218 protein-coding genes, 6 pseudogenes and 1 other annotated feature (2 of these 225 running past the window's edge) are annotated in these 230686 nt (G+C 43.6%); of the genes and pseudogenes, 193 read left to right on the top strand and 31 right to left on the bottom strand.

All coding sequences use genetic code 11. The features are described 5' to 3' along the window. The 22 genes and pseudogenes from MKY75_RS17520 to MKY75_RS17415 form a co-directional block, all read left to right on the top strand. Positions 1–2744, top strand: the 3' portion of a protein-coding gene (locus MKY75_RS17520) for a nitrate reductase subunit alpha (protein ID WP_340886114.1). It extends 931 nt beyond the left edge of the window; the window shows 2744 of its 3675 coding nt (coding positions 932–3675); its start codon lies off the left edge, out of view; the stop codon is at positions 2742–2744. Then, positions 2734–4311 (top strand): nitrate reductase subunit beta, encoded by a 1578-nt coding sequence (gene narH, locus MKY75_RS17515; protein WP_028542275.1) that lies wholly within the window; start codon positions 2734–2736, stop codon positions 4309–4311. Before MKY75_RS17520 ends, narH begins: the two co-directional genes overlap by 11 nt. Beyond that, positions 4304–4870, top strand: a complete 567-nt coding sequence (gene narJ / locus MKY75_RS17510; protein WP_029515514.1) for a nitrate reductase molybdenum cofactor assembly chaperone — start codon at positions 4304–4306, stop codon at positions 4868–4870. Before narH ends, narJ begins: the two co-directional genes overlap by 8 nt. Further along, positions 4870–5553 (top strand): respiratory nitrate reductase subunit gamma, encoded by a 684-nt coding sequence (gene narI, locus MKY75_RS17505; RefSeq protein WP_029515513.1) that lies wholly within the window; start codon positions 4870–4872, stop codon positions 5551–5553. The genes narJ and narI overlap by 1 nt, the downstream gene beginning before the upstream one ends. 45 nt (positions 5554–5598) lie before the next feature. Then, entirely contained in the window at positions 5599–6051 is a 453-nt protein-coding gene (locus tag MKY75_RS17500; RefSeq protein WP_029515512.1) for a GAF domain-containing protein, read from the top strand. Then, complete coding sequence (locus tag MKY75_RS17495; protein WP_029515511.1) at positions 6052–7116, top strand: PAS domain-containing sensor histidine kinase; 1065 nt, start codon at positions 6052–6054, stop codon at positions 7114–7116. 7 nt (positions 7117–7123) lie between these two features. Then, entirely contained in the window at positions 7124–7771 is a 648-nt protein-coding gene (locus MKY75_RS17490) for a response regulator transcription factor (RefSeq protein WP_023989699.1), read from the top strand. Between the two features lie 22 nt (positions 7772–7793). Then, entirely contained in the window at positions 7794–8324 is a 531-nt protein-coding gene (locus tag MKY75_RS17485; RefSeq protein WP_029515510.1) for a hemerythrin domain-containing protein, read from the top strand. A 166-nt stretch (positions 8325–8490) separates the two neighbouring features. After that, positions 8491–9645 (top strand): nitrate/nitrite transporter, encoded by a 1155-nt coding sequence (locus tag MKY75_RS17480; protein WP_029515509.1) that lies wholly within the window; start codon positions 8491–8493, stop codon positions 9643–9645. Further along, the gene (locus tag MKY75_RS17475) at positions 9638–10657 is read left to right on the top strand and encodes a ThiF family adenylyltransferase (protein ID WP_029515508.1); all 1020 of its coding nucleotides are present in this window, start codon (positions 9638–9640) and stop codon (positions 10655–10657) included. Before MKY75_RS17480 ends, MKY75_RS17475 begins: the two co-directional genes overlap by 8 nt. 84 nt (positions 10658–10741) lie before the next feature. Then, positions 10742–11185: a molybdenum cofactor biosynthesis protein MoaE gene (locus tag MKY75_RS17470; RefSeq protein ID WP_029515507.1), complete on the top strand. Its 444-nt coding sequence runs from the start codon at positions 10742–10744 to the stop codon at positions 11183–11185. After that, positions 11178–11411 carry a MoaD/ThiS family protein gene (locus MKY75_RS17465; protein ID WP_029515506.1) on the top strand — a complete coding sequence of 78 codons (234 nt, stop codon included), beginning with the start codon at positions 11178–11180 and terminating at the stop codon, positions 11409–11411. Before MKY75_RS17470 ends, MKY75_RS17465 begins: the two co-directional genes overlap by 8 nt. Positions 11412–11448: 37 nt before the next feature. Next, entirely contained in the window at positions 11449–12465 is a 1017-nt protein-coding gene (moaA, locus tag MKY75_RS17460) for a GTP 3',8-cyclase MoaA (RefSeq protein WP_029515505.1), read from the top strand. 585 nt (positions 12466–13050) lie between these two features. Continuing rightward, on the top strand, positions 13051–13884 hold the full coding sequence (gene licT, locus MKY75_RS17455; RefSeq protein ID WP_029515504.1) for a BglG family transcription antiterminator LicT: 834 nt from the start codon (positions 13051–13053) through the stop codon (positions 13882–13884). A 107-nt stretch (positions 13885–13991) separates the two neighbouring features. After that, positions 13992–15905, top strand: a complete 1914-nt coding sequence (locus tag MKY75_RS17450; RefSeq protein ID WP_029515503.1) for a beta-glucoside-specific PTS transporter subunit IIABC — start codon at positions 13992–13994, stop codon at positions 15903–15905. Between the two features lie 30 nt (positions 15906–15935). Then, positions 15936–17393 (top strand): glycoside hydrolase family 1 protein, encoded by a 1458-nt coding sequence (locus MKY75_RS17445; RefSeq protein ID WP_340886112.1) that lies wholly within the window; start codon positions 15936–15938, stop codon positions 17391–17393. Positions 17394–17539: 146 nt separating this feature from the next. Then, a pseudogene (locus tag MKY75_RS17440) lies at positions 17540–17703 on the top strand (methyl-accepting chemotaxis protein); the annotation flags it as partial. A gap of 13 nt (positions 17704–17716) precedes the next feature. Next, positions 17717–18067 (top strand): hypothetical protein, encoded by a 351-nt coding sequence (locus MKY75_RS17435; protein ID WP_340886111.1) that lies wholly within the window; start codon positions 17717–17719, stop codon positions 18065–18067. An 89-nt stretch (positions 18068–18156) separates the two neighbouring features. Beyond that, positions 18157–18963 (top strand): alpha/beta fold hydrolase, encoded by an 807-nt coding sequence (locus MKY75_RS17430; protein ID WP_340886110.1) that lies wholly within the window; start codon positions 18157–18159, stop codon positions 18961–18963. A 24-nt stretch (positions 18964–18987) separates the two neighbouring features. Further along, positions 18988–19971 (top strand): sensor domain-containing diguanylate cyclase, encoded by a 984-nt coding sequence (locus MKY75_RS17425; RefSeq protein WP_340886109.1) that lies wholly within the window; start codon positions 18988–18990, stop codon positions 19969–19971. A 43-nt stretch (positions 19972–20014) separates the two neighbouring features. Then, the gene (locus MKY75_RS17420) at positions 20015–20410 is read left to right on the top strand and encodes a hypothetical protein (protein WP_340886107.1); all 396 of its coding nucleotides are present in this window, start codon (positions 20015–20017) and stop codon (positions 20408–20410) included. A gap of 130 nt (positions 20411–20540) precedes the next feature. Then, the gene (locus MKY75_RS17415; RefSeq protein WP_165149763.1) at positions 20541–21503 is read left to right on the top strand and encodes a helix-turn-helix domain-containing protein; all 963 of its coding nucleotides are present in this window, start codon (positions 20541–20543) and stop codon (positions 21501–21503) included. A gap of 90 nt (positions 21504–21593) precedes the next feature. On the opposite strand, the gene MKY75_RS17410 is transcribed toward MKY75_RS17415, so the two are convergent. Continuing rightward, entirely contained in the window at positions 21594–23162 is a 1569-nt protein-coding gene (locus MKY75_RS17410) for an S-layer homology domain-containing protein (protein WP_340886106.1), read from the bottom strand. Between the two features lie 301 nt (positions 23163–23463). Further along, positions 23464–25224, bottom strand: coding sequence for a methyl-accepting chemotaxis protein (locus MKY75_RS17405; protein ID WP_081317524.1), 1761 nt, complete (start codon positions 25222–25224; stop codon positions 23464–23466). A 360-nt stretch (positions 25225–25584) separates the two neighbouring features. Here MKY75_RS17405 and MKY75_RS17400 point away from each other — a divergent pair, with 360 nt between their 5' ends. The 4 genes and pseudogenes from MKY75_RS17400 (at position 25585) to MKY75_RS17385 (ending at position 28602) form a co-directional block, all read left to right on the top strand. Next, positions 25585–26787, top strand: coding sequence for an MFS transporter (locus MKY75_RS17400; RefSeq protein WP_029515494.1), 1203 nt, complete (start codon positions 25585–25587; stop codon positions 26785–26787). 115 nt (positions 26788–26902) lie between these two features. After that, a pseudogene (locus MKY75_RS17395) lies at positions 26903–27757 on the top strand (CbrC family protein). Between the two features lie 94 nt (positions 27758–27851). Next, positions 27852–28178, top strand: a complete 327-nt coding sequence (locus MKY75_RS17390) for a hypothetical protein (RefSeq protein WP_069010513.1) — start codon at positions 27852–27854, stop codon at positions 28176–28178. A gap of 22 nt (positions 28179–28200) precedes the next feature. After that, the gene (locus MKY75_RS17385) at positions 28201–28602 is read left to right on the top strand and encodes a hypothetical protein (RefSeq protein WP_318627431.1); all 402 of its coding nucleotides are present in this window, start codon (positions 28201–28203) and stop codon (positions 28600–28602) included. Positions 28603–28730: 128 nt separating this feature from the next. Here MKY75_RS17385 and MKY75_RS17380 read toward each other — a convergent pair whose 3' ends face one another. After that, positions 28731–29735 (bottom strand): hypothetical protein, encoded by a 1005-nt coding sequence (locus MKY75_RS17380; RefSeq protein ID WP_340886105.1) that lies wholly within the window; start codon positions 29733–29735, stop codon positions 28731–28733. Between the two features lie 260 nt (positions 29736–29995). Between MKY75_RS17380 and MKY75_RS17375 the strand changes: the two genes are divergently transcribed. The 9 genes from MKY75_RS17375 to MKY75_RS17335 all read left to right on the top strand — a co-directional run bounded on the left by MKY75_RS17375 (position 29996) and on the right by MKY75_RS17335 (position 39634). After that, complete coding sequence (locus tag MKY75_RS17375) at positions 29996–32758, top strand: family 78 glycoside hydrolase catalytic domain (protein ID WP_340886104.1); 2763 nt, start codon at positions 29996–29998, stop codon at positions 32756–32758. Between the two features lie 14 nt (positions 32759–32772). Further along, positions 32773–33966 carry an MFS transporter gene (locus MKY75_RS17370; protein ID WP_029515488.1) on the top strand — a complete coding sequence of 398 codons (1194 nt, stop codon included), beginning with the start codon at positions 32773–32775 and terminating at the stop codon, positions 33964–33966. 28 nt (positions 33967–33994) lie between these two features. Further along, positions 33995–34993: an AraC family transcriptional regulator gene (locus tag MKY75_RS17365; protein ID WP_340887099.1), complete on the top strand. Its 999-nt coding sequence runs from the start codon at positions 33995–33997 to the stop codon at positions 34991–34993. Between the two features lie 93 nt (positions 34994–35086). Continuing rightward, positions 35087–36094 carry a phosphotransferase gene (locus MKY75_RS17360; RefSeq protein WP_340886103.1) on the top strand — a complete coding sequence of 336 codons (1008 nt, stop codon included), beginning with the start codon at positions 35087–35089 and terminating at the stop codon, positions 36092–36094. Positions 36095–36178: 84 nt separating this feature from the next. After that, complete coding sequence (locus MKY75_RS17355; protein WP_165149773.1) at positions 36179–37339, top strand: immunity 26/phosphotriesterase HocA family protein; 1161 nt, start codon at positions 36179–36181, stop codon at positions 37337–37339. A 30-nt stretch (positions 37340–37369) separates the two neighbouring features. Continuing rightward, the gene (locus MKY75_RS17350) at positions 37370–37888 is read left to right on the top strand and encodes a hypothetical protein (RefSeq protein ID WP_029515484.1); all 519 of its coding nucleotides are present in this window, start codon (positions 37370–37372) and stop codon (positions 37886–37888) included. Between the two features lie 34 nt (positions 37889–37922). Further along, positions 37923–38582: a DUF2625 domain-containing protein gene (locus tag MKY75_RS17345; RefSeq protein ID WP_029515483.1), complete on the top strand. Its 660-nt coding sequence runs from the start codon at positions 37923–37925 to the stop codon at positions 38580–38582. 28 nt (positions 38583–38610) lie between these two features. Further along, positions 38611–39045 carry a hypothetical protein gene (locus MKY75_RS17340; RefSeq protein ID WP_165149777.1) on the top strand — a complete coding sequence of 145 codons (435 nt, stop codon included), beginning with the start codon at positions 38611–38613 and terminating at the stop codon, positions 39043–39045. Positions 39046–39097: 52 nt separating this feature from the next. Next, a complete protein-coding gene (locus MKY75_RS17335) occupies positions 39098–39634 on the top strand; it encodes an SMI1/KNR4 family protein (protein WP_340886102.1) in 537 nt (178 codons plus the stop codon). A gap of 106 nt (positions 39635–39740) precedes the next feature. Here MKY75_RS17335 and MKY75_RS17330 read toward each other — a convergent pair whose 3' ends face one another. Genes MKY75_RS17330 through MKY75_RS17320 form a run of 3 tightly spaced genes read right to left on the bottom strand, consistent with a single transcriptional unit; the run spans position 39741 to position 41575 of the window. Next, positions 39741–40325: an RBBP9/YdeN family alpha/beta hydrolase gene (locus MKY75_RS17330; protein ID WP_165149781.1), complete on the bottom strand. Its 585-nt coding sequence runs from the start codon at positions 40323–40325 to the stop codon at positions 39741–39743. Between the two features lie 16 nt (positions 40326–40341). Then, the gene (locus tag MKY75_RS17325) at positions 40342–40890 is read right to left on the bottom strand and encodes a DUF1697 domain-containing protein (protein ID WP_340886101.1); all 549 of its coding nucleotides are present in this window, start codon (positions 40888–40890) and stop codon (positions 40342–40344) included. A gap of 34 nt (positions 40891–40924) precedes the next feature. Next, positions 40925–41575: a hypothetical protein gene (locus tag MKY75_RS17320; protein ID WP_340886100.1), complete on the bottom strand. Its 651-nt coding sequence runs from the start codon at positions 41573–41575 to the stop codon at positions 40925–40927. Between the two features lie 182 nt (positions 41576–41757). Between MKY75_RS17320 and MKY75_RS17315 the strand changes: the two genes are divergently transcribed. From MKY75_RS17315 to MKY75_RS17300, 4 genes are all read left to right on the top strand, one after another. Beyond that, positions 41758–42753 carry a hypothetical protein gene (locus MKY75_RS17315; RefSeq protein WP_340886099.1) on the top strand — a complete coding sequence of 332 codons (996 nt, stop codon included), beginning with the start codon at positions 41758–41760 and terminating at the stop codon, positions 42751–42753. Then, the gene (locus MKY75_RS17310; RefSeq protein WP_029515477.1) at positions 42753–43838 is read left to right on the top strand and encodes a hypothetical protein; all 1086 of its coding nucleotides are present in this window, start codon (positions 42753–42755) and stop codon (positions 43836–43838) included. The genes MKY75_RS17315 and MKY75_RS17310 overlap by 1 nt, the downstream gene beginning before the upstream one ends. An 84-nt stretch (positions 43839–43922) precedes the next feature. Continuing rightward, positions 43923–44864 carry an ADP-ribosylglycohydrolase family protein gene (locus MKY75_RS17305; protein ID WP_340886098.1) on the top strand — a complete coding sequence of 314 codons (942 nt, stop codon included), beginning with the start codon at positions 43923–43925 and terminating at the stop codon, positions 44862–44864. A 212-nt stretch (positions 44865–45076) separates the two neighbouring features. Beyond that, positions 45077–45997, top strand: coding sequence for a hypothetical protein (locus tag MKY75_RS17300; RefSeq protein WP_340886097.1), 921 nt, complete (start codon positions 45077–45079; stop codon positions 45995–45997). 43 nt (positions 45998–46040) lie between these two features. Here the strand turns inward: MKY75_RS17300 and MKY75_RS17295 are convergent, their stop codons facing one another. After that, positions 46041–46610: a TerD family protein gene (locus MKY75_RS17295; protein WP_069010531.1), complete on the bottom strand. Its 570-nt coding sequence runs from the start codon at positions 46608–46610 to the stop codon at positions 46041–46043. A gap of 177 nt (positions 46611–46787) precedes the next feature. Between MKY75_RS17295 and MKY75_RS17290 the strand changes: the two genes are divergently transcribed. The 7 genes and pseudogenes from MKY75_RS17290 to MKY75_RS25615 all read left to right on the top strand — a co-directional run. Beyond that, positions 46788–49175, top strand: a complete 2388-nt coding sequence (locus MKY75_RS17290; RefSeq protein ID WP_340886095.1) for a polyprenyl synthetase family protein — start codon at positions 46788–46790, stop codon at positions 49173–49175. A gap of 229 nt (positions 49176–49404) precedes the next feature. Continuing rightward, positions 49405–49944 carry a CueP family metal-binding protein gene (locus tag MKY75_RS17285; RefSeq protein ID WP_340886093.1) on the top strand — a complete coding sequence of 180 codons (540 nt, stop codon included), beginning with the start codon at positions 49405–49407 and terminating at the stop codon, positions 49942–49944. A gap of 284 nt (positions 49945–50228) precedes the next feature. After that, positions 50229–52292, top strand: coding sequence for a methyl-accepting chemotaxis protein (locus tag MKY75_RS17280; RefSeq protein ID WP_340886091.1), 2064 nt, complete (start codon positions 50229–50231; stop codon positions 52290–52292). Positions 52293–52715: 423 nt separating this feature from the next. Beyond that, positions 52716–53069 carry a phage integrase N-terminal SAM-like domain-containing protein gene (locus MKY75_RS17275; RefSeq protein WP_340886089.1) on the top strand — a complete coding sequence of 118 codons (354 nt, stop codon included), beginning with the start codon at positions 52716–52718 and terminating at the stop codon, positions 53067–53069. Continuing rightward, positions 53069–53536: a tyrosine-type recombinase/integrase gene (locus MKY75_RS17270; RefSeq protein WP_340886087.1), complete on the top strand. Its 468-nt coding sequence runs from the start codon at positions 53069–53071 to the stop codon at positions 53534–53536. The genes MKY75_RS17275 and MKY75_RS17270 overlap by 1 nt, the downstream gene beginning before the upstream one ends. A 196-nt stretch (positions 53537–53732) precedes the next feature. Further along, positions 53733–55151, top strand: a complete 1419-nt coding sequence (locus tag MKY75_RS17265; RefSeq protein ID WP_340886085.1) for a hypothetical protein — start codon at positions 53733–53735, stop codon at positions 55149–55151. A 12-nt stretch (positions 55152–55163) separates the two neighbouring features. Then, positions 55164–55241 (top strand): annotated as a pseudogene (locus MKY75_RS25615) (helix-turn-helix domain-containing protein); the annotation flags it as partial. Between the two features lie 396 nt (positions 55242–55637). Here MKY75_RS25615 and MKY75_RS17260 read toward each other — a convergent pair. Beyond that, the gene (locus MKY75_RS17260; protein ID WP_340886082.1) at positions 55638–55925 is read right to left on the bottom strand and encodes a hypothetical protein; all 288 of its coding nucleotides are present in this window, start codon (positions 55923–55925) and stop codon (positions 55638–55640) included. Between the two features lie 171 nt (positions 55926–56096). Between MKY75_RS17260 and MKY75_RS17255 the strand changes: the two genes are divergently transcribed. The 12 genes from MKY75_RS17255 to MKY75_RS17200 all read left to right on the top strand — a co-directional run bounded on the left by MKY75_RS17255 (position 56097) and on the right by MKY75_RS17200 (position 66363). Continuing rightward, positions 56097–56300, top strand: a complete 204-nt coding sequence (locus MKY75_RS17255; protein ID WP_010345194.1) for a helix-turn-helix domain-containing protein — start codon at positions 56097–56099, stop codon at positions 56298–56300. 199 nt (positions 56301–56499) lie between these two features. Beyond that, on the top strand, positions 56500–57330 hold the full coding sequence (locus tag MKY75_RS17250; RefSeq protein ID WP_340886080.1) for a toll/interleukin-1 receptor domain-containing protein: 831 nt from the start codon (positions 56500–56502) through the stop codon (positions 57328–57330). A gap of 279 nt (positions 57331–57609) precedes the next feature. Beyond that, positions 57610–58293, top strand: coding sequence for a hypothetical protein (locus MKY75_RS17245; RefSeq protein ID WP_340886078.1), 684 nt, complete (start codon positions 57610–57612; stop codon positions 58291–58293). A 400-nt stretch (positions 58294–58693) separates the two neighbouring features. Then, on the top strand, positions 58694–58942 hold the full coding sequence (locus tag MKY75_RS17240) for a contact-dependent growth inhibition system immunity protein (RefSeq protein ID WP_340886076.1): 249 nt from the start codon (positions 58694–58696) through the stop codon (positions 58940–58942). Between the two features lie 154 nt (positions 58943–59096). Next, positions 59097–59468 (top strand): hypothetical protein, encoded by a 372-nt coding sequence (locus tag MKY75_RS17235; protein ID WP_340886075.1) that lies wholly within the window; start codon positions 59097–59099, stop codon positions 59466–59468. A gap of 183 nt (positions 59469–59651) precedes the next feature. After that, the gene (locus tag MKY75_RS17230) at positions 59652–60170 is read left to right on the top strand and encodes a hypothetical protein (protein WP_340886072.1); all 519 of its coding nucleotides are present in this window, start codon (positions 59652–59654) and stop codon (positions 60168–60170) included. Between the two features lie 230 nt (positions 60171–60400). Next, positions 60401–61264, top strand: a complete 864-nt coding sequence (locus tag MKY75_RS17225; protein WP_340886070.1) for a hypothetical protein — start codon at positions 60401–60403, stop codon at positions 61262–61264. A gap of 597 nt (positions 61265–61861) precedes the next feature. After that, positions 61862–62095: a hypothetical protein gene (locus MKY75_RS17220; RefSeq protein WP_340886067.1), complete on the top strand. Its 234-nt coding sequence runs from the start codon at positions 61862–61864 to the stop codon at positions 62093–62095. Positions 62096–62407: 312 nt separating this feature from the next. Continuing rightward, a complete protein-coding gene (locus tag MKY75_RS17215; RefSeq protein WP_340886065.1) occupies positions 62408–62878 on the top strand; it encodes a hypothetical protein in 471 nt (156 codons plus the stop codon). A 194-nt stretch (positions 62879–63072) separates the two neighbouring features. Then, entirely contained in the window at positions 63073–63948 is an 876-nt protein-coding gene (locus MKY75_RS17210; RefSeq protein ID WP_340886062.1) for a hypothetical protein, read from the top strand. Positions 63949–64475: 527 nt separating this feature from the next. Next, entirely contained in the window at positions 64476–65114 is a 639-nt protein-coding gene (locus MKY75_RS17205; RefSeq protein WP_340886059.1) for a hypothetical protein, read from the top strand. Positions 65115–65289: 175 nt separating this feature from the next. Further along, a complete protein-coding gene (locus MKY75_RS17200) occupies positions 65290–66363 on the top strand; it encodes a hypothetical protein (protein WP_340886058.1) in 1074 nt (357 codons plus the stop codon). 112 nt (positions 66364–66475) lie between these two features. On the opposite strand, the gene MKY75_RS17195 is transcribed toward MKY75_RS17200, so the two are convergent. Continuing rightward, entirely contained in the window at positions 66476–66790 is a 315-nt protein-coding gene (locus MKY75_RS17195) for a hypothetical protein (protein ID WP_340886057.1), read from the bottom strand. A 171-nt stretch (positions 66791–66961) separates the two neighbouring features. Here MKY75_RS17195 and MKY75_RS17190 point away from each other — a divergent pair, with 171 nt between their 5' ends. From MKY75_RS17190 to MKY75_RS17050, 29 genes are all read left to right on the top strand, one after another. Next, positions 66962–67165 carry a helix-turn-helix domain-containing protein gene (locus tag MKY75_RS17190; protein ID WP_340886056.1) on the top strand — a complete coding sequence of 68 codons (204 nt, stop codon included), beginning with the start codon at positions 66962–66964 and terminating at the stop codon, positions 67163–67165. Between the two features lie 145 nt (positions 67166–67310). Continuing rightward, a complete protein-coding gene (locus tag MKY75_RS17185) occupies positions 67311–68225 on the top strand; it encodes a hypothetical protein (RefSeq protein WP_340886055.1) in 915 nt (304 codons plus the stop codon). Between the two features lie 186 nt (positions 68226–68411). Beyond that, positions 68412–69221: a hypothetical protein gene (locus MKY75_RS17180; protein ID WP_340886054.1), complete on the top strand. Its 810-nt coding sequence runs from the start codon at positions 68412–68414 to the stop codon at positions 69219–69221. A gap of 147 nt (positions 69222–69368) precedes the next feature. Continuing rightward, positions 69369–70070, top strand: a complete 702-nt coding sequence (locus MKY75_RS17175; RefSeq protein WP_340886052.1) for a hypothetical protein — start codon at positions 69369–69371, stop codon at positions 70068–70070. 104 nt (positions 70071–70174) lie between these two features. Next, positions 70175–71389, top strand: coding sequence for a hypothetical protein (locus MKY75_RS17170; protein ID WP_340886050.1), 1215 nt, complete (start codon positions 70175–70177; stop codon positions 71387–71389). Between the two features lie 241 nt (positions 71390–71630). Next, on the top strand, positions 71631–71948 hold the full coding sequence (locus MKY75_RS17165) for a hypothetical protein (RefSeq protein ID WP_340886048.1): 318 nt from the start codon (positions 71631–71633) through the stop codon (positions 71946–71948). Continuing rightward, complete coding sequence (locus MKY75_RS17160; protein WP_340886046.1) at positions 71945–72142, top strand: hypothetical protein; 198 nt, start codon at positions 71945–71947, stop codon at positions 72140–72142. The genes MKY75_RS17165 and MKY75_RS17160 overlap by 4 nt, the downstream gene beginning before the upstream one ends. 89 nt (positions 72143–72231) lie before the next feature. Continuing rightward, on the top strand, positions 72232–72837 hold the full coding sequence (locus MKY75_RS17155) for a class I SAM-dependent methyltransferase (RefSeq protein ID WP_340886044.1): 606 nt from the start codon (positions 72232–72234) through the stop codon (positions 72835–72837). A 247-nt stretch (positions 72838–73084) separates the two neighbouring features. Further along, the gene (locus MKY75_RS17150; RefSeq protein WP_340886043.1) at positions 73085–73579 is read left to right on the top strand and encodes a hypothetical protein; all 495 of its coding nucleotides are present in this window, start codon (positions 73085–73087) and stop codon (positions 73577–73579) included. 187 nt (positions 73580–73766) lie between these two features. After that, positions 73767–74210, top strand: a complete 444-nt coding sequence (locus MKY75_RS17145; protein WP_340886040.1) for a hypothetical protein — start codon at positions 73767–73769, stop codon at positions 74208–74210. Then, a complete protein-coding gene (locus MKY75_RS17140) occupies positions 74207–74674 on the top strand; it encodes a DUF2691 family protein (RefSeq protein WP_340886038.1) in 468 nt (155 codons plus the stop codon). Before MKY75_RS17145 ends, MKY75_RS17140 begins: the two co-directional genes overlap by 4 nt. A 197-nt stretch (positions 74675–74871) precedes the next feature. Further along, a complete protein-coding gene (locus tag MKY75_RS17135; protein ID WP_340886036.1) occupies positions 74872–75867 on the top strand; it encodes a hypothetical protein in 996 nt (331 codons plus the stop codon). A 180-nt stretch (positions 75868–76047) separates the two neighbouring features. Next, positions 76048–76860 carry a class I SAM-dependent methyltransferase gene (locus MKY75_RS17130; protein ID WP_013372320.1) on the top strand — a complete coding sequence of 271 codons (813 nt, stop codon included), beginning with the start codon at positions 76048–76050 and terminating at the stop codon, positions 76858–76860. Positions 76861–77126: 266 nt separating this feature from the next. Further along, on the top strand, positions 77127–77516 hold the full coding sequence (locus MKY75_RS17125; RefSeq protein ID WP_340886034.1) for a hypothetical protein: 390 nt from the start codon (positions 77127–77129) through the stop codon (positions 77514–77516). 268 nt (positions 77517–77784) lie between these two features. Next, complete coding sequence (locus MKY75_RS17120; RefSeq protein ID WP_016324600.1) at positions 77785–78219, top strand: hypothetical protein; 435 nt, start codon at positions 77785–77787, stop codon at positions 78217–78219. 268 nt (positions 78220–78487) lie between these two features. Next, positions 78488–78883: a DUF2569 family protein gene (locus MKY75_RS17115; protein WP_340886032.1), complete on the top strand. Its 396-nt coding sequence runs from the start codon at positions 78488–78490 to the stop codon at positions 78881–78883. A gap of 270 nt (positions 78884–79153) precedes the next feature. Next, entirely contained in the window at positions 79154–80515 is a 1362-nt protein-coding gene (locus MKY75_RS17110) for a caspase family protein (protein WP_209950159.1), read from the top strand. Between the two features lie 293 nt (positions 80516–80808). Then, positions 80809–81447 (top strand): hypothetical protein, encoded by a 639-nt coding sequence (locus MKY75_RS17105; protein ID WP_013372315.1) that lies wholly within the window; start codon positions 80809–80811, stop codon positions 81445–81447. A gap of 179 nt (positions 81448–81626) precedes the next feature. Next, a complete protein-coding gene (locus MKY75_RS17100) occupies positions 81627–81869 on the top strand; it encodes a hypothetical protein (RefSeq protein ID WP_013372314.1) in 243 nt (80 codons plus the stop codon). Further along, the gene (locus tag MKY75_RS17095) at positions 81870–82247 is read left to right on the top strand and encodes a retropepsin-like aspartic protease (protein WP_013372313.1); all 378 of its coding nucleotides are present in this window, start codon (positions 81870–81872) and stop codon (positions 82245–82247) included. A gap of 251 nt (positions 82248–82498) precedes the next feature. Next, complete coding sequence (locus MKY75_RS17090; RefSeq protein ID WP_340886031.1) at positions 82499–82684, top strand: hypothetical protein; 186 nt, start codon at positions 82499–82501, stop codon at positions 82682–82684. Positions 82685–82956: 272 nt separating this feature from the next. Continuing rightward, positions 82957–83997, top strand: a complete 1041-nt coding sequence (locus tag MKY75_RS17085) for an ABC transporter substrate-binding protein (RefSeq protein ID WP_340886028.1) — start codon at positions 82957–82959, stop codon at positions 83995–83997. Position 83998: 1 nt separating this feature from the next. Next, positions 83999–84775: a (2Fe-2S)-binding protein gene (locus MKY75_RS17080; protein ID WP_340886025.1), complete on the top strand. Its 777-nt coding sequence runs from the start codon at positions 83999–84001 to the stop codon at positions 84773–84775. A gap of 108 nt (positions 84776–84883) precedes the next feature. After that, entirely contained in the window at positions 84884–86605 is a 1722-nt protein-coding gene (locus tag MKY75_RS17075) for a helix-turn-helix domain-containing protein (RefSeq protein WP_340886023.1), read from the top strand. A gap of 775 nt (positions 86606–87380) precedes the next feature. Next, positions 87381–87728, top strand: coding sequence for a hypothetical protein (locus MKY75_RS17070; RefSeq protein WP_340886021.1), 348 nt, complete (start codon positions 87381–87383; stop codon positions 87726–87728). A gap of 223 nt (positions 87729–87951) precedes the next feature. Beyond that, positions 87952–88320, top strand: coding sequence for a hypothetical protein (locus MKY75_RS17065; protein WP_029515456.1), 369 nt, complete (start codon positions 87952–87954; stop codon positions 88318–88320). A gap of 515 nt (positions 88321–88835) precedes the next feature. After that, positions 88836–89522, top strand: coding sequence for a hypothetical protein (locus tag MKY75_RS17060; RefSeq protein ID WP_069010401.1), 687 nt, complete (start codon positions 88836–88838; stop codon positions 89520–89522). A gap of 194 nt (positions 89523–89716) precedes the next feature. After that, positions 89717–90106: a hypothetical protein gene (locus MKY75_RS17055; RefSeq protein WP_340886018.1), complete on the top strand. Its 390-nt coding sequence runs from the start codon at positions 89717–89719 to the stop codon at positions 90104–90106. 276 nt (positions 90107–90382) lie between these two features. Next, a complete protein-coding gene (locus MKY75_RS17050) occupies positions 90383–90838 on the top strand; it encodes an NUDIX hydrolase (RefSeq protein WP_029515453.1) in 456 nt (151 codons plus the stop codon). A 242-nt stretch (positions 90839–91080) separates the two neighbouring features. Here MKY75_RS17050 and MKY75_RS17045 read toward each other — a convergent pair whose 3' ends face one another. Next, the gene (locus MKY75_RS17045) at positions 91081–91830 is read right to left on the bottom strand and encodes an SDR family oxidoreductase (protein WP_340886016.1); all 750 of its coding nucleotides are present in this window, start codon (positions 91828–91830) and stop codon (positions 91081–91083) included. 240 nt (positions 91831–92070) lie between these two features. Here MKY75_RS17045 and MKY75_RS17040 point away from each other — a divergent pair, with 240 nt between their 5' ends. From MKY75_RS17040 to MKY75_RS16990, 11 genes and pseudogenes are all read left to right on the top strand, one after another. Next, positions 92071–92628, top strand: coding sequence for a TetR/AcrR family transcriptional regulator (locus MKY75_RS17040; protein ID WP_029515451.1), 558 nt, complete (start codon positions 92071–92073; stop codon positions 92626–92628). A 302-nt stretch (positions 92629–92930) separates the two neighbouring features. Next, a complete protein-coding gene (locus MKY75_RS17035; protein WP_340886014.1) occupies positions 92931–93380 on the top strand; it encodes a GNAT family N-acetyltransferase in 450 nt (149 codons plus the stop codon). Between the two features lie 89 nt (positions 93381–93469). After that, positions 93470–93882: pseudogene (locus MKY75_RS17030) on the top strand (GNAT family N-acetyltransferase). A 1340-nt stretch (positions 93883–95222) separates the two neighbouring features. After that, complete coding sequence (locus MKY75_RS17025) at positions 95223–95366, top strand: hypothetical protein (protein ID WP_340886010.1); 144 nt, start codon at positions 95223–95225, stop codon at positions 95364–95366. A 2-nt stretch (positions 95367–95368) separates the two neighbouring features. Next, complete coding sequence (locus tag MKY75_RS17020; RefSeq protein WP_340886009.1) at positions 95369–95647, top strand: hypothetical protein; 279 nt, start codon at positions 95369–95371, stop codon at positions 95645–95647. A gap of 110 nt (positions 95648–95757) precedes the next feature. After that, a complete protein-coding gene (locus MKY75_RS17015) occupies positions 95758–96255 on the top strand; it encodes a GNAT family N-acetyltransferase (protein WP_340886006.1) in 498 nt (165 codons plus the stop codon). A 205-nt stretch (positions 96256–96460) separates the two neighbouring features. Next, a complete protein-coding gene (locus tag MKY75_RS17010) occupies positions 96461–97078 on the top strand; it encodes a hypothetical protein (RefSeq protein WP_141695435.1) in 618 nt (205 codons plus the stop codon). A 243-nt stretch (positions 97079–97321) separates the two neighbouring features. Further along, a complete protein-coding gene (locus MKY75_RS17005; RefSeq protein ID WP_238794848.1) occupies positions 97322–97534 on the top strand; it encodes a GNAT family N-acetyltransferase in 213 nt (70 codons plus the stop codon). A 128-nt stretch (positions 97535–97662) separates the two neighbouring features. Next, positions 97663–98118, top strand: coding sequence for a DinB family protein (locus MKY75_RS17000; protein WP_165149855.1), 456 nt, complete (start codon positions 97663–97665; stop codon positions 98116–98118). Positions 98119–98139: 21 nt separating this feature from the next. Then, a complete protein-coding gene (locus MKY75_RS16995; protein ID WP_029515441.1) occupies positions 98140–98766 on the top strand; it encodes a class I SAM-dependent methyltransferase in 627 nt (208 codons plus the stop codon). A 138-nt stretch (positions 98767–98904) separates the two neighbouring features. Next, on the top strand, positions 98905–99270 hold the full coding sequence (locus tag MKY75_RS16990) for a hypothetical protein (protein WP_165149857.1): 366 nt from the start codon (positions 98905–98907) through the stop codon (positions 99268–99270). Between the two features lie 299 nt (positions 99271–99569). Here the strand turns inward: MKY75_RS16990 and MKY75_RS16985 are convergent, their stop codons facing one another. Together MKY75_RS16985 and MKY75_RS16980 are read right to left on the bottom strand one after the other, a co-directional pair. Then, a complete protein-coding gene (locus MKY75_RS16985) occupies positions 99570–100433 on the bottom strand; it encodes a sulfurtransferase (protein ID WP_165149859.1) in 864 nt (287 codons plus the stop codon). Positions 100434–100508: 75 nt separating this feature from the next. Then, positions 100509–101453: a DMT family transporter gene (locus MKY75_RS16980; RefSeq protein ID WP_165149861.1), complete on the bottom strand. Its 945-nt coding sequence runs from the start codon at positions 101451–101453 to the stop codon at positions 100509–100511. Between the two features lie 239 nt (positions 101454–101692). On the opposite strand from MKY75_RS16980, the gene MKY75_RS16975 reads away from it, so the two are divergent. The 7 genes from MKY75_RS16975 to MKY75_RS16945 all read left to right on the top strand — a co-directional run bounded on the left by MKY75_RS16975 (position 101693) and on the right by MKY75_RS16945 (position 108704). Next, positions 101693–102601, top strand: a complete 909-nt coding sequence (locus MKY75_RS16975; RefSeq protein WP_340886005.1) for a hypothetical protein — start codon at positions 101693–101695, stop codon at positions 102599–102601. A gap of 212 nt (positions 102602–102813) precedes the next feature. Further along, on the top strand, positions 102814–103527 hold the full coding sequence (dapD, locus tag MKY75_RS16970; protein ID WP_029515436.1) for a 2,3,4,5-tetrahydropyridine-2,6-dicarboxylate N-acetyltransferase: 714 nt from the start codon (positions 102814–102816) through the stop codon (positions 103525–103527). Between the two features lie 181 nt (positions 103528–103708). Further along, positions 103709–104845: an N-acetyldiaminopimelate deacetylase gene (locus MKY75_RS16965; protein ID WP_029515435.1), complete on the top strand. Its 1137-nt coding sequence runs from the start codon at positions 103709–103711 to the stop codon at positions 104843–104845. A 66-nt stretch (positions 104846–104911) separates the two neighbouring features. Next, entirely contained in the window at positions 104912–106021 is a 1110-nt protein-coding gene (locus MKY75_RS16960) for an ABC transporter ATP-binding protein (protein WP_029515434.1), read from the top strand. Beyond that, on the top strand, positions 106011–106823 hold the full coding sequence (locus MKY75_RS16955) for an ABC transporter permease (protein ID WP_023989586.1): 813 nt from the start codon (positions 106011–106013) through the stop codon (positions 106821–106823). Before MKY75_RS16960 ends, MKY75_RS16955 begins: the two co-directional genes overlap by 11 nt. Further along, on the top strand, positions 106813–107634 hold the full coding sequence (locus tag MKY75_RS16950; protein ID WP_013372269.1) for an ABC transporter permease: 822 nt from the start codon (positions 106813–106815) through the stop codon (positions 107632–107634). The genes MKY75_RS16955 and MKY75_RS16950 overlap by 11 nt, the downstream gene beginning before the upstream one ends. Continuing rightward, the gene (locus MKY75_RS16945; RefSeq protein ID WP_340886003.1) at positions 107631–108704 is read left to right on the top strand and encodes an ABC transporter substrate-binding protein; all 1074 of its coding nucleotides are present in this window, start codon (positions 107631–107633) and stop codon (positions 108702–108704) included. The genes MKY75_RS16950 and MKY75_RS16945 overlap by 4 nt, the downstream gene beginning before the upstream one ends. 512 nt (positions 108705–109216) lie before the next feature. Here MKY75_RS16945 and MKY75_RS16940 read toward each other — a convergent pair. Beyond that, entirely contained in the window at positions 109217–110380 is a 1164-nt protein-coding gene (locus MKY75_RS16940) for an aminotransferase A (RefSeq protein ID WP_165149867.1), read from the bottom strand. A 396-nt stretch (positions 110381–110776) separates the two neighbouring features. Between MKY75_RS16940 and MKY75_RS16935 the strand changes: the two genes are divergently transcribed. From MKY75_RS16935 to MKY75_RS16920, 4 genes are all read left to right on the top strand, one after another. Then, positions 110777–111178 (top strand): VOC family protein, encoded by a 402-nt coding sequence (locus MKY75_RS16935; protein ID WP_029515431.1) that lies wholly within the window; start codon positions 110777–110779, stop codon positions 111176–111178. 112 nt (positions 111179–111290) lie between these two features. Beyond that, entirely contained in the window at positions 111291–111821 is a 531-nt protein-coding gene (locus tag MKY75_RS16930) for a GNAT family N-acetyltransferase (RefSeq protein WP_165149868.1), read from the top strand. Between the two features lie 200 nt (positions 111822–112021). Next, positions 112022–113431: an aspartate ammonia-lyase gene (gene aspA, locus MKY75_RS16925; protein ID WP_165149870.1), complete on the top strand. Its 1410-nt coding sequence runs from the start codon at positions 112022–112024 to the stop codon at positions 113429–113431. 175 nt (positions 113432–113606) lie between these two features. Beyond that, positions 113607–114194, top strand: coding sequence for a restriction endonuclease (locus MKY75_RS16920; protein ID WP_165149872.1), 588 nt, complete (start codon positions 113607–113609; stop codon positions 114192–114194). Between the two features lie 95 nt (positions 114195–114289). Here MKY75_RS16920 and MKY75_RS16915 read toward each other — a convergent pair whose 3' ends face one another. Then, positions 114290–117466 (bottom strand): bifunctional cytochrome P450/NADPH--P450 reductase, encoded by a 3177-nt coding sequence (locus MKY75_RS16915; protein ID WP_165149886.1) that lies wholly within the window; start codon positions 117464–117466, stop codon positions 114290–114292. Between the two features lie 284 nt (positions 117467–117750). On the opposite strand from MKY75_RS16915, the gene MKY75_RS16910 reads away from it, so the two are divergent. The 6 genes and pseudogenes from MKY75_RS16910 (at position 117751) to MKY75_RS16885 (ending at position 125813) form a co-directional block, all read left to right on the top strand. Continuing rightward, positions 117751–118755, top strand: coding sequence for a BMP family lipoprotein (locus MKY75_RS16910; RefSeq protein WP_029515426.1), 1005 nt, complete (start codon positions 117751–117753; stop codon positions 118753–118755). Positions 118756–118782: 27 nt separating this feature from the next. After that, entirely contained in the window at positions 118783–120447 is a 1665-nt protein-coding gene (locus tag MKY75_RS16905; RefSeq protein ID WP_029515425.1) for a methyl-accepting chemotaxis protein, read from the top strand. Between the two features lie 215 nt (positions 120448–120662). Then, positions 120663–123109, top strand: a pseudogene (locus MKY75_RS16900) (AraC family transcriptional regulator). A gap of 128 nt (positions 123110–123237) precedes the next feature. Next, the gene (locus tag MKY75_RS16895) at positions 123238–124245 is read left to right on the top strand and encodes a tripartite tricarboxylate transporter substrate binding protein (RefSeq protein ID WP_165149890.1); all 1008 of its coding nucleotides are present in this window, start codon (positions 123238–123240) and stop codon (positions 124243–124245) included. Positions 124246–124293: 48 nt separating this feature from the next. Further along, complete coding sequence (kdgT, locus tag MKY75_RS16890) at positions 124294–125295, top strand: 2-keto-3-deoxygluconate transporter (protein WP_039274496.1); 1002 nt, start codon at positions 124294–124296, stop codon at positions 125293–125295. Positions 125296–125459: 164 nt separating this feature from the next. Further along, positions 125460–125813, top strand: coding sequence for a hypothetical protein (locus MKY75_RS16885; protein ID WP_069010419.1), 354 nt, complete (start codon positions 125460–125462; stop codon positions 125811–125813). Positions 125814–125895: 82 nt separating this feature from the next. On the opposite strand, the gene MKY75_RS16880 is transcribed toward MKY75_RS16885, so the two are convergent. Next, positions 125896–126378 carry a DUF1641 domain-containing protein gene (locus tag MKY75_RS16880; protein ID WP_318627373.1) on the bottom strand — a complete coding sequence of 161 codons (483 nt, stop codon included), beginning with the start codon at positions 126376–126378 and terminating at the stop codon, positions 125896–125898. Between the two features lie 12 nt (positions 126379–126390). Further along, entirely contained in the window at positions 126391–129333 is a 2943-nt protein-coding gene (gene fdhF, locus MKY75_RS16875; protein ID WP_340886002.1) for a formate dehydrogenase subunit alpha, read from the bottom strand. A 640-nt stretch (positions 129334–129973) separates the two neighbouring features. Between fdhF and moaA (MKY75_RS16870) the strand changes: the two genes are divergently transcribed. The 8 genes from moaA (MKY75_RS16870) (at position 129974) to MKY75_RS16835 (ending at position 137654) form a co-directional block, all read left to right on the top strand. Then, on the top strand, positions 129974–130987 hold the full coding sequence (moaA, locus tag MKY75_RS16870; RefSeq protein ID WP_049816885.1) for a GTP 3',8-cyclase MoaA: 1014 nt from the start codon (positions 129974–129976) through the stop codon (positions 130985–130987). Positions 130988–131027: 40 nt separating this feature from the next. Continuing rightward, positions 131028–131840 (top strand): formate dehydrogenase accessory sulfurtransferase FdhD, encoded by an 813-nt coding sequence (gene fdhD, locus MKY75_RS16865; protein ID WP_318627371.1) that lies wholly within the window; start codon positions 131028–131030, stop codon positions 131838–131840. Between the two features lie 133 nt (positions 131841–131973). Then, positions 131974–132222: a MoaD/ThiS family protein gene (locus MKY75_RS16860; RefSeq protein ID WP_340885999.1), complete on the top strand. Its 249-nt coding sequence runs from the start codon at positions 131974–131976 to the stop codon at positions 132220–132222. A gap of 178 nt (positions 132223–132400) precedes the next feature. Further along, the gene (locus MKY75_RS16855; RefSeq protein ID WP_029515415.1) at positions 132401–133132 is read left to right on the top strand and encodes a molybdenum cofactor biosynthesis protein; all 732 of its coding nucleotides are present in this window, start codon (positions 132401–132403) and stop codon (positions 133130–133132) included. A gap of 64 nt (positions 133133–133196) precedes the next feature. Further along, complete coding sequence (locus MKY75_RS16850; protein ID WP_029515414.1) at positions 133197–134270, top strand: thiazole biosynthesis adenylyltransferase ThiF; 1074 nt, start codon at positions 133197–133199, stop codon at positions 134268–134270. Between the two features lie 89 nt (positions 134271–134359). Beyond that, positions 134360–135181 (top strand): molybdate ABC transporter substrate-binding protein, encoded by an 822-nt coding sequence (gene modA, locus MKY75_RS16845; protein WP_039274513.1) that lies wholly within the window; start codon positions 134360–134362, stop codon positions 135179–135181. Positions 135182–135208: 27 nt separating this feature from the next. Continuing rightward, entirely contained in the window at positions 135209–135874 is a 666-nt protein-coding gene (gene modB / locus MKY75_RS16840; RefSeq protein WP_069010423.1) for a molybdate ABC transporter permease subunit, read from the top strand. 244 nt (positions 135875–136118) lie between these two features. Further along, entirely contained in the window at positions 136119–137654 is a 1536-nt protein-coding gene (locus MKY75_RS16835) for a right-handed parallel beta-helix repeat-containing protein (protein ID WP_340885997.1), read from the top strand. 235 nt (positions 137655–137889) lie between these two features. Here MKY75_RS16835 and MKY75_RS16830 read toward each other — a convergent pair whose 3' ends face one another. Continuing rightward, positions 137890–139200 carry an amidohydrolase family protein gene (locus tag MKY75_RS16830; protein WP_340885995.1) on the bottom strand — a complete coding sequence of 437 codons (1311 nt, stop codon included), beginning with the start codon at positions 139198–139200 and terminating at the stop codon, positions 137890–137892. Positions 139201–139356: 156 nt separating this feature from the next. Here MKY75_RS16830 and MKY75_RS16825 point away from each other — a divergent pair, with 156 nt between their 5' ends. The 6 genes from MKY75_RS16825 (at position 139357) to MKY75_RS16800 (ending at position 144099) form a co-directional block, all read left to right on the top strand. Beyond that, the gene (locus tag MKY75_RS16825) at positions 139357–139785 is read left to right on the top strand and encodes a MarR family winged helix-turn-helix transcriptional regulator (protein ID WP_209950173.1); all 429 of its coding nucleotides are present in this window, start codon (positions 139357–139359) and stop codon (positions 139783–139785) included. Positions 139786–139902: 117 nt separating this feature from the next. Continuing rightward, the gene (locus MKY75_RS16820) at positions 139903–140250 is read left to right on the top strand and encodes a DUF2294 domain-containing protein (RefSeq protein ID WP_013311231.1); all 348 of its coding nucleotides are present in this window, start codon (positions 139903–139905) and stop codon (positions 140248–140250) included. A gap of 254 nt (positions 140251–140504) precedes the next feature. Then, entirely contained in the window at positions 140505–141242 is a 738-nt protein-coding gene (locus MKY75_RS16815; RefSeq protein ID WP_340885993.1) for a tRNA(His) guanylyltransferase Thg1 family protein, read from the top strand. 2 nt (positions 141243–141244) lie between these two features. Further along, positions 141245–141697 carry an AAA family ATPase gene (locus tag MKY75_RS16810; protein ID WP_340885992.1) on the top strand — a complete coding sequence of 151 codons (453 nt, stop codon included), beginning with the start codon at positions 141245–141247 and terminating at the stop codon, positions 141695–141697. Between the two features lie 10 nt (positions 141698–141707). Further along, positions 141708–142538, top strand: a complete 831-nt coding sequence (locus MKY75_RS16805) for a siderophore biosynthesis protein (protein WP_209950175.1) — start codon at positions 141708–141710, stop codon at positions 142536–142538. Positions 142539–142699: 161 nt separating this feature from the next. Then, positions 142700–144099 (top strand): IS1182 family transposase gene (locus MKY75_RS16800; protein WP_340885990.1). Its coding sequence is split into 2 segments (ribosomal slippage): positions 142700–143267 and positions 143267–144099, totalling 1401 coding nucleotides; the frame shifts between segments, so codons are not numbered across the junction. Positions 144100–144171: 72 nt separating this feature from the next. Here the strand turns inward: MKY75_RS16800 and MKY75_RS16795 are convergent. After that, positions 144172–144660 (bottom strand): hypothetical protein, encoded by a 489-nt coding sequence (locus tag MKY75_RS16795; protein WP_340885988.1) that lies wholly within the window; start codon positions 144658–144660, stop codon positions 144172–144174. 176 nt (positions 144661–144836) lie between these two features. On the opposite strand from MKY75_RS16795, the gene MKY75_RS16790 reads away from it, so the two are divergent. The 4 genes from MKY75_RS16790 to MKY75_RS16775 all read left to right on the top strand — a co-directional run bounded on the left by MKY75_RS16790 (position 144837) and on the right by MKY75_RS16775 (position 153923). Then, entirely contained in the window at positions 144837–146309 is a 1473-nt protein-coding gene (locus MKY75_RS16790) for a hypothetical protein (protein WP_318627829.1), read from the top strand. Between the two features lie 272 nt (positions 146310–146581). Then, complete coding sequence (locus MKY75_RS16785; protein WP_209949455.1) at positions 146582–148051, top strand: hypothetical protein; 1470 nt, start codon at positions 146582–146584, stop codon at positions 148049–148051. Between the two features lie 213 nt (positions 148052–148264). Further along, complete coding sequence (locus MKY75_RS16780) at positions 148265–149143, top strand: hypothetical protein (RefSeq protein ID WP_340885985.1); 879 nt, start codon at positions 148265–148267, stop codon at positions 149141–149143. 193 nt (positions 149144–149336) lie between these two features. Then, positions 149337–153923: a fibronectin type III domain-containing protein gene (locus MKY75_RS16775; protein WP_340885982.1), complete on the top strand. Its 4587-nt coding sequence runs from the start codon at positions 149337–149339 to the stop codon at positions 153921–153923. A gap of 49 nt (positions 153924–153972) precedes the next feature. On the opposite strand, the gene MKY75_RS16770 is transcribed toward MKY75_RS16775, so the two are convergent. Beyond that, the gene (locus MKY75_RS16770; RefSeq protein WP_165148903.1) at positions 153973–154482 is read right to left on the bottom strand and encodes a discoidin domain-containing protein; all 510 of its coding nucleotides are present in this window, start codon (positions 154480–154482) and stop codon (positions 153973–153975) included. A 238-nt stretch (positions 154483–154720) separates the two neighbouring features. On the opposite strand from MKY75_RS16770, the gene MKY75_RS16765 reads away from it, so the two are divergent. Then, entirely contained in the window at positions 154721–155071 is a 351-nt protein-coding gene (locus tag MKY75_RS16765; RefSeq protein ID WP_318627832.1) for a hypothetical protein, read from the top strand. 279 nt (positions 155072–155350) lie between these two features. Further along, a complete protein-coding gene (sigK, locus tag MKY75_RS16760; protein ID WP_013311218.1) occupies positions 155351–156052 on the top strand; it encodes an RNA polymerase sporulation sigma factor SigK in 702 nt (233 codons plus the stop codon). Between the two features lie 158 nt (positions 156053–156210). Here sigK and MKY75_RS16755 read toward each other — a convergent pair whose 3' ends face one another. Then, the gene (locus MKY75_RS16755) at positions 156211–157185 is read right to left on the bottom strand and encodes an alpha/beta hydrolase (RefSeq protein WP_340885979.1); all 975 of its coding nucleotides are present in this window, start codon (positions 157183–157185) and stop codon (positions 156211–156213) included. Continuing rightward, complete coding sequence (locus tag MKY75_RS16750; protein ID WP_340885977.1) at positions 157182–157811, bottom strand: TetR/AcrR family transcriptional regulator; 630 nt, start codon at positions 157809–157811, stop codon at positions 157182–157184. The genes MKY75_RS16755 and MKY75_RS16750 overlap by 4 nt, the downstream gene beginning before the upstream one ends. A 235-nt stretch (positions 157812–158046) precedes the next feature. Here MKY75_RS16750 and MKY75_RS16745 point away from each other — a divergent pair. Both MKY75_RS16745 and MKY75_RS16740 read left to right on the top strand, forming a co-directional pair. After that, a pseudogene (locus tag MKY75_RS16745) lies at positions 158047–158205 on the top strand (sigma factor); the annotation flags it as partial. Between the two features lie 124 nt (positions 158206–158329). Continuing rightward, complete coding sequence (locus MKY75_RS16740) at positions 158330–158791, top strand: DUF523 domain-containing protein (RefSeq protein WP_049816884.1); 462 nt, start codon at positions 158330–158332, stop codon at positions 158789–158791. A gap of 105 nt (positions 158792–158896) precedes the next feature. Here the strand turns inward: MKY75_RS16740 and MKY75_RS16735 are convergent, their stop codons facing one another. Next, positions 158897–159646, bottom strand: coding sequence for a YdcF family protein (locus MKY75_RS16735; protein WP_318627835.1), 750 nt, complete (start codon positions 159644–159646; stop codon positions 158897–158899). A 217-nt stretch (positions 159647–159863) separates the two neighbouring features. On the opposite strand from MKY75_RS16735, the gene MKY75_RS16730 reads away from it, so the two are divergent. The 5 genes from MKY75_RS16730 (at position 159864) to MKY75_RS16710 (ending at position 165853) form a co-directional block, all read left to right on the top strand. Continuing rightward, positions 159864–160751, top strand: coding sequence for a DMT family transporter (locus MKY75_RS16730; RefSeq protein WP_318627836.1), 888 nt, complete (start codon positions 159864–159866; stop codon positions 160749–160751). A gap of 143 nt (positions 160752–160894) precedes the next feature. Continuing rightward, on the top strand, positions 160895–162085 hold the full coding sequence (locus MKY75_RS16725) for a copper amine oxidase N-terminal domain-containing protein (protein WP_069010439.1): 1191 nt from the start codon (positions 160895–160897) through the stop codon (positions 162083–162085). A 207-nt stretch (positions 162086–162292) separates the two neighbouring features. Next, positions 162293–163288: an ABC transporter permease gene (locus tag MKY75_RS16720; protein ID WP_029515393.1), complete on the top strand. Its 996-nt coding sequence runs from the start codon at positions 162293–162295 to the stop codon at positions 163286–163288. A gap of 18 nt (positions 163289–163306) precedes the next feature. Beyond that, positions 163307–164200, top strand: a complete 894-nt coding sequence (locus MKY75_RS16715; protein ID WP_165148921.1) for a carbohydrate ABC transporter permease — start codon at positions 163307–163309, stop codon at positions 164198–164200. Between the two features lie 111 nt (positions 164201–164311). After that, positions 164312–165853, top strand: a complete 1542-nt coding sequence (locus tag MKY75_RS16710) for an extracellular solute-binding protein (RefSeq protein WP_165148924.1) — start codon at positions 164312–164314, stop codon at positions 165851–165853. 76 nt (positions 165854–165929) lie between these two features. On the opposite strand, the gene MKY75_RS16705 is transcribed toward MKY75_RS16710, so the two are convergent. After that, the gene (locus MKY75_RS16705; RefSeq protein ID WP_340885974.1) at positions 165930–168191 is read right to left on the bottom strand and encodes an AraC family transcriptional regulator; all 2262 of its coding nucleotides are present in this window, start codon (positions 168189–168191) and stop codon (positions 165930–165932) included. 266 nt (positions 168192–168457) lie between these two features. Here MKY75_RS16705 and MKY75_RS16700 point away from each other — a divergent pair, with 266 nt between their 5' ends. Together MKY75_RS16700 and map are read left to right on the top strand one after the other, a co-directional pair. Beyond that, positions 168458–169177, top strand: coding sequence for a TetR/AcrR family transcriptional regulator (locus tag MKY75_RS16700; protein ID WP_340885971.1), 720 nt, complete (start codon positions 168458–168460; stop codon positions 169175–169177). A gap of 26 nt (positions 169178–169203) precedes the next feature. Continuing rightward, positions 169204–169950 carry a type I methionyl aminopeptidase gene (gene map / locus MKY75_RS16695; protein ID WP_029515388.1) on the top strand — a complete coding sequence of 249 codons (747 nt, stop codon included), beginning with the start codon at positions 169204–169206 and terminating at the stop codon, positions 169948–169950. A 262-nt stretch (positions 169951–170212) separates the two neighbouring features. On the opposite strand, the gene MKY75_RS16690 is transcribed toward map, so the two are convergent. After that, positions 170213–170926 (bottom strand): expansin EXLX1 family cellulose-binding protein, encoded by a 714-nt coding sequence (locus MKY75_RS16690; protein ID WP_069010443.1) that lies wholly within the window; start codon positions 170924–170926, stop codon positions 170213–170215. A gap of 479 nt (positions 170927–171405) precedes the next feature. On the opposite strand from MKY75_RS16690, the gene MKY75_RS16685 reads away from it, so the two are divergent. Then, the gene (locus MKY75_RS16685) at positions 171406–172122 is read left to right on the top strand and encodes a metal-dependent hydrolase (RefSeq protein ID WP_069010445.1); all 717 of its coding nucleotides are present in this window, start codon (positions 171406–171408) and stop codon (positions 172120–172122) included. 98 nt (positions 172123–172220) lie between these two features. On the opposite strand, the gene MKY75_RS16680 is transcribed toward MKY75_RS16685, so the two are convergent. After that, positions 172221–173300 (bottom strand): M42 family metallopeptidase, encoded by a 1080-nt coding sequence (locus tag MKY75_RS16680; protein ID WP_165148939.1) that lies wholly within the window; start codon positions 173298–173300, stop codon positions 172221–172223. A gap of 185 nt (positions 173301–173485) precedes the next feature. On the opposite strand from MKY75_RS16680, the gene spoVAC reads away from it, so the two are divergent. From spoVAC to MKY75_RS16605, 15 genes are all read left to right on the top strand, one after another. Then, positions 173486–173992 (top strand): stage V sporulation protein AC, encoded by a 507-nt coding sequence (spoVAC, locus tag MKY75_RS16675; RefSeq protein ID WP_165148942.1) that lies wholly within the window; start codon positions 173486–173488, stop codon positions 173990–173992. Continuing rightward, entirely contained in the window at positions 173989–175011 is a 1023-nt protein-coding gene (gene spoVAD, locus MKY75_RS16670) for a stage V sporulation protein AD (RefSeq protein ID WP_165148945.1), read from the top strand. The genes spoVAC and spoVAD overlap by 4 nt, the downstream gene beginning before the upstream one ends. Continuing rightward, complete coding sequence (gene spoVAE, locus MKY75_RS16665; protein ID WP_340885969.1) at positions 175008–175364, top strand: stage V sporulation protein AE; 357 nt, start codon at positions 175008–175010, stop codon at positions 175362–175364. Before spoVAD ends, spoVAE begins: the two co-directional genes overlap by 4 nt. A gap of 214 nt (positions 175365–175578) precedes the next feature. Further along, positions 175579–176538: an AAA family ATPase gene (locus MKY75_RS16660; RefSeq protein ID WP_039272322.1), complete on the top strand. Its 960-nt coding sequence runs from the start codon at positions 175579–175581 to the stop codon at positions 176536–176538. 3 nt (positions 176539–176541) lie between these two features. Further along, positions 176542–177789: a DUF58 domain-containing protein gene (locus tag MKY75_RS16655; protein WP_318627844.1), complete on the top strand. Its 1248-nt coding sequence runs from the start codon at positions 176542–176544 to the stop codon at positions 177787–177789. Then, complete coding sequence (locus MKY75_RS16650; RefSeq protein WP_029515380.1) at positions 177786–179996, top strand: transglutaminase TgpA family protein; 2211 nt, start codon at positions 177786–177788, stop codon at positions 179994–179996. Before MKY75_RS16655 ends, MKY75_RS16650 begins: the two co-directional genes overlap by 4 nt. Positions 179997–180104: 108 nt before the next feature. Continuing rightward, entirely contained in the window at positions 180105–180635 is a 531-nt protein-coding gene (locus MKY75_RS16645) for a YqeG family HAD IIIA-type phosphatase (protein WP_013311200.1), read from the top strand. Next, the gene (gene yqeH / locus MKY75_RS16640) at positions 180628–181755 is read left to right on the top strand and encodes a ribosome biogenesis GTPase YqeH (RefSeq protein WP_069010449.1); all 1128 of its coding nucleotides are present in this window, start codon (positions 180628–180630) and stop codon (positions 181753–181755) included. The genes MKY75_RS16645 and yqeH overlap by 8 nt, the downstream gene beginning before the upstream one ends. A gap of 110 nt (positions 181756–181865) precedes the next feature. After that, positions 181866–182735, top strand: coding sequence for a shikimate dehydrogenase (gene aroE / locus MKY75_RS16635; RefSeq protein ID WP_029515378.1), 870 nt, complete (start codon positions 181866–181868; stop codon positions 182733–182735). Positions 182736–182803: 68 nt separating this feature from the next. After that, positions 182804–183100: a ribosome assembly RNA-binding protein YhbY gene (yhbY, locus tag MKY75_RS16630; RefSeq protein WP_013311197.1), complete on the top strand. Its 297-nt coding sequence runs from the start codon at positions 182804–182806 to the stop codon at positions 183098–183100. Positions 183101–183117: 17 nt separating this feature from the next. Beyond that, entirely contained in the window at positions 183118–183708 is a 591-nt protein-coding gene (nadD, locus tag MKY75_RS16625; RefSeq protein WP_029515377.1) for a nicotinate-nucleotide adenylyltransferase, read from the top strand. Continuing rightward, complete coding sequence (yqeK, locus tag MKY75_RS16620) at positions 183692–184288, top strand: bis(5'-nucleosyl)-tetraphosphatase (symmetrical) YqeK (protein ID WP_029515376.1); 597 nt, start codon at positions 183692–183694, stop codon at positions 184286–184288. The genes nadD and yqeK overlap by 17 nt, the downstream gene beginning before the upstream one ends. Next, positions 184285–184632, top strand: coding sequence for a ribosome silencing factor (gene rsfS / locus MKY75_RS16615; protein WP_013311194.1), 348 nt, complete (start codon positions 184285–184287; stop codon positions 184630–184632). The genes yqeK and rsfS overlap by 4 nt, the downstream gene beginning before the upstream one ends. After that, positions 184629–185537 (top strand): CvfB family protein, encoded by a 909-nt coding sequence (locus MKY75_RS16610; protein WP_029515375.1) that lies wholly within the window; start codon positions 184629–184631, stop codon positions 185535–185537. Before rsfS ends, MKY75_RS16610 begins: the two co-directional genes overlap by 4 nt. Positions 185538–185540: 3 nt before the next feature. Next, positions 185541–186314 (top strand): class I SAM-dependent DNA methyltransferase, encoded by a 774-nt coding sequence (locus MKY75_RS16605; RefSeq protein ID WP_029515374.1) that lies wholly within the window; start codon positions 185541–185543, stop codon positions 186312–186314. Positions 186315–186385: 71 nt separating this feature from the next. Here the strand turns inward: MKY75_RS16605 and MKY75_RS16600 are convergent, their stop codons facing one another. Further along, a complete protein-coding gene (locus MKY75_RS16600; protein WP_165148965.1) occupies positions 186386–186775 on the bottom strand; it encodes a tautomerase family protein in 390 nt (129 codons plus the stop codon). Positions 186776–186959: 184 nt separating this feature from the next. Then, positions 186960–187217 (top strand) — a binding site (T-box leader). A gap of 61 nt (positions 187218–187278) precedes the next feature. Between MKY75_RS16600 and leuS the strand changes: the two genes are divergently transcribed. Further along, the gene (gene leuS / locus MKY75_RS16595) at positions 187279–189717 is read left to right on the top strand and encodes a leucine--tRNA ligase (RefSeq protein ID WP_165148967.1); all 2439 of its coding nucleotides are present in this window, start codon (positions 187279–187281) and stop codon (positions 189715–189717) included. On the opposite strand, the gene comER is transcribed toward leuS, so the two are convergent. Next, entirely contained in the window at positions 189698–190543 is an 846-nt protein-coding gene (gene comER, locus MKY75_RS16590; protein ID WP_165148970.1) for a late competence protein ComER, read from the bottom strand. The two genes, leuS and comER, sit on opposite strands and share 20 nt — an antisense overlap. 294 nt (positions 190544–190837) lie before the next feature. Between comER and MKY75_RS16585 the strand changes: the two genes are divergently transcribed. From MKY75_RS16585 to holA, 8 genes are all read left to right on the top strand, one after another. Then, positions 190838–191485: a ComEA family DNA-binding protein gene (locus MKY75_RS16585; protein ID WP_165148973.1), complete on the top strand. Its 648-nt coding sequence runs from the start codon at positions 190838–190840 to the stop codon at positions 191483–191485. Positions 191486–191574: 89 nt separating this feature from the next. Beyond that, positions 191575–192093 carry a deoxycytidylate deaminase gene (locus MKY75_RS16580; RefSeq protein ID WP_069010453.1) on the top strand — a complete coding sequence of 173 codons (519 nt, stop codon included), beginning with the start codon at positions 191575–191577 and terminating at the stop codon, positions 192091–192093. Between the two features lie 178 nt (positions 192094–192271). Next, positions 192272–192424: a hypothetical protein gene (locus tag MKY75_RS16575; protein ID WP_238794850.1), complete on the top strand. Its 153-nt coding sequence runs from the start codon at positions 192272–192274 to the stop codon at positions 192422–192424. Further along, complete coding sequence (locus MKY75_RS16570; RefSeq protein WP_340887098.1) at positions 192354–194927, top strand: ComEC/Rec2 family competence protein; 2574 nt, start codon at positions 192354–192356, stop codon at positions 194925–194927. Before MKY75_RS16575 ends, MKY75_RS16570 begins: the two co-directional genes overlap by 71 nt. 126 nt (positions 194928–195053) lie before the next feature. Next, entirely contained in the window at positions 195054–195266 is a 213-nt protein-coding gene (locus MKY75_RS16565; protein ID WP_069010454.1) for a hypothetical protein, read from the top strand. A gap of 403 nt (positions 195267–195669) precedes the next feature. Next, positions 195670–196218 (top strand): RNA polymerase sigma factor, encoded by a 549-nt coding sequence (locus MKY75_RS16560; RefSeq protein ID WP_013311184.1) that lies wholly within the window; start codon positions 195670–195672, stop codon positions 196216–196218. After that, a complete protein-coding gene (locus MKY75_RS16555; RefSeq protein WP_165148979.1) occupies positions 196215–197672 on the top strand; it encodes a zf-HC2 domain-containing protein in 1458 nt (485 codons plus the stop codon). The genes MKY75_RS16560 and MKY75_RS16555 overlap by 4 nt, the downstream gene beginning before the upstream one ends. Before the next feature lie 213 nt (positions 197673–197885). Beyond that, complete coding sequence (gene holA / locus MKY75_RS16550; protein ID WP_029515366.1) at positions 197886–198917, top strand: DNA polymerase III subunit delta; 1032 nt, start codon at positions 197886–197888, stop codon at positions 198915–198917. A gap of 143 nt (positions 198918–199060) precedes the next feature. On the opposite strand, the gene rpsT is transcribed toward holA, so the two are convergent. Next, complete coding sequence (gene rpsT, locus MKY75_RS16545; RefSeq protein WP_013311181.1) at positions 199061–199333, bottom strand: 30S ribosomal protein S20; 273 nt, start codon at positions 199331–199333, stop codon at positions 199061–199063. A 198-nt stretch (positions 199334–199531) separates the two neighbouring features. On the opposite strand from rpsT, the gene gpr reads away from it, so the two are divergent. The 6 genes from gpr (at position 199532) to MKY75_RS16515 (ending at position 206601) form a co-directional block, all read left to right on the top strand. Continuing rightward, entirely contained in the window at positions 199532–200533 is a 1002-nt protein-coding gene (gene gpr / locus MKY75_RS16540) for a GPR endopeptidase (protein ID WP_029515365.1), read from the top strand. Positions 200534–200755: 222 nt separating this feature from the next. Next, positions 200756–202015: a stage II sporulation protein P gene (locus MKY75_RS16535; RefSeq protein WP_069010456.1), complete on the top strand. Its 1260-nt coding sequence runs from the start codon at positions 200756–200758 to the stop codon at positions 202013–202015. A gap of 28 nt (positions 202016–202043) precedes the next feature. Continuing rightward, a complete protein-coding gene (locus MKY75_RS16530; RefSeq protein WP_029515363.1) occupies positions 202044–202559 on the top strand; it encodes a hypothetical protein in 516 nt (171 codons plus the stop codon). Positions 202560–202630: 71 nt separating this feature from the next. Next, positions 202631–204445, top strand: coding sequence for a translation elongation factor 4 (lepA, locus tag MKY75_RS16525; protein ID WP_029515362.1), 1815 nt, complete (start codon positions 202631–202633; stop codon positions 204443–204445). Between the two features lie 335 nt (positions 204446–204780). After that, positions 204781–205968, top strand: a complete 1188-nt coding sequence (hemW, locus tag MKY75_RS16520; RefSeq protein WP_029515361.1) for a radical SAM family heme chaperone HemW — start codon at positions 204781–204783, stop codon at positions 205966–205968. Positions 205969–206124: 156 nt separating this feature from the next. Further along, complete coding sequence (locus MKY75_RS16515) at positions 206125–206601, top strand: N-acetyltransferase (protein WP_029515360.1); 477 nt, start codon at positions 206125–206127, stop codon at positions 206599–206601. 82 nt (positions 206602–206683) lie between these two features. On the opposite strand, the gene MKY75_RS16510 is transcribed toward MKY75_RS16515, so the two are convergent. Beyond that, positions 206684–206878, bottom strand: a complete 195-nt coding sequence (locus MKY75_RS16510; protein WP_340844200.1) for a hypothetical protein — start codon at positions 206876–206878, stop codon at positions 206684–206686. A 327-nt stretch (positions 206879–207205) separates the two neighbouring features. On the opposite strand from MKY75_RS16510, the gene hrcA reads away from it, so the two are divergent. The 10 genes from hrcA to MKY75_RS16460 all read left to right on the top strand — a co-directional run bounded on the left by hrcA (position 207206) and on the right by MKY75_RS16460 (position 218260). Next, on the top strand, positions 207206–208237 hold the full coding sequence (gene hrcA, locus MKY75_RS16505) for a heat-inducible transcriptional repressor HrcA (protein ID WP_029515358.1): 1032 nt from the start codon (positions 207206–207208) through the stop codon (positions 208235–208237). A 121-nt stretch (positions 208238–208358) separates the two neighbouring features. Further along, on the top strand, positions 208359–208931 hold the full coding sequence (gene grpE / locus MKY75_RS16500) for a nucleotide exchange factor GrpE (RefSeq protein ID WP_029515357.1): 573 nt from the start codon (positions 208359–208361) through the stop codon (positions 208929–208931). A gap of 111 nt (positions 208932–209042) precedes the next feature. After that, positions 209043–210887: a molecular chaperone DnaK gene (gene dnaK, locus MKY75_RS16495; protein WP_340885966.1), complete on the top strand. Its 1845-nt coding sequence runs from the start codon at positions 209043–209045 to the stop codon at positions 210885–210887. Between the two features lie 247 nt (positions 210888–211134). Beyond that, positions 211135–212265, top strand: coding sequence for a molecular chaperone DnaJ (dnaJ, locus tag MKY75_RS16490; RefSeq protein WP_029515355.1), 1131 nt, complete (start codon positions 211135–211137; stop codon positions 212263–212265). A gap of 155 nt (positions 212266–212420) precedes the next feature. Further along, positions 212421–214076 (top strand): DcuS/MalK family sensor histidine kinase, encoded by a 1656-nt coding sequence (gene dcuS, locus MKY75_RS16485; protein WP_340885965.1) that lies wholly within the window; start codon positions 212421–212423, stop codon positions 214074–214076. Then, entirely contained in the window at positions 214069–214779 is a 711-nt protein-coding gene (dcuR, locus tag MKY75_RS16480) for a two-component system response regulator DcuR (protein ID WP_340885962.1), read from the top strand. The genes dcuS and dcuR overlap by 8 nt, the downstream gene beginning before the upstream one ends. 121 nt (positions 214780–214900) lie before the next feature. Further along, positions 214901–216247, top strand: coding sequence for a 2-hydroxycarboxylate transporter family protein (locus MKY75_RS16475; protein WP_340885960.1), 1347 nt, complete (start codon positions 214901–214903; stop codon positions 216245–216247). A 63-nt stretch (positions 216248–216310) separates the two neighbouring features. Further along, on the top strand, positions 216311–217507 hold the full coding sequence (locus tag MKY75_RS16470; protein WP_029515351.1) for an NAD(P)-dependent malic enzyme: 1197 nt from the start codon (positions 216311–216313) through the stop codon (positions 217505–217507). Positions 217508–217675: 168 nt separating this feature from the next. Next, entirely contained in the window at positions 217676–218050 is a 375-nt protein-coding gene (locus tag MKY75_RS16465; protein WP_069012560.1) for a hypothetical protein, read from the top strand. Positions 218051–218074: 24 nt separating this feature from the next. Beyond that, positions 218075–218260, top strand: coding sequence for a YfhD family protein (locus tag MKY75_RS16460; RefSeq protein WP_029515349.1), 186 nt, complete (start codon positions 218075–218077; stop codon positions 218258–218260). Positions 218261–218344: 84 nt separating this feature from the next. Here MKY75_RS16460 and MKY75_RS16455 read toward each other — a convergent pair whose 3' ends face one another. After that, a complete protein-coding gene (locus MKY75_RS16455) occupies positions 218345–218743 on the bottom strand; it encodes a hypothetical protein (RefSeq protein WP_141695525.1) in 399 nt (132 codons plus the stop codon). A gap of 39 nt (positions 218744–218782) precedes the next feature. On the opposite strand from MKY75_RS16455, the gene prmA reads away from it, so the two are divergent. From prmA to MKY75_RS16430, 5 genes are all read left to right on the top strand, one after another. Beyond that, the gene (prmA, locus tag MKY75_RS16450) at positions 218783–219748 is read left to right on the top strand and encodes a 50S ribosomal protein L11 methyltransferase (protein WP_165148997.1); all 966 of its coding nucleotides are present in this window, start codon (positions 218783–218785) and stop codon (positions 219746–219748) included. A 2-nt stretch (positions 219749–219750) separates the two neighbouring features. Then, positions 219751–220443, top strand: a complete 693-nt coding sequence (locus MKY75_RS16445) for a site-2 protease family protein (RefSeq protein WP_029515346.1) — start codon at positions 219751–219753, stop codon at positions 220441–220443. A gap of 188 nt (positions 220444–220631) precedes the next feature. Further along, positions 220632–221396, top strand: coding sequence for a 16S rRNA (uracil(1498)-N(3))-methyltransferase (locus MKY75_RS16440; RefSeq protein WP_029515345.1), 765 nt, complete (start codon positions 220632–220634; stop codon positions 221394–221396). Between the two features lies 1 nt (position 221397). Continuing rightward, positions 221398–222741 (top strand): tRNA (N(6)-L-threonylcarbamoyladenosine(37)-C(2))-methylthiotransferase MtaB, encoded by a 1344-nt coding sequence (mtaB, locus tag MKY75_RS16435; protein ID WP_103049601.1) that lies wholly within the window; start codon positions 221398–221400, stop codon positions 222739–222741. 104 nt (positions 222742–222845) lie between these two features. Then, the gene (locus MKY75_RS16430; RefSeq protein ID WP_165149003.1) at positions 222846–223280 is read left to right on the top strand and encodes an NUDIX hydrolase; all 435 of its coding nucleotides are present in this window, start codon (positions 222846–222848) and stop codon (positions 223278–223280) included. On the opposite strand, the gene MKY75_RS16425 is transcribed toward MKY75_RS16430, so the two are convergent. Continuing rightward, a complete protein-coding gene (locus MKY75_RS16425) occupies positions 223270–224292 on the bottom strand; it encodes a Na/Pi cotransporter family protein (RefSeq protein WP_340887097.1) in 1023 nt (340 codons plus the stop codon). The two genes, MKY75_RS16430 and MKY75_RS16425, sit on opposite strands and share 11 nt — an antisense overlap. Before the next feature lie 397 nt (positions 224293–224689). On the opposite strand from MKY75_RS16425, the gene MKY75_RS16420 reads away from it, so the two are divergent. The 3 genes from MKY75_RS16420 to addA form a co-directional block, all read left to right on the top strand. Continuing rightward, complete coding sequence (locus MKY75_RS16420; RefSeq protein WP_165149006.1) at positions 224690–226069, top strand: class I SAM-dependent rRNA methyltransferase; 1380 nt, start codon at positions 224690–224692, stop codon at positions 226067–226069. Positions 226070–226305: 236 nt separating this feature from the next. Beyond that, positions 226306–229872 carry a helicase-exonuclease AddAB subunit AddB gene (addB, locus tag MKY75_RS16415; RefSeq protein WP_340885958.1) on the top strand — a complete coding sequence of 1189 codons (3567 nt, stop codon included), beginning with the start codon at positions 226306–226308 and terminating at the stop codon, positions 229870–229872. Continuing rightward, on the top strand, positions 229869–230686 hold the beginning of the coding sequence (addA, locus tag MKY75_RS16410; RefSeq protein WP_340885956.1) for a helicase-exonuclease AddAB subunit AddA. The gene runs 3202 nt beyond the window's last position; only the first 818 of its 4020 coding nucleotides appear in the window; its start codon is at positions 229869–229871; the stop codon falls past the right edge of the window. The genes addB and addA overlap by 4 nt, the downstream gene beginning before the upstream one ends.

Here is a 230686-nt window from a genome sequence, read left to right as displayed (position 1 = left end):
TTATTCTGGATGAGTTTTACAAAGAGCGCCAAGAACCGATGTTTATTAACTATGCCAAACAATATACAGATATGCCGTTTATGATTCTGCTTGATCCGCACGAGGGAGCCTGGAAAGGTGGACGTTTCCTACGGGCGAGTGACCTTGGAGATGCTTCGCAGCATGCGGACTGGAAGCCAGTCATATATGACGAAGCAGCGGGGGAAATGCTGGTTCCGAACGGTACGATGGGACAGCGCTGGGAGCAGGATAAGAAATGGAACCTGATTCTGGAGCGGGAAGACGGAACAAAGGTTGAGCCCGCACTCACTGTGGAAGGTCATGGCGAGCAATGGGAAGAAATCGTATTCCCTTATTTTGATAACGCAGGTAATGGAACGTTCAAACGTGTAATTCCAGTCAAAAAAGTACGCTTGGCAGATGGCTCGGAACGTTACGTAGCAACCGTGTACGATTTGATGATGAGCCAGTACGGTGTCGCACGCAATGACAGCTCTCATAACGCCAAGAATTATTACGACGAAGCTTCGCATTATACCCCTGCCTGGCAGGAGAAGATCACAGGTGTGAAGGCGTCTGTTGTGGTACAGATTGCTCGGGAATTTGCCCAAAATGCTATCGATACCAAAGGGCGCTCCATGATTATTATGGGTGCGGGTATCAACCACTGGTTCAATAGTGACACCATCTATCGGTCCATCTTGAACCTTGTCGTGTTGACGGCTTCCCAAGGTGTAAACGGGGGAGGCTGGGCGCATTATGTGGGTCAAGAAAAGCTCCGCCCAATCGAAGGCTGGTCAACGATTGCCTTTGCAAAAGACTGGCAAGGGGCGGCTCGACAGCAAAATGCTACATCGTTTTTCTACTTTGCAACAGAGCAGTGGCGTTACGAAGAAAGTGGAACAGACACCTTGAAGTCACCGACTGGCGGGGATGTCAGTTACAGACATCCAGCAGACTACAACGTGCTCGCAGCGCGTCTGGGTTGGCTGCCTTCTTATCCACAGTTTAATAAAAATAGTCTGTTGTTCGCCGAAGAGGCAGCGCAATTAGGCAAAAAGTCCAACGAGGAAATCATTAATCATTCTGTGGAAGAGATTAAATCACGTAAGACACGCTTCGCTGTAGAAGATCCTGGGGCAGCCGAGAACTTCCCGCGTTCACTCTTTGTTTGGCGATCCAATCTGATTTCCAGTTCGGCGAAGGGGCAAGAGTATTTCATGAAGCATTTACTCGGAGCATCTGATGCCCTGCTTGCCCGGCCGAACGAGGAGCAGAAACCGGAGGAAATCGTCTGGAGAGAAGATGTAGAAGGAAAGCTTGATCTGATGGTTGCACTTGATTTCCGGATGACGACAACCCCATTGTATGCGGATATCGTGCTTCCGGCGGCAACCTGGTACGAGAAAACGGATTTGTCGTCCACCGATATGCATCCTTTCGTACACCCGTTTAATCCGGCCGTTAATCCACTGTGGGAATCCCGTGCGGACTGGGATATTTACCGCCAGCTTTCCGAAGTCTTTTCTGATATGGCGAAAGAGTACCTGCCAGGTATATATAAAGACCTTGTGACCGTGCCGCTTGCACACGACAGTGTGGGTGAAATTTCACAGCCGATGGGTCTTGTAAAGGATTGGACGAAGGGTGAGATTGAAGCGACCCCGGGTAAAACCATGCCGAATTTCAGCATCATCGAACGTGACTATACTAAAATTCACGATAAATTTATCTCACTCGGTCCGAATTTGACTACTGGGAAAGCAGGTGCGCATGGCGTCAGCTTCTCCGTAGCAGAAGAATATGAGGAAATGAAAAAGTTGAACGGAGTTTATTACGATGAGTCCATTAAAGACGGACTGCCAAAAATCCAGACAGCTCGCCAAGTGGCCAATGCAATTCTTCATCTTTCATCCGCGACTAATGGACGGGTATCGCAAAAGGCTTATGAGCAGGCAGAAGAGCTTCACGGTGTTGAACTTAAAGACATCTCGGCTGATCGGGCAGCGGAAAGAATCACTTTCCAAAGTATCACGGCACAGCCTCGGGAAGTTATACCGACACCAGTATTCACTGGATCGAACAAGAAGGGACGCCGCTATTCACCATTTACAACGAATATTGAACGTCTCGTTCCGTTTCGTACTTTGACGGGAAGACAGCATTTCTATATTGATCATGAGATTTTCCAACAATTTGGAGAATCATTGCCGATCTACAAACCGACGTTGCCACCGATGGTGTTCGGTCCTCGGGATCGGGAAATAAAAGGCGGACAAGATTCACTCGTGCTTCGCTATCTGACACCGCACGGTAAATGGAATATTCACTCCACCTACCAGGATAACCAGCACATGCTTACGCTGTTTCGTGGAGGTCCTACCGTATGGATCAACAATGAAGACGCAGAGGCGCACGATCTTGCTGACAATGACTGGGTAGAGGTATACAACCGTAATGGCGTCGTAACCGCCCGGGCCGTTGTCAGCCATCGGATGCCAAGAGGGACTATGTTCATGTACCATGCTCAGGATAAGCACATTCAAGTGCCAGGCTCTGAAATCACGGATACACGCGGCGGTAGTCATAACGCACCAACAAGAATTCATCTCAAACCAACCCAGATGGTCGGTGGATATGCTCAGCTTAGTTATGGATTCAACTATTATGGTCCAATCGGCAACCAGCGTGATGTGTACGTTGCGGTACGTAAAATGAAGGAGGTTAACTGGCTTGAAGATTAAAGCTCAAATTGCCATGGTCATGAACCTGGATAAATGTATTGGCTGCCATACGTGCAGCGTGACATGTAAAACAACCTGGACGAACCGCAAAGGTGCGGAATATATGTGGTTTAACAATGTGGAAACCAAACCCGGTATCGGTTATCCGAAGCGCTGGGAAGACCAGGAATTGTATAAAGGCGGCTGGCAGCTCCGCAAAGGGAAATTGGAACTGAAGTCAGGCAACAAGCTGTCCAAAATAGCACTGGGTAAGATTTTTTACAATCCAGATATGCCGGAAATGAAAGATTATTATGAGCCCTGGACTTACAATTACGAACAACTGACCAACGCTGGTGAACAGAAGCATTCACCTGTGGCACGCGCGCACTCTGCGGTAACGGGTGAAAAAATGGATTTGGAGTGGGGTCCAAACTGGGAAGATGACCTGGCGGGTGCGCATGTAACCGGTCCGCTTGATCCAAATATTCAGAAAATCGAAGAAGAGATTAAATTTAACTTTGAGAAGTCGTTCATGGTTTATCTCCCACGGCTTTGCGAACATTGTTTAAATCCGAGCTGTGTCGCGTCCTGTCCTTCAGGTGCTATGTACAAACGGGACGAGGACGGAATTGTGCTCGTGGATCAGGAAGCATGTCGCGGCTGGCGGTATTGCATGACGGGCTGTCCATACAAAAAAGTGTACTTTAACTGGCAGACGAACAAAGCGGAAAAATGTACCTTCTGTTTCCCACGTGTGGAAGCAGGCCTGCCGACAGTCTGCTCCGAGACATGTACAGGACGAATTCGCTACCTCGGTGTTATGCTGTATGACGCGGATCGGGTGCTTGAGGCCGCTTCTACGCAGGACGAGAAAGAGCTTTATAAGGCGCAGTGTGACCTGTTCATGGATCCTAGTGATCCGGCAGTGATCGCTCAAGCGAGAAAAGACGGCATCTCGGAGGACTGGATTGAAGCAGCGCAGAACTCGCCGGTCTACAAGCTTGCCATTGAGCACAAGCTGGCATTCCCGCTTCATCCGGAATATCGTACATTACCTATGGTCTGGTATGTTCCACCACTTAGCCCGATCATGAATTACTTTGAAGGGAAAGACTCGATTGAGAATCCCGATATGATTTTTCCGGCTATCGAAGAAATGCGTACCCCTATTCAGTACCTTGCCAATATGCTGACGGCGGGCGACACCCAAACCGTGAAGGAATCCTTGCAAAGAATGGCTATGATGCGCTCCTATATGCGTGCTCAATCCACAGGACAATCTTTTGATGAAAGCCGTCTTGAGCGCATTGGCATGACACCTCGGCAGACTGAGCAGATGTATCGGCTTCTGGCGATTGCCAAGTATGAGGATCGTTTCGTCATTCCAACGTCGCATAAAGAAGGATATTCGAATCCGTACCGGGCTCAAGGATCTGCGGGTTACGGCGATACCATGGGAAATATGGGTTCAGGATCTGGATGTGACGGCTGTAGTATGGCAAGTTCAATGGGGATGGAAGAGCCTTTGAAAACGGGAAAAGAAATGTATGAAGAAAACTTCTACGGGGGTATTTGGCGTGATTAATGTAGCGAAGCTGTATGAATGCAAGCCATCATTCGGGTTTTTCGCCCAACAACTCATGTACCCGGAAAAGCTGGATTTTCATCCGGCTTTTCTGGAAGCATCGTTTGATCCAAACCATCCGGCATATACGTATGCGAACACCTACTGGTCCCTTATGCAAGAGTTCAGTATGGAAGAGATTCAGGAAATGTATACAGAAACCTTTGATTTTCAAAAAAATTGTGCACTATATATGACTTACTTCAAATTCGAAGATGCAAAAGAACGGGGACAAATGTTGGTCAAGTTAAAGGTGCTATACGAGATGTATGGTCTTGAAATGCCAGATGGTGAGCTGCCAGATTACCTTCCGCTCATGTGTGAATTTCTGTATGCCGCCGAATGGTCGCAAGATCCGAAGACGACAGAAAACTTCCGTATGCCAATCGCGATCCTGGAAGACGGCACATATCATTTACTTAAAGCGCTGGAGAAAATGGAAAGCCCGTATTTTCATCTGGTCAAGGGACTGCGCGAAACGCTTAAAGCTTGCGTAGAACAGGAGGCAGCTGCGCAATGATGATGCTAGAGCAGTTTTTATGGGTTATTTTCCCTTATATGTGTGTGGTTGTCTTTATTGTAGGGCATATTTTCCGCTACAGAAATGATCAGTTCAATTGGACAGCGAAATCAAGTGAGTTTATTGAAAAGAAACAATTGATGATCGGAAGTCTCTTATTCCACCTGGGTATTATCCCGGTTATTATGGGTCATGTATCCGGTCTGGGCATACCCAAAACCTGGATGCATGCACTGGGTGTAAACGATCATCTATATCATATTGGAGCAGTTTATATTGGTGGAATATTTGGAGCGATGACGTTCCTCGGTATGTTGATTCTTACCTCTCGTCGATTTACAATACGCAATGTGCGCCATTTAAGTACGGCGTCTGATTTGATAGTAAACGTATTGCTTTTGGCCATTGTATGCATGGGGATGTTTGCGACTCTCGTAACGAATGCGGTACAGCCAGAATTCGATTATCGAGAGACGATCTCAATCTGGTTCCGCGGTTTATTCGTATTCCGTGTCGACCCGACACTGATGAGAGACGTACCGATGTCCTTCAAGCTTCATATTCTTATGGCCTTTGCGATTTTTGCATTCTGGCCGTTTACCCGGCTTGTACATGTGTGGAGTGTTCCGTTGAATTATGTGCGCAGAAGTTATATCCTTTACAGAAGACATAAATCGAATTAGGAAAGCGGGCTCTGCCTTCTTTCCTAATTCTATTAGGAGAGAGCGATGAATAATAGGATGGATTATCAAAGGGAGCTTGAGCGAATACGCGAACATTTCGGTTATGATTTCATGGCGCTTGCTCTGGTTGAACCGGCCGAATATCAATACGTAATTAAATGGAAAAATGCAGCCGGTAATTTAAATGATCGCTTTAAGCGAATTGTACTGCAATCCGGAAAGGGCATAGCAGGAGTCGTGTTCAAAACTGGGAAATCCGTTTTCATTCCATCTGTTCATCAATATGTGGGGGCAGACAACCTGTTTAACTACCCGATCGTTCAATCCGAGAAACTCAAGAGTCTCGGGGCTGTTCCCCTATGGAATGATGCTCGCGTCGCGGGCGTACTGCTTGGTGGATTTCGGGAAGAACTGCTGATGACCGCAGCCATGATGCGTGATTTGGAAGCTTTGGCGCATAGGGGATTTGGAGAGTTGAACGGGAAGGAAGTGATGTAATTGACATTATCTGTAGGGACTGGCTCTTTGAATGCGCTAATGGTGAAGTTGTTTGAGAACAGTACAGAAGCCATTTTCTTTTTTGATGGGCAAGGGAACACCCTAGCTATGAACCCGGCAGCGGAGGAGATTGTGAGCGATGACGTCCTCATTCAACTCTATGAAGGGAAGGAAAAAGCTTTGTGTGGAACATGCAGGGGCTATACAAGCGAAACGGAGCCCCGTACCTGCCTTGATTGTTATTTCAATATGCCAGAATCCAAGGATTTCGCTTCTTTTCAGGTATATCTGGAAACAAAGAGCAACGGAATGATCCCCTATGCCGCTTCTTTTCACACCATTGATTCTGAACATGGAACAAGGGTGTTGATGTTGAGGGACTTGACTCCGCAATTTCAGACGCAGGAAAAATTGTATCAAAACAAAATGATGAAGCATGTCATTGAAGCGCAGGAAAATGAGCGTAAACGGCTTTCCAGGGAACTGCACGACAGCGTCGCCCAGGAATTGATGAGTGCGGTTGTTGAGCTGCGGGTGTTAAAATACATGACGAATGATGAACAGCTCATCAAAAACATGAAGCAGACTGAAGCATCCATGACGCGATTGCTGGATGATATCCGCAACCTGTCTGTGGAACTACGCCCCGCCACACTTGATGATTTTGGGCTTGAAGCGGCATTTCGTTCCCACTTTAAGAGGGTTGAACAAAGCTTTGGTCTTGTCGTTGAATTTGTGTCGGATCTTCCCCAAAAGCGATACGGAAGTGAAAAGGAAACGGTCATTTACCGTGTCTGCCAAGAGGCTGTTCTCAATGCCTTAAAATATGCACAGGTAGACATGGTTAAAGTTTCTTTGACTGAGCACGATCATACGCTTCGTTTGACTGTAGAGGACGATGGAATTGGCTTTGAAAAGGGGAGCCAGCCTATTGGAACGGGATTAGGTTTATATGGCATGCAGGAGCGAGCAGAGCTGGTAGGCGGAAGTTTTGGCGTCCTATCAAATGTGGGTCAGGGAACCAAAGTCTTTTTGCAAATTCCGATTGGCCAAGAGGAGGAATAGAGACTTGATCAAAATTGTGTTAGCGGATGACCATGCTATTGTACGAAGCGGATTTTCCATGATTTTGAACTTCCAATCGGATATGGAGGTTGTCGGAACGGCTGCGGATGGCATTGAAGCGTATACGATGGTAGCTAAATATCGTCCGGATATTCTAATCATGGACCTCAGCATGCCCCCAGGCGAAAGTGGATTGATCGCCACAGGCAAGATTAAAGAAGACCACCCTGATACTAAAATTCTGATTTTGACCATGCATGACGATGAAGAATATCTTTTTCATATTTTAAAGAATGGTGCTTCAGGATACGTTTTGAAAAATGCTCCAGATGAGGAGCTATTACTTGCCATACGAACCATTCATGGGGGTGGGACTTATATCCATCCTAAAATGGCTACTTCTCTCGTTCGTGAGTTCATCAAAAAAGATACAACGTCACAATCAGAAGATCCTTATGAGATCCTGTCCAAGCGGGAACTGGAGATTCTGCCTCTGGTCGCAAAAGGTTACGGTAACAAGGAAGTTGCGGAAAAGCTGTTCATCTCTGTCAAGACGGTGGAAGCAAATAAAGCGAAGATCATGGAAAAATTGAATTTAAGAAGCCGGCCTGAACTGGTCCAATATGCATTAAAGAAAAAAATGCTGGATTTTTAGCCGATGAATGGAGGAAATCCGCGTGCTGGAAAATGAGAAACTGCGCTTTTCCAAACCTGCCATGCGTATTCTTGAAAATGAGCATCGATATCTAACATATCTGATGGATGAATGGCATGCCATTGTATTGTGGTTTGAGCAGCACAGAATACTAGATTTGGAAGAAGGCCGCAAGCAACTGGAAAAACTGAGAATGCAGATTCTCGACTTTAGGGTACCCCTCAAGAAACATACCGAAAAGGAAGAAGAACACTTCTTTTCTATGCTAGGAACCTACATTGGTTTTGAGCAGGGACCGCTCGTCGGTATACAGGAGGAGCACCGTGAAATAGAGGGCTATATCGATCATTTTCTTCATCAGACGGAGGGCGATTTGAGTTTGCTCACGCTTGATGACATTCAAGAGGCAGCCAAGAACGCGGGAGAGGCCTTTGAAGTGCTGACTGTACATTTTATAAAAGAAGAAACTGTACTTTTTCCTATGGCAGAGCAACAGATCAATCGGAATGATCTAACCAAGTTATGTGACAAATTAAATACACTTATCTCTTAAAAAGACCAAGCCGCTTCCTATAGAAGCGGCTTTTTTATATTTTCAGGGAGTCCCCTGTCGGGTAAAGGGGAGTCCCCTATATTCGAACAGATCGGCTAGCGGCTACAATGGGGACAGAAATTCAATTTAATAATTCGACAGAAAAAACGTTGAAAAGGTGAGTTAAATGATTAGAAAAATGCAGTTACCGTTACAAACATTGAACTTGATTCTTGGATTCATGGTATGGGTTATCATTTCTTCGCTTATGCCGTTCATTACGGAGGATATTGCTATTCCGCCCGGAAAATTGGCCATGGTCACGGCGATTCCGGTCGTGCTTGGTTCGATTCTGCGCATCCCGCTTGGTTATTATGCCAACATCTTCGGAGCAAGAATCGTTTTTCTCGTTAGCTTTATTTTGCTTTTGTTTCCCGTCTACTATATCAGTGAAGCTTCTACGATGACGGATTTAATTATTGGTGGCTTGTTCCTTGGGATTGGAGGAGCTGTGTTCTCGGTTGGGGTGACTTCGCTGCCGAAGTATTATCCAAAGGAAAAGCATGGGTTTGTAAATGGAATGTATGGTATAGGAAACTTGGGAACAGCCGTCACTACCTTCTCGGCCCCTATTGTGGCTACCCAAATCGGCTGGGCCCCTACAGTGAAGCTGTATCTCATTCTGCTGCTTGTTTTTATCGTTTTGAATTTCTTCTTTGGGGATCGTCATGAAGCTAAAGTGAAGACGCCCATTATGGAGCAGATCAAAGGGGTTTATAAAAATGAGAAGCTTTGGTTTTTCTCGCTCTTTTATTTTATTACATTTGGCTCATTTGTAGCGTTCACGGTGTACTTGCCGAATTTCCTGGTATCAAATTTTGAACTGACCAAAGTGGATGCAGGGATGCGTACAGCAGGCTTTATTGCGATTGCTACTTTCTTCCGCCCTATCGGTGGCTGGCTGGCGGATCGGTTTCAGCCTCTGTTCCTGCTGGTAGGCACGTTCTCTGTTTATACGGTCGCTGCGATTCTTTTGGCTTTTTCACCAGGGATCACCCTTTATACAGTAGGCTGCTTGGCGATCGCTGTATGTGCTGGAGTAGGGAATGGCGTCATCTTCAAGCTAGTTCCATTTTATTTTAATAAACAAGCAGGTATAGTTAACGGAATTGTATCCATGATGGGCGGTCTCGGTGGCTTTTTCCCTCCGATCTTGTTGTCGACGATTCATGCCGCTACTGGCCATTACTCCATTGGATTCATGCTGCTCTCCCAAGTGGCGCTGGCTAGCCTGATCCTCGTCATATGGCTGTATTATCAAGGGACACAATCTAATGAATGAGCGTTATTCCAGACAGATCTTATTTAGACCCATTGGTGGCGAAGGGCAGCGTAATCTATCCGCTGCTGTCGTCACCATTATCGGTTGCGGGGCACTGGGTTCTGCCATCGCCGAAACACTGGTAAGAGCGGGCGTTGGGGAGCTCCATCTTGTTGACAGGGATTACGTAGAGATGTCGAATCTGCAACGTCAGCAGCTGTTCACGGAGCAGGACGCCGCGGAAATGCAGCCCAAGGTTATGGCAGCCGAAAAAAGGCTGAAAGCCATACGAGAAGACGTGCGCTTGCACACATATCTCGATAATTTAGATGCTGAGCTTGTTCTAGAACTTGCCAGCAAGAGTATATTACTGATGGATGCTACGGACAATTTCGAAACTCGTCTGCTGATCAACGATGCTGCACTGAAGGCAGGAATTCCATGGATTTATGGAGCCTGTGTTGGAAGCACAGGCGTTGTTTTTCCATTCGTGCCGGGCGAGTCAGCTTGTTTACGCTGCCTTCTGCCATCGCTGCCTGCGATCAATCAGACCTGCGATACGGCTGGAATCATCTCACCCGCAGTCCAGGTGACAGCCGCCCTCCAATGTGCAGAAGCCATGAAGTGGCTGAGCGGCGGACGTGATAAGATGCGTCGCAAGGTTCATCTATTTGATTTATGGGAGAACACGCAGATGGACATAGGGATTTCCCGCATCCGTAACCAAGATTGTCCAACCTGTGGAGAACATCCTACGTTTCCTGCACTGACAGCATCACGTCGCTCGGCGTATGCTGCTCTGTGCGGACGGAACGTTGTACAGGTTCTTCCAGACCCACAACGTCCGATCACGCTCGATGATGCAGAAAAAATGGGCAGGCTTATAGCAGATCGTGTAAAAAGAACCCCTTATTTCGTTGAATTTTATGCTTTTAAGCATCGAATGATTTTATTCAAAAACGGAAGGCTTCTCATACACGGTGTACGGAGTGTTGCCAACGGTCAAAAACTATATCATCAGCTGTTCGGTTAAATGAGATATAGATACAAAAAGCAGAAATATTTAAAGAGTCTGTCACCGGAGAGTGGATTGTCCGGGGGCTGGAAGGTGGAAAAGATGAGTGTATTTGAAATCGTGACGGAGCCCATTATCCCGCAGGCTTATGCGGATTATGTCCTAAGGCCGGAAGCAGGAGCGGTGACTATTTTTACAGGGCACGTACGAGAATGGACTCAAGGCGTACGGACCTTATACCTTGCTTATGAGGCCTATGTCCCCATGGCCCAAAAAAAACTCACAGAGATTGGTCGCGAAATCGAACAGAAATGGGAAGGGACGCGAGTGGCAATCGCGCACCGCATTGGCGAGCTTCAAATCGGTGATATCGCCGTTGTCATTGCCGTTTCTTCACCTCACCGTTCGGATGCGTATAAGGCAAATGAATACGCGATCGAACGAATTAAAGAAATAGTTCCTATTTGGAAACGAGAGATTTGGGAAGATGGAACGCAGTGGGTCGGAGATCAAAAGAAAAAGCCGGGGGAGATCAGTCATGATTAAGCTGTACTACTTTGCGGGACTCCGTGAGGTGACGGGAAAAACAGAAGAATTGGCAGATTTGGCGGGCCAAACGGTAGGCGATTTATCCAATTGGATAACAGATCAATATCCAGATATGCCGATCGAGTCTGTGCGAATTGCGATAAACGAGGAGTATGCGTTGTCTACGGATGTATTACAGGATGGAGACATTGCAGCCTTCATTCCCCCAGTCAGCGGTGGCTAATAATAACGATGCTAAACAACTAGAAAGGAGAGGGCGTATGAATTTTTATCCACTGAAAGACACGTTGCAGCGGCCAATTCGTGACCTGCGTATATCGGTTACAGACCGCTGCAATTTCCGTTGTTCCTATTGCATGCCCAAAGAAATATTCGGTGACGATTACGCCTTTCTTCCTCAAAATGAATGTCTGTCGTTTGAAGAGATACACCGGCTAACGAAGCTCTTTGTATCCCTGGGTGTAAAAAAGATCCGACTCACGGGCGGCGAACCATTAATGCGCAGGAATCTATCCGACCTGGTCTCCCAAATCCTGTCCATTGACGGAGTGGAAGATATCGGCTTGACCACCAATGGTGTGCTGCTAGGACAGCAGGCTAAGCCTCTCTATGACGCGGGGCTACGACGGCTTAATGTCAGTCTGGACGCTCTGGACCCTGAGCTATTTGGGCGATTGAATGGGCGGGGGATTAAGCCTGATTTTATTTTGAAGCAGATCGAATATGCAAGAGAAATCGGCTTTGAAATCAAGGTCAATATGGTCGTTCAAAAAGGCGTTAATGACTCGGAGATTTTGCCGATGGCCGCTTATTTTAAGGAGCAGGGAATAACCCTTCGCTTTATCGAGTTTATGGATGTAGGGAATGACAACGGATGGAGCTTCAAAAAGGTACTAACCAAAAAACAAATTGTTGAACGACTTAAGAATGCGTACGAGCTGGAGCCGATGGATCGGGATTACTTTGGAGAAGTGGCAAAACGTTACCGTTATAAAGACAGCGACGCACAGATTGGTTTTATTACTTCGGTTTCTGAATCATTTTGTTCGTCTTGTACACGCGCCCGCTTATCGTGCGATGGCAAGTTTTATACATGTTTGTTTGCTTCAGGCGGATTCGATTTACGCCAGATGCTTCGTAATGAAGCGGATGACCAGGAACTACTCGATGTGATTACTTCAGTATGGGAACAACGTACAGACCGGTATTCCGATGAACGTACGGAGCAGACAGCTAACAACAAAAAAAAGATTAACATGTCCTACATTGGCGGATGACATTTTATACCATGATAGTGTGTTGTATTTGATGTGGTTGCTCCGAAAAAGAAAGCGCAAACATTTTTGTTGGCAAAACTTAAATTCGATGTTATTATGATTTTGGGATTGTTACTGAAAAGGCAAAACCCGAGGCATGGAATTCAATTTCCATGTGTTGGGTTTTGCCTTTTCTTTTTAGAATACATGCTTTGCGATATCCTGCATGATATGAAAATCTGCCCAGCCATAACGCAGAAAGGTGAGTGATATAAAGCCTTACAAGTGCTGAACAACAAAGATGATGACGTCGACCAACGAATCGACATCCCAAAAATGATGTCATGGGACGTGGTTAACCGACTATATCCATTTTCAGAACGGAATATCAGATCGGTTTGGGAGCACTCAAGATCAATGATGGAAAACGTAAGGCTTTGTCTCTTATTATGAATGCGTTTTCATAACACGGAATTGTAAATCAATACATTTGAATTTGATTTACGACGAAGATTTGATCGGCTATTACCGTCTTGTGACCTATCTGAAATTTCGCCCAGCATCTAAATCCTTTTTTAAATTTGATGGGATAAGGGGGGCAGTTAGATGATCATAACGAAGATCTTTAATAACAACGCCATAATAGCCAAAGATCAAAAAAGAGATGAATTTGTTGTTATGGGTCGTGGTATTGCATTCAAAAAGAATGCAGGCGAACAAGTAGAAGAGCATCTAATTGAAAAGGTCTTTGTGCTTAAACATAAAGATGCTTCAGAGAAATTTAAGTTATTGTTAGAGGATGTTCCATCAGAATATGTTTCGTTATGCTATGACATCATTGAATATGGAAAAAGCATATTAGAAGTACAATTGAGCGATTATATATATGTTTCGCTTACGGATCACATGAACAATGCATTTAAAATGTTTGATGAAGGGTTTAAAAATGCAAATCCGTTAATTTGGGAGATCAAAAAATTTTATCCTAAAGAATTTGCGGTTGGCTTAAAAGCACTGGAGTTTATTGAAGACGAAACAGGCAAACGATTGTCAGAAGATGAAGCAGGTAATATTGCTCTTCATTTAATCAATGCTCAAGTAAACAGCTCCTACAACAAGGTAGCAGATGTTGCTCAGCAAACTCAAAAAATACACGACATCTTGAATATTATTAAATACTCTTATAATACCACCATAGATGAACACTCGATCAGTTATGAGCGATTTATTACACATTTAAGATTCTTCTTTCAGCGATTAAATAAAAAAGAAAAAGTAGAACTGGAAGACGACTTTTTATGGAGGCAAGTGAAAGCAAAGTACAAAAAGGCTTATGGCTGCATGCTGAAGATTGAGAAATACTTGGATATGGTATTGTCAGATGAGGAAAAGCTGTATATCACGATTCATATTCAGCGTGTGACCCAAAGACAAAATTGAATAACTCTTGGATTGTTACTGGTAATGCAGGCGAAACCAACCTAGATCGAATTTGATCTATTTTGGTTTCGCCTTTTTTTATAAATACAATTAAAGGGGAAATTACAATGAAGTATGAGACATTAGCAAAAGACATCATCAGAAATGTCGGCGGCAAAGAAAATGTGAATAGTCTAACTCATTGTATTACACGCTTGCGCTTCAAACTAAAAGATGAAAGTAAAGCCAATACAGAGGTTTTGAAAAATATGGATGGTGTTGTCACTGTGGTAAAGAGTGGCGGGCAATACCAGGTTGTTATAGGTAACCATGTACCTGAGGTTTATGCTGATGTTACTGCTGTGGGTGGTTTTCAGACAGGAGATTCAGAAGAAGCATCTGGTGAAAAAATGAGTTTGTTCAATAGATTCATTGATACTATTTCAGGTGTATTTACACCCACGTTAGGTGTCTTAAGTGCCACAGGTATGATTAAGGGCTTCACTGCCCTATTTGTAGCTTTGGGCTGGCTGACCACTACATCGGGTACCTATCAAATTCTCAATGCTTTAGGTGATTGTTTATTTTACTTCTTTCCTATTTTCCTGGGGTATACGTCAGCTAAAAAGTTCAATGCCAACATTTTCATAGGTATGGCTATAGGTGCATCCCTTGTGTACCCCACATTTAGCACGATAACAGCCTCGGGCAAACCACTATACACTCTATTTAGCGGTACTATATTTGAGTCACCGGTATATATCACCTTCTTAGGCATTCCGGTCATTCTGATGAGTTATGCGTCAACAGTTCTTCCGATTATCATATCCACCTATGTAGGCTCAAAAATAGAAAATTTCTTTAAAAAGGTAATCCCTAGCGTAGTGAGAACATTTTTGGTTCCGTTTTTCACATTGTTAGTTATTGTACCCTTAGCATTGATTGTGATTGGACCTCTCTCGACTTGGGCAGGTCAACTGCTTGGGGCAGCAACCCTCTTTGTGTATAACTTAAGTCCAATGATTGAAGGCATAATCATGGGCGCTTTCTGGCAAGTGTTTGTTATCTTTGGATTACACTGGGGACTTGTTCCTATCGCTATGAACAACTTAGCCGTGCTTAAATTCGATCCGATTCTTGCGGCTACGCTGGGAGCTTCCTTTGCTCAGACGGGCGTCGTACTGGCAATTTTGTTTAAAACCAAAAATGTAAAACTGAGATCACTTTCCATTCCAGCTGTCATCTCCGGGATTTTTGGTGTGACAGAACCAGCGATTTACGGGATTACATTACCACGTAAGAAACCATTTATTTTAAGCTGCATAGCATCTGCAGTAGGCGGCGGTATTATAGGAATGATGGGAACGAAAGGTTATATCATTGGTGGATTGGGTATTTTTGCTATCCCGAGCTATATCAGTCCGGCAGGAATAGACAGCGGATTTTATGGGGCTGTTATCGGTATCCTGGTAAGCTTTGTATTAGGCTTCTTGCTTATGTTCTTTGGCGGATTTAAAGATGATGAAGTGAAAGAAGCTAAAAAGGAAGATAACACCTCGGGAGCAGCTAAAGGAGAAGTTTTAGTAAAACAAGAGACGGTGATGAGTCCATTAAAAGGTGAAGTGAAGTCTTTATCTGAAGTAACAGATGAAGCCTTTTCGACAGGTGCCTTGGGTAAAGGGATTGCCATTGAACCTTCTGAAGGTAAGGTCGTTTCACCTGTAGATGGTGTATTAACATCATTATTTTCGTCAGGTCATGCGATTGGCATTACAAGTGACCACGGGGTTGAGGTCCTCATCCATGTAGGCAAAGATACGGTCAAATTAAAAGGCAAACACTTTTATCCTAAAGTAAAACAGGGGGATGCTGTTAAAAAAGGCGAGCTGCTTATGGAGTTTGATATGGAAGCTATAAAAGAGGCTGGTTATGTTTTGACCACACCTGTTATCGTTGCCAATACTACGAATTACCTGGATGTCATTGAAACAGAGAAAAAGGCAATTGAGTATCAAGAGGACTTATTGACCGTCGTAGTCTAATCCTAATTAATGTTGAGGAGGAATTAAACAATGAAAAATACAACTACATTGGAATTTCCACAAGGATTTTTATGGGGAGGTGCAACGGCTGCCAACCAATTTGAAGGTGGATATAATGAAGAAGGTAAAGGCTTAAGCACTGCTGATGTGATTACGGCTGGAACGCATACGACTTCCCGAAGAATTACACCTATGCTGGAAGAAGGAGTGAACTACCCGAGTCACGAGGCTATTGACTTTTTCCACCGCTATCAAGAGGATATCCGCTTATTTGCAGAGATGGGATTCAAGGTCTTTAGGATGTCCATTGCGTGGTCAAGAATATTTCCTAACGGAGATGATGCAGAGCCGAATGAGCAAGGCTTGCAGTTCTATGATCGTGTATTCGCAGAATTGAAAAAGTACAATATTGAGCCTTTGGTTACAATCTCACATTATGAAGCACCGTTTCATTTGACCCAAAAATATAATGGTTGGTCAGATCGCAGAGTCGTAGATTTTTATGTGAGATATTGTGAAGTGCTTTTTAACAGATACAAAAATGTCGTAAAATACTGGTTAACCTTTAATGAAATCAATATTTTAACCTTGTCATTTGGAGCATTCATGGCTGGAGCTATGATGCCGGAGGGGAATGGAGAGCTAGCCCATGCTACAGTGAAGGATGAGCAGGTTCTGTATCAGGCGTTGCATCATCAATTTATTGCCAGTGCAAAGGCTGTAAAGCTGGGTCATGAAATCAACAAGGACTTTAAAATCGGTTGTATGATTGCTTATATGTGTTCCTACCCACTTACATGTCATCCTGATGATATTCTGCTGGCTCAACAAAAGGATAACTTAAGTAATTTCCTATGCTCAGATGTCCAAGTAAGAGGAGCTTATCCGGGATTTGCCAAACGCTATTTTAGAGATCATAACATTCAGATCACAATGCAAGAAGGAGATGAGGACATCTTAAAAGAAGGCTGCGTAGATTTCTATACTTTCAGCTATTATTCTTCTACTTGTGTCAGTGCCGATCCTAACCAGGAGAAAGTGGGAGGGAATTTATCTATGGGCTTAAAGAATCCTCATTTAAAAGCAAGTGCCTGGGATTGGCAGATCGATCCACAGGGATTGAGATGGTCCCTCAATAATATTTATAACCGATATGAAATCCCGTTAATGGTTGTTGAAAATGGTCTTGGCGCCGTAGATACAGTGGAAGAAGATGGCTCCATTCACGATGATTATCGAATTGATTATCTGAAGCAACACATTGAGCAAATGAAAGAAGCAATTGCTGATGGAGTGGACCTAATAGGGTATACGCCATGGGGATGTATTGATCTGGTCAGTGCGGGAACCGGAGAAATGAAAAAGCGTTATGGGTTTATATACGTCGATAAGGATAATGAAGGCAATGGGACACTTGCCAGATCTAGAAAGAAGAGCTTTTATTGGTATAAGAATGTGATCGAAACCAATGGAGAGCAGTTGGATTAGATCTTAATGCCTGTTTCATAAAAGTCATACCATCAGCGCGTGCCAATCTTAATCGGTACGCGCTGCTTCACTAAATACATGGGATGAAAATGACGAAATAGAGGGTAGGGCTGATATCAAAATTTGAGGAAGTGGATACATATTACCTGCTTGGATTAAATGCTGGATTGAAGCTGCTCGGGTGGGTGACGCAGGAGCAGGTTTTGGGGTTGTCGCTACAGAAATCTGCAAAATGTCTACGGGCACCAAGGAAGCAACAGGGCGTATTGAACAATCCTTGCAAGCCGTCAGACAACCAGTGTATAAGATGGGTGGTTACATGTATGAATTTGAATGAGTTGAATGAACAGAGTTACACAGAACTAGAGGATTATTGGGTGCGTGTATTTCTAAATGTAGTACAAGATCAGGATAAGGAGAACTGGGTGATTCCTTATTACAATACATCCTTTTCTAATGGTCAGAAAGTCATGGATATGAACCCCATTTTTTCGGCTAAATCAAAAATAAGTCATAAATCCATCAGAATCATTCAAGAAACGGTTAATGAAGAGGATGACGTTCACTATTGGTTAGATACGAATGGGAAAAACGAATTAGTTATTATTTGTTCCTTATCCCAGCAACATGTGCACAAGGTAAAGGGGATCATTGAAAGTTGGATTTATGAATGAGATCCATTATCCATAAGCAAATCTTTTCCGATATAATAGGGAAGAGAAGCGATAGAACAGAGACTACTACCTCAGAGAGGTGATTTACGTTGACCGTTGATATTCTCCTACGTAATAATATAAAAGTGCTGGGCACAGGCAGCCAGACGATTGTATTTGCTCACGGCTTTGGATGCGATCAGGATATGTGGCGTTATATCGTCCCTAGCTTTATCGACAACTACCAAATCGTCTTATTTGATTATGTTGGTTCGGGAGATTCTCAAATAAAGTACTATGATTCCCAAAAATACAGTGACTTGCAAGGGTATGCCCAGGATGTGCTGGATATTATGGAAGCGTTAGACTTAAGAAATACCATATTCGTCGGACACTCCGTTAGCAGCATGGTCGGAATGCTCGCCTCCATCCGCAGCCCTCAATATTTTGAACGCATTGTCATGCTCGGTCCTTCTCCACGCTATGTGAATGACCTGCCTTCTTATTATGGGGGCTTCGATAAGAGTGATATTGATGAATTACTGGATATGATGCAAATGAACTTTATTGGCTGGGCTAGTTACATGGCGCCCATTGCTATGCAGAATCCCGAGCGAGGGGACTTAACCGAAGAATTGGAAAAGGCATTTTGTTCAAGAGATCCTCATATTGCACGGCAATTCGCAGAGGTTACATTTTTTTCAGATTGCCGTGTTGATCTTCAGCATGCTTCGGTTCCTACACTTATTCTCCAGTGCTCAGATGATAGTATTGCTCCGATTGAGGTAGGGGATTATTTGCATACCCATCTTAGAAATAGCAGACTTCAGCAGATGAGAGCAAAGGGGCATTATCCTCATTTAAGCCAACCAGGAGAAACGAGCGATTTAATCAAAGAATATTTAGCTAGTGTGTAATATCGAAAGAAAGGCAGTCATTTAATGGATATTCAATTAGATAAAGCTCCCTGTGGATACTTTTCAATTTCGGACGCTGGGATCATTCAATCGGTAAACCAAACTTTATTGGACATGCTTCTTTATGAACGCGATCAATTGCTCGGATGGCCGATTGAAATAACAATGTCTGTTACCAACAAGCTATTTTTTCATACTTATTTTTATCCATACATCCAGTTGTACGGGCGTGTCGATGAGATGTACTTTTCGTTTCGCACAAGTGATCGACAGGATGTGCCTGTACTTCTAAACGGAATTCGCCAGGAACGAAATGGAGAAGCAGTGATTGACTGTGTAGTGCTTGTGATGCGTAAGCGTATTGAACACGAAAAAGATATACTACAGACCAAAACCAAGCTTCAGGAATTATATCAGGCGACGAATGAAGCCAACCAGAAGCTTGAACGGTTGCACGAAGAATATGAAATCAAGCAGCAGGAATTAGTGAGGATCAATCTCCAGCTAGAAACGATGGCATCAACCGACCCGTTAACTGGGCTAAAGAATAGAAGATATTTTCAAGATCAATTACTAATCATCCTAGCCTCTTTTCAAGAGACTGGAATACCTTTTTCGCTGCTGCTCATTGATATTGATCATTTCAAAAGCATTAACGACACTTATGGTCATCCGGTGGGCGACCTGGTGCTCACTCATCTGGCAGAATTACTACAATCCATTTCACGGAATGTTGATATTGTCGCTCGTTACGGTGGCGAGGAATTTGTAATTATCCTTCCCGGCAACGATCAACAGGAAGCCATTCGTACAGCAGAAAGATACCGCTCCATGACGGCTTCAAGGGATTGGGGAGAATACAGCATTACTGTGAGTATCGGTGTGGCAACGGTTACGCAAGCGGATACGGAACAATCGATAGTTCATCAAGCGGATTTGGCACTGTATGCTTCTAAGAGTGGCGGGAGAAACCAAGTCACGCATTCAGCAAGTCTCGTAAAGAAATAAATGAGGCTTCAATAACCGCATGAAGAGTTGGGGAGTGATAAACATGGGGGAAGCGTACAAGCTGGACTGTGATACCTGTGCTTATACTAAGAACATATTTGTAGGGTTTGGTTTTTCATATATGAGTTTGGAATCCATTGCTTCGTTTGTACAGGATACTGTCCTTAAACGACGTATTGGGGAATTCATAGGCAACCCTTCGACGAGATATGATGCTTATGACGCTATGTATGTGTGTCCTGCCTGTCAGGCCATCCGTAATGAATTGTTTATTGAGATGAAATCGGACTCATCACAGTATAAAATTTCTTATGCTTGTCCTAGATGCGCGAGTGTTATGGAGCAGGAACACATTGAAAACAATGTGCCTGTTCATTTGAGTTGCCCAGCATGTGAGAAGGGCAAATTGAAAGCAACGTTTTATATGGATTGGGATTAATAGATTCCCCGGATATCTTCACAGCATACTCCAATAAGTCTGGTCAAATCGTTCAAATTCAGCTAATATTAATGATAACGATTCTCATTTGAATCATCAAAATGAATGAAAACCTTTGAGGTGGACGCTTGTGAATTCAAATTCGTTATCATTAATATATCAGCATTATTTGGAAAAAACTCCGTTTAGAAAACAAAACGAGCATACGTATATGATGTTACCGGAAGCAGGTGACGGACATATCTACAGAGTTACGACTTACAGCGGTATCGAGATTGTGTATTCGCATATCCAATATCACGAGCCTTACCAGACGAACTTTGCTTCCAAAGGACAAATGATTGAACTTCAATTTGCACTTTCGGGTCAACGTCATGTGAATATAGCTGGTCTGGACTACACGCTCCCGATAGGGTGGGGTGCTCTTATTTTTTTACAGGATTTCAAAGCACGTTTTCATCCTCCGATTAACGAACAATACCAATCCTTTGCACTTGGCATTCCTGTTTCGTTGTTTAATTATGCGGCTTCACAGTTGGCGGCTCGTCGCCAGGTAGCTATTGAATTTAAACAAATTCTGAAGGGTGCTGCGTTCCATCACCTTAGTTTTGAGCTGGATCACAGAAGTATAGTGATGATTGAACATTTGATCAAAGATTTGAAAAGTGTGCATAGATCGCCTTTATTAATGGAAGCAGCGGCACTAGAGATTTTGAATAGGTTTATGATTCAATTATTTGATTTAACTCCCATGCCCGAAGGCTTATCTAAAGAAGATGTCAGAAAGTTGCATATGGCTCGGCAAATCCTTGAATCCAGCATGATTGATCCTCCTTCACTGATCGCATTATCCAAAAGAATTGGATTAAACGATTTTAAATTAAAAAAAGGATTCAAAGCATGTTTTGGAACGACTGTATTTGAATATTTGCGCCAAATTCGTCTTGATTATGCGATGAAGCTGCTTAGAAGCCAGGAAAGCAATGTAACAGAAGCTGCGATGGCTGTAGGATACAGTAATGTGAGTGCATTTTCAGAGCAATTTTTTCGGGAATACGGAGTGAAACCATCATCTTTGAAGAAAGTATTTTAAAAATTCTGTTTTGACCATTTTAAAAAAATATCAAGGTAACAAAAAGCTGGAACCCTGTATAGATAGGATTCCAGACTTTTTATTTGGTGCTTATTTCACGAAAGTTTCAATGCCATCTGTATTGATGGTTGAAGTATGGGTACGAGACGCTTCTTCAATATTTTTGAATGCCCAGTAATCTGTTGGTACATCCTTCCATGTAGCCTGAATGGTTCCTTCCAGGGGTCCTCGTTTTAAGATCGTGTTCAAAATGGTAACCGTTTCTACTCGTGTTATATATTTATTGGGTTGGAAGCTGTTATCGTTATAGCCGGTAATCCATCCTGCATTAGCTAACGCTACAATGGAATCCCTTGCCCAATGCTTTTCGATATCGGTATAAGGAGACGCTGTGGTTTGCGTTCCTTTAAGCTGCTTCCAGGATGCGAGTATTGCTGCCATTTCTGCACGGGTAATGGGTTGCTCTGGTCGAAATGTTCCATCTGCATATCCATTCATAAGGTGCTGTGTCGTAAGTGCTATAATCGAATCCTTTGCCCAATACGTGCTAGGTACATCTTTGTATGTCGTTGAGCCTTCTTTTGTCTCCAACTTCATAATCCTAGCCATCATCGCGGCGGTTTCAGCTCGTGTAATTGACTGGTCCGGTCGGAATGTACCATCCTGATAACCCGTTATATATTTTTCATGCGCAACCTCGGATTGCTCTACTGGCATGATTTCCGCAGTCGGTAAAACCGTTGAAGAAGCCGATGGTGATGAAGATGCGGTTGTTTCACTTGAAGAAGATGAGTCACTGCTATCCGCGTTATCCTTCTTATCTTTTTTATTGCTACTGCTGCTGTCGTTATTGCTAATATCACCCGTGCCTGCATTTCCATTTACATTTACAACCTGTATATAGGCATCAGAGGTGCTCGGCGCGAATCGAGCATCCCCACTGTATATAGCAGTAATTGCGTGACTTCCCACACTTAAGTTGCTTGTAGTGTAGTACGCATTGGCATAGCCATTCGAAATGCCCACTGGCTCCATCGTCAGCGTATCTAATATATTCGTGCCGTCCATAAGGATGACCGTTCCGGTTAAATCGCCCGAAGTTTGTGGGTTTGAGGTTGTCCTCAAGCTAAACCTTACTTCCTGACCTTGATTAGACGGATTCAGCGAACTCAATATTGTAGTTACTGTAGGTCTCAGTGAAGGTGTAGGCGCAGATGCATTTACGACCTGAATGTATGGCTCAGATGTACTGGGGGCAAATCGAGCATCCCCACTATATATAGCAGTAATTGGGTGACTTCCCACACTTAAATCGCTTGTGGTGTAGGTCGCAGTGGCATATCCATTCGCAATGCCATTTGGCCTCATCGTAAGCGTATCTAATATATCTGTACCGTCCATAAGGATAACCGAGCCGGTTAAATCTTTCGTAATTTGTGGGGTTGAGATGGTTTTGATGCTAAACGTTACGGATTGACCTTGTTTAGAAGGATTTGTCCAACTCGTTACCGTGGTTTCAGTAGCATACACAGCATCCGTTACACTTGGTACTGGTGAGGAGGTTGCATACACAGCACTCTCGGAAAAACTCCATGTCCAGGTCCCTAATAAGACGATAACAGCAAGATAAGATAAACAAAAAGACTTGATTTTACGCATAAACTTCCTCCATAAATTTCCGGTGTCACGATGAACTTACTAAGATCCTCCATGATGACTAACCTACTAATATAATTTTCTTTCTTACATTACTGATTTACTATACTAAATGCCTCTGAACCAATTCTGAACCAAATCGACAAAAACCGTGCCCAATTCACATCGCTAGAAGGGGATCACGATTTGCGAGCCTTTTCAGTAATTTCTCAGAACAAATGCAAAAAGGGTCAACCCAAAGGAACGGGTTGACCTCATAATATGAATGACAGTTTAGCGTAATATTTTGGAAAGATTTATTCCGTTAATATTTAAATTTGACCGTTAGATCCTGTAACTTTTGTGACATATCCGACAAGGTCGTGGCCAGACTGGTGATCTGCTGCATCGAAGCCAGTTGCTCTTCTGCAGACGCTGCAATATTCTGCGAGTTGTCCGCCGCTTGAAGCGCCAGACTTGATACGTTCTCTCCGCCCGCCGAAATTTCTTGGACACTTGCGGTTATTTGCTGCGTGATGCTTGCGAGCTCTTCTGTTTGCTGCGCGATATGATTGGTGGACGTCACAATTTTGTTAAACTGCTGCTCTGTCTCATTGGCAATTTTAATACCAGAGTCGACATCCTGTTTTACGCGTTCCATGGTCTTAAGCGAATGCTCCATATCTTTGCGCATATTCTGAATCAACCCGGAAATTTGCCCGGAAGACTGGTTCGATTGTTCGGCCAGCTTTCTCACCTCTGCAGCAACTACGGAGAAACCGCGGCCTTCCTCGCCTGCACGGGCAGCCTCAATCGAAGCATTTAAGGCAAGCAGATTGGTCTGCTGTGCGATATCCGTAATGGCATGCAGCATCGTGTCGATCTGTTGAGTACGTTCATCCAGCATCCTCATAACCGCATCGGTTTCATTGACGGAATGGTTAATCAAGTCCATTTGCTTCACCGTATGTTGTACAGCAGTACCGCCAAGGCTCGCCATTTCCATCGCGTCTGCAGACGATTCAGCAATAGTCAAGGAGCTATCCGTGATCCGCTGCATGCCTATTGAAATTTCTTCAAGCGAGCTGGTTGTCTTCTGGAGCATCAGTTGCTGCTCCTTCGCACCGGCCGCGGATTCTTGAATCGCGATGGTGATATGCTCGGTTGCCTGCCCAGTATGCTCTGCACCAAGGGTTAATTCTTTCGAGGAAGCTGCTACCTGCTTTGTGGACAGGTTTACTTCACCGATCAAATATCTAATATTTTTAATCATATGATTGAAATCCTGTGCCAGCTCGCCAACCTCATCTTTTGAATTCATTTTGACTTCTTCGACCGTTAAATCACCGTCCGCAACTGAGTTAAGCCGCTTTGCAATCATGATAATAGGCTTCGTAAAATGTCCCGAAACAAAGCTTACGATAATTGCTCCCAGAATAACTGCAATAGTCGTAATAATCAGGACAATATAAAGGACCTTGGTCGCCCCGCTGTTAAATTCGTTAAAATATGCTCCAGAACCGATGATCCATCCCCAATAAGGATCCCTTTCAACGTACGAAATTTTCGTCTCCACTTGATCTGTACCAGGTAAAGCCCATTTATAAGTGACGAATCCACCGCCGTTTGTACCGGCTTCTACAAACTCTTTTCCCACATGCACACCGTCTTCCGATACGGCATTTATTAAATCCTGGCCTTCATTTGAAGGGTTCATCACTGAAACGGCATCTTGGTTGACTGCCCACGGATAACCTGTTTTACCTACAGTATATTTAATCTTTACCGGTCTTTTGTTATTAGCATCTTTTACACCGAGCAGCTCGATGCGCAGTTTTTCCTGTGCTTCTTCCAATGTTAAATTACCGGCTTCGACTTGCCCATTGAGGAAACTAATCATACCAATTACCATTTGCACACTATTCTTAAGTGCTACTTTGCCTGATTCATTCATTTCATTCTTGGAAACAACATAAGAACTGATTCCAATCACGAATGTGGGTACAATTAAAATAATCAAGCACATTATGGTTAACTTCGTTCTTAACGATCTTACCTTCATGATTGATCCTATTTTTGTTTTCACTGAGATTTCCCCCTTAGACATCGATATACAGACTCAACCCACAGCTACGCTAATTACTAAAGGCAAAAGACTGTACATCATATATCGTAATAACATGCCAGGAAATGAAGCCCTTCCATCCAGTCAGCGATGAAGAGACCGATGTAGTTCATTTCACAACGAAAGAGCGACTCTATAATTAACGACGCCCATTGGGCCATAGAATGCAGGCCATTTTTTACTGTCTGAAGACTGGCTGCTGTTTTATACGCAAAATTAAATCCGTTTAACCGCAAATTTATCCGTCTATAGGCAGTAGCGTTTTGGTATGCTCCGTATACTTCTGCATAGAGAGAATCTTTAACAGAGGAGTGTGCGAGGATGAATAGAATAAAAGGGAGCATCTTTTTCAGTGTATTTGTGGCTATGCTAGGGCTCATGCTCATTGCTCCAATTATGCCGCCCCTTATTCGTGAATTAGGCTTAAGAGAAAGCCATTCCGGATTAATTATATCGCTTGGTTCTATAACGATGGCCTTAATGGCTCCAGTATGGGGAAATCTAAGTGATGCAAAGGGACGCAAGCCGGTGATTCTGCTTGGTTTCATAGGGATGTGTGTAAGCTGCCTGTTGTTTACACTTACTCTTTTTGCAGGATTAAATGGTTGGCTCAGTGGGGGGCTGCTGTTAGTCCTGCTGATTGTTACACGCGGCTTAATTGGTGGCTTTATCCCGGCGGTGTTGTCATCGTCCCAAGCTTATATGGGAGATGTAACGGAAGGAGAAGAGCGTGGAAGTGGTATGGCTATTATTAGTGCGGCGAATGGGCTTGGGCTGGTATTTGGTCCCGCGATTGCAGGTGCCTTTACTTTAATAGGGCTGTTATGGCCCTTATATTTTGGAATTGTCATTGCCGCTGTTGCATTCGTGGTGTCTCTGCTGGCGATTCCGGCGGCCCAGCCCGTTATTCAGCAAAAACCCGCTCGAATTAACCCCCTCCAGCCAGGTCTAAGAATGTATTTGTTTGCAGGCTTGGTTACGATGATAAGTATTGTGACTATTCAGGTTATAGGTGGTTTTTATTTTCAAGATCAGTTAGGTCTTACATCCGAAGAAACAGCAAGAGTCGTGTCCTTTGGACTTATGTTCTCCGGGGCAGCGATGCTGATTGTGCAGATCATCCAGATGAAATGGCTTAAATGGCAGCCTAAGCCGATGATTTTACTTGGTTCTCTATTCCTGATTGCTGGAATGGCATTATTTCTGATTTCAGCCAGCTTGGTCGTTTACTATGCAGCGTTCTTTATGTTTGGCATAGGCACAGGCTTACTGATGCCCGGTTTTATGGCAGGTGCTTCGCTTTCAGTCAGTCAAGAGCAGCAAGGGGGAGCAGCGGGGCTGGTAGCTGCGGTACAGGGAATTTCCGCGATCATTGCTCCTATTTTGACGACCACCTTGTATCGAGTGGACAAATATATTCCCTTTACGCTTATAGCAGTCTTGGTAGCTGTTATGGCTGTTATTATGTGGGTAGTGAGAAAAAGAAACGGGAATAGTGAGCCTGTTCCTCATAAGGCAAAATAAATAAAAGATTGGTTAGATGAATCCATAGGCTTCCGGGGTATACTCACCGGAAGCCTATATCTATTATAATAAGTTATAAGAAATTTCAGGAAAATCAGAAGGAAGTGGGGGGCTTATGGAAATCCAGCAAAAATGGGTGGCACTAAACAAAAGATATAGTTTGTACGCACCCAGTCCCGAGGCTGTACAAGCCTTGTACCAATTGAAGGAAGAGCTTGAGGGCTTAGAAAGCGAGCAGGCTGCCAGAATTTTGACAGAGTTGTATCTTCACCTGCATCAATACGAAGAGGCGCTAGAGGTTTTTATGTCCGTCATGAACCGGAAAAATAAAGCAGATTTGAAGAAACAGTGGAGTATTCAAGAGATGATTAATAGCCCGATTCGACTGCCGGTGATTAAGCCTTTAATCAAAGTAGCCAAGCGCAAGAAAACTTCCGATCTCCCTGTGTTTACTTATCATCAAGACCCTGTACGCACTCAGATCCTTAAATCAGGCTTTTTGAAAACGTGTTCCTGTTGTGGACGGCAGACCGATATCTGGTACGCGGGTCCCTTTTATACAGCATTATCTTATGAGGCGATCTGTCCTTGGTGTATTGCGAATGGTAGCGCTGCGAGCATGCTACAGGGAACATTTCATGACCCTGCTTGCTGTGCACAATTGGAGGAACCAAAGCTGGATGAGCTACTGCATCGGACTCCCGGTTATGAGGCATGGCAGACCGCCGCGTGGCTGGATCACTGTGATGACTACTGTGTTTTTATAGATTTTGTGGGCTGGTAGGAGCTTGTCAGTAGAGGGATAGAAAATGATGTCAACCTGATGTTTATGCCTATTCTGGCTTTGTATAATGAAGAAGAGGCTAAGAGTCGAATACGGGAAAGCATGAAACGTGACGGATCGTTCCGGGGTTATTTATTTCAGTGCAGGCATTGTAAGGAATACCTCTTATATGCGGACTATGACTGAATCCAAGTGAATTTCCTGAGGTGAATGAGAAGGTGAAACCCAATTTAGGGGTGGTTCTAATTAAGGAGGAGTTCATAAAATTGGAGGAATGCAGATGGGTTGGGAGTATGGGATTAAGGTCGCAGATGTTAAGGATATTAAAGCGCTAATGGAACGCTTAGCTGAAGCATTGCCTAGGATTGAGGGATATCGGATGCAAAGGGATGAGGATGGTTTTGTTCTGCTTCAGAATAATTCTGATTGGCCTGAAGCGCTTCAGATTTCAGTGGAAGAGGCAAGAAATATTGAAGGGTTAGAAGATGATGAACCTTATATCTATTGTCTATTTCATATCGGCGGCGGAGATGCGATGGGGTTGAGGGAAGGAATGTGTAGGGCACTGGAAGAAGAGAAATGCGCTGCGGATTGGTTCGAGTTGTAGCCGAAGAGAGGAGTAAGAGAGAGTGACTAAGAAAGGAAAAACAGAGATTCAGACACTAATCTATCGCTATAGTGGTCCAAGAGCCAATATTGGATATACTTTTGAACCGCTGCGCTATGGAGATACAGATGAGCCAAAGCTGGAGGAGATGATCTTCATCTACGCAGATGACTTTGATATCGTGCTGTCTGTGTTAAAGTCCAAATATCCACTTGTCGATCCTGACACGGGGGAAAGGTATGAGGCTTTTGATGCCTGCTGGGATAATCCGATTCAGGCGTCGGTATGGCATGAAATATTAACAGAATTGGATGCTTGGCCTGCCAAGGAGCCAGAATTACGCATATTTATCGATTCCTTTACAGCATGGGTCAGAGCGCATTTGAAGCAAGCAGATGGTATTATCGTGACCGGAAATCTGTAGAGGAAGGCAATGCACTGCAATCCGTATTTTCGCTGCCCCTCGCTTCGAGGGGCAACTGGAAAGCGAGCTGCTGGGTCAAATGCCTCGTTCTTTACATTGCATGCGACAGGCTCCTTATGGCAACTAGATTATTGACGTTGCTTCCGAATCCTGAGTAACTTTTGCTCCAATTCGGTATCTCCCATAAATTTGCTGGCAGATACAGCAAGCTGATATTGATTGGTCCCCATGTTGTTAGCGGCAGGTTGAAGAATCCCTTTTATTGTTTGCCATAACGAAGTAGCCTGTCGGCTTTCTGCCCCAAAATGCAAGATGATATGGATACAGGCCGTAATAATATTGCGACCAAGTCCATACAGGAACCATTCTTCTTCCTTCGTAATAAGCGGAATAATGGTTCCCATCGTTTCCCACGCTTCATTCAATCGTCCTGTTTCAATGAACTTCTCTGCCAAGTTAGATGCAGTAGAACAGTAATTATGATGATTTCCTTCTGTTTTCTCCATTTCAGCCAGCTTTTTGAGGGCTTCAATTTCACCTTCTGCTTGGTTGCGCCATCTCTCATGGTAAACGAGTGTCCGTAAATTTTCCTTGTTCCAATCCGTCTGCTCTCTGATCCACAAATCAATAAATAATGATAGGTATACATCTTCCCCGAGTTCACTCGCGATATTGATGCAATCTTCAAGATCAGCTGTATCTTTGCTGAATAAATATGTTTCCAAAATCAACGCAGGGTCAAACCCGGCATATGTATCAAAATTGGCCTTCTTGGCCTGCTGGAACAAAACTTGGTCCTGCTCACGCTCATATTTTTGCAGTAAAAAAACGGCGTAGTATAGAGCATCGCCAATCCCCTGAAAACTGTTCGTTTCCCTATCTATAATCTCATTAACGAGCAGCCTTCTCACAATCGGTTCGTAATGCGGGGAATCTCGATCCTCACGATTATACATAGCCAAAAGCACCTTCAAGCGATTGGTATAATTGGCATCACTTTTTCCATATTCCTCACTGTGTTGCTCCAAATAGTCAACCTTCGAAAAATCGACGTGATCACTTATTAGAATCTGCAGCATTTCATCATAGGGTGCGATCATCTGATCCAGCAGCTTTCTGTAGTTCGTTTCCATTACTGTAATTCTCCTTTCACTGATCGGCTTAATACTACAATCCATATGTACAAAAAACAAGAGTTTTCCTTTTGAGTACTGCGCTGTCACACGTACATATTTTTCTAATAGACCCATTTTAAGATTCGATATGAGGGATGGACATTCAATACCTGTAAATCAAGCATACAACATGCAGGGATACAACATTGCGCACAACTAATGGAAGCGTTTTAATTTGAGTATAGAAACACAAAAGAAGATCTCAGGGAGGACATAAGATGCTAAAAGTGAAAGCGCTTAGATGTGAACATGTAAACAATCCGATTGGACTGGGTTGTCTAAAGCCTCGATTAAGTTGGCAAATTGAATCTGACAACATATATGTTTTCCAAAAACGCTTCCAATTGCAGGTAGCCATAAATCCCGCTTTTGAACCGCTGCTCTGGAATCATTTTTCCTATTCGGAACAATCCATTTTGTTTCCCTATGAAGGTCCTCCACTCGAATCAGGACAAAGATATCATTACCGGGTAAAAGTATGGGCTCAGGGAGCGGGTGACACCGAACCCGAGGAATCGGAATGGAGTGAGATTGGCTTTTGGGAAATGGGGCTGCTCCATGAGCAGGACTGGAAGGCACAATGGATTACAGTGCAGGAGCGAAGCATCCATGAAAAGTTTCAGACGAGAGCCCCTTTTGCTGCTTCCAAGTGTTTTTCAGTTGAGGGAAAAGTGAAAAAAGCAGTCATTTATGCCACAAGCCTTGGTCTGTATGAGCTGGAGCTCAATGGACAAAGAGTAGGCGATGCCTACTTTACCCCGGGATGGACAGATTATAACGATCGTGTTCAGGTGCAAGCCTATGATGTGACTTCTACCGTTCGAGAACAACATAACCGCATCACAGCAACGGTGGGAGAAGGCTGGTACAGCGGCTATCTAGGCTGGCAAAAGCGCAAGGATACCTACGGGAACACGAATGCTTTGCTATTTCAAATGAAGATTAGCTATGAAGATGGCCGTTCAGAACTCATTTGCTCTGATTCTTCCTGGGAGGAAACGAGCTGTGCCATTTTGATGTCAGATATTTATAACGGCGAAATCTATGATGCTCGACTGGAGCAGCAGGCAGCCGAACATCGCTTCTTGAACGAACGGAAAATGATGCAGGTCGTCCCGTTTCCGTTAAGTCATCTGGTTGCTCAGGAGAACGAGCCTGTCCGTGTAATGAACCGATTAAAGCCTGTTGAACTGATTTGGACTCCTAAAGGCGAACTAGTACTTAACTTGGGTCAAAATATGGTAGGCTGGCTGGAATTTAAAGTGGAAGCCCCCGAAGGTACGGTTCTGAATCTGGTTCATGGTGAAGTACTGGATCAGCAAGGGAACTTTTACCGAGATAATATTCGTGATGCAGCGCAGCAGATTACGTACATTTGCAGCGGCAAGGGGACGGAGATATTTAGGCCGCATTTCACTTTTCAAGGCTTCCAGTATGTGAAGCTTGAGGGCTTTCCGGCTGGCGTAGCCATTGAAGATTTTACAGGCGTTGTTTTGCATTCAGACATGGCGACAATTGGCTTGTTCGAGACATCCGATCCAAAGCTGAACCAACTCCAGCACAATATTGTATGGGGACAAAAGGGGAACTTCCTGGATGTGCCGACCGATTGCCCGCAACGTGATGAGCGATTAGGCTGGACCGGCGATGCACAGATTTTTGCCAGAACGGCCAGCTTCAATATGAATAGTGCTTCCTTCTTTCGAAAGTGGCTGAAAGATTTGGCTTACAATCAGCTGGAGAATGGGGCTGTGCCTTTTGTCGTGCCGGATGTCCTCAAAGGAACCTTTGCAGACAATATGGACCAAACGACAGCCGCATGGGGAGATGCAGCAGTTATATGTCCGTGGACGATCTATCAATGTTACGGGGATAAGCAAATTCTAGCTCAGCAGTATGACAGTATGAAAGCATGGGTCGATTATATTCGTGCCCAGGGGACCGAGGAACATCTGTGGGATACTGGTTTGCAGCTGGGAGACTGGCTGGCGCTGGATAGCGAGGAAGGGAGCTATTTTGGAGCGACCGATGGAATGCTGGTAGCGACTGCATACTTTGCGTATTCGACTCATATCTTGGCGCAGACGGCCAAACTGCTGAATCGGTATACCGATTACAACACCTATCAAAGCTTGCATGAGGGGATTAGAAGCGCTTTTGCGAACCGTTATTTTGATGACGCTGGCAAACTGACTTCTAATACCCAGACTGCACAGGTTGTGGCTTTGTACTTCGGATTGGTACCAGAAAAATATAAAAAGCAAGTGGTTCAGGAGCTCGTACGGCTGATAGAAAAAAATGATATGCATTTGGATACTGGCTTTGTAGGCACACCCTATCTATGCCTGGTTTTATCCGACAATGGCTATACAGATATAGCTTATAAAATTTTATTTCAGAAAGATTATCCTTCTTGGCTCTATCAGGTTGAACGGGGAGCAACGACCATGTGGGAGCATTGGGACAGTATCAAAGTGGACGGCTCGTTCTGGAGCACCGATATGAACTCGTTCAATCACTATTCGTACGGTTCAGTTGGAGACTTTATGTACCAAAATATTGCCGGAATCGATGTGCTTGAAGCGGGCTACAAAAAGTCACGGTTAGCACCCAAACCGCCTGTTAATCTTACTTCGGCCCATGGCAAGCTGGAGACACCTTATGGTGAGGTTGCTGTCCATTGGGAAATCGTGAATGAAGAAATGCGGATGACGGTTCACGTACCACATAATACGACAGCTGAGATTACGCTTCCGGGCGTTCTAGAGCCAGATGCATTACAACAGACCATTACTAAGCAATACCCGTCGATTCAGTATCCGCCTGGTAATGTGCCACAAGAGCTGGCCGGGAAATCAGGTTCTCCCGGAGAACAGGCGATTTTCGAACTGAGTGGAGATCATGAATTGACGTTTACCGTCGGATCTGGACAGTATACGTTCCAGTACAAATACAACCAGAGGCTAAATAACATAGACTAGAGGTGAGAAGCTTGATGAATATTAAAAACAAAATATGGTTTAAAACAGCATTGTTGTCCATTTCCTTAGTCCTGACATCAGCGAGTGCTATTTCAGCTATCATCCCGATGATGCTGAACCAATTACCGGGAGTCTCCAGTTCACTGATTGAAAGCATAGTTACAATCCCATCTTTCTCGATGATGCTGTTTGTGCTGTTGAGTGGCCCGATCTCTTCCCGCTTGGGTAAAAAAAATACAGTCCTGCTAGGACTTTTGCTCGTGGTCATCGGCGGAATACTTCCTATGCTCACTACGAACATTACATGGATTCTCGCGTTGCGTTTGGTGCTAGGTGCAGGTCTGGGGATGTTCAATTCGCTGGCTGTCAGTTTAATTAGTGATTTTTTTGAAGGGGATGAACGTGCTCAATTGGTAGGTTTTCAAAGCGCTGTACAAGGGCTCGGAAGCAGCTTGGCTACCTTTGTGGCAGGACAGCTTGCCCTAATCGACTGGCCGTTTGCCTTTTTGTGCTATGCGATCACGATTCCTATCGCACTGTTGTTCTTTTTTATCATTCCTGAACCAGAGCGTGAGGAGCCTACAGTGAGCACGACAGGAACGGGCCAAAAGAGTGGGGGAATGTCCCTACCTGTACTTGGATTAGGGGCTGCACTTTTCCTGTTTATGACCTTTATCATGATTGTGTATACCAAAACAGGTATTATGATTGCTGAAAAGAGTATGCCTAACGCAGGGTTTTTAGGGACCGCTTTGACGCTGTTCTCCTTATCAACTATGATTGCAGGCTTCTTGTTCGGTAGAATATATAAATGGTTCAGAAATTACGCACCTTTTATCTCCAGTTTATTAACAGCGACAGGTTTTGTCCTGCTGTGGTTTGCTCAGAATGTGACCATGGTTACGGTTGCCATGCTGATCATTGGCTTTAGCTTTGCGCTGTTTATTCCTTATATTTTTACGATACTAACTAAAATCGTACCTAAAGGCAGTGAGACGATATCTATTTCGATTGCAATGGTAGGCTCCAATTTGGGAGCGTTTGCTTCGCCTTATGTTATCAAGTTAGTTGGGGTGTTGTCTGGGAATGAAACTGCCTCATTTTCCTTTCTCGTCTCTGCGATTGTATTTATGATTGCTGCGCTCCTCTGTCTGGGAATCGCTATTAGAGGAAAGGGAAGCAAAACACAGACGGCAGTTCACAGTTAATGGGAGTCTGAAGGAGGAGTCTGTGTTTATGAACCTTCATGAGTTGGATCAGTTGCTGAGAAGTAAAACTGAAATTGAACTTTTACAACTGCAAAACAATCAAGTGATTAATGATCTCTCCAAAGAATCGGAAAATGAGCGATTTTTTGATATAAATCAGAATATGTATCGAATGCCTGCTTTATTTTTCTTCGGAGAACATGATATTTATATTAGCAAGCACAACAGGTTTGCTCCGATGCTGGAGCACATGCATGAATTTATTGAGTTAAACTATGTTTACTCAGGTAAGTGCAACCAAATCATAGCGGGTAAAGAAATTGAGCTTTGTGAAGGCCAAGTGTGTGTCCTCGATAAGGATGTACCGCACAGCATCGCACCTTTGGGAGAAAACGATATACTGATTAATATCCTCCTGCAAAGAGAAACGATTTCATCCCTATTTCTACAGCGGCTATCTAAGAAAAAAAGTTTGATCGGCGAGTTTCTTGCCAATTCAGTCCTCCAGCATCAGCATCATAATCACTTTATTATTTTTGAGTCACAGCATAATGAAAACCTTCAATATATATTGCGTAGAATCTTGATCGAATATTTTTCCAGGCAAGAGGATTCAATGGAGCTGGTCAAGGCTTATTTGTCCATTGTATTTGGGGAATTGGTCCGTGTATTGGAAAGCGAGCATAATATTCACTTAAACCAGCAGGAAAGTAATATTACTTCTATTCTGAATTACATGGAAGAGCATTATCAGCATTTAAGCCTCCAGCAATTATCTACTCATTTTAATTACAATAGTACGTATTTAAGTAATAAGTTGAAAAAAGTAACCGGTCTTACTTACACGCAGCTTATTGCCAACATTAAACTTAATGCGGCCTATTCTTTGGTAGTCAATACCAACCTGCCATTCGAAATGATCTTTAAGCAGGTCGGATATAACAGCATGAGTTTTTTCTATAAAAAATTTAAAACAGCGTATGGTGCCACCCCGCAGAATATCCGAAACAAACAAATGAGGAAATGAAGGATACACAAGGACGTCCAATTCTAATGGGCGTCTATATTTGTTATAATATCGGCAAATTCATAAGCGGATGTTTAATAGGGAGGATACATTTTGGAAGCGGTATTAAGACGGCACTGGCCGGAGTGGGACGGGACACTACAGAGACGAACCGGAGGTTGGAATAATACGACGTATTTTGTTAAGAGCGGTGGGCGAAGTGGGGTACTGCGCATCTACGATACACACAGGGATCGGAACAAAATAGAATTTGAGCATGCGGTTTTGCAGGAACTGAGCAGGCATTCTCTATCATTCAGGGTTCCAATGCCAATCCGAACGATTACGGGAGAGACACTTGCACAGGTTGAGAAGGATAGTGGAAAATATGTGTGTCTGTTCGAATACATAGAAGGCACATCCCCATCGGAGCAGGATCCTAGCTTTGCCCATTCTTTTGGCGAGGCTGCTGGCGAATTATCTGCTGCACTTGAAACACTCAATCTTGATATGACTCCAGTCTATCGGCCGTATTATGCTTTGCAGCAATCCTATCCATTATGTAACCGGGAAGTAATCCAAGGCTTTTGTTTAAACCCGCCGGAGCCTCTAAAAGATTTACATGAGGAGCTGCGTTTGATAGGAAAAGTATATGAAGAGATTATAGATTCACTTCATGCATTGGAAGAGTTACCGCATCAGCTTGTACATGGAGATTTGAACGCTTCCAATTTGTTGGTAAAGGATTCTGACCCTAGTCAGGTGGCTGCACTGCTTGATTTTGAATTTTGTACGCTGGACGTTCGGGTCATGGATCCGGCGGTCATTTTATCAGGATTTTTGGGACAACCGGAGGAAACGACAGCTGTTCGTGATTTTTGCCGGGGCTTCAGCCGTCAGGTTCGTTTAAGCCAATCCGAGGTTGACGCTTTGCCTGTGTTAATGCTGCTTAGGAAGGTAGACGTTTTTCTTCATTTTATGAGTCGCTTTCTGGAAGGAACAGATCAGCCACACGTGCTGCAAGAACAGATCAAACAGATCACGGCCGACTTGCTCCAACTGTCTACTAGCAGTAGCTGGATTCAGGAGGAGTTAGTCCAAGCTAGAATAATGTATGAATAAACGAGCTACATGCCGTGTTATGTTATAATTTCTGGAATAACAGAAATGAAGTCTACTGAATTGTACTCGGAACAGGAGGAGCAGATGAATAGTTGGTTAACGAACGCGTTACGACCCTATTTTGGGCTGGAGACGCTGGAAGAACATTGGGACGTAGTAGAAATTAAAGAAGGATATTTTATTTGTATGGATGGAGATGTTATTCGCAAGCGAATTTCTTCCAAAGAGGATGCTTATGGAGAAGCTGATGTAGAGATTTTTACTCGTGATCGGGCATTTGTTCTGCCTAAAACGGCTCGTGGCAAAGAGAAAAAACTGAATTATACAAGTGTTTCGAGCATCACAGCAGAAGGTGTGTCCTTTTCAGCAGGCATTCGAAGAGATCGTAATATTAGTTATGTTACTGCTGTGAATAGCAAAACTGGCGTGAGATTGCCCATCACTGGATGTGAGCATTTACATAGTAAAGAAGAGATCATCGATTGGCTTCAACGTTACCCGTCGCTTGTGCCTAACGACTATGATCGTAAGGTGGAACGATTGAAGCATATGAAAAACCTGCGTTATAAAACCATTCCGGGAGACATCTTCCGCGTGGAAATAGACCTTTTTACAGATGGCTATGTACTGGTCGTCGGAGATTTGCGCCAAATGCAAAAGGATCAGTTGTTTGCAAAGGAGAGCATATGGAATAGTGTCATGACAATGCCTTTGTTCGTACGTCCGTATTTGTGTACAAGTCGTGACCGTTCAATAACTTTGGAATCCATCACGGCCGCCCCGTTATCTGATACAACCTGGATTGTCATGGATGATTCCTTTATGCGAGGGTCCTACGAGCGGATAGGGCATAAAGCGTTGGCGGAAGAGGATATTGTGTTTCCGATGGGTTACGGCAGTAGCATAGATAGCAGTAAAGAAAGAATATATAGACTGTCCTGGGGAACGGGCACAATTTCCAAACCGGAAGAAAAGACAGTGTTCAAGTCTTCGCGCGAATTGTTAAATAACGGTGTATATTCAGGTGTCATTGCAGACTGTTTTGGTCCTTGGGAAGAGCGGGAGTGGCACCACACGCTGGATAACCCGTTGTATCGGGAAGAGCGCCGAAAAGCACTGGCCGAATTCGGATTCCCGGAAGACATTTCGTACGATGAGTTCAATCGCCAAACAGGAGGACTGACGCGTTCGGAATATCTCGCATATTTGACAAGGACTTATAGCGGAAAAAGAAAGATGAAATGACACGGTTATACATCCTTTTAGGAGGTACGAATGAAATATCTTAAAGATTGTCCGGAACCAGGCATGGGAACCTGGTATTTTGAAATAGACTCAGACGGCGTAGCCTATCGGCAAATTGTGATCCAGGATGACGGTACTTTTATTGCTTCTAATCGTAAGCACGAGCAATATCATTTCTTGTTAGCAGAGAAAGCGATTGATGATACAGAGCCCTATTATACGAAAATTACAAAAAAAGAGTTTGAAGAAATCTGGTCCAGCAATCTTCACACCTCCAACAAGGAATGGCATCAAGTCAAAACCGCACTGCCGGTTGGGACTAAGGTAACTGGATATATTGAAGCCTTTTTTCCACACGGAACACTAATTCATATTTTCCAGCACAATGCAGTCGGATTGGCAGACACCCATTCATATGCGGAAAAGGCCCCATCCGAGTGGATGTATCCGAGGCATGAGATCACGGCGATTGTCCAAGGCTACGACGAGCTGAATCAGTGGGTGATTTTAGAGCAAACGCAGGTTTTCGAAAATCAGTTCACAGGTTGAAAGATAGATACGGAATACAGGAAGGAGAATGGATATGCATACGTTAACGGTTGATGAGCTAATGGATCAGGACAACCATGCATGGGAAGAGGTCAGAAACATTCTGCAAGAAGGGAATAATCCATATCGCATTGTACCGGCAGAATCGGAATCTGTTAGGGGAGATTCGCTCTACCGTTTGCAAGTGAGCACCAAATCGTACTTGGGAACGGTTGCCTATGAAACAGGAGGGATCATATTTGACCACGGATGGATCACCTTACTGGGTGCAGGTGGGCCTGAAATTTACGGCAGTTTGGCTTCGTGGAACGGGCTGCAAGAGCCAGCGAGCGTTGCTGCACTTGGGGGAATGCTGATTGTGGCCTATGATGCAGCAGGTGGCTTCTTTGGATTGGATACAGGGAAGTTTGGACGTAGCGGCCATATCCATTATTTTGCACCGGATGCATTGGAGTGGGAATCCACTGAGCTGGCCTATTCCGGTTTCTTGAGCTGGTTGGCTGAGGGGGATTTGGGCTTGTTCTACCAGACATTCCGTTGGAATGGTTGGCAGTCGGATATGGAGCAACTTCAGCCAGGAGAGGTATTTGCTTATTATCCGCCGCTATGGACTCAGGAAGGTGGCGGAGAGACCAGCCACAAATCACCTATAGCACTAACAGAAGCGTGGCAGGCGGTGACGGATCGGGAATAGCCGCGAGTGGGGAGGGGGACATAAGATCATGAATCATTCCATTCAATCCAAACTGATGCAGCTTAATGAAATACTTTCTCAAAATAACATTGACCATTACTACATTTATGATTATACAAGTCGCCCCAAGCTGGTACTAGCAGGGAGCTTTGACTTTAGCTATTATCACAACATAGAGATTACATTTTACGAGGTCTCGTTTCTTTCCTGTCCGGGTGGTGTATTTTCAATTGAATGCTTTAGACTGGCTAATGACAAGGAATCGGAAATGTTAAAAACTGTCTCTTACGGATTTCTTGAGGGGCCTGTGATTTGTATGGAGGATCAAACGTTTGGTACCCGATTTTTCATTGCTGCGGAAAGCTTGGATTACGAGCTTAAGACCGTTTTTTACTATAAACGTGAGAACCTTCAACCTCATGAAAGTGTGGCTGAATGGGTTGAAAAAGATGGAGAAGGTTGAAAAAGATAGCAACAACAACTTTTAGAGACGTCAAGGTAGGAGGGTGGTTATTATGTGGAGTATTCACTTTGAACATCAATTTATAAAATGTCCGGAAGCAACTGGTGAACAAATCGCAGATTTTTTGAGCACATGGAACATCAAGCTATCGGAGCAGGAAATTCACGAAATCAAGCAAAGACAAGTGAACCCTTTTCCAAAGTCGTCTCCATTCCATGATCAATATAAACCTTTAGATCCTGTGAGCTGGCATTTGCCCCAAGGGCAATTTCCTGATAGCTATATGGATTTTTTGAGATACTCTAACGGCGGGGAGTTTCAAAATGGAGAACGTTATTTCCAGTTTTTCAATACTGAAGATTTGAGAGAAATGAACCTCGCCTACGAGCTGCCAGAGTATATGCCGGGTGCCGTGTCGTTTGCGATGGATGGATGCGGTAACCACTATATGTTTGATATGAGAGAGGAAAAAAGAAACAATGAATATCCCATTCTTTTTGCTCATTCTGGTAGTTTGGGATATGACGAATGTGAACAGGTTGCCCATTCATTTATAGAGCTGTGTACGGAAAAATGGGCATTGTATTGATATCTTGACTAAACATACGCTTTATTCCCCCTAATTCATCCAGTAGAAAATGTAAAACCCGCAAGCTGGACCCTTTTTGCCAGGTCTATTTTGCGGGTTTTTAACGCTACTTATTTTCATTTATCATTTCCATTAAAACTTGAGAGACGATCGGTAAGGTGGTAAAGCCGTCACTTTGTAAAAAGTGTCCTCCATGATCTAATTCGTGAAAATCAGCCTGGATATCTTCCGCTAGTTTCTTACTAAGTGCAAAGGGGACAATCGCGTCGTCCTTTGAAGCTATAACTACACGCGCTTTTAGCGAATCCATGATCTGCTGATGATCCAAATGGTCATTTGTAAATTCATCTAATGACGGCAGGCTTGGCAATGGATCAGTAAAACCGGAAACGAAAACGGCACCACCTAGTGGTTCCGGGATATTGACTTGCTGCAGGTACCTTAATATGGATACACAACCCAAGCTATGACCAATAAAATAGGTGTCTTTATGTAAAGCTTTAATATTTTGCAATAGATGCTCAATCCACTCATTAAGTTTGGGGGCTTGCGAGTTGGGCATATCTAGTATATTTACCGAAACCCCGTCTTCCTGTAATTTATCTTGTAACCAAGGAAACCAATGATCTGTTGGCGAAGCTGTGTATCCGTGGATTATATATACTTGTTTTTGATTTTGTAGGTTTGTCACAGTGCTTTTTCTCCCATTATTCAGTGTTTAGTTCATGCATCAGCTTATAAATCTGACGGGTTGTGTTCACATTCCGCACCGTCATTTGCTGATACAGCTTGGTGCCGACTAATTTCGTTAACCCGCTTTTTGTGACTTGTTCTTTGCTGACAGAAAACAGAACGGCCCCGGTCGTATAGATGACATGTCCAATTCCCGGTTTTAAAGGAAGGTTGTCCAGAACGGAAATATCGTTAATTTCATCCCACAGAAACATTACATCACTTTTCATCTGTGTATCATTAGCCCATTCATTCGGCAGTGCCTCCATAATGCTCTGAATCTCCTTCATATTACGGACGATGACGCGGATGGGTAAGCTAAAATCCTCCAGAATCGCCTGTTCCAGTATAAGCGATAGCTCCTGGTTGGGCCGCTCCTGACTGGAAAAAATAATGTTTCCAGAATTAATGTAAGTCGTCACATGCCCCATACCTGCATGTTCAAACGTTTGCTTGAGCTTCTTCATCTCGATTTTGTTATTGCCGCCCACATTGATGCCCCGCAGTAATGCGATATAGATCATAAAAAGCCCCACCTCTCTTTAACAAATAGGATTTCTAACAAAAGGATAGGTAATTCAGCAAATACGTGGTTTGGTTTTCGCCCAACAAATGATGTAGCAATGGTTTTACGTGCTCGATATATTCTGCTTTGGTTTCGTATGTATCTTCATCTATCAATTCTCCCTTAAAGGTACAGGCACCTTCAATCAGGATGGAAAGAGCCGTAAAGAAGTTAGCTAAAGAGTCAGCAACTTGCTGCGCTGCGCCACCTTCAATTGCAGCATATACAGGGGAAGCAGGTGCGCTAGTATCGACAATGACTGGATCATCATTAAACGTGGCAATTACAACATGGTGGGAGGGCCACGAAGATGACTCATGAACAAGCTCTCCAGATGTAATGAAGCGATAGCCCAGCTGTTGGCGATATAAATGTTCTGGTGCGACAAAAAAGAGAACAGCAGCATCCCCGATTTCAACGGCTGCATTTTTTAATTTGTGTGTTCCCGCTGCCTTAGCATCGATCATTTCATAATGGCTATATAGGTACTCCAGCTCAGGGGATAGAGGAATCCGCTTGTCCCAGCAATCTGTTATACTCTCTGAACGGGGCTGGATATAGTGGTCTTGGAACAGCCCGTAGGCTGCATTATATAAGTTTTGCTGGTGTACAAACCGGGTTAGAGCTTCGCTTAGCTGTTTCATAGGTGTTCATTCCTTTCTAATCGTAGGCTATGACCTTCGTCATAACGTTTCATTCCTAGCATAAAGATATCATAATATAGAAATGAAGAACATATGTTTCTGTATTTATACCGCCTTGCCAGTCGATCCAGATTAATTTTACAATATAGGAGTTCGAAAATAATGTTGCAAGGAGGAGAGAAATGTCATTTTCTAAAATATACGATTACAAATTAAGGGCCTATTTTAATGAGCGTATTTCTGAATTAAGTCATGAATATCTATTTTATTCTTATCCTGATCAAGAGCAAAATCTAAGAATACTAACCCTGAATATAAACGAGCAGAATTATGTTTCTCTAGTGCGATGGCATGATTTATTTGACAGGTCGCTATTTACAAAAATGAATCATCCCATTCTAAGCGTAGCAGATGCTGAACGTCTGATTCGATTGCTTTCGCTCATTTTTAACGTTTTTGATATACATAAAGATGCTGTTTATAGCCGAAAAAACTTATGTTGTTTTTATTATCAATATCAAGTTTCACATCTAGCAGAGAGAGGGAATGAATTCTCGCTTACTCAGGACAGGCTATTTTTTCTTCACCATCTCTTATTTGAACTGGGTTTAGGGGATGACATTTATGATCGTCTAACGATTGAAAATAATAAGATACTGTACAGCATGGAAGACGGACAGCAGTATGATTTGCACATTCTAATTGACATGTTGCATGAGCATATTAACAAAAATAAGATGGATATGGATACCCGAGCAGCGCTGGGGAAAATAAAAATTTTGCAAGGACAGTTGGTCAACTTCATCTTGGGCAGTCATGATGTATATGATTTTCCGTATGATGATTTCAACAAGTCGTTTGCAGAAGCAACGATGTTTATACAAGCCTATAACTCTAATAAAAATAGGGTATTAGAGGTGCTGATCGACTCTATTAATGAGCATCAATCTCCAACAGAGCAGTTCATCTCCAATATGATTTTGATGAATTACTCCTATTTTGTTCTCAAAAGTAATCCTAGCGAAATTACATATCTTAAACTATTATGTAAGAAAAAACCGGGAGTTTTTATGAAAGTATTGACTGCATTGCTTGAACTCAGATTTTTTGTCGATAAATCCAGCTTCACAAATACGGGTATAAATTATTATTTATCCAGATTAAAAGGGGTTAAATGATGCCATTTCATCACGTTTCTTTACCCGATTTACCACAGACTATCGGACGTCTTACGGCCATTCATCCACTAAAGGGTGGCTCTCAGGGAAGCATAACCCTGCTAGCACTAAACACACAGGCAGAACTGTGGAGACTAGAACTTCGCTCTGGCAGCGCAGAATTATGCACACATATTTGTATTCCTGATTTTAATCCCCTGCAACCTGTCCAAATGGTGACCAGTCCTGACGGCAAGTACGTGGCGATCTCCAATCGATTTGGCCGACATGCGGCAGTGTATGATTTAGTCCATGCTCAAGAAAAAATGCAATTATCACGGGACGAATACCACTACGATAAAAGTATGTTCCCCCTGGCATTTGTACATCAAGACGGTGCATGTATCCTTGTTCATGGTACGGAATGGAATCGGCTGGATCTGACGGATGTAGAAACAGGGAGGCTTTTGACAGCAAGACCTACCCCAGTTTATAACAGCGAAAACAAAGATGAGCATTATCTAGATTATTTTCATGGGAGGCTCCTGACTTCTCCAGAGGGAAAGTGGATTGCGGATACGGGATGGGTATGGGCTCCATTAGGAGTAGTCCGAACTTGGTCCTTATCTAATTGGCTGCTGAACTCATGGGAATCGGAGAATGGTCCGTCAGTTCGCCATCTTTGGCAAACCATAGATTGGGATGGGCCAGTGTGCTGGACAGGACCTGATACATTGGCGGTTTGGGGACAGATGGATGCCGATTTACTGGAGGAGGAAGATTGGGGAGAGGAAGGAGTGGAACCGGCGGTTGTCCTATTCGACATGGCTCAGCCTGGGTATCGACGAGTGCTTGCTGCGATCCCGCCACTAAATTGTAAGCCTGAAGAAGACGGGATTTATCCATATCCCCAAGCGGATATGGTCGTTTCTGGCGACCGATTGTTCTTATGGGGGAAAGGAGTCCCGCTTCAGGTATGGCGGCTTTCAAGAGGTGTGCGTGAAGATGTAGATACGGAGCGATTTCCACTCATTTACCATCAAGAGGCAGGAGTTTTCATTGAATTAAAACCGGATAGCGGTTGTACAGCCTTAAGCTACGAATAAATGGCGTTACCGGATTTTCTTCCTTCCAGTGATATGGAAATATATGCATTAGCTATAACAATTATTAAAGGAGTGTACATCAAAATGGCACTGATCAAGGATCGTTTTTATGGAAGTCTCGCTGGACTGGCCGTGGGTGATGCTTTGGGAACCACTGTGGAATTCAGCAGTCCAGGTACATTTGAACCTGTAACGGATATCGTGGGCGGCGGTGTCTTTGGGTTAAAGCCGGGGCAGTGGACCGACGATACGTCTATGGCACTTTGTTTAGCCGAGAGTATGGTGCAAAAAGATAGCTTTGATCCAGCGGACCAAATGCGTCGCTACACCAATTGGTATCACCTGGGATATATGAGCAGCACGGGAACGTGCTTTGATATCGGCGGTGCGACGAGAGCAGCATTGCATCGCTTCGAGGCCACTGGAGAGCCGTACAGTGGGTCCGTTGACCCCATGACTGCTGGTAATGGCTCGATCATGAGGCTTGCACCTGTTGCCATGGCCTATGCGAACCGTCCGGAAGAGGCCGTGATGTACGCCGAGCTGAGCTCGCGAACCACCCATGGAGCAGTCGAAAGTGTGGAGGCCTGTGCTGTGCTTGCTTCAATCCTTGTGGCAGGTCTGCGTGGAGCGGACAAAGAATCCATGTTATCAGCCGACATCTGCTATAAGTGGCGGCGGCAGGAACAGCCAGCTTATTCGGCAGCCATTGAAGAAATCATTCAGGGATCTTACAAGGATAAGAAGCCGCCCGAAATACAGGGAACCGGCTATGTCATTCGTTCCCTTGAGGCTGCGCTGTGGGCATTTCACCATTCGACTTCGTTTGAAGAGGGGGCACTGCTGGCCGTAAATCTGGGGGATGACGCCGATACGACCGGGGCGGTGTATGGGCAAATTGCAGGAGCTTATTACGGGCTAAGCGGTATCCCGAATCACTGGCGTGAGAAGCTGGCGATGAAGGAGATGATCGATGAGCTGACTGAGGCTTTATGGCAGAAGGCCGACAAGGGCCAGACACTTTAAGAGGGACATCTATAAAGATCAAGCTGGGTTGCTTTTATTATGAGCAGAACCCGGCTTTTTTTGTTCCCAATATTTTTGCCGATGCCTCATCTCTTGGGATCACTATCCATATCGCCATACTTCCGCCCTCCTCAGTAGCATGTTGTTATGACAAAATGAAGTCCAGTACAAATCATACTTCACTTTACTGATCTTTCAGAGGAGGAACTACATTGTCGCATCTAAATAAACAGCTTCATTCATTTGTCGATATTTCCAACTATACTAAAGGGTTTGAGATCGTTTCGACCCAATTTGGCCCTGATGGGCGCGTGTATATTTTGCTAATTGATAAAGTCCCAGAACGAGTGCGGGGGATGTTCCCGCCTGCCTCTCTTAAAGAGAGACGTACTTACAAGATACTCATTCTAGACGATCATATTGAAGAAGTGTATGTGGAGGGACAGCAGTTTAACTATCATTATGTACAGCCTCTACATCATCATCTACTGCTCGTCGGAGCGCGATGTCATTATTATGAATCGGGCCAATATGATTTAAATGGTAAAATTATTGATTATGAAGGTCGTACTGTGAATGAACTGCTGCTTGGAGACGGTATCCAGAGTGTTCAGGTTACAGGGGAAGGTACGATCTGGACCAGTTATTTTGATGAAGGTATATTTGGGAATTATGGTTGGAATGAGCCTGTGGGATCCTCCGGCCTTGTCGCCTGGAATAAAGAAGGACACAAAATATATGAAAACCAAGCGGCAGACATTCATGATTGCTATGCTTTGAACGTGGTCAGCGAACAGGAAATCTGGTTTTATTACTATTCAGACTTTTCGTTAGGGCGTATTTCCGGTAGCGACCGTACGAATATTACGTTTATGAATCCGAGGATTTCCGGCTGCTCCGGGGTGGCTACAGATGGGTATCACTTTTTGTTCGATGGCGGGTATGGAAAGAACGGACAATATGTCTTGAAAAAGAATGTGAAGCCAGGCAACTTAAGCAAAGGACAACACATTCGATTTTTAAATGACGATCAAGAGTTCCTTCAGCCGCACGAACAGGATTTCAGAAAAGACCGCCTGCTGCTCCGTGAAGGTTCTCTGCTGTATCAGGTGACTATAGGAGAGTTAGCGTAAAAACCCACGTCAGACGTGGGTTTTTCCTTAACACCAAAAATGCTTATTCATACGTTTTTACAAGCTCATTCAGGGAGGTAATGGTGCTTCCTTCTCCAATAGCACCGAATTTCCACTCCCCTCCATAGCGGTATACTTCACCTACACGGATACTACACATCCCTTTATAGTCCTCTGTCAAGTTGTATCGGAGAATCTCTTCATCTTGGGACGCATCCAATACTCGAATATAAGCATTGTTCACCATACTGAAATCTTTACGTCTACCAAAGCTGAAAAAACGGAATATATTCACAATAAATACGACTCTATGCACTTCCGGTGGTAGTTGCTGGAGGGAGACGGTAATGACTTCATCATCACCGTCGCCATGTCCTGTCAAGTTGTCACCACTATGTACGACGGCCCCACAAGGGCTATTTTTGTTTCCGAAATATACTAGATTTTTCGTCTGGGTCAGCTTGCCGTTCTCATTAAGAAGCAGCGCTGACGCATCAATATCCATGCTTCTACCCTTCATAGGGTCCCATCCAAGGCCTACTTTTAGCACGGATAAGTATGGATTATTTTTGGTTAGGTCTACCTTCTGTCCTTTAACTAGACTAATACTCAACGTTATGCCTCCCTATCATTATTTTCGTTCTACTCTGAAATTGTAGCATATATATAGAAGGATATAATCTATTCGTAACTTCACAGACTTTATTCCGTATAAAGATAAAAACATGATCCAAATTCGTTCCCTCAGGGAGAAATGCAACCATGTTTAACAAAATGAGAAGTTGAGGTAATGCATCATATGAATGAAAAATTTCAAGTCGATACAGGATATCAGCTGGCTGAACAGAAGGCGCTTCAGTATTTTGCATCACTCTATAATCAGGTCAAGAATAAAACTTATGTGACCTCTCTTACAGAAGATATCCATATATGGAAAAGGAATCATATCCATTCTTCTTCATGGTTATCCTTCTTTTCGCGGAATAAGAGAAAGCCGGATACCCGGGATTACTACAGATATATTCAATGGCTGAGTTACACAGGGAAACTGGATGATTATCTGAAGCGGAGTGTCTCTTATATTTACATGAGGGATCTAGGCAAGGCTCTAGATTCTGTCGACACACAGACCCGGATTCAGCGCGTCATTGCTGACGTAAAAAGATATTTGCTTCAACCCACCCATGCTAACAGGAGAGATCAAGCGGAGTTTATGAATTTAGCCGGGGTGTATCGGTGGTCTCAAAAGGAAGGGATCGAAACCACTGTAATCTGGCTAATCAACAAGCTTAACTCTGTAGCTTCTCATATTCCTGAGGAAATGGATGCAGAGCATGCCCAGCGCAAACTGATTAAAATCATCATTGGGGTTATTCTGCATGTGATGGAAGAAATGGACGAAGCCGTGTCACCTGTTGAACGTTCGCGCAGACTGGATAAAGCCATCAGGCTTGGGTATTCCTATGGGTTGACTTATCCTTTTATTGATGATCTGCTCGATTCTCAGCTGTTGACCGTTCAAGAGAAAGAACAATATTCCCATATGATACGTACCGCGCTTCTTACCGGATCTGTGCCAGAACTGGGCGACTGGTCCGGCGATCATATGAAGTTCATTCGCTATATCCATTCGGAGCTCTCGGATGCTTATGAGTATATTAAGGCACATCAGCGGCCAGACACACAGCAAACCTTTTTCGAGCAGTCCTATGTTTTCTTTCATTCTCAAGATATCGACCGGGATAAGGATATAAAACAAGCTAATTACACCAATGAAGAGCTTTATATACCCGTTATTTTAAAATCTGCTTCTTCCCGCCTGATTGTCCGTTCCGTGATTAGCACTCCTGAGGATGAAGGGTTTGAGCAACGAACATTCTTTTATGGTATCTATAACCAGCTTGCTGATGATTTTGCAGATATGGCCGACGATATGAGGGACGGTGCGGTAACACCCTATACCTATTATTTAAAATATCATCATCAAAGATCGGATTTGATCAATCCCTTCGAACTATACTGGGCGGTCATTTCTCACTTGATTCATAACGTGTATGACTCGGATGCTATGGCTCGTGAAGTGATACTGGACCGTGCAATAAATGGACTCAAACGTTGTAAAGAACGGGTAGGTGCAGAAAAGTACAATGAAATAATGGAGATTTTTGCATCCGGAAATCCGGAATTTAATCGTCTCATCCAGAAGATGGTGGGTAAAGCGGAGGATGTAGATTTCTTCGATAAGCTGCTTCGGGATCAGATGATTACTCAACTGAAAAATGATTCGAAGGAAAAAGAAGACTTTATGAATACGATCAAAACCGTCCGTGATCAGATTAACAACCAATTGAAAATTACCAAGCCTTCTGGGATTGAGGCCATGAAAGAACAGCTTATTGATGCTGCCAATTATAGTCTTGAGGGGGATGGGAAAAGGATACGCCCTATATTGACCTGGGTCATGGGTGTGAACGAATGTGGCTTAGACGCATCGGCAATCGTGCCCCTTCTGAGATCATTGGAATATATGCATACAGCCTCCCTGATTTTTGATGATTTGCCTTCCCAGGATAACGCGTCTACCCGTAGAGGGCGTCAGACATTACATCAGGTGCACAATAGCGCTACTGCGGAATTAACCGGACTATATCTGATCCAGAAGGCTATCGGGGAACAATCGTCACTGAACCAATTCAATGCTGAGACTGTACTTGCCTTGATACAATATTCGGCTCGTAAGGCAGAGGATATGTGTATGGGGCAGGCGATGGATCTGGATTCCAAAGGAAAGGCTTTGACATTGGAACAGCTGAATATGATGTGCTTTTACAAAACAGGAGTGGCGTTCGAGGCTTGTCTCGTTATGCCAGCCATGCTCGCACAGGCCGAGGAGCTGGAGATTGCTGCTTTGCAGAAATTTGCCTATCATATGGGAATTGCTTTTCAGATTAAAGATGATTTGCTTGATGTGGAAGGAGATACGCTGTTACTTGGAAAACCTGTGGGTCAGGATTCAGATAACAATAACTCGAATTTCGTGTCCATCCTTGGTTACGAAGGTGCCAGTAAAGAAATGTGGGAGCACTACTGCCTTGCCATGGAAGCATTAAAAGAGGTACCCCGCAATATCGCTTTTCTGAAGCACTTAATGAATTATATTGTGAACCGGGATCGTTAAAAAGAATTGTGCCCCATAGCTCCATAGGAGTGGTGGGGTGTTTGTACGTTGAGACAGTAGAGTTGCTCATACTTCCTTGCCCCTCTTTGGTGATCATCTAATGTAACGCAGATACGTCTGGATAAACAAGCAAAGATGTGAATATCTGGTGACTTCAGTACCGTATTTTGTCCGTTACGGCGCGTTCTACATTATAATGTTTAAAAACGGACAAGGAGATGAACTCCAGATGAAAAAAGGAATCTTGGTCGCTTCAGGGTTGGTTGTTGCGGCATTGGGCACGTACCTGATTGCAGGAAATATGCAGAAAGAAGGAGCGGACAAGCTCGGGACAACAGATATCAAGCAATTGGTGCATGATTTCAGCGCAGGCAAGGCAACAGCTCAGTCCGCTTCCATTAATTCCAGTCAGTTAATTGTTAATGGAGACAATGCCCAACCCATAACTTATAATTTGCCTGACAACGAGTTTTTTGTTTCGATTGCGCCATATGTAGAAGAGACCCACCCTTGTGCAACTCATAGTCTAACCGGCTGCCAAGGCGAAATAAAAAACGGAGAATTCAATGTGACCGTTCACGACTCCGAAGGGAATGTCATCATGGAGAATGCTGCCATGAAATCACAACCCAATGGTTTTATTGATCTATGGCTGCCGAGGGATAAAACCTACCGCATTAGCGTCAATCATGAAGGTAAAACGGCTGAAACGGAATTCTCTACATATGAGAAAGACGATACGTGTATCACAACGATGCAGTTGGGTTAACGACGGAGGATGAGGGTTTTGAGCTTACGGATCGCTGAAACGCTCTAAATCCGCAAAACCCTGCGTTCATACATAGCTTTTAGTAAAGAGCCTACGTCTGACGGGGGCTCTTTGTGCTGCCCTAATTTTTTGCTGGAGTTACCAAACAGGTTGGGAGGGAATTGATGAGGAATCAGATAGCAAAACTTTAAATTGTGTATACTAAAAACCTATTAAAACAGCTGCAAACTTCCGACATATTATCTAAGAGCTTTTCGCTCAATATTCCTCGGGGAGATGGCAGCATGTCACAAAATATGAAGAAGCGCGTATTCAGATCATCCAGCATCGCCAACACGTTGGCCATGGTCTTGTTAGTTATTATCGTTGTCGTCTTTGCAACCTTGGGGACGTTCATGTATGCTAGCACGCAAAGCATGCTTGTCAAGCAGCAAGAGGCCATGCTCCAGACCAAGACGCAGGCCACCGTCAGTCAATTTGATGCGTTATTTAAGGAAAAGGGCTCACTTGTCAAACAAATGGCAACAAATAATCTTTTTCGGCAGTATATAGAGACCACCGAATCAGCTGAAACGGTAAAAACTTCCCCACACGCTGCGGAAACCGAAGCGACTCTGGCAGCGATTGTAAAGGCAGAGCCATCATTTGCTGATGCTTGGATTGCGGGAATAGCTGGTAAAGGCTTCTTTCTACAAAATGATGGTGCTGTTTCCAAGCCGGATTTCGATATCAATACACGCCCATACTTCAAGCCAGCTGTTGAAGCAGACGGTTTATACTACTCAGAACCCTATAAGGACGTCAATACGGGGAATGTGGTCATGGGCATTTTCTATCCGATCAAGGATAGCGGTAACCAATTAATCGGATTTGCTGCTGTCGATATTGCTTTCAAAGACATCCCTGCTGTTATGCAAAGCTATTCGCTTGGAAGCACAGGCTATTCAATTCTTGCGTCCAAAACAGGTGATATTTTGTATCACCCTGATCAAAATAAAGTGCTGAAAGAAAAGATTAACGAAAGTACAGGTGATCTTGGCGAGATCGGTAAGAAAATGATTGCTGGTGAGTCTGGAGTACAGTTGATTAATGATAATGGCGAGCGTCGTTACATTGGGTATGCAACCAGTAAAGATACGGGGTGGTCCGTAGGCTTAACCATCTCTGAACAAGAGGCACTCTCAGAACTAAGAACCTTTACCTGGATTACGATTGGCGGTTTTGCTGCAGCTACCATCCTGCTGGTTATAATTTGTTATATAACGCTCCGCTATCTGTTGAGATCAATCCCGAAATTGCTTGCCAAAATCAAGCTGATTGAAAATGGGGATTTGACCGTTCCGTTTGATACGAATTCCCATAACGAAATCGGGCAAATTTCTCAAGGGGTTCACAATATGGTTCAAAAAATTCAAGGCATGCTCCAAATGGTAGGCGGCTCAGCTCAAGTCTTGAATCAGTCTTCAAATGATTTGCAATCCATTTCTTCCAGAACCGCAATCACGATGAACGATACGGCGACAGCAATTAATGAAATTGCCAATGCGACGAACTACCAGTCCATCGAGACGGATAACATTTTACAAAAAACCGGAGCCTTATCCGGCCAAATTGACGAAATTGCCAATGATGCCAAAGCCATCGAATCGATGGTGCAAATCTCTGCTGAGCAAAGCGGACAAGGGCTTGCAGTAGTAGATCAGCTATCCAGATGGGCGGAAGAAAATCACAATTCAACCCAAGCGATGTCGGCCATCATTCAGGATATCGATATGAGCCGTCATGAGATTTCGAGCATTGTGGATACGGTCAACCAAATTGCAACGCAGACCAACCTGTTAGCGCTCAATGCTTCTATTGAAGCTGCACGTGCAGGAGAACAGGGCAAAGGGTTTGCTGTGGTTGCCGGGGAGGTTCGCAAATTGGCTGAGCAGACGGCACTGGCGACACAGGAAATCTACAAGAAGGTACGTGTCATTGAAGAAAAAACCAGTGTATCGGTTGAGCATACCGTTCATGGTCTGAAAATTGCAGAAGAAAATGCGAGATCGGTGGAGGACACCAAGCAAGTATTCTTTAGCATTAACAAGGATTTGGAAGATTTGAAATTGCGAATGATCCAGATCAGCACCAACACCTCCAAAGTCCACAAGCATAAAGATGAGATTTTGCAGGCGCTAGAGATCATCTCTTCTACCACCGAAGAGAATTCCGCTTCAACCGAAGAGGTTAGCGCCAGCACGCAGGAACAATTGGAGAGCTTCGAACAGGTTGCTGAACTATCCAAACAATTAAACCAATTGTCCACTAAGCTGCAAGACGAATTAAAGCAGTTTAAGGTTGAGTAACAAGTCTACTAGGCATGATTTTGACTTATATACAGCAAAGCCCGCGTTCAGCGCGGGCTTTTTAGCGGCTTATCTTATTTTCTTAATAAAATAATCAGGCTATTCTTTTGTTTTTTCGGTGATGTGACGGAGGAACTGGACAAAGTAAAGGCAAGACACTTTATGATGACGAAAATTGGACTTAATGGATCAATAATTCGATCTGAAAGAATCAGGGACTTAAGATGAATATCCATCTTAAGTCCCTTTTTTTGTGTAAAATTAGATATCCAATTTTTTGAACGGCTGATATACTAAGGAGGCAAGTGAGATGAAGATAAACCTACTTTATTGGGATGAAAAAACGATCGACGGGACACGCAGGCTAATGCGGTTCCCTCTTCTTCGGAGCGAGGTGAATGGAACCCGGATCAGCGGCTAGAAATGCGCGATGCATTGGTAGCAAGGGGCTACAGCAGCAAGACGATTAAAGCATACATATCGCAAACGGAACGTTTTTTTGCCGGATTGCAAGGGACCGAAGCAAGCATAAATGATGCGGCGGTGCAAAAATATGCGTTGGCGCTGCTCGCAAAAGGCCTTTCGCACGCTTATGTTAACCAAGCGATCAGTGCGTTGAAATTTTATTTTCACCATGTGCTAAAGCAGCCCAAATCATCCGCCTATGTTCGTCCGAAAAAGGAGAGTAAACTACCTGATGTGCTGTCCCTGGATGAGGTCATGCGTCTGTTGAAAGTAGTGAAAAATCCTAAGAGCATAAGGCTATTCTGTACCTGATGTATACATCCGGGCTGCGGGTATGCGAAGTGGCGAGGTTGCGTCCTGAAGACTGCGATCATGAATGGAAAGTGCTGAAAGTCCGTCAGCGAAAGGGCAGGAAGGATCGGCAAACGCTGCTCTCCGAAGCGGCTTTTGCGGTGGTCGAGCAGTATATAGGGGTGAAGCAGCCAGAAGACTGGCTGTTTCCAGGACAGAGGGAAGGCCGCCACCTTACGGAACGTTCAGCGCAGAAAGTATTTGAAAAGACGCTGGCTGAAGCTGGCATTCACAAACAGGTGAGTATCCATTCGCTAAGGCATTCCTTTGCGACCCATTTGCTGGAGAATGGGATAGATCTTCGCTATATTCAGGAACTGCTAGGGCATCAGAGTGTGCGAACGACGGAGCGGTATACACATGTGAGCAGGCGGGACATTGGGCGGATTCAAAGTCCGTTGGATCGGATGAGCGGGCTGGAGGATTGAAACGCAGAAAGTGCTGGAATAAGCAGAAAAGTGCAGGATTCACGAAGTTCGTGAATATGTCAAAGAGAGAATTCTTTCGGAAGTTCGTAAATAATACGTTATACGACAGAATCAATTAAGAAGAGATAAGAGGCATTTAATTAGTAAAAATTTTATATCAAACTACATTATAATACTGAATAGAAGGAGAATTAAAATGAGTGAATTGTTAATTCCATCAAGATACGAAGCTTTAGAAAAAATAAAGAATAAAGAATCATTTAGTCATTTTATTGAGGAAGTTAAAGACGCTATCGAGGGAATTAAAGAAATTTATAGCGATATGGCTACCTCAGGGCAAGGAGCATTTTTGATTATGCATGGCAAGTCGGGGGTAGGGAAAACAACTTTTTTACATACGCTACATCTATTTCTTGATAATATCGATATTGTGACAATTCAAAATGATGAGAGTATTGAAGAAGAATTGTTGGAGCTTAAAGAAACAGCTTATGCAATGAGAATAGTTGTAATTGAGGGAAGAGAGGCAATTAAAGATTCATCAAATGAAGAAATTGAATCGAGTTTACATAGGATCAATAATTTTATAAGAAGCAAGACAGGAAATAAAAATTTGGTAGTATGGTTATGTAATAAAAAGGAAATGAGAGAAACCCTAATTGAGATTGCCAATGACATCGGTGCAGAGTCTTTATTAGGACTGTATAAAGAGTATCTTGTGTATGAAGGGCCAGAAAAAAAGAAATTTTTAAAAATTGCTCAAAATACCGTTAGTACCATTAATGAAGGGAGTAGCTTGTTGAGCTTAGGTATAACTGAAGATCAAGCCAAGTCAATGATTGAAGATGATGACACTATTGGAAAGTATTTGACGAAGATAAGAAAGCTTTCTCAAAAAAATACAAAAAGCATTAAGAAGCTCGTCGGAAAAGAAAGATGTAGAATGTGGATTATTGTAATTGCAGGAAATGATCCAATAAAAGATGTTGCTGCTTTAACTAGTGGAAGTAACGCTTTAGCGGATATTGAAAGACTAATGGTTGCAACTGAATCTAACATTATTCAAGAGATAAAAGCTCATTCAGAAAAAATAGGTAAGCTTTCTTCTTTTTTTGAATGTAGAATTCTTCATCTCTCAACATTAGCAATAACTTCAATTATCAGAACTTACTCAGATGACACTTTAAAAGAAAAATTGAAACAAAGCAAATTCGAAACAAAAATTGATAAGAACGCAAAAGATAATTTATTAAAGTCTCAATTAGGCAAAGCGTTTGAGGATGAATCAATAGGCATGGGAAAAAAGGGGGCGAAAATTGGCAATAATACAATTGCTTCATTTGAGAAATTGGCTTATATAGCTAGAAGTAACGATACTATTCTCAATGGATCTTTGGCCAAAGCCTTAATTGATAGTGAGATGATTGATTCGTATGAGATAGAATCAAACTTCGGAAGTGGATTAAAGAGAAGGACTGACATCCTTTGTACTACAAGCGATTCTCCTATTAGGCTGGAAATAATGTGGCGTAAAAGTACTAGCCAAGCCGAGATTGCAAATTATACTTTATCAAAGCTATATAACTATGGTAAAGCAATTGGTCTACTAGATTGAGAATATGTTTTATTAGATGTAATTGATAAATTATGCACAGCTTTAAGCTGTCAGCTAGGAAATTTACTGGAGCATAAACTGAACGATTGAAGCATTGAGAATGATATGTATGTTGCTTAATCAAAGAAGAGATTCTGTCGAATAACATTAATATTCATGCAGAGGCTCCTCGCGGAGCTTGGTCTGCTGGATGGATTTCCAGGATGTATTTTCAGCAGACACATCCAAATACGTCGGACGTCATGAATGCAGGAACGTTATGAGACAAGAATCAAATGAAAAGAGAGCCGTTTGGCTCTCACAGAGTGTCGAGAAAGTCCAACGGACTTTCCGGCACTTTATTTTTTATTTGGGGAAACTCAACTTTTAAAACAAAAATCGATTTAAAACGATCTGAGGACCCATTTTTATTTGATCAAAGTGGCCATTTTAAACCTGATTAAAAAACAGGGGGTTTCTCGACAGCCTGAGAGAGCCGTTTGGCTCTCAATTAGAAGATATATTTAATTCATTATGTAATTGAAGAGCATCCTTAAACCCTTGTAAGTAGATTTCACGTTCTAGGATTGCTTGAACAGAAAGGTCTGCATCATCGTAAAGAAATAAAGTCTTATGCATATCCTGAGGTAAAAGTTCATGTAACTGTTTGAAGTAAAGATTCCGATCGGCTGAGAACTGGTTGTAGCTGGAGTTGTTTTTGATAAGCTCGCCATATAAAGATTCAATTCGAGTCTGAATCAGTGAATCAAGTAAGACTTCTAAAGAATTATGCATTTTGAACACCATCCAATGTGTTTGATTTTATGAATAAAAGTTCAACTTATTAAATATAATTTTATCATATCAAACAATTAAGTCAATACATGTTGAAGATGTTTTTGATAAAGAAAATATACTTTCATATAATTAAAGAAAAATTCACTTGATGTGTGAAAGGAATATCAGATGATTAGTTATAAACCTTTTCAAAAATTATTGATCGACAGGGAGATTAAGAAGCAGGATTTATTGAAAATGACAGGTATCTCGTCTGCTACAATGGCGAAACTCAATACGAACGAATATGTATCATTAGAAGTGATTGATAAATTATGTGCGGCTTTAGGTTGTCAGCCAGGAGATTTATTGGAACATATAGCAGAACAATGACAGATTAGAATTAAGAATGAATGTTGGTTAATCGGAGAAGTGATTCCGTCATATAACATAGTATTCAAGCAGCGGCTCCTTTCGGGGCCTTGGTTTGCGAGAAGGATTTCAGGGAAGCATTTCAGCAGACAGCCCTTCGGGGTTCATGAATACAGGAACGTTATGTGTAATTGCCTATAAACTCTTAAGGAGATTCAAGATGACAAAACAACTTGAAAGAAATTATGTATGGGAATGTGATTATGGTGAGAGATCACATCTAAAACCAGTAATTCAAAATTTGTTGGATGAGCAAGACGCATCATCACTTCAAATGGTTAATTTAATGGTTAATCACAATGTGTATGGTTTGGAGTTTTATATTGTATTTAGCTATGATAATCCAATTCAAGGTCATATAGATCGCATGAAAGAATTCATGACAAACGCAGGTGTGAGATATAGACCAGACATAACTTATGAGGAGCTATTTTCAGAATTAGCACATAAACGTTTTAACATCATGACATTAATTGATTCGGAACAAGTAAACCTTATGTATGATCATATTTTTGAATATAAAGAAAGAAGAGAGGTCTCAAAGATGATATCAATGAGACCACTAGGTAAAAAGCTACCAGTTTTTATTAGCCATACGTCTAAAAATAAGCCATTTGTCGAAGAGATAATAGCTTACTTGAACGCTGCCAACTTACCAGTGTGGTATGACGATATTAACATTGATTTTGGTGAATCTATTGTAAATAAAGTACAAGAAGGCATTAAAGATTCTGGTGCGGTAATCTTTTGGGTAACAACTGATTTTCTTAAATCGCACTGGTGCAAAATTGAAATGGAATCATTTTTAGCAAGATTAGCAGGGAAGAACGATGTATTGGTCTTAACTATTGTATTTGAAGATGTAAACGTTGATGAGTTGCCTTTGTTTATTGTTGGGAGGAAATTTTTAAAAGTCTCTCCAGTTGACTCAATCAATCAAATTGCCACTAAATTAATTCCAACATTACAAAAATACTTCAAAGATAAATAATTGTTAAGCAGATTCGAAGTAGAGGCAACTACACATAACACCGCATTCACAGATCGGGGCTTTCGCCCCTCGATCCGCAAGATGTATTACCTGAAGTAGATGAATCAGCGGACAACCCTGCACTGCCTAACCGCATCGCGGCCGTTTCTGTTGGTCACTAAAGGCAGTGAGGGTTCGTGAATGCAAGAACGTTAGATGAAACTGGCGAAAAGATACCACAATTCGCAATTCAACAAATCAATAATTTCGTTTGAATTAGGATTGAAAGGAGCATAGAATTTGACAAACGATATACCTTTCTATAAATATAATGAGCTTTATGAAGTTGCGATGCTCAAACATATTATTACAACAAGTCGTGATATCTTATTTGGTCAAATCGACCATTACAAAATTGAAATAAATAATGAAGCGGATCTTCAGCTCCACTTTTCGTATATATTAAAAAGCGTAGGAGAACTATTCAAATTTGGTATAAATCACAATCTGAAAATAAATCTCGAAACCCCATTCAGATCTGCAAATACTCTATCAAAAAGTGGTTCTAATAGATCAAAAATTGATATAACATTGGAATGGTATGGAAGCACTACCCAAGTTACAACGTGCGCAATTGAATTGAAGTTTTTCCTTAGGGATAAACTTCGTGAGCCCCATAACCGTTTTGATGTTTTTTGCGATCTGAAGAATTTAGAAGAGTATGCTCAGTTGTCCAGAGATTTTAAAATCGGATATTTTTTGATAGGTACAGACAATACTCATTATGTTAATCAAAAATCATATTCAAATGGTACTAAGGATTTTGATTTTCGACATAATACAAAGTATGAAGCTAATACTGTCTTAACTTACAGCGCTAGAAATGGTCATAATAAGACGATATATCTAAACAATGATTATTATTTTTCATGGCAAAGAGTAAGTCGCTTTTATTTCTTAGATCATTTTATTTATAGGAAATAGAGTTTATGTAAACAAGAATTTAGCAGGTATTTCAAGATGTCGCCAGCATCATCTAACAATTTATTTACGCGGTGATCCTTGCGGATCTTGGTCTGCCAGAAGTAATTTCAGAGTAGCAAAGTCAGGCAGACAACCCTACGAGGCGAAGTGGCATAGCCACCCGATAGCTGGCGCTGCCACTTTGCCTCATAGGGTTCGTAAATAAGGGAACGTTATGTGACATACCGGAAACCATTTATTTAAGAGGGTGAAGCCATGCAACAAGTAGATCTAACCAAAACCCTTAAAGAACTTGAAGGAAAATATTGGGGTGAACCGAATTTTGCTTCTTCATTAGTGATCCAAGTACATCGATTAAGGAAGAGACCTCTTTGTGAATTGAATAATGAAGATTTAACTTTTGATTGGGCAACAAATGAATCTAGATTTTCTTTTACCTCTAGCCTTAGAGCAATTAATACAGAACCCATTCGGATCAGGAGATTTATATATCGGAGATTTATTTTGTTCGATACTCAAAGTGGAGAAAGAATATTGGAAAGAACATAAAGAGTTGAAGAATGAATTGGATGAAGTGATTAGAACCTATGAAGAAGCGAGAAAGACATTAGAAGAGCACATAAGTAAATACAGAAGCGATCATTTGTAAGTAGATTCAAGAAGCCCGGTACACCACATAACATAATATTCACGCTGCGGGCATACGCCCTGGGTACGGCATTCGCCGGACACCCGACATACGTCGGGTCGTGAATACAGGAACGTTATGTGTAATTATTGAAAAGATCATGGAGGGGAAATCTATGAAAAAGAAAGAATATAAAGATAGATTAATTGAATTACTTAATGAAGGAATTGAAGAACTAACAACAGACCAAGTAATCCACAAAACGAAATTATTGATTTTTGAATATGAGAAAAAACAAGCGTATAGTACAGAAAATAAGGGGAGACCTTGGACAGATGAAGAGTTAAGAGCAGTATTATCATTTGCCGCAACTAAAGAAAACATACTGAAGTTGGCCAAAGGATTTAAACGTAGTTACGGGAGTATTGAACAAATTTTTAGATGGGCTGTAACCACCGATGAAGAGATTATAAATAAGGGAAGGGAAAATGATAGTTTTATAAAACAAATTAGAAGATTGTATAAAGAGATGGGTTGGAAGGCGTAAACTAGGGTGTCAATCAATGGAGTGATAACTACACATAACATAATATTCAAGCAGCGGCTCCGTTGGAGCCTGGGTCTGTGAGAAGGATTTCGGAGAGGCATTTCAGCAGACAACCCCTTCGGGGTTCATGAATACAGAATCGTTATACGTAATTACTGTAAATAGAAGCGAGGAGATTTTAAGATGGAACCCTTCTTTAAAAAGCCTGAAGAAGTTGATGAATATTTCAATAAAGTGACTGATAGTCTATTAATCTTAAAAGCAAGAATAACAGCATTATATAAATCTGATAAAGACTCTATAGAGTATTTTGCTTTTTACGAGTCAATACTTACTCAAGTTAGAGCTTTATTTATTGAAAACAGTCGATATAAAAACAATTATACTGTTCAAGTTTTTTTGAACAAATTGGGGTTATCAAAGACCTCAGAGGAAATTGATACATACTTAAATAGCGAACTTATACCTAGCATTAGTATTAGAGATGCTATCAAGATAAGTGTCGACAGATTTATTGTTCATTATGATCAAGTTTCTATTGAAGAAAAACATATCAAAGAAATTTGTAGAGAGCATTTAATTGATATTAAGAATGAATTTTTTATAGGCAGATTAGTAGATATTATTTCAGGTCATATGCTCCTTTCATATGTGAAGCGTATGAATGATTGGGAAGTTGATTGGTTTGAAGGTAAACAATAGATGAACTAACTTTCTAGAGGAAGATTTTTGTGAGAAAACTCGAAGAAGACAGTAACTACGTATAACATAATATTCACGCATCGGGCATACGCCCTCGGTCCGGCAGAGGAATTTCGGGGAAGCAGAGGCAGCTGGACACACCTTGCATTCGTCAGGCGTCGTAAACACAGGAACGTTATCGGAAATCAGCAATGAATTAAAGTATATGATTAAGAAAGAAGGGGAATCAATTGTTATCAAACGAGAACCATATTGAATTCTTTGAAAGAATAGACATAAAAGAATTGTTGGATAAAATAAGAAGATTTAGAAACTTAAATATTTCAACCATGACTCAAGAAGCTATAAATAAAGAAGTGTTTGATGTACTAACTTTTGAAGGGAAATTTTATTATTTCGCTTGCTTAAGATCCTATCCTAAAGGCACAAAATTTTTTAGAGCTCGGACATTAGAGGGATCAATTATTCCAAATAAAAACTTAAAATTCGAATCGGATTTTTGGAATGCGCCTAGTGAATATATAAAGCAATATGGAAGGTTAAATAAGCCCAAAGAATCGCTACTTTATACTACACCCATAAACCCATCGATTACTTTAAAAGAGATAAAAGTGCCTGATGACTCTTATTATGCGTTAATTATGTACGAAGCAAAAGAAGAAATAAAAGTAAATATGATCGGTCAAGAATATAATTATGAATCTTTACAAATTTATAGTGAAAAAGCAAGATTAATAAATGATATTATCAATGACTTTTTAAGGGAGGAATTTAGTAGAGATGTAGGAGTAGGAACAGAATACTTATATATTGTTTCAGAATTTATTGCAAAGTCTTTTTTTGATTTACCTCCCAGAGATGTTCAAGATGCTTGGGCATATCCATCTCTTAAGGATAAATCAAATTATAATGTTTGCTTTAGACCAGAGATTGCTAGAAAATTATTAGACTTGAAAGGTGCATCAATTGGCCAAAAGCAACCTCAAAATAATGATATTAAGGTTATGTGTATAGCTCATGATTTTGATGAAAGTGGCATAGCTCAATTCCACCAATTAGGTAGTGAAGTGCAAAAAGAATATTTCCAGAAATAGTTTGAATTTAGAGTGAATAAGTTCCTGACTATGATAATTCTTAATAATTTTTGATTAAAGGCTTGAAATTTATGGAATCTAATAAGTTACTCTCAAATAGATGCTGACATCCGATAACATTATATTCACACATCGGGCATACGCCCTTGGTCCAGCAGAGGGATTTCGGGGAAGCAGAGCAACCGGCCACATTTGGCATTTGCCAAGCGTCGTGAATACGAGAACGTTAACTGAAATTACTTGTAAACAATCAAAAATAAAATGTTCGGAGGCACACACATTGATAAAAAGACTTATTGAAATATTCGAGAATGCAAATAGAGACTTTTTAGAAAGTGATCTTGGCTTATTAATATCTAAAGTTTCTGAGAGGACACTTTGTGGTGCGCTAATGTTACATATAAATAATATAATAAAAAAATCTGAATTTGCAGAATACAAGGTAGACGTGGAATATAATCGGAATAAAAATGTTAAAATCAAAACAATTGTAAAACTATTTATGGACCTAAGGATGTTGGGGTTAAGATAAATTGCGATCTTATTGTTCACAGCCGGGGAAATAACATTAACCAAGACAATTTAATAGCGATAGAGATGAAGAAATCCGATAGAACAAAAGAAGAGAAAGAAAGTGACAGAATCAGACTAATTGCTTTGACCAAAGACAGTTATGATGATGTTTGGTCTTTTGATGGAAGGACATTCCCAGAACATGTATGTAGATATGCATTAGGAGTTTATTATGAAGTAAATTATAAGAAGAGAAGCATTAATATTGAATATTATAAAGAAGGGCATATATTTGATGAGAAGGAAGTCAAATATTAAGGTGGTATTTTTAATATATATGTAACTCAATAATGTAAGCAACTTCAGTTAACATAATATTCAAGCTGCGGCTCCTGATGGAGCCTTGGTCCGCGAGATGGATTTCGAGGAGGTGTTTCAGCAGACAACCCCTACGAGGGTCATGAATACAGAAACGTTAGCCGAAATACTTGTAAATTCATAATTATAGGGGTTGTTTATGTGCTTGTTGTTCATTGGTCACCTGTGAATTACTCAAAAAACATCTTGAAAAACGGAATTAGAAAAAGTCGGAACGGGGTTTACTGCTTTCCTTTAACAGGACATATTGCATTGGATCGTTGGTGGATGAAAGCATTAAAGAGATTTAGAAGAGACGGAAAGAAATATAATGGATTTGTATTTAGAGTGGAAGAGTCTGATTTTCCTGCTTATTTTGGTCATTTTATAGGACACATGACAAGTGACAGAAGCGAAAAACCTATAAAAACGCTAATTGAATTAGGTATGGAAATACAGAATACAATCATTTGGAGGATCGGAGAAAGAGCTGTATGGAATAATATCGAAGTACATAACCATGATCAGAATTTTTTAAAGCTGGGGAAGGAAGTAATTAAGAAAAACCCAGATGTTTATAAGGAAACTTTAACAGATGCAGCATTCATGGAATACATCCTAGAGGACTGTCAACTTGTTTTGACGAATTCTATAAATGCTAGTCGAATCATTCGGGTTATCTCACCAACTAAAGAGTTTGGAAAAGTCTTATACAAGCAAAAGAAAGATGAGTATTTTGAGTGAAAACTCGAAGAGGATCATTACTTCGGCTAACATAATATTCAAGCAGCGACTGTGTGAAGCCTTGGTCTGCAAGGTGGATTTCGAAGAGGTATTTCAGCAGACAACCCCTGATGGGGTTCATGAATACAGAAACGTTATCGGAAATTATCGCATAATAAAATAAATAACTTATAAAGAGAGAAGGAAAATAGTAAATGTATAAAAAACTCATAATACCAGCAATTATTCTTCTACTAGTTGTCCCTGTAGTAATTAATGCTCTAGTACAAATTCCAGCTATACCTTTTACATCAGTATTCGGAACAGGAAAGGATTGGTTTGGATTTTTCGGAAGTTATTTCGGTGGTGCTATAGGTGCTTTAGTAGCAGTATATATTGCACATAAACAGGTTGAATCTGCTAAGGAAGACTTTCAACAAAGACTTAATATTGAAAAACAAAAACAAATAAGGGGGGACGAGAAGCAACATAATCTGGTTAAACAAGAGAATCGAGTGTTCATCAATTATGAATGGGAATGGACAGAATGGAATCTTGAGAAATTTACTAATTTACATAAGGCTAAGATTATCTATACTTTTGACTATCAACAACGAGAATATTCGTTAAAGAAAGATAAGAAGAACATTACAACTTTTGCAAAACTATCGTTATGGGGAAATGCAAAGTTTATTCTCGACTGCAAAATAAAGATAACTGTTAAAGAATTCAAACCGGAATTGATTGTGAATAATTTAGTGGTACATAACGATCCTGCGTTCAATAATTATGAACTAAAAATTCATCTGCCGATAGTAACGAATGAAGACTTAATATTCATTCCAATTGTAAATTGCTACTTAAAATATGAGGAAAAAGAGAAGTACTATAATCATGATATATATGATGTTGAAAAATTTGAAATTGAGTACTTAACACCAGTCAATGAAAAAATAAGATATGTTTCTAATTACAGAGATGGTCAAGAAGTCTATTCAGTTATTAATAATGATGGTTCAGAAATACTAATTTTGGAGAGTAGTCTTCAAAATATTAGATGGAAAGTTCCTGGAATAAAAATTATTGAATAGTTTCAGTCTCTCAATGAGGGACAACAACAATCCGATAACAAAGTAACTACGCTGCGGGCTTCGTCCTTGGTTCTTAAGAAGTATAAAGCTTAGAAGTGGATTCGAGAAGAGGATGATAAGCTCGAAAAAACATATTACAATCGAAACATGTTGAAGTTCAAATCACATATTGATGAAGGAATTAAAAGGGAAAGAGACATAGTACAGATCAAAAGACATATACAGAATAAAGAAAGAGATCAAAAGACACAAAGATATATTGAAGATTAAAGAAATGAAGAGACATGTGAAAAATCAAGGGGCATTGGGAATAGCAAAGAGTATGAAGGAATGATAAAAGAAGAATGTGATAGATCATTCGAAGAAGGCAAGACCATCCGATAACATAATATTCAAGCTACGGCTCCTGACGGAGCCTGGGTCTGCAAGATGGATTTCGAAGAGGCATTTCAGCAGACAACCCCTTTGGGGTTCATGAATACAGAAACGTTAAGTGAAATAACTGAGAGAACAAGGAGTGATATTGAGTGACAGATAAGGAAATCTTTAATGAAGTAATTCAAGAAGGAGGGATGATAAATCCATACTTTGGACAAATATTAGAAAATGGAATTGATTTTGTGCCTTACATAGGAAAATTAGTTCAGACAGTTAAAATTAATCGGCTAATTCGCAGATTCAAAGACCATGACAAAAAAATTAATTTTATATCGCACCTTGCAGCAGATTCTGTATTATCATCCGAATATATCAGCCACAGGATTTTCCCAATTATCTTTTCGGATTTGTTTGAAGAACATGAAGATGCAAAAATAAATTTAATACTTAATGGCTTTGAAAATGTTTTTATTGAACAGAATAGTAATGAATCGGTGATAATTAACTTTTATGATATGCTAAGAAATTTAAGATACCTGGATCTGAAAAGATTATTTTATTTAGCAGGATTGACTGAAGAAACTATTACTTTTGTCCAAGAAAGTGACGTACATGGTTTGATACGAAATATAGATAGAAGACTAGAGAACAATGGATTACTAAATATAAAGAAAACATGGAAAGACATTGGTGATAGTGATTCAGATAAAGATAGAAAAGATGTTGAAATTTCATTGTACGGAAAGAAATTCTTGAAATTTATTCTTGAAGGGGATGGGCTACAGTAAATTCAATGAAGTCAGTTAATTCAGCTAACATAATATTCAAGCAGCGGCTCCGAAAGGAGCCTTGGTCTGATAGATGGATCTCAAGTAGGCATTTCAGCAGACAACCCCTTCGGGGTTCATGAATTCAGAAACGTTATCAGAAATCAAACACTAAATACAGCCTAAGGAGAAAAAAATGTTTGCAATTCTTAAACAAAAGCCAGATAAAATGACATTAAGGGCTTTAAAAGTAACGAGCGCTTCTATAGTATTTTTAGCTATACTATTTTTTATTGTGCTTGTATACGCAGGGTTATATGAAGTTGTCGATGCACTGGATGTAAAAGCATATTTTCGCTATGCGTCAGATGGAAAGTTTGAACAAGATGTGTATTTTAGAGAGGCGGAGGAAGCTAAAACCGAAATTCGTTCTAGCTTGAAAGTTTTGTTACCTGATGATTCTACACCTTCACGTATACAAGAGTATTTTAAATTGTTACTTCAAAATGAAACGCTCCTAAAAGAGAAAATGAACGAAAATAATAAATACATAGAATATTTGAAAAACAACAATGTAACAGTTGATGATGCTGTATTATACATGAAAAAAATAATTAACTTGGATGAAATATTTTTGTATGCGGCATCGTACGTAGGAATGCTGTTATTTATTCTTATTTTGTATTTTTTATATAAATGGAGAATAAGTATATTTATTCTTTCAGGCATACTCTATTTCATTTTGGTTGTAGATTCGTTTACGGCTGGCATCTTTTTAGATGCATTCTTCCCTGTGTTGCAAATTATATATAGTTATTCAGGTAAAGTTACAGGGAGTTTTTATTTACTATCTTATGATGATTATTTGAGATTATCAAAAAACTTTTTGCCAGCTACACGTGAAGCAGCACTGACTTTTATAATATTAGATACTGTTGTACAGTCGCTTAAAGACTCTAAAAAAAGAAGACGAAGTTCAAAGTTTTTAGTAGCATATTTAGAGCTTGAATTTACTTTACAATTTCTTAGTGGGATTAAGGGGAATTTAATAGTAACCAATCTTAAAACAGTTGATTTAGAAGAAATATATAATCTATGCAAAGAGAATAAATCAGATGAATTCGCAATGAAAGCAAAAGAAAAACTTGATGAATGGAGAAAAGTGACCAGAAATCAGAAAATGACAGTTTCTGAGCTATATGAAAGACTTTTGAACATCCACAAATATTTAAAAAAATCAAAGTATATCAGAGAAAATATTATCAGATAAATAAACAGGGACTTCCGATAACAGGAATATTCCCGCGGCGTTGCTGTACTCCTTGATCTGCCAGGAGGCAGATAATCTCTGGCGAGGTTCGGGAATAGCCTATACAACAGAATCAAAATGAAAAAGAGCCAGAAGGCTCACAGTCTAAAGATATATGTAATTTGTTATGCAGGTGAAGAGCGTCCTTAAAACCTTGCAAATAAATTTCACGTTCTAAAATAGCTTGAACAGAAAGCTCAGCATCGTCGTAAAGGAATAGGGTCTTCTGTATATTCTCCGGTACTCCCTCATGTAACTGCTTGAAGTAGAGATTCCGTTCGGATGAGAACTGGTTGTAGCTGGAGTTGTTTTTGATAAGCTCGCCATATAAAGATTCAATTCGAGTCTGAATCAGTGAATCAAGTAAGACTTCTAAAGAATTATGCATACTAAACACCATCCAATGCATTTGATTTTATGAATAAAAGTTCAACTTATTAAATATAATTTTATCATATCAAATAATTAAGTCAATACATGTTGAAGATGTTTTTGATAAAGGAAATATACTTTCATATAATTAAAGAAAAATTCACTTGATGTGTGAAAGGAATACCAGATGATTAGTTATAAACCTTTTCAAAAATTATTGATCGACAGGGAGATTAAGAAGCAGGATTTATTGAAAATGACAGGTATTTCGTCTGCTACAATGGCGAAACTCAATACGAACGAATATGTGGCATTAGAAGTGATTGATAAATTATGTGCGGCTTTAGGTTGTCAGCCAGGTGATTTATTGGAACATATAGCAGAACAATGAAAGATTAGAATCAAGAATGGATGTTGGTTAATCGAAGAAGTGATTCCATCGTATAACATAATATTCAAGCAGCGGCTCCTTTGGAGCCTTGGTCTGTGAGAAGGATTTCAGGGAAGCATTTCAGCAGACAACCCCTTCGGGGTTCATGAATACAGAAACGTTAGACGAAAGACTTGGAGGAATAAGATTGGCATATAAAGATAAAGATCTTAAAATACTTTGGGCATATTCTGGAGGCATTTGTGCTTTTCCTGAATGCAATGAAGAACTGATCGTTGAGTCGAGTAATGATATTATTGGACATATTTGTCACATCGTTGCGAAAAGCCCTATTGGCCCAAGAGGAGATAGTAACTATCCAAAAGATTTGTTAAATAGTCATGAAAATTTATTACTACTATGTCCTACTCATCATGCAAAAATTGATTCTGATAACACTTCTTATAGTGTTGATGATTTATTACAAATCAAATTAAATCATGAAACAAGTATAAGGGAAAAATTAAATGTTAATAAACCATGGAAATCAAATATTTCTCAGTTATATTACATAAATATTCCAAGGCTATCTATATTGGCAGGTCTTAATGGTTACGTAATGGATTTTGAATTTATGAACGGGATAAAGAATCTTCATTCTCTCCAAATTCATTTAGTGCCACTAATGTTAAGCATACGTGACTTAGTTGGAAAAATTAGCGTAGAGGCAACTCCATTACTGAACTTGAAAAATTTCAATCCAACAATTATTGGGAAAATTTATTCCTTTAAGGAAGAATTCAAATCAAAGAACATACCAGGCGCAGATGAGTATGAAGGAAAAGAGTATACTCTTTCGAATAAATTAGAAGCTCAACCATACATTTTTACAAAACGTGGTAGTTACAAATTTGTGTTGGTAATAGACCCTAAATGGATAACAACTTCAACTTCATTTTCTTCTTTTTATTATGGGGGATATTTTGCAGGTCTATGTTCAATTAAACACTATTTCCCAGAAGAAAAAACATATATTGCAACCCCTTTGTTTATAGGGCCACCAAAATGGGATTTGTTCTAGGTTGCTTTGTCACAGTATTTCAATTAAGCCAAGTCCATCGTCTAACAAAGTATTCAAGCTGCCGCTCCTATGGAGCCTTGTCTGCGAGTTGGATATCGAAGAGGAATTTCAGCAGACAACCCCTGACGGGATTCCTGAATACAGGAACGTTAGGCGAAAGTATTCAAAAGGTTAAGGTGATATGAAATGGAACTAGTAATAAATTCGATTAACAACGAAAAAATATCTATTTTAAAATTTGAGAGTCTCTCAACTACAGAAAAGGAAATTGTAAAAAGAAATTTAGTGTGCTTAGAGTGTAGGGTTCAAGCCTTTTATAGAAGAAAAACTAAGGATGGTAAACAAGCTTGCTTTTTTGCTAAACATGTAAGTGGTTGTAAGCAGGGAATGAGCAATCCTAGTAATGTCGATAATGCAATTAAAGAAGAAGTTAACAAAGTAAATGTCACATATAACGAGTTAATCCTGAGCTTAGACCAAAGCAATGATCCGTATGAGAAAAGAAATGAAGGTTTGATTTCAGTTGAAGCTGGGCAAAAAAAGAATTCTCGATCATATACAATTGATCCTTCAAAAAATAAGTCCTGTAAAATTACATTGAAAAAACTATTAAAGTATGCGATTCATAATCTTTTAGATGATATTGATATCCCAATAATTTTTGAAGGTAAAACATACAAAGATCCTTTTGATTTAATTATAGATTTTAAAAGTGCAGATCATTCACTCAAAGGAGAAAAAAGAATATTTTGGGGCGAAGTTAATTCAATCTCATCGAATAAACAATTTTTAAACTGTGGCGCATGGGATGGAAAAGGATATGAATTCTCTGTTTTATTAAGCGAGAGCATCTCTAATAGTTCCAAATTGAAAAAGATACTCTGGAATAATGGCGTTTATTGTATTTTTATAGCAACATTATACTTTAATAAAAATGATAAGCCTTATATTCGATTGAATGATATTAACTTAATGGCTTTAGAAACTAAACAATAATTCAAGAACGAATACCATCGCCTAACATAATATTCACGCTGCGGACATTCGTCCTTGGCCCGGCATTCGCCGGACATCCGACATACGTCGGGTCATGAATACAGGAACGTTAGGTGTAATTATTGTGAAAATGAAATGAGGGGCACTATGAAGTGGATCATATCTTTAGCTGGAGATGAAAAGGAACTTTATGAACTTTCAAAGTCACTCAATACCGAAAAGCTAACAATTTTCAAAGAAGAAGGTGAATATCGATTAAAGTCATCAGATATCTTCTCTACTGATGACTTTAAAAATGTTTCAGAAAAAGTAGAAAATCTAGTGAAGCTAATAGATGGTGCGACAAAGTTAGTGTTGGGAACACATAAGAGAATTACTGTATCGGATATTTATCTTCTAAATGAATATGGCGGACGTACCTTCTTTATGAGTGCGGAGCTTTCTGGTTCTGCGAGTATGAAGGCAATTCCGCAAATAATAAAAGCTGATGGAACAATTGAAATTTTTATTTCTAATCCTGCTAATTCTGTACCTGATTTGTTAGAGCTGTGTGAAAAAAACGAGGTAATTGATAAAGTAATAAAATTGATATCGTACGATGATGAAAGTTGGATAGGATTATATAAAATTTTTGAAGTAATAGCTAAAGAGGCTGATGTAAAATCTTTTTCTTCAATTTCTTCAGAGAGCCTTAAGAGATTTACTAGGACTGCTAACAGCTATAAAGCAATTGGAATGGAAGCAAGACATGCATTAGATTATGAACCTCCTAAAGAACCGATGTATATAACAGAAGCACAATCTTTAATTTATTTATTAGTAAACGAATGGATTAGACAGAAAAATTGATGCAATTATCCGAGGGAGGCAATAACTCCACCTAATATATTATTCACGCTACGGACACTCGTCCTTGGTCCGGCATTCGCCGGACACCCGACATGCGTCGGGTCGTGAATACAGGAACGTTAGATGAAACATCTGTAAACCAAAAGGATAGTGAGGTTAATCTTTTGAATTATACTATATTTTATTCTTGGCAATCTGATTTACCCAATAATTCAAATCGTTCATTTATTGAAGTTGCAATTAAGAAGGCAATAAAAAAAAGTAAAAACACTAGATATTCGATTTATTTAGATTACGACCGAGATACTCTCGGTGTAACTGGTTCTCCAGACATTAGCGAAACAATATTTAATAAAATCGATAAGACTGATATTTTTATATGTGATATATCAATAATTAATCAAGATTACGAAGGCAGAAAGACACCTAATCCTAATGTGTTGTTAGAATTAGGTTATGCAGCGAAGGTATTAGGATGGGAAAAAATAATATGTCTTTTTAATAAGAAATTCGGAAAGGTACTTGATGTTCCATTTGATCTAAATCACAAGCGTATATTATTTTACAACTCAGATGAATTAAATGAGAAAGAGAAAGTATCAAAGATAATTTCTCAAAGTATTTCTGAAATACATTCAAAGGGCATATTGTTTAATCCTATAAAGGACCACATTAAAGGAAAAGTAGATTTTTGTTTACTTGAAATACTAAAGCATATGACTTCATTCGTGTATGGGACTGTTTCAATGTCTGAATCACTAGCTAAAGTGACTGAGATACTAAATTTAACCGAATCAACATTAAATGAGAAACTACAAGAAGATAAAGAGATACTTGGTTTCTTTGTATATAATAATCTGAATCATGTAAGTGAAAAGTTAGATGATCTTTACACTATGATTACTACCTCTAATATTTATCCAGTTGAATGGGCTATAACAATTTTAAAATTTAGAGATTGGATAAGGAGTTATAAGTGGAGCATTTCATCGAGGAGTAATTTGAATATATTTCAAAACGTTAAGAAAATAGATAATAAGTACGATGTGGTCTCTGCATCTAAAAGGAACTCTTTAAACCCTATTAATTCATACATTCTTGTAAAGAAAGATGCTGAGGAGAAGTTTAGGGTAGTCAACAGAGCGATAATAAATATTGGTCAGAAAGAAGCTCTTTTATCTTTTCATAATATAAATTTCGATTCGAGGAATGAAATTTCTAAACGGATTTGGGATGTTATAACAATCAGTAATGAGTGGCTAGACAAGAATGGTAATGAGATTATCTTGGATCCTGATTACTATCATATTGGAGGTTAATGAGGGTAGATTCAAAGGTGACAGATGCATCATCTAACAATATATCTACGCTGCGGGCGTTGCCCTTGGTTCGCTAGAAGAGTAAGCAAGGAAGTGTATTCAGCTTACAACCCTGCGAGGCTAAGTCCGTCGGACCCGGCGCGTTCGCACCTTAAGCCTCTCGGGTTCGTAAATACAGGAACGTTATAGGAAACTTCTGCAATATGAAAAAACTTAAAAAGAATTAATGAGGGTGATTTTAATGCTCCGACCACAAAAGAAATTTTTAGAACCGTGGATACCTGAAACTTCAAAGACTTTTCTTGAAGAACTACATAAAGAAATATCCGAAAACCATATTCTTTATGGGGCTGATCTAGACATCATTGCTCGAAGAGAAGATAAAGACGAAGTATTATACCAATACAAAGCTAATCCAGATAAGTATGTACAAGTGCATCTAACATGGAAGATGGGTAAGGAAATAGACTCAAAGTGGCCAAAAACACGAGAATTTAACTCTTTTGATGACTGGGTAAATGAAGTAATGCTAATAGATAATAAAGAATATGAAGAATGAAGAATAGTAATTTAAGAAAAGTGATAGAAGATTATTTTAAGGGGGTTCCTAGGAAGGCAGAAGCATCCGATAACAATGTTTTCACACATCGGCGGACAAGCCGCCTCGGTCCCGGAACTAAAGTCGAAGAAGTGATTGCCGGGACACATCCGCACCGACTAACCGCATCGCGGCCGCTCACTACGTTCACTTAAGTCGGTGGAACGTCGTGAATACAGGAACGTTAGCAGAAATCCACGAAACAATAAAACTATAAAACCAAAAGACGAAGGAGACGATTGTTGTGGAGCTTTTCAGACAAGTACCACTGTATAGATTTTTAGCTTTATGTAATGAAAGCGGTATGGAAAGAACGGTATTGGACTGCGGGGCGGGAGGTGATTCCCCTCCATTAAGTCTATTTGTCCATTATGGATACCAAACTATTGGAATAGAAATGAATGTTGAACAGTTTCAAAAAGCGAATCGATTTGCAGAAATGAGAGGACAGAATTTAAATATACAACATGGTGATATGAGATCTTTATCATTTAGTGACGAGTCGATTAGTTTTGTGTATTCATATAACTCGGTGTTTCATATGAGAAAAGAAGATGTGAAACAATCAATCAATGAAATGAAACGGGTATTGAAACCCAATGGAGTATTATTTGTGAATTTCCTAACCGTTAAGGATTTTCGGGTTGGAGAAGGTGTTGATTTAGGAGATAACCAATATGAACAGATTGAAGACAATGAGCCAGTTATCCATTCGTATTATGATTACAATGAAGCTGATGCGATGTTTGATGATATGAAATTAATTTATAAAGAAGATCGAGTTTTGGAAAGAATCTATGAGGGCAAAAAAATACGACAAGGATTTATTGATTACATATTAAAGAAATGAATATATAAAGATTTATCGTATGTAATTCGAAGAGGTCGTGGACATCTGTTAACATCGCATTCAACGCTGCGTGGCGGGTCAAGTCCGCCACTTGGTCCGGAAGAGGCATTTCGGGGGAGTGAATTCACCGGACACATCCCACCGCCTAACTGCCGCAAGCGGCAGCCGGCCCTATACGGGCCTTAAGGCGCTGAGACGTCGTGAATGCGGGAACGTTAAGTGAAATTACCAAAGAGAGGGTAAGAACTTGATTCTAGATTACTTAAAAAAACACGCTGAGAAGGCATACCGAGAAATCACTAAAATAATAACTTCGCCAGTTTTTTTATTTTCAAATGATCCTAAGCTAATTGGCATTGAAGAAAGTCATAATTTTATTTATATTCATGGATTTAATAGGCTTATAAAGAAGGATAGAGTACCATCAGATAAATTATTAGAAGCGTTTTCTTTTCTTGAGAAAGAAGTAGAGTTATATCTTAAAAAGCATTATACAGATAAGGAATTTGTATTTCACTTAAGTGCCGACGCTCTGGCGCCGACATTTATAATTACATTAGCTTCTTACTATGAAGATACGAGTGTGGTAGAACAAAGTATACCACTATTTGAATTAATTGAATGGTACAAAGAAAACGCATGTTTTAATGGGCTACAAATAATTGAAAATAAAACAAATGATAAAAATATTGAGGCTGAGTCTGATTCAGTAAGGACATATGTAAAGATAATAAGGACTTAGATAGAATTTCAAAGAGGTCGGTAACTTCAACTTAACATAATATTCACGCTGCGGGCATGCGCCCTCGGTACGGCTGAGGGGTTTCTGGGAGGCAGGAACAGTCGGACACACCCAGCATTCGCTGGGTGTCGTGAATACAGAAACGTTCTGTGAAATCAGCTTAAATAAGAGAGGAAGAGTGAGATAGATGATTCAAAGCAGATATTTATTTGTATCTCGTGCAGGCAAAGTTATAAAGATCGCCCGACCTAAAGATCATAAGCATAAATCTGTTCCTCAATTAGCAGGTGAGGAAGTACTTGAAGTGATCTTATATTACAGGAATAAAGACAGGAAGCCGCATAAACTACTTATGGTGGAATTTGATAGATTCCATTTAGATTCGGACGGAAATTATAAACAGACAGAAGAAGATAGAAAAAGAGCTATTCATGATTTTCTTTCTTTTGGGATGGCTGATTTGCATGAAGAAATAGAAGTAGAAGATAAGCCACTACCTATACCTGTTGCGCCGATAATTCCGACGACTGCTGAGAAAAAATCATTATACGATTACATAAATGAGAAACTACCCAGTTTTTCAGATGATGCTCCTTATGTAGTGGAAAGTAAGAAGTGGGTGAATAAATGAATAGAGGCATAAGTTTTGAAATTCCAAATTCTTATGGAAACCATCTTGGAGAGATTTTAAAGCCAATAGATATAACTACTTTCAGTTGGTTTATTGGTGGAGAAGAGTCATATTTTATCGTTGATGATACTTTAGGGGGTAGTCTCTTTCCAGACATGGTTACTGGAACGGATGGAGAAGATCTTAAAAAGATTATTGATTACAACAAGTACTACTTAATATTTGCGAATTTAAAGGCGTATCCAAGAGGAGCAAATATAATAGATGTAATGTCATATGAAGAATATATTGCGAGTGAGTGTCAGATTATTCTTCTTGTGATTGATAGTGTGTACATAACAGTTTACTGCAAAGACCTTGAAAAACTTGAGGACTTATATGATCACATAAAGAGAAAGGGATATAAATCTCTGGAATATATAACTGATGAAAATGATACAAGGACAAGACTATCAGTTTGGTGATTAAAAACAAAAAATGATTGTTGTAAGTAGTTCAAGGAAGACGCTGAAATCCGATAACATAATATTCAAGTTGCGGCTCTAATGGAGCCTTGGTCTGCGGAATGAATTTCGGAGAGGCATTTCAGCAGACAACCTCGTTGAGGTTCATGAATATAGAAACGTTAGCAGAAATTGATGATGAGATTGGGAGATAATATATGTGGAATATAATAATAGATAAGGATTTGAATTATCCAATAGATGTAACATTCAATGGTTTGAAAGTTAATTACGTTCCTGTCAGTGATGATGTAATAGAAGTTAATTGTAACGATTGGCCCGAGTTTATTAACCAAGCCAACTCGGATTTTCCATCTAATATTGAAATAAGTATTTCAATGGATTTAACAGAGTTGAATACAATTTGTAGCATATTGTATGTTAGGCGAGAAAAAAATAAAAAGTATACCCGGTTGTTGTGTATGTATCCCAATGTAAATTGGAGCAGTAAGTGGAATGGTTCATTATTAGTTGGAAATATGGCTGAGCAGGCAGTGTACACGAATTTATTATTAGAAGATTATGATGCACAACCAAAATATAATGAAGACCCATATATCATTTACAATAGAAATCTAAAGGCTTCAGAAACGATTGAGGATCAATTGCTATTAGCATTAAAAGAAGTTAACTCAGCTGCGAGTCAGTCTGAGATTGCATTAGGCAATCTAGTGTGGAAGAAAGAATATGAAATTAATGAAAAGCTCTTTAGTATTGAGGTCGTTTTTCCACTGTTAAGAAGAATGGGGTTCCTTTCCGTAAGATATAATCACGGGAGTAAAGAATATGGAAAAGACTTTGTATTTTCTGAGATCACAAAATTTAATGTTGTTATTAATAATGCTATACAAGTTAAAGCTGGAAATATTAATGGTGGAGTAAAATCTCAGATTGATGAAATAATTGGTCAATTAGAAGATGCATTTTCTTTACCGTATAGAGAATTAGGATCCGAAGGTAATAAGTACATTAGTAATTTTTATGTGATTATAAGTGGTTTGTTTACAGAAAATGCAAAAGAAAAGATAATATATAAAATTCCAAAAGAATTAAAAGGATCAATTTTTTTTATTGATAGATATAAAATACTTGAATTGATAGATAAGTATTGGAATAATTATAGTGATTTGTACGAACATTCAATGAAGTTATAAACTTCTGCTAACATAATATTCAAGCAGCGGCTCCGCTGGTGCCTTGGTCTGCAAGGTGGATTTCGAAGAGGCATTTCAGCAGACAACCCCTCCAGGGTTCATGAATACAGAAACGTTATCGGAAATTAATGCAAATCTGAAATGCTCAAATATAAATATTTACTAAGAGAAGGTGCCTTCATGGACAAGAATTCATTAAATAGAAGAAGCATTATTGTTGACGGGGAAAATGGTGTCGGCAGCTCGGAAGACTTAAAAAAGAATGTTGTTCATAAAACAAACAGCCTATATTGGGATACCAAAGGCAATGACTTCTTAAAAGCAATCGTGCTCCCTTATTATGGAGCATTTATCTCAGAAGAAAATTGCCAGCTCTTTGGTGATATCTCAGGAAAAAAACTGCTGGAGATCGGCTGCGGAAATGGTCAATCCTTGCAATATCAAGGGGAACGAAACGCATCTGAACTATGGGCTGTGGATATTTCAGAAAGACAAATTGAAAAGGCAGCGCAACATTTGAAGTCATGTGGAATAGCAGCAAAATTGATATGTTCTCCCATGGAAGAAGAATGCGGCATCCCGACGGATTATTTTGACTATGTTTATTCAATTTATGCCATAGGTTGGACCACCGATCTTGAGGGTACCTTTCGACGAATATCTTCTTACCTTAAAAAAGACGGGCTATTTATTTTCAGTTGGTCTCACCCTATACACAGATGGGTTACTACAGAAAATGATAGGTTTGTAATTAATAAGAGTTACTTTAATGAAGGTTGGTATCCGGTAGCAGTTGATGAAGGTGAGCTATTGTTAGCGGACCGTATGCTGTCAACTTATGTAAACGCGCTTGCAAAAGCTGGGTTTGTAATTGAGCTAATGATTGAGGAATGTGATTATGAGTTTATGCAATTGCGGGATGATAACAGCGATATGGCAAAGAGAGCAAAAATGCTTCCAGTAACTTTTGTGATAAAGGCAAGAAAACTATAAGATATAAAAACAAAAGCGAAACTGACTCCAAGATTTTTAGAGGTTCGAGGAAGGTATTGACATCCGATAACAAAACATTCACGCTGCGGGTCGCTGTCGCACCCCTTGGTCCGCCTGAGGATTTTCAGGGAAAATTAACAGGCGGACAACCCTGCACTGCCTAACCGCATCGCGGCCGCTCCCGTTGGTCGCTTAAGGCAGTGAGGGTTCGTGAATGCCTGAACGTTATCTGCAATTTCTCAAATATATTTAGGGAGGGAGAAGTAATGAAAAATCATGATGATGAAAAATCTGCCTTAGAAGAAGCTGCCGTTAGCATCTTTGTAGATTTATATAATTTAAATCGCGAAGATCACTTAGAAGTAATAGAGAGACGTGAGCGTCCAGATTATATCTTAAAGAGCATAAAAGATGGATTAGTAGGTCTAGAAGTAACTCACCTATTCTACGATGCCGACGAAGCTAAAATGTTATTTGGAAGATCGGCTGAGGAAATGCATGGATTAGAAAATTCAGCCAGCTATATGCAGGTTCTTAATGAACTACTGAAACAGAAGGGAAAAAAGATAGAGAAGTATGATGCTGCATATCCAATAGCGCTTTTAATTAGGAACGCTTCTCCTATATTCGGAATGAGTGATTTTCTTAGAAATTAAAATGAGATATACAAGCCAGAAAAATACACTCATATTTGGTTTGTTTCAAAAGACGGAAATGATAATGAATGGTCGTTAAAAGACTTGCTTACTGTTTAGTCAAAGAAGTGAGAAACAGCAGATAACATAATATTCATGCATCGGACATTCGTCCTCGGTCCGGCATTCGCCGGATACTCGACATGCGTCGAGTCATGAATACAAGAACGTTATATGAAAGATCGGTAGACCTTTAAAAAGAGAAGAATTAGAAAAGGGGATAATAAAAATGGATGAAATTTACTTTTTAAGACATTACCTCTCGTCTCTCAGGTATCGATGTTCAAAAGCAATTCTAAATGCTCCAAGTAATTACCCGAATTATGAGCTCGGTAACGGTGTAAGAACTCCAATTGAAATTTTGGCACACATGTCTGATGTCATAAGATATGCCCAATCCGTTTTTGATAACCAAGTACAACTTAAGAAAGAATCAGGAAACTGGAATGACGAAGTACAGACATTTTTTAATGAGCTGCATAACTTAGACAATTTAATGAAATCAAATGGAATACCAAACAAAGATAGAATTATCGAAAAACTGATTCAAGGACCATTATCAGATGCAATGACACATGTTGGTCAATTGTCAATGATAAGAAGAATGGCTGGAGATTCAATACCTGGAGAGAATTTCTTTATTGCTGAAGTAAAGGTTGAATAGTTATTGATAGTAGTTCAAGCAGACCGATCCTTCAGATAACAAAATATTCACGCTTCGGGCCCTTCGGCCCTCGGTTCGCCCGATGAGGCAAAGCTGAAAGTGGATTCAGGCGAACACACCCCCACCACCCAACCGCGCTGCGGCCAGTCACCTCGTTCCTTTAAGGTGGTGGGGCGTCGTGAATACAACAACGTTATCTGAAACCAATGCTCAATGCAAATAAAAGACAAAAATTAAGGAGCCAATAATGCAATTATCTCAGAATAGTATGAGTGGAATTAAAGGCTGGCTGCTTTTCTTTGTGATCTATTCTTTTTATCTACTTATAAGTAATTTAATAGGTCTTTATTTCGAATTTTATATTTATATGTTAGTTGGAACAATTGGTTGGAATCTTGCTAGAACTATTTCTGTCGGAATATATTTATTTTCTGAAGTCTTAATTTTTGTTTCTCTAGTGCTTATATTGAAGAAGAAAAGGAAAGGACCAAATATAATAATTCAAATTGAAATAATCACTATAATATTTGGATTTTTAAACTTCATTCTCACAATTAACAAAATAGATGAACTCCCAAGTTTAATCTCTACAATTATTTTTGGATCAATATGGATTTTGTATTTTAAAAACTCAAAACGAGTCAAAGCAACATTTGAAAGTTAATCAAGAAGGCATTGGCATCAGATAACAAAATATTCATGCATCGGGCCATTCGGCCCTCGGTCCGGCAGAGACATTTTGGGGGAGTGGAAGCAGCCGGACAACCCTGCACTGGCTAAGTCCGTCGGACCCGGCGCGTTCGCTCCTTAAGCCAGTGAGGGTTCGTGAATACAAGAACGTTATCTGAAAGATCTGCCCCAGAGAGAGTGAAAGTATTATATTCGCAACGTCCTGTTGCTCGAAGAAATTATACAGATTCATGGGTGGTGTTTTATGAATTCAGGATTTCATGGGAATACATTCGCAGTAATAATAGCAGTGGAAAATTATCAATTTAGAATCAAGACAGTTGATTATGCGAGGAATGATGCAATAGCATTTCAACAATGGCTTATAAATAATCTTAAAGTACCTCAAGAAAATATTAAGCTTTGGCTTGATGTTGATGCGACAAAATCCGCGCTTAATGAAGAACTTCAATATGAGATATCAAATCTTACTGAAAGTGATCGATTTATTTTCTATTATGCTGGTCATGGATTTTATGATGGAGGATATAACAAAATAACAACGTGGGACACTCACCCAAATAATATACAAGAAACTACTGTTTCACTAAACCGAATATTAATGGAGCCACTAAGAAACTCAAGATGTAATCAATGTTTGATATTTATAGATGCATGTGCGAGTTATATTGATGAGCAATTAGTTAGCAGAGATTTTATTGCTGATATGAATACCAAAGAGTTTAGCGATTTTGTGCGATCAAGCAATTATAGAGCTATGTTTCTGTCATGTTCACGTGGAGAGAAATCATACGGTAGTCCAGAACTAGAACATGGAATATGGACACATTTTCTGATAAAGGCATTAAATGGAGAAGCCCCCGAAGCAGTTGAACGTGAACGATTTATTACTAGTACATCATTGCAGAATTATTTAGGCAAAATAGTTCCGGATTATATTAAATCTAGTACAGACATAAGAGGAACTCAAAAACCATGGGCCGAAGTCTCTAGCTCAAATACATTTATTATTTATGAAGTTTCAGGAGCTAATTCTGAAGTAAGTAATAATTATATTGATTTTATATTTATTCCTGAAAGGCTTATTATTGATTTTGAAAATGACTTGATAATTGCTCATCTTAGAGGTCTCGAGAATGATGGAAGACATTTTCCAATGTATGATTATGAAGGATTGAAAGAAATAGATGTAGAGGCGTATTGTATAAGGATTAGTAAGGTTAAGAATGAAATAAGAAAGATATTAGAAGAAATTATGGATTTTCTAATGGAGTACGAGTGGGAGGAAGAAGTTATATTTGAGAGAAGTGATGATAAATTCAACATTAGTGCATTTCTTTACGAAGATGACAAAACGAGAGAAATAACTGTTTCTCTGGGGCTATCCTTGAAAATTTCAGGCCTACACCCAATGGGTGATACAATATTTAATTCTGAATTCGACGTTGCTAATGATGAACTTAAAATATATACAGATTCTAGTGATTACAATGTAGAGGAAGTAGAGATTCAAGAAATCTTTTCGGATTGCTGGGATGAAATTAGAAGATATTTTTTGCTTGAAAAGGAAATTGAAAAAGAATTATTAAATGAAATTGACGAGTAAATAGATATTCAGTTGAAATATATTATAACATTAGTAATTAAATGTGGGTCGACGTCCTGTCTTAATTCGGAGATGTGGGGCAGATCCATCAGATAACAACATATTCACGCTGCGGCTCCTGGCGGAGCCTTGATCTGCCCGAGGCATTTCGAGGAAGTGAAGTCAGGCAGATAACCCTGCGAACCTAAGTCTGCAAGCGAACCCGCCCGGTCAAGCCGGCCTTAAGGTTCTCGGGTTCGAGAATACAAGAACGTTAAGTGAAATCACCTAAATACTAAATTGGAGTTGATCTTATGGAATTTTCTGAGGTGATTGATTTTCTAAGTAATGATAATAGTTATTGGAGTTCTCGTGGACATGAAGAAATAGATATACCATTTGATGTTACGCCTTCAGAATACTTGTCCTTTGCTGAATTTGATTTAGAATCGGGAACTGAAAAACACAGTTTAATAAATGCTCTCTCAAATGCAAAGAGATCTCTTGACTGCCAAATTGATTGTTTGATGATTGCATTCGGTTTTTTTGGAAATTCAAAAAAATGGAATGTACCTAAGAAGATAGAGACTTTAAAAAACTTAGGAATTATTGCTCCTAGAATATTAAATAAAATAAATTCTGTAAGGAATTTAGTTGAACATGAATTTGTTGTTCCAAATAAAGAACAAGTGTCAGACTTTATAGATATTGTTGCACTATTCAATGCAAGTACAGAAAAACATATTTTTAATTTCCCGGGAGATAGTCAAATAGAACACGATTTAATAAAAGAAGTTTTTCTAGATATCAAGTTTAAACGTAACCAAAGAAACATAAAAATAGAAGTAAGAGAGAAAGGTGTAACAGATAGACAGATATTTAATATTGATTCAAGTCATGATAATTATATAATTTTTATGAAACATTATATTGAGAATTTTTCTAAATCGTGACGAATATAACTCGAAGATAAGTGACTTTACTTAAACAATATACTCACGCACCGGGCTGTACCCTCGGTCCGGCAGAGGCCAGACATCCCAGCATTCGCTAGGGTCGTGAATACAGGAACGTTAAGTGAAATTCTAATTAAATGATATAATGTAACCATAAAAGGACAGGAGGGATTAATGTGAAGTGGCAAGAAGTACAACAAATCTTCCCGAATCAATTTGTAAAGTTTGAAATTCTTCATTTCGAAGAGACAGAAAATAAAGAAATCATAGATGACGTCGCTGTGATTGGTCCTGTAAGTGACGAAGAAGCAACAAGAGAGTTGTTGAATAGCCGAGACAAAACCTTGGTTTATCATACTTCTAAGGACCAGGTCATTGTGAAGGTTCGGAAGAATGTTGGTTTAAGGAGAAATCTATAAATGAAAATTGAGTATAGGGATGGGCTGTTGTTCACCGAAATAACAGTCCATTTTAATGGAGAAAAGAAAGTCATAAATAACATAGTTATTGACACAGGAGCAAGCCATACATTGATTTCACAGGATGAAGTAGATGATATTGGGATTCAGGTCGGGATGGATGACGAAATCATAACAAGTTACGGAATTGGAGGGAAAGAACACGCATTTTCCAAACGGATCAAGGGAATACAGGTAGGAGATTTTATTTTAAGAGATGTACTCATAGATTTTACTTCATTTAAATATCACAATATCAACGGATTATTGGGATTAGACATATTGGTAAAAGGCAAATTCAATGTAGATCTAGAGAACTTTAAACTCTCTCGTTCATAAAGCCATTAAATTTAAAAAGGTTATTCAAAAAAAAGTTGAACTTCACTTAACATAATATTCACACTATGTTTCCGATGAAACCTTGGTCTTCGGGATGAATTTCGGAGAGGAATTTCAGCAGACACCCCCTAACGGGTTCATAAATACAAGAACGTTATAGGAAATACTTGATAAAAGGAGAAAGCAAAATGTTTTAGAAATATCTGTGGATGAAAGGGTATTAAAGATAGATGTTTCACCGAAAATGGCTTATGAATCCAAAGGAACATTTTATGAGTTTCCACATTCAGAATTTAATGAAGAGTACCCACAAATTTATCATACAAACCTCTGTTGTAGTTTCAATGGAACAAATGGATATGGAATGTACATTGACGCAAGAAGTAGAAATCAATGAAAAGAAAAATATTCTTTTGAAGAAAATGAAGATCAAATAGTTGTTGCTAGATTAGAAATAACGGAACTCCCAAATGAATGGAAAGAAAAAATGGGAGATTCTTGGTTTTGTTGGCTTGATACATTAGACGATGATTATGCAGTAATTAGTAAAAGAGCTGATAGAATTGTAAATGAAGATATAGCGGTTTACATGTCGCATTAGTCCGGCTGAAATGTCGCAAAAGTACATGGTAACGCGATGTGGAGATATATTATACTCGCCTTATATTTCGATAATGAAAATCATTATCATACATAAGGAGGATTCACCATGAATAAAGGAACAAAGAGGCAAGCTGCCGGAAGCATGGCACATGCTAACCATAAATCACGATTTTTAATGGGCTGGATGCTGGCCCTTGTTCTTGTACTGACGGCTTGCGGTGCCGGAGCAGGTACAAATGGCGGCAATGAGTCTGCTACAACTCCAACGGACACGCCTTCGAATGGAGCGTCTCAGACTGCCGGAGCCTTCCCGGTTACGATCTCGCATATGAAGGGTCAGTATACGCTTAACGAGAAACCAAAGAAAATTGCTGTGCTTGATGTCAAATTTCTGGATCAATTGCTAGCCATTGGCGAACAGCCGGCAGGCAGTGTTATCGCTGAAGGCAATACCACATTTCCAGAATATTTAGGCGATAAGCCGGGTGACGTACAGGTTTTAGGTACACGGGACAAGCCCAATCTGGAAGCGATTGTAGCATTGGACCCAGATCTTATTTTAATGACTGATTTTCAAGAGAAAGAGTATGAACGTGTAAGCAAAATAGCACCCACAATCGTACTTGACTTCTACGAGGATTGGCGAGATACGTTAGCTACGGTGGCTGCGATTACAGGTAAGCAGGCAGAGGCAGAAACTGTGCGTAAGGCTTATGAGGACAAAATTGCAGGACTGAAGGAGAAGCTGTCGGAGAAGTTGGGTGAGGAAACGGTAGCACTTATTCGACCGAGAAAAGAAGGCATTCGTGTTCATGGTCTTGAGCATCGAACAGGCGGCATTCTGTATGAGGATTTGGGCTTAAAAATGCCTGCATTAGTCCAGAAGATCAAAGATGATACCTCCGTTGAAATCTCGATGGAGAAAGTTCCTGAGATTGGAGCAGATCATTATTTTGTTCTGTCTGATGAGTTGTTTGCGGCAGAGGCAGAGGCTTTGGATAGCAGCTCAGTATGGAAATCCCTTGATGCAGTCAAAAATAACCGTGCATATGATGTTAATTCTACACTTTGGATCGCTTATTATGGCCCACTTGCAATTAATATTATTGTAGATCAGGCATCGGAAGCACTGTTGGGATCGAATTAAAATGGACCATTATCTATCGACTGACTTATGGCAGCAAACGGTGGATGAACACTCGATTCGGCTTGGTGAGCCATCTGAAGATAATGTCCGTATTATTGCTTTGAGTCAACTACATGAAGAAGCTGCATGCCGAGAGTATTTAAGCTGGCTTCAAGAGTATATTGGTGCGCCTGACATGAGGGTAGCTGCTTCGATGTTAGCTAAGCGAATCGGCTACTTGTGGATTGCTCCGTTGCTGACCGCGATGACCGTTCATCATCAGCATGTTTCTTTTCGGCTAGACAACAGCTTTCTCTATCATCCGACGCTCACAGCTAATGAGGGGGGGACGCATTTTCCTTTTCTAGCTATGAACGGGCTTCGGGCAGAAGCACTAACTGGAGACAGGGAAGTGTGGCGGGAAAAGGTGGTAAAGGAGATGTTTGCGTTACACCTTGCACCGCTATTAAAGACGCTTGCTGCGATTGCTCCTCTTTCGATGAGTATCCTTTGGGAGAATATCATGATACGCATTGTCCCATTATATACTCCTGAAGTAGACAATGCTGAGCAAGAAAGTCAGCACATCCAGGCAGATTTTTCATATCTGACGCAAGGAGCGCCCGGGCATTTGTTCGGTGTAAAAAGAAATCCGTTCACCCGGTTCACAAAAAATAAGGACAGCATTTCAGTCGTGAAAAGCAAGCGTACCACCTGTTGTTTTTATTACCAGATGTCAGGGGAATATTGCAGAAAATGTCCGAAAATTGACAATGAGAATAAATCTCAATTAAAATGACAACAGCAACAATTTTACTTTGCTAACAGGTCTGGTTGTAGTTAATTGGTTAAGCCCAGTCATGCGAGTCACTCTAGCAAAGGATGCTATTGTCAGGAGATGAGAGAAATGCCACTACAAGAACAGACAAGTCTATGGAGTGATACAACGATCAAGATGCTTGACGAGTATAGCGGTACTTTGCAGACAGGCAGTGTTCTTCGCGAAACGGAATTAACTTCAAATGTGTTGTTGCTGGCATACGGAGGGGAAGGGGAGCTTGCAATGAATGGTGAGGTTTGCCACATTGGAGCTTCTTTTGCTGGTCATGTTGTTAAGGGAACATCCTTAACGCTGACGGCCAGATCAGACGACATTTATTATATCGTGATCATGTACAAGGCTTCTTCCATGGAGGGAGCCTCTCTTGTTTTGCCTTCATATCGAAAACATCCGTTGCGCACTTCATTTGTGCAAAATTCGGTAACCCAAGCAGAATGGATCGAGAATGCAGAAAAAATCGTTGCCAAATGGCGGCGTGGCGAAGGGATGGAACGTTTTCATGCCAATGCGTTGCTTCAGGGTATGATCTACGAACTGATCATGGATTACGAACGTGGTCAGGGAGGAGAAGCGTCTGACATGGTGGATGTTGTCGCTTCATATATAGCGTCGCATTATCGCCAGAATCTGGAGCTTAAAGAGCTGGCAGCCCTTGCTGGATGCAGCTTAAGACAGCTGCAGCGACGATTCAAACAAGAGAAGCAGCTCGGACTGACTGAGTATGTCATTCAGTTGCGCATGGAGAGTGCATCGCGGATGCTGCGTCATACGGATGCTCCCATCGGTGAAATTGCTGACAGAATGGGCTATCGCGACATGTATTATTTCAGTAGGGCGTTTAAGAAATATTATGGTGTCCCTCCGCTGCGTTATAGGCTTGATGCCGCTTCGAAAACAGATATAGACTATGCTCATTCCTTGCAGCGGAACCGCACAGCTTCTTCATATGAGTCGGCCCAAGGCTCGGTGATATGCCATATGCGAGGGGAATACTATGTTATCGGATCTCCGAAGCGTATCGCTGTACTCGATGTGCAATATGCCGATCATTTGCTTGCGCTGGGGCTCTCTCCAGCAGGTAGTGTAGGACTAGGCAATGCAGTGTTACATTTCCCTCAAACGATCAGGGCAGGACTTCAGAATACTGAATTACTCGGAACATATGAGTACCCCGACCTGCTTGCAGTGGAGCGACTGTCTCCGGATCTAATTATTTGCACCGAGGTACATGAGCCGCACTATGAACAGTTAAGCCGGATCGCTCCAGTTCTCATGTTTAAGCGCAATGAAAACTGGCAGACTATTCTGACTCTGTTCGGTGAACTGACAGGTAAACGAGAAGAGGCAAAGCGTATTATAACGGATTATCACCGACGAACCACATTGCTGTCCGAAGAACTTGCTCGTGTTCTGGCAGGCAAGAGCGTGGCACTGATCCGTCCGCTGGATTCTCTGGTTCGCGTGCATTCTGCCTCTCATCGTACAGGGGCTGTGCTGTACCATGATCTAGGTCTGCCTGTTCCGTTATTTGTGGCAGATACCTCCGACACGGCCTATCACATCTCAGTTGATAGACTACCGGCTGTACATGCCAGCCATTACTTCTTGCTTAGCCATGAACTCATGCAGGAGGGAATATCCGCGACAGAGCAACGTGTCTGGGGAATGCTTGATACCGTTGAGCGCCAGCACATACACTCGGTCGATGCCGCGACATGGATCGGCTGTTATGGACCCACAGGCATCAATGGCATTGTGGATCAGATCGCTCAGGCTTTGTTGGCTTGATGGGAGAAGAAGTTGCTACTTGTGCTCATAGAGATTTTAACAGGAACTAAAGACAGTTCATCTTTGCCTTATGTCATAGAGGGAAAGTTGAACTGTTTTTTTATGGCCAATCCATCAGATAACATCATATCCACGCATCGGAGCCTGGCGGTTCCTCGGTCCGGCAAAGAGGATTGCCAGGGAGGGGCAGGCGGACACATACGCACGGCGGCCGCTCATTTCGTTCGCATAAGTCAGAGGAACATCGTGAACACAGAAACGTTATATGCTAGAAATGATGGATAACAAGTAGAATAAAAGAAAAATGCAAGAAAATAAATGAGAACACTTGTTTGCATTCGCAAATACAGGTAAAATATAGATACAATTGACTCTTGGGTGGGTATGGTTTTCCTTCGAAAAGTGAGACCATGGAAGTAAAAGATGCGATGACTCTAATGTTACTATTGTGGACATCTATTCTTGCATTTTTAACATGCATCAATAATAACAATAGAAGGTAAAAAATCACCTAAAGGTTAAGAGCCGAAGGGGGAGGGGTTATTACCTGAGACTTAGAAGGGAATAGACCCTCCAAGCCAATTGCACTGACTAGATGTTGACCGTATTTGGTCTTTCATTAAGGGTGTACTAACAGATGAAAAAAGATGAATCAAAGAAAAAATTAGATAAGTGAAGTGAAAAGCAAGTTAGTAAGCAAACTCATATGCGAAATACTATGCAGCAATTTTAAAAATCTATTAAAACAAAAACCAGAAAATGAGGGATATGCCCAATGACATTACAGGACCTATTTAATGAAAAACCAACTCAATTGTGGAATAAAAGAATGGTTGAATACGGGGATGACCTTTTTACGGAAGAGAAATTATTAATGTCTGATAAAGTCCTGGATAACTATCTAAACCAATTAATATTATTACAAGAAACTAAACATCCTGAAAGTATTATGAAGGCTGTAGAAGAAATTGTAATTACGTTTAATGAATTGAATGATGCGAACGATTATTTTATTGAAACGATGGAGCGTGAAGAATTGGCTGAATTTATAGACAAGGCAGCAAGACTAGCTGGATTAGAAATTGAGGAACAAGATATTACAGAAGAATGGAGAGAATGGTGATGGTGAATTAAACAGGATTTCTAAGTAGATTCAATGAATTCATGGTACCTCTGTATAACATCACATCCAAGCATCGTCGCATTCGCTCCTCGGTTCGGCAGAAGTTGAGAAGCCATGAAGTAGAATCAGTCGAACATATTCGGCATACGCCGGACGTCTTGAATACAGAAACGTTATGTGAGATCAGCTAGGAATAAAAAGGCTATATTTAGGAGCAAGTACTATGAAGCGAATTTACAAGCATATCGAAGAATACACAGATCAGGAAATAAAAGATATTTTAACTCGCCGAGAAGTAGAAAAACTTATATATTTACCACTTTCAGTTGGAATGTATCATCACAATTGGAAGTTTGCTCAAGATATATGTCTTAAATCAGCGCAACATGATAATCCAAATGTAAGAGCGAATTCTGTATTGGGATTAGCACATATAGCAAGAACTAAAAAACAGTTAGATAAAAGACTAGTAAAACCAATCATTTTGAAAGAATTAAAAAATAATATAGAACATAAAGGAATAATATTAGATGCTATAAGTGATATAAATTTATTTATGAAGTGGAAACTAGCAAGGAAGCATAATTATTAGTTGACTCGAAGAAAAGCTGACCTCATATAACATCGCATCTACGCTGCGGGCGTTGCCCTTGGTTCGCTAGAAGTGGAAAGCAGAGAGAGAAGCGGGATCAGCTCACAACCCTGCGAGGCTAAGTCCGATGGACCCGGCGCTTTGCGCCTTAAGCCTCTCGGATTCGTAGATACAAGAACGTTATGCGAAACTGCTTAGAGATGGAGGAATACCAGATGTTTTTGAATTCTCATGTCTTTGAGTTAGCCAAAAAATTAAATACAGAAGAGAATCATAAGCAATGGACAGGCTTAAGAAGAAATTCTGTATTCTATGGCTTGGTCTGCTATATTAACAATTCAATTTCTTTATGTCTAAGTGATAATTATACAAGTTCAATATTGTTTTTAAGAAGAGCAACATCGGTTCAAAAGTTTTCGAAGAAGCTTCGCATAACATAATATCGGAGCCTAGGCCAGCGAGTTGGGGTTCATGCATACAGGAACGTTATTAGAAAGACTATGAGGAGGAAAATAATGAAGCTATTTCATGGAGAACAAGTCTTAATTAAAGAAAACAATCTCTTACAGCCACAAATACATACTCCTCTTGGAATAATTGAATTTTCAATCACAGTCTCTGATAACTTCTATTATCCAGAAAAAAGTTATAAACTCAAAAATGGTGGATCATTATATAAATATTATTATGATTCATTTGATTGTGAGCTAGTTGTCTGTAGACCCAAGCTCAATCTCGCTTTACATCTGACAGTAGAAGAATGTTGGGGAGCAGTTTTTAGAATAAAGCCTCATGCGAACACTCAAATAAGTACGTGCAGCTTTTCTGCTTCTTGGAAGGAGGGTTACAGTTGGACAGATTATGGATCTAATACTGGGGAAGATCTTGAAGCTGTCGAATACGAGAATCAGATATACCGTTTACACTTGGGGACACAAGACGGGGATATGTTAATGGCAAGAAGAAATCAAGGAGATATGATTCCTAAATCGCTATGTTTAAACTCTGACTTTGAAAAGCACGGTTTTATCCTAAGTTCTGATAAAGGCATTAAAATTCCTATGACACTAATTGATTCTAATGAGATATGCCAAGTACATTTTTTAGTTGCTTGGAATAAGAATATCAAAGAGGATGTTTCGACGTGGTTGGCTGTGGACCAGTTCTCAAATGAAATATTAAAGGGAGAAGAAATTTTGTAGATACCCTCAAAATTGTCATAGTTCATCTGATAACATAGTATCACACATCGGCATACGCCCTCGGCCCAGCAGAAGGATTTCGGAAAAGGAGATCACTGTAGGACACCTGAGCACTCGCTGGGATCGTGAATGTAGAATCGTTAGATGAAAGCCCCCGAATAAATAAAACCATCTAAAAAGGATGAAAAGAAAAAGTGATAAAATCTATTAGTATTGATGAATGGATTGGGACCACATTCAATGAAGAAATAGTTATGAATCCTAAGTGGGCAGACACTTTAAGTTTTTTTAAAAAACTCGATGGAGATAAATTTACATTAGTTTTTTTTGAGGTATCAGATACAGATTCAGCATTGGTTGGAGGCGAACCGGAATATTTTATAGTGTCTATTACAATTGATGGTAATATATATACTCTTATGAACAATAAACAGGGAAACGGTGAAATTCATCTGGTTGCTGGTGGCCAGTTAGGCAATTATTGCGATAACATTTGTATAGAATTAATTCCTATGCTTGAAGTAATAAAGTATTATTATGAAACTGGAAAACTACTCGAAACACATAAATGGAAACGAGAATAATAATTACTTAACTCGAAAAAAGTGAACGTCATCTAACATAGCATTCAACGCATCTGGCTGGGACAAGCCCGACCCTTAGCCCGGAAGATGCATTTCGGAAGGGCGGATTCAACGGAAACATTCAACCGGCTAAGTAGCAGAGCCACCCGGACTACGTGCCTTATCCATTGACGAAAGTAGATTTTAGAAGTGAATCCGTCATATAACGTTAAATTCAAGCAGTGGCTCCTAACGGAGCCTTGGTCTGTTGAAGGATCTCAAAGGGGCGTGAAGAAATTGAATTACATAAGAGAATTAAGAGAGTTAGTAGGTACCCGACCTATAATTATGGCAGGAGCATGTGTGATTCTCATAGATGATGAGGGACGATTACTATTGCAGCAAAGAACTGACAATGGTCTATGGGGATTACCAGGAGGTTCAATGGAGCCTGGTGAGAATATGAAGGAGGTTGCAAGCCGGGAACTTTTTGAAGAGGTAGGCTTAGAAGCCGAAGAGTTAGAATTACTTGATATATTTTCAGGCCCGGAACTCTACTATCGATATCCGCATGGAGATGAAGTATATAACGTAGTTGCAGCTTATATATGTAAAGAATACAGTGGAATAATTAAAGGTGATAAAGCTGAAGTACAAGATATACGATTTTTTGATTTAAACAAGATACCTAATCAAATAAGTCCTCCCGACCTACCGATAATAACAAGATTTTTAAATGAAGTAAGATCATGAAAACATTTTTTTAGTAAATCGAGGATGTCCCCGACATCACCTAACAAAGGGCTGTTTGAACTTCGGGAATTCCCTACATTATGTGAAATCAACGAAATTATTTAAGAGGTAAACATGGGTGTGACCACTAGGCGCTTTTTCTTACTTCACGAGCAAGTTGCAATAAAATGAACATGAAGTAGACGGAGCTGAGTGTCTACTTCATGTTCGCCTAAATTTTTGCAAATTGAATTACAGGTGGATCAATGGATTTTTGGAGGTTCAGAATTCATCGTATCGTTAAGCTGAGTCACAAAAACACCTTCGTTCGGGCCAGGGCTATTTCGAAACATTTTCGCTTCTTCCACCAGAACTTCGTCTGTATCCGTGCCAAGTATCTTTATTGTTGCATCAATGAATGAATCAAGTGGCATCGCACGCGGTTCATCGTTGTTGCTTTGAACCCATGGGGGTACAATTTCTATTACTTTTACCGATGTGTCTTTAAGCATGTACCTTTGGGACAGCGTATAGGTATGAAGTGCTGCCTTTGTCGCGGAGTATACAGCAGTTGTCGCTAATGGTACAAATCCAAGTATCGAAGTCGTGTTGATGACAACGGCTTCTTCTTTGGACTTCAAATGCTCGATGAATGCAGAAATCAACCGAATGGGACCTAGAAAGTTTGTCGTGACAGTCGAAATCAAAACATCCTCATCGATCACGCCCGCCGCGTCATCGGACTGTATGATGCCGGCGTTGTTAATCAAGACATTAACATCCGGGTATTCTTTGATTAACCGCTTGGCGGCCGCCTTTATGCTGGCAGGGTCTTGTACATTCAATTCCACTGCGGACATGCCGGGATTCGCTTTGATCGTCTCCTCCAGACGCTCTTTACGTCGACCGGCGATAATAACTTTGTTTCCAAGATTGTGGAGAGCTTCTGCTAACGCACGTCCAATTCCCGAACCGCCGCCTGTAATAAAAATCGTGTTTCCTGTAAGTTTCAATTTTTAAACCCTCCTAATTCAATGTGATTTAAATCATTCCAAAGATTGTAAAACAATAGATTTCATGATTACAGCTCCACTAAAATTGAACATATGTTGAATCATCAACATAAATTTTATAAAGTGAATGTATCAGAGCGGTATATGGGGTTCAATGGTTAAAACAAGCGTGGTTGTTGATTTTTCAACAGAGGACTTCGAAGTGTTCATTTTTTCGGATAGCACAAAGGGGAGAAGGATATGGACAGGCGTATTCAAAAATCGAGGCAAGCCATTATTGATGCTTTTATGAGGCTGATGTCAGAAAAGGAATTCGAGAGAATTACGATCAATCAAATTGCTGAGGAAGCGAATGTCAATCGCGGAACGGTTTATTTGCATTTTGCTGATAAGTACGATCTGCGCGATCAATGCATGGAAGCTCAAATTAAAGAGTTACTACGCAATTGTATGTCTGAAGATAACTTCTTTCATCTCCCTTCCAAAACCGCACTACTGCGTACGTTTGAATATTTGGAGCAGCATGCTTCATTCTACTCAATAATGCTGACGAACAAGGGAAGTACGGTTTTTCGAAACCAAATAGAGACAATGTTCCGGCAAAGTCTGTGCGAGCATCTGGATTCGATCAACCTCGATCAGGATATGAACAGGGACATTACGGTGCAATTTTTAATTTCAGCGGCAGTGGGGGTATTGGAATGGTGGATTACCCGTTCAATGCCATATCCGGCATCGGTCATGGTCGAACAATTTTGGAATTTGCTGAACCGTGGTGTCGAGGGACACGAACAATAGTGGTTCAAATGATAGAAATAGAAATAACAGAAGAAGAGTCACTAAAAGCTCAAAAAAGTGAAAGAGATGCAGATGAACTAATAATCAAATTACAAAATAAAAAAAGACCATATAAGAAAATTCGCTGATAAAAAAATTGCAGATTGATTTTGAATGCATAATGAAGAAGTTCGGTAACTTCTGATAACATAATATTCAAGCATCGAATCCTTACGGAGCCTTGACCTGCTGGTATAGAGTTTGGGGGGGGCAATTTAGCAGACAACCCTGGAAAAAATAAAAAGATAATGGAGGTATGTTTGGTGCTGACATTAGAAAAAGCTAGAAAAAATGATGCGCAAAGACTTGCTGAAATACAAAAGGCCAGTTTTGAGGATGAATCAAAGCATTTTAATAATAACGAAACCGTTGGGCCCATAGGATATGACTCCATAAGTTGGCAAGAAGAGATGATGCAAAATTGCGAATATTTCAAGGTGCTCTTTAATGGAGAAATAATCGGGGGAGCTATGATATTTGTAGAATGTAATCAAGTGCATAATCTAGGAAGGATCTTTATTGATCCAAATTTTAAAAATCTAGGAATCGGAACGAAGGTGATGGAGAAAATTGAAAGTAAATTTCCAGACAGCACTGAATGGTGGCTGGATACTCCTAGCTGGAGTGTGAAGAATCATCACTTCTATTCAAAGTGTGGGTTTACTAAAGTTAGAGAAGAAGGTGACTTATACATTTTTAAAAAGACTTTATAAACTTATGTAATGTACAAACGTTATGAGACATCAGTGCTGAGTGTTACCAAGAAGATATTCGAAGAAAAGAGTGAAAGGGAGAATTTACAATGAAGATTGATTTTGCGATTGAATCAGATTATGAGTACATCTTGTTAAGAGACAAGCACATACATAAGACACTTATAAGACCAAAAATAAAAGAAAATGAAATCCTAATAATCAGAGAATCCAATCAAGAAATAGGTTGGATGAGATACGGATTTTTTGGGACAACACACCATTTATGAATATGATATGGATAGATGAGGAGTATAGAGGAACAGGTATTGGTAAAAAAGTTGTCCACTATTGGGAGGAATTAATGAAACAAAAAGGTTTTGAAATGGTTATGACCTCAACACTTTCGAATGAAGAAGCTCAACATTTTTATAGGAAGCTTGGATATAGAGATGCTGGATGTTTAATGTTTGAGAATGAACCTCTGGAAATAATACTGACAAAGGTTTTAAACAAAAATTGACGTTGAGGAAATCAATGTAAAAAGCATTTTAAGAAGAGAGTGCTAATAATATGTGGTGTATTTCTTCCAATATAGAACTAAAAAAGGAATTGACTTTAGACTACAGAGATTTTTCTAATAGAGTAATCTAGAATAGACGAGACCAAATAATATTAAACAAGGATTGAAGAATATATTAAATAAGAACTAGAGGTATCACATAACATCGTTTTCCTGAAAGTGAAAGTCAGGTAGACAATCCTGCGAGGCTAAGAACCGAAGCTAGCCGGTCGCTACGCTTCTTTAAGCTTCTCGGGTTCAGGAACACAAGAAAGCTATTAGACATAATTGCTGATAAAGTAATGTTGAGGTGAATGATGAAAGTATTTCAAAAAAAAGCAATCCCAATCATTGTTAGACATTATCAATTCATTTGCATTGTTGACGAGAAACCTTATGAGGTATTGTTTAGAGCTTATTCAAGGAAGTATAAAACTTCTTTTATTGAAATTTCTTTCGACTGGAAAGAATGTTATTACATTAACTTATATAGACCTTTAATAAAATCCATATTAATTGAATATTGTATAAAGCTTGCTTGGATATATGATAAACCGAAGCAAATTCTAAGAATAAAGGACAGTAGAAAAATTGTTCAAGAACTATCATTAAGGGATTATGATTACAAATAAATGTTGGCATTTTCATGCGAAGCAATTTTGTCTACGATTAAGAGAATTGCTTATAGATATTTTATTGAGAATTATAAACAGCTCGAAGGCGAGGATGATAAAGGGCTGATTTTGTAAGTGAATCGAAGAAGTTATGTTTCGTTAGCTCCTATGGAACCTTGGTCTGCGAGCTGGATATCGAAGAGGAATTTCAGCAGACAACCCCTGACGGAGCTCATGAATACAAGTGTTATAGAAAAGGGACGCAAACCATAAAAAGAAGGTGTTTAAGTTGTTTGGTTTATTTAAGAAGAAGAAGATAATATTTGAAGATCAACTAAACAAACTTTCTGAATTGGGCATCTTCATGAGTGCAGATTTAAAAAAAGAATTACTTTTGGAGGAATTTTCATAGATGACAAACAATGATTATAAAATTCAAGTCGAAAAAGAACATGGGAAAATACTTAAAGAAATAATGTATTTTGAAAGTAGTCCAAAGTACCGTCATATAACATCATATTCAAACAGCGGCTCCTGACGGAGCCTTGGTCTGATAGGTCGATTTCAAAGAGGAATTTCAGCAGACACCCCCTTTTGGAGTTCATGAATACAGGAACGTTATGCGAAACCTCAGTAAGTTAAATACGGTATGGAAGTGAATTGATGGAGGGACCAATCATAACTTGTATGAGTATAGGCGTTTATGCTCATGCACTTACACGAGGCAATAAATACATCGTAAAAAAGAAGATAGGGACAAGTATAGAATTATTGGAAACCATGGAAAAGCAGTTTGGATATCAAAAGCTCATTTTATTGAAGGAAATATAGAAGTGCCTTATTTAGAAAGATGGAAGTTTGATGATGATCCAAAGGAGTTTGATTTGGTGGAGGTGACCCTTACTTTTTCGGATGGAAGTGAACGATGGAGTTTGGTGACAACCCCTCAAAAATTAGTAAATCACTTTAAAAAAGAAATGGAACCACCAGGATTTAATATTAAACATCTAATTATAACGAAAACAATGGACCACGACGATATTGAAAAAACATTGAAATATTTAGAGGTAAATGATGAATTAACAGAAGCAAGCCAATCTTTGGAACGTTGATTCGGAGAGGATGGAGGAATTGCATAACATAATATTCAAGCTACGGCTTTTATGGAAAATACAGAAACGTTAGGTGAAACCTTTGAGAATCTAGAAATGAGGTAACTTCAATGATGCAATACAGAATTCGACCAATAATAGAAGATGATGTGTTTTTTTTATGGGAGATGTTATATGAATCATTATTTGTCCCAGAAGGTCAAGAGCCATTCGATAAAGCGATAATAAAAGACCCTTATTTATCAAAGTATATTGAAGGTTGGGGAAGGGATGGGGATTTTGGATTTATAGCAATGAACCATGAGGGTGAACCCGTCGGATCAATAACAGTTCGATATTTTAACGAGGATAATAAGGGATTTGGATTTATTGATAATGATGTACCCGAACTAGGAATGGCTTTGTTAAAAGAATACAGGGGAAGAAAAATCGGAATGGCCTTAATGGATGAATTATTTAAAGAAGCTAGGAAGAGGAATATAAAAAAATTATCCCTCAGTGTTGATCCGAGCAATGCAGCGGCAATGAAACTCTACGAGAGATTCGGATTTAAAGAAGTTGGGAAAGTTGATTCATCAATCACGATGGTTGTCGATTTGAGAAGTTAAAATACAGTAGTAATAGGGATTATTTTAAGGAACTCAAAAGAGATCAAGGGTATCGCCTAACATCATATTCAAGCAGCGGTCCTTACGGAGTATGGGTCTGCGAGGTGGATTTCGGAGAGGCATTTCAGCAGACAACCCCTTAGTGGTTCATGAATACAAGAACGTTAGCTGAAATATGACTAAAAAACAAAAAGGGGCCAAAACAATGAGTGAATTGACTTCAGGAAGCTTATCACTATTGAAATATAAAGAAGCAATTCTTGAGCATGATCCTATATACGCGGAGGATTTAAATGACAAATGGTTTGTTTTCGTAACCAAAGATACAGAAGAAAGTGAAGAAATTCCAGAAAGTCTATTTCAAATCTCAGAAAAAATCCCAGTGTTATATTTTTATAATTTTGAAGATCACTGTTGGGGATACCGTGTAGTTTATAATTCACAAGAGATAGCAAGTCTTCATATATCATATGTGTTATTAGATACTTCAATTATTAAGCTTGCAGAAGAAAGATATCCAGAGGAAGATCACATTGAATTTTTATATGTCGACCCTAGAGGGGACAAAATCAGAACTGAATTAATTGAAGAAGTTTTGGGATCTAATGAATACAATGAGAAAATAGCAAAACAGTTTACAAATTGCAATCTAAAAACATTTAGATTTTTTGAACTAGATAATGAGCGAATAAAACAATTAGACGATATTTTGAATAATAATTACTATACACAACTGGAATCTAAGCATCAGTTAGTAGAAGAGTTTAAAGAATTATTAAACATTGAGGAAATGAGCTGGATAGGATACGAGCAGATAGAATGAATGAAGAATACCAGGTCGTAGTAGTTCTATTATGTATTTTTCTGCACCCAAACAATCCAAAACTCGGGAGTCAAGGGTTGAAAAATGTATCCAGAAAATTCTCAATGGAGAGGGTTTAAATGATCGGTAAAAGTAATTCAGGCAAAGGCTAAATAAACGTATTAGAGGCGATAATTATGATAGATTTAGCGTCAGAAAGATTACTTATAAGAAATTTTCGATCTGATGATTGGAATGATCTACATGATTACTTATAAAATGATAGGACACATTTACTTTAATCAAACCGTACCGTTTGAGTTTTTAACATGGGAAATAGGATACATATTCAACCCAAGATACTATGGAAATGGATATGCTACTGAGGCAAGTAGAAGAGTATTGCAATATGGATTTGAAGAGTTAAAGGCTCATCGGATTATTGCGATGTGTAATCCAGAAAACGCTTCATCGTGAAGATTATTGGAGCGCTTGTTGATGCGAAAAGAAGGACAACCCATTTGGCATAATGCATATCAACATGCGATTTTAACAGATGAATGGCAAAGGAACAATGAATAATTCGAAAAAAGGGGTGTGATACTATGAATGAGAAGTCGCGGTTACTAGAGGAGTTCAAGGAATGGATACGTTTTGTTTCTGAGATTCGTGAAATGGATTGGAAAATAAAGATTGCTGAAGATAAATGGTCAGTTCACGATATCGTAAGTCATATATTACTGTGGGATAAATACTTTTATGAAGTAGCCATAAATCCGATATTAAACGATGCGCCTTTGACATTAACACATATGGATTTTGAACAATTTAATCAGGATGCTGTTGAATATGGAAAAACAAAAACGAAAGAAGAATTAATTAAAATGACTATTCAGTACCGTAACATGATATTGGAGAGTATAGAGAGTTTTGAAGACGACAAGTTTACTAAAGAATATGCTGACGGGAAGTTTACTGTAATATCATATTTAAGAGATTTTATCTGGCATGATCAACATCATATCAGAAAGATTGATGAGCTTAAAAGAAGAGCAATGTGAGTATATAGGCGGGTGAATAATATGGGGGATTATTGGAACAAAAGATTTACTGAAGAAGGAATGATTTGGGGTTGTGAACCAAGTCAAACTGTAACCCAAGCTATAGATTTGTTCAAAAAAAATAATGTACATGATATTTTGGTTCCTGGTGCTGGATATGGAAGAAATACGAAGGCGTTCTCTTCTTATTTTCAGGTTGATGGAATTGAGATATCTAGTTCAGCTATAAATCTAGCAAAAGAATGGGATTTAAAAACGAATTTTATTCAAGAATCGGTATTAGAGTTTACTACAAGCCAAAGGTATGATGGAATATATTGTTATGATTTATTACATTTATTTTTGTTAGAAGACCGAAAAAAACTGATACAGAATTGCGTGAAGCATTTGAAGGAATTGGGAGTAATGTATTTCACATGTTTTTCTGATCGTGATTCTAATAATGGTGTAGGTAGGAAAGTTGAGGAAGGAACATATGAATACAAGGAAGGGAAATATGCTCACTTCTTTACTGAAAAAGATTTAAAAGAACATTTTAATGATTTGAATATATTAGAAATGGGTTTCATGAGAGAAACTCTGATATATGTAGAGAAACAACAGAAAGAATATGAATTAAGATATATAGTTGTTCAAAATATTGGATAGCTATTTCGAGGAAGTAATTCAACAGACATGTCCCATCGCTTAGCTACCGCAAGTGGCAGCTGGACTGTTAATCTTAAAGCGCTGGGACATCGTGAATAAAGAAACGTTACATGTATTTGGAACTGAAGGGAATAAAAAATGAGAATGCAAGATAAACCGATAGTAAGTATTATAGGCTTGGGATTATTTAGTCTGACACTAGTGGTGCACATTTGTTTTAGATCAATAAGAACAATGGATGTAGGAATGGGGATATTATTGTCTCTAGTAAATGCCGTATTTTTAGTATTTACATTGCTATGGGGAGTATTAGGCACAGTAGAATTCTCAAGATTAATGAGTTGGAGAGAGAAAATAAAGAAAAGAGAAGTGAACGAAGAAGTAGATTTACATAAATACAAGAAAAAAATTAAAATATATCTATGTATAAACGTAATTTATTTATTACTAGTTATATGTCAACTCGGCTATGTTATTTATAGATGGGATGAGGTGAACGTATAGTGCATAGAGCAATGCGATGCTATTCGAAGGCGAAATAAGTTCCAGTTAACAACGTATTTTTGTACCGGCTATCATCTCAATCTGGTAGAAGAATTTCGGGAGATGTGGAACCAGTCAGAAACTTACGCCAAATCGTCAGGACGTAGAAAAAAATCAGCTTTGGAATTCTATATAAGGTCGCTTCACTCGGCTCAAGTTGATTTTTTATGTACTTTTTAACAAAGCAAATAAACTGCCATGAGCCAAATCGCTTAAGGCAGTTTATTTGTCTTTTGAACCTGTATATCCGTTGAAACTTTTTATTCCTCTCCGGTCGCCACCGGATTCTCCTCATAGCTGATCCAGTCGCTCCAGCTTCCCGGATATAAACGGACCTTACTAAATCCAGCTTCATTCAGGGCCAGTACATTGGGACAGGCGGATACGCCAGAACCACAATACACGATAATTTCTGCGTTTGGATCAAGATCGGCAAAGTGCTGCTGCAATTGTTCCGCATTTTTAAAGCTGCCTTTTTCGTCCAAGACCTCTTTCCAGAAGAAATTCACTGCACCGGGGATATGTCCCGCTGCTTGATCAATGGGCTCCTCCAGCCCCAGGTAGCGAGGCCGCTCTCTGGAGTCGATTAATATAGGTGAAAAACCGATATAGGAGCCAACAGGAACAGAATCTTCGGATACATGGTGCACCTCTTGCATACTTGTGAGCATTTGTGGCTGTACATTTGGTGTGAATGTACTTGGAATGCGAATCGGCTGGTCTGCCGTAACGGGGAACTTCGCTTCCTTCCAAGCGCTGTAGCCTTCTTCCAGCACATATACCTGCTCATGTCCGAGATAGCGCAGGAGCCACCAGAAGCGGGAAGCCATCATACCGCCTTGGTCATCATAAGCGACGATGCGCGAGGCAGCATTGATTCCGGCACGACTTAGACGTGCAGCAAGTGTATCCACATCAGGTAAGGGATGGCGACCCCCATGCTCAGCAAGAGGAGCGGTAAGGTCTTCTTCCAAATCGAAATGAACCGCCCCTGGAATATGGTCTTCATTAAATTGAGTCCGCCCAGCTCCGGCTTGTCCGAGCAGGGAACGGCAGTCGGCGATGATCATGTCCGGCTCATACAATCGGGCTAGCAGCCAGCGTTTGGATACGATGGATTTCATAGAGAATTCCGCCTTCCTTTTTTTAGAAGTGAATTTAATTCATTGAGTATGGTTTATGAAAATGGGGTAAATAAGTTAAGAGCTGGCCTTCAGGGGATGCTCAGTGTCGGGCAACTCACTTTGATGGACAACTTTCTTTTTAAAATCCGTTCCGTATCGGATAAAAATCCATACCCCGAACAGGATGAAAAAGCCTGCACCAAATTGTAAAGTAGACAACCTTTCCCCGAGCAGCACCCAAGCTAGCAAGGAAGAAATAACGGGCTCGCCGAGTACCGCCATCGACACCGCAGTTGCGTTAATGTATTTGAGCAGCCAGTTAAATAGGTAATGTCCGAACAGCGTAGGTACAATGGCTAACAGCAGGAACAGTCCCCATTCCCGTGGAGCGTATCCGGTAAAAGGAATGGCATCGACCACATTATACAGCGCAAGTGATGTGGCTGCGATGGCAAAAACCCAAAAATTATACACAAACGCGCTCAAATGCTCGCGCAGATGCTTGCCCATCAGCATATGGATGGACACGGCTACCATACCCAAGAAGGACAGTGCGTCCCCGAGCAGGGCTTGTCCAGAGACATGGAAGTCTCCAGCTCCGATGGCCAGCGAGCCGATAAAAGCCATACCCATCCCGATGAGCATAGCGCGATTCGTGCCCGTCCGGAAAAACAAAAATGAACCGAGCATGACAAGGATCGGCTCCAATGTCATAATAACGGTAGAGCTTGCAACGGTGGTCAGTCGCAGTGAGCCCATCCAGAGCAAGAAATGCAGCCCCAGCGCAATACCGGACCAGAGGATCAGCATCCACTGCTTGCGGGTCAGGCTAAACAGCTCAGTGCGGTACTTCCAGACCAAAGGCAGCATGATCAGATTGGTTAGGTACAAACGGTACATAGCGATGACGGACACCTCGGCTTCAGACCATCTTACGAAGATCGAGGAGAACGAAATAGCGATAATACCTATGATGTACAATAATTCAAAGGAAAACGACGGTTTGTGTGCTTGATTCACGTGGCAGCTCCATCCGTATGGGGGAAAATAAATACGTCTATGTTCCTTCCAAGCGGTATCTCGAAAATTAGGTTAATACAGCCCATTATACCGTACCTAACATTCCCGTGGTATTAGGATTTTGCAAAATCCTGAGAATATAATAAACGGGAGCAGGAGGTAGGATTTTGGATTTTAAGTGAGATGCTGCGTAGAACTTTTGCTGCACAAGCTCGTCTATCATAGTGGAGGTGGATTTTATGAAAAAACAAAACACAATTTCAATCATACTACTGACTGTAGTGGCAGTGCTGGCTCTGTCAGCCTGTGGAACGAAACCGCAAACCAATAGCACCGCACCTCAAGGGTCAGACCAACCGCAAACGCAACAGCAGCCGCAAGTTAAACCGGAGACAATCGCTGAGTCGGAGGTTAAAAAAGGCACAGGTGTATACAATGGAGCTGCTGACCCGCATACGGTAGAGATTGGAACCAATGGCGAAGCCCAATCCTTCCAATTGGGGGACGGACTGGACACGGTAATAGCTGGACTTAAGGAAGGCGATACAGTAGCGTTTGAATACACCGAAAAAGCAGTAGAGGGCGACGCGACGGCGAAGCAACTGACTTTAACGAAAATACAAAAAACAGAGGCTGCAACAGATGGCAATCAAAACGGAAGAGCTGGTCAAGCAGTAGGCGGAGAACGCACAAAGACTCAAACTTTTGATCTCACCCTTGAGGGAAAAAAGGAAAAGCAGACTGCGACATTAGCAAAAGGAGAGGGATATTCGCTGTATGTGTTTGATCCGATGTCCCTGTTTCCTGATCAAAACCGTGTTGCCTTGGCTGTAGATGATAACTATTATGCTGAAATTACGAAGCTACCCTCCGATTTTAATCTGGACGAACTTCAAAAAGAAGGCGAAAAGGATCTAGCTTCCATCGGTAAGGTGCAAAAGCTGGACAAAGCAGCCATACCTGAAGCGTTATCCAGTAGCCGTCTGTTCTTACAAGCGAGCAGTTCGAAGATGACACAGCAATATATAGTTGTAGAAAATAAAACAGGCGGTTTCATCGTGAAAGTGAACATTCCACAAGGTGAACCTGCTGAAGGATTCCAATCCTACATTTATACATCGCTGGAGAGCCTGCAAGCTAATAAATAACCCTACTTTGATGCGGGATGATCGGCGGCTTACAATCATGAATTTAAGGCAGTCATGCCGCTGAAAATGGTTATTTTAAGGGCTAGGTTAGAGCTATAAGGGTCTAATCTATAATTGCGAGACCTGCACTTTTGTGCTATAAAGGATGAGAGAATAAGATCATTCCGGCTTGCGAAGTCGTATGAAGCGATGAAGGAGTTGTTAGATTTACTATGTCCATCGAAATGAATACACAAGAAGTCATCAACGTGATTAAAAACAGCAAGAAAAAGACGCCTGTTAAAGTATATGTAAAAGGAGCTTTGGCTTCCGCATCATTTGGCGAGAATGTTCAAGCTTTTATTTCTGGAGACAGTGGTGTTGTATTTGGTGATTGGGCTGATATCAAGCCGGTACTGGATAGCGCAAACGCTAAAGAAGAAGATTATGTGGTGGAAAATGATCGCCGTAACTCCGCTGTTCCAATGTTGGATCTGAAAGGCATTAATGCACGCATTGAGCCAGGCGCATATATCCGTGATATGGTTGGCATCGGTAACAACGCAGTCATCATGATGGGTGCAGTGATTAACATCGGTGTCACCATTGGTGAAGGCACGATGATTGATATGAATGCTGTGCTGGGCGGTCGTGTTAAAGTAGGCAACATGTGCCACATCGGTGCAGGCGTTGTCTTGGCGGGTGTCATTGAGCCACCGTCCGCACAGCCTGTTATCGTAGAAGACGAAGTATTGATCGGTGCGAACTCGGTTGTACTGGAAGGCGTACGCATTGGTAAAGGTGCAGTTGTTGCAGCCGGAGCGGTTGTAACTGAAGATGTGCCTGAATACTCCGTAGTAGCGGGTACACCTGCACGTGTGATCAAACAGGTCGACGATAAGACCAAATCTAAAACTGAGATTTTGAAAGAACTGCGCGTTCTGTAAGAATGCAGAAGTTTTTTATGTACCAAAGGTGAACGATTCCTTGTCAGAAGCATGATGCACTGACAGCATAACTTAGGGACGAAGCACAACGGACAAGGCTCGGCGGCTGCGCCGGGCTTTTGTCCTTTTGTTCTTTTGCCCGATAAGAGCTGATGAGCTATAAAGAGGAGGCGTGGCAGCAATGAGTACGGTCGACTATCGTTCTTTTGTCCAAATACGAAGAGATTTACACCAAATTCCCGAACCGGGTTTTGAGGAGTACAAAACACAACAATATTTGCTGGATTATTTGGAAACGCTCCCTCAGGAGCGGTTGGAAATTCGTACATGGCGTACGGGCGTGTTAGTGTTCATTCATGGATCAGCTCCTGAACGCCGCTATGGATATCGTTGTGATATGGATGGTTTACCGATTGAAGAAGAGACAGGTTACGATTTCCGTTCGACCCATCCCGGCTATATGCATGCTTGTGGACACGATTTACATATGACGATTGGATTGGGAATTGTTACTCACTTTGCAAGCCATCCGATTAAGGATGATCTGGTTGTATTGTTTCAACCGGCTGAGGAAGGGCCGGGCGGAGCCTTGCCTATGCGGGACAGCACAGAGCTGGCAGACTGGATACCCGATGAAATTGTCGCGCTGCATGTTGCACCTGAATATCCTGTCGGTACCATTGCGACTCGCCCGGGCATCCTATTTGCCAATACGTCGGAGCTTTTCATCGACCTGAAGGGTACGGGCGGGCATGCTGCGTATCCACACAAGGCGAATGATATGGTAGTGGCTGCTTGCCAACTGGTGGGACAATTACAAACGGTTGTAGCCCGTAATGTGAATCCACTCGATGCAGCAGTCATTACTGTGGGTAAGGTTAGCGGAGGCACGAAGCAAAATATTATCGCAGAAACCGCCCGGTTGGAGGGTACGATCCGAACGTTGTCTGCCGATACGATGGCGCTGGTTAAATCGCGGATCGAAGCGCTGGTGCGCGGTGTGGAAGCTGGGTTTGAATGCCATGCCGAGATTCATTATGGCTCCAATTATTTGCAAGTGTACAATGAAGCTCAGGTGACCGAGGAATTTATGAACTGGGTCAGTAACCGGCAGGATGTGCAGCTTATTGAATGCGGAGAAGCGATGACCGGAGAAGACTTCGGGTATTTTCTGGAGCGAATTCCCGGTCTGATGTTCTGGCTTGGCGTTGATACGCCTTATGGTTTGCATCATGCGAAGCTGGAGCCTGCGGAAGAAGCGATTGGTGTAGCCATTCGTGTGCTGACAGACTATTTTACATGGAAGTCTCAAGGGTAAATGAGGCGCCCTGAATAATTATGTTTAATAAAATGGAATGAAGTCGAATTTTTGAAGGAGGGTGTTATGGGAGAGCAAACCATCATCCGATTTGAACGGGTGACCAAGCAATATGACAACGATCCCCCAGTGCTGGCGGACGTCAGCTTTGAAATTGAGCGTGGTAAATTTTATACACTGCTGGGGCCTTCCGGCTGTGGTAAAACGACGATTCTGCGTATGATTGCAGGTTTTGCGGAGCCGACAGAAGGCTCTATTTATTTAAATGGAAAACTCATTAATCGTGTTCCAGCCAATGAGCGGCAGGTCAATACGGTTTTTCAAGATTATGCGCTATTTCCGCATCTGAATGTGTTTGAAAATGTAGCCTTTGGTCTGCGAATCAAAAAGATGAATAAAAAGGACATCCAAGAGAAGGTGACACAGGCGTTGTCCTTTGTCAATCTGGAAGGCTACGGCGAGCGGGAAATTTCTGAGATGTCCGGAGGACAGCGTCAGCGTGTTGCCATCGCACGGGCTATCGTTAATGAGCCTGACGTTCTCTTGTTGGATGAACCGTTGTCTGCATTGGATTTAAAGCTGCGTACTGAAATGCAGTACATTTTGCGCGAAATGCAGCAGCGCCTTGGAATTACCTTTATTTTCGTTACGCATGATCAGGAGGAAGCACTGGCCATGTCGGACGAAATTTTTGTCATGAACAAAGGTAAGATTGAGCAGAGTGGTACGCCTAATGATATTTATGATGAGCCGATCAATCGGTTTGTTGCTGATTTCATCGGCGAATCCAATATTGTCCCAGGACGGATGATTGCGGATTACCAAGTGGAATTTAACGGCCGACAGTTTGAATGTGTCGACGGAGGCTTACGTCCGAACGAGCCCATTGAAATCGTGATCCGACCGGAGGATCTGGAGATTACGAGTGTTGTTGAAGGCAAGCTGCGTGTAAAAGTGGATACCCAATTGTTCCGTGGTGTTCACTATGAAATAAGCTGCTATGATGATTCGGGACAGGAATGGCTCGTGCATTCTACCAAAAAGGCGGAGCTGGGCAGTGAAATCGGTCTGCGATTTGACCCGGAAGCGATCCATGTGATGCGGTTCGGGGAAACAGAGGAAGAATTTGATCGGCGTCTGGAAGCCTATGAAGAGGTGGATCAGCATGTCCGGTAATACAAGAGCAGCGTATCTGCTGCCTTATTATTTATGGATTGTGCTGTTTGTGGCGGCTCCGGTTGTACTTGTGTTTTACTATTCACTATTTGATGTGGATGGTCATCTCACATTCAACAACTATGCTCAGTTTCTGACACCTGTTTATTTGAGCATGACGCTTAGCTCGTTTTGGTATGCATTTCTGATCACTGTATTTTCACTGTTAGTTGCTTACCCGGCAGCCTATTTACTCACACGCACCAAGCATAAGCAGCTGTGGCTGTTGCTCATTATTTTGCCGACCTGGATTAACCTGTTACTCAAAACGTATGCTTTTATTGGGATTTTCGGAACCTATGGTCCGGTGAATGCGGTGTTAGGTATGGTTGGGTTGGGAGGTCAGCAATTATTGTTTACCAGCTCCAGCTTTGTGTTTGTGTCGGTTTATATTTTTGTGCCTTTTATGATTTTGCCCATCTATAACGCGTTGGAAGGGTTAAACCCTTCATTGCTGGACGCAGCCCGTGATTTGGGAGCTTCCAAGTGGACTGCGTTTCGCAGGGTTATTTTTCCGTTAACGCTTGCGGGTGTGCGATCTGGTTGCATGGCTGTGTTTATTCCAGCGTTGTCGCTGTTTATGATTACCCGCCTGATTGCAGGTAACCGTGTGATTACACTGGGGACGGCGATAGAGCAGCATTTTCTGGTTACTCAGGATTGGGGTATGGGCTCTACGGTTGCCGTGTTCCTGATTTTGGCGATGGGGATCATTATGCTGCTCACCTCGGGAACGAAACGGAGGGTGCGGCATGGTAAATAAAAACCGATTCGGAAATATTTATTTGGTGATTGTTTTTCTCGTTTTGTACGCGCCTATTTTGTATTTGATGTACTATTCCTTCAATAGCGGCGGGACGATGCATGAGTTTGAGGGTTTTACACTCCAGTATTACAAAGAGGTGTTTGCAGACACTCGCTTGATCATTATTGTCATTAACACCTTGGTGATTGCTTTGCTGTCATCTGCGTTGGCTACGATTATTGGCATTATGGGTGCGCTGGCTATCCATCAGATGCAGAACCGTCGAGTCAAAAATACGCTGCTGTCGCTCAATAATGTATTGATCGTGAACCCGGACGTCATTATCGGCGCTTCCTTCCTTATTTTGTTCACGATGGTCGGGATTAAGCTGGGTTTCTACTCCGTTTTATTGTCCCATATTGCGTTTAGTGTGCCGATTGCGGTCATTATGATTTTGCCGCGGCTTCAGGAAATGAGTCCATCCCTGGTGGATGCTGCGCGTGATTTGGGTGCCAGTCGACTGGACGTATTGACCAAGGTGATTTTGCCCTTTATCAAGCCAGGGATTTATGCGGGCTTCTTTATGGCGTTAACGTACTCGCTGGATGATTTTGCGGTGACCTTTTTTGTGACAGGTAGTGGCTATTCTACCTTATCGGTGGAAATATACTCACGTGCCCGGCAAGGGGTTTCCTTGTCCATCAATGCGCTGTCCACGCTCATTTTCCTATTTACTGTGTTGTTGGTAGTGGGCTACTACTTTATTATGCGCAAGGCGAATCGCAATGGTAAAAAAGAGCCTGCGGCAGAAATGGGGGTGCCTAGATGAAGTCACTTGTGCGCGTGTTTCTGTCGATTTTCATCATCTCGTTTGGGCTGATGGGGGTGGCTGCATGGCTTAATTCCAGTCAAGGCTACTCCGGTGGTAACACACTGACGGTGTACAACTGGGGAGACTACATTGATCCTGAGCTGCTGGAACGGTTTCAGAAGGAGACGGGAATTACCGTCATTTATCAGACCTTTGACTCCAATGAGGCGATGCTGACGAAAATCGAGCAGGGAGGAACTTCGTTTGATGTAGCGGTTCCCTCGGAATATGCTTTGGCTAAAATGAAGCAGGAGCACTTGTTGCTCCCGTTGGACCATAGTAAGCTGCCGAATTTGAAGCATGTAGATTCTCATTATCTAAACCTTTCGTTTGATCCGAATAACCAATATTCGGTTCCGTATTTTTGGGGTACAGTCGGGATTGTGTTTAACCCGGAGCTGACGAAAGGCATTGATTTTCATAGCTGGGATGGCCTGTGGGACCCGAAGCTACGTAATAACCTGTTGCTGGTTGATGGAGCTAGGGAGATTATGGGCATGTCGCTGAACAGTCTCCACTATTCCTTGAATGACACGAATGAGGCACATTTGCTGCAGGCTTCGACGAAGTTGGAGAAATTAGCGCCCAATGTGAAAGCGGTTGTTGGTGACGAGATTAAAATGCTGCTGGCAAACGAGGAAGCTGCTGCCGGGGTTGTATGGTCCGGTGATGCGTCTGAAATCATGGATGAGAACGATAAGCTCGATTACATCGTGCCGGATGAAGGCTCCAACCTGTGGTTTGATAATATAGTTATTCCAAAAACCGCTACCCATGTGGATGCGGCCCATAAGTTCATCAATTTCATGATGCAGCCCGATGTAGCCGCTCAAAATGCCGAATTTGTAGGATACTCCACGCCAAACAAGGATGCAAAGAAATTGCTGCCTAAAGATATTTCTGGCGATGAGCGGTTCTATCCTCCATCTGAAATTACAGATAAGCTGGAAGTATACAACAATTTGGGCAAACGCATGCTCGCTCATTACAATGAATTGTTCCTTCAATTCAAAATGCATTTAAAGTAGGGGAGTGGCGTGAGGATTCAGGTTTGCGCTTTAGAGGTCGCTGCGGAGGCGGATGGTGCTTACCATCGCTGTTAAATTCCGATTTTTATGATTACCGCATAAAGGTGGAAATCGGAATTTAAAGGCGACCGCTTCGCTTGTCCAGTACCATTCCGCCCCCTCCGCTGCACCGTGCTTAAAGCTAGTCACCCATGAATCCCTACGCCGATAGCGCGTGGGAGTAGTGGAAGAATAGGCCTCTGAGCCACCCGTAGGGGTGCCTCAGAGGCCTATTCTGTTTCCTCACCGTGTAAAGCGGTGAGTATTCTTTTATCCTGCTGCTCCACACACACGTTAGAGAATTTTGGGACTTTAAGGTGGGCAGTGAGCGAAGCGGGTCATTTGAATCTGGAGAAGCGGCAGCGTTCGCTTTTGTGGCGGGATTCTTACCTATAAATGTTTTATCCAATTCAAGAATCCCCCAGCAACAGCGATCGGAAGATCAAATGGACTGCGTAGCGCCTCTAACCACCTTAACCCCTCACCATTCCTCTAACAAACTTCTCTATTTTATCCAATCCTTGCTCCAGCACATCCTGTCCGTAAGCATAGGACAAGCGAACGTATCCTTCGCCATAGGAAGAAAAGGCATCTCCAGGTACTACAGCCACTCCATGCTCTTCCAGCAGCTTCAAGGTAAAACCCATCGAGCTTAATCCAAAATGGGCGATGGAAGGGAAGAGATAAAAGGCTCCCTCAGGCTTCTCTAGTGGAATTCCCATATCAGTCAGTCTTCCGTGTACATAGTCGCGACGTCGGCGGTACTCCTCGCGCATCGGAAGTGCATCATCCACCCCGACGGTCAGGGCTTCGAGTGCTGCATATTGGCTAATTGAGCTAGCGCAGGTCACGTTGTACTGATGGACTTTGACCATGTGCTGTGTAATTACAGCGGGTGCAAGTGTAAAACCAATACGCCATCCCGTCATGGAATGTGATTTGGACAGACCGTTAATGACGATGGTGCGCTCCCGCATACCTGGAAGAGCTGCAATGGACACGTGGGGGGGATCGTAAATCAGTTCGCTGTATATTTCGTCCGAAATGATAAACAGATCGCGCTCCTTCAGTAAATCGGCGACCGCTTCCAGTTCTTCGCGGCTCATCACTCGCCCGGTCGGATTCGAAGGATATCCGAGAATGACTGCTTTTGTCCGTTCGGTCAGATAAGGCTCCAGCACCTCGGCTGTGAGCTTGAATCCGCTACTGCGGGTATCGGCAAACACAGGAATGCCGCCTGACAAACGGATCAATGGCTCGTACCCTGGGTAGATTGGCACGGGTAGAATGACTTCATCACCGGGTGACAAAATCGTGCGTAAGGTAATATCCAGCGCTTCACTGGCTCCGTTCGTTACGATAACCTCATCCTGTCCACGGTAATTTAGGCCGTATTTACGGGCTACAAACGCCGCTGCGGCTTCTCGTAATTCCGGCAGTCCCGGATTAGGTGTATAAGTGGTCCGGCCTTCATCAATCGCCCGATGGGCAGCTTCCATAATATGCGCAGGGGTAGGGAAATCCGGCTGTCCAATCGTTAAGGAGAGCGTTCCGGGTAATGCGGCAACTTTATTTGCGATTTTGCGGATGCCGCTGATTTGAATATTTTTGACCTGATCGTTAAGCAAATGCTCCATAGCGTGTGTGCCACCTTTTTCTGTATTAGAACAAGTTTACAATAATATGATCTGATTACGCTACGGCAAGAAGAATTCATTTTTACATAATTTAAGTACTAAATTGGCTAATTTGTGGTATCTTAAATATAGGATATGTTTGTAAGCGTAATCATGGCTAAATTGGGGAAGGGAACAGCTTCTAAATCCAAGAGTGGATGATCAAGTGGATCAGGATGAAAAAACATCTGAAGCCATTTTGTTGTACAAGCCTATTCTTGGTGTAAAGCAAGCTAAGGGACAAGGTAAGAGTTGTTAGTTTAATTGCAAATGTCAGATTGATTGACTTTGTGAGGTAGTTAAGTTATCTTTTGTGGAGAAGTCGTATGATAAAGTAGAATGAAGAGGTGAAGCATCGTGGGAGTAACAGCTAAACAAATTTTTGTGAATTTACCAGTTAAAAACCTACAGCACTCCATTGATTTTTTCACTACAATTGGATTTGAATTTAACGCTCAGTTCACTGATGAACATGCAACCTGCATGGTTGTTAGTGAGCATATTTTTGTCATGCTATTGGTTGAAGAACGTTTTAAAGCGTTCACTACAAAGGAAATTTCAGATGCCACGAAAAGCACAGAAGCGATTGTTGCTCTATCGGTGGAGAGCCGAGAAAAGGTGAACGAGATCGTTCGCAAGGCTTTGGAAGCAGGCGGCCAGCCCTCGAATGAACCTCAAGATCATGGTTTTATGTATGGATGGAGCTTTCAGGATTTGGATGGTCATTTGTGGGAGTTCTTTTATATGGCAGAGCAGTAATAGAAGTAAGGGTGATTAAGTAGTAAACAAAGTACCATGGAAAGTAAGCTATCCTAAAAAGATAGTTTACTTTCTTTATTGTATGTTATCGAACTCACCGGGAGGAATCACAATGTCTAACGAAGTGAGAGTTTACCCTGTTCAAGCTCTGAACGAAGCCCTGACAGATTCACTGAGTCGACTGTTAATCGACGTGGTTGCAGACGGTGCATCTATAGGTTTCTTACCTCCATTAGGTTATCAGGAAGCAGCAGCTTATTGGAATAATGTACTTGAGGATGGCGTAGTTCTGTGGATTGCCGAGAAGGACGAAGTACCTGTAGGGACGGTCCAGCTTCATTTGGCTCAAAAAGCTAACGCTATTCATCGTGCGGAAATTGCAAAGCTTATGGTACATCCGTCCGGGCGCAGGCTTGGGATCGCACGTCAGTTAATGAAGGCAGCGGAAGAAGAGGCACTAAGTCAGGATAGAACGTTACTGGTGCTAGATACGCGGGTGGGTGATCCCTCCAATGGACTATACGAGTCGATCGGGTTCGTGGAAGCTGGTGTTATTCCGGGTTATGCTCAATCAGCCGATGGTCAACTGCATGCCACTCGATATTATTATAAGCCATTAAATCCGTATTCCAGTCATAGCTGAGCATTTGCCGAATAACCGTGGTATATACGGGTAATCATAACTTGTCATAGGATTACATAACCTTTTTCCGCGTTTATTCGACTGGTAAAGCACGGGAATCGGAACGTATAATGAAGAGGGGATCAGAAGAGGTCTTTTTATGTCAATTTGGCTGTACTGAATTGAAGAACGTAGCAAACACAGCGGAGGAATCAGAGAATATGAGGTTGGAGCATGATTTTTTAGGTACCAAGGAAGTACCATTAGATGCCTATTACGGTGTACAAACGCTGAGGGCAAAAGAAAATTTTCCAATTACAGGCCAACGACTGCACCCTGAGTTGATTAAAGCCATGGCGATCGTGAAAAAGGGAGCAGCGACGGTAAATATGGAACTAACTCGTTTACACCGCTCCAAAGCAGAGGCCATTATTCAGGCTGCTGATGAGATTATACAAGGACAGTTGCATGATCATTTCATCGTCGATCCCATTCAGGGCGGCGCAGGCACGTCCATTAATATGAATACAAATGAAGTGATTGCGAACCGCGCGTTGGAGCTGATTGGCAAGCAACGCGGAGATTATCAGGAGATCAGTCCTAATAATCATGTTAATATGGCGCAATCGACGAACGATGCTTTTCCTACAGCCGTACACTTGGCTGTATTAAGCATGATTGATAAACTGTTGGCTACCATGAGTGAGCTTCAGGAAGCATTTTCCCGCAAGGCCAATGAGTTTGATAGTGTGATTAAGATGGGTAGAACCCACTTGCAGGATGCAGTGCCAATCCGATTAGGACAGGAGTTTCAGGCTTATGCGCGTGTGCTGGGTCGTGATATCGGACGCGTGCGTGCGACCAAACAGCACCTGCTAACGATTAATATGGGTGCAACTGCGGTAGGTACTGGCCTGAATGCAGACCGTCGTTATATTCAGCGTGTCGCAGAGGTACTGGCAGACGTCAGTGGCTTCCCTGTGGAAGCTGACGAAAATCTTGTAGATGCTACACAAAATACGGATGCTTATACTGAAGTGTCTGCCGCCTTGAAAATTTGTATGATGAATATGTCTAAGGTGGCAAATGACATCCGCTTAATGGCTTCCGGACCTCGTGCAGGTCTGGGAGAACTGAGTCTGCCTGCTCGTCAGCCAGGGTCATCCATTATGCCAGGCAAGGTAAATCCGGTGATGTGTGAGGTCATTAACCAAATTGCTTTTCAGGTCATTGGTAATGATCATACGATCTGCCTGGCTTCAGAGGCGGGCCAGCTGGAGCTGAACGTGATGGAGCCTGTGCTTGTCTACAATCTGCTGCAATCGCTGGAAATTATGAAGCAGGGCTTCCACGTTTTCCGTATACATTGTGTAGAAGGAATTGAAGCAAATGTGGAGCGGTGCCATGAATATGTGGAGAACAGTGTAGGTATTATTACAGCACTCAATCCCCACCTTGGATATGAGGTAGTATCACGTATTGCCCGCGAAGCAATTACGACGGGGAAATCGGTGCGCGAGCTGTGCCTGCTGTATAATGTACTGACCGAGGAAGAGTTGGACATTATATTGGACCCGTACCAAATGACTCAGCCTGGTATTGCCGGAGAATCTTTGCTGAATCGCGAATAATGATACGGAGTATGGAATTTAGATAGCTTTGAGGCAAGACGAAGATAGCCCCGTCGAATCTGGCGGGGCTATTGTTATGGTGATAAGAGAGATGTAATACGGGAGCCAGCGTGCATAGGGGAGTTCCCTGTTAAGGATGATACGGCTACGCTTACGGTAGAAAAGGGAGAGTTGGGTGTTGCTAGAAAAATTATTGGCATACAAGGAATTAGGAATAGGACTCATTGTACTTTTGGTGTTGTTTGCGCTCATCATCAGAGGACTGATACGTGGTCGCAGAAATCGGATTTTACGTGATCTGGACCCACGCAAAATTGGAATTCAGGATATAGATCGTATGGAGGATGGCTCGGAATTTGAGCTTTATTTGCAACGGTTATTATCCGCGCTTGGCTATAAGGACATCTATAAAACAACCAGTAGCCGGGATTTTGGAGCGGATCTGGTTTTTACAGACCGTGAAGGCATCAGAGTTGTCATACAGGCCAAACGTTATGGCGTACAACATCCGGTGGGCTTGGGAGCAGTACAGGAAATTTACACCTCTATGCGTTATTATGCGGCCGACAAGTCTATCGTTATCACCTCCGGCCGTTATACGGAATCTTGTAAAACACTTGCTGCTGTCAACGGGGTTAAATTATTAGATCGCAACGACTTGATCGACATCATAGATTTATTCAAGGCTAGGCACCGCGAGGAGGTTATGGACCTATTAGAAAGTAAAGTAGATGTGATTGCTTCCAAATGGAGTGAAAGATAATCATAAAAGGGACTGAACTACTGGCGACGAGTTTGAAGGCCAGTAATCAGTCCCTTTTATTTTTTAACATGATGCTTGTTCTTATACTGTTATCATTAGATGCCTGTCCAGACATCCTTGGCATAGCGTTTTTCCTGTTGGAGACGATCCAACCATTGCTGTGCTTCTTCTTTACTGGTATGGTGTGCTTCCGCGTAAGCAGCACAAAGGGTGTTTTCTACATCGGGAGCCATCCGGCTACCATCACCGCATACATATAGATGCGCTCCTTCATCAAGCAAGTGAATCAGAGTGTCCGCATCTTCTTTCATGACATGCTGCACGTATCTTTTGGGTTGATCGGGCAGACGTGAAAAGGCTGTATGAAGCGTAACGATTCCTTCCTGCTCCCAGGCTTGCAGCTCTTGCTTGTACAGATAGTCAAGCTTAGGATTACGGCAGCCATAGTATAGGTGAGCCTCGCCGAGCTGTTCCCCTCTTTCTTTAAGTACATGGCGGGTTTGGAGGAATCCGCGGAATGGTGCCACTCCAGTACCTGGACCGACCATGATGACAGGCACCGTCGGATCTTCCGGCAAACGGAAGCCCGACTGAGGCTTACGCACAAAAATGACAATTGGATCATCTGGTTGGAGCTGCGCCAAATAGTTGGAGGCAATTCCCAGGTATTCGCCCTGTCCGCTACGGGCTGGTCCACGCACGACGCCCACGGTTATACTCGCTGAATTCTCCGATTCAAGCGGAGAGCTTGAGATGGAGTAGTACCTAGGCTTGAGTGGAGGTAACAGCGAGATAAAGTTTTCAAATGGCAGCTCGCAGGCTGGATACTTCTCCAGAATATCCAGCATCGTGACGTGCTTCTGTCGTATCTCTTGATCAAAGGTAGAATCCTCTAGCAAAGCTTCGATTTCTTTCTTGTGCGGTGGACACACTGTAAAGGATGCTAGTTGCCGTAGCTGGGCTCTCGTTGCCGGTTCTTGCAGTTCCACACTGAGAGTGAGCAAATCTCCTACGCTGACAGGCCGATCTAAGGGGAGATGCGCCGCATCCCGGTCACTGCCTCTCAATACGATGTAGTCTTGATCCTGTAACTTAAAGCGTTGCATTACTCTATTCGCCAACGAAGCAGGATTACGCGGCAAAACACCCAGATGATCACCCTCGCGATAGGACAATCCGGTTGGTAATTGGATCTCCAGATGCCGTGTACTGCGTTCACTTTCAGCAGCGTGCAATTCACGATTCGCGGTAACAACGGCAGTAGTTGCCTCATAGTTGGCCGCCAGAGGAGCGCTAAGTACGTCGCTTACAAACTCTATGCTCAGACTGCTGGTGTCCTGTGGTTCTGTATCACTGTGCTCTATGCCGAAAGCATTCAGCAATTCCGGCCATAGGCCGCGATTCCAGACTTCCCAATCCTTCTCGAAGTCACCACTGGCGTCGCCCTCGCCCCGATCATACAGTCGCTTTGCCCCTTTGGCAGCCATTAGCTCATCAATCATCCTTGGAATACGCTGATACGTGCTGGCCCAATTCCGGTCACCGCAACCAAAGACAGCGTACCTTATGCCTGCCAGTTGGCCCTCGTCTACCTGCTTCAACCATTCTACAAAGGCATCAGCATTATCCGGCGGATGTCCGTTATAAGATGCAGTCGTAATAAGTACCACGCCTTCTTTAGGCAAATGGTCCACATGTTCATTCAGAGTTGCTATGCTACTGTTAAAACCCCAATTCCGACCTAAATCGGCTAGTTCACCCGCAAGTCCCTCAGCTGTACCCAGATTCGAGCCGTACAAAGACAGCAAAGAAGTATCATGTTTTTCGGCATGAGGAGCTGCAACTTTTTGTTCCTCCTGTTCATGAAGTTCTTGAGCGGCACCCGGCAGCATGACGGCAGTCTGTGTGCTACGCGGTCGTACTTGAATGGTGAAGCCCTCAGGCTTGAGTGTGAGCGTCTCTTTGACTTTCAACTCATAATGAGTATGATCAATCAGCTCAAAATGTTTCAGTACCATACCCAGCACAAGGGTGGCCTCCTGTAAGGCAAACTGTTGTCCAATACAGGCCCGTTGACCGTTGCCAAACGGTTTATAGGCATCTTGTGGAATGGCGGATGGGTCCTCAAAGCGTTCCGGTCTAAATTCCTCAACATCTTCACCCCAAGCCTCGGTATCACGGTGCAGTTTCGGGATGAGTACATTTACACTGTCGCCCTTTTTAAGCGGATAGGTTCCGTCGAGCAGTGTATCTTCTTTGGCGAAGAGCGAGAAGGCGGGCGCTGTCGGCCATAGCCGCAGAGCTTCATTCAGTATCATCCTTATGTACTTGAGCTCACGCACCTGAGTATAGGAAGGCAGCGAATCGGTGAGCACGCGATCCACTTCTTCATAGGCTTTGGTTAGCGTTCGTGGATTTTTAAGCAAATAGTAAATGGCAAAGGATAAAAGCCCACTGGTCGTTTCATGACCGGCGATGAGGAAGGTGATGATCTGATAACGGATATTTTCATCATCCAGCGTTTCACCTGTTTCCGGGTCCTTGCCTTCCAGCATACGTGCCAGTAAATCCTCTTCACCTTGGTTGCCCAGGGTTTTGCGTTCTTGAATAATGCTGTCCACCAGAGAGAACATCGTTTCGATGTCGTGTTTAAACTGTTTTTTCTTCGATAACATCAGCTTGTTTTGCAAATTGAGGCGTTGCAACTGACCCATTGCTTCATCCAGTGCGCGTGTCATACTGGTCACGAACGGATGGGGCTGGTCGCGGTAAAAGCTGTTAAAACGATAATTAAAGCCGCATAATCCGATGGTATCCAAAGTCAGCCGGGTCATATCTTCCGGTACCTCTACACTTTCATCTGGATTGAGCCGAGACCATTTCTGCACCAGCTGAACCGCAAGATCAAGCATCATATTGTGGTAACCCTTCATAGCCCGCTGACTGAAGCTTGGTAGCAATATTTGATGGGCCTTGCGCCAGTTCGGTTCCTCAGTCCAGCTTGTGAATAGTCCGTCTCCGGCAAAAGCTCGTACTTTTTGTAAGGGAGCCCACACCTGCTTATCGAAACGGGATTCATCACAAGCATCTGCCACTAGCTTATGATCGGAAATATAAATGTTCGTTCCTTCAGGCAGATCCATGCGAAAGATGGGACCGTACTCATTAGCAAGCTTAACCAGAGACTGGACAGGGGCATGTGTATCAATCAAGGGCAGATTTCCTAAGGGACCATATGTTTTGGGTTGTGGAATTAAATGGGTCGAAGTCATTTTAAATGTTGCTCCTTTCAGATTGAAATAGGGTGATGGTTTCAAAGTACCTATGTTTTCCAAATTACACTTTATTCTTCCGGTATAAACGAAAATAAATGAATTTGGACAGTTCGTATAATAAAAACAAAGCAAAATATACATTTTTTACATAATAAACAAAGACATCACACTTATCACACTTCTATTAACAATGAATTTACAGAAACTCTTATGAAAAAATATGCTTTTATAACCGATATAAAGATGTTGGGGATTTGCATTTTATGTTGAGGTGATATGTCATGAAGAAACGAGCTCTATTATTAACTTTTAGGTGGATTCCCATTGTCACGATCTTTGCATTATTGGTAAGTGCATGTGGGCAATCAGACGTACAAACCAAGGCCGAACCCATTAAGGTGGGAATCGTACTGTCAGATATTGGTCTGGGTGACCAATCTTACAGCGACGCGGCTTTTCGAGGTTTGGTCAAGGCACGGGATGAGGGGAAGATTGTTTTTGAATACCGGGAAATAACGGAGACCAAGACGTATGATGCGGCTTTTGAGCAGCTTGCTCAAGAAAAAGCGGATTTAATCATTGGGTTGGGTTATATGGTGAAGGACAGTATGGAATCCATTGCCAAAAAATACCCAGACCGTAAATTTTTAATCGTGGATGAGAAATCAGATTTACCGAATGTGGCCTCTATTAGCTTCAAAGCAGAAGAGGGCAGTTTTATGGCTGGGGTCGTTGCCGGTTTGACGAGTCGCACCGAACAGGTGGGTTTTCTTGGAGGTGCGGAATCTCCTCTGTTGAAAAAATTTGAAATTGGGTACCGCGCAGGGGTGCAATCAGTCAAGCCTAATGCCAAAGTTACTGCAACGTATGCAGGAGATTTTGGAAAGCCGGAACTGGGTACGAAAATTGCAGATGACATGATTAATCAGGATCAGATTGATGTTATCTTTGCAGCCGCAGGTCTCACGGGCGTAGGTGCGCTACAGGAAGCGCAAAAACAGCAAAAATTAGCCATCGGGGTCGATAGCGACCAGTTTTTTATTGCGGAAAAGGCGGTAGTGACCTCGATGTTTAAAAATGTAGACATTGCAATTTATACAGCAGTCAAAGGCTTTGCAGATCATCAAAGAAAATTTACGGAGAAGGATATGGTGTTTGGTCTTGCAGAAGATGGCGTAGGTTTAGCGCCTATTCGTGTCGTGACACTGAGTCCGGATCAGCAAAAGTTGTTGGATGATTTAAAGGAAAAAATCAAATCCGGCACACTTACTGTTCCCACCCAATAAATTTTCGCAAACGGAGGATGAAAGCTGATGAAACTGCAAGGTAAACTGGTGCTGAATGCGATGATTTCCTTGATCGCTTGTCTGGCTTTAGTGGCATATATCATTTTTGAATTAATTCGTATTAACTCGCAAAGTAGTAATTTGGTTCCGGCTATGTTGAATGTACAGCAGCTCAATGCCTATTTGATTCAGTCGGGACAGGCGTTGCAAAATTATTCTGCTTCCATGACAGAGAGCAACAAAGCTGATGTGCAAAATCAACTGACTCAGTCTGAAAAGACGATTGCTTTGCTTTCACAGGGCATGATGCAGACCGAAGAACAGCAAAAACGACTGAATACGATTAAAACAAAATTCAGCCAATTGAAAGTAGCAACGGAGAAAGCAATGAGTACCCAAAACAGTCCGGAGTCCAAGCGGGAGGCCATGCGCGCCCAGGGGATTCAGAACGATGTTTTTATGCTGGATCTGCTGACCAAGGCACGTTATGACCAATACACAGAAGATTTGACCAAGAGCATTCGTTTTACTTGGCAATTGGCCTTAGCAGGTGCAGTTTTACTTCTGGTGGCAGTTGGGCTATATAATACATACACCTCCAGGCAGCTTGCCCTTAGAACACGTAAGTTAACGGATGCCGCAAAGCAAATTGCCGAGGGGAATCTGACCGTTCAGCTCGCACAAACGAAGGGACGCGATGAGCTGGACGAGCTCAATGAATCTTTCCGGGTAATGATCGGGAACTTGCGCAGCATTGTACTCTCCATTGATCAGGCGGGTAATCGTGTCGATCTGATGGCTCGGGATATTGATCACCATAATGAGGCCATGAAGGAAATTGTGACACAAGTCAGCACGTCAACAGAGGAACTGGCGATAGGCAGTCAGAAAATTGCTGAGGATCTGTCGTCGACAGTTGGTGTTGTGGACGAGATGCAGCAAAAGTTTGAATCGAATCTGCTGGAGACCACTCAATCGACCGCGTATAGTGAGGATGCTTTGCGTGTCATTGAGCAGGGTACGCGGGTCATGAGCGATCAACTGCGTATTGTTGCAGAAAATCGTTCAGCCATGTCCGAAGTGGAGCAGACAGTCAAGGAGCTGGAAGCTAATGCAGCCGAGATTACAACCATGACTGGATACGTATCCGAAATTGCGAGCCAAACATCGCTGTTGTCCTTGAATGCTTCTATTGAGGCTGCACGTGCGGGTGAAGCAGGAAAAGGTTTTGCTGTGGTTGCCAATGAAGTGAAAAAGCTGGCGAATCAATCAGAGTCTGCTGTAAAGAAAATTTATACCGCAGTTGACGGTATTACGCAGGCTATGGATAAAGTGAAGACTTCTGTGGCGCAAAGTCAGGAGCTGTTCCGTGAGCAGGAGAAGGCAACCTCCTCGACCGGAGAATCGTTTACAGAGATTAGTGGCAAAGTGCAGCAAATTGCCGGCCAAGTCAGCAAGCTATCAACGGACATGAATGTATCGCGAGAATTGAGCGTACAGGTGCAGCAAGCTATCGAAAATATCAGCGCAATCACTCAGCAATCCGCCGCAGGCAGCGAAGAGATTACAGCTTCCACGGTAGAGCAGAAGCGTTCATTTGAGGAATCGGCTGAGAAGGTAAAAGAGCTTCGTCAGATTCGCGAGGAAATGCAGCGGGAACTGGATCGTTTTCAGGTGGAAAAGACAAGCTAAAACCTGTGAAGCGAGTATCTGTTTTTGCTGAATAATGAATATAAGCAGCCAAAGAAGAAGTTCTACCTAACACAGGGAGACTTCTTCTTTTTTTATTTTAATGATGTACTCATATGAAGTTTTATTAAGTTTGATTTACATAGGCAGGGAATTCCAACTCTTACGTCAAATAGATTTAGGGAGAATATGTCACCACGTATATGGGCAAGAGGAAGATGGACAACGAAGTCCGGAAGGATGAAGTTACGGGAATGTTGCGACTTAAGCTTCAATTGATACTGAAAAATAAACAGACAAGACTGATTCTACTGCTCACTTTGTGTGTGTCGCTCGTGATTAGCGTGATCGGCTTGCTATCGTATTCAGGATACCGTGAAGGTTTGGATACCGAGTTGAACACACCCAATATAGAATTATTGCAAATCAATCTGGATGTAACCAATCGGGCTTTTCGTGAGTCTGATAACAAGGCGCTGGATGCAGCATATCATCCGGATGTAGAGGCTTTTGTACGTGTCCAAACGGATAGGAAATCGCTGGAAGATAACGCCTCCGTCATAGATCGGCTTCAGAAATACTTGAAAACCCTTTCTTCACACGAAGAAATTTATTCGGTTGAAGTGATTTCTTTGGACAATCATGCTCTCGTATCCAGCAATTATGGTTACATGCCTGATTGGAAGCAGGCGCCGGATACCACATGGGTTCCCTGGATTCAGGACATTCAAAAAAAGCCGTTGTTGATTAAGCGGAGATGGTACGGCACCGATCGTGAGCAGGGGACGTTAGAGCTGCTTTCGCTGGCCAGGCCCATAGTAGAGAATGGTCAGGTCATGGGTGCGGTGCTAATCAATCTGGATTACGACCGTTTTTTCTCCAAACTATATATTCATTTATCCAACTCGCAATACGTGTATGATCTGGAGGGCGAGTTGATCTATCCCAAGCTGAGATTGTCCTTACCCTTAAATGATATGGGCAGGGTTTTGAAAGAGCTGGATGTGAGCCCCTATGCTTATGTGGAGATAGGGAATATGGAATATATGGCGAACCAAACCTTTTCTGATGTAACGGGCTGGCGTCTAGTCTCGCTCGTTCCGATGGACAAGCTGCTAAAAAATGTAAAGCTGGCGCGCAATATGATGCTGTGGCTGGCCTTTATCTCCATACTGGCTGGGTGCTCAGCAGTTTACTATTACAACTATGCAGCTTTTCGCCCCATGAAAAAAATTAATAGCCTATTGAATTCGGGTAATAAGGGAACGCGCCAAGGAGGATTGTATGACCTGGAACCTGTGATTAGCAAACTGGTTGGAGAGTTTCATCGCAAATCATTGGTGGTAGAGCGAAGCCTGCCGGAGCTGCGTTCCAAATATATGGAAGATGTCATCCAGCGTAGAATGGGCATACAGGAAATGCGTATGAAATGGGAACAGTATTTTTCCGATTGGGACGGTAATTCTTTGTTTGTCATAATCGTGTCCATCGACCGATATTCTGCGTGGGCTGCAAGCTTTCCAGAAGAGGATAAAATGCTGCTCAAGTATGCGCTGAACAATATTTTGCTAGAGATGCTTGAACCTTACTGGAAAGCAGTATGCTCGCCGGAAGAGGAAAGTGGTTTTATTGTGCTGTTACAGTACAGCGAGAGTTCGAATGAAGTTGAAGTTGGTTCGGAGACTGCCCTCCAAGAGAGTATTTTGCTTCACAAAAGCGTTGATAGACTGATTCAGGTTGTCGGTGAGTATCTTCCTTTGACCATTTCTATAGGGATTGGTCATATGGTCACGGATATTCAAGAGGCACGGGCATCTTTTATAAAAGGAAAAGAGGCCCTTAATTTGCGTTTGTATGAGGGGTATGGACGTTCATATACGAATATGGACAGCGATATAAGTGTGAAAAAGGATAATACAGTGGATGAACAGTCAAAGGAGCAAATTCAGGATTCAACATTGTTGGACGATCGGCGTGTGGAAATAATTCATGCCCTGGAGTCGCAGGAACCGGGTGCAAGTGTAAAGCTAATCAGCCACTGGGTAGAAGAACTTCGACTCCACAGAACATCCCCAGCCCAGGTCTACTTGTTTGTTCATGAATTGCTGGAAGATTTGCTGAAATGGTGTGCCACTCAGAGTGTGACGCCGCCGGATCAGCTTGCTGATTACCACTGGAATCAGATTCTGACGCTAGACCTTCAAGACATTGAGGTATTGCTGGTCACTATGTTGACTGATATTGAAGAAAAATGGCACGGACGTATTCAGTCCAAAGATTTTGTGCGTGTACAAGAGATGATCGAATATATGGAACATCATTTGCATTTGAACATCGGGCTTCAGGAAATTGCGGATCATGTTCACATGAGCGTGTCCTCGGTGAGCAGTATGTTCAAGGAAGAAACAGGGACCACCGTTTACGATTATTTGACTGGATTACGCGTAAAAAAGGCATGCACATTACTATGTGAAACCCATTTGAAAATCGGAGAAATTGCAGAGCAGGTTGGATACCGAAATGAGAACAGCTTTATTCGGGTATTCCGCAAGCATAAGCAAGTGACCCCAGGGAAATTCAGACAAATCAGCAAATCTTCCAATGAATATGCAGATCGGTCAAAAGGTTGATACTTGGCGAAATAGAAGATAAATACGAAGATTAAGCGATAGCTGTAGCCCTCCACGTTGCGGTACATTGACTTCATGTAAACGCAAACAACAAGACCGAAAACGTTGGAGGTGAAAACGGGCGCATGACGGGCCCAGTTCATTTTTGAGAAGAGGAAACGTAATGAAGAAAAAGCCATGGCAAAAATATGTGCTGGTTGCGGCGGGAGTAGCTATGCTTTCTGCCTTGAGTATCAGTGAATATGTGGATCACCGCACCCTGCAGGATCACAGCCGTATATTTCCTACGAAGCCAATAACCCTTGTCGTTCCCTATGCAGCCGGAGGCGGTACAGATATTACCGCGAGAGCGTTGGCGAAAGCCGCCGAAAAGCATCTCGATCAGCCGATCATCGTCGTCAATCGAACGGGAGGAGGCGGTTCTGTCGGGCTGATGGAAGGGGCTGAGGCGCAGGCGGACGGTTATACCGTAACGTATCTGGTCGCTGAGCTGACTACGTTGCCTCATCTGGGACTGCTACCGCTCACCTATGAGCGATTTAAGCCGCTGCTTCAAACCAATATGGACCCTTCCGCCATTACGGTTCGGGCGGATGCACGATGGAAGACAGCAGAGGCATTTCTGGAGGATGCTGAGGCCCATCCCGGTAAGCTCAAAATGGGGAATGCAGGCACAGGGAGCATATGGCACCTTGCTGCCGCAATGCTGGAGCAGAAAAGCAGAGTCCGCTTTACCCATATTCCTTATGAGGGAGCAGGCCCAGCCGTCTCCGCTTTAATGAGCGGATTTGTGGATGCTGTACCCGTCAGTCCCGCAGAAGTGAAGAAATACGTGGACGAAGGGAAACTTCGCATACTGGCGATCCAGTCAGACACTATTTCGGAAGCGTTTCCAAAAGTGCCGACACTACAGCAAGCCACTGGGCTGCGTGTACATTTTATCGGCACTTGGAGAGGGCTGGCTGTGCCTAAGGATACACCGGATGCAGTTGCTCAAACGCTAACGGATGCACTGATCAAGGGAACGAAAGACGAGGAATTCAGGGAGGAAATGCGTAAGCATGGGTTGGGATTGCGTGTCCAGGATGCAGACGCATTCGCGCGACAACTGAAGGAGAGTCATGATACCTTCGCGAGACTGATTCCCGAGCTCGGTTTGAGCCGCAAGTGACACGGCCTTGTTTTTGCATTGGCAAAAACGAAAGGGTTGAACGAAGTTATGAAAATCAAACAAAACATTGATAAAATTCCAGGGGGCATTATGCTGGTGCCGCTGTTTATTGGCGCGCTTTTTCATACATTTACTCCATGGGCAGGCGACTATTTTGGATCTTTTACCAAGGGGCTGATGACAGGTACGGTACCCATTTTAGCAGTGTGGTTTTTTTGTATGGGGGCTTCTATAGATGTGCGAGCGACGGGTACTGTATTGCGTAAATCAGGAACGCTCGTATTGACTAAAATCGCGGTCGCGTGGGTAGTGGCGATCATTGCATCCAGATTGCTGCCTGTTGGGGGTGTAGAAAGTGGGCTATTTGCAGGTTTGTCGGTGCTGGCGCTGATCTCGGCTATGGATATGACGAACGGCGGGTTATACGCCTCCATTATGCAGCAGTATGGCTCCAAGGAAGAGGCGGGAGCATTTGTACTGATGTCACTGGAATCGGGTCCATTAGTGACCATGATTATTTTGGGTAGCACCGGACTGGCCGTTTTCGAACCGCAGACATTTGTGGGGGCGGTATTACCATTTTTGATCGGCTTTATGTTGGGCAATCTGGATCATGATTTCCGAAAGTATTTTGGGAACGCAACGCAAGCCTTAATTCCATTTTTCGGTTTTGCACTTGGGTGTTCCATTGACTTGAGTGTCATTGTCCAGACAGGTATGCTCGGTATTTTATTGGGTATTTTTGTCATTCTCGTTACAGGTATTCCACTAATTTTGGCGGACAAATATATCGGTGGTGGCAACGGTACAGCAGGAATCGCAGCTTCCAGTACAGCAGGTGCAGCAGTAGCGAACCCAGTCATTGTCGCCAATATCAAGCCTGAGTTCCTGCCTGTTGCGCAATCTGCAACGGCATTAGTTGCCGCTTCAGTCATTGTGACCTCGATTTTGGTACCTATTCTGACGGCATACTGGGCCAATTATATGAAGCGTAAGGAGAAATCCCGAGGAGCAGGGCCTGTAAATCCAGGGACGAATGTACCTAAATGAGGATTTTACAAAAATCCTGAAATAAAGTTTGGATTGTGATGGTTCAACTTATGAATCTTTCCATTACCCGGGAAATGCTTTTGCAGTTATGCCTTCAATCCTAACATCACAAAACTTGTCCTAAAACACTTCTGCAAACATACATATGTAAGCAGAGGAGCGTGATGGGATTGGAAAACAAGGTGCGCCGATACTACCAGTTAAAGCAAAAGCAAAAAGAAATTGAAGGTGAACTGACTGATTTGCGTAATGACATTACCGCTCATTGTGCGCAGAAGGAAGTGTCAGATTGGGAAATTGGCAACTATCGGGTCAAGATTGTGCAGCAGCACCGTAAGGAATACGATCATACAAAGCTGTATGATTCACTGCCTGATCCGCAGCTATGGCGCTTGTTTTCCAAGCCGGATACGTCGAAGATTGCCAGTTTGCTTAAGCTCAAGGTCATCGCAGAGGAGCAAATAAAAGATGCTGTTTCTCTTAAAACGGTGACGCTATTGCAAGTGGATAAAAAATAAATAAAAAGAGCTGCCCCCGTTTTCGGAGCCAGCTCTTTTTATTGTCTGTTGTTACTAGTCTTCCACCTTCACACTCTATGAGTTATTTATCAGACAAACTTTTTCCCACTCCTTTGAGAAAATGAATGCCAAATCCCATTGCCCGGTTTACATCTGGATCATTCATCGCCTTCATAAGATCGCGCAGACGAGTTTTTTTATTCTGCTTTAGATGTTCATCAGCTTCGTTCAGGCCATTGGTAACACTGTTTGCCAGTTTTTTCATCAGCTCGGGGTCTACCTCGGACAGCATCCCTGCTGCTCCCATCAGATTATTAATGATGTTCGTCACAGGCTTACGTGTCGCTTGTCCTACAGCGATTTTAGCGATGCTTTCTTTGGCTTTTAGCATAGACTGAGCTGCTTCGAGAAGACCACTGTCGTGTAGCTCGCGTACGATTTCAAGCGTCTTCTGCAATGCCACTCCATTGTCCGCCAGATCAGCAGTAAGCTGATCCAGCGATTGTTTTTGGCGTTCTTCTTCTGTCAAAATGCGTTTTCTCACAATTGAAATAGGCTTAGCCACGGTTCGACCTCCTTATTTTTGATCTACCAAATCAACATAACCGGGACGATTCCACTTACGGTCCACTTCAACCCCATTTTGCGGGTGACGCTTTTTGTAACGCGGATTAATACGTGGGAGTGGATTTTGACCATCTACCTCCAAAATTTGCATCCGTACTTTGGCTTGTTTATAGGCCGGTGTACGGGTGACCACATCGAACGCTCCACCAGTTAACAGATTGACAGCACCATCATGGCTGGTAGAGTGCATCGGCACATAAATTTCAGTTCCCTGCACCCGGTCTGTAACCAGAACGCGTAGCTTGACCGCACCATAAGGGGATTCCAATCGAACCAGCGATCCGTCTGTGACTCCGCGCTCCTTAGCCAATTCAGGTGACACTTCCACAAATACTTTTGGAAGTTTGAGCTGAATACCCGCTGATTTGGTCGTCATATTTCCTTCATGAAACTGTTCGAGCAGTCGACCATTATTCAAGGTCAGATCGAATTCAACAGGGTACTCTTTTGGTGGTACATATTCGAAAAGTCCCAAACGCGCTTTTTTATCTGGAAAGTTAAAGCCGTTGGTGTGCAGCAGCGGTGTATTGCTACCATCCGGCGATCCCCAGTGGAAGCTGTTCCAGCCTTCCAATACGTCATAATTACATTGGGAGAAAAATGGAGTGAGCGACGCCATTTCCTCAAAAATTTCACTTGGATGGCTGTAATCCCAATCAAATCCCATATGCTTGGCAAATTGGCTGAAAATCCACCAATCCGGTTTACTGTCTCCCATAGGGCGGAGTGCTTCGTATAAACGCTGGACACGACGTTCGGTGTTCGTAAAGGTTCCGTCTTTTTCAAGTGAAGGTACGGCTGGCAAAATAACGTCAGCGAATTCAGCTGTCTTGCTCAGAAATACATCTTGAACGACAAGGAAATCCAAATTCGCCAGCATTTCTTGGGTATGGTTGGAGTCGGCATCCACCCATGCCATCTCTTCTCCAGCGATATACATCGCTTTAAGCTTACCTGTTTCAATGGCTTCTAGCATCTGAATGTTGTCCAGTCCGCGCTGACCTGGGATTTGTACACCGTAGGCCGCTTCAAACTTGGCACGAATGTCATCGTTCGTCACGGGCTGATAGCCCGGGAAAATATCCGGCATCGTACCCATATCGGCAGCACCCTGAACATTGTTATGTCCGCGAAGCGGATATGCGCCTGCACCCGGACGCATAAAGTTTCCAGTCACCAGCAGCAGATTGGCAATCGCAATCGAAGTGTAAGAGCCTGCGATGTTTTGCGTCACACCCATGCCCCAGCAAATGGCAGTGCCGTCGGCTTCGTGAATCATAGTCGCTACCTGAATCAGTGTCTCTTTGGAAATACCAGTTTCCTGTTCGGCAAAGTCCAGGGTGAATCGCTCTAGCAATTTCAAATATTCAGGATAGAAGTTTACATGCTCTTCAATGAATTTTGCATCATGCCAGTTTTGCTCAATGATGTATTTGGCTACAGCGGATAACCATACATAATCAGTACCTTGCTTCGGACGAATGAACAGATCAGCGCGTTCTGCCATTTCATGCTTGCGCAGGTCGACCGAGATTAACTTTTGACCGTGCAGCTTATGCGCACGTTTGATACGCGTAGCCAGCACGGGATGACCTTCTCCCGGCGCGCAACCGACCAGCATGACCAAACCTGCTTTGGCAATATCTTTAATCGTACCGCTGTCTCCACCGATGCCTCCGGTGTATTGCAGCCCCCATGACGCAGGAGATTGGCAATACCGTGAGCAATTATCGACGTTATTCGTTTGGAAGACCTGACGAGCCAACTTCTGCATCAAATAGTTTTCTTCATTGGTAAATTTGGACGAAGAAATAAAGCCGAGTGCTTCGCCACCGTAAGTTTCTTGAATAGCTCCCATTTTACTGGCCATCAGGCTCAGTGCTTCTTCCCAGGTTGCTTCCACAAATTCGTCACCTTGACGAATTAAAGGGGAGGTCAGACGCTGATCGCTGTTTACAAAATCCCAGCCGAATTTTCCTTTTACGCATGTCGAGATACCGTTAACAGGTCCCTCAGAGGTAGGTTGTACCTTCAAAATTTTGCGGCCTTTGGTCCAAACCTCAAAGCTGCAACCTACACCGCAAAACGTACAGACGGTTTTCGTTTTTTGCGTACGGGTTTCGCGCATCGCTGCTTCGGCTTCGGAAATAGCAAAAATCCCACTATAGCCCGGTTCCACTTCCTTTATTAAATCCACCATCGGATTTAATAAATCCTTGCTCATGCCACTCATGAAGCCTGCTTCTCCCAGCATAGATTTCTCCATCAAGGCATTACATGGACAGACGGTTACACACTGACCACAGCTAACGCAGGAGGATTCGTTAATCGCAACCCGGTCATCCCATATGACGCGAGGACGTTCAGCCTCCCAGTCGAGGGACAGCGTTTCATTAACCTGAAGGTTTTGGCATACCTCTACGCATTGGCCGCATGCAATACATTGATTGGGGTCATATCGGTAGAAGGGATGAGACATATCTACTTCTGTTGGGTCAACTTTCGGTTGATATGGATATTTTTGATGTTCAATTCCCATAAGCTCTGCTGTATTATGCAAAGTACAATTACCGTTGTTGTTATCGCACACTGTGCAGTAAAGGAGATGATTTTCCAGCAATCGGTCCATAGCCTCGGTTTGAGCTGCTTTCGCGCGATCCGAATGTAAATGAATATTCATTCCATCCGAAGCCAGTGTCGAGCAGGAACGCATAAGTTTTCCGTCCACTTCCACGATACACGTGTCACAGGTGCGTATCGGATCGACTTCGGGAACGTAACACAGCTGGGGATGGGCGATGTTGTTTTCGTTAATCACTTCAAGAATCGTTGCGCTGCTCTTCGTTTTCAGTTCCTGTCCGTTTAATGTAATTTTGATCGAACTATCTGTCACGGTTCAGGCTCCTTTCAGATTTTAAATTTAAAAATTTGGAATAAAAAAACTCCACCATAAACACAAGTGCTCGTGTTCCAGCACTTGTGTTTATGGTGGAGTAGTGACCAAGCTCTAGGTCCTGGAGGCCAATCCGCCATTTGAATATGTATTAATAACAAACGGTACGCACCGTCTGTATATCAATAACTTCTGAATAACTTAGATATGTCATTTTCTGCATGTCACCTCGTGTAACTATAACGTAAAATTTAAGATAGTTCAACGGTACATTATTAATTTTTTAATTGATAATGATTATCGTTTGAGAAATCGAAAAATCATTGACAAACGTTCCAGGATTGCTAACAATAGGAATGTAATCTATTTCAGAGCAATCGTAAATGGAGTGTACGTGGGAATCGCGTATATTTTATTTGTCGCAGCGCTTGTTAGTTTGATTTTTCTATATCACATGATGTGGGATTCGTAAAATCCTGATGTAGATAAATTAACCGGCATTTAGCAGATTCTTCGATATTCATAAGCGAAGAAGTTGTTGTGATGCCGGTTTTTTGGTTCAGTATAAAATGAATGGAAATACCGTTCCAATTTAGAGTGTAAAGAGTTTTATTAATGAAGACGGATTGAGGTGAACAGGATGGCGAACCGGAGCGACGATCAATGGAATCGTCCGTTACGGGACTTAAGAATATCCGTCATAGACCGATGTAATTTTCGGTGCCGATATTGTATGCCGGAAGAAATATTTGGCCATGACTATCCGTTTTTGCCAAAAGAAAAAATATTGACCTTTGAAGAAATTACACGCCTTTCCCGTATTTTTGTCTCGCTGGGCGTTACAAAGCTGCGTATTACTGGTGGTGAGCCGTTGCTGAGGAAAAATTTGTCCTCGCTTATTCATTCGTTAACTCAACTCGATGGGGTTGAAGATATTGCAATGACGACAAACGGCGTATTTTTGCCTAAATATGCTGCAGCACTGCGAGAGGCGGGACTAAAGAGAGTGACGGTTAGTCTGGATTCGCTTGATGATGATCGGTTCCGCCAAATGAACGGGGGCAGAAGCAGCGTAAAGGCGGTGCTGGATGGTATTGAGGCTGCGGCTCAAGCAGGGATGCAGGTGAAAATAAATATGGTCGTGCAAAAGGGCTTTAACGATCAGGATATTGTTCCCATGGCCGACTATTTCCAAAAGAAAAAGCATATTTTGCGTTTTGTTGAGTTTATGGATGTAGGCAACACCAATGGCTGGAAATTGGATCAGGTCGTTTCCAAGCAGCAGATCATCCAAGCCATTCACGAGCATATGCCGTTAGAGCCTGTCCCACCCCAGTACAAAGGTGAGGTGGCGACGCGCTACAGGTATCAGGACAGAGACGGGGAAATCGGTATTATTTCGTCTGTTACGGACGCCTTCTGCTCTACCTGTACACGAGCGAGAATTTCTGCTGAAGGCTCCTTGTATACGTGCCTGTTTGCCTCTCAAGGGTACAAGCTTCGCGCGATGCTACGTTCCGAACAGTCCGATGACGAGATTAGAGCTTACATTGAGCGTGTTTGGAGAGAACGTACCGATCGCTATTCAGAGGAACGGCTGAATCATACACAGCAAGCAACGTCTAAAATTGAAATGTCACACATCGGCGGGTGAGCCGAAGAGCCAGCCTGTCAGAAACAAGGGAGTGGAGCACGTGGAAAAGCCAGCTGAGGTAAAACGTGAGATTCTACGTTATCATGACGGTCAGATCAAGCGTTTTGAAGACACGGTGGTGACGGAGCATCCGGTGACCATCAAAATCAATCAGCAGGAATTTGCTACCATGGTTTGTACACCGGAGTATGTGGAGGATATGGCGGTGGGTTTTTTGGCCTCTGAAGGCGTCATTCAGCGGTACGATGATATTGAAGATATTTGGGTTCAGGAACAAGAAGGCTTTGTTCATATTAAAACCCGTCGAATGAATGAGTTTTATCAGAATTTTCATTCCAAACGCTACATTACCTCCTGCTGCGGAAAAAGTAGACAGGGCTTTTATTTTATGAATGATGCCAAAGTGGCAAAAAGAATGAATGACACCCATGTTACGCTGTCTTTTGACGATTGTTTCCGCTTGATGAATTTAATGCAAAGCTCGGCACTTACGTTCCAAGAGACCGGTGGTGTTCATAATGCAGCGCTATGCGACAAAGACGGGATGATCCTGTCCAGAATAGATATCGGCCGACACAATGCGCTAGATAAAATCTATGGGTATTGCCTAAAACATGATATTGTATTACAAGACAAAATCATAGTATTCAGCGGACGCATTTCGTCTGAAATTTTGTTGAAGGTTGCGAAGATTGGCTGTGAAGTTGTTTTGTCCAAGTCAGCACCCACAGAGCTTGCACTTGAGTTGGCTGAGGATCTGGGGATTACGACCGTTGGCTTTATACGCAGTCGTTCTCTGAATGTATATACGCATACCGAACGGATTGATGAGCTGGTTGAATCTAAAATATAATGTAATAATCTTCAATGTACACCGTCATAGTTAACCAGCATGGAATAAAACCTTTCGAGGTATTCATTCATGTTGGTTTTTCTTGATACATAGGTGGTGGGCAGTCACTGTACTGAAAAGGAGGGTATGTTAAATGAACTATCATATTCAAGTATTTGCTGGACTTGCGGAACAGATGGGAGGGCCTATAATTATGGTGCCTACTGAGCAAAAAACGATGACCGTTGCCGCATTAAAAGACTTGCTATCCGAGCGTTTTCCTGAATCAGCAGCTCAGTTGCAGGGTTCTTTTGTTGCCAGAAATCAAGCCTACGCCGCTCCTGAGGACCTCGTGAGTATACATGATGAGATTGCGATTATTCCTCCGGTTTCAGGAGGGTAGATTTTATTTAATAGGAATCAATTTCATAACTCATTAAATTTTGATGGTTGTAACTAGATATAGACAAATCGAATCATTTTGATCTATATCTAGTTTTGATTAGAGCAGCTAAAGGTATTATGAAATTGATTCATAGGATAGGTGAATTCGATAGAATAGGTGCAAGGGGGCAGATCATATGCAATATCGTATTCAACTATTCGCAGATATGGCGGAGCAACTTGGTGATGTGATCACGGTAGAACTTTCACAGGAAGCGGTGACCATTGCAGACATTCGAAAAAGGCTGAATGAGCTGTACCCGGAAGTGGCTTCACAACTGCCAGGTTCTTTTTTTACCCATCATAAAAAGCTGGCTTCTCCAAATGAACTTGTGCTTCCATCAGATGCAATTGCTCTTCATCAGTCAGCATCCGGGATGGAGACGGTCGTTTCAAAATGTGGTTTATTTGCCATTACGTACGACCCGATTGATGCCGATGAAGTAACCTCAAAGGTACTCGACCCTTCTCATGGCGCCTCGCTGACCTTTAATGGTACGACTCGGGAATTTACGCAAGGTCAGCGAACGGTGTTGCTTGAATATGAGGCGTATGTCCCGATGGCCATGAACACGATGAAGCAGATTGGTGACGAAATTGCAGAACGTTGGCCTTCCACACGTACTGCGATTACACATCGGCTTGGCACGGTAAGAATTGGAGAGACGAGTGTGGTGATTGCTGTCTCAGCTGCACACCGCGATACTTGCTATGAAGCCAGCCGCCATGCCATTGAACGGTTAAAGCAAATCGTACCGATTTGGAAAAAGGAAGTGTGGGAGGACGGCTCAGAATGGAAGGGGCATCAGCTGGGTGGCTGGAACCCTCAAAGTACCCCAAAGCTTTCAAATAAGGGCGAGGACATCTAAGCTTTTAGCTTGTCTGATCAACTTGTAGCTATTCAATGGATAAGTATGGAGGCGTAAATCAACGATGTCAGAAATGGACAAGATCCAGAAAATAGAGGTTGCTGCACATGCGCATACGTCTCATGCCCGTTATTCTAGACAGGAATTATTCTCGAAAATTGGACCGACAGGCCAGCAAAATATCCGTAGTAAGCACGTGCTGATGGTGGGGGCCGGCGCACTGGGCACTGCCAATGCTGACATGCTGGTGCGAGCGGGCATCGGACGGCTGACGTTGGTAGACCGTGATTATGTAGACTGGAGTAATTTGCAGCGCCAACAGCTCTATGACGAAGCGGATGCCCGTAATCAGATCCCCAAGGCAGTGGCCGCGCAGAAGCGATTGCAGCAAACCAATTCGGACGTGGACATTCGTGCGCTAGTCCGGGACGTCTCGCTGGAGGAAATCGACGATATCGCAGCAGGGGTGGATCTCATCGTAGATGCCACTGACAATTTCGATACACGTTTGCTTATGAACGATTATGCGGTCAAGCACAGAATACCCTGGATTTACGGGGCATGTGTAGGTAGTTATGGGACAACCTTTACCATCGTGCCAGGGCAGACACCGTGCCTGCATTGCCTGCTCGGAACTGTACCGCTCGGCGGTGCAACCTGTGATACGGTCGGTGTGATTAGCCCGGCTGTACAGATGGTAGCGGCTTATCAAAGCGCCGAGGCATTGAAGCTGCTCACAGGGGACGATTCGGCTTTGCAAAATAAGCTGATTTCTTTCGATCTGTGGAACAATCAGCATCAGGCAATCCAAATCAGCGCCATGAAGAAAGCCGATTGTCCAACGTGTGGTGAGCACCCAGTGTATCCTTTTTTACAATCGGAGCATCAGGCTAAAACGGCTGTCTTGTGCGGACGAGATACGGTTCAAATCCGCCCGGCTTCGGGTGCTGTACGTGATCTGAATGAAGCGGCACGTTTGTTATCCCGTCAGGGGGGCAAAGTGGAGCATAATCCATACCTGGTATCCGTTGTTATCGGGACGCATCGAATCGTTCTTTTTCAGGATGGTCGCGTCTTAATTCATGGCACGAAGGACATCGCCGAGGCGAGATCAATTTATCACAAATATTTGGGTTGACCCAATAGATTCGACCCGTTATGAGATGTACAATGCTTCCTTATTTTCGCTATCTCATTTTGGAATTTATAGGATAGGGGAAGAACAAGTTGAAAAAGAAATTTGGGTACATATTCACGTTCGTTGGATTGTTGGCATGGGTTCTGGCTGGGTGTTCGTCTCCGGCTGCTGTACAGTCGGCACAGTCCGCACCCAAGACAGAACTAGTCGTTTCTGCCGCTGCGAGTCTTCAAGATAGTCTGAATACGCTCAAGGGCCAGTATGAGAAAAAGCACCCAGATATCAAACTTACCTTTAACTACGCTTCATCTGGTACATTACAAAAACAAATTGAGCAAGGCGCACCCGCTGACGTATTTATTTCGGCAGGCATGAAGCAAATGAAGGCATTAACCGATGCTTCATTGGTGGAAAAGGATAACGTGCTACTTCAAAATAAACTGGTTGTGGTTATTCCGCAAGATAAGGCGAAAAGCACAGATAACAAAAGCATTACGCTCAATGACTTGATGGGTCCTTCTTTCCTGAAAGTGGCTGTTGGGGAGCCTACTACCGTTCCCGCCGGACAATATTCTAAAGAATCGTTAACGAAGGCTGGGCTATGGGACAAGCTGGAACCTAAGATGGTATTCGCCAAGGACGTAAGACAGGTATTAAATTATGTTGAAACAGGCAACGCCGATGCAGGACTCGTCTATCTAACGGATGCCAAATCATCCGATAAAACGGTCATAGCACTGGAAGTGCCCGAGGAATTGCACGCACCCATCCTGTATCCTGAAGGCATTGTAAAAGCAACCAAACACAGCCAGGAAGCAGGAGAGTTTCTTGATTTTCTACGAACAGATGAAGCTATGAGTGTGTTCAGTAAAGATGGATTTTCAGCCCCTACAGAAATGACGGGAAAATAGAATTTACAGATAAAGGAGGGGGTCCCGTTGGATTGGTCAGCTTTTCTTCCTCCGGTTATCGTATCTGTTAAAGTCGCTGTCGTCGCCAGCATCATCGTCTTTTTATTAGCTACTGTGGTAGCGCGGATGATGGCGAACTGCACGTCGCGGAGGGGAACCAGCGTGATTGAGACCGTCCTACTTCTTCCGCTCGTTTTGCCTCCTACTGTTATCGGCTTTATTTTGCTCATCTTGCTGGGAAGGAAAAGCTGGATTGGCACTGCCTTCGAAAGCCTGTTCCAGCAGACGATTGTATTTACGTGGGGAGCTGCAGTGGTGGCGGCCGTAGTTGTTGCTTTTCCACTGGCTTACCGCACCATTAAAGCAGGTTTTGAAGCTGTAGACCCGGAGGTAGAGCAGGCTGCACGTGCGCAAGGTGCCAACGAATGGCAAGTGTTTCGCCACATTACGATGCCCCTTGCCTACCGACCCCTCATTTCAGGATACATTCTCGGATTTGCCCGAGGGTTAGGGGAATTTGGTGCTACGCTGATGCTTGCAGGTAATATTCCTGAACAGACTCAAACCCTGCCTACAGCGATTTACACCGCGTCCGAGGTCGGAAATATGACACTCTCTTGGAGCTGGGTAGCTGTCATCATTTTATTCTCTTTTATCATGTTGATGCTTTCTAATCGACTGGTAAAGGATTAGTCCGTTTGGAGTAAGAACATGCGCAGTCTGCCGACAGGGTAGCTGCGGCAACGTTAGCAGCTTTGATCACCAAGAAACCTTGCGATTACTAAAACGCAGGGTTTCTTGTTTCTTTCGACAGCAATTACGGTGACCTCCTGGTCCTTGGTATGGCGCATTAGGTTGCACTAATGGCCGATGCCAAAGAACAGATTTAGTGGAATTAGGGTACAATTTACAAGAAAAACAAAGGGGGATGAGGAACATGAAGAAATTCGGGCAAATGTTTCTGGTAGGTTTAGCCATGGTTTTCGGGCTTGGTCTGGTGGCCGGAAATGTGCAACCTCCCGTCGCTTCCGCGGCCGGTTCAGAATATTATGTGGCCACGAGCGGCAGCGACTCTAACGCCGGAACGAACGATGCGCCGTGGAAGACGTTGCAGCACGCGGCCGACGTGGCTCCTGCGGGCAGCACGGTTTACGTCCGGGGCGGCGTGTACAAGCAGAAAGTAAAGATCACCCGCTCTGGCTCCGCTTCACAGGGTCCCATTGTGTTCACCAACTATGGGACAGAGACCGCCATTATTGATGGCAGCGGACTTTCGGTCAGCGGGAACGAAGGGCTGATCGAACTGGCCGATGTCAATTACGTTACTGTTCGGGGGTTTGAAATCCGCAATTTTACCACTGCTTCCAAGAACGTGGTGCCTGTAGGTATTTATGTCCACGGTTCGGGCGGCTTCATTAATCTGTCCAACAATAAAATCCATGACATCAAAAACATGGTCACTCCGACCGGCAAAGATCGGCTGGGCCGGGATGCTCACGGTATCGCTGTTTACGGCACGAAAGCTCCGGCTTCGATTCACGATCTTACGATCAGCGGCAATGAGCTGTACAATCTCGTGCTGGGCTCCAGCGAATCGCTCGTTTTAAACGGCAACGTGGATGGCTTTGCGGTGACCGACAACCTCATTCACGATAATGACAACATCGGGATTGATTTGATCGGCTTTGAGGGCACCGCGCCGAATACGACTTACGATCAGGCGCGGAACGGGTTGGTGAAGGGCAATCGGGTGTATAATAATTCAGTTCAAAATAACCCATCTTACAAGAGCGATGACAACTCGGCCGGGGGCATTTATGTAGATGGGGGCAAGGACAGTATTATTGAGCAGAACTACAGCTACAACAACGATATCGGCGTCGAAATTGCCTCCGAGCACGCCGGTAAAGCCACCAGCAATATTACGGTCCGCAGCAACGTGATATATAACAACCGACTGACCGGCATTGCCATGGGCGGTTACAATGAGGAGCGTGGCTCCACGGTAAACTGCAAGATCGTGAACAATACACTATACAAGAACGATACATTTGAAGATGGAAGCGGCCAGTTTTTGGTTCAATATGATACGCGAAACAACGTGATCCAAAACAATATTTTCGTGGCCAGCTCCACGGATATGCTGATCTCCAATGGATACACCAAAAATTCCGGCAATGTTGTGGATTATAATTTATATTTTGCTCCGAGAGGCAGCTCGGAAGCGAATTGGATCTGGAAAAATAAGGAGTATACGGGTTTCTCCGCGTACAAATCGGGGACCGGCAACGATACGCATTCTCTATTTGCCGATCCTAAATTCGTGAGTGCCGCGAACAGCGACTTCCATTTGCAGTCTTCGTCACCTGCGATCGATGCCGGGAACACGGACCTTGCCATCATTGGAACACTGGATATCGACGGGAAGCCAAGAGTACAGGGAGTCGCTGTGAACATCGGTGCCTACGAGTAAGCCGTATATTTTATGACAAACAGTGCAACCGAAACGATGTGAGGCCACTGCTTGTACGTTTTTACAATGTTCCTTGCAATTAAAACACCTTCAAAGTGAAACCCCATGTCGTAAGATATGGAGATAACCTTGGAGGTGTTTTTGCGTTGGCAACAAGATTAAGCTATCTTCGGAAAGTAAAAATGAAAGTCATATAAATGAGATTAGAAAGTTGTTCCTGTTCGATAGGCTCCGATTAACATAGTTGTTGCACACCTTTGAACCATACGGATTTGATCGACAAAGTATCAGAGATGTTGGTTGTCGGATCACCGTTTACTAGTATAAGGTCAGCGAGCGAACCTTCGGCAATACAGCCGCGATCGTTAAGCCCAAAGCAACGGGCCGGTTTCGCGGTAGCCGACTGAAGCGCTTCTATGGGAGTAAATCCGGCCTCAACCAGCAATTGCATTTCATGATGAACGCTGGCTCCATGAGCAAGGCCGCCAAGATTGGGAACAGGAACGGGAGCGACATCCGTCCCGACCAGAATATCCACACCGGCACGGTGGAGATCCATCACATTTTTAAAGCTATTCTCCAAATTGCCTTGCGGGAAAGTATGGAAGCTTGATTTCAAAATATCGATCCATTCCGGACTTAATTTGGAATAAACACGTGAATCATTCGCCAATTCTGATGCTGGATTCCCCAGAATGGATGAGTTCAATACTAAGCACGGTATAACAAATGCGCCTGAATCCGCTATGGATTTCACCAACTCAGATGTGTATTCGGGCCTGTCGAGAAATAAGTGACCCAATCCGTCGACTCCAATGTCGATGGCGGTTTGCGAAGAATGAGCCGTCAAGACGTGGGCTATGACTATTTTATCGAACTTATGGGCTTCTACCACAGCTGCTTTTAAAATCTCGTCGCTTAAAATAGGCAGTCCAGGGGCACCCAAGACCGTCCCTTCTTCAATCATGATTTTAATAAAGTCGGCGCCACTCTCCACTTGGGTATGCACATGTTTGATCGCTTCTTCCACTGTCGTCACTTGGGGCACTTTTTCGTGATCGTGAGCGTAAGCGGCTAGCATAGCTTCCCGGTCTTTCTTGGGTAACTTCTCCAATTCCTTTAATACGAACTCAGGAATTTCATCCTCATCCTGCAATAATTCATCCGGATGACCACCTGGAGCAGTGATCGCTGTGCCGGCGGAACGGACTTCAGCGGCATCATTCACGTTTTTCAACTGGATTTTGCGCCCTCTTTCTGTAAAACTGCCGTTCATTTCGAGTTCTGTCGTGACGCCGAATTTTAAAGCATCTTTTAACCCTCCGATTGAAGTGTGAACATGCGCATCAATCAAGCCGGGTAATAATGTCCCATTTTCCCCATCGATGATCGTTGCATGCGTCGGAAGGTCTCCGCCTACCGAAATAATAGTTTCCCCCTGGATGATAACATTTCTGGGCTCAATAACTTTTTCTCCATCGAAAATACGTACATTCGTAATCGCTGTAACTTTTTCTACCGTAGAGCTTTGAGTTACATTCTTCATGTCGTTCCTCCTTAGTGTTCATCTTCAAACAATTAGAATTCTAACTGTTAGTTATATAACTGTCAATAAACTGATTTTCATTTGACAAACAGTTTATAGATTTATATAGTTTATTTACTGACAATTAGACTTCTAATAATTTGAGGAGGTACGATGATGAAAACCCAACAGGATACGGTTTTTCTGGATTTGTTTCAGGTTATCGGTCTTAAGCTAAAGAAAAGAGCGGACGAGAGCATAAAAGAGTTGGGATTAAATGCTCAACAAGGAAAAATGATTAGATATATCTACGAGAATCAAGAAAATAATTTAATTCAGAAGGATCTTGCCGATCGGTTTCATCTGCGCGGAGCCAGCATTACAAGCATACTTCAAGGTCTTGAGCAAAAAGGATTCATCGAGCGCAAAATCCCGGCCAATAATGAACGGCAAAAAAATATTTATGTTTTACCAAAAGCCATTGAATTGATTGAAGCTTTTAGTGACTCTTTCCAAAAGGTGGAGGACGAAGTTGTTCAGGCCCTGACCGAAGAGGAGAAGCGAATTTTAGAGGGAATGTTAAATAAAATTAATGAACGCCTATAATTGCGTAAAATCATGTTCCAAAAATCACTTTCGCTAGTCTCTGTTTTATATGATAGGAATCGGTTATGATGGAAATAGTAATAGGGATTTTAGTAGATTTTAGGAGAGCGGTGCGATATGAGAAGGGAAACGGGTTTTAACGAAATTATTCGAAAAGTACGTAAAGAGCTATTTGGGAAAGGCCCGGAGCGCATACATACAACCTTTGTAGATAATATGGCCATCACGATGCTATATGGAAATTTAACCCCATCCGAAAAGTTTCTGGCACAAGAAGAATCCGGGAAAGAGATGGTGCATGCAGCCCGAACCAAAATGGTTCAAAAAATATATCCCACACACTTCAATAAAGAACTGGAGGATTACATGGATTCCCGGCTGCTGCACCTCTTTTCAGATATTAAAGTGGAGGAAGATATAGCTATATCCGTTTTTGTATTTGAAGATAATATTACTGCAAAATAAAAAAGAAAGCGGAACCGACATCGAATCCATATTGTTGGAGAGCTCGGCTACACCCTCGATTTAATTAACGATGTCCTAACCCAAGCGATCAGCAGAAAAAAGACGGCAAGAAGCTGATTAAACCTTTGCTGTTCTCGGTCCTCCTGCACATACGAGGAGGGGCTTTTCTTCAAGAAAAGCTTGGCTATCCGCACCCCATATCGCCCTGTACTGCGTACGTAAATCACGGATCATGAAAGGAACCTACATAGTTTATGAAAAAAAATGATTTTGGAAATAGGATGAAGGAATATGAAAATGCCTATAGATTAAGCCTACCACGCCGTTTACCAGTAATCATCAGAATTGATGGTGCGCATTTTCATACCTTTACGCGTGGGATGACGAAACCTTTTGATGAGAAACTAATTTTTGCATTATGGGAGACGTGTAAATATTTGGCCTATAACATTATGGGATGTAAATTGGTGTATCATCAGAGCGATGAAATCTCACTGCTTCTTACGAATGATGACAAATTAACGACGCAATCCTGGTTTGAAAATAATCTTCAAAAGATGGTGTCCATATCTGCCTCTCTGGCTACAGCCAAATTTAATGAGGAAATCCAAAAGGTTTACCCAGGTCAGCCTTTAGCCACTTTTGATGCGAGAGCTTGGGTTTTGCCTCAGGATGAGGTTACAAACTACTTCCTATGGAGACAACAAGATGCTACTAAAAACAGCATTTCTATGGTAGCTCAAGCCCATTTCAGGCATTTAGAACTAGAAGGATTGAACGGAAATCAGCTCCAAGACAAGCTTTTTGTGGAAAAAGGGCTAAACTGGAACGACCTTCCGGTCTGGCAAAAGCGGGGAATTTGCATTACCAAACAACAATACAACAAAGGCGAAGCCGTTAGAAGCAAGTGGGATGTTGATCATGAGACACCGATTTTTTCGCAGAATAGAGATTATATTAACCAATATGTATACTTGGACAAGGATGTGTAGATTTGGAGTGTGTTATTTTTATAGGAATTCAGGCTTCGGGCAAGTCGACTTTTTATAAAGAACAATTCTTCAAAACACATATGCGAATAAATCTGGATATGCTTAAAACACGAAATAGGGAAAATATTTACCTTCAGGCCTCTATCGAAACGATGCAGCGTTTTGTAGTGGACAATACCAATCCAACAGTCGAAGAACGAAAGAAATATATAGGTGCTTGTAAAAACAAGGGATTTAAAATCATTGGCTACTACTTTGAACCTGATTATGCAGAATCTATTAAGCGTAATGAGCAGCGCACAGGCAAAGAGTATATTCCTGAGATTGGTATTAAGAGTGTAATGAGTAAACTGGAGGTTCCGAGCTACGAAGAAGGATTTGATGAACTCTATAGCGTGATTTCCATGGAAGGAACGTTTCAGATTAGAAGGCTACCGGAAAACTATACAATATAGGGGGACTACCATGAACATACCTGAGAGATTCATCAAACGTTTTCCAGCATACGAGGACGTATTTGCCAGCGATCTTGAACATCATCGCAAGCATTTTCTGCCGATTTGCTCGATTAATCTTCAGTTCTTATTTCCAGAGCAGGACGAGTGGTTGCATTTTGTTTCCGTAAAAGAAATCTACGAAGGCTGTGTGGGTGAAAATACTCAGGACTTTCATACCTCATATACCAAGGAAGATATGCTGGGATTCGATGTAGTTGACGGCAAATACAAGTTCGAAGCAGACTGGAATTATTTTAGTCTTCATCAGAAGGAGCAATTGGAAGCTACCTATGAAGCGCTGAAATCAACCGGGGATAAAGCGTACCTACGTATGAAGAGAGAAGTCATGGCGTTGGGCGGACTGGAACAGGTGTATATGGATAATGAACAAGACTACCAAGCTCGCAAAGCGTTTTTCCTGGAAAATAATAAAATTTATCCATATTCCTCCTTTGGAGAGGCCAAAAAGTCTGTTGAAGAACTTACCCGTGATTTTGAGGAAAAGCAATCCAGTGGTTGGGGGCTGAGTTACCCTGAAGTTAACGGAATTTTAGATGATATCGCTTTTCAGTCTGACAAGGCTCAAAGTTACATCAAGGAATATGATGAATCTCTGGAAGAGATGCTCCAGTTCGAGCAAACCAATCTGCTTCATGTGCCTAAGCGTCCCAATGGTGAGACTTTTACCTATATCGGTTCCATTACCGGGTATTATTTTCAAGCGTGTGGGGCGGATACCGTCTATTTATTTTACGACCAAGAATTAAGTAAAGCGGTAATTTGCTTCGAATATTCATAAGTGAGGATTTTGCAAAATCCTGAAGTGAAAAAACTCCCATAATGGTCGTTTCAGGCTGTCGAGAAAGTCTCGACAGCCTATTTTATGTTAATTTTGTTTAAGACGACACCGCGTTAATGTTGTATAATATAGGTAACTATTGTAGAACGGATGGTGTTGATATGCTACGCTCCAACCGCGAAAAACAACAATCCTACGAATTTGTTTCCATCGAAGATCTGGTTCCTCAAGATCACTTGCTCCGCAAAGTAGATAAGTATATCGATTTTTCGTTTATCGATGATAAAGTTCGACCACTGTATTGTGCAGACAACGGGCGTCCTGCCATTGATCCTACCGTATTGTTTAAAATGATCTTTCTCGGTTATTTCTATGGCATTCGCTCAGAACGGCAACTCGAGCGAGAAATTCAGACGAACCTAGCTTATCGTTGGTTTCTGGGGTTGGGCTTAACGGATAAAGTTCCGGACCATACGACGATGAGCTGGAATCGTCGCACTCGCTTTAAAAACACCACGATCTTTCAAGATATCTTCGATGAAATTGTGTTGCAGGCGATCTCTCACCGAATGGTGGGTGGGCGTGTTCTCGTCACCGATTCCACACACGTCAAAGCCAATGCTAACAGGCACCAGTACACCAAAGAACAAGTGTTGCAGAATACTAAAGACTATATGGACGAGCTGAACGAAGCGGTGAAGGATGACCGGAGAAACCACGGAAAAAAGCCTTAAAATCCCGAGAGGAAGTGAACGAAGAAAAAGAAATTAAAGTGAGCAAAACAGACCCGGACAGCGGCTATATGATCCGTGATGGCAAGCCCGAAGGCTTCTTCTATCTGGACCACCGCACGGTGGATATGAAGTACAATCTGATTACGGACGTGCATGTGACACCAGGGAATGTACATGATTCTGTCCCCTATTTGTCCCGTTTGGATCGCCAAAGAGAACGTTTTGGTTTTCAAGTAGAAGCTGTTGCACTAGATTCAGGTTATTTAACAACGCCGATTTGCCGAGGTTTGCAGAACCGAAAGATTTTTGCCGTGATTGCTCACCGAAGATTCCATCCCAGACAAGGACTGTTTCCGAAATGGAAGTTTGAATACGATGCCAAACGCAATGCGTATAGATGCCCAGCCCAACAGGAACTGCCCTACCGAACGACGGACCGTAAGGGATACCGGCAGTATGCCTCTGACCCAGCTCAGTGCCAGCATTGCCCACTGCTAAGTCAGTGTACCCAGTCTCGAAACCACCGCAAAGTGGTGACTCGGCATGTCTGGGAAGACAGCAAAGAGTGGGTACGGAGCAACCGGCTGAGCCCATCTGGTAAAAAGCTGTACCGCAAACGAAAAGAGACGATTGAGCGAAGCTTCGCGGATGCCAAAGAGCTCCATGGGTTTCGCTATTGCCGTTTGCGCGGTCTTCCAAACGTCAGGGAACAAGCCCTTATGACGGCAGCCGTGCAGAACATGAAGAAGATGGCGATCCACCTAGATCGCCTGGAGAAACAGGGGTCCCCCCCCTGCTTCTCCAGAGACCAAAGCATTATGATGTAAAAAAGAAACCCACGTCTCAAAATGACAGGGTTTCTCGACAATCTGAAACTCCCATAATGGGAGTTTTTTTGTTTATTTCTTATTCAAAGTCACATCATGCTCTTTGGCAAGTGTGTTAACCTGTTCACCAAAATCCCTGAATAGCTTTCTACCCTCGCTTAGCTTGGTGTTACTTTCATTAATTAAGTTCAGATCCCCTTTTTCCAACGCATCGAGCATCGTAATGAATGCTTCCTTTTGAGTGCTAACCGCCTTGACGTAGGTTTCGTGGACAGCTCGCACCTCAGGGGTTTCCGTCTTCACTGCTTCAACTTTATCAAGGTATTTGGTGTATTGTGGGATAATTTCGTCTCGTAACGTATTATATAGTGTTTCATCATCTGTGAAGTTATCACTGGTCACGGATCCATATTTTTCAGTTACTGTTTTTTCATCTTGTGCTAACGGAAGCATTCCATCATTCACATAGGTAATTAAATCTTTTTTAACCGGATCGGTAGAGCAGGCTGCCAAAATGGAGAAGCAACATAATACTAACATAAACACGCTAAGTTTTTTCATCATTAAGTTAATTAACCTAAACCCTATTCATACGGATTACAAATAAGAATATTTTAAGAATTATATTCCATTTAAACCAGAATTGCTTTATGATAGAACAGGACATCCTAGAATTTTCCTGTATATATTTAGGGAATAGCTGAATATCTTTAATACATTTGAGAGGAGATTTCAGTATGAAAAGGTTTAAAAGGGTAGTTTCAGTTACATTAAGCTCAATGCTCCTGCTTTCATTCGGGATGACGGCAAACACGAGCGCAAGTGCGGGGGAGAGGACGGATCAAGCGATTCAGGCAGTTTCCAATGTGCAGCTAACAACTGATAAGGAAAGTATTATTGAACAATTAACACGCGCGGACAAGCCTGCTAGTACCACAGATTCGGTGTACACCATTACAGAAAATATGAACTTGGCGACACCACAGAAATCTGTATTGAAAAAGAGAGTTACCCCTTCGCTCAAAGCCAGCACAAACTCAGTATCATCTAAAGCCGCAGCGACAGCGTCTACTGCTACATATTCCGGCACGATTACAGAAGAGGGAGGCACACAGTTTTTATATCCGATCTATTTGCAACCGGGTGAATTGTTACAGGCTCAGTTGGATGGTCCGTCTTCAGCCCAGCTAGACTATGACTTATACCTGTATGAGTTTGATATGGCGACAGGTGATATTAATTCCAATCCTATAGATGTTTCCAACTACGGGACTTATGTTAACAATTATGAGCAAGGAGCTGCTTCTCTTCCAGAAAACGTAGGAACTCGCAACTCAATCGGAGCCGAGAAGGCTTACGCGCTTGCAGTTCATGCCAAGAAGGGGTCTAGCATTAATGATCTTTTCTATTTAACTGTAGCAGTAAGCTCCAACTATGATGCCTATGAGCCGGATGATAGTGCCTTCCATGCTTATAATTTTACTGTTAACGACAAAGGCTCCTCGATTAACTTCCGTACCATCCATTCGGCTATAGACAACGATTGGTATCAAGTTACAGTACCAGCCAGCCGTAATTATGATGCATTAAATGTGAAGCTGGACAGCACTTCGGAAAGCTATGGGTACAAAGCGGAAGTCTATGCAGCTCTTACGGGCAACCAAATGGTGCTTCTACCACAAACCAATCATAATGTTACCCTAAACACAGGGACTTACTATGTACGAGTGTACAGCACAAGTCAGTATTCAGCCGACCATTTGTATACATTATCGATTAAACCGGTGCTTCGAGCTGGCAAAATTGAAATTACCGGCTATAACTCCAATGGCTACTATGATTATCCGACATATTCTTACGGTCGTCATTATCGTATTAACGGAGGCAGCAGTCTGATCGTGAACGGTGTTGTGAAAACAACAGATGGTCAACTGGTTCCCAATGCTCCTGTCACGGTCGTTTGGCTGGATAAGAACTGGAGCGAGAGTAGCGGTAACCGTACGAGAATGGCTTCTACGTACACCGATGATAGTGGTAAATTCAGTGTGACCCTTTCTCTTCCGCAATCGACAGCAAAAAATGTAGAATATATAAGTGAAATTGCTTCCACACACTATTTTGATCTTACAGGAGTAGCGGCTCAGGTCGATGGAACTTCGATTAGTGCGACGGACATTATTTATCTATTTGCTTACAGCTTGAGAAACTAAGAAATGCTTTAATGTCATTTTGATCATGAGAGAGTCGCCTTTTCTGAAGGGTTAGCCGAGGCTTCCATTTCTGAAAGAGCGACTTTTCATGTTTATTTAGCAAGGTTAAGAAAATAGTCTTGTTTACATATATTACAATTAGAAAATGTTTTGCATAATATATTCCAATAGAACCAAAGATGATTTATGATAGAGCCATGCAGCCTAGAAATCACCCTGGTTTATCCGGGGATAGCGGGAATTCCTTAAACCATTTGAGAGGGGATTTCAGTATGAAAAGGTTCAAAAAGGCTATTGCAATGATGTTAAGCATGATGCTTCTGTTTGCTTTCGGAATGACTGCGAACGCGAGTGAAAGTAAGGAGGCTGCATCGGATCAAGCGATTAAGGTAGAATCCAAGATTCAGCTAACAACTGAAAATAGAGACTTAATTAAGCGTTTAACGCGGGCAGACAAGTCAGACAGCGTTACGTCTTCGGTTTATGTCATGCAAGAAAACCTCAACTTCAAGACATCAGAGACAACCTCATTGAAAAGGGAATCCATGTCTACGCTGAAAGAAAGCCCAATGGCTGCTTCAGCCACAGCTTCTTCTGCTACGTATTCCGGTACGATTACGCAAGAGGGAGGTACACAATTTTTATATCCGATCTATTTGCAGCCTGGTGAATTGTTGCAGGCCCAGTTGGATGGTCCATTTTCAGCCCAGCTTGACTATGATTTATACTTATATGAGTTTGATATGACGACAGGGGACATTAATCCTAATGCCATTGACGCATCCACCTATGGTACTTATTTTAACAATTATGAACAGGGGGCTGCCTCACTTCCTGAAAACGTAGGAACCCGCAACGCTTCTGGAAATGAAAAGGCATATGCGATTGTTGTCCATGCCAAAAAAGGTTCCAGTATCAATGATCCTTTCTATCTAACGGTCGATACAAGTTCCAGCTACGATGCATATGAACCAGATGAGAGTGCTTTCCATGCCTACAACTTTACCTTTAGTACGGGCGGTTCATCGCTTAATTCACGCTCCATTCATTCAGGCATTGATAATGACTGGTACCAAGTTACGATCCCAGCCAGCCGCAATTATGACGCTTTGAACGTCAAGCTTGACAGTGTTTCGGACGGTTATGGCTACAAAGCGGAAGTCTACGGAGTCCTTACCGGAAACCAAATGGTGCTTCTGCCGCAAACGAACCATAATGTTAGCTTAAATACAGGAACCTACTATGTGCGAGTGTACACAACCAATCAGTATTCACCCAATCATTTGTACACACTTACACTGAAGCCGGTGCTTCGGGCTGGCAAAATTGAAATTACCGGCTATGATTCTGCTAATGGCCCTAATGATTATCCGAACTACTCATATGGTCGTCATTATCGGGTTAATCAACGCAGTAACCTTACCGTGAAGGGTGTAGTTAAGACAACTGATGGTTATTCAGTGGCAAATGCACCTGTTGATGTGACATGGTTGAATCAGAACTGGACTGAAGGCAGCGGGAATCGTACTCGTACAGGCACAGCTTATACGGACCAGAATGGAGCCTTTAGTGTGACTCTTTCCCTGCCATCTTCCACTGGAAGTATAGCGGAATACCTGTCTGGAGCCATCAGTTTTACACACTACTATGATCTATCAGGGGTAGCCGCTCAGGTGTCAGGTACTTCGATTATAGATACGGATATTGTATATCACTTTGCTTACAGCATTTATGGCGGTTGATGGATGGGTTATTAAGCTAACCCTTAAGGTAGCTTGTTGCTTGAGTATTTTATATTTGAATCAAAAGTAGTTTGCTTCAATATTTGTTCATTTTTGGGACAAAGCATATATTCATTCCATATATGCTTTGTCCGATATATATAGAAACAGGGTCACATTACACTATACATACGCCTTAGATTGCCTGTTACAAACATGACAGGAGGAAATAGGATGAATTTTGGGCCTCTTAGAGCACAGCAAGCGATTCTTAATGCGAGTAGCTTACGGATCAATCCGACAAGCAAGCAAGCTCCACCACCCCAGCTTCATGAAGAACAGGTCTCCAGAGTGGTAGTTCAAGACTCCGTGGAGATCAGTGAAGCCGGCAGACAGTTGGCCGAAGGAGCTATTGTATCACAGTCTGCCAAGTATTTCGGTACAACCCAAATCAATGATTCATTAAACCGGGTTTTGGAAGGTCAGTCAGAAGAAGTGTCTAATGCAGTGTACAGTATGATTCAATCTAATTTTATCGTCGACGGAACAGTAACCGATGAGAGTCAGCGAGCTGTGCTGCTGGAGATGGGAGTTACCCAATCCAAGTATATTGCCGATCATTACATGGAAGGCGACAAGGCCAAAGAATTTCTGGAAACCATGAACCAGATCGCTGGTATTGCTTTAACACGATCCACTGATCCAGAGACCGGAGATATTAGCTACACGACTCCAATGGATCGTCCGTCAGGTGCTCCTGAGGATTATGTCAAGCTGTCGGAAGTGATGAAGCAGGTCGATCCTCAAAAATATACGGCGTACATGAATGATATTAAAGGTGGAGGAAATGGGTTGAGCCAACTGTTAAATTTTGCGCAAAAGGTTCCTCAACATCCTGATTGGATTGAGAAATACAAGGAACGTATGGGACAGAATACAGAGTTGCTAAATAACACACCGTTAAACAATCGCTTTGACAAAGCGGATACGACATCAGCTTCTGCTTTTATGAACAGCATGCAAAATCTTCTTAAGGAATCTTCCGCTACTCAGGATTCTTACATGCAGAATATGCGAGGATTTTTTCGGAGCTTAGGCGTTCAAGTTCATTAACACCCTTAAATAATTTGTCAGTTCTGTTTACATCCTGCTTGGAACGAAGTATAATAGCTTCAAAACATACTCGTGATATAGAGGAAGCACCTCAAACCTAGGCATTAACGCCTTCGTTTGAGGTGCTTTTTCTATTTTACTCGAAGCGAGTTTGTAAAACTCTTTGAAAATAAAATAAAGTAAGGAGAAGTGTATGTATCGAAAAACTAAGCGAAAGGTAAGGAAGTATAGGAAGTGGGTGTATGGATTTTTGGCTGTAGTCCTACTATTAACGATGATTCCCATATTTCCGGAAAGGGTATCCGCTGCTGCTCAGGAGATCATTGGGGGCCCTTTTTGCCAAAACAATTTGCCGGGTGGGGGCGATAGTTGGGGTTCTTGGTCAGGAAATGGGATAGGAGCAACAGAAGTATACACTGGCACGGGTTCGGCGAGGTATAAATGTGATGGGACTACACAGCCGACAAATCGTTTTATTGATATTGGAAGATCTATTAAGGCTTCGGATTACAAGATTTTTGTTTATATTGAAGGGTCTTATCATACCGATATATATACGTCTAATGCCGCCGCAGGCGACAGTTGGAGGCCTAACGGAACGAATCTATATACATGGATTAATGTAAGGAAATTCTATGCTGATAGCTATTACCAGGGAAAATGGATAGATATCACCGACTCAATTACATTAAGGGATGTTCGCTATTTCAGAGCGATGGGAACTAACCAACAGACAAGTAATGAAATATCCAAGTTTGGGGTCCGTGTTATTCCCAAATCGGACCTCATGCCTAAACCACCCCAGATTCACGCAGACGCAGAGGGACAAGCTGTTACAGGGTGGACCAAAGACCCTGTAACCGTGTGGATCGATGGAGATGTGGCTCCTGAAGGATTAAAATACTATGAATATAGTCTGAACGGAGGAGCATTTCAGCAATACACCGGGCCTTTCACTGTCTATGACCATGGTGTAAATACAATCTATGCCCGGACAGTGGATGTGAATGACCAGTATAGTGGCCTTTCTTCCGGGAATGTTCGAATAGACAAGATGCCACCAACTCCCCCTAGCATAGAAGCAACAGGGAATAGTAATGACTATACGATTTCATTACAACCAGGTGTAGACGATTATTCTGGACTAGCCCATACTCAATTTCGTATGACAGGCGTTGTGAATCAGGATTGGCAGGATTATAGTGAAGTGTTTCATGTGAATAAAGATGGTAAAAGCACGGTACATGCACGCTCCATTGACAGCGTCGGTAATGTGAGCCGAGAAGTAAGCAAGGAAGTCACTATTGATAAAAAGGGACCGACTGCTCCTGTCATCCGGGCTAGTGAAACAGGCCCAACGAACCGTGATGTGAATATTACCATTAGTTCAGGAAGTGACCCTACAAATGGAATTAAGATGACACAGTATCGCTTGAATCCATCTGGGGAGTGGTTGACCTACAAGGGTACTTTTACATTAAACGCAGAAGGAATTTACGAATTATCAGCACGGACGATCAATAATCTTGATGTGTCTAGTTCAATCGTAACTCAATCGGTTACGATTGATCGAACCAAGCCAACGTCTCCAAAAGTTACGTTTTCCGAGGTGACGATACCTACTCGATATACCAATAAGCCAGTTCAGTTTGCTCTATCGGGTGCGACGGATATTACAGCAGTACATTATGAATATCAATTAGGTTCTGGCGCTTATGTGTCTGGTTCATCGGGAATATTAAAGGGTTCGGGGGTCATACAATTGACTGCACAAGCTGTAGATGCAGCTGGAAATCGAAGCGATCCGGTGTCCGCGGTGTCTTATATTGATTTGGAACCACCGACGATCCAACTGACGCCGGATTCGCGTGAATGGAAAGATACTCATATTCCTGTAAGGATACGATATGCCGATCAGCATTCGGGGATTGAGTCATCCACAATGCAGTATAAAATCACGAACAGCCCTGATTCACCCGAAAACTGGGATGCTGCAGCTGACACAACAATCCAGATGGATCTTTCAAATGAAGGTGAATGGTATGTTCATGCCAAGGTCAAAGATAGGGTGGGTAACATTTATGAAACGGTTAGCGGTGCACTTCGCATTCAAAACCAGCCCCAGTCGGTTGTGCTCTCTGCGACATCCGTACGAAATACAGAAGCTGATTTGCAGTGGACACTCCCGTCGGGCCTTGACGATGGTTACGTCTATACAGTCCGAAATATAACAACTAATGAGGTTTGGGATGTTACGCATCCGACAAATTCTTTTACAGATAGAGGGCTACAAGGAGGACGACAATACGAATATGAAGTGCGTTCTAGTAATCATGTAGGAGGCAATGCGTATTCCAATCGAGTCCATGTATTAACGTTACCTGATGCTCCTGATCATATCCAGTTACGACCTGTCTCTCGTCATTCTACAGAAATCATGGCTGACTTTACGCCAGTTTCATCAGCTAACAGATATAATATTACAGCAGCAGACGTAAGTACGGGAGAAATCATATTTAAGGATACGGTTACACAGGATGTGTATAATCCAATTACGGGAATGAAGCCTGGTAAATATTACGATATTTCTGTATCAGCTATGAATGACACTGGAGAGGGTACAGCAAAGCATGTATCTTTTCTAAGCCTACCAGACAGCCCGAACGGATTCCGGAATGTAACTGTAAGAGAAAATGGAATCGACTTGAAGTGGAATTCTGTAATCACTGCCACCTACTATGCCCTAGAACGTAATGAAGTATCGGTTTATAACGATGTGTATACAGAATTCACCGATACTGATCTTCAGGCGGGAACAGAGTATGATTATAACGTTTCCGCTGAAAATGCAACAGGATTCGGAGACTATGCTCATCTGGGAGTCATCACTTTACCTGATCGAGTAACTACATTATCGGGTGTGACGAAGGATGTGTATGCTGTCAGTGTTGAGTGGCAGGATGTGCAGGGGGCTGAAGGATACATCTTGAATGTTAACGATGAACCGAAGGTCCGGGTTGCGCGTGGTATTCATTCTTATACTTTTGAGGGCTTGCCAGCGGGCAGGTCTGCCAATATTAAAATACGAGCCTACAATCGAAGTGGTACGGGTAAAGATACTTCTATCAACGCATTAACACTACCAATTTCGGCTGTACAACTTGCAACTGTAGATGTTCGCGAGCACGATGCCATATTGATATGGGCCTCGGTTGATGGGGCAACTCAATATAAGGTGACGATCAACGGTCAAGATTATTATAGTACGGAACCACGTGTGGTTATAGCTGGTTTAACAGGTGGGAGTAACTATGATTTTCAAGTGAGCAGTGGGAACAGTAGTGGTTTTAGCCAGCCAGCGTTGGGTGAGCTGCTGACACTTCCTCCTGAAGTACAAAATGTGAATGTTACAGAACATGAGGCTGGCCAGATTTCACTGAGCTGGGATGAAATCAAGAGCGCTTATCAATATACTGTAACCCGTAAAGATACGGGGGAAGTTTTTAACACCAGAGATGCCCATATTAAGCTTTCAGGTATCCAGCCTGGTATGATTTACTCGTTTGGTATACAGGCCGTGAATACAACGGGGGCAGGTAATTTAGCTCCGTTTACGTATCGCGCTTTGCCAGGTCAGATATCAGACAGTAGATTGACTGTGAAAAAAGTAACAGATACCGATTTGGTTGTTACGTGGAAAGAAGCTCCGGGTGCAGATGCCTACAATGTCTACCAAAACGAGATGCTTATCGGTCATACGACCACCCATGAATTTAAAGTAGATGGATTGGATAGTTCTACATTGTATCGTATTACCGTCAAGCCATTGAACACAAGTGGTGAGGGTAAGCAGACAGAAGGTGAAGTGGAGACGCTGCCGTCTCCAGCATTTGCGTTTTCGAAGATGGAAACAACGAATAGTGAGTTTATCATCCATTGGGAATCTGACCATGAGAATGATATTTTCGTCCTCGCCAGTGAAGGAGGAACAGAGCTATATCGTGGTAAGGATCGAGGCTATATCTGGAGACAGCTTAAAGAGAAGCGGTTGTATACAGTTCAACTTTGGGCAGAAAATAGTCAAGGAAAACGCACAGAGGCAAAACAAGCGAATGGCAAAACAACGGGTAATACTGTGGAAGCAGGTGGCGGAGCAGGAGGAGCGGAGAGTGTAAAACCGATTCAGCCTGTTATAAAGGAACCGATAGTAACAGAACACATTCAAGATTCAACCGTTGAGAAGAAGCCAAATCATTTTAGTGACATTGATCGGATATTTAATAAAGAAAAAATAAATGTGCTTGCCAATTTGGGTGTAGTAAAGGGAACAACCCACACGCTATTTGAGCCGAACAGACCTGTAACGCGTATGGAGTTCACTTCTATGCTGGTCCGTTCCTTGAAATTACCGCTCGAAACGGATGTGACTTTAGGCTTCGAGGATATCAATCCATCGGCGTGGTACGTGGATCTGCTCAAAACGGCGATTAAAGATCAGGTCGCTCGCGGGTTTAGTAATAGAGAGTTTGGCCCAGATCGTGTCATTAACCGTGAGCAGGCGGCTAAAATGGTGAATAACATTATCAAAGCTATACCACAGCAAGAAAGCAGTGCATACTCGGATTCCTCTCAAATTGTAGAGTGGGCCAGAAAGGATGTACTTGGTCTAACCGAAATTAATTTAGTACAAGGATATCCAGATGGTAGCTTCCGTGCCAAGCAGGAGGTCACACGTGCAGAAGCAGCAGAGATGATTTATAACATGCTTCAAATGAAATAGAATGAATCAAGGGGCGGCGTTGGCCAGCCCCTTTTTTGTGTATACTAACTTATTCCGCAATAGCGGGGTTTAGATTGGATGCTCTGTAGGCAGGAACGCCATTAATGAGTGCGGTTCTTAGCTGAACATATCGTAAACCATAATAGGAGGTTGTACTACTCATTCCCGATGAAAGTACAGTTATTTTATAATATGAAAAAGGAATCTCATTACTAAATTGATAGGTTGTTTTTACAGTGGTTGGCAAAGTTTCGACTTCACCTAACCTAAACCAATTTTCTCCGTCTCTAGAGCCGTGAAAAGAAAATGAAAGTATAAAAGCTCGAGAAGATGGCTGAGCTAAAAGAATATCATTGATCGTCTTACCTGTATCTAATTTAAAGATGATTTCTCCACCTTTACCGTTTAAGCTGCTTTCCCAATAGAGATTATTATCAATTAAAACATTTTTCGGAAAAGTATTTTTGGAATCTCCGTTGGTTGATACATTTTCCTCTGCTATAACAACAGGATCCATGGAAAAAGTATAGTTGTCTGGATTTTGACTGAATTTTGCCATGTTGAAATTCCTCCTTAAGTTTAATTTTTGAATGTGTTGAAAAGGTTGATATATATCATTTATATGAAACTCTCTATGAATATATTCCTTGATCATGGAATGCATACTAGTGTTTAAGCGGTCTGACATCATAATAGCAAACTCATTTGCGGGCGGGGAGTTGCATGTTTAGAATATAAATAACTAAATGAGGTGCGAGAAAGGAAATGGATCGAATATGAAAATATACACTTATTATTTGGGAAATGGCATATTCCCTTTGGATTGGGAAGTTTGTTTTAGTACTGTTGAGGAATATAAAAGAAAATTATTTGAGAAGTACACCGCTTCCCAAGAATACAATGATTTTGTAATAGGCGGATTTAATGTGCTTACCGACAAAATAGATGCGATTTTGAATTATGCTTTAGAGAACTTTCGAAAAGAATTTCCTCATAATTATGAGTTGCGTTGTCCGGCTATGATATTCCCGTTGCCAAGAGGTGATGAAAGTAATGGTGCTGAGTTTGCTATTGTTTTAAAACGTGATGAAGATGGAGATACAATGGTCTATTCTCCACTCCCATTGTCATATTTAGAAAGAAGTTAATACTCTGCTGAAAGAAAATGGGAAACCAAGTGATGAATAATGTAAAGCTATCCCGTGTTTCCCTCTGGCTACATGGAGCGCGTTGATTTGTGTCGAAGAGATTTCTACGTTTCGAATTGAGTATTGGAGGTTGCTCCAGCAAGGTATCCGGCAATTGTTACGGAGCAGTTTTCGGAGTACAGGCACGGATGGGCACCTACCTACATACAATAAACAGACCGCAAGCCCGGTAAGTAACAAAGGCCGGTAAGTTCGCAACTACCTCAGGAGGTGTCATCCGTGCCCGGACTATTTAGCGCTATCGCTCTGTTCATCAAGGAATTGACGCTACTCGTTTCCTACGTGAAAAACAACGCCTTTCCGCAGCCATTGACTGAGAAAGAGGAAGCTCGACACCTAAAGCTGTTTGCCGAAGGCAATGCACATTCCCGTAACACACTCATTGAGCATAACCTACGGCTGGTGGCCCATATTGTGAAAAAATTTGATAACACCGGCGAAGATTTGGAGGACCTTATATCCATCGGCACCATCGGACTGATCAAGGCCATCGAAAGCTTTCAGACCGGGAAAGGCACCAAGCTGGCAACATTTGCAGCCCGTTGTATAGAAAATGAAATCCTGATGCATTTACGATCCCTGAAAAAAACACGCAAAGACGTATCACTTCACGATCCTATAGGGACTGATAAGGAAGGCAACGAGATTACTTTGATTGATATCCTCGGCACTGAGGCGGACGATATTGTAGATAAAGTACAGCTCAAAATCGAGAAGAGTAAAATCTACCGCAATCTGGATATTTTAGATGAGCGTGAAAAAGAAGTGGTGATTGGCCGTTTCGGCCTGGAAGCCGGAGGTGAAGAACGTACACAGCGGGAAATCGCCAGAGAGCTGGGGATTTCGCGTTCGTATGTGTCCCGCATTGAAAAGCGTGCATTAATGAAGCTGTACCATGAATTTTACAAGCAGAAGGGGTAATGGATAAGGAGATATATGAACCCACTTGAGGCCCTTTACAGGGCCTTTTTAGGTCTTTTTCATAATTCAATTACTTGCTTCTTTACGCTGAAAAGCGCTAGGGAATTTTCCTATAAGTGTGGTTACTTGTTCAGCTAGTTGGCTCTCTTGGATTGAATTTATTTCCCTACATACTCATCCAAAAAGCGATCTACTCTTTTGAAATATTCAGTGGGGTAATGGTTGATGGCATCGATGTGCTCCGTATTTTGCGGGTACCATACTTCTGCTTTTGGGTTATCTTTTAAGGACTCGTAAATAATTTCTGTATTTTTATAACTAATTTGCTGATCTCCAGTACCATGAATGAGCATAACTGGCTTGTCTTGCATCTTTTTTACCGCATCCATAGGAGATATGGAATCAAGATCAACCTTAAAGGCCCAATTTGCCATCCAAGTCGATGTATAACTGAATGGAAACGCAGGTAAACCTGAAAAGAAGGGCAAACCCTCTCTCAGAAATAGACCAGCATTACGAAAAGGACTATCCGCAATTACGGCTTTGATGTCATCACTTTCACTTGCGGCTAGCAAAGAAGTAGCAGCACCCATTGAAAAACCGATAACTCCAATGTTATCACCCGTATGGTCTCTCGATTTTAAATAGCTTACAGCTCCTAGCAAATCATATTTTTCATTGAGGCCCAGTGTAATCAAATCACCATCGGACTTACCTTGTGAACTGAGGTCAAATGCCAATACATTATAGCCTTTCGGAACGAAGTGCTCTACTAACTTTTGGGTCCGCCCTTTGACTAAACGATTGCTCGTATATCCATGGACGACAATAATTGTTTTATTACTTGCTTTACCTGAAAGACCACTTGCAGGAAAGAAGGAACCTCTAATCGTATTATCATTTTTCAAACTCTTGAACTCGACCTCTTCGTAGGGAGTTTTATCGATATTCAATCCGTAGCTGACATTAGTGTCTCTAGGATGGTGCAACAAGGTGTCTACTACTTTATAAGATATAAAAAATACAAGAGCCGTCACAAGCAAAAGCACGATCCCTAGGCTCCATAAAATTTTCTTTCGTTTTTTCACACGAACGTTAAATGTCAGATCGGGTTGTAATGATGCTTGACTCATTTAGAATCCTCCAGTTTTTCTTTAGGTTGTATGGGTGCGAACAAATAAAAGGCATGTCCCTTCAGATTTTCCCACTCGGGATGATGAATAATACTTTCTCCAAGAGTTAAGCCCACTCCATTTAAGAAAGAGATATAGGCACGAGAGATCATTGCTGGAGAAAAGCTTTTGTTGAATTCTCCCATTAACTGTCCCTTGGCATAGACGCATTCGATCGCATCTGTCATTACCTTTATACTTTCAAGGACCTTCTGTGTAAGTTCAGGAAATCTTTTTCGTTGTCCTAAGACAGATTGAACAAGCCGCAATTCATTTGTATAGGAGTAGATATGGTTGAATTGTTCTGCCACCATGTTCTTAATCAATACGCCCGGCGTCCCCTCTTGTTGTAGACAAGCGAGCGATTTCACCTGAATATCAGCCAGCGGCTCAAGGACAGCAACGTTGTATAAAGCTTCTTTGCTGGGGAAATATTGAAAAATGGTTCCAGGAGTCACTCCCACACTCTGCGCAATGATCGCCGTTGTGGTATTCGAATATCCACTTTCTGCGAACAGGACAACAGCTTCTTCTAGGATGCGTTTACGCCGCACCAGTCTTTTTTCTTCATTGATGGGTCTTGCCAAATGTATTCTCCTCTCTTTAAACTAAATTTCTATTAATTAAATGAATGGTCATTTAATTAATAATATATCTTAAATTATGACTTATAGCAAGAGTGAAATTATCTTACTTACGAGCAGGATGAACCTCAACATATAAAAATAAGCCGAAGGCTGCCCAACATGCGTCTCCGGCTTGTTTTTATCAGGTTATTTTGGATGAGTACACGTTCCGCCTTCCTTAAATGAATAAAACAATGAATATTTGGAGGATCTCATACCCTTCGGTACCATCGGCCTGATGAAGGACATTGAAAGCTTTCAGACTGGGAAAGGCACCAAGCTGGCAACATTTGCAGCCCGTTGTATAGAAAATGAAATCCTGATGCATTTGCGATCTCTGAAGAAACACGCAAAAACGTATCACTCTTACGGAACGCGGACGTAGAGGCGAGTCAAAATTTTCGTACGATGACTCTACGAGGAAATTTGTTTATACTTTAACTACTTAATAGGAATACAATGGATATGAGGTGGAACTAATGATTCTGGTAAGTTCGTGTTTGGCAGGCATGAAGGTACGATATAACGGGACGGATAGCCTGGATGTACATATTCAGAAGTTGGTAGAGGAAAAGAAAGCTGTGACAATCTGTCCTGAGCTTTTGGGGGGCTTTGTGACTCCGAGAGAGCCTGCTGAGATTGTTGGAGGGACAGGCGAGGATGTGCTGAACGGCACAGCTAAGGTGGTCGAGTTTTCAGGCAACGATGTCAGCGATATGTACATTAGGGGTGCGTACGAAGCCTTGAATATAGCCAGAGAGGTTAACGCAACGCATGTTGTTTTAAAAGAAAACAGCCCGTCCTGCGGATCAGCAGCAATATATAATGGGTCATTCGAAAATCGTAAAATAGCTGGTAATGGGGTAACCTCGGCTTTGTTAAAAAAGGAAGGCTTTAAGGTCATATCGGAAGAACAAATTTCGGATATTTTTTTGGATTAGAATATGTAATGGTAGATCAAGCGCCTTGCTAGCTTACAGGCTTATACCTGCGGAGCGTAAGACGCTTGTTTGTGCTGTATGCCGCTATATGATATAGACATCACATTATTTAAGCTTTAATGCAAGAATCCCCAAGTATTCCTTGAGGGCTGTTCCGGTTGTAGACATGGCTCCAGCAGACGGCGAGAGTTTGCCAGCATACAGTGACAGCTTTTCACTTGCCAGATAGTCGGTAGGATAAGCTACGACCTGCATGTCTGCACGCTGAAATTCCAGTGCAGCACGGGGCATATGGAAAGCGGAGGTCACCAGAACAGCTCTAGTGAGTTGATGTTTTTTTAAAATTTGCGATGTATATACGGCATTTTGCTGTGTGTTCAAAGAACGGTTTTCGATCAGAATGTCCTTTGCCGGAATACCGAGTCCCAGTAACTGTCTTTGTGCAATATTCGCCTCATTACCACTGTCTCCAAACACTTGCCCGCCGGAGAAAAGAATGGGTAAGCCTGTTGCTTCATGCAATCTGGCCGCAGTGAGCAGTCGATTAGCCGCAGATCCTAGCAGATTGCCTTGTCCATTGATGTCGGGGGTTCCCTGTGTGGCTCCGCCCCCAAGCACAACAATGACATCGCCTTGAACAGTACGGGGTTGTGGGTACTGTTTTTCCAGGCTACTGATTAACAAATCTCCAGCCAGATTGGTCGAGGAAACATACAGCAGCAATGTGACAAGAAGCAGTACGACCGCAGGTATACGTGCCCTTTTCCATAGCCAAATCACGAGCCCTGCCATCACGAGGATGAACAAACCGGGAGGGAGCACAAAGCTGTACAAAAATTTGATGATATAAATCAAGTGCAGACAACCTCCTATCCTTATAAGCTTTATCTGTCTTTTTGGTATATTGTAACATAGGCAACTGACTGGATTCCTCTGTCCGAAGACATACCTCGATGAAAAAACGGGCATGAAAGTTGGAGCTTTCCAATACATATTTTTTGTTTGATAAAGTTGTTCTGTAGGCGTAGTATATAAAGTCTAGTGATTTTTTTCATAGAGGAGCGATAGCGTCATGGGAGAGTTAACGACAGCCAAGCGAATGATGATGATCGCGCTACTGGTTGTGTTGTGGGGCATTTCTTGGCCCATTTATAAAGTTGCATTGGAATTCACACCTCCACTATTGTTTGCAGGACTACGTACACTGCTGGGCGGTCTGCTATTGGGAGTGATTTTAGTACCGAGATGGAATCGCATTCGTTGGAAAGAAAATTGGCGGGTGTATGCTATTTCAGGTATTTTTAACGTGGTATTGTTTTATGGTCTGCAAACGGTGGGGCTGATGTACGTCCCCTCTGGCTTGTTTTCTGTGCTGGTATATCTCCAGCCTGTACTGGTCGGCATTTTTGCATGGATGTGGCTAGGGGAAGCGATGTCCAGACTTAAAGTGCTTGGATTGGTCATCGGATTTTTGGGCGTTGCGGCTGTCAGTGTCGGCGGATTTTCAGGACATGTGGCTGTGGCAGGTGTAATCCTCGCCATTATTACAGCCGTGAGCTGGGCATTGGGAACGGTATATGTGAAAAAGGTAAACCAGCGTGTGGATTCGCTGTGGCTGGTTGCATTTCAATGTACACTGGGAGGCATCGTGCTGACGGGAGCTGGAACGGTGACGGAAAGCTGGTCGGATATCGTATGGAATGTCCCGTATGTGTCAGGGCTGATATTCGGCACGGTGCTGGGAATTTCACTTTCCTGGTTGCTGTATTTCACACTTGTTAATTCAGGGGATGCGAGCAAGATTGCGTCTTATACGTTTTTGGTGCCTGTGATCTCGGTGTTTGTCAGCTCGTTGGTGCTGGGCGAAGCGATTACGGCTTTCCTGCTGATCGGGTTGATCTTAATCGGGCTTAGCATTTATTTGGTGAATCGCAGAGTGAGAGTAGTACGGCAAGCTTGAAAATAGGATATGGTACAAGCAAGGACTCTGCGCAGGTAGCAGGGTCCTTTTTTAGAGGATTTTAACACCTGTCCGGCGAATTTTTAGGAAGAATGAAACGGGTTCGGCTGAAACGAATTTGATCTATAAGGAGGGGTTCAAGCATGATCCAGCTTCAAAATGTCAAACGGTATAAGTCTGCCAAGCGGATAATAGTTGCATTTGTTTTATTGGCAAGTGTGGCAATCGGACTGAACGATGGAGAGTTTGCTCAGGCAGCGGGAACTTCTGCATCTATAAAGCAAGGTCAGAGAACTGCAAGTGTCCGTGTTTATTTTAACGGAAATATGATGTCGTTTCCCAAAGGAGAGTCATTCATAAACAAGGGACAGGTCATGATTCCTATTACAGATGCTGCTCTGCCAGGAATAGCCACGGATTATGACCCCAAAACACAGACGCTTACACTTACCAATGGTATAGCCAGTCTGGGTTCCGGTCGAATAAAGGCTAACTCCAATATAGGTTTTGTACATAACAGGAAGGTTACTTACGACGTTTCAGCCAGTAGCATTCGTGGAACGCTTTATGTTCCTCTGGCATTTATCAGTGATGTGGTCGGAGGCAAGCTCGAATGGAAGAAAAACGAACGAATGGCTAGCATAAGCTATCCTCAGTTGGTTGGGGAATCGGAGGAAAGCAAGGGCTATTTGCTGGATGCAAGCAGCGGAGTATTGTACCGTAAAGAGGATGGCGGCCGTATCCGTGCGCTCAGTCCAACAAATATTAAATTGAAAGAAGATTATTTTGGCATGACGAAAATCATTTCAACCAAGGTTACGGAGGATGCAGATTTGGTTACGGTATGGCAAGCGTATGGCGAGCCCATGATTAATGACGATTTTTATACGCTGTTCGTCCAGAAAGGAAAGGTACTTCGTCAGGCAAAGGCTCATTATTGGAATTTTAATGCCAACAATATCAAGCTTTATAATGGTAAAGCAGTCATGAACGATGGACAGACCGTTCGTCTGATTGACGCTAATGGTTCTGTAAAAGAAATATGGAATATGGGGAAGCTTTCCGGTCGTTTGAAGGACAGCTTTGCGGTGGAAGGCATGGGCGAGGGGTTTATTCTTGCCAGATCGAATGATGAGGGCTTTTTAATATTAATTAATCTTAAAACCCACCAGTCATTGTTGGTGTATGAGTTGCTTCAATTAGCTCCTGAGCAACTGAACGGATTCAGGGAAGATGGTATTAAGTTTATGGGTCAGAACAAAAATGACGGTGAACTGCGCTTCGAGCTACATGATAGTGAAGGACGGCCTCAAACGTTCAATTATGCTTTGTGAATGGGTTTAAGGCGTCGATCAGACGCCTCTTATTACATAAAACTTCACAAATATCCGAATTGTTCACTCCTCAGGACACTCCTTTGTTCATGAAGCATGAGAGGCTTCACTTTTTATTTTGAATGCGCTTACATAAAATATAGTTATACGGCGGCAGTGCTACAAACCTTGCTGTCGGCAACGTATACAGAGGGGGAGTGACTCACATTGAATCAGCCTATGCCCAAAAATTCTGCAATGCTTACAGCGGATTCCCGCCTGAACGGTAAGAGGCTGGGAACGGGTAGAAAACACGGTTTTTTCTATGAACTGTTCCGCAATCGAGTATTATTTCTGATGTTGTTGCCCACTTTAATTTTTTTCTTCATTAATTCCTACATTCCTATGGTGGGTATTTATTATGCATTTACCCAGTTCGACTTTAATACCAGCCTGTTTGATGCCAAGTTCGTCGGACTCCAAAATTTTCGCTTTTTATGGCAATCCGGCACGCTGACAAAACTGACATTGAATACGGTCGGATACAACGCAGCGTTTATTTTACTTGGTAACGTGTTAGCGATTGTTCTCGCTATTTTGTTGAATGAGTTGCGAGGCCGCTACTTTAAAAAGATCGCTCAATCTGTGATGTTCCTGCCTTATTTTGTTTCTTTCGTTATTCTAAGTGTCATCGTGTATAACATATTTAATTATGATAATGGTTTTCTGAATACGCTGCTGCTGCAACTTGGTGGTGAACGCGTGGATGTATACAACAAACCATGGGTATGGATTTTCCTGATTATCCTGTTCTATTTATGGAAAAATCTAGGCTACAGTATGGTGATCTATTTGGCAGCGATTACAGGTATCAGTGATGAATATTATGAGGCAGCGAAAATGGATGGGGCCAACATTTTTCAGCGAATCTGGTACATTACCGTTCCGATGCTTAAATCGACATTCGTTGTGCTGCTGTTGTTTGCGCTTGGTAGTATTATGAAAGGACAATTTGATCTTTTCTATCAATTAATCGGCAACAATGGGGTGCTGTACAATACGACGGATATTTTGGACACTTATGTGTACCGTTCGCTGAAAGTGACTTTTGATGTGGGTATGGCTTCAGCGGCAGGCGTGTACCAATCCTTGTTCGGCTTTGTACTGATCATGACCGTGAACTACATCATCCGCAAGTTGAACGACGAATATGCCTTATTCTAGAAAGGAGGACCCAAACGGATGACGATCAAAGAGGATGTATACACTCGAATTTTTAAAATTATCTCTTATGTGATTATCATTATGGCTTCCATTGCTTGTTTACTCCCGTTCCTACTTATTATTTCGGCTTCACTGACCAGTAATGAATCGATTATCAGGGATGGATATCACTTTATACCACAGCAATTCTCACTGGAAGGTTACCGGACGGTGTTCACCTTTCCTGAAGAGGTGTTAAGGGCGTACGGGGTGACGATTTTTACCACGGTTGTAGGTACGACGTTGGGCCTGTTCCTGATGACGATGGCAGGATATGTGCTGGCACGCAAAGATTTTAAATACCGCAATGCGTTTTCCTTCTATATTTACTTTACGACGCTGTTCGGGGGCGGGTTGGTACCTTGGTACATTATGCTGACGAAGTATTTAGGATTGCTTGATACGTATACAGTGCTTATTTTTCCGGGATTGATGACTCCGTTTCTGATCATTTTAATGAAAAACTTCATTCGTTCTTCCATGCCGGAAGAGCTGTTCGAGTCCGCTAAAATAGATGGTGCAGGTGATTTTAAAATTTACTATCGAATTGTACTGCCTTTATCCACACCGGGTATTGCCACTGTGGGGCTGTTTCTGGCCTTGGCTTACTGGAATGACTGGTTCTCATCCTCACTCTTTATTAACGATCCGCATAAATACCAGTTGCAATATTATCTGTATAATGTAATTAACTCCATGCAATTTATCGCTCAAATGGGTGCAGGTACTGGCGTATCCCTTTCAAGTGATATGCCGACAGAATCGACGAAAATGGCAATGGCGATCGTGGTTACTGGACCCATTTTGCTGCTGTACCCGTTCATTCAGCGTTACTTTGTCAAGGGGCTGACCATTGGCGCGGTAAAAGGCTGAAGCGACACTAACGGGCTTAGATGGCATAACGTGCTGACGGTATGCCATCTAAGCAGCACTTTTTGTAAGCGTTTTATTTAAACAGACTACCATTTCAAAGGGAGGATTCACATGACATTCACAAAGAAAAGAAAACAACGCATGTCCATCCTGATTGCAGTAATGGTCATCATGGCGCTATTAGCCGGATGTGGAGGCGGTAGCGGAAACAGCACACAAAAAGCAAATGGAGAGGATGATAAATCCCAAAAAGTGCAGCTGCAATTTTATATGCTGGGTGATGCTCCTAAGGATCTGTCTACCATTGAGGCAGAGATTAATAAGTTGGCGGAAAAAGATCTGAATGCCACCGTCAAATTTAACTATACGACGTGGACAGACTGGGATCAAAAATATAAGCTGTTATTGTCTTCGGGTCAGCCTATCGACCTGATATTCACTGCAGATTGGACGCAGTATCAGGCCTATGCCAAGAAGGGCGCATTCCTGCCGCTAGACGATCTGCTGCCTAAGGCCGCACCTGCCCTGCAAAAATTTGTGCCTCAGGACATGTGGGATGGAGTTAAAATCGGAGGCAAAATTTATACCGTGCCTGGCACGTATAAAGAGTATGTCACTAACGGCTTTGTATGGCGTGAGGATTTACGAGAGAAGTACAATTTGCCTAAACCGACAGATATCAAAAGTTACGAGGCTTATATGGATGGGATACGTCAGCATGAACCAAATATGAAAACCGTATCTCTGAACAGCGATATCAAGGGAAATCTACATGACCGATATACCGAATTAGTAACGAAGAGTATAGGTGCCTTGCCTTATGGCATTGGTATTAAATATGAAAAACCAACAGAGGTTTATAAATTTTGGGGCTCGGATGAGCAAAAAGAAGAGCTGAATACTTACAAACGCTGGGCCGATAAAGGATTCATTCCCAAAAATGTATTAAACGTAAAAGATACGCTTCAGGATCAAGTGACTTCTGGTAAAGCAGCGAGTATTTTCGGTGACAATCCAACCCGGTTTAATGATATGGTCATTAAGCTCAAAGCATCTCACCCGGACTGGAAGCTCGAGTATTACCCATTCCCTTTGACGACAGGTTATGCAACTCCAGTGCATCCGATTCATAACGGCTTTGCAATTCCAAAAAGCAGCCCAAATCCGGCGCGCGCATTAGCTTTTTATGAAAAGCTTGTGACGGACAAACGCTATAACTTGCTCACGCAATATGGTATTGAAGGCAAAAACTACGAAGTCAAAGATGGTTACTACCATATGATAGGTAGCGGCAGTTCTAATGGATTTTCACGCGAAGGTATGAACAGTTGGGCTTGGCGTAACCCGGAATATATGCTGTTTGATTCAGGCTTTGACCGTGTGAAAAAGATTTTTGCTGAGCTGGATAAAATTCAGAAGCCTGACCTGTTTACCGGCTTTGCAGAGGACTACACAACCTACCAAGCAGAAAAAGCAGCTCTAGAACAGGTTGAGAAGCAATATCTGTATCCACTCCAAGCTGGACTGATCGACAATGTAGATCAAGGCTTGCAGACCTTCTTGCAAAAGGCAAACCAAGCTGGTTTGGAGAAAATTCAAACCGAATATACAAAACAATGGGAAGCTTATGTAAAGGAGAAGGGGATTAAATAAAACCTAAAGAATTGTGATAAAGAAGAAAAGCAAGTCTCCAGAAAGTTGGAGGCTTGCTTTTTTGATGTCAGTTTACTTATTGCGCATTTGCTCTAGAACGGCGAAAATCTGTCGGTGTTACGCCCAAGCTACGTTTGAACATGCGATGGAAATAAGAGCTGCTTGCAAATCCGGTTTGTTCTGCTACGTCAGCCACGGACCAGTCGGTCTGTTCCAGTAACTCACAGGCCTTGCGAATACGGAGTTGTTGGATGACGTCCACGATAGTAGACATGGTCTGTTGCTTATATAGCCTGCTGACATAGATCGGCGACATATCCAGCTCTTCCGCAATCTGATTGAGACAAAAATTGGGATCCGTATAGGCCTGCTCCATTCGTTCATTAATTTGTCGCACCAAACGTTCCTGTTTCGTGTTTCGTTTTTCCGATAGACTGGAGCGAATATGATCAAAGACCAATTGATAATGATCAATAAGGTTTTCAGCGGTCTCTAACCGATCTGCGGATGGTAATTCAGGTTTAGATTCTATAGCAAATCCATTGAGCTCACTGATATGCCGAACAGCATTATTCACACTCATGATGAGCCGGGATATCGCCTCTCGAACAGAGGAAAACGGATATTTTTCCATATGCATCAATAATTCTTTGATCATACTGTGTGCATCCTCCGTATGACCAGACAGTAGCATATCCAGCATTTTTTTCTCTTTATCGGCTGGATATACGTAAGTATTTTGGATATCTTCGTCTGTAGTGTTTTGCGCATTAATAATGCAGCCATGTCCCTGAAAAAATCGGTGCATAGATGCGTCTTGTACCTGGCGGTACAGCAAATGTAGCCGTTCTGGTTGACTCGTGATGGCACTGTAAGTCAGTGAAACGCTCAGCTTCAAATATTCAAAGCAAGCTTCGCGTATTTGGCGTAATAAAGTTTCTAGTAGTACAGTGTCTGTATGTTCTGCGGGATCGAGAATGTTAAGCATCAGCAGTACACTGTCCTCATCCATATCAACAGTCTCCACTCGGTACGTCTGTCCGCATATTTCAGAAGCAATGTTCATAATTGCAAACTTATAGGGTAGCAGATCAGGTCCACGTTCGCTTTGCCATCGGGTATATTCATCTATGCGTAGCAGCACAAGGCGGTAGTCTTTGTCGAACTGGAACGTAATCCCAAGCTCGCGCAATCGTTCCGGTTCTTCACTGGCAGGGATATTTTGAATTCCCCGAATCACATTTCTTAAAATGTTTTGCCGGATCGTGTACATACTGTTTCGTTTCTCCGATTCCAGTGAATTCATATGCACAACGATTTGGCCAATAGGCGTATACAGCATTTTGGACAGCAGCCACGAAGCCACGAATCCTGCCAATGCAATGATGGCGGCTATCAGTAACATCGCATTACGAATAACACTCGCCATTTTGATAACGCTTTCATATGGTGTGACACTAATATACTGCCAACCTAGTCCGTCCGGGGAGGTGTAGGAAATGAGTGATCTTTTACCATGAAAGTCTTCTACAAAATAGCCTGTTTCTTGTTTTTTGACTCTCGTATGCAACCATAGCTGCTCTTTTTCGTTCAAAGTTTCGTCTGTCAATGTTGTACCAGACAACAGCCTGCCCTGATCGTCTAAAATATAAGCGGTCCCGCCTGAGATTGGATTCGCCGCCATTTCCTTGTTCATCCAGCCCGCCGACACATTCACAATCACAGCCGAATTTATCGCTTCGTTCGAGTTAATTGCGTCATAACATAAATACGTATAGGCTGCGATATCTGGGCTTGCTTGCTCTACTCCAGCTCTGGAGTCTGAGGCAGTCAGCAGCGGATACGTGCGTGGAATAGGCGTAAAGGGTTTATAGTCCTGATAATGATCCAGTACGCGAATGATATCTGTATCAGCCAGTTCATGTTTGCTGAATAACCCGTTTTGACCTTGTGAAGACGCAATGTAGAAGGTGCCGCTTTTAGGGTTAAACACGTAGATGGATTCGATATACGGCATGGAGTTAAGATAATTGTTCAATTCGGTCATGGCAGCGGTTACATCATATACATTAGGTTTGGGATAATACAACAACTTGGATAGGGTACTGCTGCGATACATTTGGAATGCCAACGATTGAGCGATAGATGTCATGTTAATAACCTCTCTGCTTCTCAATGTCAAGCTGTTGTGATTGGCCTCGAATGCCTGCTCCTTTTCCACACGAATATAGTAAAAATAATACACAGTGGTGGATACCAGCAACGTTAGCGTAATACATAACGTAATGCTGACCAGCAATTTGCTGTGAAGCTTATGATGCTTTTTGAAATTGCTCATTTGAACAGGCCTCCTGTCTGTGTGCACGTAGCTGTAAAGTACACCCTATTTATGTATTCATTATACGTGTGATCTTGTGAACAGGACAGTGAACAAACCGATTCTTTGTGAAAAATAATGATTTTTCGTTAAGCAGCTAACCCGTTGGTCAAGTACCGATTTCTAGGTTGAGCCGGAAATCCTTCAGCTAATCTCTTGTTATTTGCATGCCAATGTTTTATATTGACATAAGAGTAGGTCAAAAATAAAAGAGGTGAACGGACGAGATGAGTCCACGTACGAAGGAACAAAACGAAGAGATTCGACTGCGGCGTCTGGAGCAAATCCGGAAAGCCGCTGCCGATGTATTTTTGAATAAAGGGCCTTTACTGGAAATCCGCGATGTGGCTGCGCAGGCAGGACTCGGCTATGGCACGGTATACCACTATTACAGCAATAAGGGCAATTTGCTCTACGATCTGCTATGGGATGCGTTGGAGCGGGCCGGGGGATGGCTGGAGGCCTCGTTAGAGGCTCCGCTGAAGGTTCCGCCGGAGGTCCCGCACGTTTCGGCTTCGGGGGAGGCGCCGGCGGGCGGGCATTTTGGCTTGGCTGATGCGGCGGACACTGGGAACTTGGCTGTCGCAGAGCTTGGCCCCGTTGCCGCTGCCAGCGTCCGGCTGCTGCAGCTTTGGGCGGAGGACCACGCCCTGTACCTGCTGAATAAGCTGGCCGGTGAGGGCTTTGCCTCGCTACCTGAAGCGCGCTCGGCCCCGCTCTCGGCCGCCTTTCGCCGGGAGGTGCTCGCGCCGTTTGCCGCGCTGCTGGAAACCGGGTGTGTGGCGGGCGGGTCTACCGCTTCCGGCGAAAACGTGACGGAGCCGTCGTATCGGCTACAGCGCGCGGAAATGCTGCTGGCCGCTTTGGTCGGTTGCGCCGCGCTTTCGCTTCGCCGCGGAAAGCTGCACGAGGAGGCCAGGGATATCGTCCGACTTTTAAAATTATAGAATGGATAAGGAGCGAACAAACAAAGATGATTATTTTAAAATCACCTAGGGAAATCGAAGAGATGAAGCCGGCGAGCCAAATCGTTGCGGACTGCTACCGCGAGGTGGCCAAACTGATCGAGCCTGGGATCACCACCCGGGAAATCAATGACTTTGTTGCCAGACACATCACCAAGCTGGGCGGCAAGCAGTTTACGAAAGGGTACAACGGTTTCCCCGCCGAAACCTGCATTTCGGTCAATGATGTGGTGGCTCACGGCATTCCTTCGAACCAGATGCTTATGGACGGCGACTTGCTGAAGCTCGACATCGTCGTGGAATACGGCGGATGGTTCGGCGATTCGTGCTGGTGCTATGCGGTGGGCAATATCCGGCCGGAGGCGCAAAAATTAATGAAGGTGACAAAGGAATGCTTGGATCTGGGGATCGCCCGGGCCCTCCCTGGGGGCCGGCTCGGCGACATAACGTCGGCGATTCAACAGCATGCGGAAGCGAACGGGTTTTCGCTCGTACGCGATCTGCTGGCCCACGGGATCGGACGGAGCCTGCATGAGGAGCCGAGCTACGAGCATATCGGCGTAGCCGGCAAAGGCATTCGGTTAAAGGAAGGCATGGTGTTTACGATTGAACCGATGGTCAACGAAGGTACGTTTCGTATCACGATCGACGACGATCAGTGGACGGCGAGGACGGCCGACGGCAAGTTGTCAGCGCAATATGAGCATACGATCGCAGTCACGCCGGACGGACCGCTGATTTTAACGGCCCAGTAAGAATAAAGGCGAACGGACGGGAATGCGTCATTTCAGGAAATAAGTCGCCAACCCGGCCTGTTTGGCCTGACGAAAGTTCGTAATCCGAAACCACGAAAAAGCGCTGGGCCTACCTGGATCAGCACTTTTTTTGCATGGTTTGAAACTTTTACCGATTTACGGAAAACCGTTTCCCCGGGGAAAATGGCCTAGAAGTAAAACACTCCCATTAGCCTAGGGGATCGATCCTGAAATAACGTAAGCAAAGAGAGGCAGTACTTCATCAGTCTGGAAATTGAACGTTACCTTTAACGATATAGGCTTGGCCTGTGCCATTTTCCGCTAGAGCTGGGATGGTATCGTTGAGCACGGCACCACGAATGTCCGTAATCCTTATTTTCAGAGGCTGTTTTCCTAAGTTGGTACCCAAAAAGTGGTTGTAATCCTGTTTTTCGAGATTGAGCCATTGTCCGTTTTGTTGGACTTCCATCTTCAAGACCGGATATTTATGATTGCGTACTTGAATGGCTGCCCACCATTGGCTGCTGCCTTCTTTAATACGGTAGGAGACATTGCCGCTAACCGGAGCTTTGACAACTTTCCACGAAATATTAATTTTTCCGTCTAATTGATTGCCAATCAGGTTGAACGCGTTCGGGGACAGATCGAGTGCGCCACTTGGACCTTCGGGGTAAAGATCAGTTACATATACGGTTGTTTTCCCTTTGGGACCTTGAACTTCCAAATAGGCTCCAGCTAATGCAGCTTTGATTCCGTTATAATTCAGTTGTGTGCTGTTAAGCGCTGTGATTTTGGCATCCGAAGGGATGGGATCAAGTAGTAATGCCCCTCCAGAGTAACCTGATCCCGTATATGTGGCGTAGCCTGTGTATGTATCATTCCAAGCAGCTGAAGCGGGAAGGGCGAATAATACAAGACTTAACAACGATGTCAGACCGATGGTTTTGAACTTTCGGAACGTCGATTTTTTTCGCATAATCATTTCCTCCTTATTCATTTAATAGATTCATATAGTAAATATAAACACTATATTACCTAATATTTCAAATTGTACAATAGGACTTTGAGGCAAAAAGAAAATATTGAAGATGTTTGTCAACTTACTCATAGGCCATATGTCTTGTTTTTTTGGGAAATGGTTGAACGGTGCTCTTTTTCGCAGAAAGTTTGCAGGGCAGCCGATAATTTCAGGAAGATGTATCCTTATAACACAGGACAGGGCTGACTGGAGAGTAAGGACAGAGGAGGGGATTAATAATAAGGACGAATGTCTTCTATGCACCGCCAGTAAAATACTTTAGAGCGATTAAACTAGGACTTTTGAATGAAGTCTTTTAAATAGAATAAGCGAACTATTGTTCTCCTTTTGTTTGTCGTATACAATCGAATCATGCTGATTCAAATGGAGTGATGTTGAACTCTGCTGTATGCTGCAACGAAAGGATGTTTTGCACCATGATGGGAAGAGCCCATTTGATTATTGGAACCGGGGTCTCCCTGTCGGTATTAGCTCTAAGTGGATACGAAGTGACCCCGGCTGCCGTGGCAGCTGCTGTGGTCGGTTCACTGTTGCCGGATATTGACGAGCCTAACTCCATGCTCGTGAGCCGTGCGCTGCCAACCAAAATGCTTAGACTCATACAGCTTCTAATGATTGGGGCTGCTGGTTGGGTATTTTTCACTCGTTTGGCTCCGCCGCCATGGAATCTTGTTCTGGCTTTGCTGATGATTAGTGCTTCTTTTATGCCTTCACGATCCATGCGCAAGGTTATTATCTTTCTAATTGGTATCGGCCTCGCCTGGTATGGAGAATCATATGCACCGTGGAATTATATCGCTGGGTGTCTGCTGATCATTTGTACGCTAGTCCCACACCGGGGGTTAACTCATACGGTATACGGGACAGTCGCATGGACTGCGCTGCTTTATGGTACAACACGTTTGCACGGTGACAGCATATGGCTGGCTGGAGGTATGGCGTACTTGCTGCATTTACTGGCAGATTCCTTGACGAATAATGGAATTAAACCTTTGCCGCCGTTCAAATGGAAGCTGCGATTTAAATTGATGAGTACCGGAACCCGGAAGGGAGCTAAGGTAGAAAACGTCTGCATTGCTCTAACTGCTGTACTTGTAGTGATTGCTTTGCTTCGTTATAAGCATTTGATTTGAAATGTTCTATCTTTTGTTTCTATTAAATTAAAAAAACAGTCAATGCACGTTGTACGTGTCTTGACTGTTTTTTATAGATAGCGATTCTCTATTACACCTTAAGCTCGTTCAATAATGGTATTCAGCGTTGTACGATCCAGGTTTTGAACCAGCTTGATGATCAGCTCTTTGGCTGCATCATAATCATCAGTGTGAATAATAGACGAGGAAGTATGGATGTATCGTCCACAGATGCCTATGACGGTGGATGGCACGCCAATTCCGCTCAAGTGCACTTGGCCTGCATCGGTTCCCCCTGTGGAGATGAAATATTGATACTTGATTTTGTGAGTTTCCGCCATGTCTTGCACGTATTCCACAATCCCGCGGTGTGTAATCATACCCGGATCAAATACCCGCAGCAGTGCGCCTTTACCGAGGTGTCCGTAAGCATTCGGGTCACCGCCCATATCATTGGCTGCACTGCAATCCAGTGCAAAGAAAATATCGGGCTGAATCAGATTGGCCGCTGTGCGTGCACCACGCAGTCCCACTTCCTCTTGAACAGTGGCCCCCGCATACAATGTATTGGGAAGCTTGTCTTTTTCTTTATGTAACGCTTCAAGCAGTTCAATAGCCAAGCCTACACCGTAGCGGTTATCCCACGCTTTAGCCATGATTTTTTTAGGATTTGTCAGTGGTGTAAAATCACAGATTGGTGCTATGGCTGTTCCTGGTACGATCCCCAGATCTTGCGCTTCTTGTCTGCTGTCTACGCCGATATCCAGATACATATGCTTGATGTCCATAGGTTTGCTGCGTTGCGATTCATCCAGCAAGTGAGGCGAGACAGAGCCAACTACACCGATAACTGGGCCTTTTGGAGTCAATACTTGAAGACGTTGTGACATGATGGCTTGGCTCCACCAGCCTCCAACCGGCTGAAAACGAATCATTCCATTTTCCGTAATACCATTCACGATAAAACCGACTTCATCCAGATGGCCTGCCACCATTACTCGTGGTCCACTTTCTTGACCGCGTAGCACCCCAAAAAGACTCCCCAATCGATCTTGCACGATTTCATCGGTATAACCGGATATCCGTTCCTTAACCCATGCCCGCAACTCACGTTCATGTCCAGGAATGGAAGGAAACTCCGTTAAGGTTTTAAACAATTCCAATGTTTTTGATTCCATGATGTATACCTCACTCCTTATTAATTAACCAGTGGTCGTCATGTATTTAGTATGAATGGATTTGTACGGAATGTCCACGATATCATTTTCCTGACATAACATTTCTCCAAAAAGCTCATAATGAAAAAGACCCAAGCAATTCGAACCGCCAAGCGCGAAAACTTACAGATAAGGGGTGGTGAATGATGCCGGCTAAATCCGGGCAGCGCGGTTTTCGTACCAATACGTCGCCGCTGTCCATAAATGAGAAGGACTATCAGAATATTTCACAAAAGCATGAGCCCTCGAGAAAAGTATTTGCCAATTGTGTGCGCGCTTTTCTGGTTGGAGGCGGGATCTGTGTGATTGGACAGGCGATTCAGGAGGCTTTTATGGCAGGGTTGCACATATCAGCCAAGGAGGCCGCCCCGCCGACCTCATCTATGATGATCTTGCTGGCGGTCATATTAACCTGTATCGGGGTTTACGATAAGGTTGCCCAATGGGCGGGAGCGGGAACTGCTGTGCCAATTACAGGCTTTGCTAACTCCATGTGTTCGGCTGCATTGGAATATCGTTCTGAGGGACTGGTGCTCGGAGTGGGCGCGAATATGTTCAAACTGGCAGGCTCGGTTGTCGTATTCGGGGTGGTGGCTGCATTTATCATAGGCGTTATATATGCCATCCTTGGTGTAGGAGGCAATCACTTATGAGAAGACAGGGAGGACAAACCTGGAAGTTTGAATCGAGACCGCGCATCATTGGAAGTGCCACTGTTGTGGGCCCGGATGAAGGAGAGGGGCCGTTGTCCACAGATTTTGATTATATTTATGACAATATAGAAATCAACGAGAAAACGTGGGAAAAAGCGGAACGTAGATTGATTGAGCACTCTACAGAGCTGGCGCTAATTAATGCCAATTTGAACAAAGAAGAAGTGCAGTTTTTTATTAGTGGTGATCTGATGAATCAGATTGTCAGTAGCTCCTTCTCGGCTAGCAAGCTGGCCATTCCCTATTTGGGTGTTTTTGGAGCATGCTCAACATCCATGGAAAGCTTAGCCTTAGCCGCACTTATTGTGGACTCAGAGGCCGGTGACTACGTGATGGCGGGTACGACTAGCCATAATTGCACTGTGGAAAAACAATTCCGCTATCCTAATGAATACGGATCACAGAAGCCCCCTACGGCTCAGTATACTGTTACCGGCTCCGGCGCCGCAATAGTGGGCCATGCCAAGTCAGGGACAGTGGTGGATTGTGCTACCATTGGACGTGTAATGGACATGGGCATTAAGGACCCCTTTAATATGGGTGGAGCCATGGCTCCCGCGGCTGCGGATACGCTGTTGTCTCATTTTCGAGATACTGGCCGTGACCCTGGTTACTATGATCTCATTGTAACGGGCGATTTAGCCTCAGTAGGGCTACCGATTGCCAAGGAGCTGCTCAAAAAAGATGGGTTCGATATGAATCAGACGGATTTTAATGATTGCGGTTTACTGATTTACGACATTAATAAGCAAAAGAAAGTCATTTCAGGAGGCAGTGGTTGTGGCTGCTCGGCTGTTGTAACCTACGGGCATTTGTTGAAGCGGATCGAAAAAGGAGAGCTACAAAAGGTACTGGTGGTGGCGACTGGGGCGTTATTATCTCCTTTGACTACACAGCAGGGTGAGAGCATTCCTTGTGTTGCACATGCTGTAGCTTTTGAGGCGGGAGGAACAGTATGATATTTCTATGGGCTTTTTTAGTGGGTGGTGCCATTTGTGTCGTGGGCCAATTGATGATGGATGTGTTCAAAATGACGCCGGCACATACGATGAGTACGTTGGTAGTTGCAGGTGCAATTGCTGATGCTATTGGGATATACGATCCGCTTATTAAATTTGCAGGGGCGGGTGCGACCATTCCAATTACCAGTTTTGGTAACTCACTTGTACACGGCGCATTAACCGAATTGGAGAAGGACGGATGGTTGGGTGTCATTACAGGGATTTTTAGTCTGACAAGTGCAGGGATTTCCTCTGCGATTATTTTCTCTTTTCTGGCATGCTTGTTTGTTCGTCCAAAAGGAAGCATATAAAAGCAGCGTACTTTAGATTTGACATCGTAAGATAATAATTGTATACATGTGCCCTTCGGATCTAATGACCGAAGGGTTTTTGATTGTTCTGCACATGAGAGATCGAAAGAAGGATGGAGTTTGAATAATATGGGCAGGGGGTTAAGTGTACTCTGTGCCTACCTTCATGTACAATAATAGGAAACAGGTTGCTATCTAGGAGGTTTACAGAGCTATGCCCGTACGTCAAGAATCTGTGCAGATTGTATCTGCAATCCGTTCTAATCTGGAATCATGTATATTAGGTAAATCCTTTGAAATAAAATTACTGCTTACGGCTATGCTGGCGGGTGGACACATTCTGATCGAGGATGTTCCGGGTACGGGAAAAACGCAAATGATCAAGGCTCTTGCCAAATCCATGCGCGGTGATTACCGCCGTGTTCAATGTAATCCTGATATTCTCCCGAGTGATATTACAGGGGTATCTATATTTCATCCACGGGACGAGCGTTTTTATTTCCGTCCGGGTCCTGTGATGACTAATATTTTGCTGGCGGATGAAATTAACCGAGCGACGACGAAAACCCAGTCAGCTCTGCTGGAGGTTATGGAGGAACGCAGTGTGACGGTGGATGGGGACACTCATATGTTGCCTCATCCTTTTATGTTGTGTGCGACACAAAACCCGATTGATTTTGAAGGCACTTATATGCTGCCGGAAGCACAGTTAGATCGTTTTATGCTCAAAATCAGCTTGGGTTATCCTGATATGGAGACGGAGCGAAACATGCTGCTCCATCATCAGGCAGGCCAGCCAGCAGATCGTCTGGAGGCTGTAGCTCATATGGAGCAGATTGCTGACATCCAGCAGGAAATTAGAGGGATTTATATGGACAAAGCAGTGACGTCCTATTTACTTGATATCGTACGTGCGACAAGAGAACATCCATCCGTGCTGCTGGGAGCTAGCCCCCGGGCGGCGCTTGCTTTTGTAATGGCTGCGAAGGCATACGCTTTTCTGGACAACCGTGACTATGTGCTGCCTGATGATGTGAAGGCGCTGGCACCTTATGTGCTAACGCATCGTTTGTTGCTGCGTCCCGAGGCGCGCCTGGATAGTTCCAATGCCCAGTCCGTGCTGGAGGCTGTCCTTCGGCAGGTACATGTACCCGTACGAATGGAGCGTCCTTAGGTAATGAATATGGTCAAAAGGAAGCGCAGGCTTCCCCGGCTGTCAGGCCGCATCTGGCTTCTGATGGTCATATGGGTGGTGTGCCTGCTATATTTGTTGTTTCAGGGCGGCAAGACGTCGGTCATGCTGTTGTCTATGGTTACGCTGTTAATCGTTTATTTATGGATCGTTGGTCTGAGCGGAGTTCGCCGTGTGCAAGGCTCCCGGCAGCTTTCGCAAGGCTCGGATTTTGGAGAACTGCTGCATGCAGGAGATCAGGTGCATGTAAAGCTGAGCCTCAGCATTCCTGGATTTCTTCCGTTACCCTATGTCATTGTCCGTGAGGTCCTTAAGCGACATACAGGTGAGTCCTGGTCGTTTGAGGATAGTGTCATTCCCAGTCTAAAAGGGGGCGGTAAGCTTACATTTCAGACTCCCGCTTTAGAGCGAGGAAGCTATCACTTTGAGGAAACGGAATGTGTGAGTGAGGACATCTTCGGTCTGTTAGAGCACAAAGGCAGCTTGAACGCACGCGGTGAATTTCGGGTTCTGCCCCGAACGGTATTCATTCCGTATTGGCAGATGAATGACCGTCGCTCAAGGATGTCTGGACCGCAGACCGTTCAAACTCGTACGCGGCGTGAAACGACACAAATTAACGGTGTACGGGATTATGTATATGGAGATCGGTTTTCGCGCATCCACTGGAATGCGACGGCGCGTACAGGTAGCTGGAAATCCAAGGAATTTGAGCATGAGACCGTTCCTAAAACGATGCTTGTGCTGGACGTACACATGAAGCATTATGTGAACGCCGAACAGTTTGAGCTAGCTGTATCCTCTACCGCTTCATTGCTGGAATATGGTGGACGGGAGCGAATGGGGGTTGGATTGTGCACAGCTGGAGAGAAAGGCACCGTCTTTCAACCAAGTGAGCAGACAATGGAACGACAACGAATGATGCATCACTTGGTAGACATACACACCACTTCACAAGGTAGCTTGAAATCCGCTGTAGAAAGCAGTGTGCGCCAGTTTCCGCAAGGCTGTTATTTTATACTGATTAGTCCGCTGAAGGATTATCAGGCGATGGAGCTTCTTCGCTGGGCCGATACCCGGGGGATGACTCCGTGCCACGTTTATATCGGAGAAGGTTCTGCTGAGGGAGAAGTTGAAGAATGGATGAGCATGCTTCGTGCAAGGGGAATTAAGGGCTACGATGTTGAGAGCCTTGAAGAGCTCCCGGCTGTAATGGGGGGAGGGACACTATGAAGAGCTGGTTACAATCGTTAAAGGGTTCCTGGGTCCCCGCTTTTACATTTTTATGGATTATTATTATTGCCATGCAATGGGTTTCTTTTGCTTCCGAATTATGGTTGGAAGAGACAAGAGCACTCGTACTAATGACCATTACAATGCTGGCTCTGGTGAAGATTGTACTACCAGTTCGTCCCTGGATTGAATTTATTGTTAAGGCGGCGGCGCTGTTTTTTATTTTGTATCGGACATTGGTGTCTTATTCAATCATTATCCCCTTCGGAGGGGTAGCCAATCGCCTGGACCAGTTTATTTCCAATATGTCACCTTATATTTGGTTTTCCCTCATTGCTTGGCTAGTTATTGAAATGGTGCCGCTCATCGTTACAACGAAGCAGCGGATTCTTGTTTTTGTGGGTATTAACATTGCCGCGCTGGCAGTACTTGATTCCTTCACGCCAACTGTGCTGTGGGAGGAGGTTGCTTGGATCGTCTTTGCTGGTATGGGTTGGCTGGTGACACAGCATCTGCAGTATTTTCGGCAGCATTATCCTCAAGGATGGAAGCATATTCGGCGCTATCCATATAAAATAGCAGCCAATATTGCGGTCATTTTTGCGCTCATTATTATGGCTGGTGTCAATATGCCCGAGGTACAGCCCGCTTTGACGGATCCCTATACAGCGTGGACCCAGAGAAATAGCTCAACTACCGCCGGGATCAACAATGGATCTGGGGCACTGGATCAGCGGATGAACACTGCATCGGGTTATAGTCGCCAGGATAATCGGTTGGGGGGAGGTTTTAATTTTGACTATTCTCCTGTCATGACCATCACGACCACTCAACGAAGCTATTGGCGGGGGGAAACGAAACGAACCTATTCCGGTACAGGCTGGAGTGACAAGGGCAACGATGATCAAACGTTAAATGATGTTCCAATGACCGCAGAGCTTGAAAACACACAAGAAACGCGGCATTCGACTGAGCAGGTCGTTCAGACCATTACGATGCAAAACGACCAAAGCTATCCTGTTCTATTTGGCGCTTATTCGGTGCAGCGTGTTCAATCGGTGGACAGAGATTCACGGGCAGACGGGTTACGTTGGAAGCCGGAACAGGCGGAACTGCTTTGGAATCCATCCTCCCGAAGAACTGCTTATCCTAAAACGTATACTCTGGTATCGCATGTCCCTGTGATCCCTGAGAAAGAGCTACGCACAAAAACTTTTAATGAGTTGTACGGAAAAAACAAACAGGAAGCCTATCTACAAATTCCAGATGAGTTGCCACAGCGGGTTCGTGATTTGGCTCAGAACGTAACGTCAACGGCGAAAACGCCATATGAAAAAGTCGGATTACTACAGCAGTATTTGCAGCAAAATTATGCATATACGAACAATCCGGATCTCTCACGGAAAAGAAGCAGAGATTTTGTGGATGCCTTTCTGTTTGAGATTCGGGAGGGCTATTGCGATTATTATTCCACCTCATTAGTCATGATGGCTCGCTCCGTTGGGGTTCCGGCCCGTTGGGTTAAAGGGTATGCACCTGGTCAGCAGACGTTTTCAGATGATGCAACAACGGGTGAAGGTGACGAAAATATGTCCTCTTACTCCGTGACAAATGCGGATGCTCATTCCTGGGCGGAAGTATATTTAGGTGAATACGGTTGGGTTCCTGTAGAAGCAACGCCTGGCTTTGATATGCCGCTGCTTACGGAACAGGAGGATTCAAAGACTCCAGAAGCCCCAGAGGTTAAAGATCAGTCTGAACCGGAACAGCCTGAGCAGACCCCGCAGACTAATCCGGAGGAAGCTTCAAAGATTCATCCTGTAATTATAGGTTCTGCTGCTGCAATTCTGCTGTTGTGGGCTGCTTATGTCGTCTGGCGTAATCGGGCAGACCTTCACTTTTACCTGCTGCGTTTACGCAGAGGTAAGCCGTTGACTCCGGATGAAAAGGTGGTCGTCGAAACTGAGCACTGGTTAAGGTACATGCGAAGAAGGGGATTTGTCCGCGCCAGTCACGAAACACTGAGGGAATCAGTTGATAGATGGTCGCTAGAAGTACCGGAACAGGCTTCAATTTTACATCAGCTGCTTGGACGATTTGAACAGGCGCGTTATAGTCCCTCATCCGTAACCGCAGAAGATTGGCATATGGTTCGCAAGCAAGCCTCTCTGTTACACAAAGAAGGCTGGATAAAACGTCTATTTTAATCTTTAGCTATATATTTAGTGAAAAAGCTGTCCGTTTGTTGCGGATAGCTTTTTACTAAGCCATAGTAATATGGTATAGTTTGTCGTATGAAACTGAGGTGACCGACGTTGTTTGAAATGCTGATGCCCAAATTACGGGTGAATACCGTCTTTGATATTGATCTTGAAGGCTTATATGCTCAAGGATATCGCGGCATTATTACGGATCTGGATAACACGCTGGTCGGCGCAAAAGCGCCGAATGCAACTCCCGAGCTGGTGGCCTGGTTTGAGAAGGTCAAACAGGCGGGTTTTAAGCTTGTCATCGTGTCTAACAACAATATGGACCGTGTATCCGTGTTTGCTACGCCTTTGGACATTGAATTTATACATGCCGCACGGAAGCCCTCCAACTCGTCTTTTCGTAGAGCCATCCGTATGATGGGGCTGACTCCGGAAGAAACTATTATGGTCGGAGACCAAATGTTGACGGACGTATTGGGAGGTAACCGACTGGGGTTGCATACGGTGTTGGTGCTACCGATATCCATTCATGATGAAGGAGTCATGACTCGATTTAATCGGCGGTTGGAGCGAATCGCGCTCACAAGGTTACGTAAGAAAGGCTTATGGCTTGAGGAGGAAAAGAAGAATGACTGAAAGACCTGACGGCGGCACTGCCGTCAAATGTAGTGGTTGCGGTATAACCGTGCAGACCACTAGCCCGGAGCTTCCGGGATTTATTCCTGAAAAATTGCTTACTCGCGAACCTGTCATCTGTCAGCGTTGTTTCCGAATCAAAAACTATAATGAGACGTCTTCAGTGACGGTGGATCAAGATGAGTTTTTGAAGCTGCTCAGCCAGATTGGCGACAAGGATGCACTCGTTATCCACATTGTAGATATTTTTGATTTTGAAGGCAGCTTGATTTCCGGTCTGCAACGCTTTGTAGGCTCTAATCCGGTTATACTGGCTGTAAACAAGACCGATTTGCTGCCTAAGGTAACGAATTGGAACAAGATACGTAACTGGGTACAAAAGCAAGCGAAGGAGCAAGGGCTTCGCACGGAAGAAATCGTACTGTGCTCAGCTAAAAAAAATCAGGGCTTTGACCGTCTTTTGGATGTGGTATCTGAGCTCCGTGGTAACCGCGATGTATATGTGGTTGGAGCGACAAATGTGGGTAAATCCACGCTCATTAACCGTTTGATTCGTGATTATAGCGACATGGAGCAGGAGCTCACAACGTCCCGTTACCCGGGAACTACACTCGATATGGTGAATATTCCGCTCGACGACGGCAAGCACATTATTGATACTCCGGGTATTGTATACCCTTGGCGATTCAGTGAGATCGTCTCCCGTCAGGACTTGAGCGCTATTATGCCGGACAAGCCGCTGAAGCCTGCTGCGTATCAGCTTGATGCCGGACAAACATTGTTTTTCGGCGGTATGGCCCGATTTGATTTTGTCGACGGTCAGCACCAATCTTTTACCTGCTACATTAACGGTGGTCTTAAGATACATCGCACGAAGCTGGAGCGAGCTGATCAGTTGTTCGCTGATCATGCCGGGGAATTGTTATCTCCGCCAACACGCGATCAATTGGCAGAGATGCCGGAATGGACAAGACATGAGTTCCGCGTGCCACGAAAGTCTCCATCGGACATCTATATTTCCGGCTTGGGATGGATCAGGGTAAATAGCGAGAACGGAGCTCTGGTTGCGATTCATGCTCCTCGGGGAGTCCGTGTGCTTTTGCGGCCTGCGTTGATATAACGTTGCTGTAACCATGTTATAGGGCGGCAAGGAACAGGTACTGTACTGGTTCCTGCCGCCATTCATGTATTTGTGCGGCCTAATATTTTGCAATATGGGGGAGAGCGACGATGAACAGCGGGGAGTCTGAAGCGACTGAACAAGGTCTTGTACTATTGGGCGTATTGGGTGATCCAATCAAGCACTCCAAATCGCCTCTTATGCATAAAATAGCTTTGCAGGCAGCGGCGATTGAAGGAGATTTTGTACCTCTTCATGTAAAACCGGATCAGCTGGAAGATGCCATGAAGGGGATTCGCGCTTTGCATTTCCGCGGAGTCAATGTGACGATTCCCCATAAAGTCGAGGTTATGAAATATCTGGATGAGATTGATGAAGGTGCCAGACTCATTGGCGCTGTCAATACGATAGTAAATGATAATGGACGGCTTAAGGGGTATAACACGGACGGAATTGGCTACGTACGTTCCCTCAAAGAAGAGACTTCTGTTGAGTTGAAGGGAGCAAGAATTGCTGTGCTTGGAGCCGGAGGGGCTGCTCGTGGCGTGATTCATGCTCTGTTGGAGGAGCAGCCGGAATCGGTCATTATTTTGAACCGAACACGTGACAAAGCTGAGCAACTGGCATTAGAGTGGACGACGGAAGCGATCCCAGTGAGGGGTTATTCCAACGAGGATGCCAAGAGCGTGCTCGCCACAGTGAATGTGTTGATTAACACAACCTCGGTGGGAATGTCTCCTTTATCGGATGAACTTCCACTGGAAACGAGCTTGATTCCGGAGGGAATCATTGTGAGTGATTTGATCTACAACCCGTTGGAAACGAGACTTTTACAGGAAAGCCGTGAACAGCGCGGCTGCACTGTACATGGGGGCTTGGGCATGTTCGTGTACCAGGGGGCTGTGGCTTTTGAGTACTTTACAGGGGTTGTCCCTGCTGTAGAGCAAATGAGAGCGGCTGTGCTGAGTAGCCTGTCGTAAGTAAGAGGGTACATTAAAATTATGGAAATGCTGCATTGCATATGTGGCGACGAAGGGGTTAAATATACATGTTAACAGGTAAACAAAAAAGATATCTGCGCTCAATGGCGCATCATTTGGACCCGGTTTTTCAAGTAGGCAAAAACGGTACGAATGAGCATCTTATGCGTCACATCAACGATGCGATTGAAAAGCGTGAGCTGATGAAAGTACAAATTTTGAACAACTGTTTGGACGACAAGCATGAAATTGCGGAAGAACTGGCCGCGGAAACAGGTTCTGAGCTTGTACAGATCATCGGGAGCACTATTATTTTGTACAAAGAATCCCGTGATCATAAGGAAATTGAGTTGCCTAGAGGATAACATGCGGGGAGAAAATTATGAAAATCGGTATTATGGGTGGTACATTTGACCCGATTCATATTGGACATCTGCTGGCTGGAGAAGCGGCAAGAGATGCCTATGGACTAGATCAAGTATGGTTTATGCCTTCTCATATTCCTCCGCACAAGCATCAGGCGGGGGCGAGCGGTAAAGAGCGTCTGGAGATGACGAGTGAAGCGGTGGCGGGTCATCCTGCTTTTGAAGTGCTGGATATTGAAGTGCTTCGCGGGGGAGTATCCTATACCATTGACACGATCAAGGAGCTTCAGGAGTTGCATTCTGCTGTGGATTTTTATTTTATTATTGGTGCGGATATGGTGAACTACTTGCCTCATTGGCAGGGAATTGAGGAACTGGCGCAGCGAATTTGTTTTATTGGTGTTCGGCGACCAGGATTCCAGCTTGCAATGGATGAGTTGCCACATTATTTGCAGGACAAGGTACTGTTGGCAGATATGCCAGTGGTGGACATTTCGTCCACGGATATTCGAGAGCGTGCTGCGGAAGGGCGCACTATCCGTTATCTTGTGCCTGATCGAGTGCATGACTATATTACAAGGGGCGGTTTGTATGAAGTACAGCCGTGAGCAATTAATGGAAGCCGTATCTGGTCAAATGCCTGAAAAACGCTGGAAGCACACACTAGGTGTTATGCATACCTCAGTGGAGCTTGCGAAGCGTTATGGAGTAGATCCGGATAAGGCCGAACTGGCGGCTATTTTGCATGATGTAGCGAAATATTGGCCTGTTCAGCAGATGGAAGAGGTGATTCGCAGTCATCCCGAATGTGATCAGGAGCTTTTGGAACATGACAAGCAGCTCTGGCATTCAGAGGTAGGATACTGCGTTGCAGCAAGAGATTACGGAGTGGATGATTCTGAAATAAGGAATGCGATCCGCTGGCATACGTCAGGACGCGTAGGTATGAGCCTGCTGGACAAAGTCGTGTGTCTCGCTGATTACATCGAACCGGGACGGGATTTTCCCGGGGTTGAGCATATCCGTAAACAGGCAAAGAAAAGTTTGGAGCAGGGCCTTGTCGCTGGATTTGACTCCACAATTTCATTGTTGCTGGAGAAGAAAAAGGTTATTTTTCCACTGACAGTCTTGTCGCGCAATGACTTGATTCAACAACTAAAACAGAGAAAAACGGAGGTTCATGAATGACCCTAACTAATGAGCAATTAATGCAAACAGCGGTTGATGCCGCAAATGATAAAAAAGCAATGAATATTGTCGCACTGGATTTGCGGGGAATATCACTAGTAGCTGATTATTTTGTCATCTGCCACGGTAATTCGGATACACAGGTACAGGCGATTGCAACAGAAATTCGCAAACGCGCTCATGATGAAGGTGTAACTATCAAAGGAATCGAAGGGATGGATTCCGCCCGTTGGGTTCTAATGGATTTGGGGGATGTCGTAGTGCATGTCTTCCATCGCGACGAGCGCGAATATTACAACATTGAACGACTCTGGTCGGATGCTAAGGTTGTGGAAAAGGTATGAGTTTGATCGCCGGTACTTATGTCACCATTATGGTGGATCGTGAGGTATCTCCTTTCGGCTACTTTCTCACTGTTGGTGAGCAGGATGTGCTGCTGCACTATACGGAGCTGACACGTGAAATTGAAGTTGGTGAACGGTTGGAGGTATTTATTTTTCACGATACAGAGGACCGTTTGGCCGCAACCATGAAAAAGCCGTTCTTGTCGTTGGGCGAAATGGCTAAGCTTGAGGTGGCCGATGTGCATCCGCGTTTGGGTTGTTTCCTGGAGATGGGATTGGGTCGTCAGCTTTTGCTGCCGATTCGTGAGTTGCCAGAAAACCGAGATTTGCATCCTCGGGTGGGCGACTACGTGTATGCCATTATGGAGCATGACAAGCAAGGCAGATTGCGGGCTAAGCTGGCAGGGGAACAGGAACTGGCTCCGTTGTGCTTCCACGCCCCTGATTCGTGGCTGAATACGTGGGTGCAGGCGACTGTGTACAAGCCGCTTCAAATGGGCACATTCGTTCTGGTGGACGGAGGTGTGCTTGGTTTTGGCGCGATTGGGATGATTCACTCCTCAGAACGCAACCGGATGCTTCGCTTGGGCGAAGAGGTTAAGGTACGGGTCACGCTTGTTCGCGAAGACGGTCGGGTCAATCTGGCAATGTCGCCACGCAAGGAAGTGGGCCGTGATGAGGATGCGGATCGATTGATTGCTTTTCTGAAAGAGCGTCCGGGCGGCGGTATGCCTTACTCCGACGCAACACCGCCGGATATTATCAAGCAACGGTTTGGTATTAGTAAATCCGCCTTCAAGCGTGCGATGGGCAAGCTGATGAAGGAAGGAATGGTTACACAAAAGGAAAACTGGACCTACCTGGTGGAGAAAATGCCGAAACCGAAGGACGGGAATGGGGAATAAAAAATGGCTTCTTACCGGAAGTTTGCCTATGTGTATGATGAGCTGATGCAGGACATGCCGTACCCGGACTGGTTGCGCTTTGCACGGCAGGCTTGGGATCAGTACGGGATGCCGCATACAGTGGCCGAGCTGGGCTGCGGAACGGGTTCAATTACGATTCCCCTGGTTAACTCAGGGTTCGAAGTGGCTGGAATCGACTTATCCTCTGACATGCTGGCAGTAGCCCGTCGCAAAATGGAAACCACTCCACAGGGACAGCGATTGTTTCGTGAGGGAAGCGTTCGCTGGATACAGCAGGATATGAGAGAATGGATTTTACCCGAGCCTGTGGATTCTGTAATTTCTTTTTGCGATTGTCTGAATTACTTGTTGGAGGAAGAAGATATCATTTCTACTTTTCGCAGAACGCATGTTGGTCTGAAGCCTGGCGGAACCTTTTTGTTCGATGTGCATCATCCCCAGACGTTTTTACGTTATGATGAAGAGCAGCCTTTCGTACTGGACGAACGCTCTATCTCATATATCTGGACATGTGCGTTGGACACTCCCCGTTGTGAAATTGAGCATCATCTTAGTATCTTTGCGAAAGCAGAACATGAAGGACGCGATCTATACCAGCGTTTCGAGGAAATACATGTACAACGTGCCTATGACCCAGACTGGATGAAGGCAGAATTGTCCAAAGCGGGTTTTCGCGATGTGAAGGTATATGCGGATTTTGAATGGGTAGAAGCAGAAGATGACGCGGCGAGACTGTTTTATGTTGCTGTAAAATAGCAAAGATTCATTGAACGAATATGGGAAAAAAAGACGCTTTTCATGATGACATGAAGGGCGTCTTTTTGCACTTATATATTCACTTTATAGTTCAACTGAAGCTCATCACCCGGTACACCTCGAATGCCCCAGTTCTGTTTGGGTGTTTCAAATATAGTAATCTCAAGATCCTGTGGAGAAATACCCAAAAGATCGTTAATTCTTTGGAATAACAGGCTAATGAGTTGCTTCTTAGCTTCTATCGTTCTGCCTTCAAAGATACTGATTTCAATAATGGTGTACGCCTCAGAGCGACCATCGGCATATATAAAATCTTCCTGATCCATAGGAAAAAAACGATGAAACCTCTTGTCAGGAGGATATTTGAGCGCATCCATCACAGCAGAATGAATCACCTCTGAAAGTTGCTTTTTGATTGGATTTAGAGTCTCTTTTATTCCGTAAATTTTAATCTGTGCCATTTCTCAGCTCACCTTTCTTATCTCAACTCATCTCAATTTGAAGCGATTTAACTCGGAATTATTATAAAACATTCGTATGCATGTGTCATGAACAATTAGTATGGAGAGGGCTCTTAACACCAAAGGTAGTCCTTATTTGACTTTTTTCGCGGTTTTCAATATAATAGTGCCATTATTAACGGTTAAACAATCGCTGATGAGGAATAGTAGCTTTGTCTGGACATGTAGAGAGCCGGCGGGTGGTGCAAGCCGGTTGACAGCACAAAGTGAACTCGCCTCGGAGATATGCGTCCAACGCAGGAACGCCCTATACTGGTGCTTGTATCCTGTTATTAACCCGCATCGGATCACCTCCGTTATCAGGTGCAAAGGGAGTAGAACGCGAAGAACGCTTTCTGCTAACTAGGGTGGTACCACGGGAATATAACCTCTCGTCCCTAGCGCTGACACGCTACGGGATGCAGAGGTTTTTTTGTTGCATACCGTTTGAGGAGGAAAAGACAATGACAGACACACAGCCGAAGCACGGCTATCAACCGCAAAGTATTGAACCAAAATGGCAGAAATATTGGGATGAGAACAAGACGTTCCGCACCGGGGAAGAACCGGGCAAACCGAAGTTTTATGCTTTGGATATGTTTCCGTACCCATCTGGAGCCGGCCTGCATGTAGGCCACCCGGAGGGCTACACAGCTACGGATATTGTTTCACGTTATAAAAGAATGCGCGGCTACAACGTACTGCATCCGATGGGTTGGGACGCCTTCGGTCTGCCTGCGGAGCAGCATGCGCTGGATACAGGGGAGCACCCACGCGAAATTACGGTGAAAAACGTAAATAACTTCCGCCGTCAAATCAAATCGCTCGGCTTCTCCTACGACTGGGATCGTGAAATCAGCACGACGGATCCTGATTATTACAAATGGACACAATGGATCTTCATCCAGCTGTACAAGCGCGGCCTTGCATATGTAGCTGAAGTACCTGTGAACTGGTGCCCAGCGCTGGGAACGGTGCTGGCGAATGAAGAAGTTATTGACGGTAAGAGTGAGCGTGGCGGTCATCCGGTCGTCCGTAAACCAATGCGTCAATGGATGCTGAAAATTACGGAATACGCGGATCGTCTGCTGGATGATCTGGAGGAACTGGATTGGTCTGAGAGTATTAAGGATATGCAACGGAACTGGATCGGTAAGTCTACCGGGGCAGAGGTTCGTTTTCCGATTGAGGGCTATGACGAGCAACTCACAGTATTTACAACTCGCCCAGATACACTGTTCGGCGCAAGCTACTGTGTGCTGGCACCAGAGCAGGAATTGGTGGATATTATCACTACGCCTGAGCAAAAGGATGCTGTACAACAGTACCGTGAACAAGCTGCTCGTAAAAGCGATCTGGAGCGTACGGATCTGGCCAAGGATAAAACAGGCGTATTCACAGGAGCTTATGCAGTGAACCCAGTGAACGGCGAAAAGCTGCCGATCTGGATTGCTGACTATGTACTGGCAGGCTACGGAACTGGAGCGATTATGGCTGTACCTGCTCACGATACGCGTGACTGGGAATTTGCCAAGCAATTCGGATTGAATATCATTGAGGTTGTCCAAGGTGGAGATGTGGCTAATGAGCCATATACTGAGGATGGACCGCACGTGAATTCAGGCCCGCTGAATGGACTTACCAACGAGGAAGCGATTCCGAAGATGATTGAATGGCTGGAAGCCGAGGGCAAAGGACACGGCAAAGTCACCTACCGCCTGCGTGACTGGCTGTTCAGCCGTCAACGCTATTGGGGCGAGCCGATTCCGGTAATTCATCTGGAGGATGGAACGATCAAAACGGTTCCTGAGGACCAACTTCCGCTCGTACTGCCGGAGATGGACAATATTAAGCCTTCAGGTACAGGTGAATCCCCGCTGGCGAACGCAACAGATTGGGTGGAAACCATTGATCCTGAGACAGGTATGAAAGCACGTCGCGAGACGAATACAATGCCGCAATGGGCAGGAAGTTGCTGGTATTACCTGCGCTTTATTGATCCGAAAAATGACAAAGAGCTTGTATCCAAAGAGAAACAACGTGAATGGATGCCTGTTGATTTGTATATTGGCGGAGCTGAACATGCGGTTCTTCACTTGCTGTATGCCCGTTTCTGGCATAAGGTATTGTATGATATCGGCGTAGTGGAAACGAAAGAGCCTTTTTATAAGCTGGTCAACCAGGGTATGATTTTGGGCAACAACAATGAAAAAATGAGTAAATCACGCGGTAATGTCATTAATCCTGATGATATTGTCAATACGTTTGGCGCCGATACGCTGCGTATTTATGAGATGTTTATGGGGCCGCTGGAAGCGACCAAGCCATGGAATGAGAATGGGGTAGAGGGAGCACATCGTTTTCTGTCCCGCGTATGGCGCCTGTTTGTTTCCGAGGATGGTAGCCTGAACGATAAAATTACAAATGACGGCGGTAGCGATGAGTTCAATCGTACTTGGCATAAAACGCTGAAAAAAGTAACTGAAGATCTGGATGCACTGCGCTTCAATACAGCGATCAGCCAGCTGATGATCTTCACCAACGATGCATATAAAGCAGACCTTCTGCCGCGTGCAGCAATGGAAAACTTCGTGCAAATGCTGTCGCCGCTTGCACCCCATCTGGCCGAGGAATTGTGGCAGCTGCTGGGGCACAATGATAGCATTACCTACGCGGCTTGGCCTGCTTATGATGAAGCATGGACGGTGGACGCCGAAGTGGAAATTGTTGTGCAAGTGAATGGTAAAATTGTGCAGCGTGCAACGATTGCCAAGGATCTTGATGCTAAAGCGATGGAAGCATTCGCTGTGGCGTTGGACAATGTTCAGCAGGCACTGGCCGGCAAAACGATCCGCAAGGTAATTGCTGTTCCAGGTAAACTGGTTAATATTGTTGCCGGTTAATTGGCTTTAATCCGAAGGAGACATCTATCTTTTGCATGTCCTCTTCATATTTGTTGTGCGTTACCTGTATCAGCTCGGGAAAGACACTATGCAGGCTGATGTCCAACAGTGCGAGAGCTTCGGCGGTAATACCTCCGGGAACCGCTACTCTGGCCTGTAACTCGGCTGGTGTCATCCCGCCTTCCGTGAGCAGCTTTCCAGTGCCGATGATCATTTCACCGGCCAGAGCGCATAGCTCCGTACGGTCCATACCTGTAGCTTGAACTGCGGCTTGAATCCACTGGTCCATAAAAAAGGCCAAGAAAGCAGGACCGCAACTCGAAAAATCCGACGTGATCCGAGTATAAGATTCTTTAACCCGAATCGGCCTGCTGATGTGGGACATAAGCTCTTCCAGAAGGAAGCGGTCCTCCTCTGTAATCCGGCTTCCATGGATGCATAGTGAGGCTCCGCTGCCTACTTGGTGGGTGATACTGGGGATAATTTTGGACACTTTAGCTTTCATTGCATGCTCTAAAATACGAATCTGCACCGGGCTTGTGATAGATACGACGATTTGCTCTTCTGTAATGACGTTGCGTATTTCATCCGTTACGGCTTTTGATTCCAGCGGCTTCACACAGATAAACAGAACATCGCTTTCCGCTGCCGTTTCACGGTTGCTTTGGGCTGCATGCAAACCTGGATAACGACGGGCTAGCTCGGTTACCTTGGAATGCGTTCGATTACTTGCTGATATTTGCTGCGGCTTGAGTGCGTTAGAATGAATAAAAGACTCAATTAGCAGACTTCCCATGCTGCCAGTCCCGATAAATCCAACTTTCATTGTTCAACGTCCTCCTTTCATACTTTGCGGTATAGACGCTGTGCTGTCAGCTGTCATTCTTCTTAGTGTATGCGCCTGGTCTTGGCCGACATGACGAATTTTATGTCTGAGCATGTTAGATCGTGCCCGGGGTCGTACCACTTTATTGTAAAAATGCTCTCAGCGAGACCGTATGGAGGTTGTTTACACCCTCCGGCTAAACGGGAATTGGACAGACTTGCTCTGTTTGATAGAGGCGGTGTTTTCAGTCGGCTCAATTTCTCGAATCCATGTGGAGTAGGGGACGATACGGAAATGAAACGCGTATGGACAGGAACAGCGATAACGCTTGCTGTAATCGGCAGTGGACTTATTTTATTTGCCGGAGGACAGCGTTCTGAGCCGCAAGAAGAGTGGACTTTACTTAACCATAAGGTGGAGCAGGCTGTGGCGATGGATTCAGAGCCAAATGAGTCGCAGCGCAGCAGTGACTTTGCCCAGGAAAAGCCTGCTGTAAAAGAACCTTCAGACAAAGCTGAGCGTAGTAGGATTGCTGAAACCGCTGATAAAGTGATACGCGATACTGTGCAGATTTCTACTGGTGCATCTGCTGCTGTGAGCGAAAACTCTATTGCGGGAAATTCGAATACCGAGAAGCAGTCAGGTGTTGCAGATCCAAGCTCAGACACAGGTATTGTCAGTTCGAGTGGTGCAACGACGAGTAGGACCAATACGGTAAGTGATTCGGTTACTACACCCGTTTCCGGCGAAAAAAAGGTAAACATCAACACGGCGACTGCTGCTGAGTTAATGGAGCTACCAGGGGTTGGGGCTAAAAAAGCCGAGGCTATTTTAAACTATCGTAATCAACATGGGGTGTTCAAACGTGTGAACGATTTGGATCATGTAAAGGGAATCGGAGCTAAAATGTTGGCGAAAATGAAGCCGTATGTCAGCTTGTAACTTATATAAGAATTACAATCTACAGGCTCTGAGAACGGCAATAGCGGAAATGTTTTACGTTTTAACTTGTTTATACGGGAGAGATGGAAATGAGTGCAGATGTACGCAAGGACTGGGACACCTACTTCATGGATATCGCTTATATGGTATCCACCCGTTCGCGCTGCGCGCGGCGTCATGTTGGAGCCGTACTTGTACAAGGTAAAAAGCTCTTGGGGACGGCCTATAATGGAGCACCATCGGGGGTGCCTGACTGTTCAGAGGCAGGTTGTATGATTTCAGAGGAGTATGAGGTCGTTCACCGTGATGGGCACGAGGAAATGGTTAAAAAGCAGCGTTGTATTCGCACTATTCATGCAGAGCAGAACCTGCTGCTGTTTACTGACCGAATTGATCGTGAAGGCTCTTCAGTATATGTCACCGACCAGCCATGCTGGACGTGTGCCAATATGTTGGCGAACAGCGGTATTGTGGAGATTGTATACCACCGACCTTATCCCAAAGATGCCGACAAGGTTCGTGCTATGATGGAGGAAAAGGGCATCGCTTTTCGCATGCTGAAGACCTATCATCCACCAAAAGAAACGCTGATGGATGTTATGAATTAAAAAGTAAACGAGGAAGAACCTCTGACGAATGCTATTTTGTCAGAGGTTCTTTTTGTTTTGTGTTTTTAAACAGAAAGCAATGTTTGCTACCGGAAGGTGATCGTATTCAAGCTAAGCTTGTGTTAACTAGACCTATATTGACCCTTACTGTTTGTTGGATTACAGGAAGTGCAGGAGCATGTCTGTATTCTGGACGTATGCTTTTGTTACTCTGGGCGGGGATTACTCTGATCTTTCCGCTTATAGCTTTATTGATGAAAATCCCCATCCGGCATATGGTGTTACTTTGGCTTGTATTCAGCGGAGGTGGATTTCATTGGTTTTGGCATGATATGCATAATGTTAGCAGTATTCCCGATGCTCTTCATGTATCGTCATCTATGGTGGAAGACATGCCTGTTCAAGCAGCAGGGTTTATCGCTTCTGAAGTGCAGGTAGATGGTGATCGAACACAGTTTGAGATGAGAGTTACTTCAATCAATCACTTCGGAAATCATTCGAACAAGGACGAGAATCGTGCACCAATTTCTGAACAGGTCATTGTTCATATCAAGTTGGCTGCCAAGCAGGAACAGCAACTTGCGGCAGCATGGCAACGTGGAGATGCGATCCTACTGCGTGGCACCTTAAAGGCTCCTGCAAAAGCGGGGAACTTTGGTGGCTTTGATTACAGTGAATACCTGCACACACAGGAAATCCACTGGTTTTTCAAAGGCGATGGGGCAGCCTCGTTACAGAAGCAGGATGCTTCACTATGGAACCGCTACACTTTGTTCAGGTGGAATGACCAGCTTAGGGAGCAGCTAGGACAGAGAATGGAACTGGCATTTACATCGCTTCATCACGCAGGATATATGAAAGGACTGGTACTTGGGGTAACAGATGAGTTGGACCCAGCAACCTATAACGAGTTTACGCAGCTTGGTTTAACGCATATTTTAGCAATATCGGGCATGCATGTGGCGGTATATGCAGCTACACTATTATATCTACTCAGGCTGTTACGAGTTAGCCGCGAGACATCTCTTACGGTCGTGATGATACTCATTCCGGCTTATGTCCTGCTGACTGGTGCTTCTGCCTCTGTTGTGAGGGCAGGAATTATGGCGATGATCGGCTTGTTTGCAGCCCGACGAGGGTTGCTCAAAGACGGACTTAATATTCTAAGTATATCCGCGCTGCTCATGCTGATTTGGAATCCATATTATCTACTTAGCGTCAGCTTTCAGCTTTCCTTTTTGGTGACAGGTGGGTTGCTCATTTATATGCCGCTTATGAAGCCGTTTTTCGCCAAATGGCCTTTCCTGATCGGCGGTGAAGTTGCGATTACAATTACGGCACAGCTTGTTTCGTTTCCAATGACGGTATTCTACTTTAATCAATTTTCGCTGCTATCATTTGCGGCCAATTTTGTGCTTGTACCTCTTATTACATATATCGTGCTTCCATTGGGTACGGTGGCGATGGGAGTTGCCTTTTTGTGGGGGGATGGGGCTCGCATTTTTGCTTGGCCGGCAGAGCAATTGAACGATTTGACCTTTTTACTAGTAAAATGGCTGAATGTGGATGATGCTTATGTGAGTATTTGGCCGTCTTCCTCCATTCTGTGGGTCATAGCGTATTACGTAGCTTTGTACAGTGTTTTGTACTGGCTCACAACATGGCTGACATCCCGCAGAAAAACGAACGACATTACCGTCTTGGACTCTACTCCCAATTCATCAACTATCTATACAGGATTAGCAGCTTCTTCAGAGTGGGCGGCTATATTGCATACGGCTCTTGAACCTGAGGGAGCAGGGAGATTTGCGCGTCGACAGTGGAATGGTTATCGTCATTTGGCACTGGCTCTAAGTGTTATTGCTTGGCTTGGAATATTGTATACAGGTTACCAATCTCCTGGTGAGGGTAATACGGGAATTGTTCAATATCTGGATGTGGGCCAAGGTGACAGCATTTTAATCACAACGCCGGGCGGGAAACATATCTTGGTTGATGGCGGGGGGACAATGGACTTTGCAACAGGGAAAAATGCTTGGCGCAAGCGTGCAGATCCCTACGAGGTAGGTAAAGATACGCTTGTACCCTTACTAAAGCAACGAGGTGTGCATCGACTAGATGCTGTCATTTTAACACACGGAGATCATGATCATGCCGGAGGATTACAAGCTGTGCTTGACCAGATTCCCGTATCTACCTTGTTTTTTAATGGTACCCTGACAGATAAAGCTCCATTCCGTAAGCTGTTGAACACGGCTTTAGATAAGCAGATCAAGCTGTACGGGGCACATCATAGCATGGAATGGGAACCAGACCAGGCTACGAAAATCCGCTTTCTCTATCCGTTTACGCTACCGGATAACGAATCTGAACAGCTGCCTGTTATGAAGGAACAAAATCATTACTCTGTTGCCATGATATTGGAGATGGAGGGAGCCTCCTTTTTGTTCACAGGAGATATGGATGATGCAGCAGAGTCATTGTTGCTTGCTGAATTAACCCCTTCTTCATTCCGTTTGAAAGATGAGGGAGCAACGGGAGGGGCAAGGAATGCTATAGATGTCATGAAAATAGCACATCACGGCAGCAAGTATTCTACCTCGGAAGAGTGGTTATCCTACTGGCGACCGAGAGTATCTGTCATTTCGGTCGGTGCGACCAATACTTACGGACATCCGAATGAAGCGGTATTGGAACGTTTGTCAGCAGTTGATTCTGCTATATATCGAACCGATACGATGGGAGAGATACAGATTCGAGCACAGCAAGGAAAACTGAGTGTGCGGTACCAACGCAAACAGTACAAAACAGATACGAATACAACAACACACTAAAACGGGTGCTCACTCTTAGGAGTGTGTTGTTTGCTTTGAATCCAATCTACATGGACAGTAGCTGTAAGCTTTGATAGAATCAAATGAGTTATGAAAATGAGAATCATTATTAATAGGGGAAATATTGTGAGTTATTTTAAATTTAGAGCTTCAGCTTGTTTGTTCATCATTTCGTTAATGCTGGTATTGAGCGCAATGCTACAAGTGGGGGTGAGACTGCAACGGAAAGCGGTCAATCGGCTGCTGCCAAGACCACATCAACTGGAGATGAAGCTGCCACGCGTACATATGAAAGTGATAAAGGTACAATTACTCTTCTTATTTAATGTTGGGTATTAGAGGTGATGGAGCAGCCAAGGAAAAGATATTTTATCTAAAAGCGTGTGAAGAACCTTTCTGCCGTTAAATCAGGTAAAGTATATCAATACTCAATCGAAGATTTTTATTTTCAAGATCCGATTGCTCTGACTTATCAATTAGAATGCATATCGGATTTTTTGATTTCCAAGAAGTAACAATATGATCTTGCAGCTCGATAGGCTAGCATTTAGATGTAGTAGGAGCTAAGGGAAGGTGACTACCTTCCCTTTTTCTGTTATTCTAAGGGAGGATACGCTGGGGATTCTGGGCTTTTTGGTATAATTTTTTTTGTTGAAAAAATAAAATTAGTGTCAGACGTCTATCCTGCAACAATTTGTAAAAGGGATACGTCTGTAATATTGCAGGGAGAGGGGGATCCTTTGTGGTAGAGCAGGGACTCATTCGAGCCGCTCAATCGGGCGATCGCGACGCTCTCATTACCCTATTAAGAGAGATAGAACAGCATGTGTACCGTACGGCATATTACATTCTAAACAATGAGCAGGACGCCATGGATGCTTCACAAGAAGCCCTCATACGGATCTATTCCAAAATTAACTCTTATGAGGAAAAAGCGCAGTTTAAAACCTGGGTCCAACGCATTGTAACGAATATATGCATCGACAAATTCAGAAGAACGAAGCCCTCGGTTTCCATTGACGAGCACGACATGATATTCAACGATCCCCAAAATGTGGAGGTCGAGGTGTTGACCTCTTACATGGCACAGGATGTTCGTGAGGCTATACAACAGCTTCCGGAGCACCACCGGACGGTAATTGTCTTAAGATATTTGCAGGATTTCTCCTATAACGAGATTGCAGATTCTCTGGATTTGCCGCTAAATACGGTCAAGTCATACTTATATCGTGCAAGACAGCAATTGCAAGGGCTACTTCAGGAATATCAGAAAGGTGGTGTATCAGGATGAAGTGTGGGGAAGAGGTGATGGATTGGATGCAGCGTTATGTGGATCATGAGCTGGGCGAAGAAGAGACGTCCCAATTAATGAACCATATTGCGACTTGCCCGGACTGTGCGGAAAAATTTCTTATTCTTCAGACACTCTCTCGCGAGCTGGAGGAATTGCCTGCGGTTTCCCCGGCGTTCAGCCTGGTGGATTCCATCCTGCCTCAGCTTGATGCCATTGACCGCGCACGTGAAGAGCAGGGAAGTGCGCTTCAGGAAATGCAGCCTGTGGCTGTAGAGCCTGGACCAGTGCCTAGACAACGTACCCAGCCTATACCTTGGTGGAATCGAATGGCTGGGCGCGCTGCTATAGGCGTGGCTGCCGCTGCTGTTGTACTGGGGATTGTAGTATTTAACTTCGAGCCTAAAACAGTACAAGATGCGGAAGGCATACTTACTACCCAGTCGCCCGAAGTGACGAATCCGCAGAATCAGACGGAAACTCTTCCAGGTACAGCCAATGGCAGTGGAGGACATGATACAGCCATTGGTTCGGATTCTACAAAGCAGCCGTCAGAGCAGGGGCAAGAAACGGATGCATCTCAGCCACCTGCGGATAAAGATCCTGGCCTGAGCAAACAAGGTGCAACTAATGCAGACGATGAAAAGAACTCTTCCAAACGGGATGCTGGGGAACGTGACGATCAGCGAGCTGGGGAGGAAGATTCGACGAAGTCTGCACAAGCCGAACATTCTTCTCGTCAGGATGAAGGGCATGGACAGCTACGTACGGATCGTCAGGTGACAAAGGAAAATCCGTCTGCTGGAGATGCTCCTAAATCTGAGGACAAACAGCTAAGTCAGGAAAAATCTGATCAATCCACGATTGCTCCTGATGAACAGTTGGAACCGAAAATGGAAAAAGCACCCCTAGCGGGTACTGCTCAGGACGATAATAATGGTAACACAAGTACGAATGATTCATCTTCGTCGCTTAGTCAGGATTTGAAGGTACAGGATCGAATTGCGTCAAATGAAGCGTCGAAAGAAGCGACTTCCAGAAGCATCACCAAGGATTCGGGCAATGCCTTGGGAACGGATAGCAGCAATGCAGCTTCTAATGATCAGCAATCATCCGTGTCACAAGACCCGGTTCGTAAAGAAGGCTTTGTATCTAATTCACTGGTCTCTCCGGACAACAATAATGCCTCCAACTATAGTGCCCAATCTGTCTCTACAGATCAGCTCAACTCGCCTGATGGTAGCTATGCGGTGGCTATTGAGGGCAAAAAGCTGAAAGTGTATAAGCTTTCCGATAACGGTGTAGACCGAACAACACTGGAAGTCCGTACTCTAAAAGGTGCCTGGGTCAAAGGAAGCTGGTCGGAAGACAGCCAGACCTTTATGTATGAGACGGAGCAGGATGGGACTGCAAGTAAATATACGTACACCGTTCCGCGCAGCACTGGAAAATAGTTTCCCGAAGTTGACACACTTTTAAAAACAGGGAATAAACTATATGAACCGACGTCGTATCCCGACGGCCGAAAGTTTCTAGAGCTTTCTGCTGCCGTGTTGATATAGATGGTGGTGAAGGGATCCTGCCTATAGGTAGGGTCCCTTCGTTTGTGTCATGACTTGCCTTCCGCTCGGATGTCAGGTACGATCAGTGGGTGGGGGGAACGGAAAATGGATGTAAAAACAGCCTCTAAGGCTATTCGCAAAGGCGACATTTCGCCAGTGTATTTGCTATACGGTAGTGAAAAATACCAAATGAAGCAGTTTGTTGAGATGCTTAAAGAGAAAGTGGTGGAAGAGGAGCATCGTGACTTCGCCATCATTCCTTATGATTTAACCGAAACGCCAATTGAGGTGGTTGTGGAGGAGGCGGAAACAGCGCCTTTTCTGGTACCAAAGAAGCTGATTATTGTACGGGATACCAGTGTATTTGCAGCAGGCAAAGATAGCGGTAAGATAGAGCACCGGCTTGAGACGCTGTTGACTTATATGGATAACCCGACTGACTATAGCGTCATCGTTTTTACGGTTCAGGCTGAAAAGTTGGATGAACGGAAAAAGATTGTCAAAAAGCTAAAAAGTGATGCTTCGGTTATTGCCTTTGCTCCAATGGGTGGAGATGATCTTGTGGCTTGGATCCATAAGCGTGCAGGAGAAAGAGAAGTGCAATTGGCTGCAGGAGCTGCTGAAAGCCTCATTCAATTCACAGGTACTGGGCTGCAATCCTTGGCTGCCGAGATAGACAAGCTGTGTTTATACGCAGGAGCACAGGGAACGATTTCATCCGCTGATATTGAATCCCTGGTGCCTCGTAACACAGAGCAAAACGTATTTGCGATGGTTGAGGATCTGGCTAATTTGCGGCTGGATAAGGCGCTCAGTATTTTTTATGAGTTGCTTAAGCAAAAAGAGGAACCGATCAAGATTGCCGCTTTGATCACGCGACAGTTCCGTATTATGTTGCAGGTCAAAGAACTGGCAGGTCAAAGCTATTCCCAGCAACAAATTGCGAGTCAGCTTAGTTTGCATCCTTATGGGGTGAAAGTTGCGGGGGACCAAGCGCGGAGGTTCCGCCCTGAGCAGCTACGTCAGCTTCTCTACGAATTGGGCGAGCTGGATTATCATATGAAAACAGGTGTCGTTGACAAGGTACTGGGACTGGAGCTATTTTTGATGAAAATGGGTGCGGGGGCTTCGATCTAATTCCACTCATGTGCTGCTAATAGAGTCAGCTTATGTAGCGCAGAATGCTGATGCTGTAAACGAATAAAAGTTATAAACTAAAAAAACCTGATCAGCCAAGGCTGGTCAGGTTTTTTTCATTAACGTATGAAAGTAGCTCTTGCTTACGCTTGAGCTGTAAGAGCGTTAAGTTTTTTCGCCAAGCGAGATTTCTTGCGAGCAGCTGCATTTTTGTGGATCAGACCTTTAGTTACAGCCTTGTCCAGCTTTTGGGAAGCTACTTTGAAAGCAGCAGCAGCAGTTTCAGCTTCGTTACCTACCAACGCTGTATCGGCAGCTTTTACTGCTGTACGAAGCGCGGATTTTTGGGAAGCGTTCAACGCACGGCGTTTGTCGCTAGTTTTAACGCGTTTGATAGCGGATTTGATGTTTGGCATTACATTCACCTCCTGTAAAGGCATTACTTATGAACACAAACGTTTCACAACTTAAAATATTTTAGCATGCCACACCTCAAATTGCAATAAGAAAACATTCTGAGGCGATGCGAATTACAGGATGAAAATGGATGTGCATAAACCTGTTGGGTGTCTCGCACACTATAGTCAAAGATGGCATCCAAGGAGGCTCAAAAGATGGATCTGGATTTGCAGAAGTACGCGGTACGCACGGATTTGGCATTAGAGGCAAGAGAATTGGCCGAACGGGATCAGCCTGTACCTCTGGCGGGCATCAGTGAGAACGTGGAGGAAGATGACGGAATCAAAATCACACGGCTGGATGTACTGAATGAAGAAGGAGCCAACCGTATTGGGCGGGTACAAGGGCATTACGTCACACTGGAAGTACCCGGCTTGCGTGAAGGCGATACGGGGCTCCAGCAACGTGTAGCTATTGCATTTGCAAAAGAAATGGAGCATTTTATACAAAAAATAGGGATTTCTAATACGGCAAAGGTACTGGTGGTAGGTCTGGGCAACTGGAACGTCACTCCCGATTCACTGGGTCCGCTTGTCGTTGAGAATTTGATGGTGACTCGTCAATTTTTTGAACTGACACCTGATCAAATCAACCCGGGCTATCGGGATGTGAGCGCAATTGCGCCGGGCGTCCTGGGTATTACGGGGATTGAGTCCAGTGAAATCGTTCAAGGCATCGTGGATCGCACAAAGCCAGAACTGATTATTGCCATTGACGCACTGGCGTCACGTTCACTGGAGCGTGTCAATACGACCATTCAGGTGGCCGATATCGGGATACATCCGGGTTCAGGTATTGGCAACAAGCGGCGCGGTATCACCAAGGATATTATGGGTGTTCCGTGTATCGCTATCGGCGTTCCAACGGTATGCTACGCTTCGACCATTGTCAATAACGTAATTGAACTGATGAAAACACATTTTACCAAAGAAAAGGCTTCTACAAAAGCAATCCTGGGGATGCTGGACGATATTTCAGAACCTGAGAGACTTGGGCTGGTGAGAGAGGTACTGCAACCGCTGGGACATGATCTGATTGTGACTCCTAAAGAAATTGATGAATTTATTGAAGATATCGCGAACATCATTGCTACTGGATTGAACGCTGCTCTGCACGAAGCTGTGGATCCTGGCAATGTCGCCGCATATACGCATTAATCAAGGGTTGATAAAATCGTATTTCCCACAAAAGTCTCTATTTAACAGGAATCTAATCTCTTTCAAAAAGGGAGGTGATATACCTGTGGTAGAGATTTTTTGTGTTCTAGTAATTGTTCTCCGTTCATAGAGTTGAAATATAAGAGATTTCCGCAGCAGATAGGAACCCTATGTTCCAAGTATAAAGCGGGTTTCGACGGGACGAAGGAGGACAAGGCTCACATGAAAAAAATTCAGACCTGGAACGTCGGAAGATGGAGAAGAAAAGGGATCGAAATTTTGGCGATGGGACATACGCTTGTGCTGCTGATCATGGGCTCGGCGCTTTTATTTGTCATTTTGGGGCTAGGGGGATTGGCAGAAAATCGTCTACAAACATCTCCTGTTTCTTCGATGAAAGGATTGGCAGGCTCGGTGTCCAGCGGTTTTTTTGCGGATATGCTAGGTATGGAAGTACCTCATTTGGCACAAAAGAAGCAGCAATCTTCGTTGTCGGGTGAACAATGGTCGCCTTTTGTTTTTCAGATGCTTACAGGCATTAATCCGCAGGATCCCAAAAGTCTCATTTCTCGTGAGATTCCTGGCATGTCTGCAGGAGCACCTGTCTTGCTGCGCAAGGGTTCGGGGAACATCAAGGTAGAGGGTCCTACGGATTATCAGCCCGATCAGGGAACGACGGATGCTCCTGGTGGCTCAGATGCATCTGAGAACCCACCGACTAACACGCCGAATATTCCGACAACGCCGGAAACAGATCCGGTACGTGAGGATCATCCAGGTGATACGGCCAAAGGGGACAAGCGCATATTAATCTACCATTCTCATCCCAGAGAAGCATATAACCCACTACTCAGCAAAACTAGTTCCAATCCCAATTCAGGTTCTAAATCAGCGAATGTGTCAAGGGTAGGGGACTTTGTAAAGAAGAGGCTGGAAAAGCAAGGGATATCCACACTGCATATAAACAAGGATTATGCTACTACAGTTCAAAATTACAATTGGAACTATTCCTATAAATATTCACGCGAAACGGTTAAGGAAGCTTTAGCTGGAAATAAAGGTTTAACTTATTTGCTTGATATCCATCGGGATTCACAACGTCATGGAAAAACAACAGCAACCATTAATGGACTTTCTTATGCCAAGGTGTATTTTATTATCGGACATGACAACAAAAATTGGCGCGAAAATGAAGCTTTTGCTGCTCGTATTCATGAAAAGCTGGAAAAATCGTATCATGGCGTATCACGTGGTGTATGGGGGAAAGATGGTGGCAAAGGCAACAACGGTGAATACAATCAAAGCTTGTCTTCGCATAGCATTTTAATTGAAATCGGGGGTATTGATAACACCGAGGAGGAGTTGAAACGGACCTCGGACGTTTTGGCGGACATGATCGGTGAAGTGTATTGGGAAGATCAGAAAGCTCAGAAAGCGGGCACTAATGTATCGGATACAAAAAAGAGCAACAGCGATAATTAAATGAGGTAGCAGTAAGGGGGGGAAGGTAATGTCTGGACATTTTCGTAAGAAAGCACTTGGATTTGTACTGCTTATGGGGGCAGGTATTCTTCTTGGTATGCAACTGGCAGGATCTGGTCTGCGTTCAGTGTATGGGCCGGAATGGAACGGAGGGAATACGATTCAATCGGTAAATCAACAGAAAGTTGGATATGAACAGACGATTATTGAGGACACACCCGCAGCTAACACTCGTGCATATAGCGGTACGTATAGCACAAGTGGAGAAGTTAAGGTTGAGCCGAAAACGGAAGCGGGTATAAATGAAGCTGGTGGAAGGGAAGAAAATGAGGAACAGACGCAGCTCGGAGCATCCAGATGGTATTCGACGACTGCGCAACATGTCAATACTCAGGGTCTGGAGACACCGCGTGAACTGCTAGCCGTCAAGGGACAGCAAGCCTCGGTGGATACTATGGCGGACAAAACAGCTGGGTTGCTTCAAAACCTGTCGAGACAGGGCATTCGATGGGTCGTATCTGTATTTGATGGAGTAACAGAATAGAAATATTGCTGACCCCCCTTACAACTGCTATAATAAGCTGATTGACACTAGGCATTGTGTGGGGGTAAGGCATGACTGACATTTTGGCAAGACAACGTAAAATTCGGAACTTTAGTATCATTGCACATATAGACCATGGTAAATCCACGCTGGCTGACCGGATTCTAGAATATACCGGTGCACTCACTTCCCGTGAAATGCAGGAGCAAGTGCTTGACCAGATGGAGCTGGAACGGGAGCGCGGAATTACGATCAAGCTCCAGGCAGTGCGACTCACTTATAAGGCCGATGACGGCGAAGAGTACATTTTGAATTTGATTGATACACCGGGACACGTCGATTTTACGTATGAGGTATCCCGTAGTTTGGCAGCCTGTGAAGGTGCTTTGCTGGTAGTAGACGCCGCGCAGGGAATCGAGGCACAGACGTTGGCTAACGTATATTTGGCGTTGGACAACAATCTGGAGATTTTGCCTGTGCTTAACAAGATTGATTTGCCAAGTGCTGATCCTGAGCGGGTAAAGCAGGAAATCGAGGATGTTATCGGCTTGGATACGAGCGAGACCGTACATGCCTCAGCCAAAGCTGGAATCGGCATCAAAGAAATTTTGGAACAGGTGGTCAGAAGTGTGCCTGCTCCGCAAGGTAATCCGGATAATCCGCTCAAGGCACTCATTTTCGATTCGCACTATGATCCTTATAAAGGCGTTATCGTATATGTTCGCGTTGTGGATGGTAGTATCCGAGCCGGTTCGAAAATTAAAATGATGGCGACTGACAAAACGTTTGAGGTTATTGAAGTTGGTGCTTTTATGCCGCGTATGAACATCGTGGACGAGCTGAACATCGGTGATGTTGGCTTTATCGTTGCCGGTATCAAGCATGTGGGTGATACGCGTGTCGGGGATACAGTGACAGATGCAAAAAATCCAACATTAGAACCGATGCCAGGTTATCGGAAAATTAATCCGATGGTATATTGTGGCTTGTATCCAATCGAAACATCGGAGTATAACGATCTACGTGAGGCGCTTGAAAAGCTACAACTGAACGATGCTTCGCTCAGTTTTGAGCCGGAAACATCAAGCGCGTTGGGTTTTGGCTTCCGTTGCGGCTTCCTTGGTCTGCTTCATATGGACGTTATCCAGGAACGGATTGAACGTGAATTTAACATTCCGCTGATTACAACGGCACCAAGTGTTATTTACCGCATAAAGTTGACGAATGGGGAAACGATCCAGATCGACAATCCATCGAATTATCCGGAAATCGGACGGATTGAACATGTGGAAGAGCCCTATGTAAAAGCAGGCATTATCGTCCCTAATGATTACGTGGGTACGGTGATGGAGCTTTGTCAAACCAAACGTGGTGAGTATGTAAATATGGAATACCTGGATACGACACGGGTAACCATTACGTATCAAATTCCACTGTCTGAAATCGTATATGATTTCTTCGATCAGCTTAAATCAAGTACCAAAGGCTATGCTTCCTTTGATTATGAGATTTCAGGCTATCGCCAGTCCAACCTGGTGAAAATGGATATTTTGTTGAATGGCGAGCAGGTCGATGCACTGTCGTTCATCGTGCATAGAGATCGGGCTTATCATCGCGGACGTATTATCTGTGAGAAGCTGCGCGAGCTAATTCCGCGTCAAATGTTTGAGGTGCCGATCCAGGCATCTGTAGGAACAAAGGTTGTGGCGCGTGAAACCGTTAAGGCGATGCGTAAAAACGTCTTGGCCAAATGTTATGGCGGCGATATTTCTCGTAAACGGAAGCTGCTTGAAAAGCAAAAAGAGGGCAAAAAGCGTATGAAGCAGGTCGGTAACGTAGAAGTACCTCAGGAAGCATTTATGGCAGTACTGAAAATAGATGAGTAAAGTTGTTTGAAGTATTCGTCCATTCTTTCATGGGGCATTTGCCGTGCATGGAGAATGGACGTTATTTATTTGAGCAAGCTATCCAGAGATGGAGTGTTTGTTATCTCAGTTGCAAAAATAGTATAACAACAGTATCTTTAGCGTATTTCTATAGATGCTTTACTCTTACTGCAACACCTACATTACAAAAAAATGATCGATGGTGGTAGGCAGCAGCGGAGTGGTCCATTTGAATCTGGAGTAACAGCGATCAGAAGATCAAATGGAACACGAAGCGGTTGTCGAGACCTCGGCGCATTTTTTCACTATTCCCTGAATTGACAAGGAGGATCGGTATGACCGCATCCATACAAAAACATGAACATTCATCCGCGCCTCAAGCGGTTTACCTGCATATACCTTTTTGCACGAATAAATGCTTTTACTGTGATTTCAACTCTTATGTGCTCAAGGATCAACCTGTTATGGAATATCTGTATGCACTGGAACGGGAGATGGAACATACAGTTAAGCTTCACCCACCAGGAGAGATTAAAACTATTTTTGTCGGGGGTGGAACACCAACTACCCTAAATCCGAAAGAAATGGAATATTTCCTGAAGAGCGTCCGAACCTACTTCCCGCATTGGGCGGAAGATATTGAGTTCTCCATGGAAGCTAATCCAGGTACCACTGATTTTGAAAAACTCTCTGTGATGAAAGAAGGCGGCGTCAATCGACTCAGCTTTGGCGTACAGGCTTTTCAGAATGAGCTACTCACAGGCATAGGTCGTATTCACAGTACAGATGACGTATATCGTAGTTTGGAAAACGCACGTAAGGTTGGCTTGGACAACCTGTCGATTGACCTGATGTTCGGTTTGCCGAATCAAACAGTGGAGATGCTGCATGAAAGCGTCAGTAGAGCGCTAGAGTTGGAGCTTCCTCATTACTCTATCTACAGTTTGAAGGTTGAAGAAAACACGCTCTTCCACACGCTGTACCAGAAAAATCAGCTACCGCTTCCACATGAGGATGACGAACTGGAAATGTACTTACTCCTCATGCGTCGCATGAAAGAAGCGGGCTATGAACAGTATGAGATTAGTAATTTCGCAAAACCAGGCTTGGGGAGCAAGCACAACATGACCTATTGGCGAAATGAGGACTATTACGGTCTCGGAGCTGGGGCACATGGATATGTTGGCAGAGAGCGCCATATGAACATTAAGGGCATTAACCCTTATGTGGAGGCTAGTCGTAATGGTTTGCCGCGTCTAGATAGCTTTGAGGTGCCAGCGGCGGAAGCCATGGAGGATTTTCTTATGGTCGGTTTGAGAATGCTAGAGGGCGTTTCCAAGTCTCGCTTTGAAGCTCAATTCGGTCAGGCGTTGGAGGATACGTTTACTGCTCCTCTTGGAAAAATGCTCAATGCGGGGTTAATCGAATCGATTGAGGACGGTTATCGTTTGAGTGAACGTGGCATTTTATTCGGAAATGATGTATTTGCAGAGTTTATTGGTTCAATCACGGTAAATTCATAAGTCGTAGCTTCAATACAGCGCGTTTCAACTTCGTAAGCTGGGACCATCATTTTATTACACCATTCTGTCACAGCAGGGTAAATGGAGTATTGCGATTCTATGCGTGATGTTGTATATTTATTCATTATATGCGGCAAGCGGTAGGAGGAGAGCAAGATGGCTTCAGTGTGTAAAGATGTATTGTGCAGAAGTGCGGTTCCTGAGGATGTGGAGCCTTTATATCAAATGATTAGCGGCTATGCAGAGCGGGGGATTATGCTGCCACGTTCGAGGGAAGTGCTAACGCGCCAACTGGAGCTGTTTATTGTTGCAGAGGTGGACGGCGAAGTTGTTGGTTGTGGTTCTTTATGCAAATTGGGCGCTGACCTGGTAGAGATTCGCTCCCTTGGCATCTCTGAGGGACACAAAGGTATGGGTATTGGCTCTAAGCTCGTGGAGGGCCTTATGATAGAAGCACGGCGGCAACGTATTCCTAAAATTATGGCATTGACCTACGAGGTCTCCTTTTTTATAAAAAACGGTTTTGATGTAGTAAGCAAAGAGATTTTCCCTGAAAAGGTATGGACCGACTGCATTCACTGTAGTAAACAAAACAATTGTGATGAAATCGCAGTGTTGAAAGTACTGAACTGACCTGTCAATAATGAGGTCAGTTCTTTTTTCATCAGGACCTAATCATGCGTATATTATACAGCCTACATTGTTTAATGCGGGTTTATTTCTCATATGTTTTGAGCAACCACCAAATGAATTGATGATGAGGCTCCAGCTCGGAAGGTATTCCATTCAGGCTTCTTATGGGATGGTCCTTATGATAATCAGTATCATTATAAAAATATGCAGTGCCGTCTAATGGAACTCGGTGTTTATATTTATACAAGGCGGCTAGGTTGCGGCGATTAGTTCTCAAATTTAATTCCTCCTCAAGGACAAAGAAGTTATAATGGTATGGAGACATAGTCTCGAATTTTTCTATTTTCTGTGTCACTATACATAAATACGGTTTTTATACGCTGGATATTGAGGTTTTTCGTGAAAAAGTGTAAACGTTCTGGATTCATTTCAGTAAACTAAACTGTTGTGATAAATCTTGTTTATTGAAAATACTGATCTGACTTGACAATGATCAGGTCGGTTTGGTATTTTTGTATTATCGGTTAGCACTCAACGCGAACGAGTGCTAATGATTCCATTTAACAATCATGCTATTATGGATAAACAACAAGGGGGGATTCGCTTGTTAACCGAACGTCAGAGACTCATTCTGAATGCGATTATTGATGACTACATTCGTTCGGCTGAGCCAGTGGGTTCCCGCAGCATATCCAAAAGGCAGGATGTCGGATTCAGCCCGGCCACGATCCGTAATGAAATGTCGGATTTGGAGGAACAGGGCTATCTGGAGCAACCCCATACTTCTGCGGGACGCATCCCGTCTCATAAAGGCTATCGTTATTATGTGGACCATCTGGTACCACTGAATACACTGAAGCCTATGGAAATGCGGGAACTGAAAGCCTTTTATGCCGAAAAGCTGAATGTAATGGAGCAAGTGATCCAGCATGCGTCAGGCATTTTGTCCCATATGACCAATTATACTTCCATCCTGCTTGGGCCGGAGGTTTTTCATACTTCATTGCGTCATTTTCAGCTGCTGCCGCTCAACGAAACGACGGCTGTGGCGATAATCGTGACCAATACCGGTCAGGTGGAGAACAAAACGGTAGATATTCCACCGGGAATTTCGATTTCCGAGATGGAGAAGGTTGTGAATTTACTGAACAGCAAGCTGGTCGGTGTGCCGATTTATCAGCTTAAATCACGCCTTTACACCGCACTTGGTCAGGAGATGGAGAAGCATGTGTCTCATTTTGAGGACGCTATGAAGGTGCTGGATAAAGCACTGGATAATGAATCGGATCAGCGCTTGTATTTGAGCGGTGCGACAAACATGCTTAATCAACCTGAATTTAAAGATGTAGAAAAGGTTAAACATATTCTCGATCTGCTGGAGGAAACACCAACGCTGCTTAAACTAATGACACCTGTTGTCGGGGCACCTGAAATTCAAGTCCGCATCGGCACTGAAAATGATCATGAGGCGTTTGCCAATTGCAGCCTGATTACTGCTACGTATGCAGTAGACGGAGAAGCGTTGGGCACTATAGGCATACTGGGTCCGACACGGATGGAATATGCGAGAGTTATTAATATTTTGGGTATCCTGTCTAAGGATTTGACCGCAATGCTAACGCAGCGGTTTAAATAGAACAAAGCCGCATAGGTTGCGGTACTACATGTTCCGCGTCTGGATACGGTTCGTATCCTGCGCGGGTGCATTGTTGCGTGTTTTTGTAAAGGTAGTTATGACTTGAAGGAGGTGAAACATTTTGAAGGAAGAACAAGCGTTCCAAGAAGAAAAACAACAAAATGTAAGCACAGAGGAAGCCGCCGAAGCGAGCCAGCAGGAAGAGCCGGTTAATGAAGCGGCGGCACTGGAAGACCAAGAAAGCGAAACAGAGCTGAATAAGCTTCGCGCTCAGGCGGAAGAGCATCAGCAACGGTTTTTACGCGCTCAGGCGGATTTTGATAATTTTCGCCGTCGTACGCTGAAAGAAAAAGAAGACCTTGCCAAATATGCATCTATGAAGCTGGTTACCGAGTTGGTGCCTGTTTTGGATAACTTCGAGCGTGCGCTGGCAACGGCACCGCAAGGAGCGGAGTCTGAGTCATTCAGCAAAGGCGTGGAAATGATTTTCCGCCAGTTTGAGAGTGTGCTTCAGGCAGAAGGAGTAACGGCCATGAATTCGGTGGGACAACCGTTTAATCCTGACTTCCATCAGGCTATTATGCAGGTGGAGAGCGAAGAGCATGAGGAAGGCATTGTTGTTGAAGAGGTACAAAAAGGGTACATGCTGAAGGACAAGGTGCTTCGTCCAGCGATGGTAAAAGTGAGCATGTAGCTTTTTCAATATACATGAGGATTTTGCAAAATTATGACATTAGAAATACATCATTTTGATTCAACCATTCTGGCCTGCGGGCCTCGTATATACAGAAGGAGGAATTGTCCGATGAGCAAAGTAATCGGTATTGACTTAGGTACAACCAACTCTTGTGTGGCTGTTATGGAGGGCGGCGAAGCAGTCGTTATTCCAAATCCGGAAGGCGCACGCACAACCCCTTCCGTTGTTGGTTTCAAAAAAGATGGAGAACGTACTGTAGGGGAAACAGCAAAACGCCAAGCAATTACAAACCCGGATCGTACAATCATGTCCATCAAGCGTCACATGGGTACAAATCATAAAGAAAGCATCGACGGCAAAGAATATTCCGCACAGGAAATTTCCGCTATGATTTTGCAAAAGCTGAAATCCGATGCTGAAGCTTACCTGGGACAAACCGTTTCTCAAGCTGTTATCACTGTTCCAGCTTACTTCAATGACGGTCAACGTCAAGCAACCAAGGATGCAGGTAAAATTGCCGGTCTGGAAGTTCTGCGGATTGTCAATGAGCCGACAGCAGCTGCATTGGCATATGGTATGGAAAAATCCGAAGACCAAACGATCCTGGTATATGACCTGGGTGGCGGTACATTCGACGTATCCATTCTGGAACTGGGCGACGGTTTCTTCGAAGTTAAAGCAACAAGCGGCGATAACAAGCTGGGTGGCGATGACTTTGACCAAGTGATTATTGATTACCTCGTAAATGAGTTCAAAAAAGATCAAGGCATTGACCTGAGCAAAGATAAAGCTGCTGTACAACGTCTGAAAGACGCAGCGGAAAAAGCGAAAAAAGAACTGTCTGGCGTACTGACAACGACGATTTCTTTGCCGTTTATCACAGTAGCTGATGGCGTTCCACAGCATTTGGAGTTGAACCTGACTCGTGCGAAATTTGAAGAATTGTCTGAAGGTCTGGTAGAACGTACTTTGGGACCTACTCGTCAAGCGATGAAAGATGCAGGCATGAGTGCCAGCGACATCGACAAAATCGTTCTGGTCGGCGGTTCCACACGTATTCCGGCTGTACAAGAAGCAATCAAAAAGCTGACAGGTAAAGAGCCTCACAAAGGCGTAAACCCTGATGAAGTGGTAGCTTTGGGCGCGGCAGTTCAAGCGGGTGTACTGACTGGTGATGTGAAAGACGTCGTTCTTCTTGACGTAACTCCACTGTCCCTCGGTATTGAAACCGCAGGTGGCGTATTTACTAAAATGATTGATCGTAACACGACGATCCCTACGAGCAAATCGCAGGTATTCTCGACATATGCCGACAATCAGCCTAGCGTAGAAATTCACGTGCTGCAAGGTGAACGTGAAATGGCAGCAGGCAACAAAACACTGGGTCGCTTCCAATTGGGAGATATCCCTCCAGCACCACGTGGTGTACCGCAAATCGAAGTTACCTTTGATCTGGATGCGAACGGTATCGTGAACGTATCCGCTACAGATAAAGGCACAGGCAAAAGCCAAAAGATTACGATCACATCTTCCAGCGGCTTGAGCGACGAGGAAGTAGAACGTATGATGAAGGATGCCGAGTTGCATGCGGAAGAAGATAAAAAACGCAAAGATTTGGTAGAAGCGAAAAACGCTGCGGATCAACTGATCTACTCTGTAGACAAAACGATTAAAGATCTGGGCGAAAAAGCGGATGCAGGCGAAGTCGAAAAAGCAAATGCAGCAAAAGAAAATCTGCAAAAAACGCTGGAAACCGACAACCTGGAAGATATCAAAAAGGCTACTGAAGAACTGACTGAAATCGTTCAGCAATTGTCTGTAAAGCTGTATGAGCAAGCTGCTCAAGAAGCACAGGCTCAACAAGGCCAAGACGGCGCAGCAGACACCAAAGGCCGTGACAATGTGGTTGACGCGGACTATGAAGTTGTTGACGAAGACCAGAAGAAAGACTAAGTTACGGATCGGGTAGTGGTAGCTTTACGGTACACCGATGCGTTATGATATACTGAATAGTAATTGCAGCGTAGCTGCCTTGATAAATAACAATTAGCCGAAGGGTAACAGTTATTTCCAAGATAAATAAGCATATTACGGGTTGTACTGCCTTGAAATGATGGGAAGGTCAAAGCCGGGTCATCCCGTGCCTTTGGCTTTCCTTTTATATGTAGTGCAGACACGTTGTAGGCATGGGGGTGGAACATTGGCTGATAAGCGTGATTATTATGAGGTGCTGGGCGTCGCGAAGGGCGCTTCGGATGATGAAGTCAAAAAGGCTTACCGTAAGCTTGCGCGTCAGTATCATCCGGACGTGAACAAGGCTGCGGACGCGGAAACTAAATTTAAAGAAGTCAAAGAAGCTTACGATGTTCTCAGCGATGGTCAGAAGCGGGCAAGATATGACCAGTACGGACATGTAGACCCGAACCAGGGCATGGGAGGCGGCTTCGGTGGTGGTGCCGACTTCGGTGGCGGATTTGGCGATATTTTTGATATGTTCTTTGGTGGCGGCGGCAATGGTCGACGTGATCCGAATGCACCGCAGCGTGGGAACGATCTTCAATATACGATGACGATTGAGTTCAAGGAAGCGGTGTTCGGTAAAGAAACCGACATTCATATTGAACGTACGGAAACATGTGATACGTGTCACGGTACGGGAGCCAAAGCGGGTACTCAACCACAAACCTGCTCCGTCTGCCACGGCAGCGGACAGGAAGAAGTGGTGCAGAATACACCGTTTGGTCGTATGGTTAATCGACGCGCCTGCTCTAATTGCGGCGGTTCAGGTAAAATCATTAAAGAAAAATGTACGACTTGTAGCGGTTCCGGTCGGGTACGCAAGCAACGTAAAATTCATATTCGCATTCCAGCGGGTGTGGATGACGGCGCACAGATGCGTATTAACGGTGAAGGCGAAGGCGGTGTCAACGGAGGACCGGCAGGTGACTTGTACGTCGTGTTCCGTGTGAAATCGCACGACTTCTTTGAGCGTGAGGGAGACGATATCTACTGCGAAATTCCGCTGACGTTCTCACAGGCAGCATTGGGAGATGAAGTCGAGATCCCGACGTTGACCGAGAAAGTGAAGTTGAAAGTTCCAGCAGGTACGCAAACAGGTACTTACTTCCGTCTTAAAGGAAAAGGTGTGCCAAAACTGCGTGGCGTTGGTCAGGGTGACCAGCATATTAAGGTAGTTGTGATAACGCCTAGCAAGCTGAGTGAGGAACAAAAGGATTTACTGCGTCAGTTCTCTTCGCTTAGCGGAGAACAGACGCATGAGAATGAGCAGTCTTTTTTTGACCGTGTGAAGCGCGCCTTCCGAGGCGACTAAGCCCAATTAGAAATCGCGGAGCTTCAACCATGAATCAAAGGAAACTATTCCGCAATTGCGGGGTAGTTCCTTTTTTTATATTCAGGTAAACACATACATAACCATTTTTGTATAGGCATGTTGAACTATCGAGACTTAATATCAAGTAGAAAGGGGTGAGTTCCATCGGAAATGTACAGCTCAAGCTGCGTCGGGGTAAACCACTATTAAAGCTCAGAGGCCTAATTACACTGCTAGTATGTCTAGTTATGGCACTTGTGCTTCTGCCTGTAACCCTGTTATTTGCGGAGAGAGTGGAGCAGGAAACTGAGAAGGGACTGGAAGAAAAGGCAATGTCCATCGCGCGTACACTCGCCCATACGCCGCTTATTGTCGAGCAATTGCAAGGGACAGGTTCGTCTCTTTCCATGCAGGAGTATGTAAAGAGGGTCTCAGTAGCAAATCACATCCAGTTCATCGTGGCTATGGATATGAAGGGAATTCGTAAAACGCACCCGGATGCTAGGATGATCGGCAAAGCTTTTGTCGGTGGAGACGAGTATACTGCACTTCATGGCCATGAGAGCGTGTCCGTTGCGAAGGGTACATTGGGCTTGTCCATGCGAGCCTTTTCCCCCGTGTTCAGTTCAACGGGGAAGCAGGTAGGGGCGATTGTTGTTGGTATATCCATGCAAGATGTACAGATGGCTCAGGAAGGCAACAACCGTCTTATTGCTATCGCCCTTGGCATCGGAATATTGATCGGCACTGGAGGTGCGGTAGTGCTGGCTCGTAAAATCAAAAATATGCTGGTCGGTCTGGAGCCGCCGGAAATCGCACGCTTGCTGGAGGAACGCAGCGCTATGCTGCAATCCATCAAGGAAGGAGTTATTGCGGTAGATGAATTCGGTCGCGTCATGCTGATGAATGCAGAAGCGATTCGTCTACTTAGACAAGCGGGGATTGAAGATTTCTCATTCTCCGGACAGGAAATTACCGTTTATCTATCCGCTTTTCGATTGCAAGAGGTCCTGGAAGCGAGTACTCCACAAATGGATGAGGAAATGGAGCTGGGTGGAATAACTTTGCTGACTACCAGTGTTCCGATACGGGTCAAAGGGGAAATTGTGGGAGCAATTGTAACCTTTCGAGATAAAACCGAAATGAACCAGCTGGCAGAACGTTTGACAGGAGTGTCCCTGTACACGGAAGCACTACGTGCGCAGGCTCATGAATTTATGAACAAGCTGCATGTCATTATGGGGATGGTGCACTTGCAAATGTATGATAAACTGGAGCATTACATTATGGATGCCGTCGAGCATCATCAAGTGGAAATTGGCTCTATCACCCGGCAGATTAGGGACCCGGTTATGGCAGGGTTTGTGTTGGGAAAATTAAGCCGGGCCAGAGAGGTAGCGGTAAGTTTTGAACTGACTCCAGGTAGTTACTTGCCCGAATCCAGTCAAACTCAAACGACGCATGAACTGATTACTATTCTTGGCAATCTGTTTGATAATGCGGTGGAGGCGATGGAATCTTTCGAGCACAAGCGGATTACCCTTTCACTTTATTATGAGGAAAGCCAGAAGAACGGTTATCTGACCTGTATCATGTGCGACAATGGTCCAGGTATACCGGAAGGGCTTGTGAAGGCTATATTTGAAAAAGGTTTTTCGACCAAGGGAGAGTCACGAGGGATGGGTCTTTATCTGGTGACGCAAAGCGTAAAAAGATTACAGGGAAGTATAAAGTTGATCCCAGCCGAGCAAGGGTGCTGTTTTCAGATTACGATTCCATACATTATAGCGGGGAATGATGAACATGATTAATGTCCTGATTGTAGAAGATGATCCGATGGTTGCGGAATTTAACCGAAAATATACGGAGCAGGTGGAAGGTTTTCGATGTGAGGGTTGGGCTTCTTCTGTGGAAGAGGCGAAGAAATATATAGCTGAACAGGCCATTGATCTGATATTGCTAGATGTGTATATGCAGGAAAACAATGGCCTCGATTTACTGTCATTCATACGGGAGACAGGTGTAAATATAGATGTCATTGTCATCTCGGCTGCAAGTGACATGAACAGTGTCAAAAAAGCAATGAACTTCGGCGCGGTGGATTACTTAATTAAGCCGTTCCACTTTAACCGTTTTTTGGAGGCCCTCACGGGGTACCGAGAGCACATTAGCATCGTGCGTGAGCGCAGTCTACTTTCTCAGGAGGAGTTGGACCGACTGATTTATCATAAAAGCTTGACTAAAGACTTGGCACGATTGCCCAAAGGCATAACTAAATCCACGCTGGCTATGATATGGAATTGTATCCAGCGGCACAATAATAAGGTACTATTTTCCACCGAGGATATTGCGGAGAGTGCAGGGATATCCAGGGTGTCTATGCGCAAGTACCTGGCTTTTATGACAGAGATTGAGGCTCTTTCCATGGAAACCATATACGGAACCATAGGACGCCCTGTTTACCAATACCGAATATTGCCACAGGCAGAAGGCATCATGAATAGTTTTATTTAAATCTTCTTTCTGATTACTTTAATTACAAAAGTGAATGATTAGTTTTAAAACCAAATAAAGCGTTTTCCAAGGTGTAGAATGGAAACATGATCATCATTCTTCACTTTTTGGAGGGAGACTTATGGAAAATGCTACGAATCAGCCTGTCATTCAGAAGGGGCAAAGATGGAGTAAAAATTTTGTAGATGGCATCAGAATGCTGGGCAGGGTAAAGGTGGGGGTTATTCCTCTTCCGCTCTATGCCGTGATCGCGCTGATTGTTTATGCAGCTGCAATTACTGAAAGACTTCCGAACGATCTGTTAGGCGGGTTTGCCGTCATCATGATTTTAGGTATACTGCTCAGTGATCTAGGGGCCAAACTTCCGTTGCTTAAGCATATTGGCGGGCCGGCCATTTTATCTCTTATGGTTCCATCGTTAATGGTATTTTGGAATATGTTCAGTCCATCTGCGATGGGTGCTGTACACACGCTTATGAAAACCTCGAATTTTCTTTACTTCTACATCGCATGTCTAGTAACGGGTAGTATTCTTGGTATGGATCGGAAAATGCTGATGAACGGAATTGTCAAGATTTTCGCCCCCATTATTATAGGATCTATTGCAGCAGTTGCCGTGGGGATGATAGTGGGTATGGCTTTTGGCTATAGCGCCTATCATACATTTTTTTTCATCATCATTCCGATTATCTCCGGTGGGATTGGGGAAGGCATTTTACCGTTGTCCATTTCGTATGGATTGGTGCTGGGCAAGGATTCGGCAATATTCGTGTCTCAATTTATCCCCGCTGCAATTATCGGGAACATTGTTGCAATCATAGGTGCGGGTATTCTGAAGAGATTAGCGGAGAAAAATCCAAAAACTTCGGGTAACGGGAGGTTATTGAAACTGGAGAAAGGTGCAGAAAAGCTAGCCCCGGCAAGTCTGGAACAATCGATTTCTTTTCCATTGATGGGAGGAGGTCTGCTGTTAGCTTGCACTTTCTTTATTGTGGGTAAGTTGCTGGAGCCGTATCTCCATATTCCAGGTCCGATCCTCATGATTCTGGCGGCTGCGTTAATTAAGTGCATTCAGATTATGCCGAACACATTGGAGCAGGGAGCTTTTCACTTATACAAGTGTATAACGGCAAGTCTGACATGGCCCTTGATGGTGGGATTGGGTATTTTGTATGTACCTTTGGATAGTGTGGTTGGGATCTTAACGGTTCCTTATGCCATCACCTGCGCATCTGTTGTAGTTGCATTGATTGTTACAGGATACTTCACAGGAAAATGGATTCACATGTATCCCGTAGAAGCTGCTTTGGTGACCAGTTGTCGCGGTGGATTAGGGGGCACGGGAGATGTAGCCATTCTGTCTGCGTCCAATCGGATGGAACTGATGCCTTTTGCGCAAATTGCAACACGTATTGGTGGGGCAGGCACGGTCATTTTAGCAACTTTGTTACTCCAATTATGGAGCTGATGAGTTTTATACACAGGATTGAGTTTCATATCCAAATAGAGACATGAAAGGATGGAGAAAAATATGAGCAGTTTAATAGATGAAATTAGAGAATTACACGCAGGTGGCAAAATGGAGACCTTACCAAAGAAGCCAATTGAAACGATGGAAGGGTTGTCCAAAGTGTATACGCCGGGTGTAGCTGAAATTTGTATGGAAATCGCCAATGACCCAGCCAAAGCGTATCAATTAACGATCAAAAAGAATACAGTAGCAGTCGTTTCAGACGGAACCGCGGTACTTGGATTAGGAGATATCGGACCGGAGGCCGCTATGCCTGTAATGGAGGGTAAAGCGGTGTTGTTCAAACAATTTGCAGGTGTCGACGCCTTTCCGATTTGTCTCAACACGAAGGACGCTGATGAAATTGTTCAAATTGTTAAAATGATTGCTCCTGCTTTTGGCGGCATTAATTTGGAGGATATATCTTCGCCACGCTGTTTTGAAATCGAGAGACGGTTGAAGCAGGAACTGGACATTCCAGTATTTCATGATGATCAACATGGTACGGCAGTCGTTGTGTTAGCGGGTCTGGTCAATGCATTAAAGGTATGTGGCAAAAAAATGGAGGATGTCAAAGTCGTATTTGCAGGAATCGGTGCAGCGGGTATGGCCTGCTCCCGTATGCTGCTTAAGGCAGGTGTGCGCAATCTGATTGGCGTTGATCGACAGGGAGCTATTCACCGTGATGTGGAGTACAGTAATCCGCATTGGACAGAGTATGCGAACATGACTAATCCGCACAATTTAAGTGGGAGTTTATCCGAGGTGATTGTGGGAGCTGATGTATTCATCGGTGTGTCAGGCCCGAACATACTGACTGTAGAGGATATACAGAGCATGGCAACTGATCCTATTGTGTTCGCCATGGCGAATCCGATTCCGGAAATCGATCCGGCTGTAGCTGCACCTTATGTACGTGTGCTCGCTACTGGCCGCTCCGATTTTCCAAATCAGATTAACAATGTGCTGTGCTTCCCGGGAATTTTCCGGGGTGCTCTAGATTGTCATGCTACGACGATTAATGAGGAAATGAAACTAGCTGCCGGACTTGCCATCGCTGATGCGATCTGTCCTGAGGAGCTAAGTGAAACTTATATCATACCGAATGTCTTTAATCCGAAGGTGGTTCAAAAGGTACGGGATGCAGTTATTCGCGCTGCTTGGGAGACAGGAGTAGCTAAGTCAGGTGAAGCTCCAGCAGCTGTTTTACACCCGTAAAAGTTATGCTCTTCACAAACTCTGGTTCACTGTCTTGGCCTACTGTTCTTGATATCGTCTGCATCCGTCGGAATATAAAATCGTGCCAATGAGCAGGATATAACAAAGCGTAACGCTCTATGCTCTTGAAGAGCAGTTGCGCTCAATACTACACAGGGAGATTTTGAGATGGGCGAAAAAAATATTTTGGCGTATTTCAAAAGTCCTGAGGAAGCACAGGGAGCTGCTAGAAAACTGGAAGCTCTCCGGGCAGCCGATGTGTCGATAGACCGATTTAGCCGGTATCCGCGGCAGTCTACTGGCAACGCCGGATTGCCTGTATTTTCAGGACAGATTAGCAGCTTGTCCTCATTGACACAGGGCGTGGACTTTACAGATGCAACTCCAGCAATACTGGCTGCGGCTGATCCGTCCGCCAGTGGCATGAGTGATGGAGGACAGGGCGGACCGACAGGCCGCGATATTTTGTTGACTGCTGTGGTGGATGAATCCATTCATCATCAGGCAATGTCCATCGTGGAACAAGCGGGTGGAATGCTGTGAAAAGTTTGGAAGGGGCAGTGACCGATGTCTAAAAACAAACGGTTTGATAAAGTGCTAACCAAAACAGAGAAAATCAAACGCATGCAATCTGCTAAAAATGAAGATGTTGAGTTCTCAGCAGATCAGGCAGATGCTGAGGATCTGGAAGCGATCCGGCGTAGCGAAGGAGCTGACCGTCGTCAGCAGCGTATCATAAACGACAATGAGTAGAATTTAATAAGACGGGTTATCTCCATCAATAGGATGATTTGTGGGATAGCCCGTTTTATTTGTGTTCTTTCCTTTTTCTATTCATTATCCGCTGTATGCTGTTGCACTAAAAACAAGAGGACCGGCGACGAAAGCAGTAGTCGCAGGCGTTTGATTTTCAATAATTAGTTGGTAGTTTTGCACGCCCAGAGGCGCAACGTCTACCGTTTCGACATTAAGAATAATATTGTTATCGAAGACATTGGATTCCAGTCCGTAATAAATTTCCTTGCCGGCTCTCCATATACGTACAAGTACTCTAATGTTGCCGACACCGACGAAACGTAGTCCAATCGAGGCTTTTAACTCTACACGGTTGTTGACAGCACCAGAAATAGCAGGATCAATAAATACAGATGTCGTAGCAATTCCAAGTCCGGCTGGAGAAATCGGAAAAGGACGATTACCAGCTTTTTTGAACTCCTGTGCATGTATATAGTACAATGTAATGTATGCATGTGAAATGAGGAGGAAATGAAAACCATGTTGTGGAATGAAATTACAATACATACAACCGAAGAAGCCATCGAAATGATTTCGAATTTTCTGCACGAAGCAGGTGCAGGAGGGGTTTCCATTGAAGAATCCGGTTCGCTCAACAAGCCGCGGGATACGTCCTATGGACAGTGGTATGATCGACCTTTGAACGACATACCTGAAGGACAAGCGATCATCAAAGGCTATTTTGCCGAAGAAGTGGACATGGATAGTATTCGTTCGCAAATTGAGCCGCGCGTCAAAGAATTGAGAACTTTCGATATTGACCCTGGTGAGGTTCAGTATGAACTGAAAACAGTTGATGAGGATGACTGGGCAAATGCTTGGAAGCAATATTTCAAGCCTTTGCGTGTGTCGGACCGTCTGACGATTAAACCTACTTGGGAGGACTATGAGCCTGCGAGTGAAGAGGAAAAAATCATTGAGCTGGACCCTGGTATGGCCTTCGGGACTGGAACGCATCCTACGACATCCCTTTGTCTGAGAACGCTGGAATCTGTGATTAAGGGCGGGGAAGAAGTCATTGATGTCGGCACGGGTTCCGGTATTTTGGCCATTGGAGCTGTAAAGCTGGGAGCGAAGCATGTACTTGCCTTGGATCTGGATCCGGTGGCAGTATCCAGTGCGCGGGAAAATACGCGTCTGAACGGGCTGGAGGAACGCATTACCATTAAAGAAAGTGATTTGCTATCGGTGCTTAATGCAAGCGATCCAACGCTGGGTATCCAGTTACCCGTCAAGCTAGTGGTAGCTAATATATTGGCAGAGATTATTTTGCTGTTCATTGACGATGTATATAAAGCCCTGGAACCAGGTGGTATTTATATTGCTTCAGGGATTTGGAAGAACAAAGAAGAAGTTGTCGAAACTGCGTTGAAGGCAGCTGGCTTTGAGATTGCCGAAATAAGCCGGGATGAAGATTGGCTGGCGTTTGTGGCGAGAAAGAGGTAAGTATGGATTTTTTACAAAATATTTTTCGTGTAAATTTAAATGTTCTTCCATTTTATTTGCTGGCCGTGATCATATCGTTCACGGTTCATGAGTTTGCACATGCATTTTATGCCAATAAATTTGGTGACCCTACAGCCAAGCTACTTGGGCGCGTGACTTTAAATCCGGCAGTGCATATTGACCTGCTGGGTACGCTACTGCTGCTGATCGGAGGCTTTGGCTGGGCCAAGCCAGTTCCGGTTAATCGTGATAACTTTAGTCGTCCGCGCCTCATGGGCATTATTGTATCGGCTGCGGGTCCGCTCAGCAATCTGCTGCTTGCATTTGTTACTACTTTAATCTATGCCGTGCTCCTTCATTTTCAAGTATTGCCGGGGATGGAGAACCAACGGGTGGCTCAAGCAATCTATTTGTTTATCAATGCTTTGATCAATTTAAATCTGTTTTTGTTTATCTTTAATTTGATCCCACTGCCTCCACTGGATGGATACCGGATTGTGGAAGATGTGGCCCCCACTCCTGTACGTCGCAAACTCCAGCAGTTTGAACAGTGGTCGATCTTTATTTTTCTGCTTATCCTGGTCATTCCACAGGTTCGAGTTGTAACGATTGAACCTCTTTACACGCTGGCCCAGATGATTTATATACAGTTTTTGCAGTTCTCTTTTTATATCACTGGATTGTTCGGAGCCTAAGGGCTCCTTTTTTTACGAGAATGGTAGGTATACCTTGAATAGAAGAGTGAACAGACTGGTCATACAGGCGCAAAAGATGATATGATGTTGCTTGGTGATTTATTCGGATTTTGTACGGAACATTAGTGGATAACAGTTATTTTTAGAATGAGGATTTTTGCAAAATCCAGGAATAGGTGTGAGAGAGAATGCAGCGTTATTTTATTCCGGCAGAGCAATTTCTAGAAGATCACGTGATTGTTGCGGGTGAGGACGCGCGGCATATCGCTAAAGTCATGCGGGGCCGTAGTGGTGACAAAATTATAGTCAGTGACGGGGTATCTAGGGAAGCACTGGCTGCATTGGATACGATAGAGCAGGATCATGTTACGGCGACGATTATTGAGCCGCTGAAGATGACCTCTGAACCGCATGTGCAGGTCACCATCGCTCAGAGTCTTCCTAAAGGAGACAAGATGGAGACGGTGATGCAAAAATGTACAGAAATCGGAGCAACCGGGTTTGTACCGTTTTTGTCCGAGCGTACGGTCGTGCAGTATGATGCCAAAAAAGAAGGCAAGCGACTGGAGCGTTGGCGCAAGATTGTGAAGGAAGCGGCTGAACAAAGCCACCGTAACCGGATTCCAGAAATTAGTGCGCCAATGACGTGGAAAGAACTTCTGGCTTCTTTTGCTGGGTATGATTTGATATGTTATTGTTATGAAAAAGAGCAGGGTCAGCAGCTACGGGATGTAATCCAGCCATTGGTAGGACAATGGGCGTCGACGGACATGCCGCGTGTTCTGCTGGTGGTAGGCCCGGAAGGCGGCTTTACTGAAGCGGAAAGCCTGGAGGCCGAGCAGGCTGGGGCCCAGTCTACAGGACTGGGAAGACGTATTTTGCGTGCTGAGACCGCAGGAATGGCTGCATTGGCTTGCATTTTATATGAGACAGGAGAAATGGGAGGGGTTTAATATGCCGTCAGTGGCATTTTACACATTGGGCTGTAAGGTAAACTTTTATGATACAGAAGCGATCTGGCAGCTGTTTAAAAATGAAGGTTATGAACAGGTGGACTTTGATGAGCAGACCGCGGATGTCTATCTTATTAATACATGTACCGTTACGAATACCGGTGATAAAAAGAGTCGTCAGATCATTCGCCGCGCGATTCGCCGGAATCCAGATGCCATTGTTGCAGTGACGGGCTGTTATGCCCAAACTTCTCCTGCCGAAATTATGGATATTCCTGGCGTTGATCTCGTTATCGGGACTCAAGATCGGGACAAAATCATTCCGTTTGTGCAGGAAATTCAAGGGACGCGTCAACCAGTGAACGCCGTGCGCAATATTATGAAAACGCGTGTATTTGAGGAAATGGATGTGCCTGATTTTGCTAATCATACTCGGGCCTTTTTGAAAATTCAGGATGGGTGCAATAACTTCTGTACCTTCTGCATCATTCCATGGTCGCGGGGGCTATCCCGCAGTCGTGACGCTGCGAGCATTATTGCACAGGCGCGTCAACTGGTACACGCAGGCTACAAGGAAATAGTACTCACTGGTATCCATACTGGCGGTTATGGTGACGACATGGATAATTATGACCTATCTGATCTGCTGTGGGATCTGGAGAAGGTGGAAGGGCTGGAGCGTATCCGCATCAGTTCGATTGAAGCCAGCCAGATTGATGAAAAAATGCTTGATGTACTGAACCGTTCCACCAAGCTGGTTCGTCATTTTCACATACCGCTTCAGGCGGGGGACGACACTGTATTGAAACGGATGCGTCGTAAGTACACCACAGAAGAGTTTTATAACAAAATGCTTATGATTCGCAAAGCAATGCCCGATGTTGCGATTACAACGGACGTAATTGTCGGCTTCCCTGGGGAGACGGATGAAATGTTCCGCAATGGCTATGAGCTGATGAAAAAAATCGGTTTTTCGGAAATGCATGTGTTTCCGTACTCCAAGCGTAGTGGAACTCCTGCGGCGCGTATGGAGGATCAGGTGGACGAAGACGTGAAAAATGCACGAGTGCATGAGCTGATACAACTGTCAGAGCAAATGCAACTGGCGTATGCTGAGAAGTTTGTAGGTCAGGTGCTGGAGGTCATTCCGGAAGTTGCGCCGAAAGGGACCGAAGATAGCGGCATACTCCATGGATATAGTGACAATTATATTCAACTGGCGTTTGAAGGTACTGAGGATCTGGTTGGCAAGGTATGCCGCGTGAAGCTAACGAAGGCAGGCATTAATGAAAGTGAAGGCCAATTGGTTCGCGTACTGGAGAATGGGCTGCAAACAGCTCTGTAAGAACAAAAAAAGCCTGAAAAGGCAATAGAGATGGCAAACAAGGATTTCGCCTTTCCTTACAGAGAGGACGGAATCCTTGTTGCGCAAGGAAGGGAGATTACAGGATGGCAGCAAAAAAGGAAATTTCCGCAGGCGGTGTTGTGTTTCGCAAACAGGAGGAGCAGCTTGAAATTCAGCTCATTACTGACCGATATGGCAAGGTATCCTTGGCTAAAGGAAAAATGGAGTTGGGAGAAACAATCGAACAGACGGCTTTACGTGAAATTCGCGAGGAAACAGGGTTGAACGGGCGGATTATCCAGCATGTAGATATGATTGCTTATACGTATCAGCATCCGGAATTTGGGGAAGTGGATAAAGAAGTACACTATTATCTTGTAGAGGCACTAGATGGGGATTTACAGGCACAAATCGAAGAAATTAAGGGAGTTGCATGGCATAAGCCTGAGGAAGCATGGCTTCTCCAGCGCCAGGGCGGATATGACAATAATGATGTCATTTTGAGCAAGGCGCTGTCCATGCTAGGAATTAACGTTTGATTCTGTGGGGAGATATACGATCCTCTAAACGAGTCCATACAGGTAGGTAGCACAGAGGCAAGACCAGTAGAGAGCTAATGACGTTAAATAGGGTTTGGGCATGGGCTACCTTGGCTCCGGGCTCGGTAGATATCCAGGCGGCGGCCATTTCTAGCCCAGGGATCAACGGCATAAAGAGCAAGGCTCCGCCTACGTTCAGCAGCACATGGGACCAGGCTACAAATTTGCCGGACACGCTGCCGCCAACAGCGGCAATCAGGGCGGTCACGCAGGTGCCTACATTGGAGCCGATGACGATGGCGATCCCTACATCGGCTGGCAAGGCACCCGCAGCGGCAAGGCTGATCGCCATGCCAATAACGGCTGCGCTACTGTGAACCAGTGCGGTCAGGCAGGCACCCGCAGCGAAGGCCCACCACATGTTGGCCGCAGCGTGATCAAGAAACCAGCGGAATAGTCCGGCCTGCTCAATCCATGGGCCGACCGTTTGCATTACGCGGATACCCGCCAGAATCAGCGAAAATCCAGCAAATACGAGGCTGATATATTGTGCAGCCTGCGGACGGCTAAGCCCATTGGAGCCGGGTGAAATTCCGGCAGACGCGTACTGGCGAACGGAGACGGATTCTCCCCACAGTACGGCGGCGCTCCAGCAGAGCAGTGAGCCGCAGAGCAGCGGAACAGCCAGCTTGCCAAGCTGGAGCCCCATCAGCTCGGTGGTGAGACAGGTACCGATATTGGTGCCGAGAATGATGCCGAGCGTGCGGCCATAGGTCAACAGCCCGGCGTTGACCAGTCCGATCGTCAGCACCGTTACAGCGGTGCTGCTTTGCAACAGGGCGGTAATGCCTGAACTGAACAGCATACCCCGCCAAGGGGAAACGGTGGCGCGGTTCAGCCAACGGGTGAGGAAGGGGCCGGCCAAATGCCGGAGGGCTGCTTCCATCAGCTTCATCCCGCCCAAAAAAATAAACAGTCCGCCGCACAGCGGGAGTATAACATGTATAAGCACGGGCATAGCCCCCTTTTCTAGGTGAAAATACTTATGTAACAGCCTATGATCTGTCGAGGACAGCCATGACAAGCATGGCTAAGCTCTTTTTAGGAAAACGATAATTTTTGTAGTATCTTCACAAGCTTTAAAAGCGTGACGCCGATATACAGGCGGGCAGTAGCGAAGCGGATCATTTGAATCTGGAGAAGCGAGAGCGTTCGCCTGAAAGCTTTCCAAAGGAAAGCTGCTTCGGAAGTATAAACCTAGGGGGATTCTTACCATTAAAATCATTTATAAAATCCAAAGAATCCCCGTGCAACAGCGATCGTAAGATCAAATGATCCGCGGAGCCGCGCCCCATCGAACACCGCACTTTTAAGGACTTTGAGTAACTTAAGAATAGGAGTGAAGGATTTTGCCTTCAGTAATATTAGAACGCAGCCGTAAAAAAAGGCTGGAGCACGCACACCCTTGGGTGTTTAAAAACGAAATAGCCAAGATCGAAGGGGAGCCAGAGGCAGGCGATTTGGTCAGTATCGTTAACCATCAGGGGCGTTATTTGGCGTCAGGCTACTATAATCCAGCTTCACAAATTACAGTGCGTGTGATGTCCTACGAGCCGCTAGAAGCAATGGATCAAAACTTTTTTGCCCAACGCTTTCGCAAATGCCTGGAGCACCGCGAACGTTTTGTGACCGGGGGAGACGCTTATCGGTTGGTGTACGGTGAGGCTGATTTTTTGCCTGGACTGATTGTAGACCGTTTTGGTGATGTGTTGGTTGTGCAGCTGTTAACGCTTGGCATGGATCGGCGCAGGGAAGAAATCAGGGATGCGCTCGTTGAAGTATTGGGTCCTGTTGGTATATATGAGCGCAGTGATGTATCCATCCGAGAGCTGGAAGGATTGAAACAAACGAAGGGTCCTTTGTACGGTGATTGCCCGCGTCATGTAGTGGTGACGGAAAATGGCCTGCACATCAAGGTTGATATCGTAGAGGGCCAGAAGACGGGTTATTTCTTTGACCAGCGTGAAAATCGTGCGGCCATAGCACCGTTGATGACAGGTTGGGGAGCACGTAGTGGAATTACGCTACAAGAAGTTGCTACAGACTCAGGGGACGCTACCACAACGGTCATGAAGCCAGTGAATAAAAGTGGTAAGGTTGTTGAATTCCCATTCTGGGACGGCGCAACCGTATTGGAATGTTTTTCACATACGGGAAGCTTTACGCTCAATGCCTGTAAATATGGTGCTAAAAAAGTAACTTGTCTTGATATTTCTGAGCATGCGATTGAAAGTGCGCGGGACAATGTCAAGCTGAACGGTTTTGAGGAACGCGTCGAGTTTGTCGTCGACGATGCTTTTCAATATTTGCGTAATCAGGTGAAAGGTGTAGAGGAACGCAATGCACGAGCCGGGGGCAAAGGAGATACGTCTAAGCCGCTGACAGCGGGTGGCGGACGCACCTTTGACGTGGTCATTCTTGATCCGCCAGCCTTTGCCAAAACGAAGAACGCTGTCAAAGGGGCTACACGTGGATATAAAGATATCAACCTGCACGGGATGAAGCTCGTTAATGAGGGCGGCTATCTGGTGACAGCGAGTTGCTCGTTCCACATGCGGCCGGAGTTGTTTTTGGACACCATTAAGGAAGCAGCGGCAGATGCCGGCAAAATCCTTCGTCTGGTAGACTGGAGAGCAGCTGGTAAGGACCATCCTCAAATTTTGGGTGTGGAGGAAGGCCATTACTTGAAATTCGCCATCTTTGAGGTGCGCAGCCGGACACAGTTGTAGTTTCATACAAAGTCAAAGTCAATCGCCCTTTTGGTGATTAAATAGGTAAAATAAACTCGTTTTAGGTATAAATCAGTCCTGTAGAGAAGGCGTGCACCAAGCCATTCTGCGGGACTGATTTATTTTTTAGAGGGAGAAAGAATTGCTACAACATGGCAAACGTACGTTCTTTTCTCTCTTGCCTGATATGCTATACTGTTTAATAGAATGTTGTTCGTTGGAAAGGAGGCCGCATCATGTCGGTCCGTTTGTTGATTGGCCGCTCTGGGAGTGGTAAAAGTACGTTAATCCGCAATGAAATGACGTCTATGTTACGCGAGGAGCCGCTAGGTAAGCCTATGCTGTTACTTGTACCGGAGCAATCGTCATTTGCTTCTGAGCATGCGTTACTTACAGAAGCCGGAAACGGTATTCAGGGGTCGGTGCGCGCCCAAGTGATGGGATTTCACCGTCTTGCCTATTTAGTTATGCAGGAAACTGGGGGTTCAGCGCTGGTGCCTGTAACGGAAGAAGGCAAGAAGATGCTTTTATATAAAATTATTCGTCGTCGCAAGGATGAACTGAGTTTGTTTAAGGATTCGGGAGACCAGCTCGGCTTTGTGGATCGGTTGAATACATTGTTTACGGAGCTAAAGCAGTATGGAAATGATACTCGGTCTGTACCCGAGCAACTGGAGCGAATGAACGCTGCAGGAGAGTCAACTCCGATTTTGCGCGGCAAGCTCAAAGATATCAGTCTAATCTATGAGGATTTTGAACGAGAGCTGACGCTTAAATATATCGATGGTGAAGATACGCTGCGCATGCTGGCAGAACAGATTGCTGAGTCTTCCCTTGTGCGTGGGGCAGATATTTGGATGGATGGCTACCGTAGGTTTACACCACATGAATATAAGGTTGTGGAGCAGCTTATGCTGCATGCCTCTTCATTGACGGTGGCGCTGACTTGCAACCGCAGCTACGAGAACGGACAGCTTCCGCATGAGCTGGATTTGTTTCATCCTTCGGCGGCTACGTATGTAAAGCTCAAAGGAATGGCAGACGAGCTAATGATAGAGACGCAGACACAATTACTTCGCCCTGATCCGCCGCCGAGATTTAAGGAGCGTCCGGCGTTGGCGTATTTGGAGGCTAACTTTGAATATCGTACAGGGTTACGGAATCAGGAACAACGGATGCGGCTGCAGCAGCTACGAGAGCAGTGGACAGAAGAACAGCCGGAAGGCATAAAACTGTATGCTGCAGCGAATCGCCGCGCTGAGTTGGAAGGGGCTGTACGCGAAATGCGTCGTTTAGCCCGAGATGAGGGCGCGCGTTATCGGGAGATGGCCTTGTTTGTGCGTCATATTGAAGATTATGAGTCATGGGTGGAACCGATATTCAAACAATATGAGGTTCCAGTATTTCTGGATCAGCGGAGAAGTGTATTGCATCATCCCTTAGTGGAATTGATTCGGGCTTCACTGGATATCGTGCAGCGACGCTGGCGATATGAGGATGTATTCCGTGCGGTCAAAACAGATCTTCTCCTGCCGCTGGATGGTCGGGTGAGCCGCGAGGAGATGGATCGTCTGGAAAACTATGTACTGGCCTGCGGAATACAAGGTAGCCGTTGGACAGACGGTCGCCCGTGGCAGGCTGTGCCCAGCTTGTCACTGGAGCTGGAGGAGCAGGAACGGAACCGTAGGCGGGATGAAACGTTGGATTTGATGGAGCTGTGTCGGGATGTAATCGTGACGCCTTTACGTGCGTTTGAGAAACGTGTGGGCAAGGCACGAACTGCACTTGAGAAGTGTGAAGCGGTATATCTGTTACTGGAGGATGCAGAAATTGGCCACAAGCTGGACGCCTTCATTCATCAGGCAGAGGAAGCAGGAAATCCTGAGCAGGCCAAGGAGCATCGTCAGGTATGGGATGCAGTGCTTGAACTACTGGATCAAATCGTCGAAATGATGGGTGACGAGAGGCTGGATACCTCTTTGTTTGCGGGTGTGCTGGAAACGGGATTGGCTGAATTCCGTATGGGACTTGTTCCGCCAGCTCTGGATCAGGTTCTAGTCGGAAACACGGATCGTACACGTGTGACCGGTATTCAACATGCTTTTGTGCTAGGTATGAACGAAGGTGTGATGCCGGCTGTGTTCCATGAGGACGGTGTGCTGAATGAGCAGGAGCGTACGGCATTAAACGAACGAGGCGTAGAGCTGGCGCCGGATATGACAAGACGTCTGCTGGACGAACGTTTTCTCGCTTATACGGCCCTTACTTCAGCCGGTAGAAGCCTGTGGATGAGCTATGCCGTGACTGATGAAGAAGGCAAGTCATTGTTGCCGTCTGAGTTAGTACGACATGTGCGGCAATTGTTTCCTAGTCTGGACGAACGCCCACTGGCTGGATACCCTTTGCCTGGGGATGCTTGGACGACGCAATGGGAGTATGCTTCTCATCCGTCCGAGGCTTTGCCGCAGCTTATTGCGCAATTACGACAATGGCGACGTGGCGGTGACATTTTATCTCCTTGGTGGGAGGTATATAACTGGTATGCCAGCCAGCAAGGGCGTGAGAAGGACAAGCTGCGTCAGCTGTTGACCTCACTTTTTTACGAGAACCATGCCGAAATGCAGAAGGAAACGAGCCGTCGTCTGTACGGCAGCAAGCTGCGTACCAGCGTATCTCGTATGGAACGTTTTGTGGCATGTCCATTTTCGCACTTTGCCTCTCATGGTCTTCGTTTGAAGGAACGTCAAATGTATCGCCTGAAGGCCCCGGATATCGGACAATTATTCCATGCAGCGCTTGGAGAGATGGCGATCAATCTGCGTAATCGCAATGTCAGCTGGGGCAGTCTCAGCACCGAGGAATGCCGACAAGAGGCGGAAAGTACAGTGGAGCGTTTGGCTCCTCGTCTGCAAGGCGAAATTTTAATGAGCTCCAAGCGGTATGGCTACATTTTACGTAAATTGAAAGACATCGTGAGCCGTGCTTCGTTGATCTTAGGTGAACATGCGCGAAGAGGTAGCTTTGAGCCGATTGGGCTGGAGTTGGACTTTGGGCCGGGTCAGCAGCTTCCTCCATTAAGCTTCCAGTTAGATAACGGTGTTGTGATGGAAATTGTCGGACGGATTGACCGTGTGGATGTGGCAGAGGGAGAAAAAGGTTTACTTTTGCGTGTCATCGATTACAAATCCAGCCAAAAGGATCTCAAGCTGCATGAAGTGTACTATGGCTTGTCTCTGCAAATGCTCACGTACCTGGACGTGCTGCTGAATGCGGCGGAGGAATGGTTGGGCGAGACAGCTTATCCAGCGGGTACCCTATATTTTCACGTCCACAATCCGATGTTGCAGTCGCCTAACGGTCTTAGCGCAGAACAGGCCCGTCAGGAGCTTTTGAAACGTTTTAAGATGAAGGGATTATTGCTTGCAGATCGGGATGTAGTTGGACAAATGGATACAGCATTGGACAAGGGATATTCCTCTATTTTACCTGTTGCGGTGAAAGCAGACGGCAGTTTTTATAGCAGTGCTTCGGTTGCTTCGCCAGAACAGTGGGACAGCCTGCTAGCTTCGGTGCGTAATAATATTCGGACGATTGGTACACGGATGACAGAGGGCGATGTGGCCATTGAACCGTATCGTATCCAGCAAGAGACGGCTTGTACCTTCTGCTCTTTTAAGCCTGTTTGTCAATTTGACGACAGTCTGGAGGGCAGTGGCTACAATCAATGGGGTAAACCCGGTAAGGATCAGATCTGGAATCTGCTGGGTCATACACAGGAAGGGAAAGGAGGAATGGACCAATGATAGGCATGTCAAACATTAAAGGTTTACCGAAGCCGGAAGGCAGTATGTGGAGCGATGACCAGTGGCGTGCCATTTCGGAATCTGGTAACAACATGCTGGTTGCGGCAGCGGCGGGGTCTGGTAAAACAGCGGTGCTTGTAGAGCGTATTATTCGTAAAATTGTCGATCCACAGCTTGGCTTCAGTGTGGATCGGTTACTGGTAGCGACCTTTACGAAGGCAGCCGCCGCCGAAATGCGTCAACGGATACGCGAAGCGTTGGAACGTGTATTGGAGCAGGAACCGGAAAGTGAACATGTACGCCGTCAGCTATCGTTGCTGAATCAGGCCTCGATTACGACGCTTCACTCATTTTGTATGGAGGTCATCCGCAGGCATTATCAGGCCATTCCCCTTGATCCTGGTTTTCGGATTATGAATGAGCATGAGACAGAATTGCTGCGCCAGGAGCTTCTAGAAGAACTGTTTGAGGAGAAATATGAGGCTCATGATGAAGGCAGTACATTCCGCAGACTAGTCGACTGGTTTAGTGGAGAACGCACCGATGATGCGATGTATGTGCTTGTTCAGCGGCTGTATGATTTTTCTCAAAGTCATCCTTGGCCGGAGCATTGGCTGCGGGAGACAGCAACTGCATTTCGTGTGCAGGATGTAGCGGCTCTCGGAGAGACGCCTTGGGTTCGCAGCATTTTGGCGGATGCTGCACTTTCATTGCGCGGAGCAGCGAGCTTGCTGGAACAGGCGCATGAAACTGCTATGCAGCCCGGCGGTCCTGCACCTTATACAGTGACGCTGCAAGAGGATACGGCGATGGT

The organism is Paenibacillus sp. FSL L8-0663, from assembly GCF_038008125.1.
GTDB lineage: Bacteria > Bacillota > Bacilli > Paenibacillales > Paenibacillaceae > Paenibacillus > Paenibacillus polymyxa_D.
This window is presented reverse-complemented; position numbering and strand designations above follow the sequence as displayed.

Coding starts and splice junctions, on each gene's coding strand:
- narI (WP_029515513.1), top strand. CDS start 4,870: ATGATGCTAGAGCAGTTTTTATGGGTTATTTTCCCTTATATGTGTGTG.
- MKY75_RS17500 (WP_029515512.1), top strand. CDS start 5,599: ATGAATAATAGGATGGATTATCAAAGGGAGCTTGAGCGAATACGCGAA.
- MKY75_RS17480 (WP_029515509.1), top strand. CDS start 8,491: ATGATTAGAAAAATGCAGTTACCGTTACAAACATTGAACTTGATTCTT.
- MKY75_RS17475 (WP_029515508.1), top strand. CDS start 9,638: ATGAATGAGCGTTATTCCAGACAGATCTTATTTAGACCCATTGGTGGC.
- MKY75_RS17470 (WP_029515507.1), top strand. CDS start 10,742: ATGAGTGTATTTGAAATCGTGACGGAGCCCATTATCCCGCAGGCTTAT.
- MKY75_RS17465 (WP_029515506.1), top strand. CDS start 11,178: ATGATTAAGCTGTACTACTTTGCGGGACTCCGTGAGGTGACGGGAAAA.
- moaA (WP_029515505.1), top strand. CDS start 11,449: ATGAATTTTTATCCACTGAAAGACACGTTGCAGCGGCCAATTCGTGAC.
- licT (WP_029515504.1), top strand. CDS start 13,051: ATGATCATAACGAAGATCTTTAATAACAACGCCATAATAGCCAAAGAT.
- MKY75_RS17450 (WP_029515503.1), top strand. CDS start 13,992: ATGAAGTATGAGACATTAGCAAAAGACATCATCAGAAATGTCGGCGGC.
- MKY75_RS17445 (WP_340886112.1), top strand. CDS start 15,936: ATGAAAAATACAACTACATTGGAATTTCCACAAGGATTTTTATGGGGA.
- MKY75_RS17435 (WP_340886111.1), top strand. CDS start 17,717: ATGAATTTGAATGAGTTGAATGAACAGAGTTACACAGAACTAGAGGAT.
- MKY75_RS17425 (WP_340886109.1), top strand. CDS start 18,988: ATGGATATTCAATTAGATAAAGCTCCCTGTGGATACTTTTCAATTTCG.
- MKY75_RS17420 (WP_340886107.1), top strand. CDS start 20,015: ATGGGGGAAGCGTACAAGCTGGACTGTGATACCTGTGCTTATACTAAG.
- MKY75_RS17410 (WP_340886106.1), bottom strand. CDS start 23,162: ATGCGTAAAATCAAGTCTTTTTGTTTATCTTATCTTGCTGTTATCGTC.
- MKY75_RS17400 (WP_029515494.1), top strand. CDS start 25,585: ATGAATAGAATAAAAGGGAGCATCTTTTTCAGTGTATTTGTGGCTATG.
- MKY75_RS17390 (WP_069010513.1), top strand. CDS start 27,852: ATGGGTTGGGAGTATGGGATTAAGGTCGCAGATGTTAAGGATATTAAA.
- MKY75_RS17380 (WP_340886105.1), bottom strand. CDS start 29,735: ATGGAAACGAACTACAGAAAGCTGCTGGATCAGATGATCGCACCCTAT.
- MKY75_RS17375 (WP_340886104.1), top strand. CDS start 29,996: ATGCTAAAAGTGAAAGCGCTTAGATGTGAACATGTAAACAATCCGATT.
- MKY75_RS17370 (WP_029515488.1), top strand. CDS start 32,773: ATGAATATTAAAAACAAAATATGGTTTAAAACAGCATTGTTGTCCATT.
- MKY75_RS17365 (WP_340887099.1), top strand. CDS start 33,995: ATGAACCTTCATGAGTTGGATCAGTTGCTGAGAAGTAAAACTGAAATT.
- MKY75_RS17355 (WP_165149773.1), top strand. CDS start 36,179: ATGAATAGTTGGTTAACGAACGCGTTACGACCCTATTTTGGGCTGGAG.
- MKY75_RS17350 (WP_029515484.1), top strand. CDS start 37,370: ATGAAATATCTTAAAGATTGTCCGGAACCAGGCATGGGAACCTGGTAT.
- MKY75_RS17345 (WP_029515483.1), top strand. CDS start 37,923: ATGCATACGTTAACGGTTGATGAGCTAATGGATCAGGACAACCATGCA.
- MKY75_RS17340 (WP_165149777.1), top strand. CDS start 38,611: ATGAATCATTCCATTCAATCCAAACTGATGCAGCTTAATGAAATACTT.
- MKY75_RS17335 (WP_340886102.1), top strand. CDS start 39,098: ATGTGGAGTATTCACTTTGAACATCAATTTATAAAATGTCCGGAAGCA.
- MKY75_RS17325 (WP_340886101.1), bottom strand. CDS start 40,890: ATGATCTATATCGCATTACTGCGGGGCATCAATGTGGGCGGCAATAAC.
- MKY75_RS17320 (WP_340886100.1), bottom strand. CDS start 41,575: ATGAAACAGCTAAGCGAAGCTCTAACCCGGTTTGTACACCAGCAAAAC.
- MKY75_RS17315 (WP_340886099.1), top strand. CDS start 41,758: ATGTCATTTTCTAAAATATACGATTACAAATTAAGGGCCTATTTTAAT.
- MKY75_RS17310 (WP_029515477.1), top strand. CDS start 42,753: ATGCCATTTCATCACGTTTCTTTACCCGATTTACCACAGACTATCGGA.
- MKY75_RS17305 (WP_340886098.1), top strand. CDS start 43,923: ATGGCACTGATCAAGGATCGTTTTTATGGAAGTCTCGCTGGACTGGCC.
- MKY75_RS17290 (WP_340886095.1), top strand. CDS start 46,788: ATGCATCATATGAATGAAAAATTTCAAGTCGATACAGGATATCAGCTG.
- MKY75_RS17285 (WP_340886093.1), top strand. CDS start 49,405: ATGAAAAAAGGAATCTTGGTCGCTTCAGGGTTGGTTGTTGCGGCATTG.
- MKY75_RS17280 (WP_340886091.1), top strand. CDS start 50,229: ATGTCACAAAATATGAAGAAGCGCGTATTCAGATCATCCAGCATCGCC.
- MKY75_RS17275 (WP_340886089.1), top strand. CDS start 52,716: ATGCGCGATGCATTGGTAGCAAGGGGCTACAGCAGCAAGACGATTAAA.
- MKY75_RS17270 (WP_340886087.1), top strand. CDS start 53,069: ATGTATACATCCGGGCTGCGGGTATGCGAAGTGGCGAGGTTGCGTCCT.
- MKY75_RS17265 (WP_340886085.1), top strand. CDS start 53,733: ATGAGTGAATTGTTAATTCCATCAAGATACGAAGCTTTAGAAAAAATA.
- MKY75_RS17260 (WP_340886082.1), bottom strand. CDS start 55,925: ATGCATAATTCTTTAGAAGTCTTACTTGATTCACTGATTCAGACTCGA.
- MKY75_RS17255 (WP_010345194.1), top strand. CDS start 56,097: ATGATTAGTTATAAACCTTTTCAAAAATTATTGATCGACAGGGAGATT.
- MKY75_RS17250 (WP_340886080.1), top strand. CDS start 56,500: ATGACAAAACAACTTGAAAGAAATTATGTATGGGAATGTGATTATGGT.
- MKY75_RS17235 (WP_340886075.1), top strand. CDS start 59,097: ATGAAAAAGAAAGAATATAAAGATAGATTAATTGAATTACTTAATGAA.
- MKY75_RS17230 (WP_340886072.1), top strand. CDS start 59,652: ATGGAACCCTTCTTTAAAAAGCCTGAAGAAGTTGATGAATATTTCAAT.
- MKY75_RS17220 (WP_340886067.1), top strand. CDS start 61,862: ATGAAGAAATCCGATAGAACAAAAGAAGAGAAAGAAAGTGACAGAATC.
- MKY75_RS17210 (WP_340886062.1), top strand. CDS start 63,073: ATGTATAAAAAACTCATAATACCAGCAATTATTCTTCTACTAGTTGTC.
- MKY75_RS17200 (WP_340886058.1), top strand. CDS start 65,290: ATGTTTGCAATTCTTAAACAAAAGCCAGATAAAATGACATTAAGGGCT.
- MKY75_RS17195 (WP_340886057.1), bottom strand. CDS start 66,790: ATGCATAATTCTTTAGAAGTCTTACTTGATTCACTGATTCAGACTCGA.
- MKY75_RS17190 (WP_340886056.1), top strand. CDS start 66,962: ATGATTAGTTATAAACCTTTTCAAAAATTATTGATCGACAGGGAGATT.
- MKY75_RS17185 (WP_340886055.1), top strand. CDS start 67,311: ATGAATACAGAAACGTTAGACGAAAGACTTGGAGGAATAAGATTGGCA.
- MKY75_RS17180 (WP_340886054.1), top strand. CDS start 68,412: ATGGAACTAGTAATAAATTCGATTAACAACGAAAAAATATCTATTTTA.
- MKY75_RS17175 (WP_340886052.1), top strand. CDS start 69,369: ATGAAGTGGATCATATCTTTAGCTGGAGATGAAAAGGAACTTTATGAA.
- MKY75_RS17165 (WP_340886048.1), top strand. CDS start 71,631: ATGCTCCGACCACAAAAGAAATTTTTAGAACCGTGGATACCTGAAACT.
- MKY75_RS17160 (WP_340886046.1), top strand. CDS start 71,945: ATGAAGAATAGTAATTTAAGAAAAGTGATAGAAGATTATTTTAAGGGG.
- MKY75_RS17145 (WP_340886040.1), top strand. CDS start 73,767: ATGATTCAAAGCAGATATTTATTTGTATCTCGTGCAGGCAAAGTTATA.
- MKY75_RS17140 (WP_340886038.1), top strand. CDS start 74,207: ATGAATAGAGGCATAAGTTTTGAAATTCCAAATTCTTATGGAAACCAT.
- MKY75_RS17135 (WP_340886036.1), top strand. CDS start 74,872: ATGTGGAATATAATAATAGATAAGGATTTGAATTATCCAATAGATGTA.
- MKY75_RS17130 (WP_013372320.1), top strand. CDS start 76,048: ATGGACAAGAATTCATTAAATAGAAGAAGCATTATTGTTGACGGGGAA.
- MKY75_RS17125 (WP_340886034.1), top strand. CDS start 77,127: ATGAAAAATCATGATGATGAAAAATCTGCCTTAGAAGAAGCTGCCGTT.
- MKY75_RS17120 (WP_016324600.1), top strand. CDS start 77,785: ATGGATGAAATTTACTTTTTAAGACATTACCTCTCGTCTCTCAGGTAT.
- MKY75_RS17115 (WP_340886032.1), top strand. CDS start 78,488: ATGAGTGGAATTAAAGGCTGGCTGCTTTTCTTTGTGATCTATTCTTTT.
- MKY75_RS17110 (WP_209950159.1), top strand. CDS start 79,154: ATGAATTCAGGATTTCATGGGAATACATTCGCAGTAATAATAGCAGTG.
- MKY75_RS17105 (WP_013372315.1), top strand. CDS start 80,809: ATGGAATTTTCTGAGGTGATTGATTTTCTAAGTAATGATAATAGTTAT.
- MKY75_RS17095 (WP_013372313.1), top strand. CDS start 81,870: ATGAAAATTGAGTATAGGGATGGGCTGTTGTTCACCGAAATAACAGTC.
- MKY75_RS17090 (WP_340886031.1), top strand. CDS start 82,499: ATGAATCCAAAGGAACATTTTATGAGTTTCCACATTCAGAATTTAATG.
- MKY75_RS17085 (WP_340886028.1), top strand. CDS start 82,957: ATGAATAAAGGAACAAAGAGGCAAGCTGCCGGAAGCATGGCACATGCT.
- MKY75_RS17080 (WP_340886025.1), top strand. CDS start 83,999: ATGGACCATTATCTATCGACTGACTTATGGCAGCAAACGGTGGATGAA.
- MKY75_RS17075 (WP_340886023.1), top strand. CDS start 84,884: ATGCCACTACAAGAACAGACAAGTCTATGGAGTGATACAACGATCAAG.
- MKY75_RS17070 (WP_340886021.1), top strand. CDS start 87,381: ATGACATTACAGGACCTATTTAATGAAAAACCAACTCAATTGTGGAAT.
- MKY75_RS17065 (WP_029515456.1), top strand. CDS start 87,952: ATGAAGCGAATTTACAAGCATATCGAAGAATACACAGATCAGGAAATA.
- MKY75_RS17060 (WP_069010401.1), top strand. CDS start 88,836: ATGAAGCTATTTCATGGAGAACAAGTCTTAATTAAAGAAAACAATCTC.
- MKY75_RS17040 (WP_029515451.1), top strand. CDS start 92,071: ATGGACAGGCGTATTCAAAAATCGAGGCAAGCCATTATTGATGCTTTT.
- MKY75_RS17025 (WP_340886010.1), top strand. CDS start 95,223: ATGAGTATAGGCGTTTATGCTCATGCACTTACACGAGGCAATAAATAC.
- MKY75_RS17015 (WP_340886006.1), top strand. CDS start 95,758: ATGATGCAATACAGAATTCGACCAATAATAGAAGATGATGTGTTTTTT.
- MKY75_RS17010 (WP_141695435.1), top strand. CDS start 96,461: ATGAGTGAATTGACTTCAGGAAGCTTATCACTATTGAAATATAAAGAA.
- MKY75_RS17005 (WP_238794848.1), top strand. CDS start 97,322: ATGATTACTTATAAAATGATAGGACACATTTACTTTAATCAAACCGTA.
- MKY75_RS17000 (WP_165149855.1), top strand. CDS start 97,663: ATGAATGAGAAGTCGCGGTTACTAGAGGAGTTCAAGGAATGGATACGT.
- MKY75_RS16995 (WP_029515441.1), top strand. CDS start 98,140: ATGGGGGATTATTGGAACAAAAGATTTACTGAAGAAGGAATGATTTGG.
- MKY75_RS16990 (WP_165149857.1), top strand. CDS start 98,905: ATGAGAATGCAAGATAAACCGATAGTAAGTATTATAGGCTTGGGATTA.
- MKY75_RS16985 (WP_165149859.1), bottom strand. CDS start 100,433: ATGAAATCCATCGTATCCAAACGCTGGCTGCTAGCCCGATTGTATGAG.
- MKY75_RS16975 (WP_340886005.1), top strand. CDS start 101,693: ATGAAAAAACAAAACACAATTTCAATCATACTACTGACTGTAGTGGCA.
- dapD (WP_029515436.1), top strand. CDS start 102,814: ATGTCCATCGAAATGAATACACAAGAAGTCATCAACGTGATTAAAAAC.
- MKY75_RS16965 (WP_029515435.1), top strand. CDS start 103,709: ATGAGTACGGTCGACTATCGTTCTTTTGTCCAAATACGAAGAGATTTA.
- MKY75_RS16960 (WP_029515434.1), top strand. CDS start 104,912: ATGGGAGAGCAAACCATCATCCGATTTGAACGGGTGACCAAGCAATAT.
- MKY75_RS16955 (WP_023989586.1), top strand. CDS start 106,011: ATGTCCGGTAATACAAGAGCAGCGTATCTGCTGCCTTATTATTTATGG.
- MKY75_RS16950 (WP_013372269.1), top strand. CDS start 106,813: ATGGTAAATAAAAACCGATTCGGAAATATTTATTTGGTGATTGTTTTT.
- MKY75_RS16945 (WP_340886003.1), top strand. CDS start 107,631: ATGAAGTCACTTGTGCGCGTGTTTCTGTCGATTTTCATCATCTCGTTT.
- MKY75_RS16940 (WP_165149867.1), bottom strand. CDS start 110,380: ATGGAGCATTTGCTTAACGATCAGGTCAAAAATATTCAAATCAGCGGC.
- MKY75_RS16930 (WP_165149868.1), top strand. CDS start 111,291: ATGTCTAACGAAGTGAGAGTTTACCCTGTTCAAGCTCTGAACGAAGCC.
- aspA (WP_165149870.1), top strand. CDS start 112,022: ATGAGGTTGGAGCATGATTTTTTAGGTACCAAGGAAGTACCATTAGAT.
- MKY75_RS16915 (WP_165149886.1), bottom strand. CDS start 117,466: ATGACTTCGACCCATTTAATTCCACAACCCAAAACATATGGTCCCTTA.
- MKY75_RS16910 (WP_029515426.1), top strand. CDS start 117,751: ATGAAGAAACGAGCTCTATTATTAACTTTTAGGTGGATTCCCATTGTC.
- MKY75_RS16905 (WP_029515425.1), top strand. CDS start 118,783: ATGAAACTGCAAGGTAAACTGGTGCTGAATGCGATGATTTCCTTGATC.
- MKY75_RS16895 (WP_165149890.1), top strand. CDS start 123,238: ATGAAGAAAAAGCCATGGCAAAAATATGTGCTGGTTGCGGCGGGAGTA.
- kdgT (WP_039274496.1), top strand. CDS start 124,294: ATGAAAATCAAACAAAACATTGATAAAATTCCAGGGGGCATTATGCTG.
- MKY75_RS16885 (WP_069010419.1), top strand. CDS start 125,460: ATGGGATTGGAAAACAAGGTGCGCCGATACTACCAGTTAAAGCAAAAG.
- moaA (WP_049816885.1), top strand. CDS start 129,974: ATGGCGAACCGGAGCGACGATCAATGGAATCGTCCGTTACGGGACTTA.
- MKY75_RS16860 (WP_340885999.1), top strand. CDS start 131,974: ATGAACTATCATATTCAAGTATTTGCTGGACTTGCGGAACAGATGGGA.
- MKY75_RS16855 (WP_029515415.1), top strand. CDS start 132,401: ATGCAATATCGTATTCAACTATTCGCAGATATGGCGGAGCAACTTGGT.
- MKY75_RS16850 (WP_029515414.1), top strand. CDS start 133,197: ATGTCAGAAATGGACAAGATCCAGAAAATAGAGGTTGCTGCACATGCG.
- MKY75_RS16835 (WP_340885997.1), top strand. CDS start 136,119: ATGAAGAAATTCGGGCAAATGTTTCTGGTAGGTTTAGCCATGGTTTTC.
- MKY75_RS16830 (WP_340885995.1), bottom strand. CDS start 139,200: ATGAAGAATGTAACTCAAAGCTCTACGGTAGAAAAAGTTACAGCGATT.
- MKY75_RS16825 (WP_209950173.1), top strand. CDS start 139,357: ATGAAAACCCAACAGGATACGGTTTTTCTGGATTTGTTTCAGGTTATC.
- MKY75_RS16820 (WP_013311231.1), top strand. CDS start 139,903: ATGAGAAGGGAAACGGGTTTTAACGAAATTATTCGAAAAGTACGTAAA.
- MKY75_RS16815 (WP_340885993.1), top strand. CDS start 140,505: ATGAAAAAAAATGATTTTGGAAATAGGATGAAGGAATATGAAAATGCC.
- MKY75_RS16805 (WP_209950175.1), top strand. CDS start 141,708: ATGAACATACCTGAGAGATTCATCAAACGTTTTCCAGCATACGAGGAC.
- MKY75_RS16795 (WP_340885988.1), bottom strand. CDS start 144,660: ATGAAAAAACTTAGCGTGTTTATGTTAGTATTATGTTGCTTCTCCATT.
- MKY75_RS16790 (WP_318627829.1), top strand. CDS start 144,837: ATGAAAAGGTTTAAAAGGGTAGTTTCAGTTACATTAAGCTCAATGCTC.
- MKY75_RS16785 (WP_209949455.1), top strand. CDS start 146,582: ATGAAAAGGTTCAAAAAGGCTATTGCAATGATGTTAAGCATGATGCTT.
- MKY75_RS16780 (WP_340885985.1), top strand. CDS start 148,265: ATGAATTTTGGGCCTCTTAGAGCACAGCAAGCGATTCTTAATGCGAGT.
- MKY75_RS16775 (WP_340885982.1), top strand. CDS start 149,337: ATGTATCGAAAAACTAAGCGAAAGGTAAGGAAGTATAGGAAGTGGGTG.
- MKY75_RS16770 (WP_165148903.1), bottom strand. CDS start 154,482: ATGGCAAAATTCAGTCAAAATCCAGACAACTATACTTTTTCCATGGAT.
- MKY75_RS16755 (WP_340885979.1), bottom strand. CDS start 157,185: ATGAGTCAAGCATCATTACAACCCGATCTGACATTTAACGTTCGTGTG.
- MKY75_RS16740 (WP_049816884.1), top strand. CDS start 158,330: ATGATTCTGGTAAGTTCGTGTTTGGCAGGCATGAAGGTACGATATAAC.
- MKY75_RS16730 (WP_318627836.1), top strand. CDS start 159,864: ATGGGAGAGTTAACGACAGCCAAGCGAATGATGATGATCGCGCTACTG.
- MKY75_RS16725 (WP_069010439.1), top strand. CDS start 160,895: ATGATCCAGCTTCAAAATGTCAAACGGTATAAGTCTGCCAAGCGGATA.
- MKY75_RS16715 (WP_165148921.1), top strand. CDS start 163,307: ATGACGATCAAAGAGGATGTATACACTCGAATTTTTAAAATTATCTCT.
- MKY75_RS16710 (WP_165148924.1), top strand. CDS start 164,312: ATGACATTCACAAAGAAAAGAAAACAACGCATGTCCATCCTGATTGCA.
- MKY75_RS16705 (WP_340885974.1), bottom strand. CDS start 168,191: ATGAGCAATTTCAAAAAGCATCATAAGCTTCACAGCAAATTGCTGGTC.
- MKY75_RS16700 (WP_340885971.1), top strand. CDS start 168,458: ATGAGTCCACGTACGAAGGAACAAAACGAAGAGATTCGACTGCGGCGT.
- map (WP_029515388.1), top strand. CDS start 169,204: ATGATTATTTTAAAATCACCTAGGGAAATCGAAGAGATGAAGCCGGCG.
- MKY75_RS16690 (WP_069010443.1), bottom strand. CDS start 170,926: ATGCGAAAAAAATCGACGTTCCGAAAGTTCAAAACCATCGGTCTGACA.
- MKY75_RS16685 (WP_069010445.1), top strand. CDS start 171,406: ATGATGGGAAGAGCCCATTTGATTATTGGAACCGGGGTCTCCCTGTCG.
- MKY75_RS16680 (WP_165148939.1), bottom strand. CDS start 173,300: ATGGAATCAAAAACATTGGAATTGTTTAAAACCTTAACGGAGTTTCCT.
- spoVAC (WP_165148942.1), top strand. CDS start 173,486: ATGCCGGCTAAATCCGGGCAGCGCGGTTTTCGTACCAATACGTCGCCG.
- spoVAD (WP_165148945.1), top strand. CDS start 173,989: ATGAGAAGACAGGGAGGACAAACCTGGAAGTTTGAATCGAGACCGCGC.
- spoVAE (WP_340885969.1), top strand. CDS start 175,008: ATGATATTTCTATGGGCTTTTTTAGTGGGTGGTGCCATTTGTGTCGTG.
- MKY75_RS16660 (WP_039272322.1), top strand. CDS start 175,579: ATGCCCGTACGTCAAGAATCTGTGCAGATTGTATCTGCAATCCGTTCT.
- MKY75_RS16655 (WP_318627844.1), top strand. CDS start 176,542: ATGAATATGGTCAAAAGGAAGCGCAGGCTTCCCCGGCTGTCAGGCCGC.
- MKY75_RS16650 (WP_029515380.1), top strand. CDS start 177,786: ATGAAGAGCTGGTTACAATCGTTAAAGGGTTCCTGGGTCCCCGCTTTT.
- yqeH (WP_069010449.1), top strand. CDS start 180,628: ATGACTGAAAGACCTGACGGCGGCACTGCCGTCAAATGTAGTGGTTGC.
- aroE (WP_029515378.1), top strand. CDS start 181,866: ATGAACAGCGGGGAGTCTGAAGCGACTGAACAAGGTCTTGTACTATTG.
- yhbY (WP_013311197.1), top strand. CDS start 182,804: ATGTTAACAGGTAAACAAAAAAGATATCTGCGCTCAATGGCGCATCAT.
- nadD (WP_029515377.1), top strand. CDS start 183,118: ATGAAAATCGGTATTATGGGTGGTACATTTGACCCGATTCATATTGGA.
- yqeK (WP_029515376.1), top strand. CDS start 183,692: ATGAAGTACAGCCGTGAGCAATTAATGGAAGCCGTATCTGGTCAAATG.
- rsfS (WP_013311194.1), top strand. CDS start 184,285: ATGACCCTAACTAATGAGCAATTAATGCAAACAGCGGTTGATGCCGCA.
- MKY75_RS16610 (WP_029515375.1), top strand. CDS start 184,629: ATGAGTTTGATCGCCGGTACTTATGTCACCATTATGGTGGATCGTGAG.
- MKY75_RS16605 (WP_029515374.1), top strand. CDS start 185,541: ATGGCTTCTTACCGGAAGTTTGCCTATGTGTATGATGAGCTGATGCAG.
- MKY75_RS16600 (WP_165148965.1), bottom strand. CDS start 186,775: ATGGCACAGATTAAAATTTACGGAATAAAAGAGACTCTAAATCCAATC.
- leuS (WP_165148967.1), top strand. CDS start 187,279: ATGACAGACACACAGCCGAAGCACGGCTATCAACCGCAAAGTATTGAA.
- comER (WP_165148970.1), bottom strand. CDS start 190,543: ATGAAAGTTGGATTTATCGGGACTGGCAGCATGGGAAGTCTGCTAATT.
- MKY75_RS16585 (WP_165148973.1), top strand. CDS start 190,838: ATGAAACGCGTATGGACAGGAACAGCGATAACGCTTGCTGTAATCGGC.
- MKY75_RS16580 (WP_069010453.1), top strand. CDS start 191,575: ATGAGTGCAGATGTACGCAAGGACTGGGACACCTACTTCATGGATATC.
- MKY75_RS16575 (WP_238794850.1), top strand. CDS start 192,272: ATGTCTGTATTCTGGACGTATGCTTTTGTTACTCTGGGCGGGGATTAC.
- MKY75_RS16555 (WP_165148979.1), top strand. CDS start 196,215: ATGAAGTGTGGGGAAGAGGTGATGGATTGGATGCAGCGTTATGTGGAT.
- holA (WP_029515366.1), top strand. CDS start 197,886: ATGGATGTAAAAACAGCCTCTAAGGCTATTCGCAAAGGCGACATTTCG.
- rpsT (WP_013311181.1), bottom strand. CDS start 199,333: ATGCCAAACATCAAATCCGCTATCAAACGCGTTAAAACTAGCGACAAA.
- gpr (WP_029515365.1), top strand. CDS start 199,532: ATGGATCTGGATTTGCAGAAGTACGCGGTACGCACGGATTTGGCATTA.
- MKY75_RS16535 (WP_069010456.1), top strand. CDS start 200,756: ATGAAAAAAATTCAGACCTGGAACGTCGGAAGATGGAGAAGAAAAGGG.
- MKY75_RS16530 (WP_029515363.1), top strand. CDS start 202,044: ATGTCTGGACATTTTCGTAAGAAAGCACTTGGATTTGTACTGCTTATG.
- lepA (WP_029515362.1), top strand. CDS start 202,631: ATGACTGACATTTTGGCAAGACAACGTAAAATTCGGAACTTTAGTATC.
- hemW (WP_029515361.1), top strand. CDS start 204,781: ATGACCGCATCCATACAAAAACATGAACATTCATCCGCGCCTCAAGCG.
- MKY75_RS16515 (WP_029515360.1), top strand. CDS start 206,125: ATGGCTTCAGTGTGTAAAGATGTATTGTGCAGAAGTGCGGTTCCTGAG.
- dnaK (WP_340885966.1), top strand. CDS start 209,043: ATGAGCAAAGTAATCGGTATTGACTTAGGTACAACCAACTCTTGTGTG.
- dcuR (WP_340885962.1), top strand. CDS start 214,069: ATGATTAATGTCCTGATTGTAGAAGATGATCCGATGGTTGCGGAATTT.
- MKY75_RS16475 (WP_340885960.1), top strand. CDS start 214,901: ATGGAAAATGCTACGAATCAGCCTGTCATTCAGAAGGGGCAAAGATGG.
- MKY75_RS16470 (WP_029515351.1), top strand. CDS start 216,311: ATGAGCAGTTTAATAGATGAAATTAGAGAATTACACGCAGGTGGCAAA.
- MKY75_RS16465 (WP_069012560.1), top strand. CDS start 217,676: ATGGGCGAAAAAAATATTTTGGCGTATTTCAAAAGTCCTGAGGAAGCA.
- MKY75_RS16460 (WP_029515349.1), top strand. CDS start 218,075: ATGTCTAAAAACAAACGGTTTGATAAAGTGCTAACCAAAACAGAGAAA.
- prmA (WP_165148997.1), top strand. CDS start 218,783: ATGTTGTGGAATGAAATTACAATACATACAACCGAAGAAGCCATCGAA.
- MKY75_RS16445 (WP_029515346.1), top strand. CDS start 219,751: ATGGATTTTTTACAAAATATTTTTCGTGTAAATTTAAATGTTCTTCCA.
- MKY75_RS16440 (WP_029515345.1), top strand. CDS start 220,632: ATGCAGCGTTATTTTATTCCGGCAGAGCAATTTCTAGAAGATCACGTG.
- mtaB (WP_103049601.1), top strand. CDS start 221,398: ATGCCGTCAGTGGCATTTTACACATTGGGCTGTAAGGTAAACTTTTAT.
- MKY75_RS16430 (WP_165149003.1), top strand. CDS start 222,846: ATGGCAGCAAAAAAGGAAATTTCCGCAGGCGGTGTTGTGTTTCGCAAA.
- addB (WP_340885958.1), top strand. CDS start 226,306: ATGTCGGTCCGTTTGTTGATTGGCCGCTCTGGGAGTGGTAAAAGTACG.